Consider the following 230,686-nt stretch of genomic DNA (forward strand, 5'->3'; position numbering starts at 1 on the left):
CCTGAAGGGCCGTCGAAGACTACGACGTTGATAGGTGGGGTGTGTAAGCGCTGTGAGGCGTTGAGCTAACCCATACTAATTGCCCGTGAGGCTTGACCATATAACACCCAAGCAATTTGCGAACTCGAAAGAGGCCAGATTGCGGTGTGTGAAGACGAAACGAACCGAAAGTTCGACGCTCACAAAACACCGATTTCCATCACATACCCAATTTGCTGAAGCGAGGCCCGCTGGCCACGACTCAGTACCCGAATTTCTTGACGACCATAGAGCGTTGGAACCACCTGATCCCATCCCGAACTCAGAAGTGAAACGATGCATCGCCGATGGTAGTGTGGGGTTTCCCCATGTGAGAGTAGGTCATCGTCAAGATTAAATTCCGAAACCCCAATTGCGAAAGCAGTTGGGGTTTTGTTTTTGCCTGCAGAAAAGTTCGAACAGCGGCAACGGGCAGGTCCGCGCTGTCACCGTCTCCCGAGAATGTTAAGGTTCGGCCCTAGCATTTGTATTTTCCAAGGAAGCCTTTATGCCGGACGCGACGTCTCTCAGTGCTGGTTTTATGGTGGTTCACGGCAACCGCCTGGACGAGTTGCGCAGCCTGGTGGTCAGCTGGATGCGGCGCTACCCGCTGGCTCCCCTGGAGAATGAGATCGCCCTGGTGCAGAGCAACGGCATTGCCCAGTGGCTCAAACTGGCCCTGGCCGAAGACGCTGAAGACGATGACATGGGAGGATGCGGAATCGCCGCGGCCATCGACGTGCAGTTACCGGGTAGTTTCATGTGGCAGCTCTATCGCATGGTCCTGGGGCGTGACGAGATTCCAGTCAAATCGTTGCTCGATAAAGCCCCGCTGACCTGGCGCCTGATGCGCCTGCTTCCGCAGTTGATCAATCAACCGCACTTCGAACCCCTGCAGCGCTTTCTGACCAATGACCCCGATTTGCGCAAGCGCTATCAGCTGGCCGAGCGACTGGCCGATTTGTTCGACCAATACCAGGTATACCGGGCGGACTGGCTCGAAGACTGGGCGGAAGGTCGCCATCAGTTGCGCAGCGGCAGAGGAGAAGTCAAAAAGCTCCCCGAAGCGAACTGCTGGCAGGCGGAATTATGGCGTGCGCTGTTGCTGGACGTCGGTGAAGAAGGCATGGCGCAAAGCCGGGCCGGTGTCCACCAGCGGTTTATCGAACGCATCAACAACCTCGAAGTAGCGCCCAAGGGATTACCCTCCCGAGTGATCGTTTTCGGGATTTCCTCCCTGCCCGCCCAAGCCCTGGAAGCACTGGCCGGGCTGGCTCGATTCAGTCAGGTGCTGCTGTGCGTACACAACCCGTGTCGTCACCATTGGGCAGACATCGTCGCCGATAAAGACCTGCTACGGCATCAATACAAGCGACAGGCGCGCAAGAGTGGCATGCCGGTTGTGCTCGACCCGCAAACCCTTCATCAACATGCCCATCCCTTACTGGCGGCATGGGGCAAGCAAGGCCGCGACTACATCAGCCTGCTGGATAGTTACGACGATCCCAACAGCTATCGTTCGGCCTTTCGCGATGGCCGCATCGACCTGTTCAGCGACAGCCTTCCACTGAACATGCTCAATCAGTTGCAGGATGACATTCTCGAATTACGTCCATTGACCGAGACCCGTGACCGTTGGCCGGCGATGAATCCGCAGACGGATGAGTCGATCCGTTTTCACATCACGCACAGCGCCCAGCGCGAGGTTGAGGTCCTTCATGATCAGTTGCTCGCGCGCTTCAGCGCCGACCCACAATTGCGTCCTCGGGATGTGATTGTCATGGTCCCGGACATCGATAGCTACGCGCCGCATATTCGCGCGGTGTTCGGCCAACTCGATCGCAGCGACCCTCGATTCATTCCCTTCACGCTGGCCGACCAGGGCCAGCGCGGCCGTGATCCACTGCTGATCGCCGTTGAACATTTGCTCAAACTGCCTGACAGTCGTTTCCCGGTCAGCGAGATTCTCGATCTGCTCGACGTTCCCGCACTACGCGCGCGTTTCGGTGTAGAGGAACGCGACCTGCCAACCCTGCATCGCTGGATAGAAGGCGCCGGTATCCGTTGGGGCATGAATGCCGAGCAGCGTGCGGGGCTCGGATTGCCGGCGGCGCTGGAGCAAAACAGTTGGCGTTTCGGTCTGCGGCGCATGTTGCTGGGCTATGCCGTGGGCAGTGCCAGTGCCTGCGGCGGTATCGAACCTTACGACGAGATCGGTGGCCTGGATGCCGCCCTGATCGGTCCGTTGGTTGCGCTGCTCGATGCATTGGAAATCGCCCACCAGGAACTCACCCAGCCCGCATCGCCGCAACAATGGAGTGTGCGATTGCAGGCATTGGTTGCCCTGTTCTTCCAGGCCAGCAACGAGCACGACGACTTCCTGCTGACCCAGCTGGACGTGTTGCGGGAAACCTGGCTGGAGAATTGCGAGTCGGTCGGCCTGCAAGACGAACTGCCGCTGACCGTCGTCCGTGAAGCCTGGCTTGCAGGGCTCGATCAGGGACGGTTGTCGCAGCGCTTCCTCGCCGGTGCCGTGAACTTCTGCACCTTGATGCCGATGCGGGCGATTCCATTCAAGCTGGTGTGCTTGCTGGGAATGAACGATGGCGACTACCCGCGTGCGCAGCCGCCGCTGGACTTCGACCTCATGGGCAGTGACTACCGCCCAGGCGATCGCTCGCGGCGCGAAGATGACCGCTACTTGTTGCTGGAAGCGTTGTTGTCGGCACGCGACCAGCTCTACATCAGCTGGGTCGGCCGCAGCATTCGCGACAACAGTGAGCGTCCGGCGTCGGTGCTGATCGGTCAGCTCCGTGACCATCTGGCCAGCGGCTGGCGACTGAGCGATGCCGCAGAAGGCTTGCTTGAGGCCATAACCCAGGAACACCCGCTGCAACCCTTCAGCGCCCGTTACTTCCATGAAGGCAATGAGCTGTTCAGCTACGCCAACGAGTGGCAAGTGCTTCACCACGCCACACAACACGCGACGGATACCGAGATCCTTGAACCCCACGTCCAGGAGGAGCCGCTGAGCCTCGGTCAACTCCAGGATTTCCTGCGCAACCCGGTGCGGCACTTCTTCAGTCAGCGCTTGAAGGTGTTCTTTGAGGCAGCCGAAGTGCCTTTGGCGGATGAGGAGCCCTTCGTTCTCGACGCCTTGCAACGCTATAGCCTCAGCGACAGTTTGCTGGAGGCTGCCCTGGCAGATCCGGACGCCCCGGAGAAGGCGCTTGAGGCACAGGCCCGGCGCCTGCAAAACAGCGGGCTGCTGCCGATGGCCGGGTTTGGCGAATGCCTTCAGCGCGAACTGATCGAGCCGCTACCGGATCTGCTGCAGCGCTATCAACAGCTTCTGGCGCTGTGGCCAACGCCCTTGACCAGCGCGCTGCCGGTGAACCTGGCATTGCATGACCTGCGTCTTGAAGGCTGGCTCAGCGGCCTGCACCAACGGGCCGATGGCGGCTTGCTGTCGATCACCACGATCCCCAACAGTATCGGTTCGATCAAGTCGCGCAAATGGCATCGCCTGACGCGGCCATGGGTCAACCATCTGGTCGCTTGCGCCAGCGGCCTGGCGATGACCACCGCGTTGGTGGCCAGTGATGACAGTCTGGTGCTCGCTCCAACCGAGGCAGCATCGGCACGACGGATTCTGGGTGACCTGTTGCTGGCCTGGCAATCGGGCATGCGCCAACCCCTGCCGATCGCGGTCAAGACGGCTTTCGCCTGGCTGGGCCAAACCGAGCCGGGCAAGGCCGAAGCGGCTGCGCGCAAGGCCTATGAGGGCGATGGATTGACCACTGACGGAGAGCGACGCGAAAGCGTGGCGCTGGCTCGTCAATTTGCCGATTACGATGCGCTGGTCGCCGACGAGACGTTCGTCGATTGGTGCAACGCGCTGTACCGCCCATTGCTCGAAGCCCCCTGGCGTTCGATGTCCAGCGAGGAGGCCCGCCCATGACTCGCAAGACACCCTTGGCCCTGGCATTCCCGCTGCGTGGCAGTCAGCTGATCGAAGCCAGTGCCGGGACCGGCAAGACCTTTACCATTTCCGCCCTGTACCTGCGCCTGGTCCTTGGCCATGGTGCTGATGTCAGTGGCTTCGGACGCGAGCTGTTGCCTCCGCAAATCCTGGTCGTGACCTTTACCGATGCCGCGACCAAAGAGCTGCGCGAACGTATTCGCACGCGCCTGGCCGAGGCCGCGCGGTTTTTTCGCGATGAAACACCGGCCCCCGACGGCCTGATCGCCGAACTGCGCGAACAGTACGTGCCCGAACAGTGGGCCGGCTGCGCCAACCGCCTGGACATCGCCGCCCAGTGGATGGACGAAGCGGCCGTTTCGACGATCCACAGTTGGTGCCAGCGCATGTTGCGCGAACACGCCTTCGACAGCGGCAGCCTGTTTACCCAGACCCTTGAAACCGACCACAGCGATTTGCTCGGTGAAGTCCTGCGCGACTACTGGCGGCTGTTCTGCTATCCGATGCAAGGCGATGCGTTGAACTGGGTGCGTAGCAACTTGGGCGGGCCGGCGGCATTGTTGCCAAGGGTTCGCGGGCTGTTTGCCAGTGAACGGGAGAATGTCGAAGGCAAGGCACCTGCCGAGCTGATCGCCGAGTGTTTGCAGGAGCGGCGGGCAGTGTTGCTGGAACTCAAACGGCCCTGGCGTGAGTGGGCGGATGAGCTGCTCGCCCTCTGTCATGAAGGGGTTGCCAGCAAGAGTGTCGACGGTCGCAAGATGCAGGCGCGTTACTTCGAGCCCTGGTTCGAAAAGATCAAGGCCTGGTCCGAGGATGAAACCCTCGAACAGCTGGACATCGGCACCGGCTTCACCCGGCTGACCCCCGATGGAATGGCCGAGGCCTGGAAGAAAGGCAACGCTCCCAACCATCCGGGGCTGGACGCAATGCCCGGCTTGAAAGCCAGTCTCGACGCCTTGCCGACGCCTGATGCCGCCGTGCTGCAACATGCTGCCCATTGGGTCGGTGCGCGCTTCGAAGAAGAAAAACGTCGTCGTGCGGAAATGGGCTTCGACGACATGCTGTTGCGCCTGGATGCGGCCTTGCAAGCCGAGGGAGGCGAGCGCCTGGCGACCTTGATCCGCGAGCAGTTTCCGGTGGCGCTGATCGACGAATTCCAGGACACCGACCCGGTCCAGTACCGGATCTTCGAGAGCATCTATTGCATCGAGGATAACAACCCCGAGAGCGGCCTGTTCCTGATCGGTGACCCAAAGCAGGCGATCTATGCTTTCCGCGGCGCCGACATCTATACCTACCTGCGCGCTCGCCAGGCGACCGCCGGCCGCTTGCATACCCTGGGCACCAACTTCCGTTCGAGTCATGGCATGGTCAGTGCCGTGAACCATGTCTTCGAGCGGGCCGAGACTCGCGAAGCCGGACGCGGTGCCTTCCTGTTCCGTGAGGACAACGGCGATAACCCGGTGCCGTTTTCTCCCGTCGAATCCCAGGGCCGCAAAGAGGTCCTGCACATCGACGGCCAGGCCGTGCCCGCGCTGAACATCTGGCAACTGCCTGCCGAGCAGCCATTGTCCGGAGCGGTGTACCGCCAACAATTGGCCGCCGCCTGCGCCAGTGAAATCACCGCCTTGCTCAATGGCGGGCAACAAGGCCAGGCGGGTTTTGTGCGCGACGGCGAAGGCTTCAAGGGCCTGTTGCCTGCGGACATCGCGATCCTGGTCCGCGATGGCAAGGAAGCACAGGCCGTGCGTGCCGAACTCTCCGCGCGCGGGGTGCGCAGCGTCTATCTGTCGGACAAGGATTCGGTGTTCGCCGCCCAGGAAGCCCACGACGTGTTGACCTGGCTCAAAGCCTGCGCCGAACCCGATGTCGAGCGCCCCCTGCGGGCCGCGCTGGCCTGCATCACGCTGAACCTGTCATTGGCAGAGTTGGAGCGGCTCAATCAGGATGAATTGGCCTGGGAAGCCCGGGTCATGCAGTTTCGCCGATATCGCGAGATCTGGCGCAAGCAGGGCGTGTTGCCCATGTTGCGCTGCCTGCTGCATGACTTCCAGCTGCCCCAGGCATTGATCGCGCGCCACGATGGCGAGCGGGTGTTGACCAACCTGTTGCACCTCTGCGAGTTGCTGCAGCAGGCGGCCGCCGAACTGGATGGCGAGCAGGCCCTGATCCGTCACTTGTCCGAGCATCTGGCGCTGTCCGGCCAGGCCGGCGAAGAGCAGATTCTGCGCCTGGAAAGTGATGAGCAACTGGTCAAGGTCGTGACCATTCACAAGTCCAAGGGCCTTGAATACCCCTTGGTGTTCCTGCCGTTCATTTGCTCGGCGAAACCGGTGGATGGCAGCCGGCTGCCGTTGCACTACCACGATGCCGGCGGCAAGGCCCACGTGACCTTGAACCCGACTGCCGAGTTGATTGCCCTGGCCGATGATGAACGACTGGCTGAAGACCTGCGCTTGCTCTATGTGGCGCTGACCCGGGCCCAGCATGCCTGCTGGCTGGGGGTGACCGACCTCAAGCGCGGCAATCACAACAGCTCGGTGTTGCACCTGTCGGCCCTGGGTTATCTGTTGGGTGGTGGCGCTACCTTGACCGAATCGGCAGGCCTGAAGCGTTGGCTGGAAGACTTGCAGCAGGACTGTGATGCGCTGGGCTACGGCGAAATGCCTGAAGCCACTGCCGGGCACTACCATCCACCGCAGAACGAAGCAGCGTTGCGTGCTCCGTTGATTCCCAAGCGCAAGGCCAGTGAAAACTGGTGGATTGCCTCCTACAGCGCCTTGCGCCTGAGCGATACCCTGAGCATCGGCAGTGACGAGGCGCCGGAGAGTCCGCAGGCACAGAAGCTCTTCGACGACGAACGTCTCGATCCGCAGGCACCGCGGGAGATGGTCGCTGGCGGCGCCGATATCCATCGATTCCCCCGTGGCCCGAACCCGGGCACCTTTCTCCATGGGTTGCTCGAATGGGCGGGCGATGAAGGTTTCTGCGCCACGCCGCAAGCCGTGGAGGACGCCATCGCCCGTCGCTGCAATCGTCGCGGCTGGGAAGGCTGGATCACCACGCTGAGCGACTGGTTGCAGCATCTGCTCAAATCACCCTTGCCGGTCGGGGGCGGTCAGGCGCCGGTGGTTTTCGAGCGGCTGAGCCACTACCAGGTCGAAATGGAATTCTGGTTCGCCAGCCATAAGGTGGATGTGCTCAAGCTTGACGCGCTGGTGCGCCAGCACACCCACAACGGCGTGCCCCGGGTGGCCGCCGAGGCAGTGTTGCTCAATGGCATGTTCAAGGGCTTCATCGACCTGACGTTCGAGCACGATGGCCGCTATTACGTCGCTGACTACAAGTCCAACTGGCTGGGCACCGATGACTCGGCCTACACCGAGCAGGCCATGGAGCAGTCGATCCTCGACAACCGTTATGACCTGCAATACGTCCTTTACCTCCTGGCCCTGCATCGCCAACTCAAGGCCCGGCTGGCCGACTACGACTATGACCGGCATGTCGGCGGTGCCTTGTACCTGTTCCTGCGCGGCACGCGTGCGCCCAGTCAGGGCGTGTATTTTGCCCGTCCGCCAAGGGCGCTGATCGAGCAACTGGACCGACTGTTTCAAGGTAAGGCAGAACCCAAGGCCGAGCCGGCCTGGGTACAGGGAGAATTGCTATGAGCCGCACCTTCGCCGATTTGCTGCCGACCTCGCTGGACGCCGATAGCCTGGCGGGCCTCGATCCCCTGAATCGCGCCGACGACTTGCTGCTGTTGCTCACGCGCTGGGTCGAACGGGGCTGGCTGCGTGCGCTGGACAAAGCGTTCGTTGCCTTCCTCCACGAGCTGGCCCCGGACGATGATCCGTTGGTGCTGCTGGCGGCGGCGTTGACCAGTCACCAGTTGGGCCACGGGCATGTCTGCCTGGATCTGTTCGAGACGCTGAAGGAGCCGGACTTCGCCCTGTCGCTGCCGCCCGAAGGTGACCTGCACACAGGCGCCATGGTCCTGCCGTCGCAGCTGCTGGAGACGCTGGACGGCGCCCATTGGTGCAAGGTGCTGGCCGCCGGTAGCCTGGTCGCGCTGGCGGCCGACGGGCGCGAGTCCGTGCAGCAGCGGCCGTTGGTGTTGTCGGGCAAGCGCCTGTACCTGCGACGCTATTGGGCGTACGAGCGGCGTATCGACCATTCGCTGCGTGAACGCCTGGCGCAGCACGAAGCCACGCCGCATGACTTGCCCGAGCGCCTGACCGGCTTGTTCGGTGCGGCCAGCCCTGGCGACGTCATAGACTGGCAGAAGCTCGCCTGCGCCCTCGCGACCCGTGGCGCCTTCAGCATCGTCACCGGTGGCCCGGGCACCGGCAAGACCACCACGGTGGTGCGCTTGTTGGCGTTGCTCCAGGCGCCGGCGGTGGAGGCCGGCAAGCCGCTGCGCATCCGTCTGGCGGCACCGACCGGCAAAGCGGCTGCACGCTTGACCGAGTCCATCAGCCAGCAAGTTCGAACCCTGAAAGTCTCCGAGGACATCCGCCAGAAAATCCCGTCGGACGTCACCACCGTTCACCGCCTGCTCGGTAGCCGTCCCGGTACGCGACATTTCCGCCACCATGGGGGCAATCGCTTGCCGCTGGACGTGTTGGTGGTGGACGAAGCCTCGATGATCGACCTGGAAATGATGGCCAATCTGCTGGATGCGCTGCCGCCCCATGCCCGCCTGGTGCTGCTGGGCGACAAGGACCAGCTGGCCTCGGTGGAGGCCGGTGCGGTGCTGGGCGATTTGTGCCGCGATGCCGAGGCCGGCTGGTACAGCCCGCAGACACGTCAGTGGCTGGAGTCGGTCAGTGGTGAACATCTGCAAGCCAGCGGGTTGCAGGAAGACACCCAGGGCGCTCATCCGCTGGCCCAGCAAGTGGTGATGCTGCGTCACTCGCGACGGTTCGGCGAAGGCAGCGGGATTGGTCAGTTGGCCCGTTGGGTCAACCAGCAACAGCCTGAAGAGGCGCGCAAGTTGCTGGCCGCTCGAAGCCATGACGATGTGTTTTGCCTGTCACTCAAGAGTGAACAGGACCGGGCGCTGGAGCGTTTGCTGCTGGAGGGTCACGGCGAAGGACCGCAGGGTTATCGGCATTACTTGAGTCTGCTGCGGGCCCGGCGTCCTGCACTCGACGCGCCACTGGATGATTCGCGCTGGATGGATTGGGCGCGACAAGTGCTGCAAGCCTTCGACGCTTTCCAGTTGTTGTGCGCGGTGCGCAAAGGGCCGTGGGGCGTGGAGGGACTGAACCAGCGAGTGACCGACGCGTTGTTGAAGGCCCGGCTGATCGACAGCGACCAGCAATGGTACGAAGGGCGTCCCGTGCTGATGACGCGCAACGATTACGGCCTGGGCTTGATGAACGGCGACATCGGCATCGCCCTCAAGCTGCCCGAGCGTGAGGGGCCGGAGGCGGGCAAGCAGGTGTTGCGCGTGGCGTTCCCGCGCAATGACGGGCAGGGCGGGGTGCGGTTCGTCCTGCCGAGCAGGCTCAATGATGTCGAAACCGTCTACGCCATGACGGTGCATAAATCCCAGGGCTCGGAATTCGCCCATACCGCGCTGATCCTGCCGGATGCCCTGAATCCGGTGCTGACCAAGGAACTGATCTATACCGGGATTACCCGCGCCAAGGACTGGTTCACCTTGATCGAACCGCGTGCCGGCGTTTTTGAAGAGGCGGTGAGGCGCAAGGTCAAGCGCTTGAGCGGGTTGATGCTGGAGCTGAAAGAAGGCAGCGAGACGCCCGACTGAAGGATGCGGCTGTAACTGTAGGAGCGAGCACGCTCGCGATGGACTCAATTGCGCCGCGTTTATCCAACTGAAACGCGTAATCGTTGACGACCATCGCGAGCGTGCTCGCTCCTACAAGAGCATTGTGCTGTGCTATCGTTGCGGCATCATTGGGCTGCGATCGAAGAGAATCACTGCATGAGGGAGGTTGGCGGGGCGACAAGGAGTGTCGTGGGTTGCAAGCAGGTACTGCTTGCCGGCCTTCTCTGTCTGCTCTCGGTTGCCGTTCACGCTCAACCGCAAACCCCAGCGAGCATGGCCGATCAACGCGCCAGATCGGTCACACAGGTGGTCCTGGGGATTCTCAGTTATGCCCGCTGGCCGATTGAACCGGGGCAACTTCGCCTGTGTGTCGTCGGCCCTACCGAATACACCGACGATCTGCTCAAGGGCACGACCCAGGCGACGGGGCGACCCGTGACGGTGCAACGGCTATTGGCCGACAACCCGGCCATCGCCACGGAATGCGATGCGGCGTACATCGGCAAGTTGACCGGTGAAGAGCGCAATCGGCTGTTAAATTCGCTGACCGGGAAGCCGGTCTTGAGCATCAGCGAAAGCGATGATCAATGCACCGTCGGCAGCCTGTTTTGCCTGCGGGTCAGCGATGACCAGGTGTCCTTCGAGGTCAACCTCGACTCCGTTGCCCGCAGCGGTGTGCGCATCCATCCGAGCGTGCTGCAATTGTCCCGTCGCAAACCGGCGGCGCCATGAGTGTGTTCAAGCCGTGGACTCGCCCGACCCTGCGCTCGGTCATCGGCCGCGGTCATTTGATCGTCGCGCTGGTGGGCGTGGCCATGGCCAGTGTGTCACTGACACTGCTCGGCGTTCTGGCCTTGCGGGTGTATGCCGATCACAACCTGCACCTGATCGCGCGTTCGATCAACTACACCGTGGAAGCCGCCGTGGTGTTCAACGACCGGGCCGCGGCCACCGAAGCGCTGGCGTTGATCGCCTCCACCGAAGAAGTGGCCGATGTCCGGATCCTCAACATGAAAGGACAGTTGTTGGCGCGCTGGCAGCGACCGGAATCCGGGTGGTTGAGCGAACTGGAAATGCAGATGGCCAAGGCCTTCCTGGAAGAGCCCGTCAGCCTGCCGATCATTCATCAGGGCCAGGAGATTGGCAGCATCGTGCTCACCGGGCACGGCGGCAGCCTGATGCGCTTTTTGTTCAGCGGGCTGGTGGGCATTGTGCTGTGCACGGCGATCAGCGCCTGGGTCGCGCTGTACCTGGCTCGCCAGCAATTGCGCAGGATCACCGGGCCGTTGCGCAGCCTGGCCTCGGTGGCGCATGCCGCGCGCAGCGAGCGTGCCTTCGACCAGCGAGTCCCCGCCACGGCCATCGCTGACCTCGACGACCTGGGCAACGACTTCAATGCCCTGCTCGATGAACTCGAATCCTGGCAGACCCACCTGCAAAGCGAAAACGAAACCCTGGCGCACAAGGCCAATCACGACAGCCTCACGGGCCTGCCGAACCGGGCCTTTTTCGAAGGTCGCCTGATGCGTGCATTGCGCAGCGCCAATAAGCTGAACGAGCGAGTGGCCGTCCTGTTCCTCGACAGCGACCGGTTCAAGGAAATCAACGACAGCTTCGGCCATGCGGCCGGTGATGCCGTGCTGGTGGCCGTGGCCAATCGCGTTCGCGCACAACTGCGTGAAGAGGACCTGGTGGCACGCTTGGGCGGCGATGAGTTTGCGGTGCTGCTGACGCCGCTGCACAAGACCGAAGACGCCGAACGCATCGCCGACAAAATCATTGCCAGCATGGAAGAACCCATTGCGTTGCCGGGTACCAGTGAGGTGTTGACCTCGCTCAGTATCGGCATCGCCGTGTACCCCGATCATGGGGCCACGCCGGGCACTCTGCTCAATGCTGCCGATGGGGCGATGTATCAAGCCAAGCGCCTCGCCCGAGGCGCACAGCACACGGCAGGGTCGGAGCACCCTGTCGCCGATGTCCCAATCAGGAGCTAATTCCCTTTGTCCTCTCTCATCCAGCGTTCCCTTCGATTGTTCACGATCACCCTGGTGATGGCCGTGCTGAGCCTGACCGGTTGCCAGTCGGTGCCGCCAAAAGGCCTGACGGCGGCGCAGATCGCCGTGCTCAAGCAGCAAGGTTTCCAACCGACCGACGAGGGCTGGGCGTTTGGCCTGTCCGGCAAAGTACTGTTTGGCAGTGACGTGGATAGCTTGAACCCGCAGAGCAGCGAAATTGTCGAGCGCATCGGCAAGTCGTTGCTTGGGGTCGGGATCGACCGGGTGAGGATCGATGGCCACACCGACGCGTCGGGCAAAGAGTCCTACAACTCGCAGCTTTCCCTGCGCCGCGCAAAAAGCGTCGGCACCGTTCTGGCCGCTGCCGGGATGAAACAGGAGAACATCCAGTTGCGCGGGCTTGGCAGCGGCCACCCCGTGGCCTCCAATGACACCGCGTCGGGGCGCACCGAAAACCGCCGGGTGTCGATCGTGGTGAGCGCCGATTAATCGGCGAACAGCATTTCGCGGCTGACGCCCATCAACAAGCCTTGATTCTGCTCGGTGACCGCGCGGATGTAATCCCACAACAGGGTGATCCGCTTGAGCTTCCTCAGGTCTTCGCGGCAGTACATCCAGAACTGGCGGGTGATGTTGATCTCTTCCGGCAGCACGGGCAGCAAACGCGGGTCCTGGGCGGCCAGGAAGCACGGCAGGATCGCCAGCGATCGCCCTTGCTGCGCGGCCACGAACTGGGCAATGACGCTGGTGCTGCGCAAGTTGGCGCTGGCACCGGGCAATACGTTGGCCAGGTACAGCAGCTCCGAGCTGAACGCCAGGTCGTCGACATAACTGATGAATGAATGTTTGCCCAGGTCGGCCGGGCGGCGGATGGCCGGGTGCTTGTCCAGGTATGCCTGGGTCGCGTACAGCTGCAGGCGGTAGTCCGTCAGTTTGCAGCAGACATACGGGCCATGTTCCGGGCGCTCCAGGGCGATGACGATGTCCGCTTCGCGCTTGGACAGGCTGATGAAGTGCGGCAGGGGCAGGATGTCCACCGAGATCGCCGGGTAGGCGTCGACGAAGTGGCTCAGTTGCGGGGTGATGAAGAAGCTGCCGAAGCCTTCGGTGCAGCCCATGCGCACATGGCCGGACAGTGCCACGCCGGAGCCGGACACTTGTTCGCAGGCCATGTGCAGCGTGCTTTCGATCGACTCGGCGTAACCCAGCAGGCGCTGGCCCTCGGCGGTCAGGACGAAGCCGTTGGTCCGGGATTTCTCGAACAGCAACGTGCCCAATGAGGCTTCCAGCGAACTGATGCGCCGCGACACGGTGGTGTAGTCGACGGCGAGACGCTTGGCGGCGCTGCTGGCCTTGCGGGTGCGGGCGACTTCGAGGAAAAACTTGAGGTCGTCCCAGTTCAGCGAGCCTAGAGATGTGATGTTTTTTTGCATGTTGGACCGGCTTTTATGTGCGTTCTTATTAGAAGTTTGCACATCTATACTCCAAAAACAGCCCGACAACCAATTCGCGGCACACGCCTCATCTCAAGGCGACTTTCCCGCCTTGGCTCCCCTGATAGCTCTCTTCAACAAGAATAACGTCCAGGAGACCCACCATGAACGCACCGATTACGCCTACCGAAACCACCGTACAAAAGGTCAAGCTGTTGATCGATGGCGAGTGGGTCGAATCCAAGACCACCGAGTGGCACGACATCGTCAACCCGGCTACCCAGCAAGTACTGGCCAAAGTGCCGTTTGCCACCGCTGAAGAAGTCGACGCGGCGATCAGCGCGGCCCATCGCGCCTTCCAGACCTGGAAGCTGACCCCGATCGGCGCGCGGATGCGCATCATGCTCAAGCTCCAGGCGTTGATTCGCGAACACTCCAAGCGTATCGCCGCCGTTCTGAGCGCCGAGCAGGGCAAAACCATCGCTGACGCCGAGGGCGACATTTTCCGTGGCCTGGAAGTGGTCGAGCACGCCTGCTCCATCGGCACCCTGCAAATGGGCGAGTTCGCCGAGAACGTCGCCGGCGGTGTCGACACCTACACCCTGCGCCAACCGATCGGTGTGTGCGCAGGCATTACCCCGTTCAACTTCCCGGCGATGATTCCGCTGTGGATGTTCCCGATGGCCATCGCCTGCGGCAACACCTTCGTGCTCAAGCCGTCCGAACAGGACCCGATGTCGACCATGCTGCTGGTGGAACTGGCCATCGAGGCCGGCATTCCGGCCGGAGTGCTCAACGTCGTGCACGGCGGCAAGGACGTGGTGGACGGGCTCTGCACGCATAAGGACATCAAGGCGGTGTCCTTCGTCGGTTCGACCGCGGTCGGGACGCACGTCTACGACCTGGCCGGCAAACACGGCAAGCGCGTGCAATCGATGATGGGCGCGAAGAACCACGCCGTGGTGCTGCCGGATGCCAATCGCGAGCAAGCGTTGAACGCACTGGTGGGTGCCGGTTTCGGCGCGGCCGGTCAGCGCTGCATGGCGACCTCCGTGGTGGTGCTGGTGGGCGCGGCCAAGCAATGGCTGCCAGACCTGAAGGCGCTGGCGCAGAAACTCAAAGTGAACGCCGGCAGCGAGCCAGGCACCGACGTTGGCCCGGTGATTTCGAAAAAGGCCAAAGCGCGGATTCTCGATCTGATCGAGAGCGGCATCAAGGAAGGCGCCAAGCTGGAACTGGACGGTCGCGAGATCTCGGTTCCCGGTTACGAGAAGGGCAACTTTGTCGGCCCGACCCTGTTCTCCGGCGTGACCACCGACATGCAGATCTACACCCAGGAAATCTTCGGTCCGGTGCTGGTGGTGCTGGAAGTCGCCACCCTCGACGAAGCCATTGCCCTGGTCAATGCCAACCCGTTCGGCAACGGTACGGGCCTGTTCACCCAGAGCGGTGCGGCGGCGCGTAAATTCCAGAGCGAAATCGACGTCGGCCAGGTCGGTATCAACATCCCGATCCCGGTGCCTGTGCCGTTCTTCAGCTTCACCGGTTCCCGTGGTTCCAAGCTGGGCGACCTGGGCCCGTACGGCAAGCAAGTGGTGCAGTTCTACACTCAGACCAAGACGGTCACCAGCCGCTGGTTTGACGATGACAGCGTCAACGACGGTGTGAACACCACCATCAACTTGCGTTAAGGAGCGGGACATGAAAATCGCTTTTATCGGTCTGGGCAACATGGGCGCGCCGATGGCGCGCAACCTGATCAAGGCCGGTCACTCGCTGAATCTGGTCGACCTGAACAAAACCGTGCTGGCGGAACTTGAGCAACTGGGCGGCACCATCAGCGCGTCGGCCCGCGAAGCGGCGCAGGGCGCGGAACTGGTGATCACCATGCTGCCGGCCGCCGTGCATGTGCGCAGCGTCTGGCTGGGTGAAGACGGCGTGCTCGCCGGCATCGGCAAAGGCGTGCCGGCCGTGGATTGCAGCACCATCGATCCACAGACCGCCCGTGACGTGGCCACCGCCGCCGCCAAGCAGGGTGTGGCCATGGCCGATGCGCCGGTTTCCGGCGGTACGGGTGGTGCAGCGGCCGGGACACTGACCTTCATGGTCGGCGCCACCCCTGAACTGTTCGCCACCCTGCAACCGGTGCTGGCGCAGATGGGCCGCAACATCGTCCATTGCGGCGAAGTTGGCACCGGGCAGATCGCCAAGATCTGCAACAACCTGCTGCTGGGGATTTCCATGGTCGGCGTCAGCGAGGCCATGGCGTTGGGCGATGCCCTGGGCATCGACACCAAGGTGCTCGCGGGCATCATCAACAGCTCCACCGGACGTTGCTGGAGTTCGGAGATGTACAACCCCTGGCCCGGCATCGTCGAGACGGCGCCGGCCTCGCGCGGCTATACCGGTGGTTTCGGTGCCGAGCTGATGCTCAAGGACCTGGGGCTGGCCACGGAGGCCGCACGCCAGGCGCATCAACCGGTGGTACTCGGCGCGGTGGCCCAGCAGTTGTACCAGGCGATGAGCTTGCGCGGGGAAGGGGGCAGCGACTTCTCGGCGATCATCAACGGCTATCGCAAACCGCAGTAACCCCTGTAGGAGCGAGCATGCTCGCGATGGTCGTCAACGATAACGCGGGATATCAGGTTCCCCGCGTTGCTCTCGGGTTTTTCGCGAGCAGGCTCGCTCCTACAGTTTGAGGCGTGTGCGCATCGACACTTACCGGTAAATCACGTCGGGTGATTTACCGGTTTTTTTGTTTCTGACGAACAGGTTTTTCTTCGAGTATTCAATCACTTCCTCTCTTTGCACTCCTCATCGACTCATCGTATCTCTTAAAAAAACGTGCCACCTCTATTGCCATCCGCTCGCCCGCTAAACAGCTCAAGTGCGCGGTTTCAAGCACCTTTCCCCTCATCAAAATTCACCTTTCCTGTCGATTGCAAAAAACTTTTTTCTGATGTCATACTACGTCGTACAACAACAAGAGGCGCTGATAAGTCCTCGGCGAACCTCCACGGAAGGCGGGTATTTTTTATGAGTTTCGAAAGTCGACGCGTCAAAGAAATCTCTTCATCCCCCAGCATGATCATTTCCATGCGAGCCAAGGAATTGGCCAGCCAGGGCCGCGACATTGTCGACATGAGCCTCGGCGAACCGGACTTCGATACCCCGGCGCATATCATCGAAGCAGCCAGTCAGGCCATGCGTGACGGTCACACTCGCTACACCGCGCCCCAGGGCACCCTGGCGCTGCGCCAGGCGATCGTCAGCAAATTCCAGCGCGAAAACGGCCTGAGCTACAACGTCGATGAAATCACCGTCGGCAATGGCGCCAAGCAAGTCATCTTCAACACCTTCATGGCCACGCTGGAGCCCGGCGACGAGGTCGTCATCCCCGCGCCGTACTGGGTGTCCTATTCCGATATTGTCACGCTCAACGGCGGCAGCCCGCGGGTCATCCCTTGCGGCATCGACGTCGGTTTCAAGCTGACTGCTGAGGTGTTGCAAGGGGCGCTGACCGAGAAAACCCGCTGGTTGATCCTCAATTCGCCGTCCAACCCCAGCGGGGCCATCTACACCCAGGCAGAGCTGCAAGCGCTGGGCAACGTCCTGGACGATTTTCCCAACGTGCTGGTGATGTCCGACGAAATCTACGAGCACGTCTTGCTGGCGGACCAACCCTTCGTGTCCTTCGGCAACGCGTGCCCGCAACTGCGTGAACGCACGCTGTTGATCAATGGTGTCGCCAAGGCCTATGCCATGACCGGCTGGCGCATCGGTTACGCCGCCGGGCCGAAAGCCCTGATCGCGGCCATCAGCAAGATTCAATCGCAAAGCACCTCGGGGGCCAGCGCGATCTCCCAGGAAGCGTCCCGCGCGGCCCTTGACGGCCCGCAGGATTTTGTCAGCCGCAGCGCCGCCGAATACAGCGAGCGCGGTCGCTTGCTGGTGGAGGGCCTGAGCGCGTGCGAGGGGTTGCGCGTGAGTGCACCGGCCGGGGCCTTCTATGCCTTTCCCGAATGCAGCCAGTTGCTGGGCCGGGTCAGTCCCCAGGGACGGGTGATGACCGATGACGTCGAATTGTCTGCCTACCTGCTCGATCAGGCAGGTGTCGCGGTAGTGCCGGGCCTGGCATTCGGCTTGCCGGGGTATTTCCGGCTGTCGTTTGCCACGTCCCGCGAGCAAATAACAAAAGCGGTCGTACGTATTCGTGAAGCGCTTGCAGCCTTGCGCTGAAGCCTTCGCCCTTCGCTGTGCCAAAGCTGCCATAACAATATCGGAGATCCCCATGTTCGATCAGAAGAAAAAGCTGCTTGCCCTCGTCGTCGCTGCTTGCCTGAGCGCCAGCGCCGCGCAGGCCGATGAGCTCACCGGAACGCTGAAAAAGATCAAGGAACAGGGCACCGTCACGCTCGGCTATCGCGATGCATCGTTGCCGTTCTCCTACCTCAACGATGCCCAGCAGCCCATCGGCTACAGCATCGATCTGTGCCAGAAGATCGTCGATCAAATCAAGGTCAAGGTCGGCGAACCCAATCTGAAGACCGAGTACGTCTCGGTGGTGGCGGCCACCCGTACGCCCTTGCTGATCAATGGCACCATCGACCTGGAGTGCGGCGTCACCACCAACACCGTCGAGCGTCAGAAGCAGATCGGGTTCCTGCTCACCAGCTACGTGGCCAGCGCCAAATACGCGGTGAAAAAGAACGCGGGCATCAACAGCGTGGCTGATCTCAAAGGCAAGTCCGTGGTGGTGATCACCGGTGGCAGCGGCGAATGGATCACCAAGAACCTCGATCGCGAGAAAGCGCTGGGCCTGAAGATCCTCAATGCCAAGGACGGTGGCGAAGCCTTCCTGATGCTGGAGACCGGTCGCGCGGTGGCCTACATCAATGACGATGTGCAGCTGATGGCGACCATCGCCCAAAGCCGCAGCCCGGACGCCTACACCCTGCTGCCTGAGCCGATGTCGGCCGAGCCCTATGCCATCGGCATCCGCAAGAACGATCCGCAGTTCAAGACCTTCGCCGACGACGTGCTGCGCAACCTGTACAGCAGCGGTGTGATCGATACCCAGTACCCGAAATGGTTCCAGCAGCCGATCCCGCCGAAAAGCGCGGTCATCAACCTGCCAATGAGTGAAGCACTCAAGGAAGCCATCGCTCACCCGAACGATACCGGCGTCTGATTCCATCCCGTCACCGGGCAGGGCGGGGCATTTGTTCCGACCCTGCTTCTGCTCAAAGGTTGGTGTTTCATGGATTACAGCTGGAATTGGGGCATCTTCTGGGACGCCGCGCCCGGAGAGAGTTCGTCTTACCTGTATTGGCTGATCACCGGCACCAGCTGGACCCTGGCGACCACACTCGCCGCGTTCACCCTGGCGTTCCTGATCGGCGGTTTGGTCGGCACCTTGCGCACCAGCACGCTGCGCCCGCTGGTGTGGCTGGGCAATTTGTACACCGAGGTATTCCGCAACATTCCCTTGCTGGTGCAGATGTTCATCTGTTTCTTCGTCGTGCCCGAGCTGCTGCCGGTGTCGCTGGGCGATTACCTCAAGCAGGACTTGCCGTATCCCTCGTTTTTCAGCGCCGTCGTGGCCTTGACGCTGTTCACCTCGGCCAAGCTGTCGGAGCTGTTCAAGGCGGGCATCGAGTCGGTGGCCGCGGGCCAGCGCGGTGCGGCGCTGGCGTTGGGTCTGCGGCCGACACAGATGTACCTGCAGGTGCTATTGCCGCAGGCGATCCGCGTGGTGTTTCCGCCACTCACGTCCGAGGCGCTGAACACCCTGAAGAACTCTTCGGTGGCGCTGACCATCGGCCTGATGGAGCTGACCGCGCAAGCGCGCAACGTCAGTGAATATTCATTCAATACGTTCGAAGCCTTCACTGCCGCGACGCTGATCTACGTGGTCGTTTCGCTGCTGGTGACGTTCGTCATGGGGCGCATCGAGCGGTCCCTGACCATTCGCGGTGCGACGAGGTAAGCCATGTTTGACCTGGACCCGAGTGTCATTGTCAGGGCCATGCCGGCCCTGTGGAACGGCCTGAAATTCACCTTGCTGCTGACCCTGGTGGCCATGTCGGTGGGGATCGTGGCCGGCACCTTGCTGGCGCTCATGCGCCTGTCGCACAACCGCGCGATGCGCGGCTTCGCCCTGGCGTACGTCACGGTGATGCGCAGTATCCCGTTGGTGCTGGTGATTTTCTGGTTCTACTTCCTGATGCCCTTGCTGCTGCAAATGGCCTTCGGAACGGAACGACCCGTGCAGATCGGCCCGGTGGTCACCGCCTTCGTCACCTTCTGCATGTTCGAGGCGGCGTACTACAGCGAAATCATCCGTGGCGGCATCCAGAGCATCAGCGGCGGCCAGAAGCAGGCGGCCGCGGCGCTTGGCCTGCGGCCGACGCAAGCGATGATGTACGTGATCCTGCCGCAGGCGTTGCGGCGCATGGCGCCTTTGCTGCTGACACAGACCATCATTCTGTTCCAGGACACCTCGCTGGTGTACGTGCTGTCCATCGCCGATTTCACCGGCGCGGCGAGCAAGTTCGCACAGCGTGACGGGCGCCTGGTCGAGCTGTATCTGTTCGTTGCCTTGGTCTACCTGGTGATCTGCTATCTGCTGTCCAACCTGACCAAACGCATGAAAAGAAACATGGGGAGAACCGCATGATCCAGATGAAAAACCTGAGCAAGTGGTATGGCAATTTCCAGGTGCTGAAAAACTGCACCACCGAGCTTTCGCGCGGTGAAGTGATGGTGGTGTGCGGGCCATCAGGCTCGGGCAAGAGCACCCTGATCAAATGCGTCAATGGCCTTGAGCCTGTGCAGGAGGGCGAGATTTTCATCGAGGACCAGCCCGTCACCGGCAAGGGTGTCGACTTGCCGAAATTGCGTGCACGGGTGGGGATGGTGTTCCAGCATTTCGAGCTGTTTCCGCACCTGAGCATTATCGACAACCTCAACCTGGCGCAGATCAAAGTGCTGGGCCGGGACGTCGACACCGCCACGAGCAAGAGCATGGGGTTGCTGGAGCGCGTCGGCCTCAAGAGCCATGCGCAGAAATTCCCGATCCAGTTGTCCGGCGGTCAGCAGCAACGGGTGGCCATCGCCCGGGCCCTGGCCATGGACCCGATTGCCATGCTGTTCGACGAACCTACCTCGGCGCTGGACCCGGAGATGGTCAACGAGGTGCTGGACGTCATGGTCGAACTGGCGCGCGAAGGCATGACCATGATGTGCGTCACCCACGAAATGGGCTTCGCCCGCAAAGTGGCCGATCGCATCGTGTTCATGGACGGGGGAGAGATTATCGAGGATGTGAAGTCCGAAGAGTTCTTCGGTGCGCCGCGCTCGGATCGCGCGCGCAGCTTTTTATCAAAGATATTGCAACACTGAAGCCCGAGACCTGTAGGAGCGAGCATGCTCGCGATGGAGGCCCAGACAGCGCGGGCAGTCAGTTTGCCCGCGTTATCGTTGACGACCATCGCGAGCATGCTCGCTCCTACGGGTTGGCGGTCTGCACAGATCAGGCGAAAACGAAATATTTGCGCACGGTCTCGACCACTTCCCAGGTGCCTTTCATCCCCGGCTCGATGACGAAGATGTCACCGGCACGCAGGTGAATCGGCTCCTTGCCTTCGGGGGTGATGATGCAATACCCCTCGCGGAAATCGCAGTATTCCCACTTCACGTATTCGACATACCACTTGCCCGGCGTGCAGATCCAGGTGCCCATGATCTTGCTGCCGTCTTCGCTGGTGTAGGCGTTGAGGTTGACGGTGTGCGGGTCGCCTTCGAGTTTTTCCCATTTGCAGGCGTCGAGGACGGGCAGCGGGTGGGTGTCGCGAAGAACGGTGATCGGTGCGTTTGCGGTCATGATGACTCCGGCGTTGGGGGAGAGCTGAAGACGCACCCTATCGGGCTTGGCACTGCACCAGTTGTCTGTGCTCGACACTGAAGTATCCAGAAGCGCAGTGGCCATCGTCTGGCCGGGCAGCGTCAGGCGGATGAAAACGGCGGTCATCCTCGTTGATATTTTCTGTTGATAAACCCGGGTTTCCTGGCATTTTTTGCGAAAACAGCCGGTGTGAGTGGAGGTTTTTGCAAGATTATTCACAAGCATCACTCGTATCATTCATCTCGGAAAAATCCGGGAAACGTTGTCATGAAAAAAACAGTGCCGTGGTGGGACATCAGCCCGCCCTTGAGTACCGCCACACCGACCTGGCCGGGGGATACGCCGTTCCAGGAAGAACGTGTCTGGACCTTCGGGCCAGAGTGCCCGGTGAATGTCGGGCGCATTACCTTGTCGCCGCACACGGGCGCCCACGTTGATGCCCCCCTGCATTACAGCGCGGACGGCGCAGCCATTGGTGAGGTGCCGCTGGATATCTACATCGGGCCTTGTCGCGTCTTGCATTGCCTGGACAGCGGTCGGCTGGTGCAGCCGGAGCAACTGACAGGCCGATTGGCCAACCTGCCCGAGCGCGTGCTGTTGCGCACCTATCGTCAAGCGCCGCTCAGTGCCTGGGACCCCGACTTTACAGCGGTCGCCAGGGAAACCGTCGATCTGCTGGCCGGTCTCGGCGTGCGCTTGATCGGCATCGATACGCCGTCGCTGGACCCGCAACAATCCAAGACCATGGATTCGCACAACGCGGTAGCCCGTCACGGCATGGCCATCCTCGAAGGCATCGTCCTGGATGAAGTCCCGGAAGGGGATTACGAATTGATCGCCCTGCCGCTGCGCTTTGCCCATCTCGACGCCAGCCCGGTGAGGGCCATTTTGCGACCACTGACTTCGACGCCATCCGAGGAGGCTGCCTGATGAGCCAATGCCCTTACTCATCCGCCAACGCTACAGAGGAATGGCATAACGCCGAGCTGAATTTTTCCGATGCCATGAGCTACGGCGACTACCTGGACCTGGGGCGCATTCTCAGTGCCCAGCACCCTTTGTCACCGGACCATAACGAGATGCTGTTCATCATCCAGCACCAGACGTCCGAGCTGTGGATGAAGCTGATGCTGCACGAACTCAAGGCCGCGCGGGAACACCTGCGGCTCGGCGAGTTGCCGCCGGCATTCAAGATGCTGGCGCGGGTTTCGCGCATCTTCGATCAGCTGGTGCATGCCTGGACAGTGCTGGCCACCATGACGCCCACCGAGTACCACTCGATCCGGCCATTCCTGGGACAGTCGTCGGGCTTCCAGTCTTTCCAGTACCGGGAAATCGAGTTCATCCTGGGCAACAAAAGCGCGACCCTGCTTCGGCCTCACGCCCATCGTCCGCAGCTGCTGCAATCGCTGGAACAGTCGATTGCCACCCCTTCGCTGTATGACGAGGCGATTCGCCTGTTGGCCAGTGCCGGCCTGAAAATTGACCCGCAACGCTTCGAGCGTGATCCGGCCCGCCCGACAGAGCATGACAGCTCGGTCGAGGCCGCGTGGCGTGAGGTCTACACCGACCCTTCGCGTTATTGGGACCTCTATCAGCTGGCGGAAAAATTCATCGACCTCGAAGACTCGTTCCGCCAATGGCGCTTCCGGCATGTCACTACGGTTGAGCGGATCATCGGCTTTCAACCGGGCACCGGCGGCACTGAAGGGGTGGGTTACCTGCGCAAGATGCTCGATACCGTGCTGTTCCCCGAGTTGTGGCGGCTACGCTCGACGCTCTGAAACCGGACAAAAAAAAGCCCCGGCCTTCATTGAAGGCCGGGGCGTTTTTTTGCGCGGTTATTGCGCCACGGGCAAGTCGCGGTGCCTTGCCATGCGCATCCGGTAGAACAGGTAGATGACCAGTACCCAGACCGGAATGGCGAAGACCGAGGCGCGTATCCCCGGAATCATCCACATGACGATGATGATCATGGCCATGAACGCCAGGCACAGGTAGTTGCTGAACGGAAACCAGAACGACTTGAAGCTCGGCACGATGCCGCGTTGCCCCATGGCCTTGCGGAACTTGATATGGGTCAGGCTGATCATTGCCCAGTTGATCATCAGCGAGGCAACCACCAGTGCGAACAGCAGTTCGAGCGCTTCATGCGGGGCCAGGTAGTTAACCAGCACCGACAGCATCGTGATCAACGCCGAGACGCCCAGCGCCAGCAACGGCACACCCTGCTTGTTCAGTTTCATCAGGGCCTTGGGTGCATCGCCTTGCTCGGCCAGGCCGTAGAGCATGCGGCTGTTGCAGTAGACGCCGCTGTTGTAGACCGACAATGCGGCGGTGAGCACCACGAAGTTGAGGATTTGTGCGGCGGTGTCGCTGCCGATCAAGGCAAAAATCTGCACGAACGGGCTGCCGCTGTAGGCATCGCCGGAAGCGCCCAGTGTCTGCAACAGCTGGTCCCAGGGATACAGCGACAGCAGCACGGTGAGGGCGCCGACGTAGAAAATCAGCACGCGGTAAACCACCTGGTTGATGGCCTTGGGAATGACCTTCCTCGGCTCGCTGGCTTCAGCGGCGGTGATGCCGACCAGTTCCAGGCCGCCGAAGGAAAACATGATGAACGCCATCGCCATCAGCAAACCGCTGTAACCGTTGGGGAAGAACCCGCCGTGGCTCCACAGGTTGCTCACCGAGGCCTGCGGGCCGCCGGTTCCGCTGACCAGCATGTAGCAGCCCAGGGCAATCATGCCGATGATCGCCACCACCTTGATGATCGCGAACCAGAACTCCATCTCGCCAAAGATTTTGACGTTCAGGGTGTTGATCAGGTTGACCAGCACGAAGAACACCGCCGCGCTGACCCAGGTGGGCACTTCCGGCCACCAGAATTGCACGTACTTGCCGACGGCCGTCAGCTCGGCCATGCCCACCAGCACGTACAGCACCCAGTAGTTCCAGCCGGACAGGAAGCCGGCAAAGCCGCCCCAGTAGTTGTGGGCGAAATGACTGAAAGAGCCGGCGACCGGTTCTTCGACAATCATCTCGCCCAACTGGCGCATGATCAGGAAGGCAATGAAGCCGGCGATGGCGTAGCCAAGGATCATCGAAGGCCCGGCGGACTTGAGTACCCCGGCCGAGCCCAGGAACAACCCGGTACCAATCGCGCCACCCAGGGCGATCAGTTGAATATGCCTGTTTTTCAACCCCCGCTTGAGTGTTCCCTGTTGCAAGATTTCGTCCGCCATCGCGTTCCCTTTTGATTGTTGTCGTCAGGCCTGAATTGAGGGGTCAGATATTACTCTCAGTGAACTTCTGGTCATACAGGTGCACGTCATCGCGCTTTACTTGCGCACAACCAGATCCAGCAACTCGTCCTGCTCCTTGATTTTCTGCAGGACGATTTCCGAGCGGATATCGGTGACGCCCGCCGTGCGGTTCAGGTGGTTGACGATGAAATCCGAGAAGTGCTTGAGGTTGCGCGCCTGGACCCGCAGCACATAGTTGCTGGCCCCCGTGATCACATACGCCGTGACCACTTCCGGCCACGACTGGACCTTCTTGATGAAGGTCTCGTGCCAGTCCTCGACGTCCTGTCGCAATGACACATGGACGATGGCTTCCAGCTCGATTCCCAGCCGTTCGGCATTCAGCACGGCGCGATAGCCGGTAATGATTCCCTCGCTTTCCAGCAGGCGCAAACGGCGCAGGCAGGCCGACGGCGAGAGGGCGACTTTCTCCGCCAGTTCCTGGTTGCTGATGCGGCCATCCTGTTGCAGTTGATGCAGGATGCGCAGGTCTGTCGAGTCGAGGTTCATGGTTGAAATAAATTCGCGGTAATGGGCGTCGGGTTCGAATTTTCTGCGAGATAACTACTATAAGGCCGCTGACTTTGCACGAAAATTCTCCAATGTTTCGTTCATTATTTCTGTACCGAAAAGGCGCTGGACAGGCGCCTTCCGCTCGTCCCGGTGGCTGCGATCCGCCCGGGCGGCACGTCTTACAAAAAAACAGGACTCTGCATGACGACAAGAAACGATTGCCTGGCACTTGATGCCCAGGATGCCCTGGCGGCGCTGCGCCAGCAGTTCGCGCTCCCTGAAGGCGTGATTTACCTCGACGGCAACTCCCTGGGGGCGCGGCCCGTCGCGGCACTGGCCCGGGCTCAGGCGGTGATCGCCCAGGAGTGGGGCAATGGCCTGATCCGCAGCTGGAACAGCGCGGGCTGGCGCGACCTGTCGGAGCGCCTGGGCAACCGCCTGGCCGGGCTGATCGGCGCCGGTGACGGCGAAGTGGTGGTGACCGACACCACCTCGATCAACCTGTTCAAGGTGCTCAGCGCCGCGCTGCGGGTCCAGGCCAGCCGATCGCCAACGCGCCGGGTCATCGTCACTGAAAGCAGCAACTTCCCCACTGACCTGTACATCGCCGAAGGCCTGACGCAGATGCTGCAACAGGGCTACACCCTGCGACTGGTCGACAGTCCTGAAGAGCTGCCGCAGGCGATTGACCAGGACACCGCGGTGGTCATGCTCACCCACGTCAACTACAAGACCGGCTACATGCACGACATGCAAGCCCTGACCGCACTCACCCACGAGTGCGGGGCGCTGACGATCTGGGACCTGGCTCACTCCGCCGGCGCAGTGCCGGTCAACCTGCATCAGGCAGGTGCCGATTACGCCATTGGTTGCACCTACAAATACCTTAATGGCGGTCCCGGCTCGCAGGCGTTTGTCTGGGTATCGCCGCTGTTGTGCGATTTGGTGCCTCAGCCGCTGTCGGGCTGGTTCGGCCATTCGCGGCAGTTCGCCATGGAGTCGGGCTACGAGCCAAGCAAAGGCATCGCGCGCTATCTGTGCGGCACCCAGCCGATCACCTCGTTGGCGATGGTCGAGTGCGGCCTGGATGTGTTCGCCCAGACCGACATGGCCAGCCTGCGGCGCAAATCCCTGGCCCTGACCGACCTGTTCATCGAGTTGGTCGAACAACGCTGCGCGGCCCATGACTTGACCCTGATCACGCCGCGCGAACACGCCAAGCGTGGCAGTCACGTCAGCTTCGAGCATCCCGAAGGTTATGCGGTGATCCAGGCCCTGATCGCCCGTGGCGTGATCGGCGATTACCGCGAGCCGCGGATCATGCGCTTCGGCTTCACCCCGCTGTACACGACCTTCACCGAGGTCTGGGACGCGGTGCAGATCCTGGGCGAGATTCTTGATGAAAAAACCTGGGCGCAAGCGCAATTCCAGGTTCGCCACAGCGTCACCTGATACTGCTCTCTTCAAGAAAAATAATATTCAGAGGCCAGAAAAATGACCGATAACAGCGGTTTTGAAACGATATCCAACCGTGAGCAGGGGCTGCGGCGTCAGTTGACGTCGGGGCAGATGAGCATGATCGCCATTGGCGGTGCGATTGGTACCGGGTTGTTCATGGGCAGTGCCTACGCGATCGGGTATGCCGGGCCGAGCGTGCTGCTCAGCTACGCCATCGGCGCCATCATCACGTTGCTGTTGATGGGTTGCCTGGCGGAAATGACCGTGGCCCATTCAACCTCGGGTTCGTTCGGTGCCTATGCCGAATTCTACGTCAGCCCGCTGGCCGGGTTCCTGGTGCGCTATGCCTATTGGGCGGCCATTGTGCTGGCGGTTGGCACAGAGGTGACAGCGGTGGCGATGTACATGAAGTACTGGTTCGCCAATGTGCCGGAGTGGGTGTGGATCGTCTCGTTTTCCAGTGTGCTGATCGTACTGAACGCTATCAGCGTGAAGACCTTCGGCACCTTTGAGTACTGGTTCTCGACCATCAAGATCGGCGCGATTGTCGGCTTCATCATTCTGGCGGTTTACGTGGTGTTCGGCTCCGGCAACCCGGAGTACGGCGTGCACAACTACACCGCCCACGGCGGTTTTTTCCCGAATGGCCTGCAAGGCATGTGGGTGGCGGTGATCGTGTCGATCTTCAGCTACCTCAGCGTGGAAATGATCGCGGTGGCGGCCGGTGAGGCGAAGGACCCGGAGCAGGCGGTGAAAAAGGCTTTTCGCGCGACCATCGTGCGACTGGTGGTGTTCTACCTGCTGACCCTGGCGCTGATGCTGGCGATTGTGCCGTGGGTCCAGGCCGGTCACACCCAGAGCCCGTTCGTCACGGTCATGCAGGCCATCGGTATTCCCGGTGCCACCGGGGTGATGAACTTCGTGATCCTGATCGCGGCGTTGTCGGCGATGAACAGCCAGTTGTACATCACCACGCGCATGATGTTCAGCCTGTCCCGTGGCGGCTACGCGCCCAAGTCCATGGGCAAGTTGAGCAAGAGCGGTATCCCGCTGAACGCCTTGTTGCTGTCCAGTTCCGGCATCGCCCTGGCGACCCTGCTCAACATCCTTTACCCGGAGAGTTCGTTCACCTTGATGATGGCGATCTCCATGTTCGGCGCCATTTTCACCTGGTTCATGATCTTCCTGACGCACTACTGCTTCCGTCGTTATCACCAGCGCCACGGCGAGCGCAAACTGTCGTTCCGCATGCGTCTGTTTCCGTACACGACGTTGCTGGGCCTGGTGCTGATGGGTGCGGTGATGCTCACCACCTACTTCACCGAAGCCTTCAAGATGACCTTGGTGTTCGGTGTGCCGTTCCTGCTGTTGCTGACGCTTGTCTACGGCCTGTTTTTCCGCAAGCCCAAGGCTGTCGCGGCGTTGAGCCCACTGCCGAAGGCGTAGCCCGCGGGCCTGATTGCCGGACGGTGGTCTTCAACGACTGCCGAGCCGGCATTGATCCTCAGGGGAGAGTCAAGGCGTGCAGCAAGGCCTTGGCGTAAGCGGGCAGCGCAGCGAAGTCGCGGGCGCAGATCAGCAGTTTGCGCTGGGCCCAGTGTTCCTCCAGGGGGAAGCTTTTGAACGGTTGATCGGCGCCCCTTCGCTGGATCGCCGCCAGTGGCACGATCGCCAGCCCGGCGCCGCGAGCGACCATGCGGATCACCCCGTCGAAGCCTTCGGCACGGATGCGGATTGGCAGGCGGGTGCCCGCGTGCAAGGCCTGTTCTTCAAGGTACACCGCCAGGGCGCTATTGCTGGCCAGGCCCACATAGTCGTGACGTAACGTATCGCTGAAGAGGGGCGTTACGCCGTCGGCCAATGGATGCCCGAGCGGCATGATCAGCACCAGCGGGTCGTCGCGAAAGGGCAGGGTTTGGAGCGAGTGAGTGTCCACGGCGTCCGAGACGATGCCAAGGTCCGCCGCACCCTGGCGCAAGGTGTGGACGATGCGCAGGCTCGGCATTTCCTGCAGGTCGATGTCCAGGTTGGGGTGGCGGCACAGGAAGTCCGCCAGCACTTCCGGCAGGTGCTCGGCGATGGCCGTGGTGTTGCACAGCAACCGCACCTGGCCTTTGACGCCTTTGGCATATTCGGCCAGGTCCTGTTGCATGCGTTCGGCGTGTTGCAGCAGGGTGCGGGCGTGCTGCGCCAGGGCCTTTCCCGCTGGCGTGGGGGTGACGCCGCGACGGCCGCGTTCCAGGAAATCAATGCCCAGTGACGCTTCCATCGCCCGGATACGCGCGCTCGCCGCCGCCAGCGACAAATGACTGCGGGCGGCGCCGGCGGTGATGTTGCCGGTGTCGAGGATGTGCAGGTAGAGGCGCAGGTCGGTGAGGTCGAAGTGCATCGGCAGTCTCTGGGATTGTGTTGTCTGGACGGACGCCTTCGCGAGCAAGCCCGCTCCCACAGGGGCATGCGTTTCAAATGTGGGAGCGGGCTTGCCCGCGAAGGCGTCGGTAGCCTCAACTCATGCTTCAGCCTCTTGTCATGGAAGAGGCACCCTCAGTATATGGCAGATTTCCAACCGGCCAGTCCAGGCCCACCATAGCCCCATGAATACACTCGCCACGTTCTACCAAAACCTCGGCCTGGCCTTGTCCCTGCTGGTCATCGCCACCTTCCTGCTGGCCGGCACCATCAAGGGTGTGATCGGCCTAGGCCTGCCGACCATTGCCATGGGCCTGCTCGGCCTGGCTATGGCGCCGTCGCAGGCTGCGGCGCTGTTGATCATCCCGGCGACACTGACCAATGTCTGGCAACTGGCATTCGGTGGTCATCTGCCGGGGCTGGTCAAGCGGTTGTGGCCGATGCTGCTGGCCATCTTCATCGGCACCGGTGCGGGAACGCTGTGGATTGGCATGGTGGGCGGGCATTGGGTGGTGCGGGGATTGGGGGCGGCGTTGTTGCTCTATGCACTGAGTGGCCTGTTCCTGCCGACCCTGCGCGTCAGCGTACCCAGCGAGCGCTGGCTCGGTCCGCTGTGCGGCCTGCTGACCGGCGCCGTCACCTCGGCCACCGGCGTCTTCGTGATTCCCGCCGTGCCTTATCTGCAAGCATTGGGTTTGAGCAAGGATGAGCTGGTGCAGGCGCTGGGGCTGTCGTTCACCGTCTCGACCCTGGCCCTGGCCGGCGGCCTGTTATGGCGCGGCGCCCTCGGTGGTGGCGAGTTGAGCGCGTCGCTGCTGGTGCTGATCCCGGCGTTGCTCGGTATGTGGCTGGGGCAGTGGCTACGCCAGCGGATCAGCGCCGTGTTGTTCAAGCGGGTGTTCTTCATTGGCCTTGGATTGCTCGGCGGCCATTTGCTGATCAACGGTTAGCGGACGGCTGGCTGATCATCTCGATGGCGCGGATCTCGAAATCCCGTTCCAGGTACTCATCGCGCTGCGCCAGGAACTGCTTCATGTGTGGCAGGTTCGAGTGCACGTCGAGGTGGGCCTGGGACTGCCAGATCTCGAAGAAGATAAACAGGGTCGGGTCCTGTTGGTCGCGCAACATGTGGTACTCGATGCAGCCGGGTTCGGCACGACTCGCTTCCACGTAACCGCTGAAAAACGCTTCAAAGGCGTCGGATTTTTCCGGGCGGGTCTTGGCGTGCAGGATGAAGCCTTGCAGTTCGCTCATGAACAGTGTTCCTCAGGTCAGAATTGGCATCAGTCTAAGGCAACAATCGCTGATCGATTCGTGCGTGTGGGTCAAATGATTTTTGCGAAAAGGATGCTTATTCCGCGCGAGGCGGATCGTTACTCTGCCGCCATCCAATTCCTGACCTTCCCGAGATCCCCCATGAAAAAAGTCCTGTTGCTCAATGGCGGCAAAAAATTCGCCCATTCCGACGGCCGCTACAACGCCACCCTCCATGAAGCTGCATTGAGCGTGCTGGACCGTGGCGGCGTGGATGTCAAAACCACGTTTATCGACGAGGGGTACGACATCGCTGAAGAAGTCGCCAAGTTCCTCTGGGCCGACGTGATCATTTATCAGATGCCCGGCTGGTGGATGGGCGCGCCGTGGACCGTCAAGAAGTACATCGACGAAGTCTTCACCGAAGGTCATGGCAGCCTCTACGCCAGCGACGGCCGCACCCGCTCCGATGCCTCGCAGAAATACGGCAGCGGTGGTCTGGTCCAGGGTAAGCAGTACATGCTGTCGCTGACCTGGAACGCCCCGCAACAAGCCTTCGACGACCCGACCGACTTCTTTGAAGGCAAGGGGGTGGATGCGGTGTACTTCCCGTTCCACAAGGCCAACGAATTCCTCGGCATGACCGGTTTGCCGACCTTCCTGGCTGTAGATGTGATGAAACGCCCGGACATCGAAGGTGATGTGGCGCGTTATGGCCAGCATTTGACCGAGGTGTTTGGCCTTAAGGCCTGAGGCTCGGCTACTATCGGTCGCAACGGCTGAAAAGATCGCAGCCTGCGGCAGCGCCTACAGACTTTGCGTACACCTGCAGGCGCTTGCGAAGGCTGCGATCTTTGCGATTCATGCACCGCCGATTCGCGAATGAGGACACCCGTGAAAGCCAGATCCGATGAATTGCAGATTTTCGTCTGCGTGATTGAATGCGGGTCGATTTCCGCGGCCGCCGAGCAGGTCGGGCAGACGCCGTCGGCGGTCAGCCGTACGTTGTCGCGGCTGGAGGCCAAGCTCGATACGACGCTGATCAACCGCACTACCCGGCGCATGGACCTCACCGAAGAAGGCAAGTATTTCTTCGAGCACGCCAAGCTGATCCTCGACCAGATGGACGAACTCGAAGAGCGCCTGTCCTCCCGCCAGCAGACACCGTCCGGGCGCTTGCGCATCAACGCCGCTTCGCCGTTCATGCTGCACGCCATCGTGCCCTACATCGATGAGTTCCGTCGGCTCTATCCGGAAATCCAGCTCGAACTCAACAGCAATGACCTGATCATCGACTTGCTTGAGCAAAGCACCGACATCGCCATCCGTATCGGCACCCTCGCCGACTCGACGCTGCACGCCCGCTCCCTGGGTTGCAGTCCGATTCACATCGTCGCCAGCCCCGCGTACCTGGAACAGCACGGCACGCCGACCGAAGTGGCTGACCTGGCCAACCATACGCTGCTGGGCTTCACCCAGAACGAAGGCCTCAACCAATGGCCGCTGCGTTATGTGCACGGCGATCGCTGGCCGATCCAGGCGTCGCTCAGCGCCTCCAGCGGCGAGACCATCCGCCACCTGGCGCTGGAAGGCCAGGGCATCGCCAGCCTGTCGCACTACATGACCATCGAAGACATTCGTGCCGGGCGCTTGAAAGTGCTGCTGGCCGGGTTCAACAGTGGCTATCGCCAGCCGATCAACGCGGTGTACTACCGTAACTCGCAACTGGCCTTGCGGATCCAGTGTTTCCTGGACTTCATCCAGGGCAAGCTGGCGCTCTACGCGAGCACGGACTTCAAGGACTGATTCGTGATCCCTGCGCAAGAGTGAATTGGGCCGGCGGGGATTTTTCGTCGGGGGCCACGGCCTGATACTCGTTGCATCACTTACCCACGCAGGGAGTTTCTCCATGAACGTATTCGTTACCGGCGCTGCCGGTTTTATCGGCGGTTCCATCGCCACGGGCCTGATCCAGGCCGGCCACCACGTCACCGGCCTGGTGCGCAACGCTGAACAGGCGGATGAGCTGAAAGCGCTGGGCATCACCCCAGTGATCGGCACGCTGGACGACAGCTCGCTCCTGGCCGAACAGGCCCGGGCCGCTGACGCCGTGATCAACGCCGCCAGCAGCGACCATCGTGGCGCGGTAGAGGCCTTGCTCGACGCCTTGCGCGGCTCCAACAAAGTCTTTTTGCACACCAGCGGTTCGAGCATCGTCGGTGATGCGTCGGGCGGTAAATCCAGTGATGTCATCTACGTCGAAGACAACCTGCCAGAGCCGACCGTGGACAAGGCGCCACGCGTGGCTATCGACAACCTGATCCTTGCCGCCGCGAAAGACGGGGTGAACTCGGCGGTCATCTGCAACACCCTGATCTACGGCCACAGCCTGGGCGTGCATCGCGACAGCGTGCAATTGCCGCGCTTGCTCAAACAGGCGCAGAAAAGTGGCGTGGTGCGCCACGTCGGCACCGGTCAGAACATCTGGTCCAACGTGCACATCGAAGACGTGGTGGCGCTGTACCTGCTGGCGCTGACCAGAAATATTCCGGGCACGTTCTATTTCGTCGAGAGCGGCGAAGCCTCGTTCATCGACATGACCACGGCCATGGCGCAGGTGCTGAACCTGGGCGAGCCGCAAGACTGGCCGCTCAAGGACGCCGAGGCCGAGTGGGGGTATGAAATGGCCAACTATGGCCTGGGCTCCAATAGCCGGGTGCGCGGCCAGCATGCGCGGGCATTGTTGGGGTGGGTGCCCAAGCGCACGTCGGTGGTGGAGTGGATTCGCAACGAGATGGTGTGAATGTGCTTTAGACCGCGTTGAGGCCTTCGCGAGCAAGCCCGCTCCCACATTAGACCGTGCAACGGTGGGAGCGGGCTTGCTCGCGAAGGCGTTTCTGAAGACGCCTGAGCTGGCCGGGCAGCCCTCGATTCCGTAACATCCGCACATCCTTTCTCGCAACTCCCTGCGGTCCTCCATGAAACCAAAACACCTGCGCGCCGATGTCCTGGCCGGCCTGACCACGTCATTTGCCCTGTTGCCCGAATGCATCGCCTTCGCGCTGGTGGCTCACCTCAATCCGCTGATGGGGTTGTATGGCGCCTTCATCATTTGCACCCTGACCGCGCTGTTCGGCGGTCGGCCGGGCATGGTGTCCGGCGCCGCCGGGTCGATGGCGGTGGTGATCGTTGCGCTGGTGGTGCAGCACGGCGTGCAATATCTGCTGGCCACCGTATTACTGGGCGGGTTGATCATGATGGCGTTCGGCTTGCTCAAGCTCGGCAAACTGGTGCGCATGGTGCCGCATCCGGTGATGCTGGGCTTCGTCAACGGCCTGGCGATCATCATTGCTTTGGCGCAGTTGGAGCACTTCAAGAGCGGTGAAACCTGGCTGAGCGGCACGCCGTTGTACATGATGATCGGGCTGGTGGCCGTGACCATGGCGATTGTCTACGTATTGCCGCGCCTGACCCGCACCGTGCCGCCGGCGTTGGTGGCGATTCTGGGCGTAGGCCTGGCGGTGTATCTGCTCGGCCTGCCGACCCGCACCCTGGGTGACATGGCGCACATCGCTGGCGGCTTGCCGACCTTGGCCTTGCCGGACATCCCGTGGAACCTCGACACCCTGCGCATCATCGCGCCCTACGCGATCCTGATGGCCCTGGTCGGCCTGCTGGAAACCCTGCTGACCCTGAACCTCACCGACGAAATCACCGAGAGCCGGGGCTACCCGGACCGCGAGTGCGTGGCGCTGGGGGCGGCGAACGTGGTGTCCGGTGCATTGGGCGGCATGGGCGGTTGCGCGATGATCGGCCAGACCGTGATCAACCTCAGCTCCGGCGGGCGCGGGCGGGTGTCCGGCGTGGTGGCCGGGGTGTCGATTCTACTGTTCATCCTGTTCCTGTCGCCGCTGATCGAGCGCATTCCGCTGGCGGCGCTGGTCGGGGTGATGTTCGTGGTGTCACAGCAGACCTTCGCCTGGGCGTCGCTGCGGGTGGTGAACAAGGTGCCGCTCAATGATGTGTTGGTGATCATTGCGGTCACGGTGATCACGGTGTTCACCGACCTGGCCACGGCGGTGCTGTGCGGCATCATCATCGCCGCGCTGAATTTCGCCTGGCAGCAGGCTCGCGAACTCTACGCCGACAGCCACCTTGAAGCCGACGGCAGCAAGCTTTACCTGTTGCATGGCACGCTGTTTTTCGCTTCGACGACACCGTTCCTCAACCAGTTCGACCCCGCCAATGACCCGTCGGTGGTGACGATCGATTGTCGCCACCTGAGCTTCGTCGACTACTCCGCCATCGCCGCGCTCAAGACACTGCGCGAGCGCTACGAAAAGGCCGGCAAGCACCTGCGGGTGCTGCACCTGTCCGAGCGCTGCAAGAAGCTGCTCAAGCGGGCGCACTTCGCTCACGACTGACCTCTAAGGGATCGCAGCCTTCGGCAGCTCCTACAGCGTTATGCGTATACCCTGTAGGAGCTGCCGAAGGCTGCGATCTTTTGATCTTCAACATGAAAATTCGCCGGTCCGATTTTCATTGTTAACGACAATACATGTCCATTAACGACATCCCTTACCTCTGCACGAAAATTACTTTCACCTCGTTTGATAATCGCGCCTCGAAATGTTTTAAGAGTTTCACAAAACTTTCGACGTGACCCTCTCGAGGAGTACCGCATGACCCTGTCCTTCGGCTATTGGCTGCTGGTGTACGCCGCCATCGCCATCATCGCCCTGATCGTTCTGATCGCCCGTTACCGGCTCAACCCGTTCATCGTCATCACCCTGATTTCCATCGGCCTGGCGCTGGTCGCCGGAATGCCGCCGTCCGGCGTGGTCGGGGCCTATGAGGCCGGGGTCGGCAAGACCCTGGGGCATATCGCGCTGGTGGTGGCGCTGGGCACGATGCTCGGCAAAATGATGGCCGAATCCGGTGGTGCCGAGCAGGTGGCCCGGACCCTTATCGACCGTTTCGGCGAGAAGAACGCGCACTGGGCGATGGTCTGCATCGCGTTCCTGGTGGGGTTGCCGCTGTTCTTCGAGGTCGGTTTCGTGCTGCTGGTGCCGATTGCGTTCACCGTGGCGCGGCGGGTCGGCGTGTCGATCCTGATGGTCGGCCTGCCGATGGTCGCCGGTCTTTCGGTGGTGCATGCGCTGGTCCCGCCACACCCGGCGGCGATGCTCGCGGTGCAGGTGTATCAGGCGTCGGTGGGGCAGACTTTGCTGTACGCGATTGCCGTCGGCATTCCCACGGCGATCATCGCCGGTCCGCTGTACGCCAAATTCATCGTGCCGCGCATCCAGTTGCCGGCGGAAAACCCGCTGGAACGCCAGTTCCTCGAACGTGAACCGCGCGACAGCCTGCCGGGCTTCGGCATCACCATGGCAACCATCCTGCTGCCCGTGGTGCTGATGCTGATCGGCGGCTGGGCCAACCTGATTTCCACGCCCGGCACCGGTTTCAACCAATTCCTGCTGTTCATCGGCAACTCGGTGATCGCGCTGTTGCTGGCGACCTTGCTGAGCTTCTGGACCCTCGGCCTGGCCCAGGGTTTCAACCGCGAATCGATCCTCAAGTTCACCAACGAATGCCTGGCACCGACCGCCAGCATTACCTTGCTGGTGGGCGCCGGTGGCGGCCTGAACCGGATTCTGGTGGACGCCGGCGTCACCGACCAGATCGTCGGCCTGGCCCACGAATTCCACCTGTCGCCGCTGCTGATGGGCTGGCTGTTCGCCGCGCTGATGCGCATCGCCACCGGTTCGGCCACCGTGGCCATGACCACGGCCTCCGGCGTGGTCGCGCCGGTCGCCATTGGCCTGGGCTATCCGCACCCGGAATTGCTGGTGCTGGCCACCGGCGCCGGGTCGGTGATTTTTTCCCACGTCAACGACGGCGGCTTCTGGTTGATCAAGGAATACTTCAACATGACCGTCACCCAGACCTTCAAGACCTGGACCGTGCTGGAGACCATCATTTCGGTGGTTGCCTTTGCATTGACCGTTGGCCTTTCTTACCTGATTTAGCCGGAGCCGCTTGCCATGGACATCCTTTACCAGATTCGCGCCCGCCAGGATTCTTTCAGCGCCGGTGAAGGACGCATCGCAAGGCTGATGCTCGACGACGTGGGCTTCGCCGCTTCCGCCAGCCTCGACGAGCTGGCGCAGCGGGCGGAAGTCAGCACCGCCACGCTGTCGCGGTTTGCCCGCACGGTGGGCTGCCGCGACTTGCGTGACCTGCGCCTGCAACTGGCCCAGGCCAGCGGCGTCGGCAGCCGCTTCCTCGACCCGGCGGGCACGCCCGAGCAGTCGGCGTTCTACGGGCAGATCGTGGGCGATATCGAGTCGACCCTGCGCCAGCACCTGGCCGCCTTTGACGAGTCGCGCTTTGCCGATGCGGTGAAACTGCTGGGCAAGGCACGGATGATTCACGCCTTCGGCATGGGCGGCTGCTCGACCCTGTGCAGCGATGAACTGCAAGTGCGCCTGGTGCGGCTCGGCTACCCGATCGCGGTGTGCCACGACGCGGTGATGATGCGCATCACCGCCGCCAGCCTCAGCGCCGAACAGGTGGTCATCGTCTGCTCGCTGACCGGCATCACCCCCGAATTGCTGGAAACCGTTGAACTGGCCCGCAACTATGGCGCACGGATCCTGGCCATCACCCGTGGCGACTCGCCGCTGGCACAACTGGCCGACATCGTGCTGCCGCTGCAAAGCGCGGAAACCTCGTTCATCTACAAACCGACGGCAGCGCGCTACGGCATGCTGCTGGCCATCGATGTGCTTGCCACCGAGCTGGCACTGGCCAATCCTCAAGACAATCAAGAGCGTCTGCGGCGGATCAAACTTGCCCTGGACGATTACCGCGGCGGCGACGATCACTTGCCGCTGGGAGACTGACATGCAGTACGACACGCTGATCCGCAACGCCCTGATCATCGATGGCAGCAACCGCCCCGGCTACCCTGCCGACGTGGCGATCCTCAATGGCCGCATCGAGTGCATCGGCGACTTGCGCGACGCCCGCGCCGCCGAGGACATCGACGCACAGGGCCAGGTGCTGGCGCCGGGATTCATCGACGTGCACACCCATGACGACACGGTGGTGATCCGCCAGCCGCAGATGCTGCCCAAGCTCAGCCAGGGCGTGACCACGGTGATCGTCGGCAACTGCGGGATCAGCGCGTCACCGGTCAGCTTGCGCGGCGATCCGCCGGACCCGATGAACCTGCTGGGCACAGCCGCCGCGTTTGTTTACCCGAAGTTCAGCGATTACCGCGCGGCGGTCGAAGCGGCAAACACCACGCTGAACGTGGCCGCGCTGGTCGGTCATACCGCGTTGCGCAGCAACCACCTCGATGACCTGTTTCGCACCGCCAGCGCCGATGAAATCGCCGGCATGCGCGAGCAATTGCGCGAGAGCCTGGAAGCCGGTGCGTTGGGGTTGTCCACCGGTCTTGCCTACGCCAGCGCCTTTTCGGCGTCCACCGACGAAGTCATGCAACTGACCGAAGAACTCACGGCGTTCGGTGCGGTGTACACCACCCATTTGCGCAGCGAATTCGAACCGGTGCTGGAGGCCATGGACGAGGCGTTCCAGATCGGCCGTCACGCCAAATCCCCGGTGATCATTTCCCACCTCAAGTGTGCCGGCGCCGGTAACTGGGGACGCAGCCCGCAGCTGCTGGCATCCCTGGAGCAGGCGGCGAAAACCCATCCTGTGGGCTGCGACTGCTATCCGTATGCGGCCAGTTCCTCGACCCTGGACCTCAAGCAAGTCACCGATGCCCACCGCATCACCATCACCTGGTCGACACCGCACCCGGACATGGGCGGTCGCGACCTGATGGACATCGCCGCCGAGTGGAACCTGTCGTTGCTCGATGCCGCCCGCCAGCTGCAACCGGCGGGGGCGGTGTATTACGGGATGGACGAGACCGACGTGCGACGGATTCTCGCGCATCCGCTGTCGATGGTCGGCTCCGATGGCCTGCCGGAAGACCCGTTCCCGCACCCACGCCTGTGGGGCGCCTTTCCACGGGTGCTGGGGCATTTCAGCCGCGACGTTGGGCTGTTCCCGCTGCACACCGCCGTGCACAAAATGACCGGGCTGTCGGCGGCGCGATTCGGTTTGAAGGAGCGCGGCGAAATTCGCGAAGGGCATTGGGCGGACCTGGTGCTGTTCAACCCGGCGACCATTCGCGATGTGGCGGACTTCAACGATCCACAACGGGCCGCCGAAGGTATCGAAGGGGTGTGGATCAACGGTGTGCTGAGCTACCGCGACGGCCAGGCGAACGGGCGCAGGGAAGGGCGGTTCCTGGCGCGGGAAGGGGATTTGCGTACAGGGTTTAATTGACTGAAAAGATCGCAGCCTGCGGCAGCTCCTACACCGGATCGCATGTCCCTGCAGGCGCTGCCGCAGGCTGCGATCCTTTGATTCTGGAATAGTGGCACATTGAGATTAAAGAATGCCATCACCAAGCCGATTCGCTGACGTACAGCCCGGCTACACTGTGGGCTATTTCTGTCTGGGAGCAACTTGATGAGCTTCGGCAAAACCACTCCAATCCTGCGGATCTTCGATGAAATCAAGGCCGTGGAATTCTACGTCGACTTCCTGGGTTTCAAGATCGACTGGCAGCACCGTTTCGAAGCCAACTTCCCGCTCTACCTCCAAGTCTCCCGCGGCGAATGCGTGTTGCACCTGTCCGAACACCACGGCGACGCCACACCGGGCTCGGCCCTGCGCATCGAGACCGACGAACTGGAAACCTTCCAGCAGCAATTGCTGGCCAAGGAATACCCCTTCGCCCGCCCGCACATCCAGGCCATGCCATGGGGCAGCCAGGACATGACCATCAGCGATCCGTTTGGCAATCGGTTGGTGTTTACCAATGCGATCAGCGCGTAAGAGTTAGATCGCTTTCGCGAGCAGGCTCGCTCCCACAGGGTGTTCATTGAACCTGTGGGAGCGGGCTTGCTCGCGAATGGGGTTTCCATTCAACGCAAAGTAAATGTCAGACCCGGAAGTGGCTGACCATCATCTGCAACTGATTCCCCAACCGCGCCAGTTCAACGCTGGACTTGGCTGTCTCATCGCTGGCCGCAGCGGTCTGCTCCGACACGTCGCGCACGTTGATGATGCTGCGGCTGATTTCTTCGGCCACGGCGCTTTGCTGCTCGGCGGCGGCGGCGATTTGCTGGTTCATCGACTGGATGTTGGACACGGTGCGGGTGATGCTTTCCAGTGACTCGCCGGCCTTGCGGGTCAGGGCCACGCTGCTGTCGGTGAGGACGCGGCTGCTGTTCATCACCGCCGACACTTGTTGCGTGCCGTTTTGCAAGCCGGCGACCAGGCCTTCGATTTCTTCGGTGGACTTCTGCGTGCGTTGGGCCAGGCCACGCACCTCGTCGGCCACCACGGCAAAACCACGCCCGGCTTCACCGGCACGGGCCGCTTCGATGGCGGCGTTGAGCGCCAGCAGGTTGGTCTGTTCGGCCACGGCCTTGATCACGTCCATCACGCTGCCGATCTTGTCGCTTTCTTGTTGCAGCACGCTCATGGCTTCGGTGGAGCGCACCACCTCACTGGCCAGGCGTTCGATCTGGGCAATGGCTTCGTTGACCACTTTGTCACCCTCGCGGGCTTCGCCATCGGCCGCGGCGGCGGCTTGCGAGGCTTGTTCGGCGTTACGCGCGACTTCCTGAACCGTGGCGGTCATTTCGTGCATGGCGGTGGCGACCTGATCGGTCTCGACCTTCTGGCTGTTGACCCCGGCGCTGGTTTGTTCGGTCACCGCAGACAGTTCTTCGGCGGCGCTGGCGATCTGGGTCACGCCATCGCGGATGCCGCTGATCAAGTCGCGCAGGGTCACGCCCATGCGGGCGATGCCTTGTTGCAATACCCCGAGTTCGTCGCGGCGGGTCACCCGGACGTCATGGGACAGGTCGCCGCTGGCGATGCGATCGACCACCGCCAGTGTCTCGCGCAGCGGGCCGGTGATCTGCCGGGTGATCAGGACGGCGGCGATCAGGCCCACGAGCAATGCCAGTACAGTGCTGAACAGTTGCAGGGTGCGGGCCTGGGCGCTTTCGGCATCGCGGCGGTCCAGCTGGATCTGGTACAGCTGCTCGCTCAGCGAAACGATGGCGGCGCCTTCGTCAGTCATTTCCTTGCGTGCCACCACGATCTCGTTGCTCGCGGTCTTGTAAGCCTGCAAGGCACTGCGGTAGTTGCCCAGCGCGGTTTCCAGTTGACGCAGGGCCTGTGGCTGAATGTCGGCCAACTGCGCGTTGAGGGATTTCACGCTGGCGATGGCGGCATCCAGTTGCGCGACGGCTTTCTGCTCGGTGTCGGCGTTGGTGGTGGCGATGTAGCCACGGACTTCGTAGCGGGCCAGCAGGAAGGCTTCCTTGGCGGCGCTGATGGCCTGGAACTGTTCGAAACGTTGATCGCTCGGCGGCAGTTGTTGCACGCGGGTGTTGATGTCATTGATCAGCGTGCTGGCGGTTTCCGCGTTGGCGGTCATCTGCTCGCGAGCACTGTTGCCGGCGCGGTAGGCACCACGCATTTTGCTCAGGGATACCTTGTAGGCGTCGATGACGGCGCCTTGTTCCTTGAGCAGCTTGAGGTTTTCCGGGCTCTTGAACTTCACCAGCAGCGCTTGCTGTTGCGCCGAAAACGCTTCGAGGGTGGTCTGCACATTCTGCGCGGTGGTTTCATCACCGTCGGCGAGCATGTATTGCAGGCGCACCACGCGCAGTTTGGTCAGGCCGGCGTTGAGCTGGGTGATGTCGCTCATCCAGTTGCTGCGGTCGATCAAACTGCCGAGGCTGGTCCAGCCGGTCAGGGCGAGGACGCAGGTCAGGGCCAGGACCAGGCCAAAGCCCAGGCCCAGTTTCAGGTTCACGCTGATGTTGCCGAACCAGCTATTCATCAAATTCCTCCAGGAACGTAGTGCTTCTCGATCGTCGGTTGGCTGGAAGATTGTTGTTTTTAGGTGCCAGCAAGGTATTCAGAAGGGGTTTATCGGCAGCAAACACGAGAGCTGAAAGGATTTTATGGCCAGGATCAAAAGATCGCAGCCTGCGGCAGCTCCTACAGTGGAGGGTGCACAACCTTGCAGGCGCTGCCGCAGGCTGCGATCTTTGCTTTCAGCTTTTTTTCACAAGCGTTTCACCCCCTGCCCACGTCTGCCTCTCTACCCTCGGCGCATCGAATGAAAGGGTGTATGCCGGCGAGGCGGCTTGATGTGGAATTGAGACTGAGTCTGTTTGGAATCACCCGCTCGATTGATCTGGGTCCCTTGGCCCGCTTTCGCAATGCGGCGGTGGTGCTGGCCTCGGCGCTTTTGGTGGTTCCCCTGACGCTGTTTTTACTGCGCCCGGCCGCCGTGCCGGACCTGGCCCATGGCAACGTCGCCGGTGCACGGGCGTTACAGGCGGGCTGGGCCAAAGGCGACATGATCGTGTTGGTGCGCCACGTCGAACGTTGCGATCACTCCCGCGCCCCTTGCCTGAGCGGCAACGACGGGATTACCGACCGTTCGCGCAGTGTCGCGGTGGCCGTCGGCGCGCAGTTCGAGCAACTGGGCCTGGACAGGGCCGACTTCTACAACAGCCCGATGATGCGCACGGCGCAGACCTCCAGCTACATGTTCAACAAGGTCAATGCCGGGGACGAGTGGTTGATCAACTGCAAGGGCACCATGCTGCGCGATGCGATGGCGCACAAGGTCGCCGGTCGCAACCTGATCCTGGTGACCCACAGCGAATGCATGTCGCAACTGGAGAAGGACCTCGACTTGCCGTCCTCGACCCTGGGTTACGGCGCTTCACTGTTTATCACCGCCGATCCTCTCAAGGCTCCCCGCATGCTGGGCTACATCGAAGCCTCGGACTGGCGCTCGGTGACCCCCGAATGAATTCACTCTCCGCACCGGAACACCCCATGCAGACGCCTTCCCGCTCCCGTTTTTACTGGATGAACTTCGGTATCCCGCTGGCCTGTGCGGTCGTGGTGTTCCTGATGTTCGACCTGACCAGAATCGACATCGCCTTCAACGATCTCTTTTTTGACCCGGTGACACAGACCTTTCCGCTGGACCATGTGCATCTGTTCGAAAAAATCACCCACAAATGGGCGCGGATCATCCCGAACTGGACCGGGGAATTGGCGATCATTGGCGCTTTGTTGTCGTTAATCTGGCCGCTGTTGAAGGCCGGGAAACATCCGAAGGTCAACGCGTTCCTGGAAAAAATCAAAGTCGCGCCGGTGCTGCGGTTTGCCAGCAAGCATCGGCGGGATTTTCTCTACGTGGTGTTCGCGTTTGCCATCAGTACCGGCCTGATCCACTACCTCAAGGGCCACACCAGCGTGTATTGCCCGATCGAAACGACACAGTACGGCGGCAAGATCGAGCACAAGGAGTGGTACGAAAACTTCGATTTGCTCAAGGTGGCCGGTGACGGTCGCTGCTGGCCGGGCGGGCATGCCTCGGGGGGCTTTACGATGCTGGCGCTGTACTTCGTGGCGCGTCGTTATCGCTGGCAGTACTCCAGGGCGCTGATGTATGGCTCGCTGGGGCTGGGTTTTGTCTACGGTACGACCCGCGTGTTGCAGGGCTGGCACTACATGTCCCACACGTTCTGGGCCGGGATCGTCGTGTGGCTGGCGTGTTTGCTGACGGCGCTGGCGTTTTATGGGCGGGCGCGGCTTGAGCTGCCAGTGCTGCAGAAGGTTGAAGAGCCTGTGTTGGCAGCTGAGACCTTGCCCAGGTTCTAAATTGTCGTTGCCTGGGACATAGCTTTCGCGAGCAAGCCCGCTCCCACATTTGATCGGTGTCGTACAGGCGAACGCGGTCAAATGTGGGAGCGGGCTTGCTCGCGAAGAACGATAACGCGGTCGTGGACGTGTTAACCCAGACTCCGCGACCACTGCCGCTCCGGATCCTCCCAAACCTTGCTGACCAATGCCGTCAGCACATGGTCCTGCCAGCACCCGGCAATGTTCAGATAATCCCTGGCATAGCCTTCACGCTCGAAACCCAGGCGTTCCAGCAACCGCGCGCTGCGTTCGTTGCCGGGGATGTAGTTGGCCATGATCCGGTGCAGGTTCAGGCTTTCGAACATGTAGCCGATGCCCGCCTCAAGCGCTTCGCGCATCAGGCCCTGGCCCTGGTGGGACTCGCCCATGTGATAGCCGAGATAACACGCCTGGAACGCCCCGCGAACGATGCCGCTGAAATTGCACGCGCCGATCATCTGCCCGCTGTCGCGATCCAGCACCGCGAAGTGCACCGCATAGCCTTCATCGAACGCCATGGCCTGTTGCGCCAGGCGCGAGCGGATTTTTTCCGGGCTGTAGTAATCGTCCGCGCGAACCGGCGTCCACGGCGCCAGGTGCGCGTGGTTGCGTTGGTAGAAATCGCTTTCCAGCGCGGCTTGAGCGGGGCTCAGGATCGCCAGCGTCAGGCGCTGGCAGGGCAGGGTGAAGATCGTCATCGGGCGCTCCGGGCGCGTTGCCCATGAAGGAGGGAATGACGAGCAATCTACAGGCAAAAAAAAGCCCGCGGGAGGGCGGGCAAACCGTAGTTTCTTGAATGAGCGAAGCCAATGTACAGGTTGCGCGTTTAAGGCGGGGTGAAGAAAAGTTCATCAACGGATCGACGCGCGGTGCATTCCTTGCGGGGTGCACGCGCGCATCGAGTGCCGGCCAGCGTCAGAAGTTGTACTTGAAGCTGGTCATCACATTGCGTGGGGCGCCATACACGCCATACAACCCGGACTGGCTGTAATACTCGCGATCGAACAGGTTGTTCAGGTTGACCGACGCACTGAGGTGCTGGCTGATGTCATAGCGCGCCAGCAGGTTGGTAACGGCGTAGCTGCCCTGGCTGAAAGTGTGCAGGTCCGCCCCGACTTTGCTCTGCCAGTTCACGCCGCCGCCCACGGTGATTTTGTCCAGTGGCCCTTGCAGGCGGTAGGTGGTGAAGGTCTTGACGCTGTTGCGCGGCAGGTTGGTGCTGATGCGTTGGTCGTCGGCATCGGTGGTGACCGAGTAGGCATACCCGGCCGACGCCTGCCAGCCTTCGGCCAGTTCGCCGTTCAGCTCCAGTTCGATGCCTTTGGAGGTGGTGTCCTGTTCGGCGCTGTACACGTTGTCGTGTTGCCAGATCGCCAGGTTGTCCTGCTCCAGTTTGAACAGCGCCAGGCTGGAGTTGAGCTTGCCGTCCAGGTGCGTGCCCTTCAGGCCGATCTCGTAGCCTTTGCCTTCCATCGGGTCGAGCGGTTTGTTGTCTTCGTCGGTGACCCACGAGGCTTGCGGGTTGAAGATCTTGGTGTAGCTGGCGTACACCGACCAGGTGTCGTTGAGGTCGTAGACCACGCCGGCGTACGGGATGTACACGCCGGTTTCTTCGCGATTGACCTCGGTTTCTTCGCCGCCGTAAGGGCGGTCGGAGGTGTCGCGCTTCCAGTTGATGACGCGGCTGCCGAGGATCAGGCTCAGGTCGTCGGTCACGCTGAAGCGCGAGGTCAGGTAGGCCGCGTACTGGTTTTCGTCGATCGACGATTTGCCGCTTTCGGTGAAGTTCGGGTCGACCGATTTGCCGTCCCAGGTGAACAGGTTGTCGATCACACCCGCCGGGGAATTGGCGTAGTCGTAACGCCAGCCACCCCAGGTCGGCACATTCTCCTTGTACTGGGACAGGGTCATGCCGGTGATCAGTTCGTGCTGGCGACCGAACAAATCGAACGGCCCGGTCACGTAGACGTCCAGGTTGTCCTGGCGCGGGGTGCCGGAGAAGCGCACCGGCAATTGCGTCAGGCCGCTGCCATCCGGATTGAGGTCGCCCATGGCGAAGTTGAAGGCCTCGTCGAATTTGTTTTCGGCGTGGGTGAGTTCGATCTTGCCGCTCCAGCCGTTGCCCAACTGCTGCTCGATGGAGGTGAAGAAGCTGGTCTGTTCGTGATCGTTGTACGACCATTCCGGCCCGGCATTCAGCGAGCGCTTGAGGTTACTGCGCTCACCGGTGCTGAGGCGGGTGGGCAGGCCGGAACGCAGGGGCGAATCGACGTCGGTGCGCTGGTAACTGAAGCCCATGGTCAGCAGCGTGTCTTCGGTCAGGTCGAATTCGGTGATGCCGTAGATCAGTTGCGATTGCAGGTTGTAGCGATCGATCCAGGCCTTCTCTGTCTTGTAGTCGGCCACGAACCGGCCGCGCACATTGCCGGTTTCGGTCAGTGGCCCGGAGACGTCGAAACCGGTGCCGTAACGGTCCCAATTACCCGCTTCGCCGGTGACGCTGGCCTGGGCTTCGGCGGTCGGGCGTTTGCGGATCAGGTTGATCGTCGCCGAGGGGTTGCCCATGCCGCTGATCAACCCGGTGGCGCCCCGCACGACTTCGACGCGGTCATACATCGCCATGCTCTGGGCGTAGTTATCCAGGCGGGTGTTGGTCGGAACCCCATCGATTTCATAGTTCTGGATCGCAAAGCCGCGGGACCAGTAAGCATCGGTTTCAGAACCCAGCCCGTCGCGTACCACCGTGATGCCGGGCGTGGCTTCCATGGTGTCGGTCAGGGTGGTCAGGCGCTGGTCGTCCAGGCGCTGGCGGGTCATGACTGTCAGCGATTGCGGGGTTTCCCGGGGGGTGAGGTTCAGGCGCGTCGAGCTGCTGGACGAGTAAGTGGTGTAGAGCCCGGTGCCTTCGGTGGTCGAACCCGGCGCCTTGCCGGAAATCGACACCGCGCCCAACTGCAAGGTATCGCCCGTACTTGCTTGCAACGAATAATTGCCATTGGCACCGCGACTGCTTTCAAGGCCCGTGCCGGCGAGCAGGAGTGCCAGGCCTTGATCCGCGTCGTAGCGCCCCTTGAGCCCGGACGTGGCTCGGCCTTCGGTCAGGGAAGGGGAATAGGACAGCAGGATGTGTGCGGTCTCGCCGAATCGGCTCAGCGCTGGCGCCAGCGGCCCGGCCGGAATGTCGAAGTCCTGCTGCGCCTGCTCGGCGGCGGCCCAGGTGGGCAGCATCAGCAGCGGGGCGGCCGCCGTCATGCAGGCGATGCCCTGAACCACGGCGCCCGCCAGGTTTTGCTTGAGTGATAAGTGCCAGCCCCGGCGTTTGCGTGCGGTGGAATCCACGAGTTGTTCCCCATTGAATTGAATGTCTGGGGTTTAAGTCTCGCGAGAATCGAAAACGGACCACCCAAGCGAAAAATAAATTGAGCGTCAGGCCAGTCGCGGCTTCAGCGTGACCCAGTAACGGGTGAATTGCTGCACATCGAGTTGCAGCGTGTCGGCGACCGCGAAGATGACTCGCTCGGTATCGGCCAGCGGGAACGTGCCGGACACACGAACATCGGCCAACGTCGGATCGCACGCCAGATGCCCGCGACGGTAGCGGCTCAGGTCATCGAGGAAATCCGCCAGGCGCTGGCCCTGGGCGACCAGCATGCCTTGAGTCCACGCCGGTGACGTCAGGGCGACGGCTTGCCGGGCGATCACGCCCCGGTCGTTGAAGCTGAGCTGCTCGCCCGCTTTCAGTGCGACAGGAATATCCGTTTGCAGGGAAGGGCGGAGCACCAGCGTGCCGTGGTACACACTGACTTGAGTGAAGCCTGCGCGCTGCCGGACACTGAACCGCGCCAGGGTGGCCTCAAGGCGACCTTCGGCGGTTTCCAGCGTCAACAGACGGCCGTCGGCGATGCTGTCCCGGGTGATCAACAGTTCGCCCCGCAGCAGCCGGATGCGCCGGGTTTCGCGCTCGAAGAGCACATTGATGGCGCTGTCGGTGTTGAGCTCGACCCGAGTGTTGTCGGCGAGCACGAGGCGCCGTTGTTCGCCGATACGGCTGTGGTAGTCGGCGGTCATGTCTTGCAGGAGTGCGGTGTCTTTCAGGCTCCAGGCCCCGGCACCGGCCGCCAGCAAAATACTCAGTTGCTTGATCGCCGCACGCCGCGACAGCGTTGGCCGCAACGTCGCGTGGGCGAGGGGGCGCTGGCCAGGGCTGCGCAGATCACTCATGCGCTGGGCGAAAGCCTCGGCCCGCTGCCAGGCGCGCTCGTGCATGGGATGCGCCTGACGCCAACTCATCCAGGCGACCAGAGTCGCTTCGCTGACATCGTGTTCCTGAAGCTCCAGGTGCCAATGCATCGCCTGCTCGGCGACGTCACCGGAGATCGAAAGCGTGTCGTTGGCTTTCATGGCGGGTCCAGGCTGTCATCGAGCTGGATGCACATCGCGCCCGCCTTGATGATGTAGCGCTTGACCGTGGTGACGGAAACGTCGAGCCGCCCGGCGATTTCACCGTGGCTCAGCCCGTCCACCTGCGACCACAGAAACGCTTCGCGCACCGGACGCTCCAGACCCTCGAGGGCGGCGTCGAGGGCGATCAGGGTTTCCAGCACAATCGCCTGGGTTTCCAGGCTGGGGGCCACCTGTTCGGGCATCGCCGCGAGTGCCTCAAGGTAGGCGCGCTCGATTTTTTGCCGACGGTAATGATTGGACAGCACGCTCTGGGCCACCGTCGCCAAAAACGTGCGTGGGGCATGCAGCTGCGCAACCTGTTCCTTGGCCAGCAGGCGCATGAAGGTGTCGTGGGCCAGGTCCGCCGCGATGTGCGAACAGTTCAGTCGGCGCCGTAGCCAGTTCTGCAACCAGCTGTGCTGCTGACGGTAAAGCACGGCCACATCGCAGAAACCGGTTTGGGGGGATGGAGGCATGAGGTGAAGGCGCCGGATGAGTAAATATCACAAATGATAATACTTATCATATAGATCGGCAGGGTATGGCGGCAAGAAGCTCGTGGGCCTTTGTTGCGGGAGCGAGCTTGCTCCGGGCGGCGTTCCCACGATGGTCGTGAACGATAGCGCGTAAACCGGAGGTCCGGCGGCGCGCTCGGGTTTTTCGCGAGCAGGCTCGCTCCTGCAGGAGGCCCATTGTTAACAGGTTCAGGGCAAGTGATCCGCCGCAAAGTCGGCTTCCGAACGCGCGTGCAGACGGCCCTTGCGGCAGGCTTGCTGAAAGCGCTCGAAGTCACGCTCGTTCTGTTCGGCATAGTCTTTGGCATATTTGTAGAGCGCATCGGCCAGTGCGTCGCCGGTGCCGATGTAGCCGCTGATCTGCGCGGCGTAACCGGACGCCTTGGCGTGGGCCCGTGCCAGGGCGCGACCACAGACCCTGCCGTAGGCGATGAAGGTTTCGTCGTCGAAGGTTTCAAGCTCCGCCGACACTTTCATGTCGCGTAATTGACGGACATAGAAGTGGCGACCGCTGGGGCCCGTGGTCCAGCCGAGGAACAGGTCGCTGGCCGATTGCATCAGGCGCTGGCCTTCGACCACACGCTGGCCCTCATGCCGGGTCCGGGTCTTGGCCTTGACGTAACCGGCGAGTACCGAGCGCCGCGCTTCCTTGAATTGCAGGAACAACGGGAACTCCTGCTCGTCGGTCAACAGGGCCACCAGGCAGCGGGTGCCGACACTGCCGACCCCCACCACCTTGAACGCCAGGTCCTGAGCCTTGTAGCGTGACAACAGCTCACGGCGGTCGGCTTGCAAGGTGCCCCGGTAGTCGCGCATGAAGGTGTCCAGCAGCGGTCGCCAGTCCGACAGGCGCAACCAGTCATCGTCGGCGTCGAGCATCGTGGTGTTGCTGTGCAGGTGGAAGATCTCCGGCAAATCATCGCGGATAATCAGGCGACCCTGGGTGTCGCGCTCGCTGATTTTGGGCAACAGTTCGGCGTGGGTGCGCCGCTCGGCTTTTTCGATGGCGCGCTCCACGTGCTCCAGTGCACCTTTGCGCGCCTGCTCGCGCAGATCATCGTAAGTGATGGACTCGTACCAGGTGTCCAGCGCGCTCTGCTGGGCACACTCAAGCAGGGTCTGCTGATAGGCGCCCGCCACTTCACGGCAGACCGCTTCTTCAACCGAGCTGCCGTGGCGCAGGTCGCGGGCGGCCACCAGAAAACTCGCGACCAGGCGTTTCACGTCCCACTCCCAAGGTCCGGGGTGCGCTTCGTCGAAGTCGTTGACGCTGAACAACAGATTGCGTTCGGGCGTGGCAAAGCCGCCAAAATTCATCAGGTGACAGTCACCGCAGATCGGCGAAACCAGCCCCATGTCCGGCGTGCCCGCCAGGTCGTGGGCCTGCAGCAACGCATTGCCGCGGTAGAAGGTAAACGGCGACACCAGCATCCGCCCATACCGCAACTCGACCAGCGCCTTGACCCGCCCCTCGCTCGACGCCTTGATCAGCGGAATCGGATCGCGACTGATTTTGCCCAGGGACGCCTGCGCACTGCGCGGGCATTTCTTGCGGGCATTCTTGCCTTGTTTGAAATGGTCTTGGAGGGTGGTCATGGGGGCTCATTTCGGCAGTGGGTTGGGGCGTATGTCGATTGAGTGTAGAAGGGCTTCGCGCCCTGACTTCAAGTGCTTGAGGGCGATGAATCCGATGAATCGGGAGCAGGGTTGATGCAAAGATGAACGTTCGCTTAAATGTTACGTATGCTATACATTCAAAGGCTAATGTTACGGTTACTGGACATGGATTACTCGCTGATCATCTCCCGCCTGGGCCAACAGATTCGTGAAAAGCGAGTCAGCCGGGGCCTGACGCAAGCACAACTTGCCGAACTCGCCGGTTTGCCTCGACAGAAAATCATTGCGGTAGAGAAGGGCACCCTTTCTGTCGCCATGGCGGCTTATGCCCGAGTACTGGGCGCCCTGGATTGTGAGTTCACGGTTGTCCCGGCAGCCATGCCAACCCTTGATGAGCTGGGGGATTTGTTCAAATGAAAATGACTTCTCTCAAAGTCGATACACCTGAAGGCATCAGCGGCCGAATTCTCACCAGCGCTGAAGACTTTATTTTTCGCTATCACGAAGATGCATTGCCCGGTGCGGCCATCAGCCTGACGATGCCGGTACGGCCGGACGATTTTCGTCGGCGGGATTTGCATCCGGTTTTCCAGATGAATCTGCCGGAAGGCTATGTGCTCGAGCACTTACGCAATCGCTTGGCTAAAACCACTAACGTCGACCCCATGCTGTTGTTGGCGCTTTCCGGGAGCAGTTCCCCCATCGGCAGGGTTCGTGTGCGCTCCGAAACAGTCGATGCCTTGTTGGCGGATCAGGATTTTGCAGGTGAAAGGCTCGAAGAGATTCTGACGTGGGACGGCACGGAGGATATTTTTGCCGATCTGCTCGACCGCTACATCCTGCGTGCGGGCATTTCAGGTGTTCAACCCAAGGTGTTGGTGCCGGAACGGCAGGATGCCGGGTTGCCGCGTGTGACATCGAAAACATCGGACTTGATCATCAAGAGCGGCCGTGACGAGTTTCCGGGGCTGGCGGTCAATGAGTTCGTGTGCATGTCGATCGCCAAGGAAGCAGGTTTATCCGTTCCGCCCTTTTATCTGTCTGATAACGCGAAGCTGTTTGTCATGCGCCGCTTCGATCGGGACGACCAACTCAACCCGATCGGCTTCGAGGACATGGCGGCCCTGATGGGGCTTTCTGCCGACCAGAAATACAGCAAAAGCTACGCGGCAATCGCCAAGGCCATTCGTTTGTTCTGCCCTGCGCAGCATCTGCGATCTTCCCTTGATCAATTATTCGACAGTGTTGCCTTGAGCTGTATCGTCGGAAATGGCGACGCACACTTGAAGAACTTTGGCTTGCTCTATTCGCAGCCAACACGACGCGATGCGCGCCTGGCGCCCGCCTATGACCTCGTCAACACCACTGCCTATATTCCGGAAGATGTATTGGCGCTGGATCTGGCGGGTAACAAGTCCATGTTCGCTTCGCGACAAGGGTTGCTGGAATTTGCGCAAACCTGTGAAATCGATCGACCCAGGGAGCGCATTCAGACAATGCTGGCGGCTGTTGAAGCGGTCATTGCCCGTTATCCCCAGCATCGTGAGCAGGTTCCTCATGTCATCAGTGCCATTGAGCAGTCGGCGGCACCCTTCGTGCTGACTTTTGGGTAGCTTGCGAATGACGGGTCGCTGTCAAATCTCGCTCACCTTCACCACCCGCCCAAAATGATGCGCCCAAAGCCTCACCCCCAAGCCCCCCGACCGATCCAGTGACGACCCCACCGTCAGGTCCGTGATCAGCGTCGGCTGCAACCCGGCATCAAACAGCGCAAACCCCGCCGCCAGGCAGCAGGTTTCGGTTTGCAGGCCGCACACCAGCACGCGATCCACGTTCAGGTTTTTCAGGTATTCGATCGTTTCCGGCGACGGCGCGTAGCCGTATTTGATAAAAATCTGGTCAGCTTCAATTAGGCTGCTATCGTTTGAGGCAGGGTGCCATCCAAGTTGTTTCTGGAAAGGCGTTTTGGATTCGTCATGCCGTTCGACGGTGGCGACGCTGGGCAGGGTGCCGATGAGCGCGCGGATGCCGTCGATGAGCCATTGGGGAGGACTGAAGCTGGGTTGGACATCGATGATGAGCAGGGCTTGATGCATGAATAGGGCTCCGGTTGGATCCGATTAATGTCGTCAAAAAAATGACTCATTTTCGTTATTACAAGCCATTGGGCGGTGGAGGAGACAACCTATTGACAGTGTCAGTCGGATCTCCCATTATCGGCCCGGTTTTAATGGCCTTGCGCCATAAAACTGTCGGATGTGACCGTGTAGTTTTACATGCTTTGTATTCGTATATGGTTAAACGATCACACACCGTTAGCGGACTTCGAACACTGGTATCCGCTTGAATCTTCAGGAAGAAATTTCATGTTTGTTGAGCGAGTACTGGTTACCGGCGGGGCGGGTTTCATTGGGTCGCATCTGGTAGAAGCGTTGTTGGCCAAGGGATATAAAGTCCGGGTGCTGGATAACTTGTCCACAGGCAAAGTCAGTAATTTGCCGATGGACAATGCCAACCTGAACCTGGTCATCGGCGATGTCGCGGACAGCGCCGTCGTGGCCCAGGCCATGCGCGATTGCAATGCTGTCGTGCATTTGGCGGCCGTGGCTTCGGTCCAGGCGTCGGTGGATGATCCGGTGGCGACCCATCAAAGCAATTTCGTCGGCACCCTCAACGTCTGTGAAAGCATGTTGAAGGCCGGGATCAAGCGCGTGGTGTTCGCGTCCAGCGCGGCGATCTACGGCAACAATGGCGAAGGCACGGCCATCGACGAAGACACCCCCAAGTCGCCGCTCACGCCCTATGCCAGCGACAAACTGGCCAGCGAGTACTACCTGGATTTCTATCGCCGTGAACATGGCCTGGAGCCGGTGATCCTGCGTTTCTTCAACATCTTCGGGCCACGCCAGGACCCGTCTTCGCCGTACTCCGGTGTGATCAGCATCTTCACCGAGCGGGCGCTGAACAAGCAGCCGGTGTCGATTTTCGGCGACGGCGAGCAAACCCGCGACTTCGTCTATGTCCAGGACCTGGTGAGCATTCTGCTCCAGGCCGTGGAGGCGAACGAGCCGCGTCCAGGCGCTGTGAACATCGGCCTCAGCCGTTCCACCAGTCTCAACGATTTGATCGCTGAGCTGGGAAGCGTCACCGGCAACCCTTTGACGGTGAACCACCAGGCGCCACGCCAAGGCGATATTCGCCATTCGCGCGCCAACAATGCTCGCCTGCTCGAGCGCTTCAATCTCCCGGAACCGACGTCCATCGGCCAGGGTCTGGCAAAACTCATCCGCAGTCTGTAGGCCGGCTGGTTTAACCGCCCGGGTGCAGTGGTATTGGTGCAGTCAATTCAAGAGTGAGTTATGGAAATCGTTTTTCGCAGGACGCGTGTCCGCTCGGTCGCCAAGCGACTGTTAGCCGCTCTGGCTTTGTGCGTGAGTGGGCCCGCCGTGCAGGCAGCCGCACTGACGCCACCTTCCAGCGTGACCTTCTGGTATGCCGACGAACCGCCCATTTCCGAGCTGGCGCAGTTCGATTGGGCGGTGGTCGAGCCCGGGAACATGGCGGCGGGCGATGTCAAAACCCTGCGCAAGCTGGGCGGCCAGCCGTTCGCTTACCTGTCGATCGGTGAGTTCAGTGGCAGCAAGGCCGAAATCGCCAAGGCAGGCCTGGCCAAAGGCGTCAGCCCAGTGCGCAATGACGCCTGGGACAGCCAGGTCATGGACCTCGCGTCGCCGGCCTGGCGTGAGCATTTGCTCGGCCGCGCCAAGGCGTTCCAGGCTGACGGTTATGCCGGACTGTTCCTCGACACCCTCGACAGCTTCCAGCTGTTGCCGCAAGGCGAGCGGGAAAAACAACGCCTGGCCCTCGCCAGTTTCCTGCGCGAACTGCACAAGAGCCAGCCGAACCTGAAGCTGTTTTTCAATCGCGGTTTCGAAGTGCTGCCGGAACTGGATGGCGTGGCCGCGGCGGTCGCCGTTGAATCGATCCACGCCGGCTGGGATCCCTCCGCCAAGCGTTATCGCCCGGTGCCCGAGGCCGATCGCCAGTGGCTGGAAACCCACTTGCAACCGTTGCGCGCCAAAGGCATCCCGCTGGTGGCGATCGACTATTTGCCGCCGGAGCGCCGTGAAGAAGCGCGCAAACTGGCGAAGCGTCTGCGCGAGGAAGGGTTCATTCCGTACATCGGCACGCCGGACCTGGATTCGATGGGCGTCAGCAACATCGAGATTCAGCCGCGGCGGATCGCCATGCTGTTCGACCCGCGCGAGGATGACCTGACCAGTAACCTGGGGCACATCGTGCTGGGCGGCCTGCTCGAATACCTCGGTTACCGGGTCGATTACCTGCCGGCCGACAAATTGCCCAATTACCAGTTCAGCGGCTTGTATGCCGGTATCGTGACCTGGATGACCTACGGCCCGCCGGCGGACAGCAAGGCGTTCAACGGCTGGCTCAACAAGCGCCTGGACGAAAACGTGCCACTGGTGTTTTTCGCCAGCCTGCCGATTGAAGATTCGGCCCTGCTCAAGCGCCTTGGCCTGAATCTGTCGGCGCCATTGGCGACCCAGGCGATGACGGTCAGCTATCAGGACAAGTCGCTGATCGGCGGCTTCGAAGGCCCCGTGCAGCCGAAAACCCGTGGCCTGTCGAACATCTCCGTGCTGCCGGACGGTCCCAAGCCTGTCTTGTCCCTGAACTCCGCGGACGGCCAGACCGTGACGCCGGTGGCGGTGGCCAAGTGGGGTGGCCTGGCCTTGACCCCTTACATCCTGGAAGAAAGCGACGAACGCAGGCGCTGGATCCTCGACCCCCTGGCGTACCTGCAAAAAGCCCTGCGCTTGCCGGCGCAGCCACGTCCGGACACCACCACGGAAAACGGCCGGCGGATCGCCACGGTGCACATCGATGGCGACGGTTTCCCCTCCCGCGCCGAAGTGCGCGGCACGCCCTATGCCGGCAAGGCGGTGCTCGACGATTTCATCAAGCCCAACCCGTTCCTGACCTCGGTGTCGATCATCGAGGGTGAGATTTCACCCCGTGGCGCGTTTCCGCACCTGGCGCGCGAGCTGGAGCCCATCGCGCGCGAGCTGTTCGCCAACCCCAAGGTCGAAGTCGCCACCCACACCTTCAGCCACCCGTTTTTCCTGATGCCGGAACTGGCGCGCAAACGCGAGGACTACAATCCGGAGTACGGCCAGAACATGAAGATTCCGGGCTACGACAAGATCGATTTCCGTCGTGAGGTGTTCGGCTCGCGGGACTACATCAACCAGCAGCTCACCACGCCGGAAAAACCGGTGAAGATGATTTTCTGGCCAGGCGATGCGCTGCCGTCGGAGGCCACCCTCAAGCTGGCCTACGAGGCCGGCCTGAAAAACGTCAATGGCGCCAAGACCATCCTGACCAAGAGCAACCCGTCGCTGACAGGCTTGAACCCGTTGTTGCGCCCCACCAGCGTCGGCCTGCAGTACTACGCGCCGGTCATCAACGAGAACGTCTACACCAACCTGTGGCACGGCCCCTACTACGGTTTTCGCGATGTCATCGACACCTTCGAGCTGACTGACAGCCCACGGCGCCTGCGCGGCATCCACCTCTACTACCACTTCTATTCAGCCACCAAGCAGGCCTCGATCAAGGCCATGGACGATATCTACGGCTACATGCGCGAGCAAAAGCCGATGTCGCTGTGGATGAGTGACTACATCGACCGCTTGCATGGCCTGTACCAGTCGAGCCTGGCGCGTACCGCCGAGGGGCACTGGCAGATTCGCGGCATGGACGCGTTGCGCACCGTGCGCCTGGACCCGCAAATGGGCTGGCCGGACCTGGTGCGTTCGCAAGGCATCGCCGGGGTTCGCGATTTGCCGCAAGGGCGCTACGTGCACCTGAGCAGCGATCACGCCTTGCTGGTGTTGCGTACTGACCGGGATGACCGACCGGCGCTGGAGGAAGCCAACCTGCCGTTGCTGGACTGGCGGTATCTGGATGACCGGCGCGTGAGCTTTGCGTTTGCCGGGCAGGTCGACCTGACCTTCTCGGTGCGCTCGTCGAGCGCCTGTCGGGTCGAAGTGGATGGACAGCGCTTTGCAGGCAAGGCGTCTGCCGGCCTGTGGACTTTTCAATTACCAATGAAGCAGGTGAGTAATGGTCAGCTCCTCTGCAACTAAAAACAGCCGCCTGCTCAATCCATGGGCACTGGCGGTGGTGGCGGTTGCCGTGGGAGGTCTGCTGTGGGCGACCTTCCAGCGTGAAGAAGTATTCCAGCCCGATGGCCGCGAGCCGGATGCGGTGTCGGCCAACTATGCCGAACTGCTGCTGACCGCCCACCCGGAAGACGATCACCTGCGCGTGCAGCTGATCGAGCTGTTGATCCGCCTTGGCGACTACGCCAAGGCGCGTCAGCACGTGGAGAACTGGCCCACGCCGGTGCTGGATCTGCAGGCGTATTACCGGCTGGAGCTGGATGCGCTGGAAGCGTCGCGCAGCGGTGACTTGATCGCCCAGCAAGCCTTGATCGAACGCCTGAAAGCCTTCGATCACAGCAAGCTGCCATTGCCGCAGTTGCAGAGCCTGGCCAGGCTGGCGCTGACCTTGCAGTCCCCGGCCTACGCGGCCGGCGTTTTCGAAGAAATCGCTGCCCGCGACCCCAAGCAGCGCACCGATGCGCTCAAGTCTGCCGCCAAGTGGTACCTGGCGGGGGAGAACCCGGCACGGGCGGCGCAAATCTACCTGGAGTTGAGAAACGACACCGACCAGGCGGCCGAGCGGCGTGAATATGCGCAGCTGGCGTACAACAGCCTGCTGGCTTCCGGGCAGGGTGATCAGGCGGTGCAGGTGCTCGCTGATGAAATCGATCTGCTGGTCAATCCGCAGACCGATGTGGCCTGGGTGGAGCAGGGTGTCGATGTGGCGGTCGCGAGCAAGCGCTTCGATCTGGCCCAGCGTTTCCTGCAACAGTGGCGCGTCCTGGAACCGGACAATCCGCAAATCCTGGAAAAGGATTTTCGCATGCGCCTGGCCCTGGGCGATCTGGAAGGCGCCTGGCTGGATGGGCAGCAATTGCTGCTCGATCATCCAGAAGATCAGCCCTTGCTGGAGCAAATGGCCCACCTTGGCGAATGGCGTGGCGACAACGAAGCCGCGCTGGATCACTGGATTCGCTTGCTGAAATTGCGCGAAGACCCGCAAATCCGCGAGCACTCATGGCGTCTGGCAAGCCAGCAATTCGACTTCGACCGCTCGATTCCGCTGCTCGCGGAGATCATGAACCTGCGCGCGCTGACCGACATCGAACTGGATGCACTGGTCTATGGCCATGAGTCACGGGGCACCCCGGACCAGGCCGAAACCTGGTTGCGCAACTACGTGCACAAGTACCCCGGCCATCGCCTGGCCTGGACGCGCCTGTTGCAGAATCTCGAAAACACCGGGCAGTTCGCGTCAAAGGCCAAGGCCTACGGGGACTATTCGAAACGCTTTGCGCTGACCACCCACGAGCGCGTCGATTGGGCCGACACCTACCTCAAGTTGTACGACAGCCCTTCTGCCTGGAAGGTCATGCAGGTCGACACGCGCAAGATCGACGATCCGAACTACTGGCGCGCCCGGGCTTCTTTGGCCTGGAACCTGGAACTGGACGATGAGCTGCAGCTTGCCCTGGAGAAGGTGCTGGCGCTCAAGGGTTCGCTCAGCCGGGGCGACGAGAGTCAGCTGATCACCATCTATCGCACCACCGATCCGCAGCGCGCGTTGACCATGATGGTGGGTGTCTGGGAGCGTACCCATAACCCGGACCGTCTGGTCGAAGCGTTGCAGCAAGCCCAGCAAATGCAGGATTGGCCGCAGATGATCGCCTTGCTCAAGGATGCCGAGCAGTATCCGCAGGCCTACGATCAGTCCCAGGTCCTGGCGGCGCGGGGTGCGCTGGCGGTGCAACAAGGACAGCCCGAGGAAGCCAGGCGCCTGTACCTTCAAGGCCTGTCGCAGTACCCCGATGACAACCTGTTCCGCGAGCGCCTGATGTGGCTCTACGTCGACACCGGCAACGTCAGCGAACTCAAGCCGTTGTTGAGCAAATGGAAGTCGCAGGCACGCAACGACCGGATCCTCTGGTTGCCGTTCGCCAGCGCCAGCCAGTTGGTCGGTCGCAACACCGAGGCCCTGGCCTGGTACCGCACCTACCTCAAAAGCGCCCCGAACGACTGGCTGGTGCAGGCGGCCTACGCCGATGCGCTGGACAGCGCCGGTTATGAAGATGCCGCCCAGCGTCTGCGCCTGAAGCTGTTGCGCAGCCCTGAAGGTGAAAACATTCAGCCGTCGTCCCAGCGCTTCGTGATCTGGTTGCGCCTGATGGCCAGCAGTTACTCGCCGCGCAAGGCGCAGCAGGAAGCCCTGAAGTGGCAGGACGGTTCGCCGGCAATGCTGCAACTGTGGTTCGAGCGCCTGTTGGCGCGTCTCGATGACACGAACCAGGAAGCGCAAAAGGACGACTGGCTGGCCTGGGCGCGCAGCCAGGGCCTGAAGGTCGAGCGTTACGAGCAAATTCAACAGGCCCTGCGCAGCCGCAACAAGGCCCACGTCGAAACGTTGCTGGCCAGCAATGATCTGAACGCGGCGCAACGGGTGCAAGCCCTTACGCGTTTGGGGCGCCTCGATGAAGCGCTCGCCATCAGCTCGTCGGAACTGGGTGACGAGCAACCGGAAGCGGTGCGCAATCAGCTGCGCCGCCAGGCGGTGGAGATTCAGGAACGCACGCCGCAAGGTGCGCAGTTGTCGTGGCACGAACAGGATTTCGGCGGTATCGAGATCAAGGGCCCGCGCCTGGAAATTGCCCACAACCTGGGCAATCAGTGGTACGCCGATCTCCAGCTGGAGCAGGGCGATTACAGCGGCGACGACATCGAATCCTCGAGAGTCGGCGAAGAGCACAACGCGACCCTGACCCTTCAGCGCGCCGTGGAGAACGGCAGCTACAAGCTGTTCGCCGACACCAGCCAGCGCAGCGACGACGACCGTAATGGCCTGGGTCTTTCCCGGACCTGGCAGTTGGGCGTGAGCGATGAACTGGAAACCGGCGTCGACTGGCACCGCAAGAGCGAAGACAGTGGCTTGATGCGCGCGTTCGGCCAGCAGGATCGCGTGTACCTGGGCGGCCGTCATAGCCTGACCGCTCGCGACCAGTTCAGCTGGGAAGTCGCGCAACGCTCGTTCTCCACCCGGGACGGCGACGACCTGGGCGACGGCCATGCTCTGAAAATGGAGTTCAACCACACCCTGGAATTCGCCGGTCCCAACTGGACCGTGCGCAGCGGTGTCGATTACCAGAAGAACCGGGTCAAGGACAAAACGCTGAACGACCTGTCCAGCAACTTTGGCGGCCCGATCATCTCGGAGGCACCGCCGCTTCCGTTCGTCGACCCTGACACCGGTGTGGCCGAGCCGATCAACCCGCTGGACATCCCGACCGTTTCGGCCGATGACCTGCTGCAAAGCCGCTACGGCCAACTGTATGTCGGCAGTTCCTGGCGTCGCGGCTTGCCGGGGGCGCTGGTACGCACGCGTCCGCAATACACGTGGCTGGTGGACCTGACGGCGGGCTGGCAATGGACGGATCAAACCTTTAACTACGGCATCAATACCGGGATCGGCGTTGAAGTGCTGGGCGATGACGAACTGGCCTTCACCTTCGGCTACCAATCCGCGCCACAAGGCGGGGACGGCAAGGCCGGTGGAACACTGGGTGTGAGCTACGGCGTGCGTTTCGGACGCTGATCATGGAATTTCTACGGGAGAACAACGTATGCAAGCAATTCGTAATCTGAGCCTGGCGCTGGCGGTCCTGTTCGTCGCCGGCTGCACCAGCTTCACCAACGACGCCAGCCCGAACCTGCCGCGCAGCGCGCAATGGGGCGTCGTGCCGATGGTCAACTATTCGCAGACGCCGCAGGCCGGTGAGCGCAGCGAGCAGATCCTGCTCAGCGTGCTCAGCAGCCACGGTCTGAAACCACGGGTCTACCCGGCCAGCGCCCAGGGCGAACAAGCGCTGATGGACGACAACGAGCGTCTGGCTGGCGCCCTCGACTGGGCCCGCCAGCAAAAACTCGATTACGTGGTCTCCGGCAGCGTCGAAGAGTGGCAGTACAAGAACGGTCTGGACGGCGAACCGGCGGTGGGCATCAGCCTGCGGGTACTCGATGCCAGCAACGGTCAAGTGCTCTGGAGCAAAAGCGGCGCACGCGCCGGCTGGTCCCGTGAAAGCCTGGCGGGCACTGCGCAAAAAGTGCTCGACACACTTGTTGGCGCCCTTCGGTTCGAGTGATCGCAATGAATTCTCCACACATGGATTACAGCCTGGCGCCTCGCGCCAGCGGCCCGGTGTCTTGGCTGGAAACGTTCCTGGTGACCGGCCTGGCCATCCTCCTCGGCCTGTGGTTGACCCCGGAAGACCCGATGCAGATGCACGGCGGTTTCCCGTGGCCGATTCTGGCGCCGCTGCTGTTGGGTGTGCGTTACGGATTTGTCCGCGGCCTGCTCAGCGCCGCTCTGTTGGTGGCGGCGGTCTTCGTCCTGCGCTACATCGGCCATGCCGGCTACGAGCAGCTTGAGCCGTCGTGGATTGTCGGCGTGCTGGTCTGCGGGATGCTGGTGGGTGAGGTGCGCGATCTGTGGGAGCGACGCCTGGAGCGTCTGCAGATGGCCAACGATTACCGTCAGTATCGTCTCGATGAATTCACCCGGGCGCATCAGATACTGCGCGTCTCCCACGACCTGCTGGAGCAGCGCGTGGCGGGCAGCGACCAAAGCCTGCGCAGCTCGTTGCTGGGGCTGCGGGAAAAACTGCGGGTGATGCCGGAGGAAGGCGATGCGCTGAGCGCCTTGGCCGACCCGATCGTGGCGGTGCTGGGGCAATACGGCGCGCTGCGGGTGGCCGGCCTGTACCGGGTGGACGAACGGGGTACGCGGGTGTTGCCCGCGCCGCTGGCCACCATTGGCGTCATGGGTTCGCTGGACACCGATGACGGCCTGGTCAAGCTGTGCCTGGAGCGCGGCGAGCTGGTGAGCGTGCGCCAGGAACTGCTCGAAGCCGGCACCTCGGCGCAGTTCTCGTCGTTGCAGGCCTGCATTCCGCTGATCGATGCCGACGGGCGCCTGCTGGCGGTACTGGCGGTGCGGCAGATGCCGTTCTTCGCCTTCCAGGATCGCACCTTGAGCCTGCTGGCGTTGTTGGCCGGGCACATCGCCGACCTGCTGCTGCATGACGGGCAAGTGCTGCACCTGCAAGATTCGGATGCGCAGAACTTCACCCTGCAACTCAAGCGTTCGGTGGTGGACGTTGAGAAGCACAAGTTGTCGGCCGGCCTGTTCGCCTTCGAAATGACCCGTCCGAATGAAGAGCTGACGCGCCTGCTGGAACGCAGTCAGCGCGGCCTGGACTTGCACTTGCCGCTGCGCAACAACCGCGACCATCAGCTGTTGCTGGTGCTCCTGCCGTTGACCAGCCCGCAAGGCACCGAAGGTTACCTGGCGCGAATCAACCTGATGCTGCACGAACACTTTGGCATTGAAAGCGACATGGACAGCCTGGGTGTGCGGGTCATGCCTTTCAACCTGGAGCCTGGTGAACACAACGGGCTGCGTAACTTCCTGTTCAACGAGTGTGGTCTGAATGATCAGCAAGTGGCTGTTTAGCGGAGCCTTGTTGTTAGAGGCGGGCAGTTGGACCAGCTTATGGACCGACTTGCCCGAGGCGCACCAATTACTGGTGTTCACCCTCAGTCATGGACTGGCCTGCGCGATGTTGTGCGGGGCGGTCTGGCTGCTGTTGCCGGCGCGTTACCGCTCGCCGTTGCCGTGGAGCCCGCTGTTCATTTTCAGCCTGGCGTTCTTCGTGCCGGTGCTCGGTACGGTGGGCGTGGTCGCGGCGATCTTCCCGGCGCTGTACCTGCCCCGCAAGCGCGACAAGCAGGTCTGGCAAGCGGTCGGCATCCCCGACCTGCCTTATCGGGCGCAGTTGCACGCACGTTCGCCGATCTTCGCCGATGGCGGCTTGCAAGACGTGCTGCGTCATGCCCCCGATCCGGATCAGCGCCTGGCCGCGTTGCTGGCCACCCGGCGCATGCCCGGCAAGGAAGCGGTGCCGATCCTCAAACTGGCGCTGGGCGACCCGAGCGATGACGTGCGGCTGCTGGCGTACTCGATGCTCGATAAACAGGAGAGTGACATCAACCTGCGCATCCAGATCGCCCTCGGTCAGTTGAACGGCCCCACGACCAAGGCCACCGGCAAGCTGCACGGCACGCTGGCGCGCTGGTATTGGGAGCTGGCGTATCTGGGCCTGGCGCAGGGCAGCGTGCTCGAACACGTGCTCAATCAAGCCAACGAACATGCCGAGCAAGGCCTTCAGGCCGGCGAGGGCGGCGAACTGTTCCTGCTGGCCGGGCGTATCGCCCTGGAGCGCGGTGACGTCCATCGCGCCGAATTGTTGCTGACCAAGGCCCAGGAAGACGGCATGGGCGCGGCGCAGATCCTGCCGTTCCACGCCGAGCTGGCCTTCGAGGCCGGTCGTTACCACGAAATTCCGGGGCTGCTCACTCGCCTCCCCGAAAAAACCCGCCAGCGACCTCCCTTCGCTGATCTGGTGAGGAGCTGGACATGAGTCACAAGGAAGAGGCGCCGATGGCCGACATCTGCCTGCTGCTCGAAGGCACCTGGCCTTATGTGCGCGGCGGTGTGTCGAGCTGGATCCACCAGATGATCCTCGGCCTGCCGGAATTGACCTTCTCGGTGATGTTCATCGGTGGACAGCGCTCGGCCTATGGCGAGCGTCGCTACCAGGTTCCGGCGAACGTGTTGCACATCGAAGAAGTCTTTCTCGAAGACGCGACCCATCCGACCGACACCCGGGGCACGCCACGGGAAGCCGATTTGCAGCAGCTTCAGGATTTGTACCGCTTCCTGCATCACCCGGACGCGCCGGAACCTGCGCTGGGTGAAAGCCTGCTCGCCTGCATCGCCGAAGGCCGCATGACCCTGGACGACGTGCTGCGCAGCCGCGCCAGCTGGGAAGCGTTGAGCGAAGGCTATCGCCTGCATTGCGCCGACCCCTCGTTCATCAACTATTTCTGGACCCTGCGCTCGATGCAGTCGCCGATGCTGATGCTCGCCGAAGCGTCGTTGCGGATGCCTCGGGCGCGGGTGCTGCATTCGATTTCCACCGGTTACGCCGGGCTCCTGGGCTGCATCCTCAAGCAGCGCTGGAAGTGCACCTACCTGCTCAGCGAGCACGGGATCTACACCAAGGAACGCAAGATCGACCTGGCCCAGGCCAGCTGGATCGCCGAGAGTTCCGGCGAGGCCTTGAACCGCAGCCTCGACGCCGGTTCGGGTTATATCCGTACCTTGTGGGTGCGTTTCTTCGAGCGCATCGGCCAGCTGACGTACAACAGCGCCGACAGCATCATTTCGCTGTATGACGGTAACCGCCAGCGGCAAATCAAGGACGGTGCCGATCCGGTCCGTACCCGGGTCATTCCCAACGGCATCGACCTGCCACAGTGGACCGCGGCGCTGGAATCGCGCGCGCCCGGCATCGCGCCGGTGGTGGGCCTGATCGGCCGCGTGGTGCCGATCAAGGACGTAAAGACCTTTCTGCGGGCGATGCGCGGCGTGATCAGCGCCATGCCCCAGGCCGAAGGCTGGATCGTCGGGCCCGAAGAAGAAGACCCGGAATACGTCAGCGAATGCCGCAGCCTGATGGCCAGCCTGGGGCTGGAGGGCAAGGTGCATTTCCTTGGCTTCCAGCGTATCCAGGAAATCCTGCCGCAACTGGGCCTGATGGTGCTGACCTCGATCAGCGAGGCGCAACCGCTGGTGATTCTCGAAGCCTGGGCCGCCGGCACGCCGGTGGTCAGCAGTGACGTGGGCTCGTGCCGCGAGCTGATCGAAGGCGGCAGCGCCGAAGACCGCGACCTGGGCCTTGCCGGCAAAGTGGTGGCGATTGCCGATCCACAAGCCACCAGCGTGGCGATCCTCGAACTGTTGCGCAGCCCGTCGCGCTGGCAGGCCGCGCAGGCCAGCGGCTTGCTGCGGGTCACCCGTTACTACACCGAAGCCTTGATGCTGCAGCGTTATCGCGACTTGTATCAAGCCGCCATGGAGAACAGTTAAATGGCCGGTATTGGCTTCGAACTACGCAAGATCCTGTCGCGCGATTCCTACACCGCGACCTTGCACGCTTATGTCTATGCCGGCCTGATCAGCTCCGGCCCCTGGGTGTTGTCGATCATCAGCGTGATGCTGGTGGGTATCATCAGCCTGAGCCGTGTCGTGCCCAATACCCTGGTCGGGCAGTTTCTGGTGACAGTGACCTACCTGATGGCCAGTTCGCTGATCCTCACCGGCGGCTTGCAGCTGTTCTTCACCCGCTTCGTGTCTGATCGCCTGTTCGAACAAAAGTACGAGCAGATCCTGCCCAACCTGCTGGGTGTGTTGTTGATCATCACCGTCGGTGCCGGGGTGCTGGGCATCGTCGTGCTGAGCCTGTTGTTCGATCAGTCGCTGATCTACCGATTGCTGGTGCTGTCCAACTTCGTGGTGTTGTGCAACCTGTGGATGGTGATCATCTTCCTCTCGGGGATGAAGGCCTATAACCGCATCCTGCTGGTGATGCTGGTGGGCTACTCGCTGATGGTGGTCAGCGCCTACCTGCTGGCTTTCCTGGCGATACCGGGCCTGTTGCTGGCGTTGTTGATCGGGCACACCACGCTGTTGTTCCTGTTTCTCTACGACATCCTGCGCGAGTACCGCGCCGAGAAGCTGATCGCCTTCGACTTCCTCCAGCGCCGCCAGGTGTTCGTCAGCCTGCTGGCCACCGGGCTGTTCTACAACCTGGGCATCTGGATCGACAAGTTCCTGTTCTGGTTCAACCCCGGCACGTCGAACATCGTCATCGGTCCGCTGCGGGCGTCGATCCTGTACGACTTGCCGATCTTCCTCGCGTACCTGGCGATCATTCCCGGCATGGCGGTGTTCCTGGTGCGCATCGAAACCGATTTTGCCGAATGGTATGACCGGCTGTTCCGGGCGATCCGCGAGGGTGAAACCCTGCAGCACATCAGTTCGCTGAAAACCGAAATGACCTTGTCGATCCGTCAGGGCCTGCTGGAAATCTGTAAGGTGCAGGGGCTGACCGTGGTGCTGCTGTTCCTGTTCGCCCCCCGTTTGCTGGACTGGCTGGGGATCTCCAGTTACTACCTGCCGCTGTTCTACATCGACCTGATCGGGGTGAGCATCCAGGTGGTGTTCATGGCGCTGCTCAACGTGTTCTTCTACCTGGACAAGCGCACCGTGGTGCTGGAGTTGTGCGTGCTGTTCGCCGTGTTGAACGCCACCCTGACCTTGCTCAGCATGTACCTGGGCCCGAGCTTCTTCGGCTATGGCTTCACGCTGTCGTTGCTGATCTGCGTGTTGCTGGGGCTGCACCGTTTGACCACGGCGCTGGAAGACCTCGAGTACGACACTTTCATGTTGTCGCGCTGACCCCCAGGCGGTACCTGCAAAGGCACTGGCGTCTCGCGCCGGTGCCTTTGCAGTTCGGGAACGCGTAAACCCGGATGCCCAGTGGTGCTTTCGAGTTCTTCGCGAGCGTGCTCGCTCCTACACAGGGCATTGCGTCAAACCGTGGGGTTCTCCTGGGTCGCGGGTTGCAGTTCCGCCCGCTGGCTGCGCCTGAACAGCAACAACATGATGACCCCGCCCATGGCCACGATGGCGGCCGCTACGCGCAGGGCCATTCCCAGGTCACCGGTGGCGGTGGTGATGTAACCCAGCAGCGAAGGCCCGATGGCGCCGCCCAGTGCGCCAATGCTGCTGACGATGGCGATCCCCGCTGCGGCGGCGCGACGGGAGAGGACTTCTGGCGGAATCGACCAAAACACCGACAAGCTCGCGAAATGCCCGGCCGAGGCGATGCTCAGCAGCAGGATCGACAGCACCGGGTTACCTTCGGCATTGCGCAGCAAGGCCAGGCTCAGGGCCGCCGCGAACAACGGCAGCGCATAGTGCCAGCGACGCTCGCGGGAACGGTCGGAATGGCGTCCCACCCAAAGCATCGCCACGATGCCCACCAGGGCCGGGATGGCGGCCAGGAAACCGACATGCATCACGTCGCTGATACCGCTGTTATGAATGATCGTCGGCGAGAAAAAGGCGATGGTATTGGCCAGCACATAGCTGCACAGCGAGATCAACCCCAGCACCAGGAGCTTGGGTTCCTTCAGGGCCAGGCGCAGGGAGCTTTCATGGCCTGATGGCGCGTGAGCTTGCTGCTCGACCTGCAAATCCTGCTCGACTTGCTGTTTTTCCTTGTCGCTGAGCCATTTGGCATTCGCCGGCCGGTCATCCAGCCAGACGAATGCAACCACTCCCAGGATCATCGCTGGCAGGCCTTCGAGCAGAAACATCCACTGCCAGCCCTTGAGCCCCAGGTACCCGGAAAAGTAACTCATGATCCAGCCCGACAGCGGCGAGCCGATGAGCCCGGCAATGGGCACGCCGACAAAAAACAGCGACGTGATGCGTCCGCGCCGGCTGGCCGGATACCAATAGGAGAGGTACAGAATGATGCCCGGGAAGAAGCCGGCTTCGGCCACGCCCAGCATCACCCGCAACACATAAAACTGCCAGGGTGTCTGCACGAACATGGTCAGTGTCGATACCAGCCCCCACAGCAGCATGATCCTGAGCAGCGTCTTGCGCGCACCAATGCGGGCCAGCAGCAGATTGCTCGGCACCTCGAACAGCAGGAAGCCGACGAAAAACAAGCCGGCGCCCAGGCCGTAGACGGCCGCGCTGAACCCCAGGTCGTTACTGAACTGCAGCTTGGCAATGCCAATGTTGACCCGGTCGATGTAGTTGACGATGTAGCACAGCAACAGCAGCGGCATGATCCGCAAGGTTATTCGTCGATACACCGCAGAATCATTGCCCAGGGATGTGGAAGGTTGCATGGGAACTCCTGTCTTGTTTTTGTTGGAGGCTGCTGATCCTGGACAGAGGCCCGCAGAGGCCAGGCTGGCCTGGTGAGTCCGTCCGTCACACAGCGTGCGAGTCAATACGCTTACACGTGCTGCCTGCGATTTGCAGGGTCGGCATGTGATTGACAAGGTCAACTATGTAGTTGATATTGTCAACGTAAATAAACACCCATGACGAGGCGTGACCTATGTCGTTGAACACCCCTTTGACCCGCCTGCTCGGCATCCAGTACCCCATCATACAAGCGGGCATGAGTTGGGCCTCCAGCTGTGCCGCATTGCCTGCGGCAGTCTCCAATGCCGGTGGTCTTGGGGTGATTGCCGCCGGCCCCATGCGCCTTGAAGACCTGGCGCAGACCCTCGCCGAGATCAAGACGCTCACCGACAAACCCTACGCCGTCAATATCCCGCTGTACCGCAAAGGCGCCGAGGACATACTCGACCTTCTGGAGCGCGAACGCGTGCCGGTGATCATTGCCAGCCAGGGCTCGCCGAGGCCGCACCTGGAGCGCTTTCATCGCTATGGCGCGACCTGGTTGCACGTCGTCGCCTTTGTCGAGCATGCCCGCAAGGCAGCGGCGGCCGGTGTCGATGCGCTGGTGGTGGTCGGTTGCGAGGCCGGCGGTCACCCGCCCGCCAATGAGGTGAGCACGCTGGTCAATGTGCGCAGTGTGCTACAGCACGTCGATTGCCCGGTGGTGGCGGGCGGAGGCGTCGCCGACGGTTACGCCATCGCCGCTTTGCTGGCGCTGGGCGCGGACGCGGTGCAGCTGGGCACACGCTTCATTCTCAGTGACGAGGCGCGCCTGCACCCGGAGTACAAGCGCAAAGTGCTTGAGGCCGGCATCGACGACACCCTGCTGGTGGGGCGCGGCAAGCTGCCGGTGCGCAGCGTTCGCAATGCATTCACCGACCGGGTGCTGGCCGCCGAGCGCGACGGCCAGGCCATCAACGATCCGGCGGCGTATGAAGCGCTGCTGGCCTCGGCCACCCTCAAGCAAGCCAGCCTTGAGGGCGACACGGCCAATGGCAAGGTCGAGGCCGGCCAGTGCGCCGGACTGATCAACGATATTCAACCCGCCGCCAGCATCATGGCGACGCTGGTGCAGGAAACAGAGCGGGCACTCAAGCGTCTTCGCGACATGCAGTCTTGATAGGAGAACAACAATGACCACCGAAACCCTGATCCTGAGCGAAGTCGATAATGGCGTGCTGGTGCTGACGCTCAATCGCCCGGACAAACTCAACGCCCTGAATTTCGCCCTGACCCAGGCCCTGGTCGATGCCCTGAAAGCCGCCGACGCCGACGAGTCGATCCGCGCGATTATCCTGACCGGTGCCGGTCGTGGTTTCTGTGCGGGGGCCGATACCCGCGAGTTCGCCATTCTCACCCCGGACAACCAGGCGCTGGTCGAACAGCGCGCCGCCTTGACCACGGAATTGCAGGGGCTGGGCAAACGCCTGAGCAAGCCGTTGATTGCCGCGGTCAACGGCTACGCCATGGGCGGAGGCAGCGGCCTGGTGCTGTCCTGCGATCTGGCCCTGGCGACGCCCGAGGCGCGGTTTGGTTACCCGGAGGTCAAGCATGGCATCGTCGCCGCCATTGTCATGGCCGGGCTCGTGGAGCATGTCGGGCGCAAGGCGGCCTTTGAGCTGGTGGCCTGCGGTCGCACCGTGCAGGCGGACGAAGCCCTGGCTCTGGGCCTGATCAATCGGGTTGTGCCGGCGGAGCGCTTGCTCGACGAAGCGCGCCAACTCGCGGCGACGCTGGCCAGTCATTCGGTCGAGGCCATGCAGGCCACCAAACAGATCTTCCATGAAGTGGCGCAGTTGCCGTTCACTGAAGGTTTGAAGCGCGGCCAGGCACTCAATGCGCGGATGCGGGCTTTCCGTCAAAGCCAGGGGACCCCTGCATGAAACCACTCCAGGGTATTACTGTGATCGAGATGGCCCGGGTGCTTGCCTGCCCGCTGGCCGGGATGATCCTGGCGGAGCTGGGCGCGCGGGTGATCAAGGTCGAGCAGCCTGTCACCGGTGACGAAACCCGGGGCTACGAGCCTTTCGCCGACAACGCCCCGCAAAGCGAGGGCGATGACGCGGGCCTGGAGCGTAGCGCTTATTACTACGCGTTCAATCGCAGCAAGGAATCGATCAGCGTCAATCTGCGCACCGCCGAAGGCCAGGACATCGTGCGCAAGCTGGTGACCGAGGCCGATGTGGTGCTCGAGAATTTCCCCACCGGCACCCTGGCCCGTTACGGCCTGGATTGGCCGAGCCTGCAAAAGCTCAACCCGCAGCTGGTGTATGTCTCCTGCACCGGTTTTGGCCAGACGGGCCCCTACGCCAAACGCAAAGGCTATGACACGGTGTTCCAGGCCATGAGCGGCCTGATGAGCATGACCGGCGCTCGCGAAGGTGAACCGGTCAAGCCCGGCGTACCGGTGGCGGACATGACCTCGGGCCTGTGGATCGCGCTGGGCACACTGGCCATGCTCCAGGGTGCCAAGGGGCGTCGAGAGGGCGCTTACCTGGATTTCTCCATGCTCGACGGGCAGATCCCGCTGCTCTCGCTGGCCGCCGCGCGCTTCTTTACCCATGCAGAAATACCCGCCCGCCTGGGCACCGAACATCCGGGGCGCGTGCCCTCGGCCAGCTTCCGCTGTGCCGACGGTGGCTTCGTGCACATCACCGGCGCCGATCAGCATTGGAAGCCCTTGTGCAAATTGCTGGGCCTGGACGCACTTGCCGAGGATCCACGGTTGCAGGAAAACAGTGGGCGGGTGCGGCACCGTGACGACGTCATGCAGGCGCTGACCCAGGCGTGCCAGGAAATGACGCGCGACCAACTCTGTGCCGCGTGCGACGCCTTCGGCGTGCCGGCCGGTCCGCTCAAGACACTGGACGAAGTGATGGTCGATCCGCACCTGCAAGCGCGAGGCGTGTTCGACAGCTTCGAGCATCCGCAGACGGGCACCTTCCCGGCGATTCGCTTGCCCTTTCGCTTCACCGGCTTCGACGACCCGACACCCAGTCGCCCGCCGTTGCTGGGTGAGCACAATGACCGGGTACTGGCCGAACTGGGCTTTTCCCTCCAGCAGATCGATGGCCTTCGGGCCCAGGGAGCGATTTGATCATGGACACGTATTCCACTGTACGTCTGCACCTCGACACCGAACGCCACATTGCCGAACTGGTGCTTGATCGACCCGACGCGCGCAACGCCTTGAACAGTGCCTTGTGCCGCGATTTTCATCACGCCTTGCGCACTGTTCACGACACCCCGGACGTGCACGTGCTGATGATTCGCGCCGAAGGTTCGGTGTTCTGTGCGGGCGCCGATTTGAAGGAGCGTCAGGGCATGGACGACGATCAGATCCGCGCCCGGCGCCTGCGAGCCTTTGCGCTGTATGCCGCCATTGAGGATCTGCCGATTCCGGTCTTCGCGGTGATCGATGGTGCCGCCATTGGTTCCGGGTGCGAGATTGCCAGCGCCTGTGACTTTGCCATCGCCAGCGAGCGCGCCAGCTTTCGTTACCCCGAGGCGCGTTGGGGCACCGTGGGCGCGACCCAGCGTCTGCCCCGCATCGTCGGGCGGCGCCTGGCCAAGGAACTGATGTTCACCGGCCGCGTGGTCCATGCCGACGAGGCGCAACGTATCGGCCTGGTCAATCGTGTCGTGGCTTCGGGCGATCTGCTTGCCGTCAGCCAGGGGCTGGCCGAGGAAATCGCCGCCGGGCCGACCCACGCTATGCGCAGTGCCAAGCACACCCTGGACCACGGTCTGGACGATAGCCGCCATGGCGCGCTGGCCAGGGAAATCCTGGCGATCGAAGAGAACCTCAACGCCGGTGTCTGGAAAGCCGCCATGACCACTTTCAAGAAGGATATTGCCCCGTGAGTGACATCCAATCCCCCGTTCGTATTCCGCTGTGGGCGGTGCTGTGTGGTGTCGCCGAACAACGTCCGGAGGCCGACGCACTGGTGGCCGAAGACGGTCGACTCACCTATCGGCAATTGGTCGGGCGCGTGGACGACGTCGCCCGGTCGATGTTGGCGCTGGGCCTCAAGCACGGCGACCACATCGGCCTGTTGCGTGGCAACTCGGTCACCTGGGCGGTGTATTGGTATGCCGCGGCCTCGTTGGGGCTGGTGACCGTCCCGCTCAACACAAGGTTTCGCACCGAAGAGTTGAGCTACGGCCTGGATCACGAAGATATCCGTGCGCTGTTTTGCGTCGACCGATTCCTCGACAAGATCGACTTTGTCGGCATGCTGCGGGACATCGAGCCGGCCATCGATGGCACCTTGCCGGGCCAGGTGCTGCCGCTGTTGCAAACCCTGATCGTCGATGGCGAAGCGGTGCCCGCGGGCGCGCGCCGCCAGGGCGACTTCCTGGCGGCGGGCCAGGCGATCAATCCGGCCGAGCTGCAAGCCGCACGCGCCCGGGTGCAGGCCGATGACACGTTGCTGATTCAACTGACATCCGGCACCACCAGTTATCCCAAGGGCGTCATGCTCAGTCATGCGGCCATGCTCGGCGTGGCGCAATCGGTGGCGCGACGCATCGGCGTGCGTCCCGAGGATCGTTACTTCAGCCCGCGGCCTTTCTACCATGTGTCCGGCAGCACCATGTCCTTGCTGGTCGCCCTGGTTGAAGGCGCCTGCCTGGTCACCGCACAAACCTTCGACCCCGGCCAGGCGCTGGAAATCATGGCCCAGGAGCGCTGCACGCTGACCTCCGGCAACGACACGATGTTCTTGATGATGCTCGCGGACCCGGGATTCGATCCTTCGCGACTGCACCTGCGCGGTGGCTGGGCCGCCGCCAGTCCGCATATCTTGCGCGACGTGGTCGAATTGATGGGGGCGGTGGAGATCTGCAATGCCTACGGTTTGTCCGAGGCGGCGCCCAACCTGGTGGTGTCGGCGGCCAGCGAGCCGCTTGAGCAACGCATCGACGGCTACATGTTGCCCCATGAGGGGATCAGCATTGAAATCCGTGATCCGAAAACCGGCGCAACCCTGGCGCCCGGTGAAGTCGGCGAGATCTGCGCCAAGGGCTGGAGCCTGATGAAGGGCTACTACAAGTTGCCCGATAAAACCGCCGAGACCCTGCGTTCAGGCTGGCTGTACACCGGTGACCTGGGTGAGCTGGGGGCCGATGGGCGACTGCGTTTCATCGGTCGGCTCAAGGACATGTTTCGTGTCGGCGGGGAGAACGTTTCGCCGCTGGAGGTCGAGCAGGTCCTGCTCAAACACCCCAGCGTAGAACTGGCCCAGGTGGTCGGTGTGCCCGACCCGCGACTGGGCGAGGTGCCGGCTGCCTACGTGACCCTGCGCAGTGGGCAGCAGGTGGACGCCACGGCATTGATTGCCTTCTGCAAGGAGCGTTGCGCCAACTTCAAGGTGCCGCGCTACCTGAGCGTTGTCGAGGGGTTCGAGAGCATCGGCATGACCGGCTCGAGCAAGGTCCAGAAGAACCGTCTGCGCGAGCATGCCATCAAGGCGTTCGGACTGGGCTGAGACTCACTCACTCTGGCCGCTTTCACGCTCCTGGTCGAGCATGGCGCGCGCCTGGTGAGTCAACTTCTGCAGGGCGACGGCCAACAGCTCACGTTCGCTTTTGGTCAGGCATGACTGCAGTTGTTTGTTGAGCTTGACCGCTTCGGGGAACACTTCATCGACCAGGGCCTTGCCCTGGTCGGTCAAGGACAGGGCAATACCCCGTGCATCGTTGGGGTCGGGTTGTCGGGCCACGAATCCGCGCTCATTGAGCTTGACCACGATCCGGCTGGTCAGGCCCTTGTCGAACTGCGCCTGGGCGGCCAATCGATTGAGGGACAGTTCCCCGGCGGTGTTGATCAGGGCAATGACCCGCCACTCGTTCATGGTCAGCGAGAACTTGCGCAAGTAAACGCTGGCGGTGTTCTTGGTGTAGAGGTTGCTCAATTGACGCAGCTGGAACGACATCAGGTCGCGCAGGTCCTGCGGCTCGCCAATGTCCGTTTTGGTTGATTTAGTCACGCCTGTTTTCTCATTCAAATTAGTTGACATGCTCAAATATATTAGCAGAGACTCAGCTCTGCCCGGGATGCCTTGAAACTCGAAAAATCCATATGGCCCCTGACGAACGCATCATGTTAGCGGTTACCCACATAATTGACGATGCCAATCATCTACCGACCAGGAGTCTCCATGACCGATGTCGTACTTTGCGAGTGTTTCGCGCGCGACGGGTTGCAGCACGAAAGTGTGATGATCCCGACGTCTCGCAAGCGCGAGCTGATCGAACAATTCGCCGACGCCGGTTTTGCCCGCGTGGAAGCCACGTCCTATTCCAACCCGGCCGTCATCCCGCAGTTTGCCGATGCCAGTGAATTGTTGGCCAGCTTGCCGCGACGCGAGCGGGTTTTCTACAAGGCGACGTGCGCCAATGTGCGGGCTGTAGAGCGGGCCATCGTGGATCTTGAAGCCGGCTTCGGCGCCAACGAAATCAGCCTTCTGGTGTCGGCGTCCGAGTCCCATTCGCAGAAAAACCTCAAGCGCAGTCGCGCCGATCAATGGGCCAACATTGCGGCGATGGTCCAGGCCGCTCAAGGTCGGTTCAGGTTGATCGGCACCGTGTCCGTAGCATTCGGTTGCCCTTTCGAAGGCGCGGTCGATGAGCAGCAGGTATTGGCGGATGTCGAGGCCTTCGGCAGGCTCGGCGTGGCGCATGTCACCCTGGGCGACACCACCGGCGTCGCAACGCCACACAGCGTGCGTCGTTTGTTCGGGACGGTTCTCCAGGAGCTGCCTGAGGTAACGCCCATCGCGCATTTCCACGACACCCGTGCCACCGGGCTGGTGAATTACCTGGCGGCCCTCGAAGCCGGCACTCGTTATTTTGACTGCGCGTTTGGCGGGGTCGGTGGCCACCCGGCGAAGGTCAAATATGGATCCGGCTTCACCGGCAATGTGAGCACCGAGGATTGGGTCAGTCTGCTGGAGTCGATGGGGGTAAACACCGGTATCGACCTGCAAAAAATGATGGCCGTTTCCGCGCTTTGCGAAACCGCGCTGGGGCGTGAGCTTCACAGTCGAGTGGCACGCAGCGGGCTGAATCCGCTGATCACCTGATCGCCAGAAACACAACACATTTCATTCCTTGCGCCTGTGTGTCCGAGCACGGGATGGCATCGCTACGCCCGCGTTCGGGAGGCCGAGGGATCGCCCGAGCGCCAAACCGGATCAAGAAACCAATAAAAATAACAGGGGTATTCATGTCTAGAAACGCACGAGCAAAAACCATCGCACTGGCCAGCATGACCGTGGGGCTGGTGTTTGGGCAGTCCGCCCACGCGGCCTTCCTGGCGGACAGCAAAGCGGCCGTCAGTGCCAGAACGTTCTACTACAACAATGACAACCGCGACGGCGGAGCCGATCAGCGAGAAACGGCCCAGGGCCTGCGTTTCGATTACCTTTCCGGTTTCACCGACGGCACAGTCGGCTTCGGCGTGGATGTGCAGGCGCTGGTGGGGGTTCCACTGGACAGCAGTAAAAACCATCACCCGGACAACAACAGCTTCATCCCGAGCGATACCGATGGCACGGCCGTGGATTCATGGAGTCGCCTGGCGGGGAACGCGAAAGTGCGTTTTTCCAAAAGTGAGTTGCACTATGGCGGCGCAATGTTCCCGAATCTGCCGATCCTGGTGGCCACCGACAGCCGCCTGCTGCCGCAGACCTTTGAAGGCGCCATGCTGACCTCCAAAGAAATCGACAACCTGACGGTGGTGGCCGGCCAGCTTGAACATGCCACGGGCCGCGCATCGAGTAACCAGACAGGCCTGGCGGTTGCCGGTGCGACGGAGCAAAGCAACCAGTTCCGTTTTGCCGGGGGCGACTGGAAGGTCACGCCGAACCTGACCTTGCAGTACTACTACGCCAATCTTGAGGATTACTACAATCAGCATTTCGGCGGGCTGGTGCATGTGCTGCCCTTGGGCGCCGGCCAATCCTTCAAGACCGACCTGCGTTACTTCAAAAGCAGTGGTGAGGGCGCCAATGGCGAGCCGGGCTATCGGTTCAATAACAATGGCGGCTACGCCAGGCATCCCGGCGAAATCGACAACACGACCTGGAGTGCCATGTTCACCTATAGCCTGGGGGGCAATGCGTTCATGGTCGGTCACCAGCGTGTCAGTGACGACGGCGGTTTTGTCTGGGCCAACCAGGGCAGCCTGCCCAACGAAGGCGCTGCGGGCGCAGCGTTCTACCTGTTCACCGACAGCATGATCAATCAGTTCGCCCGTGCTGGCGAAAACACCACGTTCGGCCAGTACTCTTATGATTTCGCCGGCCTGGGTGCACCCGGGCTGAAGACCTCCATCGCCTATCTTCACGGTGTGGATATCAAGAGTGTGAAGGGCGGTGCCGATCAGTCTGAATGGGAGCGCGACATGCGCATCGACTATGTTATCCAGTCGGGCGCGCTCAAGGGCTTTGGTGCCACGTTGCGCCACGGTGCTTATCGTGGCAGTGGCACGGGTATAGCCGATCAGGATCAGACCCGGCTGATCTTCAATTACAGCTACAGCTTCATGTAGCGCAATCGCAGTGCCGGGCGCCGGCTCGCAGGTACAGCCCTTGTCCTGAAGCCGGCTCTCGAATGCCGCCGAGCCTATTTAAGGTCAACGTTCAGCATGGGGGCGCCGAACGACTCCAGCGTGGCCCTGGACTTGTCGAAGTACGCGGACCAGAACTCGTTCAACAGGTCCATGGTCTTGCCCGACCGGTACTTCTGTTTGATGCTGTCGGTGACCAGGCCGGCGCCCGCCACGTAGACGCGTGCCCCGCCCAGATCCGCGAACAGCGCCTTGTCTGAAGCTTTCTGGATCTGCTGGGCGACGTTGAGGTTCTGGATCGCGCTGTTGGCATAGAACGAGGCGTAATCGCTGTTTTCCAGCATGTCACTGATCAGGAACACCACGCGATCCCTGGCGGGCTGTTGACTCATGTCCGTTCCGACCTCGCGCAGGGCGTGCAGGATTTCGCTCTTCGGATTGTCGTTGTTGGCGTCACGCATGGCCTTGACGAACAGCCCCCCGACCCCGCGAACAAAACCGGCCTTTTGCGCTTTCATGCAGGTATCGAGCTGGCGAAGCTTGCTCATGCCCATCTCGTTGCGAACCGCCTCGGACGCCTGCACTTCCAGCGTGACATCGGCCTGCAGGCGCATGTATTCGCCGGGCACAAAGGCCGAGAAGGTGTACAGCTTTACCTGGTCGCCTTCCTGGACGAATCGGTCAATCTTTTCCCAGGCCGAGCGCTGAATGTCTTCAGGCATCCTGATGGTCTGGTCGACGACGATGACCAGCTGGCGACCGGAGGGGGCAGGCTTGAATTCCGATAGCTTTGAAGCATCGTAACAACTGGCCATGTCGTTGCGCTCTGCCGCCATTGCGGCGGCAGGCAAGAGCATGGCTGCGACCAGGGTATTTCGCAGCATGCGTTTCATCAGGCGCTCACTCCTTTAGGCGCCGGGAATTTACCGGTCTTGGCCATGGCGACTTGAGTGGCGCGAATACGTTTGAGTTGCTCTACGTTCAGGCCATATTCATCGGTCATCAGATCAAGCTCTTCATCGCTGAGTTCACGCAGGTCATCGAACTGGCCTGGCTTGATGGGCGCAGGTTCACCAGGCGCCGGTTGCTGCGCTGACGCCAGGGCTTGTGCATCTGGAGCGGGGGTTGGGGGTGTCGTCGACGGCTGCGGGTCGGCTATGGGGGCGGTGACAGGTGCGCTGTATTCGGCGTCGAGGTTGGCCAGTTGCTGTTGAAGTTCAAGCTTGGCGCGGTGTGCGGCGATGGTGCGCTGATCTTCTACAGCCTTCTCGGCCAGACGCTCCGCTTCTACCTGCTGGGCACGCAGCTTCAGGAAGGCATCAAAGTCCCGGGTGTGGGCGGTGGTCGTGCTTCTGTGACCGATATCGGAAGCCATGTCGAAGCCCGCCACTTTGCGCTGCAACATCCGCAGCTTGTGGTCGGCGTGACCGCGAATGGCCAGGCGCTGACGGGCCATCCAGCGAATCATTTCGTCGGCCGTCTTGAATTTGCTGGTCATGTCATAGGCTTCCCTGGAAGCCAGGCCTGCAAACCCATAGACCATCGACAACCACAGCGCGATGAACTGAATCGCCACATACACCACAGACAGCACGGCAAAGGTCACCAGCGAAGCACGGTGTTCGGCGCCGAGCTTGTCGTCGAAGGTTTTTTCCTTGCTCTGCTTTTCAACGTCAGCAGAGGCCGCCGGCAAATCGAACGGGCTGTTCGAGGTGTTCAACGACTGGTTGACCTGATAGCCGGCAACCCATTCGGTTTCCAGCGCATTGAGCTGTTCGGTACGCACCCAGAACGCGGCGATGGCCACGATGACGATGGTGATCGCGAATATGGCGATCCAGTGGTACTTAGCCGTGACGGTTTCGTTGGTCTTGATGCGTGCCAGGATCTTGTTGTAACCGGTGGCGTCGTTATCGTCGCGCGAGTTGTCGATAGAGATCTGCACGATGTCCTTGCCGATCTGGCTGTCACGATCAGCCGTACCGCGCCACCAATGGCGGGCTTTTTTGATCAGCGAGTTGTGGTGGATCTGGTGGCCGGCGATGTGAGCAAAAAAACCGGAGATCAAGGCCAGGAACGACGCCACGGACCACGTCAGGTATTGCAGGTTGTTCGCGGATATTTCACGGTTGACGAAGGGACCGATGACATAGGCGAAACCCACGGCCTCCAGTACCAGCAGCGCGGCCATGAGCGGCACCACCCAGGCCGGGTTGGTGCGACGGCCTTTTTCGCAGACTTTGGACAGGTAGTCTTCGCACTTGGCGAAGTAGGAGGGGTCCTTGTCCACCGACTTGTAGCGATTGTAATACTCCTCGCAGAGGCTGATCTCGCCGCTGCGCCAACCGTTGGTGTTGACTTCGTCATGATCGTTTTTGACCTGGCGCGCCAGTCGGGCGACCGTGCCGATCAAGGGGGTCGAGTGCCAGGCGCGGCGAACGAAGTAGCAAACCTTGTCCCAGTTCAACGCGGCGATCACGATCGCCACGAACAGGAAAATCAGCGACGCGGTCGCCAGCCGGTTGGCCACCATCAATGCGAGCATCGATGAAAGTGAGAAATCTTGCATGTGCTTCTCTCTAGGTTAGGAGGCTTTGATCGGAACGAATTTGGCTACATAAGCCGACTCGCCACGCGGGTAGAAGACTTGCCCCTTGGTCGCACGTGGCGCGTTCTTTTCGAACACGACGTCGATACAGGAAACAGGTGCCTTGGGATCGGTGGCGAAGACGCGGTAAAGCACCTGCGTTTCACCTTCATAGGTGTTAGCCACGCCTTGAATGGCCTTGAGGCTGGTGCGATTGCCCGCATCGTAGTTCTTGACCACTTCAAGAATCGGCTGGCGGTCAATGGCCGCGTTTTCCTTGAGGATCGACACCGGCGTGATGGTCAACAGGTTGCCATTGACCCGTTCGGCCCATACCCGGTTGTTGTAGCCGGCCATGTACTCATAGGTCTTGTACTCGATCAGTGGCTTGCCGGTTGCCAGGCTCAGCACATTCCCGGTTTCCCGTGGCGCATCGGCTTCACAGCTCTGGAATGGCAGGTTGTTGGCCTGGGCGGAAGCCACCAGTGCGAATCCTCCCGACTTGGGCTGGATGGCCGAGGTGATGCTCTCTTCCTTGGCCGCAGGCACTCCGCCGAAATTGACCAGGGCCAAACTGGCCGATGCCTCTTCAGTCTGGGCCGGTACAGCGGCCGGTGCCGGGCTGGCCGGGGTCTTGGCAGGCGTCTTCGATTTGGACGCGACCACTGGGGCTTTGGGTTTAGTGGCTGGCGGTGTCTTGGCCGACGTCGCGGGCTTTGTCGGCGCGCCCGCGCTGTAGGTCGCATACTTGGCATTCGACGATTCAGCTTGAACGCGCTTGACCAAGACCTCTTCGGAATTCATTTCGCTGATTTCGACACGGCGGTTGCTGTTGCGGCCATCGACGGTGCTGTTGTCTGCAATCGGCCGGGACGACCCTGCGCCCTGGTAATAAATGCGGTCGGCGCTGACCCCGGCGTCCTTGAAAATCTGGCCCACGGTTCGCGCGCGTTGCTCGGAGAGCTTCTGGTTGAAGCTGGCGCTGCCAGTGGCGTCAGTGTGACCCACCACCAGGAAACGGCGCTGGTCAGGCCCCTTGCCATCGCCCGCGTTCTGGGCAAAGGCCTGCGCCAGTTTTTGTGCCTGGCGTTTACCTGAGACACTCAACTGCGCTGAGCCGGAGGTAAACATGCTCTCGTCCTGGACCAGAGCTACCAGGCCACCGTCGGTGGTGGTCGTGTTGGCAGCCGGTGTTTCAAGATTTAGCGGTTGAACCTCGATGGACATCTTTTCATCACGGGCGATCTGATCGAGCGCTTTCATCTTCGCTTCCCAGATAGAACCGGCGTAACAGCCCAGGGCGCCGCCTAAACCGCCGCCTATCAGGACGCCCGCCGTCCTGTGTGCCTCACCACCCAGCTTCGCGCCGATAAGGGCGCCGCCTACCGCACCGACGCCGCACAGGATCTCCATCCCGTGCTTGGCACCCACCTCGCGCACCGTCTTGGTGGCACTGTCCAGGCCATTGTTCAAACTCTGGCAACCGCTGAGGGTGGCAACCGCCAACGCCAAAACGGTTAAGTGGCTTACTCTCGAACTCATTGTTCAACTCCATGTGATGGACACGTTCAAAGGCGTCCCAATGCCTTTCTTCCCAATCCCTGGCCCGTCGATCCGACAGCCGTGCCGCGCACTGACCCAGGAAGAGGGCTGCCCAGCCCCGGGGCGACTTTTATGGATTTACAGGCACGCAAAAGCCCAAGCGACACGTCTTGAGCGCGGCTTCAGGCAAAGAGAGGGTGTGGTTAACGAGGCGCAAGCCCATGCTGGCAATATCCATATAAGTACAAGGCCTGGGGCCTGATACATCCGTGTATTGAGTGGTCGCTCAGAGGGCGACGAAGCTGGCACAGTCAAATAGCCAGCGAATCCATCTAGGATTCTGGGCGCATGATACTGCGGATTTGATGGGTGATGGCAATGTGATACGAGGAAAAGTTTTCGAGGGGGCGCTGCCTGGAGGTTTTTCAGCTGTTTTGTTATCCATGGTCGGGATGACCCAACAGCAGCCTGCGGTAGCGTTCTGAACGCCAGATACAGCGAAGCCCGCACTGGGCGGGCTTCGTTGGTGTTTCAATTGGGGCCGGGGTAATCTGAACCGACAGTATAAATATTTGATTTTAAATAAAAAATATCGGTTAAAAAATTATCTGGAATACCATTTGGAATACCAAGGCTTTGGGGTGAGGGTGTAGAGGGAAGGAGGGTGTCTGCTGGTTCCATCCTCTAAGGTAGTTTCCTAGCCGCCTTTCAGCCTGCCTGTGAGGTACACGCCATCCTCAGACTCCGTCGTTATCAGAAGCTCCAAGATTTGAGCTCGTTTCAGCTCGTGCTTTTTTGCCAGCGTATCGAGTAGTTCGATCGTGGCTTTCGATAGCATGACATTAACCTGCTTCTTGTCTGCTGCACGTACATCGAACTGCTTGCGGCTCCATCGTTTCTTGATGCCTTGGATGATAGCTTTCTGCTCTTGAGGCCCGTGCTCCGCTTCATCGAAGTACATGAGCAGCTCTTTGTAGTTGCTGATAGGTGGTGGCCTCTTAAATATGGATGGAGGGTTCTTCTCCAGCCATTCCGATGCGCACTTACAGCGTTTGTTGCCATCTTTTTTGTCTTCGAACCACTCGAGCTCACGGTCCTTAGCCTTATGGCTAAGCCAGTGATAGCGAAGCCGTTCGATTTTTCCTGCTTTCTTTCCAATTTCGACATTCCAGAGATCGAGCATGGCGATGAGATGATTCCTGCCGGTGAGGTGTACCAGCCCCCGAGGCAGTCTCGACTCAGTGATTTTTTTGATTCTGCCAAGTAGCCATTGATATTGGCGTTCATCCTCCTCAATCCACTTGAGATAGATATCCGGAATTAGAAACTGATCTTTTTTCAAGTTTATCGCCGCAAGTTTGTCGGTATTTTTCCTCAGAAAACCGGCGATGGTGTCTCTCATAGTAATGCCGTTGCACGTGGCGGGATCGAAGCCGGCATTTTCGTTATCGTCCAAGTAGAGCCATAACCAGACGTCATGACGAGTGGTTCGTCGTGGTCCCGTAAGCAGATGGCTCAGCTCGTCAATCCCGCTATCGTCAACTACAAAAGTCTCGATCATAGTTACACTCTATCAGCCTCTGAATATTAATATAATTCGTTGGGTCTTGTTTTAGTAGGATTCTATATGAACTCTATGCGCGTTCTACATGAATTCTATAGCAGTTCAATTGAGATTATATGGTTATTCTAGGAATGCTCTAGAATAGTATTTCTCATTGTGGCCAGTGATGCTGGGCTTTGTAGCCAGATGTGGTTGGTTTTTAGTACTGCCTAGTATTTTTTTGTTTGAATCGATCCAGGTGTTCAAGGCTGCCGTGGTGTCAGTGGCGTTTTTGTCGCGGTCCTGGAGTTGGTGGTGCATATCGCGTTAAACGTCCATCAGAAAAATGGGGTCTTGTGGGTGCTGATATCGAGTGGCGGCGAGATTGTCAGAACATGCTTCTTATGTTCATAGGTTGCGCCCGTCAATTTCAGTGAGGCGGGGAGTGCGCAGCGATCGCGGTTGTTTCAAGCGACTGACCGAGACAGCCTCAAGGTTTTGGCTTGTGGTAAAGGTGGTGGCAGAAGTCGATCGCGTGCAGATGTAATTAATGCTCTGTGCTGGGGGCGAGTTGATTCGTCATCGGGCATCCTGTGCAAGATATTGGCGAACATCCCTATGCTACGTCTCCGCTGGACGCAGATCCTGAGCTAAGTTGCGTCAGTCGATTTTTAAGGCTAATAAGTCTGCAACTGAGTGGCAAAGGCTTTGCCGTTTTGATGGGTTTTTTTGCGAGCTTGGGTGGTCAACGGTAAGCAGTAGGCGTGGCGAGTATTTATTTACAGACCTTGCGAATCCTCTGAACGAATATGAGGAGACAGTTCATGAGGATCATCCGTCTGAAAGAAGTTATCGACTGCACCGGCCTGGGCCGTTCCACTATCTACAAGTACATCAGCGAGGGGAGCTTTCCGAAGTCTGTATCATTGGGTGACAGGGCTGTGGGCTGGGTTGAAAGCGAAGTTATGAGCTGGGTCATGTCCAGGATCGAGGCGCGTGATGCTTGTGAGGCACTCACGGAGGTGAAGTAGCTAAAGGTGGGGGGGATCAGCCGATTGGCTGAGCGTTCGTCAAGTCATTCGGTCGGGGGTTCAGGCTGATCGAATAACTCGAATCGTTGGTTTATTTCCAGAGAACCTAAAATACTTAAACTACCACATTGTTGCCGCGCTCTCTGGTCGTTTGCCACCCCACTCCCTTGTAGGAGTGGGGTGGTGGGTTTCGGTATTAGTATTATTTATATATCCCTATATTAGACATTCTTCTCGTCAATGTTATAGGCATGCATGTCTCATACTCGTCTTTGCGAATAGACCTTACCCATCCATACATTCGAGCCAGCTGCCATCCATCACGCTCACCCCCTTCCTGAGGGGGTGAGCTCAGCCAGTGACTGAGGAAGCACCTAGCAGCAGTTGCTGAGGTCTGTTGCACCGGCAGATCGAACTGTAAAAATTTACAGAATTCGCTGATTTGATGAACCTACTCAGCGGATCCCTTCCAATGACACGCCAGCCCAAGCGTCACCCCGGTAACAACAATCTACACCTGCATCACGAGAATACTTTCCAGGGGCTTTCCGTGATGACATCCTACTCCCCCTTCATTGCCGAATACCTCGAACGATTTCATGAAACCACTCAGCTAGCGCTCAGCGCACACCGTCGGGTATTCGCAGTACGTTTCGATCTACGTTTTCCAGACGACGACCTGCCGCTCGAATCAGGCAACACCGTCATCTCCAGATTTGTCGATTCCTTATCCGTCAGAATTCAATCAGCACGTGAGCGCTCCAAGCGCTTGAATGGTTCTGCACATCAGACACAGGTGCGCTGGTGCTGGGTTAGGGAGATTGGGCGAGAGGGGCGGCCGCATTACCACTTCGTCTTACTGCTCAACAAGGATGCGTACCACACCGTGGGACGCTTTCACTCTGCACAAGAGAACCTATACCGCCGCATCCAGTCGGCATGGGCCAGCGCGTTGGGAATTTCTGTCGACGATGCAGGTGGGTTGGTGCATGTCCCTGCTAACGCTGAATACCACATCTCTCAGGATGATCCGGCGGAGATGGAGCGCTACTTCCATCGTGTGAGCTACATCTTCAAGGCTGCGACCAAGGTGTACGGCAACCGTTGTCGTGTGTTTGGTTGCAGTAGAGGGTGAGCCGCTGTCGCAGATCAGGTGGGGCTCATTAGTAGCCCCCCCCGTTTTCTTTTACTTAATCCGTTCATAAATCATCCGGCGGGTTTGTCGTCGAACTTCACATCCGTGGCAAATGGGTTTGCGATCAGTGCAAGAAATGGCCACCTGCGAGTATTCGTCATCATGGGTGTAATGGCGACCATCAGCGTGTCGCCGCGTTGGATGGTCGCCAGCTTGGTCTCAAGGTCATCGCGCCGATCTCAAGCCACCGGTTATCGCAAGATGCGACAATATCTCCTTGCTGGCCGATGCGATATTGGCGTGGGCGGATGTTAAGCGTCGGGTCGGCCCTACAGTGTCGGCATCGAGTCTTTGAGATAGGTGTCAACGAAGTTCTGCGTGGCGGCTCCTTGCGGCGTAACCTAATTAGGTGATCAAAATGATCGCCACCATATAAATAAAATGCATTCGTAGACGGATTTTTAAGCATCCAATATACTTTGCTCGACTATTCGTATCAGGCTTCATTAACTCGTATGGCGACCATGAACTTGCTTACTGAACTCACTCAGCCACAGCGTGACCGCTTGGCCTTTATCGAGCTGCGTGTGCGCTTCGTCGGGGAGATTCGGAGGCAGGATTTAGTAGACCGGTTTGCCATCCAGTCCGCTGCGGCTACCAGAGATCTTGCGCTGTATAGAGAGCTGGTCCCGGGCAATATTGACTATGATTCCAAGGGTAAAAGCTATGTCTTAGGCGATGATTTTCATCCGCTGTTCGACTACCCTGCGGAAAGAGTAATGTCGTGGCTGACCCAGGCCTTCGGCGATGGTGAACCGCTGCAGCTCAAAACCTGGGTCCCCAGTGAAATCCCGTCCCGCTTGACCAATCCCGATCTGGATGTGCTGTCGAACGTAACCCGTTCCATCCATCTGGGCTGCCCTTTGTCCATCGAATACCACTCCATCTCCAGCGGTAAATCGAAGCGAGAGATTGTGCCCTTTGCTTTGCTAGACACCGGCCTGCGCTGGCATGTACGGGCTTTTGACCGCAAATCCCAAGAGTTTCGTGACTTTGTGATCACCCGGATCAAGCGCCCGCGTTTGCTCATGGGTGAGTCGTCCGCACCACATGAACTGAGCAATCAGGACATACAGTGGACGCGGATTGTCGAGTTGGAGCTGGTTCCGCACCCGGACCGGCCGCATCCGGAGATTACTGAGATGGATTACGGTATGCAGGGCGGCGTATTGCGAATGAGGCTGCGCGCTGCAACGGCGGGCTATGTGCTGTGCAAATGGGGCGTGGACTGTACTCCGGATCATAGTCTACAAGCGGCAGAGTACCGTCTTTGGCTAAGGGACTCATTGGCTATCTATGGCGTGAAAAACGCTGCGCTGGCTCCGGGTTATTCGGAGCCTGGGCGCGCGGCTGGAGCAAAGAAATGATTACTTCCTATCACGCTAAGTATTATGCGCACGAACTGACAAGACGCCATGCTGCCGATGGTGTTGGCCGCCTCTCTCAGTCTCTGTTCGACGCGAGTGTCGATCTAAATCCCCACCAGATCGAGGCTGCATTGTTCGCTTTACGAAACCCATTGCAGCAAGGGGTCTTGCTCGCTGACGAAGTAGGCCTGGGCAAAACTATCGAAGCCGCGCTGGTTGTCTGTCAGCTATGGGCGGAGCGCAGTCGCAGACTACTGATCATCGCGCCGGCCAGCCTGCGCAAGCAGTGGGCGCAAGAGTTGTCAGAGAAATTTGCCGTGCCGTGTACTGTGCTGGATGCTGTGGCACTCAAGAAGCAGACAGCCGGCAGCGTACTTGAAACTTTGCAACATCTGGCTGGCAAGTCAGTCCTCATTATGTCCTACCAATTTGCTGCCGGGCTTGAGGCTGAGCTGCGCGCCATTCCCTGGCATGTGGTGGTTCTGGACGAAGCCCACAAGCTTCGCAATGCTCACCGTCAGAGTAATCGCACCGGCCAGGCCCTGCGCCGGGCGCTGGAAGGCCGCAAGAAGTTGCTGCTCACAGCGACGCCGATGCAGAACTCGCTGATGGAGTTGTATGGCCTGTCCACGCTCATCGATGAGCATCTGTTTGGCGATGAAAAAGCCTTCCGCAAGCAATATCTGAACAATCCCGCTGGACTGGAGGAGCTGCGAGGGCGCCTAGCTGGCTTCACTCAACGCACTTTGCGCAAGAATGTGTTGGAGTACATCCAGTACACCGAGCGTAAGGCTATAACCCAGCCATTCAGCCCCACAGATGACGAGCAGGCGCTATACGACCAGGTATCTACCTTTCTGCTGCGCGAACATTCTTTTGCCTTACCCAAGAGCCAGCGCCATCTCACCGGTCTGATCCTGCGCAAACTGCTTGCCTCCAGCACCCCGGCCATTGTCGCCACGCTGATGACCGTCCGTGCCCGGTTGGAGCAGATGCTGGTAGACGAGGCCTCGGCAGAGCAGGTCAACCTGCTGGAGCAATGGATAGAAGAGGATGACCTCGAAACCGACTATCTGGAAGAGGAAGAGCCCAACTCGGATGAACTGCTGCCTTCGGAGCCGATTGTTCAAAAGCCGGAGCATAAAAAACAATTCATTCAGGCAGAAATAGATGAGCTGACGGTCATTATTGATCTTGCACACGGGCTGCGTAGTGATACTAAAGCTCAGTCTCTGCTTACTGCGTTGCAACTAGGCTTTGCCAGCATGGCTGAGCTTGGGGCCTCGCGTAAGGCCATCATCTTCACCGAATCAAAACGTACTCAGGAGTATCTGCAACAATTTCTGTCTGCCAACGGTTATGACGGCAAACTGGTGTTGTTCAGTGGCACGAACAATCATCCCGACTCCACCGTTATCTACCAGCAATGGCTGGCTGGACATAAAGGCACTGATCGGGTAACCGGATCCCCCCAGGTGGACCGCCGTACCGCGTTAATCGACCACTTTCGCCAAGATGATGGCAGTGGTGCAGAGATCATGATCGCTACAGAGGCTGCTGCTGAAGGCGTGAACCTGCAGTTCTGCGCCCTGCTAATTAACTACGATCTCCCATGGAATCCACAGCGGGTTGAGCAACGCATAGGTCGCTGCCACCGCTACGGCCAGAAATTTGATGTGGTGGTGATTAACTTTCTCAACACCCGCAATCAGGCAGATCAGCGCGTATTGGAGTTGCTGACTGAAAAATTTAGCCTGTTTTCCGGAGTGTTCGGTGCCAGTGACGAGGTGCTAGGCAGCATCGAAGGCGGCCTGGATTTCGAGAAGCGCATCCAGAAAATATACGATACTTGCCGCCAGCCAGAAGAGATTGAAGCTGCCTTCAATGCGCTGCAGACCGAGCTGGAAGAAGCGATCAATGATCGCATCAAAGACACTCAGTCACAGTTACTGGAGAACTTTGACGAGGATGTTCACGACCGACTCAAGTTACGACTGGACGAAGCCGAAGCCCGGCTCGACAGAGTAGGGCGTTGGTTCTGGGGTGTGACACGCTATGCCCTGAGTGCGCGGGCACGCTTTGACGATCAGGCTTATGCCTTTTCGCTGACCAGCCCGCCAGAAGGTAAGGCCCTGCAAATAGCGCCTGGTCGGTATCAGCTCATCCGTGGTGCCGCTCAACCCGATATGTTGGCGCACGCCTACCGACTCAGCCATCCGTTGGGTGAGTGGAGCATTGCCACCAGCCTCAACACCTCTACTCCGATAGCCCTGCTCAAGCTCGACTACGGCAAGCATGGCACGCGCATTTCGGTTATTGAAAAGCTACTCGGCAAGTCTGGTTGGCTCACTCTAGTGCGGCTCGAAGTGACAGCCTTTGAGACAACCGAAGCGCTGTTGTTCTCAGGCCAGACCGACGAAGGTGAACTGCTTGATCAGGAAGTCTGCGAAAAACTGCTGACCATACCTGCGGCTAATAAGCCCGTCGCTATTGATGATGCAGCACCCAATGCCCTGGCGGCGAACAGCCAACGCTTGGTACAGGCCACCATTTCCGACGTGCTGGAAGCCAACCAGCGCTTGTTCAATGAAGAGCGTGACAAGTTGGAGCGCTGGGCCGATGACAAACTTGTCGCCGCTGAAGAGGCCCTAAAGAACACCAAGGCAAGCATTGCCCAACTAAAGCGTGATGCCCGCAAAGCCGCCACGCTGCAAGAGCAAGAATCCATCCAGCGTGAGATTTCAGAGTTGGAGCGCAAACAGCGCCGCCAGCGCCAGGAGATTTTTGCCGTGGAAGACGAAATTATCGAGAAACGCGATGCGCTGATTGAGTCTCTGCAGCAACGGCTGCAAGAAAAAACCAACACCCAATCGCTGTTCACCCTGCGCTGGCAGGTGGTATGAACCGAGCACCGGAAACGAACGAATTAAGGCCTGAATAATGAGCACAGCCGTGACCGCTAAACAAAACGTTAAATTCCAGCAGCTCATTACCAAGCTGCGTGAGATATTTCAGATCGACCGACCGGAGCTCGACTTTGGCATCTATAGGATCCTCAATGCCCGGGCCGATGAAATCAACGATTACCTTGAGAACCGCCTGACAGAGAAAGTGCAAGCCGCGCTGGCTGTAGGCAATGCCGCCAACACCCAGCAGTTGCAAGCCGAACTGCAGGAGGCGGAGAAAAATGCCCTATCGCTGGGCGTCAGTCCCGATGGCGTACCCAAGGTGCAGGAGCTGCGCAACAAGCTAAAAGCAGCCACCACCGGCTATGGTGAACACGAAAACTCCGTGTTCTCACACCTGCTCACGTTCTTCTCTCGTTATTACGACAACGGCGATTTCATTAGCCAGCGCCGCTACAAGGGCGACACCTATGCCATCCCCTATGCAGGGGAAGAAGTGATGCTGCATTGGGCCAACAAGGACCAGTACTACACGAAGAGCGGCGAAAACTTCGCCAACTACAGCTTTAAGCTACCTGGCCAGGACGGGCACTCAGACCGCACAGTACATTTCAGGCTAGTGTCGGCAGACACTGCCAAGGACAACCGTAAGGACAATGATAAAGAACGTCGCTTTGCCCTGCTTGAGCACAAAATCATTACTCGCATTGATGAGCAGGGCGACGAGAATGACGAAGAACTTCTACCCATCGAGGAAGTGGATGGCGCTAGTGGCAAGGAGCTGATCGTTCGCTTCGAGTACAAGGCCGTCGCCAAGGGCACTAAGCAAGACGCACTGGTACAAAAGGCTAACCAAGCTGTTCTGAATGACGCTTCCGTCAAGGCGCGCTGGCTAAATTTAGGCAGCCGCGCACCTACTGAGAAGAATCCGCAACGTACTCTGCTGGAAAAGCACCTTACGGATTACACCACAAAGAACACAGCCGATTATTTTATCCATAAACGCTTGGGTGACTTCCTGCGCCGGGAGCTGGATTTCTATATCAAGAGCGAAGTACTGCACCTTGACGATGTGCAGAATGCCAGCGCTTTTGCTGATATTGAGAATTCGCTGCGCATGATTCAGTGTCTGCGCGCCATTGCACAGGAGCTGATCGTGTTTCTCGCCCAGCTGGAAGATTTCCAGAAAAAGCTGTGGCTGAAAAAGAAATTCGTAGTTTCCAGTCACTACTGCATCTCGCTGGATAGGGTTCCAGATGCTCTGTGGCCAGAAATTGTGGGTAACGAGAGGCAGTGGGATCAGTGGAAGCAGTTTGGTGTATGGCATGGTGATGGTCAGGGCACGATTGATGACCTGAAGGCGGGAAAGTATCGAATGGTTGATACGGCTCTTTTTCCGTTGGAGTTCAAAGCCAAACTACTACAGCATGTGCCGGACCTAAGCGGTTCAACCAATGGTTTGCTGATCCACAGCGATAATTTTCAGGCACTTAATCTTCTGCAGGAAAAATATCGAGAGCAGATAAAGTACATCTACATTGATCCTCCGTATAACACTAACTCGACACCTATTCTCTACAAAAATGAATATAAGCACTCATCGTGGATGAGCTTGATGCAGGACCGCTTGCGCAAAGGTATGGGGCTACTAAGTCTCGATGGAGTGAAGACGCTGGCCATTGATGACTCTGAAATGGTCAACCTCTGCAAGGTTCTTGAAGAAGTGGCTCCAGACCATACTCTGTCTAAAGTTTCCGTTGTGCATAACCCTAAGGGCTCCATCACCAGGAACTTCAACCGTACACATGAGTACGCCTTGTTCCTGACACGAGACGGGCGGACGGGCAGTATTGCCAGGACTTTGGAAGAGAACGGCACGCCACGCAAGATGCGGCGCTGGGGTGAAAACTCTAGGCGTATTGATCGCCGTCCATCCTTCTATCCAATCTACGTTCGGGACGGCAGCATCGTTGATGTGGGTTCAGTTCCTGATGATGATTTTCATCCGGCTGGTAAGAACGTTGAGCTATCCGATGGTCGAGTTGAGGTTTGGCCAATCGACCAGGATGGTGTTGAACGTCGCTGGAACTTCGGTCTAGATTCGATTCGGCAGAATCTCGATCGTGTTGCTGCGCTTAAAGCAGGCAACGAATGGGATCTGTTTGTCACTCATGAGCAGACAGTGCCGAAAACAGTCTGGAGTGGCGGCGAGTTTGATGCCGGCAAGTACGGTAATAGCCTTCTTATCGACATGCTCGGTGAAAAGCGTTTCGACTTTCCGAAATCGATCCATCTGGTGAAGAAGTGTATATCCCTTGCTGTACAGGCCGGCGAGGACGCTGTGGTACTCGACTATTTTGGCGGGAGCGGTACCACTGCGCATGCCGTTATCGAATTGCGGCGTGAGGCGAGAGCTGCAGGTACAGACCCAAGGCTTGGTTTCATTTTGGTGGAGCAGGGCGAGTATTTCGAGTTAGTAACTAAGCCTCGAGTCATAAAGGCAGCCTACTCCGAGCATTGGAAGGATGGTAAATCCTTAGCACCAGAGTCGGGTATCTCCCTCTGTTTCAAAGTCCTAAAGCTCGAGAGCTACGAAGATACGCTGAATAACCTACAACTGCGCCGAGATGCCAAGCAGGGCGAGACACTCTCACTTCTTGACCAAGAGGCCAAGGACGACTATCTACTAAACTACATGCTGGACGTGGAAAGTCGCGACTCTCTGTTGTCCGTGCAAGATTTCAACAAACCCTTCGACTACAGCTTGAATGTGGCGGTCGATTCGGCGGGCGCATTTGAACCGCGCAAAATCGACTTGGTGGAGACCTTCAATTACCTGGTCGGTCTACGCGTCAAACATATCGATGCTCAACCAGAGCGTGGATTTGTCACCGTCACTGGCACGCTGCCCAACGGCGAAAGCTGTCTGGTTTTGTGGCGTGACTGCGATGTTCTGGATTATGAAGGCGTGAGCAAACTCTGCGACCGACTTGCCATCAACCCGGCAGATAACGAGTTCGATGTTGTCTATATCAACGGCGACCACAACATCCCGACCGTAGTGACACAGACTGCCGAAGAAGGTGGTGCTACTCGTGTATTCAAGCTGCGCCAGATAGAGCCTGAATTTCTGCAGCGCATGTTCTCGGTGGAGGACATCTGATGGCGCCTCCTCGCAAAATAGTTGCCACCGCAAGCTCAAGAAGTGGCGGAAAAAAGCGCAGCTTTCATCAGGAGTTGGTACTCAATCGCTGGATGATGGGTTTTTTCAAGGGCGGTAGTCTGGGAGCTTTGAAGCTGCGCCTGGGTGATGATCGACACGAAGGGATCGACGAGGACGGGCAAACTAAATTCTTCCATGAGTTGATACGCAATCTGTTTCAAGTTGACCGTGTGTCAGAAGCTGATTTACGTCGCTATGACCTGAGTATCGTGAATCACTGGCAGGCCATCACCGTTCAGCGCAATAAGCTGGAAGGCCATGAGTTGCAGATGAAGTACTTTCAGTATTTGTCGCTGCTGTTCACCGAAATCTATCTGGACTGGTACTTCAACAAACGGCAGGCCCTGCTGGATGGCCTAAATGAAGAATTGCTGCGCTATCGTGACGAAGTCGGTGCGGAGCAATTTAAAGACTTCGAAGCAGACGACCTGAACAAGATCGCCTTTTGGAACGCAACAGGCAGTGGTAAGACGCTGCTACTGCACGTCAACATCAGGCAGTACCTGCACTATTTTCAAGCAGGTCTGCGTGAGAGCTATCCGAGCAAGATCATTTTGCTCACGCCCAATGAGGGCTTGTCACGCCAGCATTTGGAAGAGCTGCATTTGTCGGGTTTCGGTTTTGCTCAGTTCTTCAACAAGTCGCAGACACCGGCACGTGGAACCATTGAGATCATCGACATCAACAAACTTGGTGATGAGATGGGGGATAAGGTTGTTGCTGTCGATGCCTTTGAAGGCAACAACCTAGTTCTGGTGGACGAAGGCCATTCCGGTACAGGCAAAGCAGGTGGTGCCTGGATGAGTCGGCGTGATGCGTTGGTGCGCGGGGGCTTTGCTTTCGAGTATTCGGCCACATTCGGGCAGGCTGTAGCCAAGGGAATGACCGTGGCTGCGGCGGAAGAAGATGTCCAGAAAAAGAAGTCCAAGATGCTGTTCGAGACAGTTAGCCTGAAAAAGCTGGATGACAGCCAGCTGGCGCAGCTTGCTCTGACCAGCGATGAAAAACGCCTGGCGCGCATCTCAGCAACTCGCGAAATCTACGCCAAGTGCATCTTGTTCGATTACTCCTACAAGTTCTTCTATGAGGACGGCTACGGCAAAGAGTCGTTGATTCTGAACATGAGCGGCGAGGCCTACGAGCAGGAGGAGTACGCCCGCAAATACTTCACGGCCTGTCTGTTGGCGTTCTATCAGCAGCTGTGGCTGTGGGGAACTCATCGCGACAAACTGACCGACTTCAACATTGAAAAGCCGCTTTGGGTGTTCGTGGGCAACAGGGTATCTGGTGAAGAGTCGGACATCCTCGAAGTGGTAAATTTCCTTGCCTATTTTCTGAACAGTGATGCGCAGATCAAGGTATGGCTCGACGATCTAGTTGCGGACAAAGCTCAGATTCTTGATGCGAAGGGTAACAATATCTTTAAGGGGCGTTTTAGTCCTCTTATGTGTTTCGTTGGTAAGCCGGAAGATCTGTATGCCGACATTCTGCATCGAGTGTTCAATGCGCCAGCTAAGCAGCGCCTGAAACTGGTTAATATCAAGAGCAGCAAAGGTGAGTTGGCATTGCGGGTGGGTGACGCTGAGCCTTTCGGTCTCATCAACATTGGTGACGATGCAGGTTTTTTTGGCATAGCGGAGAATGTTGATGGTTTCGATAGTGAGCGCGACGACTTCGGTGGCGCGCTTTTTGGTACTCTGAATAACAAAGATAGCCGGCTCAATATGCTGGTCGGTTCGCGGAAATTTACCGAGGGCTGGAGCAGCTGGCGTGTGTCTACTATGGGCCTGCTTAATATGGGGCAGGGAGAAGGCTCGCAGATCGTCCAATTGTTTGGGCGCGGCGTTCGCCTCAAAGGCAATGGTTTTTCGCTCAAGCGGAGCTTGCCAAATGAACGACCAAAAGGTCTGCATCTGGACAAGCTGGAGACGTTGAATATTTTCGGGGTGCGTGCCAGTTATATGGCCACATTCAAGGATTATCTACGTGAAGAAGGCATCTCCCCCAGTGACGAAATCTTGCACCTGGAATTCGAGACAAGGCCGAACCTGCCTGCTTCTACGCTCAAGACGTTGACCTTGAAGGATGGCTACAAGGACAACCAGAAGTTGGGGTTCAAACGTACTCACTTCCCGCTGTTGTACGAGATTCCCGAAGCGTTTAAGGGCAAGATCAAAGTTCCGCATGTGGTACTTGATCTATATCCGCGAGTCGAAGCACTGTCCACGCAGGATAAAGCTTTGGTGGCCACGGTTGAAGCACGCCATAAGGGTAAGCTAAAAGTTTCGCTATTCACGCTCTTCGACTGGGATCGTATCTATCTCGCCTTACAGGATTACAAGCTGCAACGCAGTTGGAGCAACCTGCGGCTGGATCGCCAGAAACTGATCGATTTCTGCGTAGGTTCATCTGACTGGTACACGCTGTTCATTCCTGCGGCGGGGTTGTCGGTGGCGGGATTCAATGACATCCGTAATCAGGAGGACATCCTTATTCGTCTGCTGACGGATTACACTGACCGTTTCTACAAGACGTTGAAAACCGGCTACGAAGGGCAGTTTTACGATGTAATACGTCTGGAAGAAGACCACGGATCGATGCTGAAGCTCTATCAGTTCGAGATCGAAAATACGGATGACGGCTTGGCATACCAGGAGAAGCTGGAAGTGCTGAAGAAGCTGGTTGCTGAAGGCAAGATTGGTGAGGCCAGCAAATGGAACGCCCCTCACATGGTTGCTATCAGTTTTGATCGCCACCTGTACTATCCGTTGCTATCACTGGAAGACAAAGAAGCGGTCCCATTGAAGATGCGCCCTCTGGCTTTTGATGCGCCAAGCGAGTGGGATTTTGTTCGCGACCTGGAAGCGTTCTATAACTCGGCCAATGGCCAGGCTATTATTGGCGCTCGTAGTCTCTACCTCCTACGCAATGCAGACAGTCAAGCAAAGGGCCTGGGTTTTGCGCTGGCAGGCAACTTCTACCCCGACTTTTTGCTATGGCTTGTGGACAATGTCACAGGTAAACAATGGCTTTCGTTCGTCGATCCCAAGGGCCTTCGCAACCTTGATCTTTCACACCCAAAGCTTAGCCTTTACAAGGAAGTAAAAAAATTAGAAGAGACGCTTTTGAATAATGCCAAGTCTGGTGAATCCCCCCTGACTTTGAATGCATTCGTGCTGTCTCCAACGAAGTTTTCGGATTTACTCAATATTGGTGACTCGGCGAAGAAGTCCGAGCTGGAGGGGCGTAATGTTCTATTCATGGAGGATGGCGGCGAAAATTACTTACGGAAAATGTTCGCAAGGATTTCCTGATTCGTTGTAATTGGTTTTTTTATGGCTTTGCAATATTGGAGGGAGGAAACTCCCTCTAGTAGCTTATAGAAAGTGATGATCAGTAAGTTCGCGGTCTTCTGGCTAGAGTTTTCAGATTTCTGATTAAGTGCTTGTTGCTTTTAGTAAGTTACTTCTTTGGCATATGCCTTAACTTGGCTCTGATCAAAGAAAAAATTGAGTAAAAATCATTCATTTCATGCAGTGGTAAGTATATTTTTTTTACTGCGGCCCTCAACTTGCCTTGAGGGGTTTTGTCTCCGGGGACAATCCTTCGTTCGTAGGTGGTTTGATTGTCTTGGTGTTTGTAAACGTGCTTTGCGGCCATCCAGAAAATTCCTTTTACACATGGAAGGTCGTACCAGTAAACATATATGCAGTTATCAATGCCGATATTTTGCGACTCAACAAGTTCCCTTTGGTTGATAAGTTTTTTTCCGTTCGAAATGTCAAGAGTTAGCGAGTGAGAGTAGCATTGATAGTTAGGGTTTAACTTTGAAATTGTAAGGTATGGTCTGAAAATCACTTTAAACTCAATCCAGATAATTGGCTTTCCGGAATGTTCTATAAGAAAGTCGGGGTTGTGTAAGTTTTTTTTGTCTGCTCGTTTTACTGTTGCCCCAGGACATTCTGTGCTGAGTATTTCTTGAAGGAAATCTTGAAATTTATCTTCGAGATCTTTTCCAGTGCTTATGTCTAAATCTTTATCAATCGTCTTTAGGTTAGCTAAGTGGAATTTTGAGCAGTATTTGCAGTTCTCATCTAGCGGGAGCGGTCCTTTCATCGCAGGGACGCCAAGATTAAATGACTCTACTTGTTCAAGATATAGCTTCTGATAGTATTTTGATGAGTCTGGCAGGTCGCAAAGTAGACGGTCGTGCTTTGCTGGTATTCCATCGACGAATTTTTTTTCAAGAGAGAAAATTAGTTTCTTATAGTACAGAAATGAAAGTCGATGGTTAGGCATTTTTTAATCCTTTTAATTTGTAAGCTGGCCGCCAGTGTGTGCTTGACTTTGATACTAGGCTCTCTGCAGGTGTCTGGGTTTTCGAGCTACTTTGGTTCGGCTTATTGCGTGTAATTAAAATCGGACAATTATCTGTATCCTAAAAAATAATATTTGAATAGTCGTCATAGTCGTCGGTAGTTGAATTTTTTAATTAAAACCAGTGAGCTGGAATTTCTATGCCGTAATTTTTCGCAACGGTGTTCAGTGTGGCAGTAATCTCTGTGTGCCGGGTTTTATCGGTTAGCTGCCAGGTCGCTCGCCGCTCCAGCAGGCTCTTCAGCTCACGAAGGTTGTACATGCCTAGGCGGTGGAAATTGCCCCAGCTCGGAATACCGAACAGGTTATAGATAACAACAGTGGCATCACGCTCACTGGCGAGGCGCTTCTCGCCTGTTAGCTTCTCGGCGGCTTCTTCAGCTTCGTCGCGGTCGTCGTAGGTGTTGAGTAGTTTCATCGTCGTACAAGGTGGTTGGAGGGTGTAAATGATACCAAAGCGAGAGCGTCAAGCATTCTGTCGCTACTGAGTTTTGGTTCACCCTAACACGAGATGTAGTTCAACGCTTTTGCTTCGTGATTGTGAGCCGCGGTTATAGATGAGCGGCCTTGTGGACGCTCAGGTAGTGAGCTGGCAAAAAAAAGAAGATGACTATTCCCGGCGTGAGCAGCCATTCGGCCGCCCACGCTGGTTTATGTCGTCCATTGGGATGGTTGGTCTATGCGGCTTTGTAGCCACCGGTAAATCCAGCATGCCAGCACCACCGCAATCAGTAGTGGCGAAAAGCGCACCATGAGGATCAACAGCAGTAGCGCTATCATGCAGCCGACTAGGATGCTGGCGAAAATGAACACGGCAACAAAGATCCGTAGCAGTTGCTTCATACTCACTTCCTTATAGGTAACCCCGCTCAGCCAACGATACACAGCCGTCATATCCCACGACAACATGATCCAATATCCGGGTGCCGATCATGTTTAGAGCGTTCTTGAGGGTTATGGTCAGCGTACGATCGGCTTGGCTAGGCTCCGGGTCGCCGGAGGGATGGTTGTGAACCAGAATCACTGCCGCGGCGTTGTGCTCCAGGGCGATCTTGACCACATCCCGAGGGTAAACGCTGGCACCATCCAGCGTGCCTCGGAACAGCTCCCGAAACCCTATAACCCTGTGTTTGGTATCAAGTAGCAGCAGAGCAAAGACTTCGTACTCATGGTATTGCAGCAGAGTTTGTAGATGGCTGAATACTTGCTTGGGCTCAGTCAAGGCCCGTCCTTTAGATAGACGACTCATCGCAAGTTGTTGAGCCATCTGCAGGATGTCGGACTCGGTGACTGGTGATTCCATGACATAAGTTCCGGTCTCTTCACCGGATCTGAGCTTGTGATATTTCATGGGGGACTCTCCTGGATTGGAAGACCTTGGTCATGGTGGAAGTTTGGTCAGTGGGCGCGAACGGAGTGGTCACTGCTGCTTTGGAGGGATTTAGATTCCAGCTTTTGTGCCAGTGATGTTTTGGCAGGAGCCGCTGGATTTGGGGCGGCTTCTTCCTTACCAGGCTGATCTTCAGCCGCGGGGTAGAACTCCTCGACGATGGCGCCGGTGTCCTCCTCACTGTCTTCAAAGGCCCCGTTGTTAAAGCCTTGTCGTGCCGCGCGATCCAAGGCGCTCTGATCGAAGCCCGAAGCTTGTCGGGTTTCCTCCAGCTGTTTGGCTGTCAGCAAGGCATCTTCAATACTCAGGCCGTTGCGCACCGTGATGTCCACGTAGAAGATCGGCGTGCCATGGCTCTGCCGGGTGGACTTACCGCGTAGGCGTAGCTCCAGTGGCAGGCAGGCCAGGCGGTTGCCGGAGATGGCCTGAAAATACTGCAGGCGTGCCGCCAGGGTGCGGATGCTGTTGAACCCAGTGGTGCGGAAGACAAAACTACCCAACGGATCGTCGGCACCAATCACCACGTTCAGCCGGCCATAGGGCTTGCAGGCATTACCTTGAGCTAGTGAACAGCCATCCGGTGAAGGGCAGGGTAGGGTCTTGATCCCGTCTTCACACTGTCGCTTGCAGATGTCGCCATTGCCGACGCACAAAGGCCGGCCGGTGGTGCGGTCGAATAGGCTGTAATCGGCGCGAAAATTCAAATCGGGCTCGTTGAACAACAAACGGATTGGAATGCTGCGCAGTTTGCCATCTTGGCCATTACGCAGTTCTTCATTGAGCGGGTGCAGCAGCCAGCCGTCGCGGCTTTGTACCTGCGAGGTGATGGTGAATTGATCGTCTTTCTCCGGCAGACGTTTACCGTTTTTCTCGACGACCCTGCCGATGGAAATACGCCCGAGTACAGGAGGGGTGATTGCTAAACCTTTGAGCATGACAGTTATCCTTGATCTGGAAATAAAAAAGCCACCAGGACGTAAACGGTCCCGGTGGCTTGAGTGAGGGGTATTCAGGCAAGCAGAAAACGGCGGCTGCCTGTTTTGATCTTGGGATAGCGGGCCTGCAGGTAGGGTTTGTCCTTGAGCATCTGTTCGACGTCCAGACCAATGCTGTCCTTGGACTTCTTCCAACTGATATAGCCCTCGGTAAACTCCGCACGGGTGGCTGCACCCATGGCCTGCTGCAGGACTTGCTTGAGCTGCGCCTCACGCGTCTCTTGCTGAGCAATGCTCTGGCGAATAGCCTTGAGCTCCAGGTAGGTGCTGGCCAGCTCCGTGTGCTGGCTGAAGTCCAGGGTCTGACCATTGTCTTCGGGGTAAAGGCAACGCAACGCCGCTTCGGCCGAGGCTGTACCATCGGCCGGTGGCGGGGTATCACTGACCACGTAATCCCAGAACAACCGTTCTAGATCGATCAATCGAGCAATCATCGACTCATCCCGTTCGATGCGATGGATCTCCAGGTGTTGGCCCCCCAGCAATACCGCTACATCCGCCGCCTGCTTGCCGGTCACCGCCAACTGGTGCAAGACCTGTAACTGCACATACTCCGGCACGCCTTCTTTCCAGAGGCGAGCGCCGTTGATGCCGGCAGTTTTGCATTCAAGGATCTGTACATTGTCGGTGCCGATGACTTCGCGGTCGATGTTGGCCAACATCCAGGGCAATTTAGGATCAGGATGCTGCAGCACGGCATTGATCCGCCGTACCCGGTGACCACTGCGCTTGGTGTAGTGGGTCGCGACAATCGGTTCAAGGATGTTTCCCCAGTAAGCTGGGCTCTCTTCATCATTGTGATCTAGCTTTGGTAGCGAACTGTCACGGCTAGTTTTCTCCAGCCACAGTTCCAGTTGGGATTTGTAAGGATTGAGCCCTACGGCAGCGGCGGCATCCGAGCTGCCGATGCCTTGCTTGCGCACCGCTAACCAGTCTTCACGCGGTAGCTCCTTGGTACCCACCAGGCGCAAGGCTGGACGGGGTTTGCTGCTGGGGTTTTGCAGTGTTTGCGTAGCCATAATGATTTCCTGTGCGGCATGAAAAAACGCCCGGCCAGCAGAAACTGACCAGGCGTTTAGCCGTGAGAAGAAAGAGAGGGGGATCAGGCAGAGACTAAGCGGCGAGTTGCAGGGCGGCGTTCAGGGCGCGTTCTTTGATGACGGCACCTTGGCCGAACCAGGCCGAATCCATGCGGTATTCAGTACTTCGAGCACGTCGCTCGTGATCGACATACTCCGTCACGGCGTTGAGCAAGCCCCACGCAGTTCCTTGGGCTGATTCAAGCGTCGCTCCACGACCTTGGCCTTCATACAAGCCTTGGACTTTGCGCAGTGCTCGCTCATTCGGCAGCACTTCCGGCAGTTTGCTATGGGGGGCTACTTCACACAGCACATTCATGAAGAAGCCCATCGCCTCATGCCACTGCACCTTGCGCTCCGCCAGTGCGCGCATGCGGTACATAAATTCATCCCATTGCGAGACGGCGATGCCCATTTGTTTCTTCACGGCCAGAGGATCAAAGCGCGTGTTGTGCGGCACCTTGATTGCGCGGGTAACGGCGTTCAGGGAGATGGTCAGGGTGTTGTTGCAAACTACACGCACGGTGGTCGGGGTCGCGGTGGTGGCCAGCGTACCGTCACAGGAGGTGGCTAATAGAAGATAGCCATTCACCTGATCGTTCCCCTTCAGCACGGTTGTTTGCCCGGTCCTGGCCAGAGCCCAGAACTTGCGGCCACCTTTGAGTACCCCAGCTGTTTCCAACTCATAGCCGGAGACCTCAGTCAGATCCCGGTAGAACTCCAGCACCTCACGGGGCTGCACAACTTGGTAACGGTTGGAAACCACCGACAACGGGGCCTTGGTGTCGGAACGATACAGCACCTTCTGTTCCGGAAAGGAGTGAATCGTACCCAGGTTGCCGATAGTGTCGGCCTTGAAGTGAACAGGACTTTCCTGGATCTGCCAGTTCATTCCGGCTTCCTGTTGCCAGACTTCGAGCGGTTGTTTTTGCGTCAGCCGGTTACCCAGACCATGCCAAGGGGTAGCGCCAACGTATGCCATTTGTTCGACGAGATGAGCCATGGGAGTGATTCCTTTGGGTGCGTGCCGGCATAAATGCTGCGCTCGCGCAGCATTGGCCGAAGAACGTTGTAAGAGGATTAGGTTGGTAGGTTGAAGCGATGATTGCAGGCGAGGCAGAGGTTGTTGGCGAACACATGGCGATCGAGTTTTTCGCCGAGCTGAGCACCGAGGGTGCAGCCGCCTGCACCTCCAGCGAGCCCGCCGAGGATGGCACCAGATACTGTGCCGAGGGTGATGCCAAGAGGGCCGGCAATAGCGCCGACATAGGCGCCCACCTGGCCTGCTGCCAGAACGGCGCTCGCACCACGAGCGGCTCCGCCTACGGTTCCAACAGCCGCGCCAATCTTCATGGCTGTTTGTAAAGATGCGATCTTGGGGGAGTTACATAGAGGACAATGCAATGACATGGTTCTGAGCTCCATGGGGTGGACGTCATGGCAGTGATGTAGGACTGAATTTTTTTTGAGTCGAATCGTAATCGGCCTCCATGACGATTAAGTGCAGCAATCGGCCGATTCTGTTGACAAGTCGGTTTGCTCAAAATGCTCGAATATTGATGGGTGAAAACATCTCTTTCGCACGCTACAACGTGAAATCCGAGTCCGGAGGATCTGCTCAAAGCTAGGGTCTCCATTTCAGGCTCGTACTTTTCTGCCGTGAAAACCAAGCCGGATTTTTTTCAATAGAATTGGCCAAGAGTAGTCATGGAATGACTACAAATTTGAGCGCGATTCAAGGCAGGATCCAGGTAAGCCCCTATCAACCGTGGCGGACGAGTCGAAGAGCGCGAGCGACTGATTCGGACCGAGAAAATACCGGCCCAACACCGGCACCGCTGAGCAACTGCCCTACTAACGGAACGAGCTCGAACAGATCAGGAGAACAACTCGATGGACCACACACTTTTCGAGCGCTACTCACCTGCCATCCGCAGGCTCGGCATGGCGGGCGCCAACAGTCCCGAGCTCGTGATTGAAAACACAGGCAGAGACATCCTCAGGTACATTCCTTTCGAACACGTCAACGCTGATGCCAAGTTGGTCATCGTGGGCATCACCCCAGGCCCCAACCAGCTGCGATTGGCGTACGGCGAAGTCCAGCGACTAATGGCCGTTGGCATCCCGACTGCAACGCTGCTTCATGAAGTGAAAAGACTTGGTGCATTCGGTGGCAGCGCCATGCGCCCAAACTTGCTGCGCTATCTGCGGCACTTCAAGTTCGACAAGATCCTGCGCATTCCAAATGTAGAGTCCCTGTGGGAAGAAAACGCCGACTTGTTCCACGGAACCTCGGTCATACCTCACGCGGCCTTTACAACAACGCCTGAGGGCGGCGAATCCATGTTTGCGGGCTCATTTGCCTACCTGATGGCTTCCCCTTTATTTCGAGAGTGCTTCATGGACTGCTTCGTCTCCACACTCCGCGAAATTAACCCAGACGCCCTGTATATCGGCCTGGGCGATTGCCCCGAAGACGCGTTGCAATGGTGCGTCGATAACGGGTATCTGCACGCCCGGCAGTTTCTGGGTTCTTTCTGCCATCCTTCAACCAGTGGCGGCAGCGCACCGAGTGTGTATATCAGAGATAAAACACTCAGTGACCTGAAGCCAGCAGACCCTGTACGTCACAGAGTTGCGAAACTCGATCGGGCCTATGCGCGAATGGCTGGCGCAACTGCGTTGCTTCTGTGCGGCGCTGCGCCAATGTCGGAACCGCCACGCGCCGTCCCTCTACCGGATAGTACCCAAGCTGCCCTTGCCCCACCGCCTCCGGCCAAGCCAACCCGCAAGACCGTAGCTGTCCCATGCGATGAATTCACAAATAAGGTGATCAAGCAGATTGAACAGAGCGGATACGTGCTCGTTAGGGAGAGCAAATACCTTGCAGAGTTTTGCGCTGCCGGCCAGACGGTTTATTTATTGAAAGCAAGGACCCGCATCAACAACATCTGTCTGATGGTTCACCCCAACATCATCAGGGGGCACTTGGTAGATCTGCTGGCGGCAATCGCCGTCAGCACAGGCCATCGACACCACTCAAGCATGTCGAAGTTTCCATCGAAATTGCATAATGGCAAGCAACCCATCACTTATGGCTGGCTTGTGATCATTGGCGGCCTGGCAGACGTCAATGCTGTGTTGGAAGGCCTGCTTGAAATAAAACCGGCTACAAGCTGAATTGTCGTTGTCAAAATGAGCCGAAGTTTGCGCTTGGCAGACTCATCAATCTGTTATGGAAGAACACAATGAGCGAACACATCTGCGTGCGTTTCCCGACCCCGAATTTCGACCGGCTGCTGGAAACCTTGCCACTCAAAGGCGCGAAGGTATTCAAGACCGGTTCCAGTTCAACTATCTTCGAGAAGGGTGACAGTTTGCTGCGGCTAACCCTGCAAGGCAGTGGCCATAACTTCCTGGCGCAACAATCGGCTGCGGGTAACCCAAACGTGGTCAGGGTACTGCACAACTATGGTGCGGTGGCGTTATCGGACACCTATGAGTCTGGCCCTGAGGTAGAGTTCTACTGGCTAGCGCAGGTCGAGCGCCTGGTTGATATTGAAGTGGGCAGCGAGCCTGTTCTTGAGGCTTGGCTTGCGCGATTCGATGAAGAGGGGCAGCCTGGCTCGAGGGACTTACCCGTTTTTGCACAGCAATGTCGTGAACTGGCGCGCGCTCACAGGCAGTATGCTGGGTTGATGGAAACGCTGGCGCTGGCGGCGGAGTTTCCGGGGATTGAGTCGATGGACCTGCGGCTGAGTAACTGCATGCGACGGCCTTTGACCGGGGAGTTGGTTTGGACGGATCCGTTAGATGATTGTTTCTACGAACCAGACACCAATGTGGAAATTTCACTGGATGTACTCTTAGCGCTTCTCAAATGACGGGTAATCTAATCCATACACACGTTTTCGGGCCACGTCTTGCCAGGCCTATGTGACCAGCTTTTTAATGAATTTTGGCTCTTCTCAGTGAACATATGCTCAGACCCATCTGGCACGCTAAATCTCCCCTGATTTTCTAGCTGCTGCGAAAGGGAACTTTGGGTCGTCATTAGCCGGTCGTGGCAGACTGAGATCGACCCAAATGGACGGTAGTAAGGGATTGGGCTCCAAGCTTTGCGGGAGCGGGCTTGCACGCGATGGCATCATCCCAGTGGTTCGCAGTGTAATCCTGCTTACGCCGTAGATGCTGAACCGTCGCTCCTGGCTGTGGATTCATCGGGCGACATCGCTGCAGGGTTATCACCCGTCGTTGCGCTTAATGGATAGCGCTGATAACGCTTGCTTCACCGTCACCCTAGTCGATGGTGAAAACCCTTTGGTAATGGCATTGCAGTGCCGCCAGCATGGCAGCCTGATGAGCATCGGCCGCGACCTCTCCCCACGTTTCCTTCGAATAGATCAAGTCCATTTTCAGGGAGTCAGGCCGCTTCTCGTACGCCCGCTTGTTGAGGAATCGCTGGCGCTTTTCGTTGTAGGGCAGATTACCGTACTCCGAGTTGATACTGCGCGAGACAAGCGCGAGATTGCCAAAGCGGTCTAGCCAATCCCGCGAGACCGTGTTGGTATCGATCGCCTGTGGGGTCTGCGGCGAAATATGCTCTACCGAGTTCTTCGCGGTGAAACGGAAATTGCCCCAGAACTCATGATCACGTTGCTGTTCATACCAAAGCACGAAGTCCAGTTTATAGAACCAGTAATGCGCAAATCTGACGCCATGGTCCTCCGTCAGCACAGCTTCGAACTGCAGCGCCGAAGCGGTACGCCAGGGATCGTCCATGAACCGGCGGCTACGTACGACCAGCGCAGCATCCGTCACTTCTCCAAGCAGCTGGTTATCCAGATGGCATAGGAAGCCGTAGTACCGCTCGATTTCACCGCCACCACCCCGCACGGTGTGCGCATGCTTGTGGATAAAGTACAGGAAGGGGGTCAGCCAGTAATGGGTGGTGATTTCCTGCGAGTGATACAGCATGCTCTGCAGCAACGATAGGCCCTGGTGCACGGCATTGTCGCGACTGCGATTGATGTAACGCTTGTCTTCACTGGCGGAAATCGAGGTGTGGCAGACCTGATGGATTTCGTCATCGCCCTGATCGACCCACTTGATCACATACTCGTCCCACAGCACACGCATGCGCCAGAGCAGATCAATGAACCCTTGCGCCCTCGCCACACGCTGCGCCGAATCCGCTGGCGCCAGCAAGTGGGCTTCAAACAGGGCGAGCAACTGCCGATCCAGCACACGCGGCAGATCCGCCTGCCCTTGCTCCTTCAGCCAGATACGCAACACATGAAGCAAGAAGAGTGGAAAGCCGATGATGCTCCGCGCCCAGGGGGCTTCTCCGTCATCCTCGGCGATGGCTGCCGGAGACGCGCCGATATCGGTAACAGAGCCGTCAACGATGGCCTGCAAGGTCAGGCGGTCGTAGCCATCCGTTTGCGCGGAGTGGGTCTTTCGATCGAGCAACCCGTGTACGGCGCCTGCATGGAGCAGTTGCCCCTTGTTATAGAGATCCCCCAGTCGGTGCGCCTCCAGCTGGGTTTCCAGACACAGATTGCGCTCGACAAAGCCACTCATGTCGGCACAGGCATTCCACAATGCCGCGAAACGGAAACGGCTTTCCGCGGGGATGTCCTGCAGCAACCTAGCCTTGAGGATCTCGTGGTGCTGTAGCTGGATACCACGGTTGTTGATGACTTCGAACAGCTTGTTCAGGTCCATGCCCTCAGGCACTTGCGTGAGCACCAGCGATACATTGCGATACACAAAGCTGGCCAGCGCCTTGAGATATTCATCATCAACAGGCCCGCCGTCCGCACGCTTGTAGGTCTGCGCGAAGGAGGCCATCAATTGCTGAGCCTCTCTCATGCTCTGAGTGTCGATGATTTCGCTGCTCGTCGCTTTCCCCCCCGGCATCATGCTGGCAAGGAAGTCGTTCACCTGCTCCCGGATTGAGAAGTGCAGACGCGGAGTCGTCCTTTCCTTCAGCACAACCCTACTGAAGTCCTCCATCACCTGGCTCCATACCGGCACCGTGCTGAGCATCCACAACGTGGTGAAACGCTGCTGGCCGTCGATCAGGTCGAAGCGGCGCATGCCCTGATTGCGATCTTCATCGGTGGTTTTTTCCACCAACAGCGTGCCGCCCAGGAAGAACTGTGTGTCGCCTCGATCGAAAGCATTGGCGATGTCTGTCAGCAGTGTTCTGATCTGCTCATCACCCCACACATACAGGCGCTGGTAGATCGGCACATTGAAACACCACGCAGCGTCTTTCCTGTTGGCCAGCTGTTGCAGAGTGCAGAGGCTGGAATCAATGCTCATGGCGACCTCCATGGGAGGCTTTAAGAAACACCTCAAGCCATTGCGATTTGTCCGCAAGGTTGCGGCATTCAGGATCCGCCTGCACCTTGTAGAACGCCAGAACAGCCCGTTTGTATCGACCTTGCACACCATTCCCCACTTCAATCGTTTCATCGGCATACAACGATGCCACGGCCTGTTGGCGCTTTTGCAGAAAGTCCAGCACCTGTTTCGGATGGTAGCTTTGTGCGATCACATCCAGCAGGTTTAACTCGGCCAACCTGAAGAAGTTGGCGGCGGTTTCCTGCTTGACCTGTTTTTTCTCCAGGCGAATTGCGCCCAGCAGAAACTCCAGGCGTAAGGCAAACGCGGTCAGTTGCTCGACTTCGAACTGATCCATGTACACCAGGCTGCAGAGCATGAAAATTTCGCGCAGATACTCCTGGTTGTTGCACAGCAGCTGTCGATATATCGCGCGGAAAAAACTCACCTGCGCGCACGGCGCAGGATCGTTCATCAGCCTCTGCAGCAGGGCGGCATACTTGTCTGCGTAGAGAAAGAAGCCCACGCCCTCATGAATGGGCTGGCGCAGTGCCATCGGCAAGTTCGCGGGGTTGTGGCTGATGCGCAGTTGACTGCCGTGCAGTACCTGCTCTCCGTCGCCCGTCAGCGTCAACGCAGTTGCCAGCCGATTGTGTCGGGTGGCGTAGAGCGGCACGCTGTCGACGCTGCTGCGGCTGTCCGCAACGTGTTTCCATGTGTTGCACTGGAACTCGGTCAGCAGCGTCTCGTGTCTGCCCGCTGGAGTTTGCGCACCGCGCCAACGCCGCGCACGCCAGAGAAAACGATTGAACAGGTTGGGGGCAAAATCCTGGCCGGGCGACAGTATCGCGGGTTGACGTTGCAGCGCCTCCCAGCGCTCGGCGCAGTGCTGCTGCAGGGCTGTCTTCAGATCGCCCTCAGCGTCTGCGTGATCGATCGCACGCAGGTGATAGGCCTTGAGCAGGTCGGTGGCCCGCAGAGGCACGCCGCGATTGTTCTGGGTATCGAAAAAGGTGAAGGCAAGGTCGCTGCTGTCCACCTCGATCACCGTCAGACGAAGCTTTCCGATGATCTCCGGTGCAATCGGCTCTTGCTGCTTCAACGCCTGAATTCCTTCACGGATATGTCGTGCGGACTGCCCCGAATAGCTGAGCACCTGGCCCGCTGGCAGTGCACCGGTCGCGCGGTGATACAGCAGCGACAACGCCGTGATGCGCTGCTGACCATCGATGATGAACCTTCTCGATTGGTGCACATCGCGATGCAGCAATACCGCGCCAATGTAGTAAGGCAAGGTTTTGTCCGGCTGGCCTGCGAACTCTGCGAGATCACTGGTCAGTTGCAACAGCTTGTCCGGGCCCCACACGAAGCCGCGCTGATAACTGTCCAGTGCCAATGGCCAACCTACCTTTAGCAGATCGTCGAATGCCAGGGTGCTGACCCGGACAGGAGATTCATGCGTCATTTATCGGCTCCCCTGCTCAGCTCTCTTCCCAGCGTTTGCGCAAGGTCCTGATCCGGGCATCCCCCCGCAACGCACGCCGATCCGGTCCACAGAGCGCGACCGAACCTTCCGGTAGACCAAAGACTTCCTCGATGGCTGCCCGAATGCTGCTGACCTTCGCATCCGAACGTGCGGCCCGATAGCGCGCCGCCCTTCGCTCGGCAGTGGCCACGGCCTGGTCTGCACCCTGCTCATCCTCGGCATCTGGTTCCTCGACATCCCAGTCCTCGTCCTCTTCATCCCCCTCTATAAGTTCCGGATCATCATCGGCCTCTTCGGCCTCTTCGGTCAGGTCAGCCAGGCTCTGACCATTGGAATACCAAGTGCAGGCGTCCTCCTGCTCCCATACCAGCCCATCCTCGACATGAAAGGTGCGCAGGGCTATGGAGGACGAAACGTAATCGCTGAACCGCGACTTCACCGCTGGCAACCGCTCGAAGCCAGCGCCCAAGGCCAGTAGAACCTTATTAGGGCCGGCAACCAACAGGAATTCAGACCAGCTCTGCTCACGGAAATTGACGCTGGCAGAAGCGTACATGTAAAGGGTTGCGCGAAGTGATGCGTCCTGTTCGGCCAACTGGGTCAGTACCTGCATCACAGTGCGGTAGATACTAAAGCCCGCATTTTCGACGGAGTGCGAGTCGACCTCGACAGTGGGCAATGGCGACCCTTTGTTGACGAACGACAGCTCCGATACCGATTTCTTGATCATTGCATTCTTTCCTTGAACAGTTCGTGGGCGGGAACGGGCGCAGTTTGCGCCCAAAGTCCCCGCTTTTTCGCAGTCCCTCTGATTGAGGACGAAGATGTCATGCTCGACAGTGGCAAGTTAGGTGATGAGGATAAACAGCCAGCGGAATCACTTCGTTCGTGATCGCGTGATTGGAAAGTCCCACGACCTAAGAAACAACCGGATAACAAGCATCACCCCATAGCGTTTCCGGGTTATCCAACATCAGCAAAATAATCACCGGCACCAATTTGCCGAGAAGGTTTGAGCAGTCGCGCAGCTGATCCCGGTTCACACTGCTGTTCCAGGTTGCGCCCCCATGCATGACCTGGTTTCGCAATGTATAAATTCGATTGAACAGAACGCCGAGCACTGCTGGGGTATTGCGGTTGGCCAACGCTTGCTGCGCTGCTCGCCGACCGCTGGCAAAGCGCTCGGTCCACTGTTGCTCGCTGATCTTGCCGTTCTGGTAATCCCAGAAGCTCTGGAACACGTAGGGGTTGTCCAGCAACGCGCGAATGCTGCCGGAGAACGCGGACCAGACCAGATTCTCGATCAGGTTGGCCGTGTCGAGCGCGCAGAGTTTGTCCAGGAACGCCTTGAACGTGGACTGCTCGGAAAGGCGGTACTGCTCGTCAATATCGGTGGCGTAGGCCGAGTTGAAGGCGATCCACAGGAAGATAAAACGCCCATCGACATCGTCAGCTTGCTCGGCACGATTGAGCCAACTCAGCGCCCGATGAACACGCAAGGTGAGGTTGGGATGATGACTTTCACGTTCCTGTCGATGACGGGTCTTGAGTGCTTGATGGTCCATGGGGTGCCGATCCTTGAGGTCATGGGCAGTACGTCAACAGATTGGGAGCGTCTGAAAACTTACATATTTTTGATTAAACCCAGGCATGGGTAGAGAAGTTTCTATCGAGGGCCTGAGAACCTGCTCCATTTGTTTACCTGTACGGACAAACAACATGGACGGGGGCTGTGGTTTTACTTAGGGTATGGCCATTCGATATTACCTGCAAGGTGGTCTGCATGAAGCGCGAACAGTTCCTGGCGCAACCTGAAGTTGAGTCCTTCATCGCATGGCTCGCAACGAACTTGCCGACGTTGACGTTCAAGCTGCGCTTCAAGGCGAGCAAATTTGTGCCGGGCGGTTTAACCGCTGATGTCCAGGGTTTCGAGCAGATTCTTGAGCAATACCGCTGGAAAGCAAGCTGGCAAGATACCCATCAAAATTCGGTGGATTCACAAACCTGGGCTGAAACTCAACGCTCTCTCGGACAACTTCGCGAGTGGCTGACGAGTGCGGTCAACCGGGGGGATGAACAACAAGCGCTTCAGGCGTGTTTGCAGATTCTTCGTTGGGGTGGTGTCCGGGGAGCCATTCCATTTTTGCACCGGCTGGCCGAAAAGGGCGAGCTGTCGAGCTATCTGCGGGAAATGGCCGGGCTCATGTCGCTCGACGGCGACAATGATCTGAATGATCTCGACGCGATCAGTGTCGAGCGTTTCGATGCTGGGCTGACCAAGATTCACGCCTTGCTCGATCCGTCGGGTTCACCCATCTATGACAGTCGCGTCGGCGCAGCGATAGGCATGCTGTATTCGCTGTTTCGCCAGCAATGGACGGGGAGCGGCAAACCTCTGCTGGCTTTCCCGTCTGGAGGCGCTCGTGGCAGCCAGATCCGCAACCCGGGAGCGTTCTTGAACGGACTGGCGGCGCCGCAATTTTCGGCGATCGATTATGCCGCATGGGCACGTTGGCAGGTGCGGTTGGGGTGGATTATCCGAGCCCTGCTCGAGCGTACCGGCTGGTTTGCCGAACAAGGGGCTCTGCCCGCGCGATGCCACGCCTTCGAGGCCAGCCTGTTTATGCTCGGCTATGACCTGCGGTGCTTTGGTGTAACTCTGGCGACTGATCCGAAGGCAGCAGTGCCAGAGATCGACTCGCAGAAAAGTGAACGTGACGCCACCGGCTGGGTGCCTACCGGGCACCCCTTCAGTCAGGTCCTCAAGGATTATCTGGCCTTCCGCCGCAGCGGTTCGCTCGACGATAAAGCGTCCTTCGTTGCCTGGCTGTTGACGAACCCGCGTAACGAGAACCCGCTCACGCGTGCTACGGCGCAGGGCTACTGTTTCGCGTTCTCCATTGAGGAGTTCGACCTGTTCGGCCGGCCGCTCGCAGAGCTTGAGCGAATCGTCGCGGGTGGCAAGGATGGACTGTGTGCGGCACTGGCAAGCGAGACATTAGAGCAGTTCACCGTGGGTGATGAGCGGGTAAGTGTCTGTTTGGTGGATGTATTGATCACGGGCAATGCGTATCGGCGGGCGACGACCGACAAGGAGCGAACCGATTACATCTTGAGCGCCGGATATGCCGGTACAGAGAACTCTGCAAGGACGCTGATGGCGTTGGGGCGTAACGTGGGCAAGCACTTCAGCCTGCTCGATGCACAACATTTGCCGACGACCTTATTCGAGCAGTTTTTCCGCGGATGCTCGCTCGACGCCTGACTCCCACACGACATTGAATTAGCGTGAAGCGTTCCTGGGTGCTTCACCGGACTGGAAACGACCATGCAAACCCGAAACGGAATTCAGTTGTACTCCGCCTCAGACATCTGCGGTTTTCTTGAGTGCCAGCACCTCACGGCGCTGGATCTTCAGAACCTTGTCATCCCTATGGAGAAAGCGGCGGCAAGCGAACAGAACCGTTTGATCCAGGACAAAGGTCTGGCCCATGAAGCGGCCTTTTTCGAACGGCTCAAAAACCAATACGCCAACGTTGTCGACATTGCCGAGGGCAATCCGAGTTTCGCGCGCCGGGTGGAACTGACCATCCAGGCCATGAAGGCCGGCGCCGATATCATCTTCCAGGCGTCGCTTCAGGAAGGCGCCTTTATTGGTCATGCCGACTTCCTGCGCAAAGTGCCGCGGGTGTCGGCGCTGGGCGACCACAGCTATGAGGTGATCGACACCAAGCTGGCGAAAACGGCCAAGGCCAAGTTCCTTGTACAGGTTGCGCTTTATTCACGAATGCTGATCTCGATCCAGGGCGTACAGCCACAGTTCATGTACGTCGTACTCGGTGATGCTGCGTGTACCGAGCAGGCATTTCGGGTCGCCGACTACGCCGATTATCTGGAGTATGTGCTACAGCGTTTCGAAGCGTTCGTGAACGGTGCCGAGCGACCCGTTACCTACCCGGAGCCATGCGGGCATTGTGGGTTCTGCGCCTGGCGTGATCGCTGCGACGAACAACGACTGCAGGACGATCACCTCTCGGCGGTAGCTGGTATCAGTCGTTCGCAAATCCAGAAGTTACAGAGTGCCGGCGTGACCACATTGCACCAGCTGGCGGACAGTACTGACGACCTGCGCATTCCAAAACTGCAGACAGAGTCATTGAGCAAGTTGCGGCATCAGGCGCGTTTGCAGTTCCAGGGGCGTTCCAGTGATGTCCCGCTATTCGAGCTGCTTCCCGTGTCGGGTGAGCGACGTGGTTTTTATCGGATGCCCAAGGCGGTCGAGGGCGACCTGTTCTTCGATATGGAGGGCAATCCGCTGGAAGAGGGTGGCCTGGAATACCTCTTCGGTCTTTACATCGACGAGGGTGGGCAGCGAATCTTCAAACCCTTCTGGGCGCATACCCGAGAAGAAGAAAAGGTCGCCTTCGAGCAGTTCATCGACTGGGTCACCAGCCATCTTAAGCGTTACCCCGACGCGCATATTTACCACTACGCCAGTTACGAAGAGACAGCTATCAAGCGCCTGATGAGCCAGCACGGGACGCGTGAAGCACAAGTGGACTGGTTGCTGCGCAACGGCAAACTGATCGATCTGTACAAGGTTGTGCGCGAAGCGATCCGGGTGTCCGAGCCCAGCTACTCGATCAAGAATATCGAGCACTTTTACATGGATCAGCGCGACGGCGACGTCACCAATGCCGGCGCGAGCATCGTGTTTTATGAGAGGTGGAAAGAGACCGGCGAACCGGCGTTGCTTGAGCAGATCGAGCGTTACAACGAAGACGATGTGCTATCGACCTATCTTCTGCGTGACTGGCTGTTGGAAATAAAACCGTCGAATGCAGGCGCTTTTCTCAGGCCTGAAGCCGAAAGCGAGAAATCCATGGCGGAGCAGAAGGAGATCGAGATTCGTCTGGAAGATTATCGCGATCGTTTGCTAGGTGATCTGTGCACCGACGACGAGGCCATGAGTGATGAGGATCAGGTCACGTTGCTCACCTTCCAGCTACTCGACTTCCACCGCCGTGCAGAGAAACCGACGTGGTGGCAACTGTTCAGCCGCCAGGACATGACAACTGAGGAGCTGCTGGAGGACATCGAGAGCCTGGCCGGTTTGCAGCGCACGAAAACACTGCCGGAACCGATCAAACAGTCATTTTTGTATGAGTACAGTTTCGAACCCCAGGAAACCAAAATGCGTGCCGGTTCTCAGGGCGTCATCACCGAGTCCCTGGCCAGCGTACAGCTGGTTCATCTGGACCATGACAACGGTCTGGCGACATTCAAGGCTACCCAGAGAAATGCGCCGCCTGATTACTTCGACATGATTCCCGGCAGGCCGATCCCATCTACGCCTCTGCGCAAGGCGATGTTCCGTTATGCCGACAGCCTCTTGGCTGGCGAACAGCACTTCCAGGCGGTTGCGGACTTCCTGTATCGACGCGCCCCACGGGTGAAAGATGTCGAGCCCGGTGCACCACTGCTTGATCCAGGCCTGCCGACGGTTGAAGCCATCAAGCAGGTGGTTCGTAACCTCGAACACAGCGTGCTCTTTATTCAGGGACCGCCAGGTGCAGGCAAAACCTACACTGGCTCGCACGTCATCGTTGACTTGCTCAAGGGGGGCAAGCGCATCGGCGTAACATCCAATTCGCACCACGCCATCAACAACCTGCTGGCGGCGGTTGAATCTCGTGCGCAAGAAGAGGGAGTCACTTTCACGGGGTTGAAAAAGTCCTCGGACGGAGAAGGTACGGAGTTCACCGGCCGCTGCATTCGTTCCATCGAGGACAAAAAGGAATTCCTCGATGCCTGGGGGCCGAACATTGACTTGACGGCCGGCACCGCCTGGCTATTTGCCGATCCCGCCTTCACCGAGCAACTGGACTATCTCTTCATCGACGAGGCTGGCCAGGTGAGTGTGGCGAATCTGGTCACGATGGGCATGGCTGCGCGCAACATCGTCCTGATGGGCGATCAGATGCAATTGTCGCAACCGGTGCAAGGCGTGCATCCGGGTCGCTCCGGCGATTCCATCCTCGACTATCTGCTGGATGGTACGCCTACCATCGCGCCTGATCGTGGGGTGTTCCTGGCGCAAACCTGGCGGATGCACCCCCACGTTTGCTCATTCATTTCGCAAGCCGTTTACGAAGGGCAACTTTCTTCGGCGCCAGGTACCGAGCGGCGGGTGTTGTTACTCGATGGTCAACGACCGGAGGTGCCGGCCAGCGGGCTGATGTTTTGCCCTGTGGAGCACGATGGCAACAGCCAGAGTTCGACCGAAGAGGCGGAGCAAGTCAAAGCGCTTTACGCATACTTCCTGCGGCAGCGGTATGTGGATGACAAGGGCGCAGAGCACGCGATCCGTATCGAAAACATCCTGGTGGTAGCACCCTATAACCTGCAAGTGCAGTTGTTGAAACAGGTACTGCCAGCGGCCGCCCGTGTCGGCACTGTGGATAAATTTCAGGGGCAGGAGGCGGAGATTGTCATCGTTTCGATGGCGACCTCCAATGAAGACTATCTGCCCCGAGACATTGGCTTCCTGTATTCGAAGAACCGCTTAAATGTGGCCGTCAGTCGCGCGAAGTCACTGGCCTGTATTGTCGCCAGCCCTGATCTGACCGCCATCCGCTGCCAGACACCGCATGACATGAGCCTGGTCAACGGTTTGTGCATGGCAGTCAGGCACGGGACGGCTGCGACGGCTGTCGCGCTGTGCGAATAGCGGCTGCAAAGGCCTTGTCATTCGATCCGCAACCGGGAAGGAAGTGATGCCCTATACGCCCGATTTGCTTGTTTTGTTGCACAAGACTCTGGCCACGACGAAGTGTTGTGTCGACGACTGGGTGGGGCTCGGCTTGGGGAACTGGCACGCTTCAGTCCTGCTCGATAGCACGCAGTATCTGTCGTCGCTCGACCCGCTCACGTTCAATGAGCGGGGACTTGCAGGGGAAACGCCATTGGACATCGCCTATCGGCTCAACCGAGTCGCCTTGATCGAAAGGCTGGAGGCGCTCGGTGCCGTGGGCGACAAACACATACAGGATTGGAAAGGTCGCGGCACCTTCATGCCGCACGATAAATACATGCATCTGCCCGCCAAGCAGGGAAAAATCAAAATCCTTGAATCGCGTTTCCGGCTAGGCGGGAGTCTCAATGACCGTGATATGGACGGCAACACGCCCATCCATTGGCTCGCAATCCACGGCCACTTCAAGGCCGTCAGGTACTTCACGGACAACTACCGGATGTTCGAGCTGGATATGAATGCGAAGAACAACGAAGGCAACACCGCTCGTAATCTGGCCATCCTCAACGGCCATCACGATGTAGCAGGGCAGCTGTTGATCCGGGAGATCGACAACTACATCAGCGCTACGCGCCTCTGGCATGAGTTGTCGGCCGGGTGGACAGGGAAGTTGCCGAGTCGAAACGCCTGACAATCAGCGATCGACTCGGCAACACGCCTTCGCCCAAAGGGTTGAGGATCAGTCATGCATGAGCCAGGGGCGCAGCTCCTTGAGGTTGGTTGCCACGATTTGCTGTGCCTCGGGGTTAGTCGCCTGGTTTCTCGGATCGATCTGATAGCGTTGCAATACGTACTTCACCAGAGCTCTGCGACTGGGCACCACTAGCTGGCCGTCGATCATGCCAAAGTCGGTTTCGATGATTGACTTCTGTGCCGCGTTCAATCGCCCGTCGGCTGCAAATATGACGGGTATCTCGGTATTCCAATCTTCATCCAGTTCACGAGTGTTCTGCGATTCGTCCAGCAAGTCCGGCTGCCCTCGCAGGCGGCTGAGGACAAAGTCGCGATATTGGCCGTTCTTCTCGCAGTAAGCCCGCACATGCCAGCGCATGCCGGTGTAGACCAGTGTGTGAGGGGCGATGAGACGAACTTCCACGTTGGGGGTATTTAGCGAAACGTACTCGGTTTCCAGGCGCAGGCCATCGCGACAGGCCTTGAGCAACGGGCGCAGGACATCTGGTCGAATTGGGCGATCCGGGACTTCCAGCACCTTGGTGTGGGCGTAGGCCAGGGCGAGCCCATCAATGTGCGGGGCGCGTTCGTTGTTCTGGTAAAGCAGGTGCAAATAGGCGCTCGCGCTGTCGTCGATGAACAGCGGCGTGAATGTCTTGCTTGGCACGTAACCTTTTATTTTTTTGTCATATGTAAGATTTTTAGGCGCATGTTCTGTGATGTAGGTGTTGATGTCCTTGGACGCCTGCTGACGGCTGATGCCGAAGCTCTGCATCAAGTGTCCCGTGGTCAACCGACCCTCCCACCAGGCAATGGTCTCGATTAAACGATAGCGAAGTGCCAGGTCCCAGCGAACCTGTTCGATCGACTGCTTGCGTTTCATACCCTCTCCATGTGCGCGAATACTTTACCTGTATAAGTCTACATTCTAGACCTGTCGCTTATCACTACATATCTTGAGTCTGTCTTCGAAATCAATTGAAGTCACGAAAGGAAGTGGACATGAGTATGTCGGAAGTGGTTTCGACAGGGGCATTGGTGATGATGGGGGCAATCCTGCTGGTGCTACTGCATCAGTGTCTGAGATTGCGTGAGCTCTGGCAGATGGCGATGGACTGCCGAAAAAATGCGCGCTGGGCGCGGATCCGGGAAATGGAAAACCGCGAACTGCGTTCGGCGTTGCGAGCCGAGAAAGAGCACGTCCAGCAGTTACAAAGAAAGCTGGTGATTCTGCAGGAATTGATCCCTACAGAGGGATAAGGGAAAGGACATGAACAGACTTGAACGGATCAATGGCTGCCTGCTCGGCGGCGCCATCGGTGATGCGCTAGGCGCCCCAGTGGAGTTTCTCGAGTGGTCTGCAATAGAAGCTAAATTCGGCCCACAAGGTATCGTTGATTTTGCCCCTGCTTTCGGTATCACCGGTGCCATCACCGACGACACGCAGATGATGCTTTTCACCGCAGAAGGCTTGCTTCGGGCGTATGTGCGCGGCAGTTCACTGGGAACTTGCCATGTCCCCAGCATTATTCATCATTCGTTGCTGCGCTGGCTGAAAACCCAGGACTACCCTACGAAGATGCCGATCAGCGGGGACGGCTGGCTGATCAATCAACCAGAGCTCTGGTCTCGCCGCGCCCCTGGCACTACCTGTCTCGATGCACTCAAGGCCAGTCCGCGGCTGGGCGTTGTTGCCGAAAATAACAGCAAAGGCTGTGGCGCCTTGATGCGCGTTGCGCCCTGCGCCTTTTTTGCAAACGCCTTTGACTACGCTGCCCAGTCAGGACGCCTGACTCACGGGCATCCTACGGGCTACCTGGCGGCCGGGTTGTTTGCCGATATTCTCCAGCGCATTGTCGATCGGCAAGACAGCTTGGAGCACGCGGTTACTCAGAGCTTGGCCAAATATGGACAAGTGCCGGGTATGGAAGAAACACGGGGCATAATTGAGCGCGTCCTTTTCTTCTTTTACGAGGGCTACCAGCCTACTCCGCAACGCATCGGCGAACTCGGCGGCGGTTGGGTCGCCGAAGAGGCGCTGGCTATCGGCTTGTGGTGCGCCCTGGCAGCGCCTTCGTTCGAAGAAGGCGTGATCACGGCGGTGAATCACAGTGGCGACAGCGACAGTACCGGGCTCATCGCCGGGCATTTGTTGGGTGTTCAGTATGGTGCTGCGGCGATTCCTGTTCGGTGGTTCGAACAATTGGAGATGCGCGAAGTGATTGTGCAAATCGCCGAGGACATTGAGCGCATTCCTCGTGAGTACTGTGGGAATGGTGGAGAGTTCGATCAGCAGATCGAGCTGGCGTATCCCGTTGGTTGAGAGGGCTGATGGAGACGATTATGGATAAATTTTCAGGAGAGCTGCGATGCCTATAAGGCCCAGGCCATTTACGTTTGTATGTGGTGAATGCGGTTGGAAGAAAACGGTGGCCCCGCGGAGTGATGCGTTGGGACCGGGTGAGTGGTTCAAGCAATGCCCGAAATGCGGGAGCGAATCGTTGAAGATGCGCGATGCGGGGTGGGTTGAGCGGACGCTAGCAGAGTTGCTTCTGCGTCTCTAAGTGCGTTGCCCAGTGAGATCAGGGTGGAGTCGCGATATGGCAAAAGGCCGTTTATTCACGAGGCCGTTCGGCCGATCACGACACTCCCCGTCGTGCTGGTTTCTCATGCTCGCCTCATCAGCATGCCGAGCGATGGATTACACGATCCGAACCGCTGAAACCTGTATACCTAAGAGGTCGTAACATGAAAAATCTGTTCGCAATTGTTGGTGTCATCGTCGTCGCCAAGAAGGGCTACGAGTTCTTCCGTGAATACATGGAGATGAAACAGGAGCTGGGCAAGCGCATCGCTGCTTCGGACTGACAAACTCCGGCAGCGTCGACCACTTCTTTTTTAGACTACCAACTGGTGTTTTCTCTATGCCTTGGCCGCCCATCCCTTTATCCAACGCGGGTGAAGTGCTGGTACGTATTATCGCCAGCCTAGATAACTAACGAGCTGCAGGGAGGGCTTCAGTCCTCACCGATCTTTGACCTGCTGCGCACGGTGTTCATCGCATGTTTGGGTTGGTAGATATCTGTGGGCTAACTGCTGGGAGTGGGGCGAGTCGGTAAAGGGCGGAGCCAAGCAGTTCAAAGAACAGCTCTCCTGACGTTGCATTTGGTGCTGTGGATGCTGTGGGCCATAGCGTCGAGTGTTCCTGCACATGAGCGCAAAGATTCTGAATTAGCTGGCTCTGTTGTCGCAGTTCTTCTAATTCTTTCTGCCGGAGACCTGGGCTGAACAACAGCGCCAAAACCTGCCTTTCGGCCAAGGATATCTCGGTGAACTCCCGACTGTGACGACTCAGCCAGCGAGAAATCATTCGAATGTCTTCATGATTACGAGCATCGCTCACTTGAAGTTGTGCCACGCGAATCTCATTTGCACCGACGACCACTCGGCATGCAACGTAGCAGTCGCCGTTGGCAAGCGGGGCGCTGGCGTTCTCCAGAGCTAATTCGGGAGTCCCACTGGCATAAACGGCATGCCGGCGCGATGGCATCGAATCCGGGCGTAGCCACTCCCAAAGGTTATCGACAACGTAAGGAACATTGCTGGGAATTCGAAGGGTACTCTGGCGTCGATACCCTTCAGAGGATTCGGCCAGCTTGCTTTCGGGGATTGCTCGGAATAATTCAACAGTCATGGTCCAGCACTCAGTACGTTCGATCCTGGGTCAAACAGGATTTAGGGGCAGGTAGTTCTTTGACCTAAGCTTTGAAATTCTGGCGTATGCCACAAAAACTGACTCCAGTAATGCTACTTGCAATACGAGAACAAAGGTTATCGATCGCCCTGGAATGCTTGACGGCGAACAACTCGCCGGTGAGCGCCTATTATTGCCGGCCTTGCAGGAGAAGATCGTCAGCCTTGAAGCAGTGAAGGATTGACCCACCTGCGCAACGGTAATCGACGCGATGCAGGTTCGGCTGGAGCATGCCCCGGGAAAGATGAAGGTTGGCCGCCAGACTGTTGAGCATCCTTTTGGAACGCTCAAATATTGGATGATTGCAACCCACTTCCTGACCAAAACACTTCCGCGGGTAACTACCGAAATTAGCCTTCATGTGCTCGCCTACAACCTCAAACGAATTATGAGTATCTCTGGCATCGCAGGACTGCTTGAAGCGATCCGGGTATAAAATCACGCCTGCTCGCCCGTTAGTAGCCGATTGGGCCGCTGACGCGGCCCAATCGACATTACGAACGTCTATGTAGCTGATTAAGGTAATTCGCGCTTCCGCTTGCTGACTCCACAGGCATCAACAGTGCGTAAGGACCACAAGCACCGTCGGCATCGCCCTGGCGCACATGCACCTGGTCGCCATTCTAGACGCTCTTTGGAGAAACCATTAACCAGCGGCTCAAGCACATCGTGTTGATAATGATCTTACCCTTCGATCCGGGTGAATTCGGCTTCGATCAATTCCCCGGTTTGGCGCCATTCCCGGAATTGTTCACGTAGCTTTTTCTGAGTATCGATGGCGACCTGGACATCAGCAGCATTGGCATCAAGCGAGGCGTAGTCGGGGAAGAATCGCTCCTCGAACGAGACGTCCTGAATCATGTTCAACAGTTCTTCACGCTGGTTGTTGAAGTTGTCCACCATCTCTGCAATGGCCTGTCTGAACTGTTCCTCGCGTTTCTTGCGCTCATAGCTGTCCCAGGCTTCCAATGCCAGGCCTGCAACCGACAGGATACCGTTGAGGTTTTTCGCCAGGTTAACCGCGCCCCAAGGCTTGAATTTAAGTGCCTTGCCCAAATCCACACCGAGGGTCTTGGCCACGCTGACGATGCCGTCGCGGGCAGCCAGAATGCTGCCGTTGTTGATCAGGTTGCCCTTGATCACATAGTTCACGCCTTGCTTGCCCAGGTTGATCACGTTGGTGTTGAAGTGATCGATTTCGGAGTCGAAGCTCAGGCGCATGCGGCTGAGCTCCTGGCTCACCCCGTTGAGTTGACGATCGAATTCGTTTTGCAGGCGTGTGGTCACCATGACCCCATCGCGCCCAATCTCGCGCTCAAAGAACTCCTTGAAGGTCTCTTGGGTCAGCCCTTCAGTGCGCATGATCAACCCGGAAAAATAACGGGTGACAAATTCGCGCAGACCAATGCGTACCTCAGCGATCTGACCTTTGGCACCATCGAGCTGGCGACTGAGCGTGCGGCTGACGCCACTGAGGCGCTCTACTTCTTCGCCCAGGCGTTGGTCGTTTTCCACCGCCACTGGCAATTCTTTGTGCAGCACGTCGAGGATCACGCTCTTTCGCGCTTGCTCGACGATCACCGCAGAGCCGCCGCTGGACTGTATCTTGCCGGCGGTTGCTTGTTGCAGGTTATTAATGTGCGAAAGTGTCTTGAACTGCTCGATCCGCTCGAGCCAGTAATCGGTGCCCATGTCGAACGGATTTGCCGCCACTGCGACGATGCTCAGTGCCGCCACCTCCGCGTCGCTGGCGCCGATGGACTCGTGAAGCCGGTTTTCGACATTGCTGCGTTTGACCTGCAAATGCTGCGCATAGCTGGCCTCATCCTCCACGTCGGCCACTTCGTCGAAACGGCTCAACACGAAAACGGTACGCGGCAGCAGGTCAAGCGTGCGGAACAGCCAGTTCAGGTCATCTTTATGGCTGTCTTTGATCGGGTTGGTCGAGTTCATCACGTACAGCACCAAGTGTGCTTCGCTGACGTATTTGCGCGTGATGTCCTTGTACTTCTCCATCGCATTGATATCGGCGTTGAACTGTTCCTTGAAACCGAACAGCCCTGGGGTATCGATCAGCACGAAGTTGTCATCTACTTCGTAGACTTTCACCTCGTTCGATGACTCCTGCTGGCTGATATTCATGCTGGATTTGTCGAGACGTTCCATCCAGGCCGCAGCGATGGACGTCTTGCCTTCAGAGAAACCACCGATCAGGGCAATTTTGAGCTTGTCGTTGGCCAGGTTCTGACTTGCATGTTCGAGCTTGCTCAGCAGTGTCGGGTCGATGTTGACGCCCAGTGCCGCGCCTTTTTCGAGGAACACTCGCAGTTTGTCCAGCAGTGCCAGAGCCTTGTTGTTTTGATTCAGAAAGAGCTCAAGGGTTGAGTTCATGGTGCAGTTCCTTATGCTTTGAGGTCGCTGGCTATCTTTTTCAGGCCGAGGTGGGCAGCGTCGAGTTTTTGGTTGATGTGCCGTGCCTGCAGGGCGGGTTGCCGAAGAACGGTACGGATTTGTTCGATTTTCTCTTCCAGCGGCGGCAGCGCCTGCGCGAGGGTTTCGCGGAAACTGTCGCGGATCGCTTCGCAAGCGTTTTCGAGGTTGTTGTCGGTGGCTTTGCGCTGTTGGCCTTTCTTGTAGTCGCTGTCGAAAAAGCTCCACACCGCCTTTGCGAGACCGACCAGTAGCGTCGCCACGCCAATGGACATCAGCACCCAGCCGGCGGGGTTCCAGAACAACACTGCACCACCAGCCAGGCTGGCCAACAAGCCTACGACGTTGATCCCATTGTCGATGTTCACGTTCAGGCTGAAGTCTCCGGCCAGGCGTGCCTTGCCGATCTGCGAGTAGCCGGCCAGCAGGTCTTTGGCATGAGCCTCGAAACGCTGGACGATTTCGCTGACATTCCTCTGGAACTGCTCGACTTGCTTGTCGAGTGCTGTCGGGAGTTTTTCCTGCAGTGCCGACTGCTCACTCTGTAGCGCCTGCTCCAGTGCTTCTTTGAAATCATCATTGCTGATGTCGTCATTGATGCGGTCGTAAACGCGCTTGCGCACGGCATCTTCAAATTCGCCGATGGCCTGCTCACCCGCATTGCTCAGGCGGCTGTTGAGAGACTTGAACGCAATTTGTAGCTGGTGGCAGGCATTCTCGGCTTCCTCGTGCAGTTTTTTCGCCAGCGGAGCGAACTGCGCGACCTGGATGGCTTTCACATCTGAGCAAACGTCGGATACCGCCAGTTGAACCTTGTTCATGTTCGAGCGGCGTATCTTGGCCTGTACGTTTGTGACCAGGTCTCGGGTCAGGTGCCGATAGAACTGCTTGACGCCGGATTTTTCCAGCAGCGCGTCTGGCGCCATGGCCTCAAGGAATTTCTTGCGGCTGGTCGCTATCGTGGACCGTGGTACCAGGCAATCGGCTGCTGCATAGAACGCGGGCAGTGCGCAGAGGGTCATGCTGCGCTGGTAATGCTCGCCCAGCTGCTTGCGCATAATCTGGTCAAGATCATCCAGGCTGGCCTGCTCGTCAGGGCTGATCAAGGCGGGTTTTTGCAGGGCCATTGGGTTGGTGATGCGTTTGTTGTAGAGCGTCCAGACTTCCGTCTGCGCACCCAGTTGTGCCTGGATTTTTTCCAGGGTGCCAGGACGTCCGGCATCTCCGGTCTGTGGCGGGGCTGCTTTGGCCGTTACGTAGAACACCGCATGGGCACGCTTGACAGCGTTGTTTATCTGCTCGCTGACCTTGCGCTCATCGCCCTCAATGCCGGGAACATCGAGCAACTGGAAGTGCTGGCCTTCTGACTCAAAGGCGTACGCTTGGGTTTGACGGGTGAAGTCAGCGCGGCCATCACCGATGATGCTGCCGTCTTCGAAGGCGGCCAGTTGCTGTAGACCATCCAGTGCCGTTGCATGTCGCTGGCAGGTTTCGCCTAGCTGGGACTGAATCTCTTCGCTTTGCTGACGCAGCTTGGATAGTTCGGTTTCACGCTGTACGGACAGCACGGAGGAGCCCGCCTGCAACTGCACCAGAGCGATTTCTTCGGGAAGCTTGCGCAGCAGGTTGAGAATGCGCTGGATCAGACTAGCGCTTCGTTTCTGCTCTTCGATACGCGTGCGCAGGGCGTCTTCTTGCAACTGCTGTTCGACTTGGCGCTGGTCATGGCGAGCGTCGGCGTCGGCCGTTGCACTTTCGGTCTGAGCCAAGCGGCTGCCCAGCGACTCGATTTCGGTTTCCAGTGCCTGCAACGTCGCTTCGCTCAGCCCCGACTGCTGCTGCAAGGCGAGGAAGCGCTGACGTTGCTCACGTTTGGTGTTTTCCCTGAGCAAGATGCGCAAGGTTTCAATCAGCGTCGACTTGCCAGCGTTGGTTTCGCCATAGAACGCAACGGTGAAGGTCTTGTGTTCAGCGTTGTCCTTTAGCTCGTTAATTGCCTTGGTCAGCGCCTGTTCGATTTCCTGCAGTTTGCTTTGCGCTTCTGCCTGAGCCGAGGCTAGGCTTGGATCGTCGGCACCCCGTGCCAAAGCTTTGAGCAAGGTGCTGATGTGATCGATAAGTTTAAGATAGAGGCCTTCGGAGAGGTCTTGAGCTGCAGTCATGGTGTCTTCCTATCTGACTAAATGGGCTCGGTTTTCTGCAGCGATCTGTTGGCTATCCAAATTCATGGGCTGCGCAAGTTGTGTTCAGGCAGGTGCACCCCAATCAGCGTGGCAAACTAAGGGCAAGTGACGAGGCGTAGTGCGGTCAGGTTGAGCACCTTATCGTCCTTGCTAGCTCAGTGGATCACCCGCGTCATTGGTACAATGCTGGCATCTGGACATCGGCCGTCAGAGAAAAAACTTTAACGTGGTGGCGAGCACTTATTTCGAAGAGTTGGAATCCAGGCGCATGTTGCATATCGCTCAGAACTCGGCGCAGTGAACGGCATGAGCTCAACGAACGGCTAGCCTTACGCTGCCCTTAACCGGTCCCAAGCTCAACGCCGAGCACACCAAGTCATTCCTAGAACTGCTCAATTTCGCTGAGGACGCGCGTGTACTACGTGAGCTCGCTGGACGCCTTAGGGATGACGCAAACGAAGTACGGCATCGATGCAGAACTGCGTTGGCCGAACTCAGCACACTTAACGAGAACTATCAGCGCATCTCCACGTTGTTGCGTACGAGCAAAGGAGAGCTCAAGTACCAGGACGTCGTTGGTAGCATGGGCGCTGAAAGCGCGTTCGCGGCGTTCGAAGCCGAGCGTAAGCTGCTGCGAGAGTCGATCACATCAAAGATGAAGCTCACCAGCCGTCCAGACCTGTCCGGAAGCGGCGGACCTCGATCGATTTTGGCCTACTACGCCGCATTGTGGCGAACATGCCAAGATGTGACCGGTACGTACGACATACCAGTCGTCATTGACTCGCCGAACCAGCAGGCTCAAGACGATATTAATCTTCCCGCTGTGCTTCAGTTCATCGCTAAAGAGTTACCTGAGGACATGCAGCTAATTGTTGGAATGGAGACTCCAAGGGACTTCCCCTTCGATAGAGAGATACGCTTGGACGTAAAGTACTCGATGCTTCGTGAAGACTACTGGGACGAGGCGGAGCGCATCATTGAGCCACTTCTCAAGAAGATGTACGCAACGATGAAATCCGATGTCGAGGAGTCCAGCGACGAGGTGTCGAAGCAATGACGTTCTCTCTATCCGGGAACCATTGGTTTTGTCCGACACCGGGCCGGAGATCAACGTATCGACACGACTTTTCTGTCCCTGTTTTCCTTGATTGCTGACACTGAGAGGTTGCCGGTGGCAGCTTCCTGGATGTGCTCGCTCCACCACTTCATCATTGGGCGTCTGCGCTCTATGTAGTCCGCTCGGTTATAAGCGCTGCGTACCTCGTCTTTATCGACGTGGGCAAGCGCAACCTCGATTAACTCAGGATCACAGCCCTGCTCGTTGAGGATGGTGCTCGCCATTGATCGCATGCCATGACTTACCAAGCGTCCTTCGAAACCCATACGCTTTAGCGCCATGTTGGCGGTCTGGCTGTTGCAGTGAGTGCGAGGGTTCCGGTCTGCAGGAAAAACGTACTCCCTGTTTCCACTGTAGGGCTTGATGGCCTCTAGGAGTGCCAGAGACTGCTCCGTGAGAGGGATAATGTGTATGCGACGTTTCTTCATGCGCTCCGCTGGGATCGTCCAGATTTTCTTCTCGAAGTCGATGTCAGCCCAGCGAGTGGTGGCGGCCTCTGCGGGGCGGGTCATCGTGTGGAGCTGCCATTCGATTAGGCAGCGAGTTGTTCTTTTGATGCTGGCATTGGCAATTGCCACCATGAGCTCATTTAGCTCATCGGGCGGCAGTGCCGCCATATTTTTCTTTTTTGGTTTCTTAAAGACCGAGCGAATCCCGCTAAGGGGGTTAGCATGGATGAGCCCGTAATTCACCCCATAAGTCATGATCTCGTTGAGGCGCTGGGTCAGCCGTTTAACAGTCTCCAAACTGCCTTTGGTCTCAAGAGGTCTGAGCAAATTGATGACCTTAGGGGCGCTGATTGCGGAAATTGGGGTTGAGCCCAGGTCCGGGAAGATGTGGAGCGTGAGCGAGCGCCAAATATCTTCAGCGTAGGCAGTTGTCACTGAGTCCTTCTTTAGTTCAAACCATGCCGTCGCCACGTTTTGAAACGTGTGCTCTGTCGCGGCTTTTTTCACTTGGCGATCAGCATCGCGCTGCTCTTTCGGATCTAGTCCCTGGGCGACAAGCTCCCTAGCCTCAACGGTCCGTTTGCGGGCTAGGGCCAGGCTGACCTCGGGAAAGGTACCTAATCCCATATTGATCCGTTTTTTGGTCACGGGATGGATATAGTTGAAATTCCATAGCCTTGAGCCATTGATCCTCACTCGCATTTGGAGGCCGTTGCCATCCGTGAGTGTGTAGTCCTTTTCCTTAGGCTTGGCGGCTTTGACTTTCATGTCTGAAAGACGCGTGGCTTGGGCGCACATGGTGTATTCCAATGCTGTTTGTGTATTCCAAAAATTACCAGCTGGGAGCTTGGAATACCACTTGGAATACACGTTTGCATGGATGTCTATGGACGCTGATAGATCATGATGGCGCTGAAGGCCCCATGTTTGCTGGGTTTCAGGCACAAAAAAAGACGTCCGTGGACGTCTTTAGATGTTTGATTGGTGGAGCCGGGGGGATTTGAACCCCCGTCCGCCAGTACTCCGCTGTCGGTACTACATGCGTAGCCGTGTCTATTAAGTTAACCCTCAGCGACCCGACGGGCAGGGTGCTTTGGGCGAGTTGTGTAAGTTTTAGCCGCTTCGTCCACAACGTACTGCACGGCGATTCTGTTCTATATGACAATCATTTCGGGTTTACAGACATCCCCTAATGATTGCTGGACCCGAAGGTACCAGAAGCTCAGGGCTAAGGCTGCTTACGCAGCGAGAGCGAATTCCTGGCCGTAGTTTTCGTCATTGGCAACTATAAGTAGTTGCAACAGTGGATTTACGAGTTCTGTTACCAACTCGGCATGCACCTAAAGTTTCGCGACCGGCGTCGAATCCTAAACGGCCCCGAACTCATTGCTCGTGTAACCGATGAGCAACAAGCCTGTGTAGTCTACGGCAATGTGGCCCGGAAGGCCAACCCGAAGGTTGGCCCGTTCTCGCATCAGTTACGGGTGGGATTTCGAATCTGCATTTTGGTGATCATGCCGGAGGTGATTTCGACGCAATCCTTGTCATTGCCAGCAGCCTGGGCCGCTTTCGATTTCGCCAGGGCATCTTTGACATTGTTCAGGGAGCCCTCCGGAATGGAAGGCGCGCTGTCCACGAAGTCGCTTATTTGTTGAATGTTCGCCGCACAAAGATCCTTGTCCGCCGCAAATGCCGGTGATGCCAGCAGTGCCGCGGTGATAAACAATCCAGCAATTGCAGAGTGCTTCATGGGTATCTCCTTGCGCATGAGGGCTCGGTGCTGCCGGTGAAAGGGGGGCGGCTGGCCGAGGGGGGTTATAAGCCCGTTCGCAGGGCCTAATCAAATGACTATAGCCGCACGCAGGAATTCGGTTTTTTTTGCTGAAAATGAATGCAAACGCAAAAAAGGGGCGAGACGCCCCTTTTTTTCACGCGACCCTTAAGCCCGGCGCGCTTGCGTCACGCGATCCACCAGATAGACCAGCCCGTGATAATCGATTCCGCCGTGTTGGCTGAGGCCGATTTCACAGGTCCGGCTGGTGGAAATGCCTTCAGCGCAGTACTGCACCGCGTCTTTCAAGGTGCGCAGCGAATGCGCATTCAGCTCGGGGGTGGTGAAACCCTTGTCGCCGGCAAAGCCGCAGCAGTGGATGCCTTCGGGGATGACCACGTTCTTGCTGCACTTGCGCGCCAGATCGATCAGCGCCTGGCTTTCGCCCAGGTGCTGGGTGCTGCAAGTGACATGCACCGCGATGGGGGTGTCCTGCGGCGTGAAGTCCAGCCGATCCATCAGGTGTGTGCGGATGAAACGCACCGGGTCGTAAAGGTCCAGGCGCGTATCGCCCAGGTCCTGGGTCAGGCGCAGGGTGCAGGGGCTGGTGTCGCAGTAGATCGGATCGAGTCCCCCACGACTGGCGTGGAGCAGGGCGCCAATCAGCTCCTGGCGTTTATGCTCGGCCTGTTCGGCGTACCCCTTGGAGGCAAACGGCTGGCCGCAGCAGAGGTTGTCCAGATTGTCCGGGAAGACCACCTGGTAACCGGCTTTCTCCAGCAGGCCGCGGGTTTTGTCGTACAGCGACATCTGTTCTTTGTCACCGGCGGCCGGTCCCATGGCTCGCGAGACGCACGCGGCCAGGTACACCACGCGCGGACGCTCGTCCGACAGGGCCGGGCTGAAGCGAATCGCCCGTTCAGGCTGCGGCATGGCGTGGGTCCACTGCGGGATCTGTCCTTTGGACAGGCGGGTCACCGTCGCCGACAGCCTGGCCAGTCGCGGTGCACCCAACAGCATCCGCGCGCCATTGGCCACGTGCAGGGTGAAACGCGCGCCTTGCAGTGCCGTGGCGAAATTTCCTTCAAGCCAGGTAGCGGTTTTCGTATGGGTGGCGTGCTGGCCGCGAAGTTTTTTCACCAGTTCGCCGGTATTGATGCCTACCGGGCAACGTTGCGCACACAGGCCGGTGGCGGCACAGGTGTCGATGCCCTGGTATTCATAGGCTTCTTCAAGTTCACGGGTGTCGACGCCGGCGCGTTTCTTCGCCTGAATGTCGCGCCAGATCACGATGCGCTGGCGCGGACTCAGGGTCAGTCCTTTCGAGGGGCAGACCGGTTCACAAAAGCCGCATTCGATGCACTTATCCACAATCTCGTCAGCGGCCGGCAAAGGCTTGAGGTGCTTGAGGTGAACCTGCGGGTCTTCGCTGAGCACCACGTCCGGATTGAGAATGCCGTTGGGGTCGAGCAGGCGTTTGAGTTGCCACATCAACTGATAGGCGTCGCTGCCCCATTCCAGTTCGACGAAAGGCGCCATGTTGCGGCCGGTGCCGTGCTCGGCCTTGAGCGAGCCGCCAAACTCCACCGCGACCAACTGCGCCACGTCGTCCATGAACGCCTGGTAGCGTGCGACTTCTTCCGGGTTGTTGAAGCCTTGGGTGAAGACAAAGTGCAGATTGCCTTCCAGCGCGTGTCCGAAAAGGATCGCTTCGTCGTAGTGATGTTTGTCGAACAACTCGATCAGGCGATTTACGCCGATGGCCAGTTGTTCCACCGGAAAGGTCACGTCTTCGATGATCACCGTGGTGCCGGTTTTGCGCACCGCGCCGACGGCGGGGAACGTATCTTTGCGGATCGCCCAGAGACGGGCGTTTTCCAGCGGGTCTTCGGTGAAATCGACTTGCTTCTCCACCGGGAACACCGCCAGGGACGCCATGATCTGCGCCCGTTGTTCCTGCAACAACGTGGACGACGCGGCGCGGGATTCGATCAGCAAGGCGCAGGCATTGTTCGACAGATGCTGTACGAAAGCGGGCATGCCGGGTTTGTCCTGCACCGAGCGCAGGCTGCGGCGGTCCAGCAGTTCCACGGCGGACACCGGTTGGCTTTTCAGCACGGTGACTGCGTTGCAGCAGGTCTCCACATCCGGGAACACGATCAGTGCCGAGGCCTTGTTCGGATGGTCGATGACGGTGTCGTAAGTCACTGCGCTGATAAAGCCGAGGGTGCCTTCGGAGCCCACCAGCAAGTGGCTCAAGATATCCACAGGCTCGTCGTAATCCACCAGGGCGTTGAGTGACAGGCCGGTGGTGTTTTTCAGACGGTACTTGTGACGAATTTTTGCCGCGAGTTCGGCGTTGGCGCGGGTCTCGCGGCCCAAGGTCGCCAGACGCTCCAGCAGCGTTGCGTGGCTGTTGCGAAACGCTGCCACGCTGGCGGCGTCTTCGGTATCGAGTCGACTGCCGTCGGCCAGTACCAGACGGATGCCGGCCAGGGTGTGATAAGTGTTTTGCGCAGTGCCGCAGCACATGCCGCTGGCATTGTTGGCGACGATGCCGCCGATTTTGCAGGCATTGATCGACGCCGGGTCCGGGCCGATCTTGCGCCCGAACGGCGCCAGCCAGGCGTTTGCCTGCGCGCCGATCACCCCCGGCTGCAGGCGGATTTGCGTGCCCTGGCCACGAATCTCGCGGCCGTTCCAGTTATCCCCCAGCACGATCAACACCGAGTCGCTGATGGCCTGGCCGGACAGGCTGGTGCCAGCGGCGCGGAAGGTCACCGCCACCTGGTCGCGCTGCGCCAGTTTCAGCAGCGCTACCACTTCATCTTCAGACTCTACGCGGATCACCAGTTGCGGGATCAGCCGATAGAAACTGGCATCGGTGCCGAACGCCAGGGTCGACAGCGGGTCGTCGAAGCGACGCTCCTGGGGAATCAGTTGCTGCGCATCACGCAGGAAAGCGGCCGGTAGACTCATTGGTCCTCCAGGATCAACACCACCAGATCCTTCGGACCATGGGCGCCGTAGGCCAGCACCTGCTCGATGTCGGCTGTCTTCGATGGGCCGGACACCAGCAGCGCATTGGTCGGCATGCCTTGGGCCCATTCGAACTCCTGCTGCACCTGATAGAAGTTGTCGCGGATTTCGCTGGCCTTGAGCAGGGCGAAATGCACCGGTGGCGCCAGGCTCATCAGCCGGGGTTCTTCTCGCGTCGGCCAGAGAATCAGGCTACCGGTCGCAGCGATGGCGCCCAGTGTGCCGGTCAGGCTCGCCGGGGTGTCGTTGAACAGTTCGGCTTTCCATTCTTCCACCGGGCGGTTGTAGGCCTTGAGTGTAGGCAGGTCCGGATTATTCGCCCAATGTTGAGTGACACGTTCACCATGAAGCGTGGTCGGCGCGATCAGCAGGCTCGGCAGCTGCCGATCCAGCAGCAGTTTTGCCAACAACGCCGGCCAGTCTTCAGCCGAGGTCAGGTGGATCTCCGTGTGCACCGCTTCCATCAGCTTGCGCAATTGCGGGATGCGTTGTTCCGGGGTGTAGGTGTAAGGCGCGGTCACCAGATCGACGTCGAAGTTGTCAGCCACGGGTGTGGTGCCTGTCAGACTCTTACGCAGTTTGCCGAGGATGTTTTGCTTGGCGCTCATCAACGATCTCCCTGTTTGGCCAGATGCTCGCGCGCCATGTCATGCAATGAACGGGCGGCGGGCTTGGGTGCACTGTGGTTTTGCGTCCACGGGCCTACATTGCTCGGGGTCAGTGCGCGCAGGCGCGTGGCGAAGAAGCCGAACAGGCGATACAGCGTCGGCGAGCTGTTGAGCCTGGCCCAGGCGTTCCAGATGAAGCGTTCCTTGCGCGAATACTTGCTGCCCTGGCCGCGCAGGGTTTGATGCGGGCTATCGGGGGCCTTGACGTTTTCTTCGCGCAGGCGCCGCAGCAATGACGGGATCGGAATCTTGACGGGACACACTTCACCGCAGGCGCCGCAGAGCGAAGAGGCGCTCGGATGGTCCGGGACCTTCGCCAGGCCAACCATATGCGGGGTGATGATTTTTCCGATGGGGCCGGGGTACACCTCGCCGTAGGCGTGGCCACCGATTCGGGTATAGACCGGGCAATGATTCATGCAGGCGCCGCAGCGGATGCAGTTCAGGGTCTGGCGCAATTCGCTGTCGGCAAATGCCTGGCTGCGACCGTTGTCCAGCAGCACCAGATGCACTTCCTGCGGGCCGTCGAGTTCATGCTCCTTGCGCGGGCCGGAGATCATATTGACGTACGTGGTGATCGGAATGCCCAGGGCCGAGCGCGTCAGCAGTGACAGCAATGGCACCACGTCACGCAGGTTTTCCACGACTTTTTCGATGCCGGTGACGGCGATGTGCACCGGTGGCACGGTGGTGGTCATGCGGCCGTTGCCTTCGTTTTCCACCAGCAGCAAGGTGCCGGTTTCGGCCACGGCGAAGTTGACGCCAGAGACGCCGATGTCCGCTTCGAAGAATTTCTGCCGCAGGACCCTGCGACCGATCTGAATGAGTTGGTCAACGTCCTTGGTGTATTCCACGCCAAGTTTGTCGTGGAACAAGGACGCGACCTGACCGGCATTCTTGTGGATCGCCGGCATAATAATGTGTGAAGGCTTCTCGTGGTCGAGCTGGACGATGTACTCGCCCATGTCCGATTCCAGGCATTCAATGCCCTGTTCAGCGAGGACATGGTTCATCTCCATTTCTTCGCTGACCATCGATTTGCCCTTGATCACTTGCCGCCCCTCGTGAGCGCGGATGATCGAGAGGACGATGCCGTTGGCTTCGTCCACCGTTTCCGCCCAGTGCACTGTCACACCGTTGCGGGTCAGGTTCTGTTCAAGCTGCTCGAGCAAATCGGGCAGCTTCGATAACGCGCGGGCGCGGACGGCATTGCCCAAGGCGCGCAAGTGTTCTCTTTCATGGGCATCGCTGAAAGCCGTTGCCCGTTTTGTCATCAGTGAATCCATCGCCTTGCGAAAGTTGTTTCGCAATTGCGCGTCACCCAACGCCCCATGAGCGCGGGTGCGGAAGTCTTCTTCTACGGCGACCGTAGGAATAATCGCGGAAGCGTTCATTGCGCGCCTCCGGTTCGTTGCCAGAGGAAACTCGCCAGGTGTTGGCCGCGCAACGCTTCCTGCTGTTTTTCCAGCGAGCCGTTGATGTTCATCAAGCAACCGCAATCGGCACTGAGTACCTTGTGCGCGCCGGATTCCTTCAGCGACCGGGTCTTGTCAGCCACCATCGCCCCGGAAATGTCCGGCATACGGACGCTGAAAGTCCCACCGAAGCCACAGCATTCGCTTTCGTGATCGTGATTGACCCGTTCCACGTTGCTCAGCTGCGACAACAGCTCGCGCCCGTGCAAGTGGGTATTCATTTCGCGGCGCGCCGAGCACGACGTGTGCAACGCCACTTTCACCGGTGTGCCACTGTCCTTGAGCTGCACCTTGCAGACAAACAACAGGAATTCGGCCAGCTCATAGGTTCTGGCTGCCAACGCCTGAACCTGCTTCAGCGTCTGCGGCTCGTCCTTGAACAGGTCGGCGTAGTGCTCGCGCAACATGCCCGCGCAGGAGCCGGACGGCACCACCACCGGGTAGTCCCCGGCGAACAGCGCCAGTTGCGAGCGCGCCACGGTCCGTGCCTGATCGGTGTAGCCCGAGGTGTAGGCCGGTTGGCCGCAGCAGCTTTGCCCTTGGGGGTATTCGACACGGATGCCTTCGCGTTCCAGCAGGCGGATCGCGTCCATGCCGGCTTCCGGGTAGAACAAATCCACTACGCAGGTCCCGAACAGGTACACCCGTTGCGGTTTCTCGCTGGGGTATTGCCGAGGCTCGGGCAGTGGCGGGGCGACACGGGTCGCATTCGGCACAGCGTTGTAAAAAAGCTCGCTCATCAGGCGTGTCTCCGGGTGGTCCCGGTTATCCGTCCGCTGAGGCTGCTGAATATAGAGAGAGATTCTTTCAGCAGCCTTACAGACCGGGTTGTGAATAGCTGACGCCGGAATCGTGGTCCGGCGTCGGTTTTTTCCATGTCGCGCGTAGTACTTAGTGCACCAGCATGCCGGTGAACCAGTAGGCCTGGGCCAGGGTGATCAGGCCGACGATGGTGGCGAAGAACAGGCTGTGCTTGAGCGTGAAGCGGAACAGATCCGATTCCTTGCCCACCAGGCCGGTCGCGGCGCAGGCCACGGCGATCGATTGTGGCGAGATCATCTTGCCGGTCACGCCGCCGCTGGTGTTCGCCGCCACCAGCAAGGTGTCGTTGACGCCGATCTGGTGCGCGGTGGTCGCTTGCAACGAGCTGAACAGTGCGTTGGACGAGGTGTCGGAACCGGTCAGGAACACGCCCAGCCAGCCGAGGAACGGCGAGAAGAACGGGAAGGCTGCGCCGGTGCCGGCCAGTACCAGCGCCATGGTCGACGACATGCCCGAGTAGTTGGTGACGAAGGCGAAGGCCAGCACCATACCGATGGACAGAATCGGCCAGCGCAGTTCGTAGAAGGTCTCCTTCAAAGTGGTCAGACCAGTTTTGAGGTTGATCTTCAGGACCAGCATCGAAATCAGCGCCGAGAAGAAAATCGCCGTGCCGGTCGCGGAAATCGGGTCAAGCTTGAATACCGCCGGAATGGCGGTCGGCGCGGCCACGATCGGTGCAACCTTGATCACCATCTGGTCCAGGTGCGGGATGGCGAAGTTGAATACCCAGCTGTACATCGAGCCGCCCGCGGCAAACATCGCCTTGAACGGTTTCAGGGTCCAGATGGTGACGAGCACGGTGAGGATCAGGAATGGCGACCAGGCCTTGAAGATTTCACCCAGGCTGTAAGGCGACGCCACGGTGCTGCGCTTCTGGCCGAAACCACCGACGCTGGCGGTGACCACGGAGGCGGAAACCGCGCCGGCGATGTGTTGGCCGGCGGCGCGTTTCGGCTGCCAGACCTTCAGGAACAGGGTCAGGGAAATCAGGCTGGCCAGGGCCGAGGTGATGTCCGGCAGTTCCGGGCCGATGAAGTTCGAGGTGAAGTATTGAGTGACGGCAAAGCTCAGGCCCGCCACCAGTGCTGCCGGCCAGGTTTCACGCACGCCGCGCAGGCCATCCATCATGAACACCAGCCAGAACGGTACGAACAGCGACAGCAACGGCAGTTGGCGGCCCGTCATGGCGCCGATCTTGAATGCGTCGATGCCTGTCACTTGCCCGGCCACGATGATCGGAATGCCCAGGGCGCCGAATGCCACCGGGGCAGTGTTCGCGATCAGGCACAGGCCTGCGGCGTACAACGGGTTGAAACCCAGCCCTACCAGCAAGGCGGCGGTGATGGCCACCGGCGCGCCGAAACCGGCCGCACCTTCGAGGAAGGCGCCGAAGCAGAAGCCGATCAGCAGCACTTGCAGGCGCTGGTCGTCAGTGATGGACAGCACCGAGCTGCGGATCACTTCGAACTGGCCACTCTTGACCGTCAGTTTGTAGAGGAATACCGCCGCCACGATGATCCAGGCGATCGGCCACAGGCCGTAGGCGAAGCCATACCCGGCGGCGGCGAACGCCATGTCGACCGGCATCTGGAACGCAAAGATTGCCACCAGAATCGACAGTGCCAGCGTAATGCTGCCGGCGACATGTCCTTTGAGGCGGAACACGGCCAGGGCCAGGAAGAAAAACACGATGGGGATAACGGCTGCGAGCGCGGATAAACCGAGGCTGCCGAGCGGGCTGTAGAGCTGTTGCCAGGTTTGCATATGGGGTGGCCCCTAATTGTTGTTGGTCAGGCACTGATCAGCATGTTTGGATAATTGGTAATACCAATTTACAAACGCTGTTGGCTAGGGTAAAAGCCTTGTAGGCGGTGTGTCAATTTGCCGCCCTAAAACTTTTGTCGAATGCCTGACCCCGAGGGGCATCTGAGCCGCTTGGATAAATGCCGGCTGGCAGGTGCCGACACCGCCTGGATAGGCCAGAATAGAGCCCCGGCGAGCGGTCGGGTCGTGGAGAGATCGAGTTATGGGGTTTGATCAGGTTCGTCAGCGCCGTTTGTCTGACGATATTGTCGAGCAGTTGGAGGGCATGATCCTCGAAGGCACGCTGAAGGCGGGTGAGCGCCTGCCGGCCGAGCGCGCCTTGGCCGAGCAGTTCGGCGTGTCGCGCCCGTCGTTGCGCGAAGCCATTCAGAAGCTGGTCGCCAAGGGCTTGCTGCTCAGTCGCCAGGGTGGCGGCAATTATGTGGTGGAATCCTTGGGCACGACCTTCAGTGATCCCTTGCTGCAACTGCTGGAAAGCAATCCCGAGGCTCAGCGCGATCTGTTGGAGTTTCGCCATACGCTGGAAGCGTCCTGCGCCTACTACGCGGCATTGCGCGCCACGGATGTCGATCGCGAACGGTTGACGGCGGCGTTCAATGAATTGCAGGACTGCTATTCCCGGCACGATGAAGTCAGTCGGGCGGAAGAGGGCGCGGCGGATGCAAAATTCCATCTGGCGATTGCCGAGGCCAGTCATAACGCGGTGCTGCTGCACACCATCCGCGGCTTGTTCGACTTGCTCAAGCGCAATGTGGTGACCAACATTGGCGGCATGTACAAGCAGCGCACCGAGACCCGCGACATGCTGATTACGCAGCATCGGGAATTGTATCTGGCGATTATCGAAGGCAGGGCGGAGCAGGCGCGGGAAGTCTCCAGCCGTCACATTCTGTATGTGCAGGAAGTGCTGGAAGAAGTGCGTCAGGAAGTGCAGCGTGTGGCTCGGGCGGAGCGGCGCAAAGGGATGTAATCGGGTTTAATCGCAAAAGATCGCAGCCTGCGGCAGCTCCTACAGGGAGATTCCTGTGCAGGAGCTGTCGCGGGCTGCGATCTTTTTGCTGGTGCCGCAAACCTCAAACAGGAAAATTAATCTTCCTTGCCCTTGTTTCGCACCGCGCGCTGCAACTCACGGCCGGCGTCGCGCTCGCGCTCGGTATCGCGCTTGTCGTATTCCTTCTTGCCCTTGCCCAGAGCGATTTCGCACTTGACCATGTGCTTGCTCCAGTACCAGGACAGGCACACGCAGGCGTAACCCTTCTGCTGCACGGCGGCGGCCAGCTTTTCCAGCTCGCGCCGGTTTAGCAGCAATTTACGCGTGCGCACCGGATCGGCGATGACGTGGGTGCTGGCGGTCGTCAGGGGCGTAATGTGACTGCCGAGCAGCCATGCTTCGCCATCCTTGAGCAGGACGTAACTGTCAACCAGTTGCAGCTTGCTCGCCCGCAAACTCTTTACTTCCCAGCCGGCCAGGACCAGACCAGCCTCGAACCGATGTTCGATGAAGTAATCGTGTCGCGCCTTTTTATTTTGCGCGATGGTCCCTGTGGGGTGTTTCTTCTGTTTAGCCATAGGGGCGGCATTATAGGGAGTTGCAAGCGAGTCGGCTACGGTGATGCTGCGTGCTTGAGCAGGTTGATTGAATCCCGGACAATGCGCGCTCTTTTTTGAAGGGTTGGTCGTAGTGACGATGTCGACAGACAAGGTTTCTGTCCACGGCAGTTGGGCTAGCCGTTGGGTGTTCATACTCGCCGCGACCGGTTCGGCCGTAGGCCTGGGCAGTATCTGGAAATTCCCGTACATGGTCGGCGTCTATGGCGGCGGCGCCTTTGTGTTGATGTTCCTGGTCTGTATCGCGCTGATCGGCATCCCGGTCATGCTGGCTGAAACCCTGATTGGCCGGCGTGCCCGGCAGAGCCCGGCCAATGCCTTGAAAGCATTGGCGCAGGAGGTGGGGCATTCGGGCAAATGGTCCTGGGGCGCCTTTGCCGGGATGATCACCGCGTTGCTGATCCTGTCTTTCTATAGCGTCGTCGGTGGTTGGTCGCTGGATTACATCATCGATATGGGGCGTGGCGACTTCCAGGGGGCAACAGCCGATCAGGTCGGCGCCTACTTTGGCAACGTCATCGCCGACCCATGGCGCCTGACACTTTGGCACACGATTTTCATGCTGCTGTCGGCGGTCGTGATCGCCAAGGGCGTGGTGGCCGGGCTTGAGCGCAGCCTGCGAATCATGATGCCGCTGTTGTTCGTCATGGTGATTGTCCTGCTGGGCTACAGCATGACCACCGGGCACTTCATGGAAGGCGTGCACTTCATGTTCGACTTCCATCCGGAAAAAGTCCTCGACGGCCTGTTGCCAGCCATGGGGCACGCATTCTTTTCCCTGAGCGTAGGCGTCGGTTCGATCATGATCTACGGTGCCTACATGCCGAAGACGTCGTCGATTTCCGGGACCGTCGTTGGCGTGGCGCTGCTGGATACTTTTGTTTCCCTGGTGGCTGGCCTGGCATTGTTTCCGATAGTGTTCGCCGCGGCGCTGAACCCGAGCGAAGGCCCTGGCTTGATGTTTGTCAGCCTGCCGTTTGCCTTCGGCAACGTAGCGTTCGGCCAGTTGATGGGCGTAGTGTTCTTCGTGCTGGTGGCGATTGCAGCCTGGAGTTCGGCGATCTCGCTGCTCGAACCGATGGTGGCCTACCTGGTAGAGCGCACGAAAGTCAGGCGCGCCTGGGTGACCTTCTGGCTGGCATTTACCTGCTGGTTCGTTGGCTTGGGCACGGTTTTTTCATTCAATATCTGGAAGCAAGCCAGGTTTTTCGTGAACGAAGGCGGTCTGTTTCACCTCTACCAGTGGGGGGGCGCGGGCGGGCTGGATTTCTTCGGCGTGATTGATTTTTTCACCTCGCGGATCATGTTGCCACTCGGTGGTTTGTGTTTCGTGGTGTTTGCGGGCTGGGTGATGGGTCGGGAAGCGGTGCGCGACGAGCTGTCGATTCGCAACCCGGCGTTGTTTGCCCTGTCTTTGTTCTTGATGCGCTATGTGGCGCCCATCGGCATTCTCGTAGTGTTTGCCGCCCAGCTGTGGAAGTGACGCTGACATGACGACACACATTTCACGTTCGGCCTTGCTGCCGTACCCGGCGCAAGCCCTGTATGACCTGGTCAATGACGTGGCGCGTTACCCGGAGTTCCTGCCCTGGTGCTCTGCTGCCGAAGTGCTGGAAAGCTCTCCCGAGCATATGCGTGCTCGCGTCGGCGTGGCCAAGGGGGGGCTCAGTCAGCATTTCGTGACGAGTAATACCCTGGTGCCAGGCCAGTCGATCGAGATGAACCTCGAAGAAGGCCCGTTCACTCAGCTGCACGGTGTCTGGGTGTTCAAGCCATTGGGCGAGAAGGCCTGCAAGATCAGCCTGGATCTGTCGTTTGATTACGCAGGCCCCATTGTTCGCGCGACTCTCGGACCCTTGTTCAATCAGGCGGCCAATACGCTGGTGGATGCATTCTGCCAGCGGGCCAAGCACATGTATGGTTGAGGCGGCGGTGGAGGTCGAGGTGGTGTATGCCGCCGTTGATCGTCAGGTGCTGTTGTCGGTGACGGTGGCGCCAGGAACGAGTATCCGGGGGGCTTTGCTGAAGTCCGGTGTCGGTGAAGCGTTTCCGGAGCTGGACCTGGCCGCTTGTCCCGTGGGGATTTTCGGCAAGATAATCACCGACCCGGATGTTCGTCTGGTTCAGTCGGGCGATCGCATCGAAATTTATCGGCCGCTGCTGGCTGATCCCAAGGAAGTTCGTCGGTTGCGTGCGGCCAAGGCTGCCGAGGCAAAAGCCCGGAATCAGTAGGTCGCAAAGCGCAGGCAATAAAAAACCCGGACGTGCCGGGTTTTTTATTGCGTCGCAAATTATTGCGGCGAGGTATCCAGTGGTTCCGGAGTCGGGACTGGAACAGTTTCTACACCGTCCACTTCCTTCTGGATCTGATCCAGCAACGAACCTGGCTTGACCGGTTTTTCCGGCTTCGGCTTCTCGACGTTTTCTGCAGGTGCGGTCACTGTCGTGGCGCTGTCCTTGCCGAGGATGGCCTCGTCGCGGCTCACGCCCGGCATGAAATCGCCGGAGAGGCTGACAAGCTGGTCATTTGGGTTGAAGATAACGCTGATGCGTTCCTGCTGGCGTTCACCGCCACCCGGTTGCAGGCTGTACAGATAATCCCAGCGATCGGCATGGAACGTGTCGGTCAACAGAGGGTTGCCCATGATAAACCTTACTTGCTTACGGGTCATTCCCGGGCGTAACTGGTCTATCATGTCCTGCGTGACGACATTGCCCTGCTGGATGTCGATTTTGTAAACCCCGGGGAATGAACAACCGGCGAGTGCGAGCAGTCCCACAAAGGTGAAACTGGTTAGCAAGAGCTTGGTGTTTTGCATCGGTGGGCGACTTCCACTATCTTGGCTGGGACAACGTAAACGCCGATCATACCCGCATTAAGAGAAGCTGCGAAGCAGCATCGCGAGAAAGCTGACCATGGTTGAAAATAGCGAACTACGCAAAGCCGGCCTCAAAGTGACCCTGCCACGGGTCAAAATTCTGCAAATGCTCGATTCCGCCGAGCAGCGCCACATGAGTGCCGAGGATGTCTACAAGGCACTGATGGAGGCTGGCGAGGACGTCGGTCTGGCCACGGTTTACCGTGTACTGACTCAGTTCGAGGCAGCTGGCCTTGTGGTGCGACACAACTTCGACGGAGGCCATGCGGTCTTCGAACTGGACGACGGCAAGCATCACGACCATATGGTCAACGTCGAGACCAGCGAAGTGATCGAATTCTTCGACGAAGAAATCGAGCGCCTGCAGAAAGCAATCGTCGACAAGTATGGCTTCGAGATGGTTGATCACAATCTGGTGCTGTACGTACGCAAGAAAAAGTAAGCATGTCGCGCGAACGCAAGGTTCGCGAAACGAACGAAGGCGACCTCAGGGTCGCCTTCGTGCTGTCTACCTGCCTCAAACTTTTGCCGTCACCACCATTTTCTTGGCGTGGGCCAGGGACTCCTTGGTGAGATCGATGCCGCCCAGCATTCGAGCCACCTCTTCGACGCGATCGTTCTTGCTCAATTTGGAGACCGCAGTGCGCGTCGCATCCTCGCCTCGCACCTTGTGCACAAACAAATGCTGGTGACCCTGCGCCGCGACTTGTGGCAAGTGGGTTACGGTCAGAACCTGCCCCCGCTCTCCGAGTCGACGCAGCAATTGGCCGACGATCTCGGCCGTCGGGCCGCCGATCCCCACATCCACTTCGTCGAACACCAGGGTTGGCACGCGAGACGTTTGCGCAGTGATCACCTGGATGGCCAGGCTGATCCGCGACAGCTCGCCACCCGATGCGACTTTCGCCAGCGCTTTCAAAGGTTGCCCCGGGTTGGCGCTGACCAGCAGTTCTACCTGCTCAAGCCCGTTAGGCAGCAGTTCATTGCCGCTGTTGGGGCGTAACTCGATGGTGAAGCGCCCACCGGGCATGCCCAGGCGCTGGATTTCCTGTTCCACGGCGCTGGCCAGGCTGCTGGATGCCTGGTGACGCAAGTCGCTCAGTTCCCGGGCCTTTTCCTGGTAGTGGCGGGCATAGGACGACAGCTCATCGCCCAGTCGCTCGATGGATTCGTCATTGGCATTCAGGGTTTCGATTTCATCGAGCAGCTTCTGCTGCATTTCAGCCACTTCGGTTGGCTGGATCCGGTGCTTGCGCGCCAGGGTGTAGATCGCATCCAGGCGCTCCTCCAGGTATTGAAGGCGCGATGGATCGGCGTCGAAATTGTCGAGGAAGCGGTTCAGCTCGCCCACGGCCTCTTCCACCTGGATCTGTGCGCTGGTCAACAGGCTGCTGGCCTCGCCCAGTGCGCCAATCGAGTTGTTCACACTGGACAAGCGATTGAGGCTGGCGGTCAGCGCGTTCAGTACGTTACCGGAATCACTTTCACTGCATTGCTCGACCACTTGCCGGCAGATGCCCAGCAGGGTTTCAGCGTTGGTCAGATTCTTGTGCTCCAGCTCAAGCTGCTCCAGCTCGTTGTCGCCAAGACCGAGGTTCTCCAGCTCTTCGAGTTGATAGCTGAGCAATTGGTGGCGAGCGCGCTGTTCGTCCCCGGAATTGGAGAGACGTTCCAGTTCCTGGCGCGTCTGGCGCCAGCGTTGGGCGGCAAGCTGTACCTGGCGGGCGAGGTCCGTCGCGCCGGCGTACTCGTCGAGCAGGCGGCGGTGAGTGTCGGTCTTGAGGAGGGACTGATGTTCGTGCTGGCTGTGGATATCGATCAGCAGTTCGCCCAGTGCCTTGAGGTCCCCCAAGGGGCAGGGCGTGCCATTGATGTAGCCACGCGAGCGTCCTTCTGCGGTGATTACCCGGCGCAGAATGCACGGGCCATCGTTCTCGAGGTCGCGTTCAGCCAGCCAGGCGCCGGCTTCCGGGATGTCGGCCAGATCGAAGGTGGCCAGGATGTCGGCCTTGTCTGCGCCGGGCCGGACTTCGCCGCTGTCGGCGCGATCACCGAGCGTCAGGCCGAGGGCGTCGAGCATGATCGACTTGCCGGCACCGGTTTCGCCTGTGATCACGCTCATTCCGCGATCGAGTTCGAGATCGAGATGTTCAACGATGGCGTAGTTGTGTACGGACAGGTGAACCAGCATAAAGGCCGCTCCCAGGCTTTAGGTCTGGTTATTTATACAGTGTTTTGAATCTGGCTGACAATGCCTGGCGTTAGCTCGATTGGCTTGATCCGACGAAATCCTTAGCGCGCCATGGAATGACAATGCAGGTGTTTTTTGTAGGGTTAATACACGGGCACCCCTTGAAGCTCGTTTTTGCGGCCCCATATAGCTGGGCAGAAGCGCGAGTCAGGCTCGCGGACGATATTGAAAGGAGAATTCTATGGCTGACGAACAGACAGTGGATACGCAAAATCTAGACGCCGACCAGGTAGCCCAGGCTTCGGGTGATGACCTGGCGGCTCGTGTACAAGTGCTCGAAGAGCAACTGGCAGGCGCGCAGGATCAGGCTTTGCGTGTAGCCGCCGATCTGCAGAACGTCCGCCGTCGCGCCGAGCAGGATGTAGAAAAGGCTCACAAATTCGCGCTGGAAAAATTCGCCGGCGACCTGCTGCCGATCATCGACAGCCTGGAGCGCGGCCTGGAGCTTTCCAACCCGGATGACGAAAGCATTCGTCCGATGCGCGAAGGCATCGAGCTGACCCTGAAAATGTTCCAGGACACCCTGAAGCGTTATCAGCTGGAAGCGATCGACCCGCAGGGCGAACCGTTCAATGCCGTCCTTCACCAGGCAATGGCCATGCAGGAAAGCGCCGACCTAGAGCCGAACAGCGTGCTCAAGGTGTTCCAGAAGGGCTACCAGCTCAACGGTCGCCTGCTGCGTCCGGCCATGGTCGTGGTCAGCAAGGCTCCTGCGCCAGTTTCGCCCTCTATTGATGAGCAGGCTTGAAATTAGCCGCAAGGCCCCCATTTAGAAGTCAAGCGTTTAAGTGCTACCGCAGTTGGCCACAACCGCTGCGGCAACCAAATCCAAAGTTTCGGGAGAGTGAACATGGGCAAAATTATCGGTATCGACCTGGGGACTACCAACTCCTGCGTCTCCGTGCTGGAAAACGGCAAGGCAAAAGTAATTGAAAACGCCGAAGGCGCGCGTACCACGCCGTCGATCATCGCTTACGCCAACGATGGCGAAATCCTGGTCGGCCAGTCCGCCAAGCGTCAGGCCGTGACCAATCCGCACAACACCCTGTACGCGGTGAAGCGTCTGATCGGTCGTCGCTTCGAAGAAGAAGTGGTACAGAAAGACATTCAGATGGTCCCTTACAAGATCGTCAAGGCTGACAACAACGACGCCTGGGTTGAAGTGAACGGCCAGAAAATGGCTCCGCCACAAATCTCGGCTGAAATCCTGAAAAAAATGAAGAAAACCGCCGAAGACTACCTCGGCGAGCCTGTGACCGAAGCGGTGATCACCGTTCCGGCCTACTTCAACGACAGCCAGCGTCAAGCCACCAAAGACGCCGGGCGCATCGCGGGCCTGGACGTTAAACGTATCATCAACGAACCAACCGCAGCTGCTCTGGCTTACGGTATGGACAAAGCGAAAGGCGATCACACCGTGATCGTTTACGACCTGGGCGGCGGTACTTTCGACGTTTCCGTGATCGAAATCGCTGAAGTCGATGGCGAGCACCAGTTCGAAGTACTGGCAACCAACGGCGACACGTTCCTGGGTGGTGAAGACTTTGACATTCGTCTGATCGACTACCTCGTCGACGAATTCAAGAAAGAAAGCGGCATGAACCTCAAAGGTGACCCGCTGGCCATGCAGCGCCTGAAAGAAGCTGCTGAAAAGGCCAAGATCGAGCTGTCGTCCGCTCAGTCGACCGACGTGAACCTGCCATACATCACTGCAGACGCGACCGGTCCTAAGCACTTGAACGTGAAAATCTCCCGCGCCAAGCTGGAAGCGCTGGTAGAAGACCTGGTTCAACGCACTATCGAGCCTTGCCGCATCGCTCTGAAAGACTCGGGTATTGACGTTGGTTCGATCAACGACGTGATCCTGGTGGGCGGTCAGACCCGTATGCCACTGGTTCAGAAGCTGGTGACCGAATTCTTCGGTAAAGAAGCTCGTAAAGACGTGAACCCGGACGAAGCCGTTGCCATGGGTGCTGCGATCCAGGGCGCTGTTCTGGCCGGTGACGTGAAAGACGTTCTGCTGCTCGACGTCAGCCCGCTGACCCTGGGTATCGAAACCATGGGTGGCGTGATGACCGCGCTGATCGAGAAAAACACCACGATTCCTACCAAGAAATCGCAAGTGTTCTCGACGGCCGACGACAACCAGGGCGCCGTGACCATTCATGTGCTGCAAGGTGAGCGTAAGCAGGCTGCGCAGAACAAGTCCCTGGGCAAGTTCGACCTGGCCGAGATTCCACCAGCACCACGTGGCGTGCCACAAATTGAAGTGACCTTCGACATCGACGCCAACGGCATTCTGCACGTAGGCGCCAAAGACAAGGCCACCGGCAAGACTCAGTCGATCGTGATCAAGGCCAACTCCGGTCTGTCCGACGAAGAAATCGAGCGCATGGTGCGTGATGCCGAGGCTAACGCCGAGGAAGACCGCAAGTTCGAAGAGCTGGCCGCTGCCCGTAACCAGGGTGATGCGCTGGTTCACTCGACGCGCAAAATGGTCGCTGATGCTGGCGACAAGGTAAGCGCTGAAGAAAAGACTGCGATCGAAGCTGCCGTGGTTGCCCTGGAAGCCGCTGTCAAAGGCGACGACAAGGCCGCTATCGAAGCCAAGGTTGAAGAGCTGTCCAAGGTCTCCGCTCCAGTGGCGCAGAAGATGTATGCCGAACAGGCCCAGCCTGCTGAAGGCGCTGCACCGCAAGGCGAGTCGGCCGAGAAGGCGGATGACGTGGTCGACGCTGAGTTCGAAGAAGTCAAAGACCACAAGTAAGTTGTTGGTCGGCCGGTTGACTGCCTTCAGGCGGTGACTGGTAGGATGTCGCCGCGCGGGAGCTTGCTCCCGCGTTGGCGTGTCTGGAGTAAGCGAATTTTTACAGCATGCGACAGCGTTCGCGTGTTGCTGGCATGGCCGGGAATGCTCCTGCTTCCCCGCCGAAAGTGCCTCATCGAAACAAAGACCAGGATCGTTGAATTGACGTGAGTTGGGTCCGGGCCTGTATTGGGGCTCAACGAGTTTGGCAAGGCTCAGGAGAGGTTTGCCGGACGTCCTCAAGAGTGCAGAAGACTTATGGCAAAGCGTGACTATTACGAAGTATTGGGTGTTGAGCGAGGCACCAGCGAGGCGGACCTGAAAAAGGCCTACCGTCGCCTGGCGATGAAGCATCACCCGGACCGTAATCCCGATGACAAAGCGTCGGAAGAGATGTTCAAGGAGGCCAACGAGGCCTACGAAGTGCTGTCCGATTCCAGCAAGCGCGCGGCGTATGACCAGTACGGCCATGCCGGCGTCGACCCGAGCATGGGTGGCGGCGGTGCCGGGTTCGGCGGTCAGAACTTCTCCGACATCTTTGGCGATGTCTTCAGTGACTTCTTCGGTGGCGGTCGCGGTGGTTCCCGTGGCGGCGCTCAGCGCGGCAGCGATTTGCGCTACACCCTGGAGCTGGACCTGGAAGAGGCGGTGCGTGGCACGACCGTGAATATCCGCGTGCCGTCGCTGGTCAATTGCAAGCCATGCGATGGCTCGGGTGCCAAGAAAGGCTCCTCGCCAGTGACTTGCCCGACTTGCGGCGGTATCGGCCAGGTGCGCATGCAGCAGGGTTTCTTCTCGGTGCAGCAAACCTGCCCGCGCTGCCATGGCCAGGGCAAGATCATTTCCGATCCGTGCGATTCCTGCCACGGCGAAGGTCGTGTCGAAGAGTACAAGACCCTTTCGGTGAAAGTGCCGGCCGGTGTCGATACCGGTGATCGCATTCGCCTGTCCGGCGAGGGTGAGGCGGGCGCCCAGGGCGGTCCGACCGGCGATCTGTATGTGGTGATCAACGTGCGCGAGCACTCGATCTTCCAGCGTGATGGCAAGCACCTGTTCTGCGAAGTGCCGATCAGCTTTGTCGATGCGGCGTTGGGTGGCGAGCTGGAGATTCCGACCCTTGATGGTCGGGTCAAGCTGAAGATCCCTGAGGGGACCCAGACCGGCAAGCAGTTCCGCGTTCGTGGCAAGGGCGTCGCGCCTGTGCGTGGTGGCGGTGCTGGTGATCTGATGTGCCGTGTCGCGGTCGAGACCCCGGTCAACCTGAGCCGTCGTCAGCGCGAAATGCTGGAAGAGTTCCGCAGTTCGCTGGCGGACGACAACAGCCATTCCCCGAAAACCACGGGCTGGTTCGAAGGCGTGAAGCGCTTCTTCGGCGATTTGTAAGGAGGCAGGCATGCGACGTATAGCTGTGATGGGCGCCGCCGGGCGCATGGGCAAAACCCTGATTGAGGCCGTTCACCAAACGGCAGGCGCGGGCTTGACCGCGGCGGTGGATCGTCCCGATAGCACGCTGGTCGGCGCCGATGCCGGTGAGCTGGCGGCACTGGGTCGTATCGGTGTGCCGTTGTCCGGCGACCTGGATCGGGTCGTCGACGAGTTCGACGTGCTGATCGACTTCACCCATCCGACGGTGACCCTGAAGAATCTCGCCTTCTGCCGAAAGCACGGCAAGGCGATGATCATTGGCACCACGGGTTTCAGTGTTGAAGAGAAGCAGTTGCTGGCAGAGGCGGGCAAGGACATTCCAATCGTCTTCGCGGCCAATTTCAGTGTCGGTGTAAACCTGTGCCTCAAGCTGCTCGACACGGCTGCTCGCGTGCTGGGTGATGACGTCGATATCGAAATCACTGAAGCTCACCACCGGCACAAGGTCGATGCGCCGTCGGGTACGGCGGTGCGCATGGGTGAAGTAATTGCCGATGCGCTGGGGCGTGACCTGAAGAAGGTGGCGGTCTACGGTCGTGAGGGTCAGACCGGTGCGCGTGACCGCGAAACGATCGGTTTTGCCACTGTTCGTGCCGGCGACATCGTCGGTGATCACACCGTGCTGTTCGCTGCTGAGGGTGAGCGCGTGGAGATCACTCACAAGGCGTCAAGCCGCATGACCTTCGCCAAGGGGGCGGTGCGTGCTGCATTGTGGCTGGACGGGCGCGAGCCTGGTCTTTATGACATGCAAGACGTGCTCGACCTGCGCTAATATGCGCTCGAAACCGGGCTCGCGCGCAGCGTTTGAGCCCGGTTTCACTCCGCCAAGCGACGTCCTGTCGCATTCTCCAGCCTTTAAGGCTCATTGGCGGTAGACCAAAAATGCCTTTTTCTGTAAGCTACAGCTTTAGTGTGTCCACTAAAAGCGCGCAGAATAATTCAGTGAAGAAGCGGGGTGACGTGTCCATACGTCACTCCGCTTTTTTACAACCTGCGATCGCCCTTTCAGGCTTTATTTACGGGAGGTCTTCTTGACTAAGCCAGCCATACTCGCCCTTGCTGATGGCAGCATTTTTCGCGGCGAAGCCATTGGAGCCGACGGTCAAACCGTTGGTGAGGTGGTGTTCAACACCGCAATGACCGGCTATCAGGAAATCCTTACCGATCCTTCCTACGCCCAACAGATCGTTACCCTGACTTACCCGCACATCGGCAACACCGGCACTACGCCGGAAGACGCCGAGTCGAACCGCGTCTGGTCCGCTGGCCTGGTCATCCGTGACCTGCCGCTGGTGGCGAGCAACTGGCGTAACACGATGTCCCTGTCCGACTACCTCAAGGCCAACAACGTTGTGGCCATTGCCGGTATCGACACCCGCCGCCTGACGCGCATCCTGCGTGAAAAAGGCGCACAGAACGGCTGCATCATGGCCGGTGACAACATCTCCGAAGAAGCCGCCATCGCCGCCGCCCAGGGTTTTCCTGGTCTTAAAGGCATGGACTTGGCAAAGGTCGTCAGCACCAAGGACGCCTACGAGTGGCGCTCGACGGTCTGGGACCTGAAAACCGACAGCCACGCGACCATCGAAGCGTCCGAGCTGCCGTACCACGTGGTCGCCTACGACTACGGCGTCAAGGTGAACATCCTGCGCATGCTGGTCGAGCGCGGTTGCCGCGTGACGGTCGTGCCTGCGCAAACCCCGGCCGCCGATGTGCTGGCCTTGAAGCCGGATGGCGTGTTCCTGTCCAACGGCCCTGGTGATCCGGAGCCTTGCGACTACGCGATCCAGGCGATCAAGGATGTGCTGGAAACCGAGATCCCGGTGTTCGGTATCTGCCTCGGTCACCAACTGCTGGCCCTGGCCTCCGGCGCCAAGACCCTGAAAATGGGCCATGGCCACCACGGTGCCAACCACCCGGTCCAGGACCTGGACACCGGTGTGGTGATGATCACCAGCCAGAACCACGGTTTTGCGGTTGACGAAGAGACCCTGCCAGCCAACGTCCGCGCGATCCACAAGTCGCTGTTCGACGGCACCCTGCAAGGGATCGAGCGTACCGACAAGAGCGCCTTCAGCTTCCAGGGTCACCCTGAAGCCAGCCCTGGCCCGAACGACGTAGCGCCATTGTTTGATCGCTTCATCAACGAGATGGCCAAGCGACGCTGATCGCTCGCCCTGATGTAGCAAAGCTTGAGGGCGGTCCCGACACCGGCGGCCCCCTCAAGTCTTCAGAGATTGAACAAGACGGCTTGCCGACTGACCTGCGGATTTGAGTGACAAACCCATGCCAAAACGTACAGACATTAAAAGCATCCTGATTCTCGGCGCTGGCCCGATCGTGATCGGCCAGGCCTGCGAATTCGACTACTCCGGCGCCCAGGCCTGTAAAGCCCTGCGCGAAGAGGGCTACCGCGTCATCCTGGTGAACTCCAACCCGGCCACCATCATGACCGACCCGGCCATGGCCGACGCTACCTACATCGAGCCGATCAAGTGGCAGACCGTTGCCAAGATCATCGAGAAAGAGCGTCCGGACGCGCTGCTGCCGACCATGGGTGGCCAGACCGCTCTGAACTGCGCACTGGATCTGGAGCGCGAAGGCGTCCTGGAGAAATTCGGCGTAGAAATGATCGGTGCCAACGCGGACACCATCGACAAGGCTGAAGACCGTTCGCGTTTCGACAAAGCCATGAAGTCCATCGGCCTGGCGTGCCCGCGTTCCGGTATCGCCCACAGCATGGAAGAGGCCAACGCGGTCCTCGAGAAGCTGGGCTTCCCGTGCATCATCCGTCCGTCCTTCACCATGGGCGGCACCGGTGGCGGCATCGCTTACAACCGTGAAGAGTTCGAAGAAATCTGCGCCCGCGGTCTGGACCTGTCGCCGACCAAGGAGCTGCTGATCGACGAATCGCTGATCGGCTGGAAAGAGTACGAGATGGAGGTGGTCCGCGATAAGAAGGACAACTGCATCATCGTCTGCTCCATCGAAAACTTCGACCCGATGGGCGTGCACACCGGTGACTCGATCACCGTGGCGCCGGCACAGACCCTGACCGACAAGGAATACCAGATCCTGCGTAACGCCTCCCTGGCGGTATTGCGCGAGATCGGCGTGGAAACCGGCGGTTCCAACGTCCAGTTCGGCATCTGCCCGAACACGGGCCGCATGGTTGTCATCGAGATGAACCCGCGCGTTTCCCGTTCCTCGGCACTGGCCTCGAAAGCCACCGGCTTCCCGATCGCCAAGGTTGCGGCCAAGCTAGCTGTGGGCTACACCCTGGACGAACTGTCGAACGACATCACCGGTGGCAAGACCCCGGCGTCCTTCGAGCCGTCGATCGACTACGTCGTGACCAAGCTGCCACGTTTCGCCTTCGAAAAATTCGCCAAGGCTGACGCCCGCCTGACCACTCAGATGAAGTCGGTCGGTGAAGTCATGGCCATCGGCCGTACCTTCCAGGAATCCCTGCAGAAAGCCCTGCGCGGCTTGGAAGTCGGTGTGTGTGGGCTGGACGAGAAGGTTGATCTGAGCAGCCCGGAAAGCATGAGCATTCTCAAGCGCGAGCTGACCGTGCCGGGTGCCGAGCGCATCTGGTACGTGGCGGACGCCATGCGCGCCGGCATGAGCGTTGAAGACATCTTCGGCATGACCATGATCGATCCTTGGTTCCTGGTGCAGATGGAAGATCTGATCAAGGACGAAGAGAAGGTCAAGACCCTGGGTCTGACCAGCATCGACCGCGACCTGATGTTCCGCCTCAAGCGCAAAGGTTTCTCCGATATGCGCCTGGCCAAGCTGCTGGGTGTGACCGAGAAGAGCCTGCGCGCTCACCGCCACAAGCTGGACATCTTCCCGGTCTACAAGCGCGTCGACACTTGCGCTGCCGAGTTCGCCACCGACACCGCGTACCTCTACTCGACGTACGAAGAAGAGTGCGAAGCCGCACCGTCGGGTCGCGACAAGATCATGATCCTGGGCGGCGGTCCGAACCGTATCGGCCAAGGCATCGAGTTCGACTACTGCTGCGTACACGCGGCACTGGCCCTGCGCGATGATGGTTATGAAACCATCATGGTCAACTGCAACCCGGAAACCGTTTCCACTGACTACGACACCTCCGATCGCCTGTACTTCGAGCCAGTCACCCTGGAAGACGTGCTGGAAATCGTCCGTGTCGAGAAGCCAAAAGGCGTGATCGTCCAGTACGGCGGCCAGACCCCGCTGAAGCTGGCGCGCGCCCTGGAGGCCGCCGGCGTGCCGATCATCGGCACCAGCCCTGACGCCATCGACCGTGCCGAAGACCGCGAGCGTTTCCAGCAGATGGTCCAGCGCCTGAACCTGCGTCAGCCGCCAAACGCCACCGTGCGCAGCGAAGACGAAGCGATTCGCGCCGCAGCCAAGATTGGCTACCCGCTGGTGGTGCGTCCGTCCTACGTGTTGGGCGGTCGTGCGATGGAAATCGTCTACGAAGAAGAAGAACTCAAGCGCTACCTGCGTGAAGCGGTTCAAGTGTCCAACGACAGCCCGGTGCTGCTGGATCACTTCCTCAACTGCGCCATTGAAATGGACGTGGATGCGGTCTGCGACGGTAAGGACGTGGTCATCGGCGCAATCATGCAGCACATCGAGCAGGCCGGCGTTCACTCCGGTGACTCCGCGTGCTCGCTGCCGCCATACTCGCTGCCTGCGCACATCCAGGACGAGATGCGCGAGCAGGTCAAGAAAATGGCCCTGGAACTGGGCGTTATCGGCCTGATGAACGTGCAGTTGGCGCTGCAGGGTGATGACATCTACGTCATCGAAGTCAACCCGCGTGCTTCGCGTACCGTACCGTTCGTGTCCAAGTGCATCGGTGTTTCCCTGGCAATGATCGCGGCTCGCGTGATGGCCGGTAAGACCCTGAAGGAAATTGGCTTCACCAAGGAAATCATTCCGAACTTCTACAGTGTCAAAGAAGCGGTGTTCCCGTTCGCCAAGTTCCCTGGCGTTGACCCGATCCTCGGCCCGGAAATGAAGTCCACCGGTGAGGTAATGGGCGTGGGCGACACCTTCGGCGAAGCGTTCGCCAAGGCCCAGATGGGCGCCAGCGAAGTGCTGCCGACTGGCGGTACCGCATTCATCAGCGTGCGTGACGACGACAAGCCTCTGGTTGCAGGTGTGGCTCGTGATCTGATCAACTTGGGCTTCGAAGTGGTTGCCACTGCCGGTACCGCCAAGCTGATTGAGGCCGCAGGCCTGAAAGTGCGCCGCGTGAACAAGGTGACCGAGGGCCGTCCGCACGTGGTCGACATGATCAAGAATGACGAAGTCACCCTGATCATCAACACCACCGAAGGTCGTCAGTCGATCGCTGACTCCTATTCCATTCGTCGCAATGCCTTGCAGCACAAGATCTACTGCACCACGACCATTGCTGCTGGCGAAGCGATCTGCGAAGCGCTGAAGTTCGGTCCCGAGAAGACCGTACGCCGCTTGCAGGATCTACACGCAGGATTGAAGGCATGAGCATAACCAAGTACCCAATGACCGTTCAGGGCGCCAAAGCCCTGGAAGAAGAACACGCCCACCTGACCAAGGTCGTACGTCCGAAGCTCAGCCAGGACATCGGCACGGCCCGCGAACTGGGTGACCTGAAGGAAAACGCCGAATACCACGCTGCTCGCGAGCAGCAAGGTATGGTCGAGGCGCGGATCCGTGACATTGAAGGCCGCATGCAGAATGCAGTGATCATTGATGTCACGACGATTCCTCACACCGGCAAGGTGATTTTCGGCACTACCGTTGAAATCGCCAACGTCGAGACGGATGAAAGCGTCACTTACCACATCGTTGGTGAGGACGAGGCAGACATCAAGCTCGGCAAGATTTCCGTCGGTTCGCCTATTGCCCGCGCCTTGATTGCCAAGGAAGAGGGCGACGTCGTCGCGGTCAAGACGCCTAGCGGTGTCATCGAGTACGAGATTGTCGAAGTCCGCCACATCTAAAGGCAGGCGCCCGCTACGCGCGGGCGCCATGCTTTGGCAGTTGACCCAGATGTTATGGGTCGGCGGCTTGTGGTTGTTGCACATCGGTCTGCTGCCGGTGCTGGGGCATATTGGCCTGGCACCGCTGCTGATCGACGAAATTGCAGGCATGCTGAATGCGCTGATGGTGGGATTTGCCGCAGCGTGTGTGGTTTTCCAGGCTTTGGTGCTGGTACAGGCCGAGGGCCGTGCCAGTCTATGGCGAGATGTTCGCGGCCAAGTGTTGCTGATGGCGCTGTATGCGTGCGCGATGTACTTCGCGGTGCGTATCGGCTGGCCGGATGCGTTGCGTTGGCAGGTGTTCAGCTATCTTGTGCTGGGCTTTTCCGGGCTGGTGCTGGTTTTGCAGCCAGTGCCGGGGTGGAGCGGCAGGGTGCGCGAAGCACACCCTTGACCCTTGCCATCACTTGAAGCGATGGACGTTCGACAGCTGTTTGTTGACGCTGAAGTTCTTGCGGTAAATCAGTGCCATCTTCCCGATGACCTGAACCAGATCCGCTTTGCCGACTTTGCACAGTTCTGCAATGGACGCCAGGCGCGATTCGCGATCCAGGATGTTGAGCTTGATTTTGATCAGCTCGTGATCCGCCAATGCGCGTTCAAGTTCGGCTAACACACCCTCAGTCAAACCGTTGTCAGCCACAATCAAAACCGGTTTCAGATGGTGGCCAATGGATTTGTACTGTTTCTTCTGCTCTTGAGTGAGCGGCATAATCTGACCCTTTCGTCTGGATTCTGTAAAATGGCGGCCATTTTACCCGAGGGTTCGTGGATCCGCCCAACTAATCACGACCCTTATCATCGAGGTGCCCAATGGCGCGTTCCAAGACAAGCCTTGGCTGGCTGAAAAGACATGTCAATGATCCCTATGTGAAGCAGGCGCAGAAGGATGGCTACCGCTCGCGTGCGAGTTACAAGCTTCTGGAGGTCCAGGAGAAATACAAGCTGATCCGTCCAGGTATGACCGTTGTCGACCTCGGGGCGGCGCCCGGTGGCTGGTCGCAGGTCACCAGCCGGCTGATTGGTGGTCAGGGGCGCCTGATCGCCTCGGACATCCTGGAAATGGACAGCATTCCGGACGTGACTTTCATTCAGGGTGACTTCACCCAGGACGAAGTGCTCGCTCGGATCCTGGACGCCGTGGGTAATTCGCCGGTGGACCTTGTGATTTCCGATATGGCCCCCAATATGAGTGGTACGCCTGCCGTAGATATGCCCAAAGCGATGTTTCTTTGCGAGCTGGCGCTTGATCTGGCGGCCCGGATACTCAAGCCGGGTGGTAATTTCGTGATCAAGGTTTTTCAGGGTGAGGGGTTTGATGCTTACGTGAAGGACGCTCGTCAGAAATTCGACAAGGTCCAGATGATCAAGCCGGACTCTTCCCGTGGCAGTTCCCGGGAGCAATACATGCTGGCTTGGGGATACCGCGGCCGGAGTGAATGAAGCGATTTTTTTTGCGGGGCGATAGGAATTTCGTATTTCGCCTTGTAGGAATTAGCGAATATTGTGTAGGAAGTGTTTCACAAAGGGTTACAGACGGCGCCTGCCAAGTTGTAGGTAATGTAGTAAGTTAGGCCGGTGAATATCATGCGAAGCGCGCGCCATTAGCGGTGCTTGCTTCAGAGGGTAGTTAATTGAACGATATGGCAAAGAATCTGATCCTGTGGTTGATCATCGCGGCTGTCCTGGTGACGGTGATGAACAACTTCTCCAGCCCTAACGAGCCGCAGACCCTCAACTATTCCGACTTCATCCAGCAGGTCAAGGATGGCAAGGTCGAGCGCGTGGCGGTTGATGGCTACGTGATTACCGGCAAGCGCAACGATGGCGACAGCTTCAAGACCATTCGTCCGGCAATCCAGGACAATGGCCTGATCGGCGACCTGGTGGATAACCACGTCGTGGTCGAGGGCAAGCAGCCTGAACAGCAAAGCATCTGGACTCAACTCCTGGTCGCGAGCTTCCCGATCCTGGTGATCATTGCCGTTTTTATGTTCTTCATGCGGCAGATGCAGGGTGGTGCCGGTGGCAAGGGCGGGCCGATGAGCTTTGGCAAGAGCAAGGCGCGCCTACTCTCCGAGGATCAGGTCAAGACCACGTTGGCTGACGTTGCCGGTTGCGACGAAGCCAAGGAAGAAGTTGGCGAGCTGGTCGAGTTCCTGCGCGATCCGGGCAAGTTCCAGCGTCTGGGCGGTCGTATCCCTCGCGGCGTGCTGATGGTTGGCCCTCCGGGTACTGGTAAGACCTTGCTGGCCAAGGCCATTGCCGGTGAAGCCAAAGTACCGTTCTTCACCATTTCCGGTTCCGACTTCGTCGAAATGTTCGTCGGCGTCGGTGCCAGCCGTGTTCGCGATATGTTCGAACAGGCCAAGAAACATGCGCCGTGCATCATCTTCATCGACGAAATCGACGCCGTTGGTCGCCATCGTGGCGCCGGCATGGGCGGCGGTCACGACGAGCGCGAGCAGACCCTCAACCAGTTGCTGGTAGAGATGGACGGCTTCGAGATGAACGACGGGATTATTGTGATCGCCGCGACGAACCGTCCTGATGTGCTCGACCCCGCGCTGCTGCGTCCGGGCCGTTTCGACCGTCAGGTCGTGGTGGGTCTGCCGGACATTCGCGGTCGCGAACAGATTCTCAAGGTACACATGCGCAAAGTGCCAATGGGTGACGACGTCGCTCCGGCGGTGATCGCTCGTGGCACTCCTGGTTTCTCCGGTGCCGACCTGGCCAACCTGGTGAACGAGGCCTCTTTGTTCGCTGCCCGTGCCGGCAAGCGCATCGTTGAAATGAAAGAGTTCGAGCTGGCGAAAGACAAGATCATGATGGGTGCCGAGCGCAAATCCATGGTCATGTCCGAGAAAGAAAAGCAGAACACGGCTTATCACGAGGCGGGTCATGCCATTGTTGGTCGAGTCGTGCCTGAGCATGATCCGGTGTACAAGGTGTCGATCATCCCGCGCGGTCGTGCGTTGGGTGTGACCATGTTCCTGCCGGAAGAAGATCGCTACAGCCTGTCCAAGCGCGCCCTGATCAGCCAGATCTGCTCGCTGTACGGTGGCCGTATCGCCGAGGAAATGACCTTGGGCTTCGATGGTGTCACCACCGGTGCGTCCAACGACATTATGCGTGCAAGCCAGATCGCCCGGAACATGGTGACCAAGTGGGGCCTTTCGGAGAAGCTCGGTCCATTGATGTATGCCGAAGAAGAGGGCGAAGTGTTCCTCGGTCGCGGCGGTGGTGGTCAGAATGCAAGCTTCTCGGGTGAGACGGCGAAGCTGATCGACTCCGAAGTGCGCAGCATCATCGATCAGTGCTACGGCACCGCCAAGCAGATCCTGACGGACAACCGTGACAAGCTCGACGCCATGGCCGACGCCTTGATGAAGTACGAGACGATTGATGCTGAGCAGATTGACGACATCATGGCGGGTCGTACGCCTCGCGAGCCTCGCGACTGGTCAGGCGGCACCGGTAGTTCGGGAACGCCTCCGGCGGTGCAGGATGAGCGTCCGCAAACACCTATCGGCGGTCCGGCTGCTGACGTTTAAGGTTTGAAATGACTTCTGTTCAGTCCTCGACCCGGTTGCCTTGCGGCAACCGGGTTCTTGATTTGGCCCAGACTCATGTCATGGGCATTCTCAATGTAACCCCCGATTCCTTTTCCGATGGTGGTCAGTACCGCCAGCTCGATGCGGCCTTGCGCCACGCCGAGGCCATGGTAGTGGCCGGCGCGACACTGATTGATGTCGGTGGCGAGTCGACGCGACCGGGCGCCAGGGCGGTGTCGCCGCTGGAGGAGCTTGAGCGGGTTGCACCGATCGTCGAGCGGATTCACCGCGAACTGGATGTGATCATTTCGGTCGATACCTCCACGCCTGCCGTCATGCGTGAAACCGCGCGGCTGGGGGCCGGGTTGATCAATGATGTGCGTTCGTTGCGCCGAGATGGCGCGCTGGATGCGGCGGCGGCAACGGGTTTGCCGGTCTGCCTGATGCATATGCTCGGTGAGCCGGGCTATATGCAGGACGATCCGCACTATCAGGACGTTACCAGGGAAGTCGGCGAGTTTCTGGCCGGGCGAATTGCCCAGTGCGTGTCGGCGGGTATTCCTGTTGAGAAAATCATTCTCGATCCGGGGTTTGGCTTCGCAAAAACCTTGCAGCACAATCTAAGCTTGTTCAAACATATGGAAGCCTTGCATGCCTTGGGAAGGCCCCTGTTGGTTGGGGTTTCGCGCAAGAGCATGATTGGCCAGGCGTTGAATCGCCCGGTGGATGGGCGTCTATATGGTGGCCTTGCCCTCGCAGCCTTGGCTTCGCACAAAGGGGCGCGAATATTGCGCGTCCATGATGTAGCCGAAACAGTCGATGTGGTGAAGATGATCGCCGCAGTGGAATCAGCCGAATAAGAATGATGGAGCGCGTATGACTAGGAAATATTTTGGTACTGACGGCATTCGTGGTCGAGTGGGTGAATATCCGATTACTCCTGACTTCATGCTCAAGCTCGGCTGGGCGGCGGGCATGGCGTTCCGCAAGATGGGCGCCTGCAAGGTGCTGGTCGGCAAGGACACCCGTATTTCCGGGTACATGTTCGAGTCGGCGCTGGAGGCCGGGCTCACCTCGGCCGGTGCCGATGTCATGCTCCTGGGGCCGATGCCGACCCCGGCCATCGCCTATTTGACGCGCACCTTCCATGCCGAAGCCGGCATCGTGATCAGTGCTTCGCACAACCCCCACGATGACAACGGCATCAAGTTTTTCTCGGGCAAGGGCACCAAGCTTCCCGATGAAGTCGAGCAGATGATTGAAGAGTTGCTGGATACGCCGATGACCGTGGTGGAATCGAGCAAAATCGGCAAGGTTTCGCGAATCAATGACGCATCTGGCCGTTACATTGAGTTCTGCAAGAGCAGCGTGCCGACCGGAACCAGTTTTTCGGGCCTGAAAATCGTGCTCGACTGCGCCCATGGTGCGACTTACAAGGTGGCGCCCAGCGTGTTCCGGGAGCTCGGCGCCGACGTCGTGGTGCTGTCCGCGCAACCTAACGGCTTGAACATCAACGACAATTGCGGTTCGACCCACATGGGGCAGCTGCAGGCCGCCGTGCTCGCCGAGCACGCCGATCTGGGGATCGCCTTCGACGGTGACGGTGATCGCGTTCTGATGGTCGATCACACCGGTGCCATTGTTGATGGTGATGAGCTGCTGTACATCATTGCTCGCGATCTGCATGAGCGCGACAAGCTGCAGGGTGGCGTAGTCGGTACGCTGATGAGTAACCTGGGCCTGGAACTGGCCCTGGCGGATCTGGCGATTCCCTTTGTGCGCGCCAACGTCGGTGACCGTTATGTGATCGCCGATCTGCTGGAGCGCAACTGGCTGGTGGGTGGCGAGAATTCGGGTCATATTGTTTGCTTCAACCACACGACCACGGGCGATGCAATCATTGCTGCGCTGCAGGTGCTGATGGCGCTGAAGACGCGTTCGGAAGGGCTGGCCCAGTCGCGCCAAGCATTGCGCAAGTGCCCTCAAGTGCTGATCAATGTGCGCTTCGGTGGGGGGGCAAGCCCGCTTGAACACCCGTCGGTCAAGGAAGCCAGCGAGCGCGTGACCAAGGCCATGGCGGGTCGCGGGCGCGTGCTGTTGCGCAAGTCCGGAACCGAGCCGCTGGTGCGCGTTATGGTCGAAGGCGAGGATGAAACACAGGTCCGCGGCTATGCCGAAGAGCTGGCAAAACTGGTTACTGAAGTTTCTGCCTGATTTCGGCTTGCCAGCCATGATTGTGTTGGGTAACATCTGCGCCCACTTTGACCGACGAGGTACAGCATGCGTCGCCCTATGGTAGCTGGTAACTGGAAGATGCACGGTACCCGCGCCAGCGTCGCTGAGCTGATCGATGGCCTTGGTCAATTGGCCTTGCCGAGCGATGTTGATGTCGCGGTATTCCCGCCTAGCCTGCATATCAATCAAGTGATTGATGGCTTGCAAGGAAAGTCGATTTCGGTCGGCGCGCAGAACTCTGCGGTGGAGTCCGGGCAAGGCGCATTGACCGGTGAGATTGCTCCGAGTCAGTTGGTGGATGCAGGTTGTTCCCTGGTGCTTGTCGGGCACTCCGAGCGCCGCCTTATAATGGGCGAGCAGGACGGAACGCTGATTCGCAAGTTTGCAGCGGCTCAGGCATGTGGCTTGATTCCGGTGTTGTGCGTAGGGGAAACCCTTGAACAACGTGAAGCCGGGAAAACGCTTGAGGTTGTCTCGCGTCAGTTGGGCAGCGTCATCGACGAGCTGGGTGTTGAAGCATTTGCAAAGGCAGTAATCGCTTACGAGCCGGTCTGGGCCATTGGCACCGGGCTGACTGCTTCGCCGCAACAGGCGCAGGATGTGCATGCAGCCATCCGCGCGCAGTTGGCGGCAGAGAATTCTGAAGTCGCACAAGGTGTGCGTCTTCTATACGGCGGCAGCGTGAAGGCGGCCAATGCGGTCGAACTGTTCGGCATGCCGGATATCGATGGGGGCCTCATTGGTGGGGCTTCCCTGAATGCAGATGAGTTCGGTGCGATTTGTCGCGCCGCGGGAAACTGAAAAAATGCTGGAAACAGTCGTAGTCGTTTTTCATCTGCTGGGTGCATTGGGCGTAGTAGCTCTGGTTTTGCTGCAGCAGGGTAAAGGTGCGGATGCTGGCGCGTCTTTCGGAGCAGGTGCTTCAAATACTGTGTTCGGAAGCCAAGGTTCCTCTACCTTTCTTAGTAAGTTTACTGCTATACTTGCCGCAGGTTTTTTCATAACCAGCTTGGGGTTAGGTTACTTTGCTAAAGAGAAGGCTCACCAGCTGACTCAAGTAGGTCTCCCAAATCCAGCGGTTCTGGAAGTTCCAAAGCAACAACCGGCTTCTGATGATGTCCCGGTGCTTCAAGAGCAAAAGTCGGCTACTCCAGCGACTGACGTACCTCCAGCTCAAGAGCAGAAGTAAGAAGGGTTTCAAACGTAGTATTGCCGAGGTGGTGGAATTGGTAGACACGCAACCTTGAGGTGGTTGTGCCCATAGGGTGTAGGGGTTCGAGTCCCCTTCTCGGTACCAATTAGTCAGGAGAGCCCGCTGTTGCGGGCTTTCTTGCAGGTGGAAGGTTACATTGACCCTGTCGGGGATCGGTCGTATACTTCCGCCCCAGCTTTGTCGCGGGGTGGAGCAGTCTGGTAGCTCGTCGGGCTCATAACCCGAAGGTCGTCGGTTCAAATCCGGCCCCCGCAACCAGTTTAAGGAGCCCCTTTTAAGGGGCTTTTTGTTAGCTGGACACTTTCAACGCCGCTGTTCGACGGCGTTTCAAGGATGGGCGTTTCGCCCATTTTTTTATTTTGCATAGCATGCACATACATGCACTAGGGGGTTCAGGTGTCGAGCAAGCTAGAAGAGTTGCAGGCCTTGCTGGCCCCGGTGGTCGTGGCCCTAGGCTATGAATGCTGGGGTATTGAGTTTTCGGCTCAAGGTCGCCACTCAATGTTGCGCGTTTATATCGATAAAGAGGGCGGCGTGCTGGTGGACGATTGTGCCATCGTCAGCCGTCAGATCAGCGGTGTCCTGGATGTTGAAGATCCAATCTCCGTTGAATACACCCTTGAAGTTTCCTCGCCTGGCATGGAACGCCCGCTGTTCACTCTTGAGCAGTTTGCAAAATTTGCCGGTGAACAAGTGAAGATCAAGCTGCGCTCGCCTTTTGAAGGTCGACGCAACTTTCAGGGCCTTCTGCGCGGTGTAGAAGAGCAGGACGTCGTGGTGCAGGTTGAAGACCATGAGTTCCTGTTGCCGATCGATATGATCGACAAGGCCAACATTATTCCCAGTTTTGACTGAGACGCGGATCCCGCGGATCCAATGGCTTGCGAAAGGCGAGGCGTACGATGAGCAAAGAAGTACTGCTGGTTGTTGAGTCGGTATCCAATGAAAAGGGCGTACCGGCAAACGTAATTTTTGAAGCGCTGGAGCTGGCTCTGGCCACCGCTACCAAAAAGCGTTTCGAGGACGAAGTTGATCTGCGTGTGGAAATCAATCGCCACACCGGTGCTTACGAGACTTTCCGTCGCTGGACGGTCGTCGAAGAAGATGACCTGGACGATCCGGCCATCGAAACCTGGCCAAGCAAGGTTGCTGAAACGCACCCGGGTGCCAAGGTGGGCGACGTCGTCGAAGAAAAGATTGAGTCCATCGAATTTGGACGTATCGCTGCACAGACTGCCAAGCAAGTCATTGTGCAAAAGGTTCGCGAAGCCGAGCGTGCCCAGGTTGTTGACGCTTACCGCGAGCGCCTGGGTGAAATCATCTCCGGCACCGTGAAAAAAGTGACCCGCGATAACGTGATCGTCGATCTGGGCAACAACGCCGAGGCGTTGCTGGCTCGTGAAGACATCATTTCTCGCGAAACTTTCCGGGTTGGTGTGCGCCTTCGTGCACTGCTCAAGGAAATCCGCACCGAGAACCGCGGCCCGCAGCTGATCCTGTCGCGTACCGCGCCGGAAATGCTGATCGAGTTGTTCCGCATCGAAGTGCCGGAAATCGCCGAAGGCCTGATCGAAGTAATGGCTGCGTCCCGTGATCCGGGTTCGCGCGCCAAGATCGCCGTACGCTCCAAGGACAAACGCATCGACCCGCAGGGCGCTTGCATCGGTATGCGCGGTTCGCGCGTCCAGGCAGTGTCGGGTGAGTTGGGTGGTGAGCGCGTTGATATCGTCCTGTGGGACGACAACCCGGCTCAGTTCGTGATCAACGCCATGTCCCCGGCCGAGGTTGCGGCAATTATCGTTGACGAAGATGCCCATGCCATGGACATCGCCGTTGGCGCAGACAATCTGGCTCAGGCCATCGGTCGCGGTGGTCAGAACGTGCGTCTGGCCAGCCAGCTGACTGGCTGGACCCTGAACGTGATGACCGAATCGGACATCCAGGCTAAGCAGCAAGCAGAAACCGGCGACATCCTGCGCAACTTCATCGACGAGCTGGAAGTCGACGAAGACCTGGCGCAGGTGCTGGTAGATGAAGGCTTCACCAGCCTGGAAGAGATTGCCTACGTACCGTTGGAAGAAATGCTCAACATCGACGGCTTTGACGAAGATACCGTCAACGAGCTTCGCGCTCGTGCCAAGGATCGCTTGTTGACCAAAGCCATCGCTACTGAGGAAAAGCTGGCAGACGCCCATCCGGCCGAAGACCTGCTCTCGCTTGAGGGTATGGACAAGGATTTGGCGATGGAACTGGCGGTGCGCGGCGTAATTACCCGCGAAGACCTGGCCGAGCAGTCTATTGACGACCTGCTCGACATCGACGGCATTGACGATGATCGTGCCGGCAAGTTGATCATGGCCGCCCGAGCCCACTGGTTCGAGTAATTAGGCGCGGCCTGAGGAGAGAAGTGCATGACGCAAGTCACGGTGAAACAACTGGCCGATGAGGTCAAAACACCGGTAGAGCGCCTGTTGCAGCAGATGCGTGAGGCAGGTCTGCCGCACACCGCCGCCGAAGAAAGTGTGACTGACAGTGAGAAGCAATCCCTGCTGACTCACTTGAAGAGCAGCCACAAGGCGAAAGTGGAAGAACCACGCAAGATCACGCTGCAGCGTAAAACCACCAGCACCCTGCGTGTTGCTGGCAGCAAAAGCATCAGCGTTGAAGTACGCAAGAAGAAAGTCTTCGTACAGCGCAGCCCGGAAGAAATCGAAGCCGAGCGCAAGCGTGAAATGGATGAACGTCGCGCAGTAGAAAATGCTGCACGTCAGAAGGCTGAAGAAGAAGCCAAGCGTCGCGCCGAAGAAGAAGCGCGTCGCCAGCCTGCTGCTGCGCCCACCGCTCCAGCCGAACCTGTTGCCGCACCTGCTGCGGTGGCCGAGCCTGTGCGTGAAAGCGCACCGGTGGTGGCTGCAGCTCCGGCACCTGCGGCAGATGCTCGCAAGCGTGACGAGCCACGTCGTCCGGACAAGCCACGTGCTGACGATAACAATCGTCGCGGTGGTGGCGATGGCGAGCGCAAAAACGCTCCGCATCGTGCTTCGGTCAAGGAAAAAGCGCCTGCGCCACGCGTTGCCCCACGTACTACCGACGAAGAAAGCGATGGCTTCCGTCGTGGTGGTCGCGGCAAGGCCAAGCTGAAGAAGCGCAACGCCCACGGTTTCCAGAGCCCAACCGGCCCTGTCGTGCGCGAAGTGAAGATCGGCGAGACCATCACTGTGGGCGATCTGGCCCAGCAGATGTCGGTCAAGGCGGCTGAAATCATCAAGTTCATGTTCAAACTGGGTACTCCAGCGACTATCAACCAGGTACTGGACCAGGAAACTGCCCAGCTGGTTGCTGAAGAGCTGGGACACAAAGTGACCCTGGTCAGCGACACCGCCCTGGAAGATTCCCTGGCCGAGTCCCTGAAGTTTGAAGGTGAGGCAGTTTCCCGTGCGCCGGTCGTGACCGTAATGGGCCACGTTGACCACGGTAAGACTTCCCTGCTCGACTACATCCGTCGTGCCAAGGTAGCTGCTGGCGAAGCCGGCGGTATCACCCAGCACATCGGTGCATACCACGTTGAAACCGACCGTGGCATGGTGACGTTCCTCGATACCCCGGGTCACGCCGCGTTTACCGCAATGCGTGCCCGTGGTGCCAAGGCGACCGACATCGTGATCCTGGTGGTTGCAGCGGACGACGGCGTAATGCCGCAAACCATCGAAGCTGTTCAGCACGCTCAGGCTGCTGGCGTTCCGCTGGTTGTCGCTGTGAACAAGATCGACAAGCCAGGTGCTGACCTCGATCGCATCCGTAGCGAACTGTCGGTACACGGCGTGACCTCGGAAGAGTGGGGTGGTGACACTCCATTCGTACCGGTCTCGGCGAAGATGGGTACTGGCGTCGACGAATTGCTCGAAGCTGTTCTGCTGCAAGCCGAAGTTCTGGAACTGACGGCTACGCCTTCGGCTCCTGGCCGTGGCGTCGTGGTTGAGTCCCGTCTGGACAAGGGGCGTGGTCCGGTGGCTACCGTTCTGGTTCAAGACGGTACCCTGCGTCAGGGCGACATGGTTCTGGTCGGTTCGAACTATGGCCGCGTTCGCGCCATGCTCGACGAGAACGGCAAGCCAATCAAGGAAGCCGGTCCGGCCATCCCGGTCGAGATCCTCGGCCTGGACGGTACTCCGGACGCTGGCGACGAGATGAGCGTTGTGGCTGACGAGAAGAAAGCCCGTGAAGTGGCTCTGTTCCGCCAAGGCAAGTTCCGCGAAGTCAAACTGGCGCGTGCTCACGCAGGCAAGCTGGAAAACATCTTCGAGAACATGGGCCAGGAAGAGAAGAAGACGCTCAACATCGTCCTCAAATCCGACGTCCGTGGTTCGCTGGAAGCGTTGAACGGTGCCTTGAACGGCCTGGGTAACGACGAAGTGCAAGTGCGTGTGGTCGGTGGCGGTGTCGGTGGTATCACCGAGTCCGACGCCAACCTGGCACTGGCCTCCAACGCTGTACTGTTCGGCTTCAACGTGCGTGCCGATGCCGGCGCTCGCAAGATCGTCGAGCAGGAAGGCCTGGATATGCGTTACTACAACGTGATCTACGACATCATCGAAGACGTCAAGAAAGCCCTGACCGGTATGCTTGGCAGCGATGTTCGCGAGAACATCCTCGGTGTGGCTGAAGTACGTGACGTGTTCCGTTCGCCGAAGTTTGGCGCGATCGCCGGTTGCATGGTGATCGAGGGCACTGTTCACCGTAACCGTCCGATCCGTGTACTGCGTGAAGACATCGTTATCTTCGAAGGCGAGCTGGAATCCCTGCGCCGCTTCAAGGATGACGCTTCCGAAGTACGTGCCGGCATGGAATGCGGTATCGGCGTGAAGAGCTACAACGACGTCAAGGTCGGTGACAAGATCGAAGTCTTCGAGAAGGTTCAGGTTGCTCGCAGCCTCTAACTCGCGCACTTCAAGGGCCACGGTGAGCCGCCGCATGCAAATGCGCGGCACAGCGTCAGGACTCTAAACGCAACGCCCGGTCTGGCTTTTGTCAGGCCGGGCGTTTGCCGCTTTCAGACCCTTCGGGTTTCACCGTGGGGCAGTAACAGGTAACAAGACATGGCAAAAGAATACAGCCGTACCCAACGTATCGGCGATCAGATGCAGCGTGAGCTGGCACAGCTGATCCGTCGTGAAGTCAAAGACCCGCGCGTCGGCCTGGTCACCATTACCGCTGTTGAAGTCAGCCGTGACGTCGGTCACGCCAAGATCTTCATCACCGTGATGGGTCAGGATAATGCTGAAGACATCGCGCAAAGCATCAAGGTGCTCAACTCCGCCGCGGGATTCCTGCGCATGCAGCTGGCTCGCGAGATGAAGCTGCGCAGCGTTCCACAGTTGCACTTCCACTACGACGAAAGCGTCGTGCGTGGTGCGCATTTGTCAGCGTTGATCGAGCGCGCAGTGGCTGAAGACAATCTGCATCCGGTTGCGGCAGACGCCGAAGACACCAAGGAGTAATCGGTGGCTCAGGTCAAACGTATCCGTCGTAACGTCAGCGGCATCATCCTGCTCGACAAGCCGTTGGGGTTCACCTCCAACGCCGCCCTGCAGAAGGTCCGCTGGTTGCTCAACGCCGAGAAGGCCGGCCACACCGGCAGCCTCGATCCGCTGGCCACCGGCGTGTTGCCGTTGTGCTTCGGTGAGGCCACCAAGTTCTCGCAGTACCTGCTCGATTCCGACAAGGGTTACGAAACCCTGGCGCAACTGGGCAAAACCACCACCACGGCGGATGCCGAAGGTGAAGTTTTGCAGGAGCGCCCGGTGACCGTTGGTCGCACCGATATCGAGGCCGTACTGCCGAATTTTCGTGGGCAAATCAGTCAGATACCGCCGATGTACTCGGCTCTCAAGCGTGATGGCCAGCCGCTGTACAAGCTGGCCCGTGCAGGCGAAGTAGTGGAGCGCGAACCGCGTTCTGTTACTATTGCGCGCTTGGAATTGCTGGCCTTCGAAGGTGATACTGCGCGGCTGGCTGTGGATTGCAGCAAAGGCACCTATATCCGCACCCTGGTGGAGGATGTTGGTGAACAACTCGGTTGTGGCGCTTACGTCGCAGAACTGCGACGTACCCAGGCCGGGCCTTTCACGCTGGCCCAGACGGTCACTTTGGAAGAGCTGGAAGCGGTACATGCCGAAGGTGGCAACGAAGCGGTTGATCGCTTCCTGATGCCATCGGACAGCGGCTTGCTGGATTGGCCGCTGCTGCAGTTCTCGGAAGCGAGCGCGTTCTACTGGCTCAACGGCCAGCCGGTACGTGCCCCGGATGCTCCGAAGTTCGGCATGGTGCGGGTACAGGATCACAATGGTCGCTTCATCGGTATCGGTGAAGTGAGCGAAGACGGGCGCATCGCGCCGCGTCGACTGATTCGGTCAGAATGACCGAACGAGGGTGGCTGTTAACAGGCACGGTCACTACTCATTTTTAGATACAGGGATTTGTCCCTGGCCTGTTGAAACTGTTTTTCTGAAACAGTTTCCTGATAAAAGGATTGCCTCATGGCTCTCGACGTTCAAGAAAAGGCTCAAATCGTAGCTGACTACCAGCAAGCTGTTGGTGACACTGGTTCGCCAGAAGTGCAAGTTGCACTGCTGACCCACAACATCAACAAACTGCAAGGTCACTTCAAGGCCAACGGTAAAGATCACCACTCCCGTCGTGGTCTGATCCGCATGGTTAACCAGCGTCGTAAGCTGCTGGACTACCTGAAAGGCAAGGACGTGAGCCGTTACAGCGCTCTGATCGCTCGCCTGGGTCTGCGTCGCTAATAAGCGATTGCGCTAGAGGTTGGTTGTCTGTCATGCGTCAGCGGGTTTCCCGCCGGCGCATGGCAGGCTCCCAGCCTCAAGTTTTATCTGGATATCAGTTTTATCAGGACAATCCGCTCGGGCCGATTCCCGGCGTTGCCCAAGAATTTCGCAAGAAACCAGTTCCCCCAAGAGCCACAAAGAAGGTAGGACACCGTGAACCCGGTAATCAAAAAATTCCAGTTCGGTCAGTCGACCGTTACCCTCGAGACTGGCCGTATCGCCCGCCAGGCCTCCGGCGCAGTATTGGTCACCGTTGACGACGACGTCAGCGTATTGGTGACCGTAGTCGGTGCCAAACAAGCCGATCCAGGCAAAGGTTTCTTCCCTCTGTCTGTTCACTACCAGGAAAAGACTTACGCTGCCGGTAAGATCCCTGGCGGTTTCTTCAAGCGTGAAGGCCGTCCTTCCGAGAAAGAAACCCTGACTTCCCGACTGATCGACCGTCCGATCCGTCCGCTGTTCCCAGAAGGCTTCATGAACGAAGTGCAGGTTGTCTGCACCGTCGTTTCCACCAGCAAGAAGACCGATCCGGACATCGCTGCGATGATCGGTACCTCGGCTGCCCTGGCCATTTCCGGCATTCCTTTCGATGGCCCGATCGGCGCTGCCCGCGTTGCCTACCACGAAAGCACCGGCTACCTGCTGAACCCGACTTACGAGCAACTGGCTGCTTCGAGCCTGGACATGGTCGTTGCCGGTACCTCGGAAGCCGTTCTGATGGTCGAGTCGGAAGCCAAAGAGCTGACCGAAGACCAGATGCTGGGCGCCGTACTGTTCGCTCACGACGAGTTCCAGGTTGTGATCAACGCTGTTAAAGAACTGGCTGCCGAAGCTGCCAAGCCGACCTGGACCTGGGCTCCTGCGCCTGAAGCCACTGCTCTGCTGGGCGCTATCCGTGCCGAGTTCGGCGAAGCGATCTCCCAGGCTTACACCATCACCATCAAGGCCGACCGTTACGCTCGCCTGGGTGAGCTGAAGGATCAGGTCGTTGCCAAGCTGTCCGGCGAAGAAGGCCAGCCTTCCGCTAGCGAAGTCAAAGCCGCGTTCGGCGAAATCGAATACCGCACCGTTCGCGAAAACATCGTTAACGGCAAGCCACGTATCGACGGTCGCGACACCCGTACCGTTCGTCCGCTGAACATCGAAGTTGGCGTTCTGCCGAAGACTCACGGTTCGGCGCTGTTCACCCGTGGTGAAACCCAGGCCCTGGTCGTCGCAACGCTGGGCACCGCCCGTGACGCACAACTGCTGGACACCCTGGAAGGCGAGAAAAAAGACCCGTTCATGCTGCACTACAACTTCCCTCCGTTCTCGGTGGGCGAGTGTGGCCGCATGGGTGGCGCCGGTCGCCGCGAAATCGGTCACGGCCGTCTGGCCCGTCGTTCGGTCCAGGCCATGCTGCCTGCCGCTGACGTGTTCCCGTACACCATTCGCGTGGTATCGGAAATCACCGAATCCAACGGTTCGAGCTCGATGGCTTCCGTTTGCGGTGCTTCCCTGGCCCTGATGGACGCTGGTGTGCCGATGAAGGCGCCAGTAGCCGGTATCGCCATGGGTCTGGTTAAAGAAGGCGAGAAGTTCGCCGTCCTGACCGACATCCTGGGCGACGAAGACCACCTGGGCGACATGGACTTCAAGGTAGCCGGTACCGCCAAGGGTGTGACCGCGCTGCAGATGGACATCAAGATCAAGGGCATCACCGAAGAGATCATGGAAATCGCCCTGGGCCAAGCCTTGGAAGCGCGCCTGAACATCCTCGGCCAGATGAACCAGATCATTGGCCAGTCGCGTACCGAATTGTCGGCCAACGCACCGACCATGATCGCGATGAAAATCGACACCGACAAAATCCGTGATGTCATCGGTAAAGGCGGCGCGACCATTCGTGCGATCTGTGAAGAGACCAAGGCTTCGATCGACATCGAAGACGACGGTTCGATCAAGATCTTCGGCGAAACCAAGGAAGCGGCTGAAGCTGCACGCCAGCGCGTCCTGGGTATCACCGCCGAGGCCGAGATCGGCAAGATCTACGTCGGCAAGGTTGAGCGTATCGTCGACTTCGGCGCATTCGTCAACATCCTGCCGGGCAAGGACGGTCTGGTTCACATCTCCATGCTGAGCGATGCTCGCGTCGAGAAAGTGACCGATATCCTGAAAGAAGGTCAGGAAGTGGAAGTGCTGGTACTGGACGTGGACAACCGCGGCCGTATCAAGCTGTCCATCAAAGACGTGGCAGCAGCCAAGGCTTCGGGCGTTTAATCACTCCCGCGCCTGACTGCTGAACAACAGAACGCCCCGACTGGTTCGGGGCGTTTTGCCATGTGCAGAAAGATCAAAAGATCGCAGCCTGCGGCAGGGTCCTGTGTAGGAGCGGCCGCAGGCTGCGATCTTTTGTTTTTACGGCACGCGAAGTTGCCTGACCCCATAGTCAGTGCTAGGTTTAGCCCACTGCCCGTGTAGCTCAGTTGGTAGAGCAGCGCACTCGTAACGCGAAGGTCGCAGGTTCGATTCCTGTCTCGGGCACCAGCGACCCGTTGTTTTCAGATGATCCCGAATGGTTCTGAAGGCCAGAAAAACCAGGCTTCATGCGGTTTTTTTGCGTCAGAGAGATCCTTGATGATCCAGATCCATCTTCCATTCCCCAGATCAGCGAGAACGCCATGACCGTTAAAGAATTGACCCAGGAAGCCAGACACGCAGAAGCCCTTCGCAAGTACGTGCTGGACGCGCCCGAATTGATGGATGAGATCAAGGACTTGCCACCCGATGATCAGAAAGACCAGATCCAGTGGGCCTTTGAGGATGAAGCGGAAGCCCAGGGCTTGCAGCCGTGGGAGCTGACGCTCAAGTACACCTCGAGCCCGGAAGAGTACGAGACCGAGCGTCTGAAGCTGCACAAGGAAGCGGCCGAGGTGCTGGGTGTCGAATGGGAAGAGTACTGCGAGATGAATAATCTGGTGGTCTGACACACGTGTAGGAGCGAGCATGCTCGCTCCTACAGTTTCGAATCAGAGACTCAGGCGCATCGACAAGTCCACAGCCTTCACATCCTTGGTCATCGCACCAATCGAGATGTAATCCACACCGGTTTCGGCGATCGGCAGCAAGGTGCTTTCGTTGATCCCGCCGCTGGCCTCCAGTTTGGCCTTGCCGCCGTTCAGGCGCACGGCTTCGCGCATGTCATCCAGGCTCAACTCGTCCAGCATGATGATGTCGGCGCCGGCCGCCAGGGCCTCTTTCAACTCAACCAGGCTTTCCACCTCGATCTCCACCGGTTTGCCCGGTGCGATTTTGTGCGCGGCGGCGATGGCCTGCGAGATACCTCCGCTGGCGGCGATATGGTTTTCCTTGATCAGGAAGGCGTCATACAGGCCGATACGATGGTTGTGGCAACCGCCACAGGTCACCGCATACTTTTGCGCCAGGCGCAGCCCCGGCAGGGTCTTGCGGGTGTCGAGCAGCTTCACCTGAGTCTGCGCGACGAAGTCCGCCAGGGACTGTGCGCGAGTGGCCACTCCCGACAACAGTTGCAGGAAGTTCAGCGCGCTACGTTCACCGGTCAGCAGCGAGCGGGCCGGGCCTTCGAGGTGGAACAGCACTTGATTGGGCTTGACCCGTTCGCCATCGGCGACCTGCCAGTGCACCGCGACCCGGGGGTCCAGTTGCCGGAACACATTATCTACCCAGGCGGTACCGCAAATGACGGCGGCGTCGCGGGTAATGATGGTGGCGGTGGCCAGGCGTTCGGCCGGGATCAGTTGCGCGGTGATGTCGCCGTTGCCGACGTCTTCGAGCAACGCACGGCGCACGTTGGCTTCGATTTCGGCGGTCAAATCAGCGAGACGTAGATTCGGCATAACGGGCTCCACAAACAAAGTGGTCCGATTATAGGGCCATGGCGCCGGGCAACCCAAGGCATCCACGTTGTCCCAATTGATCTGCGGTATGCATTTGGTCGATTCCAGAGGGCCAATCGCGGCATACTGGGCACCAACACAGTCGTCGTTGAAGGAATCGGTATGCAGTTGGACCCCGCGAGCGGTTGGTGCCAGGACGTGGCTTTGTGCCCCTCGCCCAACTTCAATGCGCGCCCTACGGGCGAAATTTCCCTGCTGGTCATCCACAACATCAGCCTGCCACCGGCGCAGTTCGCCACCGGCAAGGTGCAGGAATTCTTCCAGAACCGTCTGGATGTCACGGAGCACCCTTACTTTGAGGGGATTGCCGACCTGCGGGTGTCTGCGCATTTCTTGATCGAGCGTGACGGTGCCGTCACACAGTTTGTTTCTTGCCTTGAGCGCGCCTGGCACGCTGGCGTTTCGAGTTTCGAAGGACGGGAGACGTGTAACGATTTTTCCGTGGGCATTGAACTGGAAGGCACGGATGATCTGCCGTTCACCGATGCGCAGTACGAGGCATTGACGGCCCTGACCCGGCAGTTGCAAAGCGCCTTCACAGCCATCACCCCCCAGCGTATCTGCGGCCATAGCGACGTCGCACCCGGGCGCAAGACCGATCCGGGGCCAGCGTTTGACTGGGCGCGCTATCGTGCGGCCCTGGCGACAGCCGCTCAGGAAAAAGAGGAACAACAATGAGTTTTCTGGTGTTGCTGTTGGCGGTGTGGATCGAGAAGTTCTCGGCCCTGCGCCACCAGATTCAGCGAGATGGCGGTTGGGTGCGCGAGTTGCACAAACTGGAGTCCAATCCCCGCATGGCCAAAAGTCCATGGCTGGTCCTGGTGGTGCTGGTGTTGTTGCCGGTCGCGCTCCTGGGTTTGCTGTTGCTGGTGCTGGACCCGGTGGCCTACGGTCTGTTGGCGCTGCCGGTGCACCTGCTGGTGGTGATCTACAGCCTGGGGCGCGGCGATTTGCTGGGCGGTCTCGGACCGTTTCGCGACGCCTGGCGGCGGGAAGACTTGCAAGCGGCGGCGCACGTCGCCAAACGTGACCTCGACATCTGCGCCGACAGCGGCGAGCAATTGCTGGAACGAGTGGAAGGGCATCTGTTGTGGGAGGCCTACCAGAGCTTCTTCGCGGTGATTTTCTGGTATTTCCTGTTGGGGCCGGTCGCTGCCCTGAGCTATCGGCTGTTGGCCCTGGCCGAAGAACACGGGCAGAACCAGGCGTTGGTCGAGCGTGCCGGGCAATTGCGCCACGCGTTCGATTGGATACCGGTGCGCTTGCTGGCGGCGAGTTTTGCCCTGGTCGGCAACTTTGTCGCGGTCAGCCGGGTGATGTTGCACGAGCTGCTGAACTGGAACATCAGCGCCGCCCTGTTGATCGAGAAGGCCGGGTTGGTGGCCGCCGAAATCCCGGCCCCGGTGGCCGGGCCTGAGGGCATCAACAATCTCGACCGGATCTGGGAGTTGCTGCTGCGTTCGGCCGTGCTCTGGTATGCGGGTTTTGCGCTGTGGACCGTGTTGCCCTGATTGGTAGGTCAATCTAAAGATCGCAGCCTGCGGCAGGCTGCGATCTTTTTCCGTTAACCTTAAGTTACAAAACCCTTCCTTGATTTGAGCTATACAGAGACAGCGCCCAATAGTGGCTATCTGCTGCCCGGCTGCGCCTGCCAATAAAAATAAGAAATCAAAGGGAGACTTTCAGTGAAGAGCTTGCTCTATCCCGCCGTCGCGCTGATGAACCGCTTGAGTTTCGGCATGAAGTTCAGCCTGATCAGTGTCCTGTTCCTGGTGCCGATGCTGGTGACCAATTTCTACCTGGTGCGTGATTCCTATCGCGAATTCCAGGGCACTCGGGTCGAACTGCAAAGTCTGGATTTGTTGGGCAGCAGCCTGACGCTTCGGCGTGACCTGGAGACGTTGAACAACCTGGTGCAGATCAACGTCGCGCTCGGTCAGTCCGGCAAGGCCGGCAATGTCGAGTCGCAGATCATCACGCTGGAGCAAAGCGTGTTGACGCGCCTGCAAGGGCTGACGGCGATGACCACCGATCCTGAACAGATCCTGGTGTTCGACGGCAAGCGCGATGAAATGATCGCCGCGTTCAAGGCTCAGCAAACGGAAAAATCCCTGCAAAGCAAAAGTGCCATGATCGGCAAGTTGCTGGGTAGCGCACAGATTTTTGGTCAGATCATCGCCAGTCAGGCCGGCCTGAGCCGCGACAATCAAAGCGATATCCGCCAGCTCAGCGAACTGATCACCAGCGTCACCCCATCGGTCACCCAGGCCTTGGGCGACGGTCGGGCTATGGGCTCTTATTCGTTGGGGCAAGGCTTTCTCAATTCATCGTCAAGCACCCGTTTCGATGAGCTGTTGGCGCAGATCGAAAAGCTCCAGGCCGAATACGGCTTGAAGTTGCAGGACGCGTTGGCCTCCAGCAAGGCCGCGCGCGAATCCCTGGCTGCCCAGGCGGATAGCAGCAAGTCGTCGCTGAAAAAAGCCAGTGAGCTGTTCGAAGAACAGGTGGTGATGGCCGACACCCTGGATGCGCCGTGGCAGGCTTTTTATGACCAGGTGACGGGGCTGATGGATCAGACCTACCAACTCAACGAAGCGACCCTGAAATTCCTCGACACTCAGTTGCAGCAGCGCCTGGCGCAGAACCGCACGCACATGATCTTGCAGGCCGTGGCGCTGTCGGTGGTGTTCGTGTTGATTTTTTATCTCTATGGCGGCTTCTACGCCTCGACCCGCACCACGCTCAAACGCCTGGGCGGCGTGATGGATAAAGTGGCGGCCGGTGACATGACGGTCACCTTCAGTGCGCACAGCCGTGATGAGCTGGGCGAACTGGGTGAGGTGTTCAACGGCACCGTGAAAAAAATCCACGACCTGATCGAGCGCGTGGGGCAGACCGTCGGCGAGGTGGAGCGCCAGGCCGGGCAAGTGCAGAACGTCTCCGCGCAAAGCAACCAGGCCGTGGCCGGCCAGCGGACGCAGATCGAACAGGTGGCCACGGCGATGAACCAGATGTCCGCCACTTCCCTGGAGGTGGCGCGCAGTGCGGCCGCGGCGGTCAGCAGCGCCCACGGTGTCAACGACGAAACCCTCAGCGGGCGCGGCCTGGTGCAATCCCAGCAGGGCAGCATTGCGGCGCTGGCCAGCGAGATCGATCAATCGGTGTTGGTGATCAATCAGCTGGCCAGCGACAGCCAGTCCATCAGCCGCGTGCTGGAAGTGATCAAGAGCATCGCCGAACAGACCAACCTCCTGGCACTGAACGCTGCGATCGAGGCGGCGCGGGCCGGCGAACAGGGGCGCGGTTTCGCGGTGGTGGCGGACGAGGTCCGGACCCTGGCCAAGCGCACCCAGCAGTCGACCGAGGAAATCGAGCAGATGATCGCCAGGCTCCACAACGGTGTCGGCGCCGCGGTGAAGGCCATGGGCGTCAGCCATGAGATGGCGAACGGCACCGTCGGGCAGTCGGAGAAGGTTCAGCAGGCGCTGGAAAACATCCTCGACGCGGTGGGCATGATTGTCGACCAGAACCAGCAGATTGCCGCTGCCGTGGAGCAGCAAACCGCCGTGGCCCATGACATCGACCAGAACATCGTCGAGATCAACCGGGCCGGCGAGCGCACCGCCGAAGGCGCGCACCAGACCGAAGATGCCAGCCGCGCGTTGTCGGCGCAGGTGGTTGAACTCAAGCAACTGATCAGCGCCTTTCGGGTTTGAATAAACACTGAGTGATCAGGCGTGGACGCCAATAACTACCACTCAAACAACTCGCAAGCGTTGGCCGTACTCGCTAGGGCCAATTGCTCCGGCGTGACCCCCATGATTGCGGCCAATGCCGTGCAAATCGCCGGTAAATGCGCCGGGCTGTTGCGCTGGCCGGCGAACATGGCAGGCGCCATGTCCGGTGAGTCGGTTTCCAGTACCACCGATTCCAGCGGCAACTCGGCCAGCACGCGGTGCATGCGCAGGGCCTGCGGCCAGGTCGCGGCGCCGCCCAGGCCCAGTTTGAAACCGAGCTTGATGTATTCCCGGGCTTCCTCGCGGCTGCCGGCGAAGGCGTGGATGATGCCGGCACGTTTCAGGCGAAACCGTTTGAGCGTGGCAATCACCGCTGCATGGCTGCGCCTGACATGGATCAGCGCTGGCAGATTGAAGTCCGCCGCCAGTTGCAGTTGTGCGTCGAACAAGGCTTGCTGGCGCTCGCGGTCGAGGGTTTCGATGAAGTAGTCCAGGCCGATTTCGCCCACCGCGCACAGTTGCCGATGACCGGCCAGCCTTGTCAGCCAGTCAGCGAGTTGCGTCAGGTGTTCGGGGCGATGATCGTCCAGGTACACCGGGTGCAGACCCAGCGCGGCATGCAAGTCGGGATCGCTCTGCACCAGCTCCCACACCCGCTGCCAATTGCCCTGATAAACCCCCAGCACCACCATCCGCCGCACACCCAAGGTGCGGCTTTCGTCCATCAGCGCCTGGCGATCGGCGTCGAAGTCCGGGAAATCCAGATGGGTGTGGGTGTCGATCAGCTCCACGGCTCAGTCCTGGCGAATACGCTGCTTGAAGGTGCGCGCGATGGCCTGCACGCCGGGCTGGTAATCGGACTGCTCGATGGCGGCCAGGGCCAGTTCCAGCGCTTTGTCGGCAATCAGTTGGTGCTGCTGGGCCATGGCATTGACCGGTAACGGCAGGAAGTCGAGCAACTGGGTGTCGCCGAACGTGCCGAGGCGCAGTGGGCGGGATTTCAGCGGGAAGTCATGCAGGGCGTCGAACACGCCCTGGAGCAGCACGTAGGAGGTGGTCACCAGCGCCTCGGGCAAATGCCCGACACGCTGGAGCAATTCTTCCATCAATTGTTTGCCGCATTCACGGCTGAACGATTCGCCGTGTTCGATCAGCACCTCGCCCTGGTAGTCGGGCAGCGCTTCCCTGAAGCCAGCGGCCCGTTCCTGGCTGATGCTCAGTTCCGGGCGGGCGCCGATCAAGGCGATCTGCCTGGGCAGCGGGTCGAGCAGGCTGCGGGTCAGTTGCAGGCTGGCCTCGCGGTCGTCGCTGATCACCGAGCAGAAATGTTCCGGCTCCATGACCCGGTCGATCGCGATGATCGGAATGCCCTTGGCCTGCAATTGGCGATAGCTGTCATCGCCGGTTGGCAGGCAACTGGCGACGATCAGGGCGTCGCAACGGCGGGCGCGGAACAGTTTCAGCAATTGCCGTTCGCTGTCCGGTGCATCGTCGGAACTGGCGATCAGCAACTGATAGCCGCGAGCCCGTGCGCCTTGCTCCAGCAGCTTGGCGATTCGCGCGTAACTGGGGTTCTCCAGGTCCGGCAGAATGAAGCCCAGGGTGCGCGTGTGGCGACTGCGCAGCCCGGCGGCCTGGGGGTTGGGCGTGAAGCCATGCTGATCGACCACCGCGCGCACGCGCTCCACGGTCGCACTGCTGATGCGTTGCTGTTCGGCCTTGCCGTTGATGACGTAGCTGGCGGTGGTAACGGACACACCGGCCAACTGGGCGATATCACTGAGTTTCAACCCGTTAATTCCTTGTTTTTGCGAGCAGGCCCGACATTTTCGCCAATGCTACCCCATTCAGGCAGTCGACCCATGTCACGGCGCATCCGACAATTGGACTTCAAGAGTGAGAGATTATCGAGTAACGTGCCAATCATTCTAGATTAAACGTTTCAGCAGGCGTATTTTCTACGTTTTAGCGCCTTTGGTCGGTTCTGCCGCGAAACTGCCAAAGACTGTCCCTGGACAAGCGCCTAAGCTGACTCATTCAAAACAATACCTGGTGCCCACAGGCGCCAAAAAGGAGAAAGCATGCTCGAGCTCACTGTAGAGCAGATATCCATCGGCCAGTCGGCTGTGGATAAATCCGACGCGTTGCAATTGCTGGCCCGGCATCTGGTGGCCGACGGCCTGGTCGCCGAGGGTTACCTCGCCGGATTGCAGGCACGCGAAGCCCAGGGCTCGACCTTTCTCGGTCAAGGTATTGCCATTCCCCACGGTACGCCGCAAACCCGCGATCAGGTGTTCACCACCGGCGTGCGCCTGATGCAGTTTCCCGAGGGCGTGGACTGGGGCGACGGGCAGATCGTCTATCTGGCGATCGGCATCGCCGCCAAATCCGATGAACACCTGCGCCTGCTGCAATTGCTGACCCGTGCCCTCGGTGAAACCGATCTGGGCCAGGCGCTGCGTCGCGCCAGTTCCGCCGAAGCCCTGTTGAAACTGTTGCAAGGCGCGCCGCAGGAATTGGCGCTGGATGCGCAAATGATCGGCCTGGGCGTCGCCGCCGAAGATTTCGAAGAACTCGTCTGGCGTGGCGCAAGATTGCTGCGTCACGCCGACTGCGTCAGCAATGGTTTTTCCGCTGTGTTGCAGCAGGTCGAAGCGCTGCCGCTGGGTGATGGCCTGTGGTGGCTGCACAGCGAGCAAACGGTGAAGCGTCCGGGACTGGCCTTCGTCACCCCCGACAAGCCACTGCGTTACCTCGGTCAGCCGCTCAATGGCTTGTTTTGCCTGGCCAGCCTGGGCGAAGCCCATCAAGCCCTGCTCGAACGCCTTTGCGCGCTGCTGATTGAAGGACGCGGCCATGAGCTGGGTCGGGCCACCAGCTGCCGCGCCGTGCTTGAAGTGCTCGGCGGTGAGTTGCCGGCGGACTGGCCGAGCGCACGCATCGCCCTGGCCAACGCCCACGGCCTGCATGCGCGTCCGGCGAAAATCCTCGCGCAGCTGGCAAAAAGTTTTGAAGGCGAGATTCGCATCCGCCTCGTCGATGGCCAGGACAGCGCGGTCTCGGCCAAGAGCCTGAGCAAGCTGCTCAGCCTCGGCGCGCGGCGTGGTCAGGTGCTGGAAATCATCGCCGAGCCGAACATTGCCGCCGATGCGTTGCCCGCCTTGCTGGCGGCCATCGAAGAAGGCCTCGGCGAGGAAATCGAGCCGCTGCCAGCGCTGAACCCACCCCGTGAAGCAGTCGTCGAGCTGGCCGAAGTGCTGCTGGCCCCGGCGTCCGGCAGCCTGGTCCAGGCCATTGCCGCCGCGCCGGGCATTGCTATCGGTCCGGCGCACATTCAGGTGCTGCAAGTCATCGATTACCCGCTGCGTGGCGAGTCCGCCGCCCTCGAACGCGAACGTCTCAAGCAGGCGCTGGAGGAGGTGCGGCGTGACATTGGCGGCTTGATCGAGCGCAGCAAGGCCAAGGCGATTCGGGAAATTTTCGTTACCCACCAGGAAATGCTCGACGATCCGGAATTGACCGACGAAGTCGACACCCGCCTCAAGCAGGGCGAAAGCGCGGAAGCGGCGTGGATGTCGGTGATCGAAGCCGCCGCCCGGCAACAGGAAGCGTTGCAGGACGCCCTGCTCGCCGAGCGCGCCGCCGATTTGCGCGACATCGGTCGCCGCGTGCTGGCGCAGCTGTGCGGTATCGAGACCCCGGCTGAACCCGAGCAGCCGTACATTCTGGTGATGGACGAAGTCGGCCCTTCCGACGTGGCGCGACTCGATCCGACCCGCGTCGCCGGCATTCTTACCGCACGGGGTGGCGCCACCGCCCACAGCGCCATCGTCGCCCGGGCCCTCGGTATTCCGGCCCTGGTCGGCGCCGGTGCGGCGGTGCTGCTGCTGGCACCGGGCACACCGCTGCTGATCGATGGCCAGCGCGGACGTCTGCATGTGGACGCCGACGCCGCGACGTTGCAGCGCGCCACCGAAGAGCGCGACACCCGCGAGCAACGGCTCAAAGCGGCCGCCGAACAACGCCATCAACCGGCACTGACCACCGATGGTCACGCCGTCGAAGTGTTCGCCAACATCGGTGAGAGCGCCGGCGTTATCAGCGCGGTGGAGCAGGGCGCCGAAGGCATTGGCCTGCTGCGCACCGAACTGATTTTCATGGCCCACCCGCAAGCGCCGGATGAGGCGACCCAGGAAGCCGAGTACCGCCGCGTGCTCGATGGCCTCGCCGGTCGACCGCTGGTGGTGCGCACCCTTGACGTCGGGGGCGACAAACCGCTGCCCTATTGGCCGATCGCCAAGGAAGAGAACCCGTTCCTCGGCGTGCGCGGTATTCGCCTGACCCTGCAACGGCCGCAGATCATGGAAGCGCAGTTGCGCGCCTTGCTGCGGGCCGCCGACAACCGTCCGCTGCGCATCATGTTTCCCATGGTCGGCAGCGTCGATGAGTGGCGCCAGGCCCGGGACATGACCGAACGCCTGCGCCGGGAAATCCCGGTCGCGGACCTGCAACTGGGGATCATGATCGAAGTGCCGTCGGCGGCCTTGCTGGCGCCGGTGCTGGCCAAAGAGGTCGATTTTTTCAGCGTCGGCACCAATGACCTGACCCAATACACCCTGGCCATCGACCGTGGTCATCCGACGCTGTCGGCCCAGGCCGACGGCTTGCACCCGGCAGTGCTGCAACTGATCGACATCACCGTGCGGGCCGCCCATGCCCATGGCAAGTGGGTCGGCGTGTGCGGCGAGCTGGCGGCCGATCCGCTGGCGGTGCCGGTGCTGGTCGGGCTGGGCGTGGATGAGTTGAGCGTGGGCGGGCGCAGCATCGCCGAGGTCAAGGCGCGGATTCGTGAACTCAGCCTGAGCCAGAGCCAAACCCTCGCCCGAGAGGCGCTTGCCGTGGGCAGCGCCAATGAAGTGCGCGCATTAGTGGAGGCCCTGTAATGGCCAGAATCCTGACCCTGACCCTCAACCCGGCACTGGACCTGACGGTGCAGTTGTCACGCCTGGAGCCCGGTCAGGTCAACCGCAGCGACGCCATGCACACCCACGCCGCCGGCAAAGGGGTGAACGTGGCGCAGGTGCTGGCGGACCTCGGGCATCAGCTGACGGTCAGCGGGTTCCTCGGCGAGGACAATCTGCAAGCGTTCGAAACCCTGTTCGCCAGGCGCGGCTTTATCGACGAGTTCATCCGGGTGCCGGGCGAGACCCGCAGCAATATCAAACTGGCCGAAAGCGACGGTCGCATCACCGACCTCAACGGACCGGGACCGCAGGTCAGTGCAGCGGCGCAGCAAGCCTTGCTCGACCTGCTCGACCAGATTGCCCCGGCCCATGACGCCGTCGTCGTCGCCGGCAGCCTGCCGCAAGGGGTCAGCCCGCAGTGGTTGCAGGCGTTGATCCTGCGCTTGAAAAACCTCGGTTTGAAGGTCGCCCTCGACACCAGTGGCGAGGCCCTCGCGGCGGCGCTCAAGGCCGGCCCATGGCTGATCAAGCCCAACACTGAAGAACTTTCCGAGGTGCTGGGTGACGAGGTGGTTTCGCTCCTGGCCCAGGCGGAGGCGGCGAACCGCTTGCACGCCCAGGGCATTGAGCATGTGGTGATTTCCCACGGTGCCGAGGGCGTGAACTGGTTCAGCGTCGGTTCGGCGCTGCATGCCACGCCGCCCAAGGTCAGCGTCGCGAGTACGGTGGGCGCGGGCGATTCGTTGCTGGCGGGCATGCTCCACGGCTTGCTCAGTGCCGACACGCCTGAGCAGACGCTGCGCACCGCCACGGCGATTGCCGCGATGGCGGTCACTCAAATCGGTTTCGGCATTGGCGATGCGGCGCAATTGGCGCAGCTCGAACAGGGTGTGCGCGTGCGCCCCCTGACAGAACAATAAGAGGGTTGGTCATGAAGTTAGCCATTGTTACTGCCTGCCCGAACGGCATGGTCACCAGTGTGCTGTGCGCGCGTCTGCTGGATGCGGCGGCCCAGCGCCAGGGCTGGAGCACCAGTGTCGAAGTCAGCGATGCGGCACACCCCGAAAGGCAACTGTCGGCGGCCACGATCGAGGCGGCCGAGTGGGTGCTGCTGGTGACCAGCGTGCCGGTGGACATGTCGCGATTCGTCGGCAAGCGTGTGTTCCAGAGCACCCCCGCGCAATCGCTGCAAGATGTCGACGCCGTGCTGCGACGCGGCGCCGAGCAAGCGCAGGTCTACGTGGCGCCCGTCGCCATCGCCGAACCCGCCGCCGTTGCTGGCAACGCCCCGCGACTGGTGGCGGTCACCGCCTGCCCGACCGGCGTCGCCCACACCTTCATGGCGGCCGAGGCCTTGCAGCAGGCGGCCAAGCGCCTGGGCTACGACCTGCAGGTGGAAACCCAGGGCTCGGTCGGCGCGCGCAATCCCTTGAGCGCGCAAGCGATCGCCGAGGCCGACGTGGTGCTGCTGGCGGCGGACATCGAAGTGCCCACCGAGCGTTTCGCCGGCAAGAAGATTTACCGGTGCGGCACGGGCATTGCCCTCAAACAGGCTGAAGCAACCCTGAATAAAGCGCTGGCCGAGGGCGTGCAGGAAAGCGCCTCCACCGGGGCGAAGGGACCGGCGAAGCAAGAAAAGACCGGGGTCTACAAGCACCTGCTGACCGGTGTGTCGTTCATGCTGCCGATGGTGGTGGCGGGCGGCCTGATGATCGCCTTGTCGTTCGTGTTCGGCATCACCGCGTTCAAGGAAGAGGGAACACTGGCGGCAGCGCTGATGCAGATCGGTGGCGACACCGCGTTCAAGCTGATGGTGCCGTTGCTGGCGGGCTATATCGCCTACTCGATCGCCGACCGGCCGGGTCTGGCGCCGGGGATGATCGGTGGCTTGCTGGCAAGTACCCTGGGCGCGGGTTTTATCGGCGGGATCATTGCCGGTTTTATCGCCGGTTATGCGGCCCAGGCGATCAATCGGTATGCGCGGTTGCCGCAAAGCCTCGAAGCGCTGAAGCCGATCCTGATCATCCCGTTGCTCGCCAGTCTGTTCACCGGTCTGGTGATGATCTACGTGGTCGGCAAGCCGGTGGCCGGGATGCTCGCAGGGCTCACGCATTTCCTCGACAGCATGGGCACCACCAACGCGATTCTGCTCGGCGTGCTGCTGGGCGGGATGATGTGCGTCGACCTCGGCGGCCCGATCAACAAGGCGGCGTATGCATTTTCGGTGGGGCTGCTGGCGTCTGCGAGTTACGCGCCGATGGCGGCGACCATGGCGGCGGGCATGGTGCCGCCGATTGGCCTGGGCATCGCCACGTTCATCGCCCGGCGCAAGTTTGCCCAGACCGAACGCGAGGCCGGTAAAGCGGCGCTGGTGCTGGGGTTGTGCTTTATCTCCGAAGGCGCGATTCCGTTTGCCGCCAAGGACCCGCTGCGGGTCATCCCGGCGAGCATCGCCGGTGGTGCGCTGACCGGTGCGTTGTCGATGTATTTCGGCTGCAAACTGATGGCGCCCCATGGCGGTTTATTCGTGATGCTGATCCCGAACGCGATCAATCATGCGCTGCTGTATTTGCTGGCGATCGTGGCGGGGAGTTTGTTGACGGCGGTGGTGTATGCGCTGGTCAAGCGGCCTGAGGCGGTGGAGTTGGCAGTAGAACCCGTCAACGCCTGACACCGATCCCTTGTGGGAGCGAGCCTGCTCGCGAAAGCAGCCTGCCATTGAAATGGATTTGACTGGCACGACGCCTTCGCGAGCAGGCTCGCTCCCACAGGGATCGCGTTTTTACACAGGCATCGGGGAGGACACCATGAGCGAATTCGATCCCGGCCGTCGTCGTGTCATGCAAGCGGTCGGTGCCGGGTTGTTGTTACCGGGGCTGGCGCCAGCGGTGATCGCGTCGGTCAAGGATCGGCCACAACTCACCGATGGTGTGCAATCCGGTGACGTGCTGGGCGATCGCGCGATCATCTGGAGCCGCTGCGATCGTCCGGCGCGGATGGTGGTGGAGTGGGACACCCGCAGCCTGTTTCCCGACCCCCGGCGATTCGTTTCATCCCCGGTCGATGCCGGCACGGACTTCACCGCCCGTGTCGAGCTGTCCGGGCTGCCCGCCGATCAGGCGATTTTCTATCGTGTGCATTTTGAAGATGCCCGCAGCGGCGTCGCCAGCGAGCCCTGGTTTGGCCACCTGCGCAGCGTGCCCCAGACCCGCCGCGACCTGCGTTTCGTCTGGAGCGGGGACACCGCTGGCCAGGGCTTCGGCATCAACCCGGACATCGGCGGCATGCGCATCTACGACGCCATGCGCCTGCGCTTGCCGGACTTCTTTATCCACAGTGGCGACTCCATCTACGCCGATGGCCCCGTGCCGGCGCAGCTTGTCACCGAGGGCGGCCGGGTGTGGCGCAACATCACCACTGAAGCCAAGAGCAAAGTCGCCGAAACCCTCGATGATTACCGGGGCAATTATCGCTACAACCTGATGGACGAGAACATTCGCCGCTTCAACGCCGAAGTGCCGCAGATCTGGCAGTGGGATGACCACGAGGTGGTGAACAACTGGTCGCCAGGCAAGCCATTGGATGGGCGTTACAAGGAGAAAGATATCCACAGCCTGGTGGATCGCGGACGGCAGGCCTGGCTCGAATATTCACCGATGCGCTTGCAGCGCGCCGATGGCGGCGGGCGAATTTATCGCCAGCTCGGCTACGGGCCATTGCTCGATGTGTTCGTGCTCGACATGCGCAGTTATCGCGGCACCAACGACGACAACCTGGGCGATGCCAAACCTTTCCTCGGACGCGAACAACTGGATTGGTTGAAGGCGTCGCTGAAAGCCTCCAGGGCCCAATGGAAAGTGATTGCCGCCGACATGTCGATCGGGCTCGGGGCGCCGGATGGCGAGGTCAGTCCCGGTGTCACGCGCTGGGAGGCGGTGGCCAATGGCGACCCCGGCCCGGCCCGGGGGCGAGAGCTGGAAGTGGCCGAGTTGCTCGGATTTCTACGCGCGCAACAGGTGCGCAATTTCCTGTTCCTGACCGCGGATGTGCACTACTGCGCGGCGCATCATTACCACCCGGATCGCGCGGCGTTCCAGGACTTCGAGCCATTTTGGGAGTTTATTGCCGGACCGTTGAACGCCGGGAGTTTCGGCCCGGATATCCTGGATAAGACCTTTGGGCCTGAAGTGGTTTTCCACAAAGCATCGCCCGTGCAAAACGCTTCGCCGTTTGCCGGTTTTCAATTCTTTGGCGAGGTGAATATCGAGGGGCAGACGGGGGAGTTGAGCGTGGTGTTGCGCGATCTGGAAGGGGTGTTGGTGTTTGAGCAGAAGCTTCAACCCGCATGACAACACCGATCCCCTGTAGGAGCTGCCGAAGGCTGCGATCTTTTGATTTTGTTTTTCAATATCAAAAGATCGCAGCCTTCGGCAGCTCCTACAGGGGCAATGTGGGGGTCAGTAAACGTCGCGGCGGTAGCGGCCCTGTTCGATCAGGCGCTCCACTTCGGCGGCGCCCAGCACCTCGTTGAGCACTTGATCCACGCCCGAGGCCATACCCTGCAAGCTGCCGCAGATGTAGATCACGGCGCCGTCCGCCAGCCATTTTTTCAGTTCATCGGCCGATTCGCGCAGGCGGTCCTGCACGTAGATCTTCTCGGCCTGGTCCCGGGAAAACGCCAGGTCCAGGCGCTGCAAGTCGCCGGAAATCAACCATTCCTCCAGCTCGTCGCGGCACAGGTAATCGTGTTCGCGGTTGCGCTCGCCGAACAACAGCCACTGGCGTTGCTGGCCATCGGCAATCCGTGCCTTGAGCAAACTGCGCAACCCGGCCAGCCCGGTGCCGTTGCCGAGCAGGATCATCGGCAGCGGTTCGTTCGGCAGGTGAAAACCGCTGTTGCGTCGTACCCGCAGGCTGATGCTGCCACCCACCGGCGCGTGTTCGGTGAGCCAGCCAGAGCCGACCCCCAGGCTGCCATCGGAATGCAGTTCCTGGCGCACGATCAGTTCCAGGATGCCGTCGGCGGCGATTGAGGCGATGGAGTATTCGCGCATGGCCAACGGCACGAGGGCATCGGCCAGGGCCTGGGCATGCAGGCCGACCAGATGGCTGCGGTTCTCGGGCAGCTGCCGGCTGGCGAGGGCTTGCTCAAGCGGTTGCGACAAACCATCGTGGGTGATCGTGGCGCGACCGTCGATCCCCAGGCCTTCGAGGAAATGCTCGATGGCCCATGGGCAATTGCGCGGCAACACTTCCACCAGGTCACCGGCCAGCCAACTGCTGCTGGTCGGCGCGCTGAGGCCGAGCAAATAGACGGGTGAGCCGGTGCTGTCCGGGTTGAGCAATTCGCGGCGGGTCAGGGTCCAGTTGTCGTAGCTCGGTGCTTGCCAGGTGTCCACCGGCGCCTGGCCGGTCAGCAGGCCGAGTTGCTGTTGCCAGTGACGCAAGGCGTAAGGGTCGCCACTGTCGACCTCCACCGGGGCGAACAGGGTCTTGCCGCCGTGCTCACCCAGCCAGCCGTGCAAGCGTCGGGCGAAACCGCAGAAGTGCTGATATTGGCGGTCACCGAGCCCAAGCACCGCGTAGTTCAGGCTTTCCAGGCTCAACGCCCGGCCCAGTACCTTGCGCTCGAAACCACGGGCACTGTCTGGCGCTTCGCCGTCGCCGAAGGTGCTGACCACGAACAGCGCGTTGTTCGAGTCACGCAGGTCCTGTTCGCTGACGCTCGCCAGCGGCTGCACTTTCACCGGCAGGCCGGCGGCCTGTAATTGGCCGGCCGTCTGCCACGCCAGCTGTTCGGCAAAGCCGCTCTGGCTGGCGAACCCGATCAGCCACGCGGGGGCGTCGCTGCCCGGTTGGGCGAGACCTTTGCGGGCATCCTTGATCTGGCGTTTCTTGCGCCGACGGTCGAGGTACAGCAACCAGCCGGTGATGAAAAACAGCGGCATGGTCAGGGCGGAGACCGTCAGGATGATGCGTCCGCCGAGACCGAAGTAACTGCCGACGTGCAGCGCGTAGATGCTGGTCAGCAACTGCGCCTTGAAGCTCTTGTCGCTGTAACGGTCGTGGCGCTTGATCACGCCGGTGACCGGATCGAGGGTGATCTGGTTCAGGGCGCGGTCGTGGGGCGAGTCTTTGAGCAGGTAGTAGACAGTGGCCGGTTGTCCGGCCACCGGTGGCATGCGGGTGTTGTAGAAACTCAGGCCCGGACCTGCCGCGCTGTAGATGCTGCTCCACATGGCCGAGTAATCGGCCGTCGGCGCCGGGCCGCCGGGTGCCGGGCCGCGACCGCCGCGAACGCGCTCGGTCTGCGGTGAATCGGAAAGCAATTGGTTCAGGCCCTTGTTGTACCACTCGTACGACCAGGACAGCCCGGTCAGCGCGGCCAGGAGGTAAAACACCAGGCACCAAGTGCCGGCGACCGAGTGCAGGTCCCAGTTGAAGCTACGGCCTTTTTTCTTCCAGTCGAGGGTCAGCCAGGCGCGCCAGCTTTTCCACTGGCGCGGCCAGCGCAGGTACAGGCCGGAGAGGCAGAAAAATACCAGGATCAGCGTGCAGGCGCCGGTGATCTGCCGGCCGGTGTCACCCATGGCGAGGAAGCGGTGCAGTTGCAGCATCAGGCCGAAGAAGTCCTGGCCAGTGGCGTCGCCCAACAGCTCGGCGGTGTACGGATCGAAGAAGCGCATCGGCCCGCGACGCTCCCCCGGTGGCGGGGTGAAGAACGCGCGTGCGGCAATGTCGCTGTCGATATCCACCGACAGCATGGCGATTTTCTTGCCCGTGGCCGCTTCGATTTTTTCGACCAGCTCGGCGGGCGGCAGCACACCGGCGACTTGTTTTTGCACCTGCAACACAGAAGGGTTCAGCGCGTACAGGATTTCATCCTGAAACGAGACCGTGGCCCCGGTGATGCCCATCAGGGCCAGGACCAGTCCGGCGCTGATGCCAAAAAACCAGTGCAACTGGAACAGGGTTTTCTTCAACACGTCGCTCGCCTTGTTCGTTCAAAAATAATCGTCACGGCGCGCATTATGCCGTGGGTTGTCGAGAAACATTCTGTTTACACACAAAAGCCCCGTTCACCTGGGTGAACGGGGCCTGCTGCTGATTTCAACGTTCACTTTCTCCTGTAGGAGCGAGCCTGCTCGCGATAGCGGTGTGTCAGCCAACATCAATGTTGAATATGGCGCCGCCATCGCGAGCAGGCTCGCTCCTACAGTAAGTTGTGATCACCCTTTCATCAGAAGTGGAAGTTGGTGCTCAGCAAGGCAGTACGGCCCGCCGCCTGGTTGGCGAAGTGAGTCGAGAACGCCTTGTCGTAGTAGGTTTCGTCGGTCAGGTTCTGCACGTTCAGTTGCAGGTCGATGTTTTTGGTCAGCTTGTAGGCGGCCATCGCATCGTAGCGAACGTAGGAATCGACCATGGTGGTGTTGGCCACGCTGCCGAACACGTCGTCGACGTAGAACGCACCGCCACCGATGGTCAGCTTCGGCGTGACCTGATAGGTCGTCCACAGGCTGGCGCTGTTTTTCGGCGTGTTCGGCAGTTCATTGCCGTTGTTGGCTCGGTTGGCCGCCAGGTCACCACCATCGACTTGCTCGCTGTCCATGTAGGCGTAACCGGCGAAGACTTGCCATTTGTCGGTGAGCTTGCCGGTGGCCGACAGTTCGAAACCTTGAACGCGGGTTTTACCGACGTTTTCGTACGTCGTGGTGTTGGTTTGCACCCGGGCGTTGTCTTTCTCGGTGCGGAAGATATCGGCGGTCAGCGACAGGCGATCATTGAGCAGATCCCACTTGGTACCGATCTCGTAGTTCTTGGTGGTTTCCGGCTCCATGTCGCTGTTCAGCAAGTTGCCGCTGCGATCCGGGGTGCCACTCAACGGGTTGCCGTCTTGGCCTTCGCCGAGGGTGGCGCCCGGTGGGGTGGCGGACGTGGCGTAGGACGCATAGATACTGCCGTTCTCCGCCGGTTTGTAGACCACGCCGAATTGTCCGGTGACGAATTCACTGACGTCATCGCCTTTGAATGTTGTCGCGCCGTTGGCGGTGTAGGTTTTGTAGTCGGTGTCGAAATGGTCGTAGCGCAGGCCCATGTTCACCAGCCACTGCTCGGACAACTCCAGGGTGTCAAACACATACAGCGCGTAGGTGTTGGCCTTGGTGTCGGTGCCGGCGTAGTTGCGCGAGATCGCGCCGTTCCACGGGTCGCTCGGTGTCGGGCTGGACAGCGAGGTGCAGTTGTAGCCGCTGCGCGGACCGATCAGCGCAGGGCTGCAGTTGGTGGTCGCGGCGGCGGTCGCCGGGGTGGTGTCGGTGTTGACGTTGTACGAGGACTTCTTGCTTTCCTCGCGGCTCAACTCGATACCGGTGGCGAAGCTGTTCTTGAAACCGGCGATGTAGACGTCACCAAACAGATCGGTCTGGTTGGTCGTGGTCTCGGTGTTGCTCACGCGGGTGTTGGCCCGACGCCAGACGGTGCCGTTGTTGACGTTGCCCTTGCTGTCGTCCGGCTGGGTCAGGATGTAATCCTGCATGCTGGTGCCGTGGCGCAGGGTGTTCTTGACGGTCAGCGCGTCGCTCAGGTCGTGCTCGATGGCGATGGTCGCGGTGTCGACGCGGCCTTTGCGGAAGTCACGGTTGTCCAGGCCATAGAAGTTGCTGCTGTCGCCGCCATCTTCCGGCTTGTCCGGGTTGGACTTGGTACGGGCAGCCGAGCCTGCGGTCGGGATCGAGTACGGAATGCCCGAGTCCGGCGTGTCGTTGCTTTCCAGGTGGTAGTAATCGAGGTTGACGCGGGTGTCGGTGCCCAGGCCGAAGGCCAGCGATGGCGCGACGCCCCAGCGATCGTAATCGACACTGTCGCGGCCGGCGACGTTGCTTTCGTGGCTCATCAGGTTCAGACGGCCGGCAACGCTGTCGGAGAACTGATAGTTGCCGTCCATGGTGTAGCGCTGGGTCTGGTCCGAACCCCAGGTAAAGCCACCGTCGAACGAGTTGCCCAGGTGCGCTTTCTTGCTCACCAGGTTGATGCTGCCGCCTGCCGCGCCGCGACCGCCGATGGCCGAGTTCGGGCCTTTGCTGACTTCGATCGATTCAACGGCAAAGATTTCGCGGCTCTGCGAACCGGTATCGCGCACGCCGTCCAGGTAGGTGTCGCCCTGGGCATCGAAGCCGCGAATGAAAGGGCGGTCGCCCTGCGGGTTGCCGCCTTCGCCGGCACCGAACGTGATGCCTGGCACGGTGCGCAGTGCGTCCTGCATGTTCATCGCGCCAGTGTCCTTGAGGACTTGCTGCGGGATGACCGTGATCGAGCGTGGAGTGTCGACCAGGGGGGCGGTGTACTTGGGCGAGGAGGCTTTTTCGACGTTGTAGGAAGTCGCGTCCTGGGCTTCGCCGGTGATCGCGGTAGCGCCCAGCGAAAGGGTAGTGCTTGGCGCTTTCTCGTCGGTTTTTTCAGCCGCGAAAACCATGTGGCCCGCAGAGCCGGCAGTGATTGCCACGCCGATGGCAGAGGCGAGCAGGCGTGGTGAACTGACCGGTAGTTGTGGGTGCTGACGTGACATTTTTTATTCCCCTCCCCAAGGATTTGAGGCGGCGAAATATAGGGTAGACGCGTCTTTGTATCAATTGCGAAACGTTACTATTTGCATTGAATTTACATTCTTTACAATTTAACCTTACGGTTTTTACTGTTTCGTTCGTCTACCGGGTTTTACATAGGCAATAAGAATCAATACCATTGGCGCCCCTTGGTTCTCAGGCGTCCTTCCCATGTTGCTGCACATTCCTGGCTTGTTCGACAAAGAAGAAGTGCAGCGCATTCGTGAGGCCCTGGAGCAGGCCGATTGGGCCGACGGCAAGATCACCGCGGGTTACCAGTCGGCCAAGGCCAAGCACAATCTGCAATTGCCGGAAGGTCATCCGCTGGCCAAGGAGATTGGCGCAGCCATGCTGGAGCGGCTGTGGAACAATCCGCAGTTCATGTCAGCGGCGCTGCCGCATAAAGTCTTTCCCCCGCTGGTGAACTGTTACACCGCCGGTGGCAGTTTCGACTTCCATATCGACAATGCCGTGCGCCAGCCCAAGGGCAGCATTGAACGGGTGCGCACCGATCTGTCGGCGACGCTGTTCTTCAGCGAGCCCGAGGATTACGACGGCGGCGAGCTGGAAATCCAGGACACCTACGGTACGCAACGGGTGAAATTGCCCGCTGGCGACATGGTGCTGTACCCCGGCACCAGCCTGCATAAGGTCAATGTCGTGACCCGAGGCGCGCGTTACGCCTCGTTCTTCTGGACCCAAAGCCTGGTGCGTGAAGACAGCCAGCGTGCCCTGTTGTTCGAGATGGACGGCGCGATCCGGCAACTGACGCACGATGTTCCGGATCACCCTTCGCTGATCCGCCTGACCGGGACTTACCACAACCTGCTGCGTCGCTGGGTCGAGGTATGAGCTTCCAATTGCGCCGCGAAGAAGTCCTTGACGGTCAACAGCTCAAGGCCATGCTCGATGAAAGCCCGGCGCGTGCCGCGCAGGCGATTCTGCTGGCGGCCCGTGAGGGGCTTGTCGATGCGCAGGCATTGCTCGGACAGATTCTGCTGGACGGGCAGGGCATTGCCCGGGATCAGCCGCTGGCCGTGCGCTGGTTCGACATCGCCGCCCGACAAGGGCACCTGATGGCGCGCAACATGCTGGGTCGCTGTCATGAGCAGGGTTGGGGCTGTACCGCCGATGCCACCGTCGCGGCCGGGCACTACCGCCAGGCCGCCGATGCCGGGCTGGACTGGGCGCTTTACAACCTCGCCAATCTACTCGCTACAGGACGCGGTGTTGCCGAAGATCAGGTGCAAGCGTTGGCACTTTACCGACGTGCGGCAGCGTTGGGTCACGCTAAGTCGATGAACCTGGTCGGCCGTTACCTGGAGGAAGGGCGATTTTGTGTCGCGGACTCATTAGCCGCCATGGAGTGGTACAGGCGCTCGGCCGAATACGGGGACTTTCGAGGCCAGTTCAGTTATGGAACGCTCCTGTTCCAGCAAGGAAAGGTCGATTCGGCTTTGTATTGGCTTGATAAAGCGTTGTTGGCCGGTAATTCCAACTTCCTTCGCGTCGCTGCGGCCACTTTGCGGCAACTGGGTTTAGATGCGTTAGCCAGAGACTACAATGAACGGGAACTGTATCTTGACGGAAGTAGGCTCGGTTGAATTGCTCGAACATTGAGTGTTCGAATGTTGACGTGTTTCATTGCCTCTAAAGTTTTACGGCGGACCTTTAGTATTATTTGTTAATGGTTGTTCTGATTGGTGCTTTGACAGTGATAAAGGCGTGGCATAAATTCGGTTTAAGGCTGATGGATCAGTCTTGAATTGAAATTCAATAGTGGCGTACTTTATTACTTGTCAAGGGACTATATATGAACGATGGAGCGTTGTGGGACAAGGCACTGGAAGGTGCCGATCAAGAAAAGATCTCAATGTTTGCCGTTGAAGTGCCGAAAGTTTTGGCGCAGGTGTCTACAGGTGTGGGTCATGAGGTCGTACGCAAGACCGGGTTGATACTGACTAAAGAGCAGATCATCAGCATCAAGAAATACGTGGCAATTGGATTGGCCTTTCCCACTACCCGCAAAGGTGTCGCTGATTTTCTGCGCTACGCGCCTTCTGAAAACGGTGGCCCCGGTTTGACAGTGGAAGATTTCCTGAGCACGTTCGTAATGATATCCAGGCACGCCGAGATGTGGTCACCGCTGCGGCATCGAATCATGTTGACCGGCACCGACCTGAAGCTATTCGGCAGTAAGATGCAGATCTGGGGTGAGGCCATGCAGGGACTTTGCAACAGTGATGCGGCCATTCAATTGATTGATACCCACAAGGTCAGAACTCTTGAAGACCTCAATGCACTGAAGCTCGACTGGCCTGGTGTATTTCCCGGGGTTGAACTGGCCGCCGATACAGTTCCGGAGTTGAATGAATATCTGCAAGATATTCGAGTGAAGGCACGCGAATATCATAAGAAAGCCGATGCAATAAAAGTTGACTTGGATGCATTTGGTGATGAGCTGGAAAAAAAAGTCATTCCTGAAATAAAAGTCCGATTGGCGCTTATCGGGAGCAATAGGTACCCCAGTGACATAGTCGCCCTCGACAAGAAAATTACCGAACGGGCTGTTGAAATCGAAGAGCTGAACTCTAGATACCGGACCCTGGTTGAAAAATCCTTGGGGGCGGCGGCGATGTTAAATATCGTCGGCTTGGGAATGGCGATCTATTTCGGCGTGGAAGCTGAAAACATTCGGGCCCAAAGAAAGAGGGTCAATGCAGAGCAGGAAGCCGATATACGGAGTCTGGAAAGCAAGGAAAGGACCCTGGCTTCTTTGAAACGTGTGGAGTTGGATCTGCAGAATGCCAAGATCGTGGCGATTGACGCGGAAGTCGCGACCAACAATCTCCGGTTCGTCTGGAACAGCATCGAGCGTTACATCGATGATTCCGAACAGTCGATGGGTGCCATTAAAGATGGTCTGAGGCTTTCAAGGTTTATGTCAAAGTTCAATGAAGTCGTAGATTCCTGGAAAAAGGTTGCCGACGTGGCCGACCAGTTGGTCGAGGTCTTCGACCAGGCAGATCAGGAATACAAAGCAAACAACAATGGAGCAGTACGCATGGCGCGGTTTGCAGCCCTTACGTCGGCCGGGCCTGCAGACAATCTGCAGATTAATCCTGAGGTACTGTCGGGCGCCAAACGGCAAATGCGCCAGGATCGTGCCAAGCTTGATGCGTTATATCAAATTCTCGATTATCTGCCCGGTGTGTATGAGCGTTTTGCAGGTTTGGTGGATAACGTGTTTAACAGTCATCGAACGCTTCAGGAGTCGGCGATTAACAGTCATGAAAAGCTGGAGCGAGCTGCAAAAGCTTTAACGGTACTGAAAAATGAACTCGCGCGGGAAATGGCAGGGAAAACCGTTGACTCGCTCGTCGATGAAATCATCAACGACTGTCATGAAGAGCTGTCAGTTGTTTATGCTTCGGTGGAGAAGGATGCCGCTGCGATCGAAGGTGCCTACGCTTTGATCTCGGTCATGTTCGACAGGGATCAGACCGTGCCTGTGATGTCTGCATTGACGGAAGAGGTCATTGTCCTTGAGAAAACCAGGAAGGAACTTGAGGAATCCTCGACCAAAATTCGCGCGGATTTAAAAGTGATCACGGATGCCATCAGCGCCTTGGAAAAGAAAGGCCTTGAAGACGTGGGCAAGGAAGTTAACTTGACCATCGACAAAATCAACGGCCTGGGTATGGCCCCCCCACAAGTTGAAATCGTAAAACTCGCCATCGAGCAATTGCAGAGGTCCATCGCCAGCCTTGCTGAAGGCGTTTCATTCATGTTTATGCTGGCCGAGAGTCAAAAGCTTCGTGCTAACTTAAATGAATGCAATGCGAAGATAGCCAGTTATGATGCGGGTATTGTGACGTCGAATAAAAAAATTGAATATATTCAAACCGTCTATCGAATGGACGATCAAAGCTCGCTGTATGCGACTGAATTCAAGCATACGGCTTTAGCCTTCAAGAATTTCCTGACGATCATTGCACCTGCATCAGGTGATGTTATTCAGCGTGTTGACAAGTTCTTTGAAGCAGTTCCTCCATTTTTGACACGAATTTCGCCATTGACATCGCCGGGCGCCTAGGTGCCGATTTCTTTCTGATGGATGCCGATAATCCTTAGGGTTGTCGGCATTCTATCTGCCTATAAAGAGGGTGATAATTGTGCCTGACTATTTACTGAATGAAGAAGATTTCAAGAGCCTCAAAGCGTACATCAATTTTTTAAATGAACTTCCTCCTGCACTGAAAGTAATCGAAGCGTTTACCGAGAGTATACGCAGACAAGGTCATCAGATGCTGGCGCCGCCGGATGCGCACATGCTTTTACAGGCTGCGCAGGGAAATGCCGGATCTTGGCAGGCGATTAGAATGTCAATTCCGCTGATTGGCCAAGGCGTCGGGCAGGCGGTGCGAGACACCCGGTTATTTATTGAGGAGTTCCACATTTATATTAAAAACCCAGTGAACGGCAAAACCCGATTTCTCGATATGGATATAGGGCATTTTAGCCTGACGACTTCTCATCGATGGGGCCGTGAGGCACCGGTTAATGTCAGTGATCTTTTGCGCGCTCTCTTTAACGGTTTGCTGAACGTTGAACAAGCGATTCTGAGTTTCATGTCTGCCGTGACTTCGATTGGTATATCGCTCCATGGCATCTTCATCAGATTTATAGAGTCGCTGACATTGGAGTTGTGCTCTTGTGACAAGACCACATCGAAAATCGAAGCCTATTACGGCCTTGGAAAAGTCGAATTGCCAGGTATGCAACTTGACCTCCAACGGCCCTACTCGGAGCAAGAAAGGATGGCCAATGCCCGTGAGCATATCGCCCGATTGAGAAGCATGCATCTTCATGCGACATCAGCGGTGGATAACCTCACCGACTTTTGCTATCGGCTCCAGTACTTGCTGGCAGATGCCCGGGGTGAACTGCAGGCTGACCATCCTGCGCAGACCCTGGTCCGCTTGGGTATCAGGCTGAATTTCGTCCGCGACTCACTTGTCGAGGTCAACCCTATGACTGAGCGTTTGCTGGAAATATCAAAGCGCCTCAGATAAAAAAAAGCCCATGACACGTCATGGGCTTTTCGCTTGCAGCTGCCCTTATACGTAGAAGGACTTCAAAGGCGGGAAGCCGTTGAATTCAACTGCGCTGTAGCTGGTGGTGTACGCACCGGTCGACAGCCAGTACAGGCGGTCACCGATGGCCAGGTTCAACGGCAGGCCGTACTTGTAGTTTTCGTACATGATGTCGGCACTGTCGCAGGTCGGGCCGGCGATCACGACTTCTTCCATCTCGCCTTTCTTTTCGGTCCAGATCGGGAACTTGATGGCTTCGTCCATGGTTTCGATCAGGCCGGAGAACTTGCCCACGTCCGTGTACACCCAACGCTCGACGGCGGTACGGGATTTACGCGCGACCAGTACCACTTCACTGACCAGGATGCCGGCGTTGGCGATCAGCGAGCGGCCTGGCTCGAGGATGATTTCCGGCAGGTCGTCGCCGAAGTCTTCCTTGAGGAAACGGATGATTTCCTCGGCGTAGGTTTCCAGGCTGTTGGTGCGGGTGATGTAGTTGGCCGGGAAGCCGCCGCCCATGTTGATCAGCTTGAGGTGGATGCCGTCTTCTTCTTTCAGGCGTTCGAAGATCACTTTGACCTTGGCGATCGCCGCGTCCCAGACGCTGATGTCACGCTGTTGCGAGCCCACGTGGAACGAGATGCCGTAAGGCACCAGGCCCAGGTCACGAGCGAGGATCAGCAGGTCCATGGCCATGTCGGTCTGGCAGCCGAATTTGCGCGACAGCGGCCAGTCGGCGGTGGTCGAGCCTTCGGTCAGGATGCGTACGTAGACTTTCGAGCCCGGTGCAGCCTTGGCAATGTTGCGCAGGTCGGCTTCGGAGTCGGTGGAAAACAGACGCACGCCCTTCTCGTAGAAGTAGCGGATGTCCTTGGATTTCTTGATGGTGTTGCCGTAGCTGATGCGGTCAGCGCTGACGCCGCGGTCCAGCACTTTGTCCAGCTCGTAGATCGAGGCGATGTCGAAGCTCGAGCCTTTTTCCTTGAGCAGGTCGATGATTTCCACGGCCGGGTTGGCCTTGACCGCGTAGTAGACCTTGGCGAATTCGAAACCGGCGCGCAGGTCATCGTAGGCCTGGCTGATCATCGCGGTGTCGATCACCACGAACGGGGTTTCTTGCTTGTCGGCGAACGCCTTCATTTTGTCAAAAGTGGCGCGCGCGAAATAATCTTCGACCTGGATCGACATGCTGGGATCTCCTACTGGCAAACTGAAATTATCAATGGGTGCAAATGAACGTCCTCCGTATCCCCACTTTGGTTCGCCTACTTCCCAAGGCATGTCGCCGAAAGCAAAAAGGCCATGGGAAGCGGTGCTTTCCCTTGGCCTTGCTGTCTCGTCGTCAGTACTTGAGCCGGATGGATCGTTTCCAGCATGGACGTTCGGCGCGAACTTTAGGGCGTGAGGGGCTTGAGATCAACAAAAAATGTCGCGTTTTTGCACTTGTCTGACGCACGTTGCCGTCAGCTCACTTTGTACTGGACACAGATGACAGGCCGATGTTCCCGAAGAATTGCGAAGTGTTAAAAATAGCTGCACGTTCGATGCTTTTGCCAGCGAACTTCTAGATAACTGCGATCGCGGCAACTTCGGCGACGATGGCTGAGAAAAGGTCCTGTGGGCAGTGGTTTTCTTAATGTGCGGGAAATTTCGGAGGGTTGTTGATGCAATCCGGTGTTGATATTTCTTATCGGCGTGGGCGGGAAGAAAAACTGGACTCGCGAAAGGGCCTTTCACTGAACGGGTGTGTTGATCATGAACTAGCCTTCGCGAGCAAGCCCGCTCCCACACTTGAATTGTGATCGACACAAATCCCATGTGGGAGCGGGCTTGCCCGCGAAGGCGTCAGATCAGGCGACCACGGCCTCGGCGGGCGAAACAATGCTGGTCTTCCCGCCACGTGACTTCCCGGAACTGAGGTACTCGGCAATCGACTCCTGCGTCACCTCCCCCAAAAACACCCGCTCAGCATTCATCACCGGCAGCCACGCCCGATTGAACTCGTACATCCGCGACAAAAGGATGCGCAGATGCTCGTCGTACGCCGCCGTGGCATTGAATTCACGAAGGTATTGTCCACAACTGCCCGTCTGGCGGTGCAGGTCGCGACGTCTTACGTAACCCAGCGCCTTATTCTCAGCGTCGGTGACCACCACATAACGCCGGTCATGCTCATCCATCAGTTCCAGCGCCTCGGCCACCGGTGTTTGCGGGCTGACGGACGGCGCGTTGTCCGCCGCGTCTTCGGCCTTCACCAGTAGCAGGCGCTTGAGGGTGCTGTCCTGGCCGACGAAGTTGCTGACGAAATCATCCACCGGATGCGCGAGCAGGGTGTCCGGGTGGTCGATCTGCAGCAGCTTGCCGGCACGGAAGATGGCGATTTTGTCGCCCAGCTTGATCGCCTCGTCGATGTCGTGGCTGACCATGATCACGGTCTTGTTCAGCGCGCGCTGCATCTCGAAAAACTCGTTCTGGATCATTTCGCGGTTGATCGGGTCGACTGCGCCAAACGGCTCGTCCATCAGCAACAGCGGCGCATCGGCCGCCAGCGCCCGGATCACGCCAATTCGCTGCTGCTGGCCGCCGGACAGCTCCCGTGGATAGCGGTGCAAATACTGCTTGGGCTCAAGCTTGATCATGCTCATCAGTTCGCGGGCGCGGTCGTGGCATTTGTGTTTGTCCCAGCCGAGCAGTTTCGGTACGACCACGATGTTCTCTTCGATGGTCATGTTCGGGAACAGGCCGATCTGCTGGATCACGTAACCGATGTTGCGCCGCAGGGTCACGGCGTCGAGGTCGGTGGTGTCTTCGCCGTTGATCAGGATCTTGCCCGAGGTCGGCTTGATCAGGCGGTTGATCATTTTCAGGGTGGTGCTCTTGCCGCAGCCCGATGGCCCGAGGAACACGCAGATCTCGCCTTCATTGACGGTCAGGCTCACCGAGTCCACGGCTTTGACGTCTTTGCCGTTGCTTTGGAAGGTCTTGCTGAGGTTTTGAAGTTCGATCATTTCAGGAGTCCTTTTGGGGTCAGCGAACGTTGCAGCCATTGCAGAAGCAGGTCGGCGAAGATGGCCAGCAGGCTGACCAGCACGGCGCCGACGATCAGCATCGACATGTCGCTGCGGCTGATGGAAGCGAGGATGAGCACGCCAAGGCCGCCGGCACCGATGGTTGCGGCGATAGTCATGACACCAATATTCATGACCACGGCAGTGCGCACGCCGGCGAGGATCACCGGCAGGGCGATGGGCAACTCGACCATGCGCAGGCGCTGGCCGAAGGTCATGCCGATGCCGCGGGCGGCTTCGCGAATGCCCGGTTCGACGCCGGTCAGGGCGAGGTAGGTGTTGCGCATGATCGGCAGCAGCGAATACAGGAACACCGCGGTGATCGCCGGCATCGGGCCGAGGCCCTGACCGAACTTTGAATAGAACGGCAGCAACAGGCCGAACAGCGCAATCGACGGGACGGTCAGCAGCACCGTGGCGCTGGCCTGCAAGGGGCCGGCGAGGCTCGGGAAGCGGGTCATCAGGATGCCCAGCGGCACGCCGACCACAATCGCCAGGGTCACGGCGATGCCGACCAGGGTGATGTGCTGCCAGGTCAGGTGCATCACCTGCTGCCAGTCGAGATGGGAAAAGGCGTTCAGGAATTCCATGGCTTTTCCTCCTCAGTTGATGGGGTGTTGGCGCAGAAAGTCGGCGGCCACGGCGGATGGGCTTTCGTGATCGACATCAACTCGCGCGTTGAGCTGGCGCATGGTGTCGTCGTCGAACAGTTCGGCCAGCGGCTTGAGTTCTTCGGCGAGTTTCGGGTGAGCATCGAGAAACGCCTGACGCACCACGGGCGCTGCGGTGTAGTCCGGGAAGTAGTGCTTGTCGTCCTCCAGCAACTTGAGCTTGAAGGCGTTCAAACGGCCGTCGGTGGTGTAGACCAGGCCGGCAAACACCTGGCCGTTGCGCAGTGCGGTGTAGACCAGGCCGGCGTCCATCTGGCGGATGTTGTTGCGGGTCAGGTTCATGTCGTACAGCTTGACCATGCCGTCCAGGCCGTCCGAACGGTTGGCGAACTCGGTGTCCAGCGCCACCAGGTGGTTAGTCCTCGCCTCATCGTGCAGCACCGTGTTCAGCTCGCTGATGGTGCTGATTTGCGGGTACTGGTCAGCGACGTTTTTCGGCAGGGCGAGGGCGTAGGTGTTGCTGAATTTCGACGGGGTGAGCCAGATCAGTCCTTTCTTGGCGTCGAGTTCTTTCACTCGGGCGTAGGACTGTTCGCTGTCGAGTTTTTCAGTGACATGGTTGTAGGCCACCAGCGACACGCCGGTGTATTCCCAGAGCATGTCCAGTTGTCCGCTCTCGTGGGCGCTGCGGGCCAGGTTGCTGCCCAGGCCTCCCGTCACTTGGGCGTCGTAACCCTTGGTACGCAGGTACTGCGACGTGATTTCCGCCAGCAGGGTCTGTTCGGTGAACACCCGGGCGCCGATGCGGATCAGCGGTTTTTCAGCGGCTTGGGCAAATCCGGCGAACAGCAGGACGCAGCCTAGTAAAAAGCTTGATGTCTTCATGAGAATTCCTTTGCCGGGGCTTAAGACGGGCGCAAACCGCGTTCGAGCCAGAGGCGGCTGGCCATCGTCACCAGGCCGTCGAGCAACAGGGCCAGCAGGGCGGTGCAGGCCGCGCCGAGCAGCAGTTGCGGCTGATTGTTCAAGGCGATGCCGGGGAAAATCAGGCTGCCAAGGCTGTTGGCGCCGATCAGGAACGCCAGCGGCGCGGTCCCGACATTGATCGCCAGGGCCACGCGCACGCCACCGATGATGATCGGCACGGCGTTCGGCAGTTCGACTTTCCACAACACCTGGCGCGGGGTCATGCCGATGCCGACGGCGGCTTCCTTGAGCGAGCCCTGAACGTTTTTCAGGCCTTCATAGGTGTTGCGCACGATGGGCAGCAAGGAGGCCAGGAACAGGGCGAAGATCGCCGGGCCGCTGCCGATGCCGAGCACGCCCAGGGCGATGGCGAGTACGGCCAGCGGCGGAATGGTGTTGCCGATGTTGAAGATTTGCATGAAGCGTTCGGCGCGCGCGACCCGGGTCGGACGGCTGAGGAAGATGCCGGCGGGAATGCCCACGACAAGGGCGGCCAGCATGGAGGCGAGGACGAGGATCAGATGAGCTTGCAGGTAAAACAACAAATCGTCGCGGTAGTGTTCGATCGTGTTGATGCCGATCCAGTGGACCAGCAGGGCCAGGAGGGCGATTACCAGCGCGCCTCCTGTCAGCCCTTTGCCATAGTGGATAGCCACAGGCGGACTCCTTTTTTTCTTTGTCGGCGAACGCAGTCCCGTGTGGCATGCCATTCCTGGCTGCCGGAAAACGTTCGCGAGAAGCAGCTCCTGCCGGGCGCGGTCCCCTGTAGGAGCGAGCCTGCTCGCGAAAAACGTCCAGACAACGCGTACTTTCAGGTACTCAGCGTTATCGTTAACGTCCATCGCGAGCAGGCTCGCTCCTACAGGGGTAGGCGTACGGCTTCTGAGCCATTTGCGCAGCCTCGTCAGGCCAACTTGCCGATGTTTCAGCCCCCGACGAGTGGTCGTAACAGGGGAGTGGACGTCTCCGTGCTTTAAAAGGTTCCCATCTGAAGCAGCATTTGGCCACCCCGGATGTGCTCAACGGTTCGGTTATTGATTGAAGTTGGGCTATAATCTGCGCCCTTTTTTGAATCACCTGCCAGGCGATTTCCCATGACCAAACAGGCCGCCGAAGTCGCGAAACGCCGCACTTTCGCCATTATTTCCCACCCCGACGCCGGTAAAACCACCATCACCGAAAAGCTCTTGCTGATGGGCAAGGCGATTGCGGTGGCCGGTACGGTGAAATCCCGTAAGTCCGACCGCCATGCCACCTCCGACTGGATGGAAATGGAGAAGCAGCGGGGTATCTCGATTACCACATCGGTCATGCAGTTCCCGTATCGCGAGCACATGATCAACCTGCTCGACACCCCGGGCCACGAAGACTTCTCCGAAGACACCTACCGCACCCTGACCGCGGTGGACTCGGCGTTGATGGTGCTCGACGGCGGTAAGGGCGTAGAGCCACGGACCATCGCCCTGATGGACGTTTGCCGTCTGCGCGACACGCCGATCGTCAGCTTCATCAACAAACTCGACCGTGACATCCGCGACCCGATCGAGCTGCTCGACGAAATCGAAGCGGTCCTGAAGATCAAGGCCGCGCCGATCACCTGGCCGATCGGTTGCTACCGTGATTTCAAGGGCGTGTATCACCTCGCCGACGACTACATCATTGTCTACACCGCCGGTCACGGCCACGAGCGCACCGAAACCAGGATCATCGAGAAACTCGATTCCGATGAAGCCCGCGCCCACCTGGGCGACGAGTACGAGCGTTTCATCGAGCAGCTGGAACTGGTGCAGGGCGCCTGCCACGAGTTCAACCAGCAGGAATTCCTCGACGGCCAGCTGACCCCGGTGTTCTTCGGTACCGCGCTGGGCAACTTCGGTGTCGACCATGTCCTCGACGCCGTGGTCGACTGGGCGCCGCGTCCGCTGCCACGCGTGGCCAACGAGCGCACCGTGGAGCCGGTGGAAGAGAAGTTCTCGGGCTTCATTTTCAAGATCCAGGCGAACATGGACCCCAAGCACCGCGACCGCATCGCCTTCATGCGCATTTGCTCGGGCAAGTACGAAAAAGGCATGAAGATGCGCCATGTGCGCACCGGCAAGGACGTGCGCATCGGCGACGCCCTGACGTTCTTCTCCTCCGAGCGTGAGCAACTGGAAGAAGCCTTCGCCGGCGACATCATCGGTCTGCACAACCACGGCACCATCCAGATCGGCGACACCTTCAGCGAAGGCGAAGTCCTGGGCTTCACTGGCATCCCGCACTTCGCCCCGGAGCTGTTCCGTCGCGTACGCCTGCGTGATCCGCTGAAATCCAAGCAACTGCGCCAGGGCCTGCAACAGCTGGCCGAAGAAGGCGCGACCCAGGTGTTCTTCCCTGAGCGCAGCAACGACATCATCCTCGGCGCCGTCGGCGTGCTGCAGTTCGATGTGGTCGCCAGCCGCCTGAAAGAGGAATACAAGGTCGAGTGCTCCTACGAGCCCATCACCGTCTATTCCGCGCGCTGGATCGAATGCAGCGACAAGAAGAAGCTCGAGGAATTCTCCAACAAGGCCGTGGAAAACCTGGCACTGGACGGCGGCGGTCACCTGACCTATCTGGCGCCGACCCGGGTCAACCTGGCGTTGATGGAAGAGCGCTGGCCAGACGTGAAATTCCGTGCGACGCGTGAGCATCATTGATTTTCAAGTGCACGGTGTAAGTGCGATGGCGGCTCAATAGGGCCGTCGAGCAAGTGTCAGCTCTATCCAGGAACCCGCTGTGAAAACAGCGGGTTTTTTGTGTGTTGTCAAAATGCAGAACATGACGCGGTGCCTGCGATGCATTAAATCTCCCTGACGTCTACTGTCAGGTTTGACAGTAGACGTCAGGGAGGGCACGCCCTATAACCGCTCAATGGGATTGTCCCGACACTTGAACTTGCAGGTGAGCGGTTATGACTGAAAAATCGAACAGAATGACGACTGGAATGATGTTTGCCCGTGTAAATAACACGCTCGACTTTATGACCAAGACAGTTGAATTTACCGTCGATCAGGGAACACCCAGCGCGCTCAGGTTGGAAGGTCGAGGGTATAAAGGAAGTCAGATAACTCACTATTTTTATGACTTCAGCACGCTTGCAGTAGGCGTGGAAATGCCGCTCGGACAAGATCGGAAGTTTGTGTCTTCCCGCTATCGGGACTGCAACGGTCGGCTCTGGGAGCCAATATCAGGGAGTATCAAGTTCTTGACGCTAGACCTTGTAACGGATGAGGTCGTTGTTTTGTATGATTTCAAAGCCCTTCCACAGAACGGCTCTCTTCCTGAGATTGACGTGTATGGTGCAGGGATCTTTAAAGGCCTTGTCGTTAGCGCTGAGGCTCTATCCGCTCCAGACCGCTGCCAACACTAATCTGTTGCTTGAGCTGCTCCAGAATACTTACCAGACGGTTACGCCGAATCGGTGCCATGCGTTGCCTCGTGGCGGCTTGGTAACCGTTCGCATGATCGAATGTGCTTTTTCTTCGTGAGCGGGTTCGCTCTTGTAATCCCTTTCAACGTCGAGTTTGACATTGCTATTCGGCATAACGCTTATTCAAAACCAATCTCTACAACCACCGCATTCCGTCCCTTCGTTAGCGTCCTATCTGGAGAACCTGGCTGTTCGGAACTAGATTTTATACAGCGCCCAGCCAGGCATTTGTGTTTCACCTGCGAAAGGATGGAGTCGGCTATGAACAGGTTGCTGCGTGTGTTGTTGATGTTGAAGGTGGTGGTGATGTTGACCCTCGGCAGTTCGGCAGTGTGGGCCGAGTGCGAGGATCACGAAACCCAGGCGTCGAGCGGGTCGGTGGTGCAGGGTGATTTGATGCTGGCCAAGTCCGAGTCCGAGCCGGGTGATCAGGGGCAGGGCGGTGCTGCCAATGATGATGACCCCACTACCGATGAACCGGATTCCGATGACGCCGACGATGGCGATAGCCAGACGTAAATCGCAGGCAAAAGAAAACCCCTTCTTTTCCGACTGATGCGCAATCGAGAGAGAAGGGGTCAGGTGCATCCCCGTGGGAGCGGGCTTGCTCGCGAAGGCGATCAGTCAGTCAGCAGTGAGGTTGACTGAACGGACGCCTTCGCGAGCAAGCCCGCTCCCACTTTTTTATGCCGCGCCGTCGAGGAATTGCTCCGCGTGGTGGCAGGCCACCTGGCGGCTGTCGAGCAGGCGCAGGGCCGGCTCTTCGGTGCTGCAACGCTCGGTGGCGTATGGGCAGCGCTTGTGGAAAGCGCAGCCCGGCGGGGGGTTCAGCGGGTTGGGCAACTCGCCGACGATTTTGATTTTCGGCTTGTTCGGGTCCGGGTGGATGGTTGGGGTGGCCGACAGTAGGGCCTGGGTGTACGGGTGCAGCGGACGCTCGTAAATGTCGTTCTTCGGGCCCATTTCCACCGGGCGGCCGAGGTACATCACCATCACGTCATCGGCGACGTGCTGCACCACGGCCAGGTTGTGGGAGATGAACACGTAGGCGGTGTTGAACTCCTGCTGCAAATCCATGAACAGGTTCAGCACCTGCGCCTGGATCGACACGTCCAGTGCCGAAGTCGGTTCGTCCGCGACCAGCACTTTAGGTTGCAGCATCATGGCGCGCGCGAGGGCGATCCGCTGGCGCTGGCCGCCGGAGAACATGTGCGGATAACGCTGATAGTGCTCAGGGCGCAAGCCCACCTGCTTCATCATCGCCTGCACTTTCTCGCGACGTTGCGCGGCGCTCAGGTTGGTGTTGATCAGCAAGGGTTCGGCGAGCTGGTCACCGACTTTCTGCCGGGGGTTCAACGAGGCATACGGGCTCTGGAAAACCATCTGCACGTCTTTGCGCAGTTGTTTGCGCTGGGCCTTGTCGGCGCCGGCCACTTCCTGGCCGGCGATTTTCAAGGAGCCCGAAGACGGCTCTTCGATCAGCGTCAGGGCTCGGGCCAGGGTGGATTTGCCGCAGCCCGACTCACCGACGACGGCGAGGGTCTTGCCGGCTTCCAGCTCAAAGGACACGCCGTTGAGGGCGCGCACGGTGGCGTGGCCCTTGAACATGCCACGGGACACTTCGTAGTGACGGGTCAGGTCGCGGGCGGTAAGTACGACGGCCATTACGCCACCTCCTGGTTCAGCGGGTAGAAGCAGCGGGCGAGGCTGTTGCTTTTCGGGTCAAGGGCCGGACGCTGTGCGCGGCAGTTGTCCTGCACGTAAGGGCAGCGCGGCGACAGCAGGCAGCCCTGCGGACGGTCGTAACGACCCGGCACGATGCCGGGCAATGTGGACAGGCGCGAGGCGCCCAGGCTGTGTTCCGGGATCGCCTTGAGCAGCGCTTCGCTGTACGGGTGCGCCGGAATGTCGAACAGTTGCGGCACCTGGCCGACTTCGACGGCCTGGCCTGCGTACATCACACACACGCGCTGGGCGGTCTCGGCCACGACGGCGAGGTCGTGGGTGATCAGCACCAGGCCCATGTTCTGCTCTTTCTGCAACGCCAGCAGCAGGTCCATGATCTGCGCCTGAATGGTCACGTCGAGGGCCGTGGTCGGTTCGTCGGCGATCAGCAGTTTCGGTTCGCCTGCAATCGCCATGGCGATCGCGACGCGTTGGCTCATACCGCCGGACAGTTGATGCGGGTAGGCCTCCATACGGCTGGCCGCGCCCGGGATTTCAACCTTTTCCAACAGTTCGATGGCGCGCTTGCGCGCGGCCTTGCCGGACATTTTCAGGTGCAGGCGCAGCACTTCTTCGATCTGGAAACCGACGGTGTAGCTCGGGTTCAGCGCGGTCATCGGGTCCTGGAAGACCATGGACAGGTCTTTACCGACGATCTGCCGACGCTGGCGGTTGTTGAGCTTGAGCATGTCCTTGCCGTCAAAGCTGAGCGAGTCGGCGGTGACGATGCCGGGATGCTCGATCAGGCCCATCAGCGCCATCATGGTCACGGACTTGCCGGAACCGGACTCGCCAACGATGGCCAGCACTTCGCCCTTGTCCACTTTCAGGTCGAGCCCGTCGACGACGGGCGTGGCGTTCTTGTCGCCGAAGCGAACGTTGAGATTCTTGATTTCTAACAGTGACATGGGAATCTCCTCAGGCGGCGTTCTTGAGTTTCGGGTCCAGCGCATCGCGCAGGCCGTCACCCATCAAGTTGATTGCCAGCACGCTGAGCAAAATGGTCAAACCAGGCAGGCTGACGACCCACCAGGCGCGTTCGATGTAGTCGCGGGCCGAGGCCAGCATGGTGCCCCACTCCGGCGTTGGCGGTTGTACGCCAAGGCCGAGGAAGCCCAGGGCGGCGGCATCGAGAATCGCCGAGGAGAAGCTCAGGGTGGCCTGAACGATCAGGGGCGCCATGCAGTTCGGCAGCACGGTGACGAACATCAGGCGTGGCAGGCCGGCACCGGCCAGGCGCGCGGCGGTCACGTAGTCGCGGTTCAGCTCGCCCATCACCGCGGCGCGGGTCAGGCGAACGTAGGACGGCAGCGATACCACGGCAATGGCGATCACGGTGTTGATCAGGCCAGGGCCGAGGATGGCGACGATCGCCACGGCCAGCAGCAAGGACGGCAGGGCCAGCATGATGTCCATCAGACGCATGATGGTCGGGCCGACCAGGCGCGGGAAGAACCCGGCGAACAGGCCCAGCAGGATGCCCGGGATCAGCGACATCACCACCGACGACAGGCCGATCAGCAGCGACAGGCGTGAACCCTGGATCAGGCGCGACAGCAGGTCGCGACCCAGTTCATCGGTGCCCAGCAGGAACTGCCATTGCCCGCCTTCCAGCCAGGCGGGCGGCGTCAGCAGGAAGTCGCGGTACTGCTCGCTTGGGTCATGGGGGGCGACCCACGGGGCGAAGATGGCGCAGAAAATCACCAGCAGCATGAACATCAGGCCGGCGACGGCCCCTTTGTTCCTGGAAAACGCTTGCCAGAATTCTTTGTACGGCGATGGGTACAGCAGGCTTTGATCCACGGCGGACGCGGCGTTGGCTACTGAGGATGTTGGAGTGCTCATGGGTATTGACCTCAGCGCTGATGACGGATGCGTGGGTTGGCAAAGCCGTAGAGGATGTCCACTACGAAGTTGACCAGAATCACCAGGCAGGCGATTAACAGGATGCCGTTTTGCACAACCGGGTAGTCCCGGGCGCCAATGGCTTCGATCAGCCATTTGCCGATGCCCGGCCAGGAGAAGATGGTTTCGGTCAGGACCGCACCGGCCAGCAGGGTGCCGACTTGCAGGCCGACCACGGTCAGTACCGGAATCAGCGCGTTACGCAGGCCGTGCACGAACACCACGCGCGACGGCGACAGGCCCTTGGCCTTGGCGGTGCGGATGTAGTCTTCACGCAACACTTCGAGCATCGACGAACGGGTCATCCGCGCGATAACGGCCAGCGGGATGGTGCCGAGCACGATGGCCGGCAGGATCAGGTGGTGCAGGGCGTCGACGAAGGCGCCCATGTCATCGGCCAGCAGCGTGTCGATCAGCATGAAGCCGGTGCGCGGCTCGATGTCGTACAGCAGGTCGATCCGCCCGGACACCGGGGTCCAGCCCAGGGACACCGAGAAGAACATGATCAGGATCAGGCCCCACCAGAAGATCGGCATCGAATATCCCGCCAGGGAGATGCCCATCACCCCGTGGTCGAACAGGGATCCTCGCTTGAGTGCCGCAATCACCCCGGCCAACAGGCCCAGGATGCCGGCGAACAACAGGGCGGCCATGGACAGTTCCAGGGTCGCGGGGAAGAGGGAAGTGAACTCGCTCCAGACGCTTTCACGGGTACGCAGGGATTCCCCGAGATCGCCGTGGGCCAGTTTGCCGATGTAATCCAGGTACTGGGCATACAGGGGTTTGTTCAGACCTAGGCGTTCCATTGCCTGAGCATGCATCTCGGGGTCGACCCGACGTTCGCCCATCATCACTTCCACGGGGTCGCCGGGAATCATGCGAATCAACGCGAAGGTCAGCAAGGTGATGCCGAAGAACGTGGGGATCAGTAACCCCAGTCGGCGGGCAATAAAACTAAACATCTTGTTGTGTACCTCATCAGCCGGTTAGGCGTGCCCGGCATGCCTGGGTCAGGCATGCCGGGAGTTTTCTTATTTACTTCACCTGGGTGGTGGCGAAGTTATTCGTGGTGAGCGGACTAATGTGGTAGCCCTCTACGTTGTTACGCATCGCGGTGAACATTCTAGTGTGCGCCAGGCTGATCCATGGCTGGTCCTGGTTAAAAATAACCTGGGCCTGCTCGTACAGCGCCGCACGTTCGGCCGGGTCGGTTTTTTCCCGGGCCTGGTCGATCAGGGCCTGGAATTTGTCATTGCACCAGCGTGCGTAGTTTTCGCCGTTCTTGGCCGCTTCGCAACTGAGCATAGGCGTCAGGAAGTTATCCGGGTCGCCGTTGTCGCCCGCCCATCCGGCGGACACCATGTCGTGCTCGCCGTTTTTCGCGCGCTTGAGCATTTCGCCCCATTCCATGACGCGGATGTCGATCTTGATCCCGACCTTGGCCAGGTCGGCCTGCATCATCTGCGCGCCGAGCATCGGGTTCGGGTTGGTCGCACCCCCGCCGTTGCGGGTGAACAGGGTGAACACCGTGCCTTCCGGAACGCCGGCTTCCTTGAGCAGGGCGCGAGCCTTGTCCAGGTCGCGGGTCGGGTTCTTCAGGTCATGGTTGTAGCCCAGCAGGGTGTCCGGGAACGGGTTGACCGCCGCGGTCGCATTGCCTTTGCCAAACAGCGCGTTGACGGCCGCTTCCTTGTCGAAGGCGATGTCGATGGCTTTACGCACGCGCACGTCGCTCAGGTATTTGTGCTGAGTGTTGATGGCGATGTACGCAACGGTCATCGCGTTCAGCTCGTCGACCTTCAGCTTGGCGTCCTTGCGGATGCTCGGAATGTCATCCGGCTTGGGATACAACGCGATCTGGCATTCGTTGGCCTTGAGCTTCTGCAGGCGCACGTTGTTGTCGGTGGCGATGGCCAGGATCAATGAGTCGGCCGGTGCCTTGCCACGGAAGTAGTCCGGGTTGGCCTTGAAACGAACCTGGGCGTCTTTGTTGTAGCGCTGGAAGACGAACGGGCCGGTGCCGATGGGCTTGTTGTTCAGCTCGCCGGTCTTGTTGGCCTTGAGCAGCTGGTCGGCGTACTCGGCGGAGTAGATCGAGGAGAACGCCATGGCGATGTCGGCCAGGAACGGCGCTTCGCGGCGGGTCAGGGTGAACTTGACGGTGTTGTCGTCGACTTTCTCGACGTTTTTCAGCAGTTCCTTGAAGCCCATGCTTTCAAAGTACGGGAAGCCCACGCTCGACAGTTTGTGCCATGGGTGGTTCGGGTCCAGCTGGCGCTGGAAGCTCCAGACCACGTCGTCGGCGTTCAGGTCGCGGGTCGGCTTGAAGTAGTCGGTGGTGTGAAACTTGACGCCTTTGCGCAGGTGGAACGTGTAGGTCAGGCCGTCCTCGCTGATGTCCCAGGATTCTGCCAGTGCCGGAATCACATCCGTGGTGCCGGGCTTGAAGTCGGCCAGGCGATTGAAGATGGTTTCGGCCACCGCATCGGCTGTGACTGCAGTCGTGTACTGGACCATGTCGAAGCCTTCGGGGCTGTTTTCGGTGCAAACCACCAGGGGTTTGGCCGATACACCCACCGCGACACTCAGCAACGCGGCCGCGATGGCCGCACGTAGGGGAAGCATTTTCATCAAGAACCCTCTGCAATCGGTTGAAGGACAAAAACCCACGGCCGGCTCACGTCTGAGCCGGCCGTGGGCGGGTGCATTACAGAATGTTGAACGGAACAGTGGTCACGAGACGGAACTCGTTGATGCTGCCGTCAGCCTGGTTTTCGCTGGCGCGGTGAGCGGTGTAGGTCGCGCGAACAGTAGTGGCCTTGAACGGACCGCTCTGTACCGCGTAGGAGGCACCGATGCCGTATTCGTAGTGGTGTTCGCCGTCTTGCGACTGGATACCGTCGTAGCCTTTGTCGGCCACGCCTTTGTTGCCGGTGTAGTGGGTACCGTCGATGCCCCAGCCACGCGCCTGGTAGATGTTGAACTTCAGGCCTGGCACGCCGTATTCAGCCATGTTCAGACCGTAGGCGACCTGGAAGGATTTCTCGTTCGGACCGTTGAAGTCCGACAGCAGGGAGTTGGCCAGGTAGATGCCGTTGGTTTCGTGCAGGTAGTCGAAGTACTCGTTACCGTTCACTTCCTGGTACGAGAAGGTCAGGCTGTGGGCCTGGTGCGTCAGGCCGAAGGACAGCGAGTAGGTGTCGTTGTCGATGTCGCCGATCAGCGCCTTACCTTCTTCCTGGGTTTTGTAGTAGTTCAGGCCGGTGGTCAGGCTCAGTACCTGGCTGTCGCCCAGTACGTGGGTGGCGCCGAAGTAGTACTGGTTCCAGATGTCTTCGGCCTGGGTGGCCCAGAGGCTGGTGGTCAGGCTGGCGAACGGGGTGTAAGTGATACCGCCGGTGTAGACGTGATCGGATTCAACGATGCCGTTGGCGTATTCAGTACGGAACTTGCGCTGGCTCTCTTCGGTACGCGGAGAGTTGCGGTCGAAGGTGGCCAGGTCGAATTGCAGGTTGTTCAGCTCTTCGCTGTGGATCGCCACACCCTGGAAGCTCGACGGCAGCGCACGGTTACCGATGACATCGACCATCGGGCTGCTGAAGTTCTGGCGACCTGCGGTCAGGGTGGTGTTGGAAATGCGCGCCTTGACGTTGGCCAGGCCCAGTTTGCTCCACTGGCCGACCGCGTCGCCGCCTTCTTCGGTCAGGGTACGGTTGTTGCCCGCGCCTGGACGCGTGCCCGGTGCGCCACCGTTGTTCGACGCCAGGTCCTTGCGGTCCTGGTCCAGGGCGATGGCGTTGTAGGCCGCCACTTCAGTGCTGAAACCGACAGTACCCTGGGTGAAGCCCGAGTTGTACTTGACGATGGTGCCCTGGACCCAGTTGATGCGACGGTCAGTCGGGGTCGATACGCCGTCTTTCTTGTAGGCGAAGTTGGCGCCGCGCTTCAGTTGCTCGTTGGCGTACCAGTTACGGGTCGTGCCGCCGATCGACTGGCCTTCGAGGAAACCGGTGGCTTCGCTCTGGGCGCTTTTTTCATTGACGCTGACCGGGGTGTAGGCCTGGCTCTGGGTCTCTGCGTAAGCCGTGGCGGTTACGCTGCTGATGGCCATGGCCAGTAATGCGGTGCTGCTCAGTTTCATGGGTGAAGCTCCTTACTTTCTATTATTAATGCCGGTCTTTTTTGGTGATCCGGCTATTTGCTTTGGAACTCTTTCACGCATCGCAAACGTTTGCTGAGCGCCAGATCGGCGAATAGCGGCAATACGCTTGCGTGAGGGCGCAATGCGCCCCCGGCGTTTCAGCTACACGGTTTTATTTTTCGATGCCGACACCCGAGAACACGTTGCGACCGAACGGGCTGACCTTGAACCCTTCGATCTTGGCGCTCAGCGGCTGGTTGACCGTCGAGTGGGCGACTGGCGTGATCGGTACCTGCTGCTTGAGGTACTGCTGCGCCTGTTTGTACAGCACGGTGCGCTGCTCGCGGTCGGTCACGACCTTGGCCTGCTTGATCAGCTTGTCGTAAGCCGGATCGCACCACATGGAGTAGTTGTTGCCACCAATGGCATCGCAGCTGTACAGCGTGCCGAGCCAGTTGTCCGGGTCACCATTGTCACCGGTCCAGCCGATCAGGCTGACGTCGTGCTCGCCGTTCTTGGTGCGCTTGATGTACTCGCCCCATTCGTAGCTGACGATCTTGACCTTGAGGCCGATCTTCGCCCAGTCAGACTGGAGCATCTCGGCCATCAGCTTGGCGTTGGGGTTGTATGGGCGCTGCACGGGCATGGCCCACAGGGTAATTTCGGTGCCTTCCTTCACGCCGGCCGCCTTGAGCAGTTCCCTGGCTTTTTCCGGGTTGTAGGCGGCGTCCTTGATCGTCTCGTCGTAGGACCACTGGGTCGGCGGCATCGCGTTGACCGCCAGTTGCCCCGCGCCCTGGTAAACGGCGTTGAGAATGCCTTGCTTGTTCACCGCCATGTCCAGCGCCTGGCGCACTTCGAGTTGGTCGAAAGGCTTGTGGCGCACGTTGTAGGCGATGTAGCCGAGATTGAAGCCGGGTTTCTCGATCAGCTGCAGTGCCGGGTCGTTCTTCAACGCGGTCACGTCGGCAGGGCGCGGGTGCAGGGTGATCTGGCACTCGTTGGCCTTGAGCTTCTGCACGCGCACCGACGCATCGGTGTTGATGGCGAAAATCAGGTTGTCGAGCTTGACCCGGCTGGGGTCCCAGTACTGTTTGTTGCCGGTGTAGCGGATGTTGGAGTCTTTCTGGTAGCTCTTGAATACGAACGGCCCGGTGCCGATCGGCTTCTGGTTGATGTCGCTCGGCTTGCCTTCGGCCAGCAGCTTGTCGGCGTATTCGGCGGAGAGGATCGCGGCGAAGCTCATGGCGATGTTCTGGATGAACGCGGCGTCCACGCTGTTGAGCGTCATGACCACGGTCAGCGGCCCGGTCTTTTCGACCTTGGCGATGTTCTTGTTCAGGCTCATCCCGTTGAAGTACGGGAATTCGGTCGGGTAAGCCTTACGGAAGGGTTGTTGCGGGTCGAGCATGCGATTGAACGTGAACAGCACGTCATCGGCGTTGAAGTCGCGGGTGGGCGTGAAGTACTTGGTCGTATGAAACTTCACGCCTGGGCGCAGGTGAAAGGTGTACTTGAGGCCGTCCTCGGAAATATCCCAACTGGTGGCCAGGCCGGGTACGACATTGGTCGCGCCCTTTTCAAACTCGGCCAGTCGGTTATACAGCGGTTCGGCCGCGTCGTTGTCAGTCGCGGTCGTGTACTGCGCCGTATCGAAACCGGCGGGGCTGCCTTCGGAGCAGAACACCAGGCTGTTGTTGGCGGCCTGGCTCATGGAGGTGGCGGCCAACAGGCCGGTGCCCAGCAATGCGGATAAAACCAAGGTATGGCGCATGACGCTCTCTCTTGTTCAGTGTTTTGGCAATGAGCCTTCGTGCCGTGTGCAGGCGTGGAAGGCATCACTGGTATCCAGCCATGACGTGCTGCAAATAAACCGATGACCCACGCATGAGCTGGTCGGATCCCGACGGTATGAACCGTGGGCCCGGCAGTAAATGCGAAAAGTCCGAAAGACTCGTGGGAAAAGACGACGCGTCCTAGCGCTCTACTGTAGTCAGCAGACGATTTGGATGTAGGCGATTTCCTGCTTTCTCGGTAGATAAAGCAACGGCGACGTCAGAAACGTCGCCGTTGCCAAACCTTACTTGCTGACGCTGACGCCGTAGAAGGAGTTCAAGCCAAACGGGCTGATCTTGAAGTCCTGCACTTCGGCACGCATCGGTTGGAACACCGTCGAGTGAGCGATAGGTGTGTATGGAACAGCATCTTTGAGGACGTGTTGCGCCTGCTTGTACAGTTCGGTGCGCTTGGCCTGATCCGAGGTGCGCTTGGCTTGCTTGACGATGTCGTCAAACTTCTTGTCGCACCACTTGGCGAAGTTGTTGCCTTCCAGCGAGTCGCAGCCGAACAGCACGTTCAGCCAGTTGTCCGGATCACCATTGTCACCGCTCCAGCCAATCAGCATCGCCTGGTTTTCGCCACCTTTGGAGCGCTTGATGTACTCGCCCCACTCGTAGCTCTGGATCTTGACCTTCAGGCCGATCTTGGCCCAGTCAGACTGCAGCATTTCGGCCATCAGCTTGGCGTTCGGGTTGTAAGGACGTTGCACAGGCATCGCCCACAGAACGATTTCCGTGCCCTCTTTGACGCCCGCTTCCTTGAGCAGCTCCTTGGCTTTCTCAGGATCGTACTTGGCGTCCTTGATGGTGGTGTCGTAGGACCACTGGGTCGGTGGCATGGCGTTGACGGCCAACTGACCGGCGCCTTGGTACACGGAGTCGATGATCTGCTGCTTGTTGACCGCCATGTCCAGTGCCTGACGCACTTTCAGGTCGGCCAGCGGGTTGGGAACAGTTTGACCCTTGACCTGCGGCATCACGTTGTAGGCGATGTAACCCAGGTTGAAACCGGCCTGGTCAGGCACCTTCAGGGTTTTGTCTTCCTTCAGCGCCTTCAGGTCAGCCGGACGAGGGAACAGGGTGACCTGGCACTCGCCTTTCTTCAGCTTCTGGATGCGAACCGACGGGTCGGTGGTGATGGCGAAGATCAGGTTGTCGATCTTGACGTCATCAGGCTTCCAGTAGTCCTTGTTCCCGGTGTAGCGGATGTTGGAGTCTTTCTGGTAGCTCTTGAACACGAACGGGCCGGTGCCAACCGGTTTCTGGTTGATATCGGCGGCCTTGCCTTCCTTGAGCAGCTGGGCAGCGTACTCGGCGGACTGGATCGAGGCGAAGCTCATGGCCATGTTCTGGATGAACGCGGCATCGACGTCCTTGAGGGTGAACTTGACGGTGTTGTCGTCGACTTTATCGATCTTGGTGATGTTGGTGTCCATCCCCATGTCGGTGAAGTACGGGAATTCGGTCGGGTACGCTTTGCGGAACGGGTCATCCTTGCTAATCATGCGATTGAAGGTGAACAGCACGTCGTCCGCGTTGAAGGTACGCGTCGGCTTGAAGTACGGGGTGGTGTGGAACTTGACGCCTTCACGCAGGTGGAAGGTGTACGTCAGGCCGTCGTCGGAGACGTCCCAGCTGGTCGCCAGGCCAGGAATAACGGCGGTGCCGCCGCGCTCGAACTGAGTCAGGCGGTTGAACATGGTTTCTGCAGAGGCGTCGAAGTCGGTTCCGGTGGTGTATTGACCTGGATCGAAACCGGCCGGGCTCCCTTCGGAGCAGAACACCAGGTTAGTCGCAGCTTGGGCGAACGGTGCGCTAGCTAACAAGCTGGCGCCGACTAAAAACGGAATGACCGCGTGTTTTAGCATGGTGGCCTCATGATTTTGTTGTCATTTTTTGATTTTGAGGACGACCTCGTGAGTCGTGCCTGCGGATACTTATGCAGGGCCCATACCCAATGCAAGATCCAGAGCGGCTACAAGCGTTAAACGGTGGCACGAACGTACCTTAATGTCGCATTTGTATAAATTTTGACGCATTTGACCGTTTGCGCGGCATTTTTGCAGTGCAACTGGCGCACTTTTATGGTGCGAGCCGGGTATGGGTTGCCCGTGGCTGGGGCGAGGTGTTACCAATTTATACCCGTCCTGTGGGGGTGGGTAGGCGGTGAATGGGAGTGGTTATCGTTGCACGAGTCCTGATCGATAGCCGTGAGTTGTACCAAGTGCAACTGATGTCGTTTTACGGGGTGTGACTTTCGCTACCCGATTGAGCATAGACGCTGTTTGCAAAAAAAAAGACGATCACGCAGGCGATCGTCTTTTTTTGCCCGGGGGTTATCGAATCAAGGCATCAGCACTTCAATCGAACCATCGGCCGTCATGCTGACCTGGCTGGTGCCGGCTTCAACGTCTGGCGTGACCGGAGCACTGTCCATGCCAGCGGCTTTCATCATCATGGGTGCGCGCATGTACGGTTGCGGGTAGCCGTTGCTGTTGAAGTTCAGGTTGACGATTCTGTAGCCCTTGCCGCCCAAGGCATCGGTGGCGAGCTGAGCGCGGGCCTTGAAGGCAGTCACGGCGTCCTTGAGCAGGGTGTCTTCGCTGGCCTTGCGGGTTGGCGTGGCGATGGCGAAATCCATGCCGCCCATTTTCAGGTCGGTGAGCAGTTCCCCGGTCAGCTTCGACAGCGCGGCGAAATCCGTGCTCTCCAGGCGCAGTTCGGCGCGCTCGCGCCAGCCGGTGATCTTCTGGCCTTTGGCGTCATAGATCGGGTAGCTGTTGCGGCTGCCCTGGCGCAGGGTGATGTCCTTGACCTGTTTGGCCTGGGCCAATGCCTTGTTCAGGGTGGTGCTGACGTCGGCGGCGAGCTTGGCCGGGTCGGTATTTTGTTCTTCGGTGTAGAGGGTCACGATCATCAGGTCGCGAGCCACTTCCTGGCTGACTTCGGCGCGCAGGGAAATCTGGTTGTAATGAAGCTCGTCGGCCGCCAGGGCCGGGAGGCTGGCGAGAGTGCCAATACTCAGGGCGAGGAGGGCGGCGCTGCGGCGGTTTGTGTGCATGAAGGCTCCTAGGGGTGGTGCGCAGGGAATAATGCGGGCCTGCGTGAAACCATCAGACTCTAGCGTTAATGATCCGGTTCGCACAGTTACAACTTCTATACAGATGCGCACGCCCTTTGTGGGAGCGAGCTTGCTCGTCTCCCGCGTTATCGTTAACGACCATCGCGAGCATGCTCGCTCCTACATGTGGTCGTTTGCCGCACTTTCGCCTCTGAAGGCGCTGCTTGGTTATACTCCCTGCGATCCGCCTGGAGCGCTCATCAGGAGAGCTCATGCTCGCCCCCGTTCAAATCACTTCCGCCACGCGCCAGAACCTCTGGCGGCTGACCTTCATCCGCACGTTGGTGTTGGCCGCCCAGGCCGGTTCCGTGGGCCTGGCCTACTGGCTCGAACTGCTGCCGCTGCCCTGGTTTCAACTGGCCGCGACCCTCGGTTGCTCGATGCTGCTGTGCGCGTTCACGGCGATTCGCCTGCGCACCTCCTGGCCGGTCACCGAGCTTGAATACGCCGTGCAACTGGCCTGCGACCTGTTTATCCACAGTGCCTTGCTGTATTTCTCCGGCGGTTCGACCAACCCGTTCGTCTCTTATTACCTGGTGCCGCTGACCATCGCCGCGGTGACCTTGCCGTGGCGTTATTCGGTGATTCTGTCGGGCATCGCCCTGACGATGTACACCCTGTTGCTGGCGCGGTTCTATCCGTTGCAGACCTTCCCCATCGCCCGGGAAAACCTGCAGGTGTACGGGATGTGGCTGAGTTTTGCCCTGGCGGCGGCAGTGATCACTTTCTTCGCCGCGCGCATGGCCGAAGAGTTGCGTCGTCAGGAAGAATTGCGCGCCATCCGCCGCGAAGAGGGCCTGCGTGACCAGCAATTGCTGGCCGTGGCCACCCAGGCGGCCGGCGCGGCCCACGAGCTGGGCACGCCGCTGGCGACCATGAGCGTACTGCTCAAGGAAATGCGCCAGGACCACCACGACCCGATGTTGCAGGAAGACCTGAGCGTGCTGCAGGATCAGGTCAAGCTGTGCAAAGAGACGTTGCAGCACCTGGTGCGCGCCGCCGAAGCCAATCGCCGTCTGGCGGTGGAGATGCAGGACGTCACCGACTGGCTCGATGAAGCGCTCAATCGCTGGCACCTGATGCGCCCCGAAGCCAGTTACCGCTTCCAGCGCCTGGGCCAGGGCACGGTGCCGCGCATGGCGCCGCCGCCGGACCTGACCCAGGCGCTGCTGAATTTGTTGAACAACGCGGCGGATGCCTGTCCCGAAGGGCTGCAAGTGACCCTGGACTGGAATGCCGAGGACTTGACCATCAGCATCCGCGACCACGGCGCCGGTGTGCCACTGGCCATTGCCGAACAGATCGGCAAGCCGTTTTTTACCACCAAGGGCAAAGGTTTCGGCCTGGGCCTGTTTTTGAGCAAGGCCAGCGTGACACGCGCCGGCGGCTCAGTGAAACTCTATAGTCATGAGGAAGGCGGCACGCTCACCGAGCTGCGCTTGCCCCATGGCGCCCGAGGAGACCAACATGAGTGACGATATCCAGGTTGAAGGCGAAGAACTGCCGCATTTGCTGCTGGTCGACGACGATGCGACCTTTACCCGGGTGATGGCCCGCGCCATGGCCCGCCGTGGCTTTCGCGTCAGCACCGCCGGTTCCGCCGAAGAAGGGCTGACCATCGCCCAGAACGATCTGCCGGACTACGCCGCGCTGGACCTGAAAATGGACGGCGATTCGGGCCTGGTGCTGCTGCCCAAGTTGCTGGAAATGGACCCGGAAATGCGCGTGGTGATCCTCACCGGGTATTCGAGCATTGCCACCGCCGTGGAAGCGATCAAGCGCGGCGCCTGCAACTACCTGTGCAAGCCGGCCGACGCCGACGACGTGCTGGCCGCGCTGTTGTCCGAACATGCCGACCTCGACAGCCTGGTGCCGGAAAACCCGATGTCCGTGGACCGCTTGCAGTGGGAACACATCCAGCGCGTGCTGACCGAGCACGAAGGCAACATCTCCGCCACCGCCCGCGCCCTGGGCATGCACCGCCGCACGCTGCAGCGCAAACTGCAGAAGCGTCCCGTTCGCCGCTGAACCTGCGCTGAACGAATGCGGGCCACTCCTCGCGACAATCCGGACCGATCATCTATGATCGGTTCGTGCGTGTACCTTTTTCTATCGAGCCTTATCCATGAATCAGAACGCTGAATATTCCGCGGTCAACGATGCCGTGCGCGGGCAGTTTTTCCGAAAAGTCTGGGCGATGACGACGCCTTACTGGCGCAGCGAGGAAAGGGTCAAGGCCTGGACGCTGCTGATCGCGGTCATTGCGCTGTCGCTGGTCAGCGTCGGGATCTCGGTGTGGTTCAACACCTGGTACAAGGACTTCTACAACGCCCTGCAACAGAAGGACGAAGCGGCGTTCTGGCGGCTGATCGGGTATTTCTGCGGGATCGCAGCCGTTGCGATTGTCGGTGCGGTGTACCGACTCTACCTGACGCAAATGTTGACGATCCGCTGGCGGGCGTGGCTCACCGAGCAGTATTTTTCCCGCTGGCTCGCCGACAAGAATTACTACCGGCTGGAGCAGGGCGGCTATACCGATAACCCGGACCAGCGGATTTCCGAAGACCTCAACAACTTCACCTCGAACACGCTGGAACTGGGCATCGGTTTGCTTCGCAATATCGTCAGCCTGGTGTCGTTCTCGATCATCCTGTGGGGTGTGTCGGGCAGTATTGAAGTGTGGGGTTTTACCATTCCCGGCTACATGTTCTGGTGCGTGCTGGTGTATGCCGTGGTGGGCAGTTGGCTGACGCACTTGATCGGTCGTCGCCTGATCGGCCTGAACAACCAGCAACAACGCTTCGAGGCCGACCTGCGTTTCTCCATGGTGCGGATTCGCGAGAATGCCGAAAGCATTGCGCTGTATAACGGCGAACCGAATGAACATCGTCGGCTGAGCACCCGCTTCGGGATGGTCTGGCATAACTTCTGGGACATCATGAAGGTGTCCAAGCGCCTGACGTTCTTCACCGCCGGTTACAGTCAGGCCGCCATCATCTTTCCGTTCATCGTCGCTTCGCCGCGTTACTTGTCCGGCAAGATCGAACTCGGCGAGCTGATGCAAATCAGCTCGGCGTTCGGCAACGTGCAGGAAAGTTTCAGCTGGTTTATCAGCGCCTACCAGAGCCTCGCGTCCTGGCGCGCCACCTGCGATCGCCTGCTGAGCTTCCGCCAGGCCATGACCGACAACGAAGAGCGCGCGCCGGCCATCGACGTGCAGAATCAGGGCGATGCGTTGAACGTGCACAACCTTGGGCTCGACCTGGCAGATGGTCGCCACTTGCTGACCAATGCCGACATGACCGTGGAGGAGGGCGAGCGCGTGATGCTCAGCGGGCGTTCCGGCAGCGGCAAGTCGACCCTGTTGCGGGCGATGGGGCACCTGTGGCCGAGCGGTCACGGCAGCATTCGCCTGCCGGCGGCGCGTTATCTGTTCCTGCCGCAAAAGCCTTATTTGCCGATTGGCACCCTGCGTGAAGCGCTGAGTTATCCACAGCCTGGCGATACCTATACCAACGAGCGCTATGCCCACGTACTGGAAACCTGCCGCTTGCCGCATCTGGTAGCGCGTCTGGACGAAGCCAATCACTGGCAGCGCATGCTCTCGCCGGGTGAACAGCAGCGCCTGGCCTTTGCCCGGGCCCTGCTTTATGCGCCGCAATGGCTGTACATGGACGAAGCGACATCGGCGATGGATGAAGAGGATGAAGCCACGCTGTACCAGGCGCTGATCGATGAATTGCCGGGGCTGAGCATCGTCAGCGTCGGCCACCGCAGCAGCCTCAAGCGTTTCCATCCGCGGCATGTGCGTATCGAAAACGGTCATCTGGTGGACCAGGCCGTGACTGCCTGAATGGGGTAGATCCCTGTGGGAGCGGGCTTGCTCGCGAAGGCGGACTGTCAGTCCGGGCAAAGGTGTCTGAAACTCCGTCTTCGCGAGCAAGCCCGCTCCCACATCGGGATTGGGCAGTGTTCACCTCAACGGTGATCGTACAACGGCGTTGAGCTATGATGGGCTTTCAGCCGATTTTTTCGAGACAGATGTTCACCATGGAAAACCCCAACGCCGCACCACGACTCCCTCGCAAGCGCCGCAGCCTCGCTCAGGAACTGGTGACGGTGCTGTCCGAGCAGATCCGCGACGGTCACCTCAAGCGTGGCGACAAGTTGCCCACCGAGTCGGCGATCATGGATGCCCATGGCGTCAGTCGCACGGTGGTGCGTGAAGCGATTTCCCGTTTGCAGGCGGCCGGCCAGGTGGAAACCCGCCACGGCATCGGCACCTTCGTGCTCGACACCCCGAGCCCGAGCGGTTTTCGCATCGACCCGGCCACCGTGGTCACCTTGCGTGACGTGTTGGCCATCCTGGAATTGCGCATCAGCCTCGAAGTGGAGTCCGCCGGCCTTGCAGCCCAACGCCGCAGCGCCGAGCAGCTTTCCTTGATGAGGGCGGCGCTGGATGCGCTGAATGAAAGTGTCTCCCACGCCAGCGATGCCGTGGCCTCGGACTTCCAGTTCCACCTGCAGATTGCGCTGGCCACCGGTAACCGCTACTTCACCGACATCATGACCCACCTGGGCACCAGCATCATCCCGCGCACCCGGCTCAATTCCGCGCGGCTGGCCCATGACGATCAGCAGCACTACATGAATCGCCTGAGTCGCGAACACGAAGAGATCTACGACGCCATCGCCCGCCAGGATTCAGACGCCGCCCGCGCGGCCATGCGCCTGCACCTGACCAACAGCCGTGAGCGGTTGCGCCATGCCCATGAAGAGGCTGAAGCGCAGCGGGGGTAGGTTTTCGGTCGTAGTTGTACATTGCCTGTCAGATTGCCTTCGCGAGCAAGCCCGCTCCCACCTTCGAACTTCGCCGATCACAGCGTTTGTGAACGCCGCGGATCAAACGTGGGAGCGGACTTGCTCGCGAAGAGGCCGCCAGCCCTTCCACAAAACCTTCGACATTCACCGCTGATCCTCCGACAACGTATCTCTGTCATGCCGTTGGTCGCCTGATTTTACCCCCGCCTCTCCACCCTGAAGACCCTGTAAACACGGCGGATTAACAATCCGTGTCCAACAATTTTCACCCCCGACGATGAAATGCAGTTGACGGTTGTATTTTAAGTTGTACGATGACCTACAACTTCAGCGCAGGCTGAGCTGTCTTCTCACACAAAACGTCGCACAGGGTGTTCGAATAATGAATCCACAAGAACTGAAGTCCATCCTCTCCTCTGGTCTGCTGTCTTTCCCGGTGACCGATTTCAATGCCCAGGGCGATTTCAACCGCGCTGGCTACATCAAGCGTCTGGAATGGCTGGCCCCCTACGGCGCCTCGGCACTGTTCGCCGCCGGCGGTACCGGTGAGTTCTTCTCCCTGGCGGCCAGTGAATATTCGGAAATCATCAAGACTGCAGTCGATACCTGCGCGACCAGTGTGCCGATTCTGGCCGGTGTAGGCGGTTCGACCCGCCAAGCCATCGAGTACGCTCAGGAAGCCGAGCGCCTGGGTGCCAAAGGCCTGCTGCTGCTGCCGCACTACCTGACCGAAGCCAGCCAGGATGGCGTTGCCGCCCACGTTGAAGCCGTGTGCAAATCGGTCAACATCGGCGTCGTGGTCTACAACCGTAACGTCTGCCGCCTGACCGCGCCGCTGCTGGAACGTCTGGCCGAGCGCTGCCCGAACCTGATCGGCTACAAGGATGGCCTGGGCGATATCGAGTTGATGGTGTCGATCCGTCGCCGCCTCGGTGATCGCTTCAGCTACCTGGGCGGCCTGCCGACCGCCGAAGTCTACGCCGCGGCCTACAAGGCGCTGGGCGTACCGGTCTACTCCTCGGCGGTGTTCAACTTCATCCCGAAAACCGCGATGGACTTCTACCACGCGATCGCCCGCGAAGATCACGCCACCGTTGGCAAGATCATTGACGATTTCTTCTTGCCGTACCTGGACATCCGTAACCGCAAGGCCGGCTACGCCGTGAGCATCGTCAAGGCCGGGGCAAAAATCGCCGGCTATGACGCAGGCCCTGTGCGTGCGCCGCTGACCGACCTGACCGGCGAAGAGTACGAAATGCTCGCCGCGCTGATCGACAAGCAAGGTGCGCAGTAACACACCCGTTTAAACGAGGCCGCTGAGTATTCAGCGGCCTTTTGCGTGAAGTCTTTACGATTCGAGGGCACTCCAGTGACAAAGCGCTACGACAACTACATCAACGGCGAGTGGGTCGCCGGTTCCGATTATTCGGCCAACATCAACCCGTCGGAATTGAGCGACACCATCGGCGACTACGCCAAGGCTGACCTGGCCCAGGTCAACGCCGCCATTGAAGCCGCCCGCGCTGCGTTCCCGGCATGGTCCACGTCCGGCATCCAGGCGCGTCATGACTCGCTGGATAAAGTCGGCACGGAAATCCTTGCCCGTCGCGAAGAGCTCGGCACCTTGCTGGCCCGGGAAGAGGGCAAGACCCTGCCGGAAGCCATCGGTGAAGTGACCCGCGCCGGTAACATCTTCAAGTTCTTCGCCGGTGAATGCCTGCGTCTGTCCGGCGACTACGTGCCATCGGTGCGTCCGGGCGTCAACGTTGAAGTCACTCGCGAAGCCCTGGGCGTGGTCGGTCTGATCACCCCGTGGAATTTCCCGATTGCCATCCCGTCGTGGAAAATCGCCCCGGCCCTGGCCTACGGCAACTGCGTGGTGCTCAAGCCTGCCGACCTGGTACCGGGATGCGCCTGGGCCCTGGCGGAAATCATCTCCCGCGCCGGCTTCCCGGCCGGCGTGTTCAACCTGGTGATGGGTAGCGGTCGTGTGGTGGGCGAAGCACTGGTCAACAGCCCGAAAGTCGACGGCATCAGCTTCACCGGTTCCGTGGGCGTCGGTCGCCAGATCGCCGTCAGCTGCGTATCGCGCCAGGCAAAAGTCCAGCTGGAAATGGGTGGCAAGAACCCGCAGATCATTCTCGACGATGCCGACCTCAAGCAAGCGGTCGAACTGTCGGTACAGAGCGCGTTCTACTCCACCGGCCAGCGTTGCACGGCTTCCAGCCGCCTGATCGTCACTGCCGGAATTCACGACCGGTTCGTCGAAGCCATGGCCGAGCGCATGAAATCGATCAAGGTCGGTCACGCGTTGAAAGCCGGTACCGACATCGGTCCGGTGGTGTCCCAGGCGCAACTTGAACAGGACATGAAGTACATCGACATCGGCCAGTCCGAAGGTGCGCGCCTGGTCAGCGGCGGCGGTCTGGTGACGTGCGACACCGAAGGCTATTACCTCGCGCCAACCCTGTTTGCCGACAGCGAAGCCGAGATGCGTATCAGCCGCGAAGAGATCTTCGGCCCGGTGGCCAACATCGTTCGCGTGGCCGATTACGAGGCAGCGCTGGCCATGGCCAACGACACCGAGTTCGGTCTGTCGGCGGGCATCGCCACGACCTCGTTGAAGTACGCCAACCACTTCAAGCGCCACTCCCAGGCCGGGATGGTGATGGTCAACCTGCCGACCGCCGGCGTGGATTACCACGTTCCGTTCGGTGGGCGTAAAGGTTCATCCTATGGATCACGTGAGCAAGGTCGCTATGCGCAGGAGTTCTACACCGTAGTGAAAACCAGCTACATCGGCTCCTGACGCAACACCCCTGTAGGAGCTGCCGGAGGCTGCGATCTTTTGATCTTTGAAAGATCGCAGCCTCGTTTCACTCGACAGCTCCTACAGGGAATACAACAGATTCACCCGCGCATAAAAATAATCAGTGGGAGTACATCTACATGCAATCGACCCAGAAGCCGACTCACGTCCGCTATTTGATCCTGCTCATGCTGTTCCTGGTGACCACGATCAACTACGCCGACCGGGCTACCATCGCAATCGCCGGCTCCAGCCTGCAAAAAGACCTCGGCATTGACGCGGTCACCCTCGGCTACATCTTCTCCGCATTCGGTTGGGCCTACGTGGCCGGGCAAATTCCCGGTGGCTGGCTGCTGGACCGTTTCGGTTCGAAAAAAATCTACGCGCTGAGCATTTTCACCTGGTCGCTGTTCACCGTGCTGCAGGGCTATGTCGGCGAGTTCGGCATGTCCACGGCGGTGGTGGCGCTGTTCATGCTGCGCTTCCTGGTGGGCCTGGCCGAAGCGCCGTCCTTCCCCGGCAACGCACGCATCGTCGCGGCCTGGTTCCCGACCGCTGAGCGCGGCACTGCCTCGGCGATCTTCAACTCGGCGCAATATTTCGCCACCGTGTTGTTCGCCCCGCTGATGGGCTGGATCGTCTACAGCTTCGGCTGGCAGCACGTGTTCATCGTCATGGGCGTGATCGGCATCATCTTCTCGGGCATCTGGCTGAAAGTGATCTACAGCCCGCGCCAGCATCCGATGATCAATGACGCCGAGTTCAAGCACATCGCCGACAACGGCGGCATGGTCGACATGGACCAGGACAAAGGCAAAAAAACCGACGGTCCGAAGTGGGACTACATCCGCCAGTTGCTGACCAACCGCATGATGCTGGGCGTGTACCTGGGCCAGTATTGCATCAACGGCATCACCTACTTCTTCCTGACCTGGTTCCCGGTGTACCTGGTGCAAGAGCGCGGCATGACCATCCTCAAGGCCGGTTTCATCGCCTCGTTGCCGGCGATCTGCGGCTTCATCGGTGGCGTGCTCGGCGGGGTGATTTCCGATTACCTGCTGCGCAAGGGCCATTCGCTGACGTTCGCACGCAAGGCGCCGATCATCGCCGGCCTGCTGGTGTCCAGCAGCATCGTGGCGTGCAACTACGTCGACGTTGAATGGATGGTGGTCGGCTTCATGGCCCTGGCATTCTTCGGCAAAGGCGTGGGCGCACTGGGCTGGGCCGTGGTGTCCGATACCTCGCCTAAACAGATCGCCGGCCTGAGCGGTGGTTTGTTCAACACCTTCGGCAACCTGGCGTCGATCACCACCCCGATCGTCATCGGCTACATCATCAGCTCCACCGGTTCGTTCAAGTGGGCGCTGGTATTTGTCGGTTGCAACGCCCTGGTCGCGGTGTTCAGCTATCTGGTGATCGTGGGTCCGATCAAGCGTGTGGTGCTCAAAGAGCCACCGGTCAATGGTCCTGAAACCCACAACAAATTGTCTCAAGCGCATTCCTGAGGAGCGGCGTCATGCAGTTGATTGAACATTCCGACTCGCCGCGCTACATCCGCCTGCACGAGCGGGACAACGTAGTGATCGTGGTCAACGATCAGGGCGTACCGGCCGGTACCGCGTTTGCCGATGGACTGGTCACCGTGGACTTCGTGCCACAGAGCCACAAGGTCACCCTGGAAGACATTCCCGAGGGTGGCCAGGTGATTCGCTACGGCCAGACCATTGGCTACGCGTTGCAGCCGATTCCACGCGGTAGCTGGGTCAAGGAAGATCAACTGCGCATGCCGACCGCGCCACCGCTGGACAGCCTGCCGCTGTCCACCGAAGTGCCGGCCGCGCAAGCACCGCTGGAAGGCTACACCTTCGAGGGTTATCGCAATGCCGACGGCACCGTCGGCACGCGCAACATTCTGGGCATCACCACGACGGTGCAGTGCGTCACGGGCGTGCTGGATCATGCGGTCAAGCGCATCAAGGACGAATTGTTGCCCAAGTACCCGCACGTCGATGACGTAGTGGCGCTGACTCACAGCTACGGCTGTGGCGTGGCGATTACCGCCACTGACGCATACATCCCCATTCGCACCGTGCGCAACCTGGCGCGCAACCCGAACCTGGGCGGTGAAGCCTTGGTGATCAGCCTGGGCTGCGAGAAGTTGCAGGCCGGGCAGGTGATGCACGAGGACGACAGCTCGGTGGATTTGAGCGAGCCGTGGCTGTACCGCCTGCAGGATTCCAGCCACGGTTTTACCGAGATGATCGAGCAGATCATGGAGCTGGCTGAAGTCCGCCTGAAGAAGCTCGATCAACGCCGCCGGGAAACCGTGCCGGCGTCCGAGCTGATCCTGGGCATGCAGTGTGGCGGCAGTGATGCGTTTTCCGGGATCACCGCCAACCCGGCCTTGGGCTATGCCTCGGACCTGTTGCTGCGCGCCGGCGCGACAGTGATGTTTTCCGAAGTGACCGAAGTGCGCGATGCGATCTACCTGCTGACCTCCCGGGCGAAAACCAGGGAAGTCGCACAAGAGCTGGTGCGCGAAATGGACTGGTACGACCGTTACCTGGCCAAGGGCGAAGCGGATCGCAGTGCCAACACCACGCCGGGCAACAAGAAGGGCGGGCTATCGAACATTGTCGAGAAGTCCCTGGGGTCGATCGTCAAGTCCGGCAGCAGCGCGATCAGCGGTGTGCTCGGCCCTGGCGAGCGGTTCAAGGAAAAAGGCCTGATCTTCTGCGCGACCCCGGCCAGCGATTTCGTCTGCGGGACCTTGCAGTTGGCGGCGGGGATGAACCTGCACGTCTTCACCACCGGTCGCGGCACGCCATACGGGCTGGCCATGGCGCCCGTGGTGAAGGTGTCGACCCGGACCGAACTGGCACAGCGCTGGCCGGACCTGATCGACATCGATGCGGGGCGCATTGCTACCGGACGGGCGTCGATCGAGGAATTGGGCTGGGAGTTGTTCCACTACTACCTGGACGTGGCCAGCGGCAAACAGCAGACGTGGGCGGAGCGGCATAAGCTGCACAACGACATCACCCTGTTCAACCCGGCGCCAATTACCTGATTTCGCGTCGCCTGTAAAAAGATCGCAGCCTGCGGCAGCTCCTACAGGGAAACGCAAATTCCAATGTAGGAGCTGCCGCAGGCTGCGATCTTTTGATCTTAAATCAGGCCCGGTGGCTTATCATTAGCCCCCTAACGACGCGCATCTCAAGGTTCCCCCGGCATGCTGGCAATTTTCCTCGAAACCCTGAACATCACCGCACCGGTGTTCGCCATGCTGTTTCTGGGTGTATTGCTCAAGCGCATCGACTGGATCAACGACAACTTCATCCATACCGCGTCGGCCCTGGTGTTCAACGTCACCATGCCGGCGTTGCTGTTTCTGGGCATCCTGCATGCCGACCTGCACGCCGCGCTGCAACCGGCACTGCTGATCTATTTCTCCCTCGCGACCCTGGCGTGTTTCGCCATTGCCTGGGGCTGGGCGATTCTCAAGTGCCCGCGTGAAGACCGCGGGATCTATACCCAGGGCGCTTTCCGCGGCAACAACGGGGTGATCGGCCTGGCACTGGCGGCGAGCATGTACGGCGACTACGGCATTTCCCTCGGCGCGATCCTCGCGGCGCTGGTGATCCTGTTCTACAACACCCTGTCGACCATCGTGCTGGCGGTGTACAGCCCGATCATCAAGTCCGACCCGTGGAGCATCTGCAAAAGCGTATTCAGCAACCCGCTGATCATCAGCGTGATCGCGGCGGCGCCGTTTGCGTATTTCAAGATCGGCTTGCCGGGCTGGCTGGAAACCTCTGGCCAATACCTGGCGCAAACCACCTTGCCGCTGGCGCTGATCTGCATCGGCGGCACGTTGTCGCTCGCGGCGTTGCGCAAAAGCGGCAAGATGGCGCTCAGTTCAAGCCTGGTGAAAATGCTCGGCCTGCCGATCCTGGCGACGTTGGGGGCGTGGCTCTGGGGCTTTCGCGGCGCGGAGCTGGGAATTTTGTTTCTGTACTTCGGCAGCCCGACCGCCGCCGCCAGTTTCGTCATGGCCCGGGCGGCGGATGGCAATCATGAGCTGGCGGCGGCGATCATTGTCATCACCACGCTGATGGCGGCGGTGACCACCAACATCGGGATCTTTTTGTTGCAGTGGGGTGGGTGGATCTAGCTGCAGATTTGCGGTGAATTGTAGGGCCTCTTCGCGAGCAAGCCCGCTCCCACATTTGGAATGCATTCCCCTGTGGGAGCGGGCTTGCTCGCGAAGGCGTCAGACCCGTCGTTGCAACATTCGGATATTTACACCGGCTTCTGGTAGCTATCGATCACTTCCTGCGCCGCGCGGAACGCATCGATCGCCGCCGGCACGCCGGCATACACCGCGCAATGCAGCAGCGCCTCGCGGATTTCTTCCACGGTGCAGCCGTTGTTCAGCGCGCCGCGCACGTGACCCTTCAGTTCCTGCGGGCACTTCAGCGCGGTCAGCGCGGCGAGGGTGATCAGGCTGCGGGTTTTGAGTGGCAGGCCTTCGCGATTCCACACGCCGCCCCAGGCGTGTTCGTTGACGAAATCCTGCAGCGGCTGGGTGAATTCGGTGGCGTTGCCCAGCGCGCGGTCGACGAAGGCGTCGCCCATCACTTGGCGACGTACTTCAACGCCGGTCTTCTTGTGCTCGGTCATGGCCATTTCCTCTTTTTAGTGTTGGCGACGCCAGGCGCGCAGCGACGTGAACAGCAGGAACGCCACCAGCGCCGGCAGGACGAAAAACAACATCAAATGTTCAAGTTTGCCCGCCAGCGGCATGCCGGTGGTGAACGACACCACGTGCAGGCCGTAGGCCAGGTACAAGCCCAGAAACAGCAGGCCTTCGGCGCGGGTCACCCGGTAACCGGAATAGAACACCGGCAGGCACAGCGCCGCGACGCCGAGCATCACCGGCAGGTCGAAATCCAGGGCATTGGGCGACACCGACAGCGGTGACGGCGCGATCAGCGCGGTCAAGCCGAGCACGCCCAGCAGGTTGAACAGGTTGCTGCCGATCACGTTGCCCACCGCAATCTCCCGCTCACCGCGCAAGGCGGCGATCAGCGAAGTCGCGAGTTCCGGCAGGGAGGTGCTGACGGCGACGATGGTCAGCCCGATGATCCGTTCCGACAGCCCCAGGTCGGTGGCGACCGATACCGCCGCCCCCAGCAGCAAATGCCCGGCGTACACCAGCATGGCCAGGCCGGCGGCGATCATCAGCAGGCTGCTGATCCACGGTGCCTGGCCGGCATGGTCGTGGCTGGACACCGGACGCGCCGAATGCCGCGATTGGCGCAGCAGCAAGGCCAGGTACAGCAGCAGCGCCGCCAGCAGTATCACGCCGTCGACGCGGGTCAGGTCTTCGTTCCAGGCCAGCACGAACACCAGCAGGCTGGCGCCGATCATCAGCGGGATGTCCAGGCGCACCAGTTGCCGTGAAACCCGCAACGGGATGATCAGCGCCGACAGCCCGAGGGTCACGAGGATGTTGAAGATACTGCTGCCGATCACGCTGCCCACGGCGATGTCGGCGTTGTGCGCCAGGGTCGCCTGCAGGCTCACTGCCATTTGCGGTGCACTGCTGCCGAGGGCGACGATGGTCAGGCCGATGATCAGCGGTCGCACATGCAGGCGCGCAGCCAGGCGCACCGCGGCACGTACCATCAGTTCGGCGCCGGCAATCAACAGCACCAGCCCGCTGAGTAATTCGATCACGCTGATCAGGGGTAAATCGGCTAGTCCGAAAATGGTCTGGGCTCCGTGTGTCAGTCGAGGGCTTGCACGCGAACCCGTGCAGTGCCGCTTCTGAGCATACCCAGTCGTTCGGCCGCTTCATGGGACAGGTCGATCAGGCGGCCACGGGTGTGAGGCCCGCGATCGTTGATGCGCACCACGCAGGACTTGTCGTTGTTCAGGTTGGTGACCTTCACCCGCGTACCAAAGGGTAGCTGGCGATGGGCGGCGGTCAGGGAATTCTTGTCGAAACGCTCGCCGCTGGCGGTGCGTTTGCCTTGGTGTTTGGCGCCGTAATAGGACGCTATACCGGTCTTGTCGTAGCCGTGTGGGTCGACGGTGTCGGTGCTGGCGCAACCTGATAGCAGAGAGAGCAGGGCGCAAAATCCAAGTAGACGCTTCATTTGAAAGCTTCCAAAAACAAATGTGGGAGCGGGCTTGCTCGCGAATGCATTCTGACAGTCAACTCTGAGTTGAGTGCCGAACCGCATTCGCGAGCAAGCCCGCTCCCACAAGGGAATGGAGCCAGTGTATTTGGCTGGCTCCATTCCTATCAGCCTTCGAGCTTGCTTTTAAGCAGTTCGTTGACCTGTTGCGGGTTGGCCTTGCCTTTGGAGGCTTTCATGGCCTGGCCGACGAAGAAGCCGAACATCTTGCCGCGTTTGGCTTCGTCTGCCGCGCGGTATTGTTCAACCTGCTCGGCGTTGGCCGCGAGCATTTCGTCCAGCACCGCCGAGATGGCGCCGGTGTCGGTCACTTGCTTGAGGCCGCGCTTGTCGATGATCTCGTCCGCGCTGCCTTCGCCGTTGGCCATGGCTTCGAACACCACCTTGGCGATCTTGCCCGAGATGGTGTTGTCCTTGATGCGCAGCAGCATGCCGCCCAGTTGCTCGGCCGAAACCGGCGAGTCCTCGATGTCCAGGCCTTGCTTGTTGAGCAGGCTGCCCAGTTCAACCATGACCCAGTTGGCTGCCAGCTTGGCGTCGCCGCCGATGCTCGCGACTTTCTCGAAGTAGTCGGCTTGTTCGCGGCTGGTAGCCAGCACGCTGGCGTCGTAGACCGACAGGCCGAATTGCTCCTGGAAGCGCTCGCGTTTCTGCGGTGGCAGTTCCGGCAGGGTGGCGCGCACGTCGTTGAGGAACGAATTCTCGATCACCACCGGCAGCAGGTCCGGATCGGGGAAGTAACGGTAGTCGTTGGCTTCCTCCTTGCTGCGCATCGGACGGGTTTCGTCCTTGTTCGGGTCGTACAGGCGCGTCTGCTGGATCACCTTGCCACCGTCTTCGATCAGTTCGATCTGACGCTGGATTTCGCTGTTGATCGCCTTCTCGATGAAGCGGAACGAGTTGACGTTCTTGATCTCGCAGCGGGTGCCGAACTCGACCTGGCCTTTAGGACGGATCGACACGTTGCAGTCGCAACGCAGCGAGCCTTCGGCCATGTTGCCGTCGCAGATACCGAGGTAGCGCACCAGGGCGTGGATCGCCTTGACGTAAGCCACGGCTTCCTTGGCGCTGCGCATGTCCGGCTCGGAGACGATTTCCAGCAGTGGCGTGCCGGCACGGTTCAGGTCGATGCCGCTGGCGCCGCTGAACTCTTCGTGCAGGCTCTTGCCGGCGTCTTCTTCCAGGTGCGCGCGGGTGATGCCGACGCGTTTGACCGTGCCGTCTTCCAGCGCGATGTCCAGGTGGCCCTTGCCGACGATCGGCAGTTCCATCTGGCTGATCTGGTAGCCCTTGGGCAGGTCCGGGTAGAAGTAGTTTTTACGGGCGAACACGTTGTGCTGGCCGATCTCGGCGTCAATTGCCAGACCGAACATCACCGCCATGCGCACCGCTTCCTGGTTCAGCACTGGCAATACGCCAGGCATGCCGAGGTCGATCAGGCTGGCCTGGGTGTTCGGCTCGGAACCGAAGGTGGTGGAACTACCGGAAAAGATTTTCGACCGGGTGGTGAGCTGGGTGTGAATCTCCAGCCCGATCACGACTTCCCATTGCATGTGTGTCTCCTCAGAAGCCGGTTGGGGTGCGTGTGTGCCAGTCAGTGTTGAGCTGATACTGGTGCGCAACGTTGAGCAAGCGGCCTTCCTGGAAATACGGAGCGAGCAATTGCACGCCCACCGGCAGGCCATCGACGAAACCTGCAGGCATGGACAAGCCCGGCAGACCCGCGAGGTTGGCGGTGATGGTGTAGACGTCTTCCAGGTACGCAGCGACCGGGTCGCTGTTCTTGGCGCCGAGCTTCCAGGCCGGGTTCGGCGTGGTTGGGCCGAGGATGATGTCGACCTCATTGAAGGCGGCCATGAAGTCGTTCTTGATCAGGCGACGGATCTTCTGCGCCTTCAGGTAGTAGGCGTCGTAGTAACCGGCGGACAGCGCGTAGGCACCGACCATGATCCGGCGCTGCACTTCAGGCCCGAAGCCTTCGCCACGGGAGCGCTTGTACAGGTCGATCAGGTTGACCGGGTTTTCGCAGCGGTGGCCGAAGCGCACGCCGTCGAAACGCGACAGGTTGGAAGAGGCTTCCGCCGGGGCGATCACGTAGTACGCAGGAATCGCGTGCTGCATGTTCGGCAGGCTGATTTCCTTGATCACGGCGCCGAGCTTTTCCAGCTCCTTGACGCTGTTGTGGATCAGCTCGGCGATGCGCGGGTCGAGACCGGCGCTGAAATACTCTTTCGGCACGCCGATGCGCAGGCCTTGCAGCGAACCGTTCAGGCTGGCGCTGTAGTCCGGCACGGGTTCATCGATGCTGGTGGAGTCGTTCGGGTCGAAGCCGGCCATACCTTGCAACAAAATTGCGCAGTCTTCGGCGGTGCGAGCCAACGGGCCACCCTGATCGAGGCTGGAGGCGTAGGCGATCATGCCCCAGCGCGAAACACGACCGTACGTCGGTTTCAGGCCGGTGAGGTTGGTCAACGCGGCGGGCTGACGAATGGAACCGCCAGTGTCGGTCCCCGTGGCTGCCGGCAACAGACGAGCGGCAACGGCGGCGGCCGAACCACCCGACGAGCCGCCCGGTACGTGCTCCAGGTTCCACGGGTTTTTCACCGCGCCGTAGTAGCTCGACTCGTTGGCCGAACCCATGGCGAATTCGTCCATGTTGGTCTTGCCCAGGGTCACGGCCCCGGCAGCGGCCAGCTTGGCAACCACGGTGGCATCGTACGGTGCCTTGAAGTTGTCGAGCATCTTCGAGCCGCAGCTGGTGCGGATACCCTGGGTGCAGAACAGGTCCTTGTGGGCGATCGGCGCGCCAAGCAGGGCGCCGCTCTCACCGTTGGCGCGGCGTGTGTCAGCGGCTTTCGCCTGCGAGAGCGCCAGCTCTTCGGTGAGGCTGATGAAACTGTTGAGCTGCGGATCGAGCTGGGCGATGCGCGCCAGCAGGACCTTGGTCAGCTCTTCGGAGGAAAACTTCTTGTCGGCGAGTCCGCGGGCGATCTCGGCCAGAGTCAATTGATGCATTGCAGGCTCTTTCCCTTTAGTCGATGACTTTCGGAACCAGGTACAGGCCGTTTTCGACCGCTGGTGCGATGGATTGGTAAGCCTCGCGATGATTGGTCTCGGTCACGATGTCCGCACGCAGGCGCTGGCTGGCTTCCAGTGGGTGGGCCAGCGGTTCGATACCGTCGGTATTGACCGCCTGCATTTCGTCGACCAGCCCGAGAATGCTGTTGAGGGCCGAAGTGATGTGTGGAAGATCGGCATCATTGAGGCCAAGGCAGGCCAGATGAGCGATTTTTTCCACGTCGGAGCGTTCAAGCGCCATTGGGATTCTCCAGTGGAAAACAAAACGGACGACGTCCGTGTGTTAGATTGTCGGAACACTACCGCACTTCTACGGTCATAAGGCCGCGATTGTGGGGCTTGGTGCACAGAAAAGCGGCCAATTTAACATATTGGCGCCTTGCCCAAAATCCCTGTCGTTGTTAGAGTTTGCCGCACTTTTTTACCCACGCGTTGCCTAGGGTCCCTTTCCCATGTTCAAGAAACTGCGTGGCATGTTTTCCAGCGATCTTTCCATTGACCTGGGCACTGCCAACACCCTTATTTACGTGCGCGAGCGCGGTATCGTCCTGAATGAGCCATCGGTTGTGGCCATTCGGACACACGGTAACCAGAAAAGTGTCGTTGCTGTCGGCACCGAAGCCAAGCGCATGCTGGGCCGTACGCCGGGCAACATTGCTGCCATTCGTCCGATGAAGGACGGTGTGATCGCCGACTTCAGCGTCTGCGAAAAGATGCTGCAGTACTTCATCAACAAGGTTCACGAAAACAGCTTCCTGCAGCCCAGCCCTCGTGTGCTGATCTGCGTTCCATGCAAATCCACCCAGGTTGAGCGTCGTGCCATCCGTGAATCGGCCCTCGGCGCCGGTGCCCGTGAAGTCTTCCTGATCGAAGAGCCAATGGCGGCTGCGATCGGTGCCGGCCTGCCGGTTGAAGAAGCTCGCGGCTCGATGGTCGTGGATATAGGTGGCGGTACCACCGAAATCGCGCTGATCTCCCTGAACGGTGTGGTCTACGCCGAATCCGTCCGTGTTGGCGGCGACCGCTTCGACGAAGCGATCATCACTTATGTGCGTCGCAACTACGGCAGCCTGATCGGTGAGTCCACGGCCGAGCGCATCAAGCAGGAAATCGGTACGGCCTACCCGGGCGGCGAAGTGCGTGAAGTCGACGTTCGCGGTCGTAACCTGGCCGAAGGCGTCCCGCGCGCCTTCACCCTGAACTCCAACGAAGTGCTGGAAGCGTTGCAAGAGTCCCTGGCAACCATCGTTCAGGCCGTTAAGAGCGCACTGGAGCAATCGCCTCCGGAGCTGGCTTCCGATATCGCCGAGCGTGGCCTGGTACTGACCGGCGGTGGCGCTTTGCTGCGTGACCTCGACAAGTTGCTGGCCCAGGAAACCGGTCTGCCGGTAATCGTCGCCGAAGACCCGTTGACCTGCGTTGCTCGCGGCGGTGGCCGTGCATTGGAAATGATGGATAAACACACCATGGACCTGCTTTCCAGCGAATAACCCGCCGGATCGCCTCCATGCTGTTGAGCGCGCAGGCAGCACTTTGCAGTGCTGCCTGTTCGCGTTTATCTTCTGTCGT

181 protein-coding genes, 3 tRNA genes, 2 rRNA genes, 1 other RNA gene and 2 pseudogenes are annotated in these 230,686 nt (G+C 59.5%); 116 read left to right on the forward strand and 73 right to left on the reverse strand.

Features of this window, described 5'->3' with window-relative positions:
- The 8 genes from F8N66_RS05430 to F8N66_RS05465 all read left to right on the forward strand — a co-directional run.
- Positions 1-100, forward strand: a 23S ribosomal RNA gene (locus tag F8N66_RS05430); the annotation flags it as partial.
- Positions 101-256: 156 nt separating this feature from the next.
- Positions 257-372 (forward strand): 5S ribosomal RNA (gene rrf, locus F8N66_RS05435).
- A gap of 154 nt (positions 373-526) precedes the next feature.
- On the forward strand, positions 527-3,979 hold the full coding sequence (gene recC / locus F8N66_RS05440) for an exodeoxyribonuclease V subunit gamma (RefSeq protein WP_150769229.1): 3,453 nt from the start codon (positions 527-529) through the stop codon (positions 3,977-3,979).
- Complete coding sequence (recB, locus tag F8N66_RS05445; protein ID WP_150769230.1) at positions 3,976-7,668, forward strand: exodeoxyribonuclease V subunit beta; 3,693 nt, start codon at positions 3,976-3,978, stop codon at positions 7,666-7,668. Before recC ends, recB begins: the two co-directional genes overlap by 4 nt.
- The gene (recD, locus tag F8N66_RS05450) at positions 7,665-9,773 is read left to right on the forward strand and encodes an exodeoxyribonuclease V subunit alpha (protein WP_150769231.1); all 2,109 of its coding nucleotides are present in this window, start codon (positions 7,665-7,667) and stop codon (positions 9,771-9,773) included. The genes recB and recD overlap by 4 nt, the downstream gene beginning before the upstream one ends.
- Before the next feature lie 177 nt (positions 9,774-9,950).
- Positions 9,951-10,526 carry a YfiR family protein gene (locus F8N66_RS05455; protein ID WP_150769232.1) on the forward strand — a complete coding sequence of 192 codons (576 nt, stop codon included), beginning with the start codon at positions 9,951-9,953 and terminating at the stop codon, positions 10,524-10,526.
- Positions 10,523-11,791: a diguanylate cyclase domain-containing protein gene (locus tag F8N66_RS05460; RefSeq protein WP_150769233.1), complete on the forward strand. Its 1,269-nt coding sequence runs from the start codon at positions 10,523-10,525 to the stop codon at positions 11,789-11,791. Before F8N66_RS05455 ends, F8N66_RS05460 begins: the two co-directional genes overlap by 4 nt.
- 57 nt (positions 11,792-11,848) lie before the next feature.
- Positions 11,849-12,301 carry an OmpA family protein gene (locus F8N66_RS05465; protein ID WP_150770139.1) on the forward strand — a complete coding sequence of 151 codons (453 nt, stop codon included), beginning with the start codon at positions 11,849-11,851 and terminating at the stop codon, positions 12,299-12,301.
- On the opposite strand, the gene F8N66_RS05470 is transcribed toward F8N66_RS05465, so the two are convergent.
- The gene (locus F8N66_RS05470; RefSeq protein ID WP_150769234.1) at positions 12,298-13,245 is read right to left on the reverse strand and encodes a LysR family transcriptional regulator; all 948 of its coding nucleotides are present in this window, start codon (positions 13,243-13,245) and stop codon (positions 12,298-12,300) included. The two genes, F8N66_RS05465 and F8N66_RS05470, sit on opposite strands and share 4 nt — an antisense overlap.
- Positions 13,246-13,409: 164 nt before the next feature.
- On the opposite strand from F8N66_RS05470, the gene F8N66_RS05475 reads away from it, so the two are divergent.
- The 7 genes from F8N66_RS05475 to F8N66_RS05505 all read left to right on the forward strand — a co-directional run bounded on the left by F8N66_RS05475 (position 13,410) and on the right by F8N66_RS05505 (position 20,649).
- Complete coding sequence (locus tag F8N66_RS05475) at positions 13,410-14,936, forward strand: CoA-acylating methylmalonate-semialdehyde dehydrogenase (RefSeq protein ID WP_150769235.1); 1,527 nt, start codon at positions 13,410-13,412, stop codon at positions 14,934-14,936.
- Positions 14,937-14,946: 10 nt separating this feature from the next.
- Positions 14,947-15,834 (forward strand): 3-hydroxyisobutyrate dehydrogenase, encoded by an 888-nt coding sequence (gene mmsB / locus F8N66_RS05480; RefSeq protein ID WP_150769236.1) that lies wholly within the window; start codon positions 14,947-14,949, stop codon positions 15,832-15,834.
- A 447-nt stretch (positions 15,835-16,281) separates the two neighbouring features.
- Positions 16,282-17,484 (forward strand): pyridoxal phosphate-dependent aminotransferase, encoded by a 1,203-nt coding sequence (locus F8N66_RS05485; protein WP_150769237.1) that lies wholly within the window; start codon positions 16,282-16,284, stop codon positions 17,482-17,484.
- Between the two features lie 52 nt (positions 17,485-17,536).
- Entirely contained in the window at positions 17,537-18,436 is a 900-nt protein-coding gene (locus F8N66_RS05490) for a transporter substrate-binding domain-containing protein (RefSeq protein ID WP_150769238.1), read from the forward strand.
- A 69-nt stretch (positions 18,437-18,505) separates the two neighbouring features.
- Positions 18,506-19,234 carry an amino acid ABC transporter permease gene (locus F8N66_RS05495; protein ID WP_150769239.1) on the forward strand — a complete coding sequence of 243 codons (729 nt, stop codon included), beginning with the start codon at positions 18,506-18,508 and terminating at the stop codon, positions 19,232-19,234.
- A gap of 3 nt (positions 19,235-19,237) precedes the next feature.
- The gene (locus F8N66_RS05500; RefSeq protein WP_150769240.1) at positions 19,238-19,924 is read left to right on the forward strand and encodes an amino acid ABC transporter permease; all 687 of its coding nucleotides are present in this window, start codon (positions 19,238-19,240) and stop codon (positions 19,922-19,924) included.
- Positions 19,921-20,649 (forward strand): amino acid ABC transporter ATP-binding protein, encoded by a 729-nt coding sequence (locus F8N66_RS05505; protein ID WP_150769241.1) that lies wholly within the window; start codon positions 19,921-19,923, stop codon positions 20,647-20,649. Before F8N66_RS05500 ends, F8N66_RS05505 begins: the two co-directional genes overlap by 4 nt.
- A 130-nt stretch (positions 20,650-20,779) precedes the next feature.
- On the opposite strand, the gene F8N66_RS05510 is transcribed toward F8N66_RS05505, so the two are convergent.
- Positions 20,780-21,130 (reverse strand): cupin domain-containing protein, encoded by a 351-nt coding sequence (locus F8N66_RS05510; RefSeq protein WP_077048014.1) that lies wholly within the window; start codon positions 21,128-21,130, stop codon positions 20,780-20,782.
- 288 nt (positions 21,131-21,418) lie between these two features.
- Here F8N66_RS05510 and kynB point away from each other — a divergent pair, with 288 nt between their 5' ends.
- Together kynB and kynA are read left to right on the forward strand one after the other, a co-directional pair.
- Complete coding sequence (gene kynB, locus F8N66_RS05515; protein WP_150769242.1) at positions 21,419-22,081, forward strand: arylformamidase; 663 nt, start codon at positions 21,419-21,421, stop codon at positions 22,079-22,081.
- On the forward strand, positions 22,081-22,935 hold the full coding sequence (gene kynA, locus F8N66_RS05520; RefSeq protein WP_150769243.1) for a tryptophan 2,3-dioxygenase: 855 nt from the start codon (positions 22,081-22,083) through the stop codon (positions 22,933-22,935). The genes kynB and kynA overlap by 1 nt, the downstream gene beginning before the upstream one ends.
- A gap of 57 nt (positions 22,936-22,992) precedes the next feature.
- Here the strand turns inward: kynA and F8N66_RS05525 are convergent, their stop codons facing one another.
- Positions 22,993-24,396 carry an amino acid permease gene (locus tag F8N66_RS05525; protein ID WP_150769244.1) on the reverse strand — a complete coding sequence of 468 codons (1,404 nt, stop codon included), beginning with the start codon at positions 24,394-24,396 and terminating at the stop codon, positions 22,993-22,995.
- Positions 24,397-24,492: 96 nt separating this feature from the next.
- Positions 24,493-24,966, reverse strand: a complete 474-nt coding sequence (locus tag F8N66_RS05530) for an Lrp/AsnC family transcriptional regulator (RefSeq protein ID WP_150769245.1) — start codon at positions 24,964-24,966, stop codon at positions 24,493-24,495.
- Between the two features lie 204 nt (positions 24,967-25,170).
- On the opposite strand from F8N66_RS05530, the gene kynU reads away from it, so the two are divergent.
- Together kynU and F8N66_RS05540 are read left to right on the forward strand one after the other, a co-directional pair.
- The gene (gene kynU, locus F8N66_RS05535; protein WP_150769246.1) at positions 25,171-26,421 is read left to right on the forward strand and encodes a kynureninase; all 1,251 of its coding nucleotides are present in this window, start codon (positions 25,171-25,173) and stop codon (positions 26,419-26,421) included.
- Between the two features lie 42 nt (positions 26,422-26,463).
- Positions 26,464-27,873 (forward strand): amino acid permease, encoded by a 1,410-nt coding sequence (locus tag F8N66_RS05540; protein ID WP_150769247.1) that lies wholly within the window; start codon positions 26,464-26,466, stop codon positions 27,871-27,873.
- A 58-nt stretch (positions 27,874-27,931) separates the two neighbouring features.
- Here the strand turns inward: F8N66_RS05540 and F8N66_RS05545 are convergent, their stop codons facing one another.
- Positions 27,932-28,816 (reverse strand): LysR substrate-binding domain-containing protein, encoded by an 885-nt coding sequence (locus F8N66_RS05545; protein WP_150769248.1) that lies wholly within the window; start codon positions 28,814-28,816, stop codon positions 27,932-27,934.
- Positions 28,817-29,021: 205 nt separating this feature from the next.
- Between F8N66_RS05545 and F8N66_RS05555 the strand changes: the two genes are divergently transcribed.
- Positions 29,022-29,786, forward strand: coding sequence for a sulfite exporter TauE/SafE family protein (locus F8N66_RS05555; protein ID WP_150769249.1), 765 nt, complete (start codon positions 29,022-29,024; stop codon positions 29,784-29,786).
- Here the strand turns inward: F8N66_RS05555 and F8N66_RS05560 are convergent.
- Positions 29,776-30,090, reverse strand: coding sequence for a putative quinol monooxygenase (locus F8N66_RS05560; protein ID WP_150769250.1), 315 nt, complete (start codon positions 30,088-30,090; stop codon positions 29,776-29,778). The two genes, F8N66_RS05555 and F8N66_RS05560, sit on opposite strands and share 11 nt — an antisense overlap.
- A gap of 162 nt (positions 30,091-30,252) precedes the next feature.
- Here F8N66_RS05560 and F8N66_RS05565 point away from each other — a divergent pair, with 162 nt between their 5' ends.
- The 8 genes from F8N66_RS05565 (at position 30,253) to F8N66_RS05600 (ending at position 39,012) form a co-directional block, all read left to right on the forward strand.
- Positions 30,253-30,843 carry an NAD(P)H-dependent oxidoreductase gene (locus tag F8N66_RS05565; protein ID WP_150769251.1) on the forward strand — a complete coding sequence of 197 codons (591 nt, stop codon included), beginning with the start codon at positions 30,253-30,255 and terminating at the stop codon, positions 30,841-30,843.
- Between the two features lie 141 nt (positions 30,844-30,984).
- The gene (locus tag F8N66_RS05570) at positions 30,985-31,896 is read left to right on the forward strand and encodes a LysR family transcriptional regulator (protein WP_150769252.1); all 912 of its coding nucleotides are present in this window, start codon (positions 30,985-30,987) and stop codon (positions 31,894-31,896) included.
- 103 nt (positions 31,897-31,999) lie between these two features.
- A complete protein-coding gene (locus F8N66_RS05575) occupies positions 32,000-32,893 on the forward strand; it encodes an NAD-dependent epimerase/dehydratase family protein (protein WP_150769253.1) in 894 nt (297 codons plus the stop codon).
- Between the two features lie 175 nt (positions 32,894-33,068).
- Positions 33,069-34,514 (forward strand): SulP family inorganic anion transporter, encoded by a 1,446-nt coding sequence (locus tag F8N66_RS05580; RefSeq protein WP_150769254.1) that lies wholly within the window; start codon positions 33,069-33,071, stop codon positions 34,512-34,514.
- A gap of 258 nt (positions 34,515-34,772) precedes the next feature.
- On the forward strand, positions 34,773-36,122 hold the full coding sequence (locus F8N66_RS05585) for a gluconate:H+ symporter (protein ID WP_150769255.1): 1,350 nt from the start codon (positions 34,773-34,775) through the stop codon (positions 36,120-36,122).
- A 15-nt stretch (positions 36,123-36,137) separates the two neighbouring features.
- Positions 36,138-36,998 (forward strand): MurR/RpiR family transcriptional regulator, encoded by an 861-nt coding sequence (locus F8N66_RS05590; protein WP_150769256.1) that lies wholly within the window; start codon positions 36,138-36,140, stop codon positions 36,996-36,998.
- A gap of 1 nt (position 36,999) precedes the next feature.
- Complete coding sequence (locus F8N66_RS05595) at positions 37,000-38,457, forward strand: N-acyl-D-amino-acid deacylase family protein (RefSeq protein WP_150769257.1); 1,458 nt, start codon at positions 37,000-37,002, stop codon at positions 38,455-38,457.
- Positions 38,458-38,643: 186 nt separating this feature from the next.
- Positions 38,644-39,012 (forward strand): glyoxalase superfamily protein, encoded by a 369-nt coding sequence (locus F8N66_RS05600; protein ID WP_150769258.1) that lies wholly within the window; start codon positions 38,644-38,646, stop codon positions 39,010-39,012.
- A 106-nt stretch (positions 39,013-39,118) separates the two neighbouring features.
- Here F8N66_RS05600 and F8N66_RS32080 read toward each other — a convergent pair whose 3' ends face one another.
- Positions 39,119-39,982 (reverse strand): methyl-accepting chemotaxis protein, encoded by an 864-nt coding sequence (locus F8N66_RS32080; RefSeq protein WP_412070728.1) that lies wholly within the window; start codon positions 39,980-39,982, stop codon positions 39,119-39,121.
- A 42-nt stretch (positions 39,983-40,024) separates the two neighbouring features.
- A pseudogene (locus F8N66_RS32085) lies at positions 40,025-41,038 on the reverse strand (methyl-accepting chemotaxis protein); the annotation flags it as partial.
- A 315-nt stretch (positions 41,039-41,353) separates the two neighbouring features.
- On the opposite strand from F8N66_RS32085, the gene F8N66_RS05610 reads away from it, so the two are divergent.
- Positions 41,354-42,025, forward strand: coding sequence for a histidine phosphatase family protein (locus tag F8N66_RS05610; protein WP_150769260.1), 672 nt, complete (start codon positions 41,354-41,356; stop codon positions 42,023-42,025).
- Between the two features lie 26 nt (positions 42,026-42,051).
- Positions 42,052-42,885, forward strand: a complete 834-nt coding sequence (locus tag F8N66_RS05615; protein ID WP_150769261.1) for a phosphatase PAP2 family protein — start codon at positions 42,052-42,054, stop codon at positions 42,883-42,885.
- A 131-nt stretch (positions 42,886-43,016) separates the two neighbouring features.
- Here the strand turns inward: F8N66_RS05615 and rimJ are convergent, their stop codons facing one another.
- The 5 genes from rimJ to F8N66_RS05640 form a co-directional block, all read right to left on the reverse strand.
- Positions 43,017-43,604: a ribosomal protein S5-alanine N-acetyltransferase gene (gene rimJ / locus F8N66_RS05620; RefSeq protein ID WP_150769262.1), complete on the reverse strand. Its 588-nt coding sequence runs from the start codon at positions 43,602-43,604 to the stop codon at positions 43,017-43,019.
- 217 nt (positions 43,605-43,821) lie between these two features.
- A complete protein-coding gene (locus F8N66_RS05625; protein ID WP_150770140.1) occupies positions 43,822-46,158 on the reverse strand; it encodes a TonB-dependent siderophore receptor in 2,337 nt (778 codons plus the stop codon).
- Between the two features lie 174 nt (positions 46,159-46,332).
- Positions 46,333-47,307, reverse strand: a complete 975-nt coding sequence (locus F8N66_RS05630) for a FecR domain-containing protein (protein WP_150769263.1) — start codon at positions 47,305-47,307, stop codon at positions 46,333-46,335.
- On the reverse strand, positions 47,304-47,825 hold the full coding sequence (locus F8N66_RS05635) for a sigma-70 family RNA polymerase sigma factor (RefSeq protein WP_150769264.1): 522 nt from the start codon (positions 47,823-47,825) through the stop codon (positions 47,304-47,306). Before F8N66_RS05635 ends, F8N66_RS05630 begins: the two co-directional genes overlap by 4 nt.
- 228 nt (positions 47,826-48,053) lie before the next feature.
- Positions 48,054-49,460: a DUF2252 domain-containing protein gene (locus tag F8N66_RS05640; RefSeq protein WP_150769265.1), complete on the reverse strand. Its 1,407-nt coding sequence runs from the start codon at positions 49,458-49,460 to the stop codon at positions 48,054-48,056.
- A 186-nt stretch (positions 49,461-49,646) separates the two neighbouring features.
- Here F8N66_RS05640 and F8N66_RS05645 point away from each other — a divergent pair, with 186 nt between their 5' ends.
- Positions 49,647-49,898 (forward strand): helix-turn-helix transcriptional regulator, encoded by a 252-nt coding sequence (locus F8N66_RS05645; RefSeq protein ID WP_150769266.1) that lies wholly within the window; start codon positions 49,647-49,649, stop codon positions 49,896-49,898.
- Complete coding sequence (locus F8N66_RS05650) at positions 49,895-51,094, forward strand: type II toxin-antitoxin system HipA family toxin (RefSeq protein ID WP_150769267.1); 1,200 nt, start codon at positions 49,895-49,897, stop codon at positions 51,092-51,094. The genes F8N66_RS05645 and F8N66_RS05650 overlap by 4 nt, the downstream gene beginning before the upstream one ends.
- Positions 51,095-51,115: 21 nt before the next feature.
- On the opposite strand, the gene F8N66_RS05655 is transcribed toward F8N66_RS05650, so the two are convergent.
- A complete protein-coding gene (locus tag F8N66_RS05655) occupies positions 51,116-51,577 on the reverse strand; it encodes an isochorismatase family protein (RefSeq protein WP_150769268.1) in 462 nt (153 codons plus the stop codon).
- Between the two features lie 270 nt (positions 51,578-51,847).
- Between F8N66_RS05655 and F8N66_RS05660 the strand changes: the two genes are divergently transcribed.
- The 8 genes from F8N66_RS05660 to pelG are packed head-to-tail and all read left to right on the forward strand — an operon-like array spanning position 51,848 to position 65,021.
- Positions 51,848-52,780: an NAD-dependent epimerase/dehydratase family protein gene (locus F8N66_RS05660; protein ID WP_150769269.1), complete on the forward strand. Its 933-nt coding sequence runs from the start codon at positions 51,848-51,850 to the stop codon at positions 52,778-52,780.
- Between the two features lie 60 nt (positions 52,781-52,840).
- Positions 52,841-55,651 (forward strand): bifunctional glycoside hydrolase 114/ polysaccharide deacetylase family protein, encoded by a 2,811-nt coding sequence (locus tag F8N66_RS05665; RefSeq protein WP_150769270.1) that lies wholly within the window; start codon positions 52,841-52,843, stop codon positions 55,649-55,651.
- The gene (locus tag F8N66_RS05670; RefSeq protein WP_150769271.1) at positions 55,629-59,255 is read left to right on the forward strand and encodes a tetratricopeptide repeat protein; all 3,627 of its coding nucleotides are present in this window, start codon (positions 55,629-55,631) and stop codon (positions 59,253-59,255) included. The genes F8N66_RS05665 and F8N66_RS05670 overlap by 23 nt, the downstream gene beginning before the upstream one ends.
- A gap of 28 nt (positions 59,256-59,283) precedes the next feature.
- Complete coding sequence (locus F8N66_RS05675; RefSeq protein WP_150769272.1) at positions 59,284-59,802, forward strand: penicillin-binding protein activator LpoB; 519 nt, start codon at positions 59,284-59,286, stop codon at positions 59,800-59,802.
- Between the two features lie 5 nt (positions 59,803-59,807).
- On the forward strand, positions 59,808-61,172 hold the full coding sequence (locus tag F8N66_RS05680; protein WP_224790445.1) for a PelD GGDEF domain-containing protein: 1,365 nt from the start codon (positions 59,808-59,810) through the stop codon (positions 61,170-61,172).
- Complete coding sequence (locus tag F8N66_RS05685; RefSeq protein ID WP_150769273.1) at positions 61,150-62,139, forward strand: HEAT repeat domain-containing protein; 990 nt, start codon at positions 61,150-61,152, stop codon at positions 62,137-62,139. Before F8N66_RS05680 ends, F8N66_RS05685 begins: the two co-directional genes overlap by 23 nt.
- Entirely contained in the window at positions 62,136-63,650 is a 1,515-nt protein-coding gene (pelF, locus tag F8N66_RS05690; protein WP_150769274.1) for a GT4 family glycosyltransferase PelF, read from the forward strand. The genes F8N66_RS05685 and pelF overlap by 4 nt, the downstream gene beginning before the upstream one ends.
- Positions 63,651-65,021: an exopolysaccharide Pel transporter PelG gene (pelG, locus tag F8N66_RS05695; RefSeq protein WP_150769275.1), complete on the forward strand. Its 1,371-nt coding sequence runs from the start codon at positions 63,651-63,653 to the stop codon at positions 65,019-65,021. It abuts the gene before it with no gap.
- A gap of 134 nt (positions 65,022-65,155) precedes the next feature.
- Here the strand turns inward: pelG and F8N66_RS05700 are convergent, their stop codons facing one another.
- The gene (locus F8N66_RS05700; RefSeq protein ID WP_150769276.1) at positions 65,156-66,490 is read right to left on the reverse strand and encodes an MFS transporter; all 1,335 of its coding nucleotides are present in this window, start codon (positions 66,488-66,490) and stop codon (positions 65,156-65,158) included.
- 215 nt (positions 66,491-66,705) lie between these two features.
- On the opposite strand from F8N66_RS05700, the gene F8N66_RS05705 reads away from it, so the two are divergent.
- The 5 genes from F8N66_RS05705 to F8N66_RS05725 are packed head-to-tail and all read left to right on the forward strand — an operon-like array spanning position 66,706 to position 72,040.
- On the forward strand, positions 66,706-67,671 hold the full coding sequence (locus F8N66_RS05705) for an NAD(P)H-dependent flavin oxidoreductase (protein WP_150769277.1): 966 nt from the start codon (positions 66,706-66,708) through the stop codon (positions 67,669-67,671).
- Positions 67,672-67,684: 13 nt separating this feature from the next.
- Positions 67,685-68,434, forward strand: a complete 750-nt coding sequence (locus F8N66_RS05710) for an enoyl-CoA hydratase/isomerase family protein (RefSeq protein WP_150769278.1) — start codon at positions 67,685-67,687, stop codon at positions 68,432-68,434.
- A complete protein-coding gene (locus tag F8N66_RS05715) occupies positions 68,431-69,648 on the forward strand; it encodes a CaiB/BaiF CoA transferase family protein (RefSeq protein ID WP_150769279.1) in 1,218 nt (405 codons plus the stop codon). The genes F8N66_RS05710 and F8N66_RS05715 overlap by 4 nt, the downstream gene beginning before the upstream one ends.
- Before the next feature lie 2 nt (positions 69,649-69,650).
- Complete coding sequence (locus F8N66_RS05720; protein ID WP_191622923.1) at positions 69,651-70,415, forward strand: enoyl-CoA hydratase/isomerase family protein; 765 nt, start codon at positions 69,651-69,653, stop codon at positions 70,413-70,415.
- A complete protein-coding gene (locus F8N66_RS05725; RefSeq protein ID WP_150769280.1) occupies positions 70,412-72,040 on the forward strand; it encodes an AMP-binding protein in 1,629 nt (542 codons plus the stop codon). The genes F8N66_RS05720 and F8N66_RS05725 overlap by 4 nt, the downstream gene beginning before the upstream one ends.
- A gap of 3 nt (positions 72,041-72,043) precedes the next feature.
- On the opposite strand, the gene F8N66_RS05730 is transcribed toward F8N66_RS05725, so the two are convergent.
- On the reverse strand, positions 72,044-72,541 hold the full coding sequence (locus F8N66_RS05730) for a MarR family winged helix-turn-helix transcriptional regulator (protein ID WP_191622926.1): 498 nt from the start codon (positions 72,539-72,541) through the stop codon (positions 72,044-72,046).
- A gap of 171 nt (positions 72,542-72,712) precedes the next feature.
- On the opposite strand from F8N66_RS05730, the gene F8N66_RS05735 reads away from it, so the two are divergent.
- Positions 72,713-73,636, forward strand: a complete 924-nt coding sequence (locus tag F8N66_RS05735) for a hydroxymethylglutaryl-CoA lyase (protein ID WP_150769282.1) — start codon at positions 72,713-72,715, stop codon at positions 73,634-73,636.
- A gap of 143 nt (positions 73,637-73,779) precedes the next feature.
- The gene (locus F8N66_RS05740; RefSeq protein WP_150769283.1) at positions 73,780-75,105 is read left to right on the forward strand and encodes an OprD family porin; all 1,326 of its coding nucleotides are present in this window, start codon (positions 73,780-73,782) and stop codon (positions 75,103-75,105) included.
- A gap of 74 nt (positions 75,106-75,179) precedes the next feature.
- Here the strand turns inward: F8N66_RS05740 and F8N66_RS05745 are convergent, their stop codons facing one another.
- From F8N66_RS05745 to F8N66_RS05760, 4 genes are all read right to left on the reverse strand, one after another.
- Positions 75,180-76,016 (reverse strand): hypothetical protein, encoded by an 837-nt coding sequence (locus tag F8N66_RS05745; RefSeq protein WP_224790446.1) that lies wholly within the window; start codon positions 76,014-76,016, stop codon positions 75,180-75,182.
- Positions 76,016-77,692 carry a hypothetical protein gene (locus F8N66_RS05750; protein WP_150769284.1) on the reverse strand — a complete coding sequence of 559 codons (1,677 nt, stop codon included), beginning with the start codon at positions 77,690-77,692 and terminating at the stop codon, positions 76,016-76,018. Before F8N66_RS05750 ends, F8N66_RS05745 begins: the two co-directional genes overlap by 1 nt.
- Before the next feature lie 15 nt (positions 77,693-77,707).
- A complete protein-coding gene (locus F8N66_RS05755; RefSeq protein WP_150769285.1) occupies positions 77,708-79,252 on the reverse strand; it encodes an OmpA family protein in 1,545 nt (514 codons plus the stop codon).
- Between the two features lie 697 nt (positions 79,253-79,949).
- Positions 79,950-80,813: a hypothetical protein gene (locus F8N66_RS05760; protein ID WP_150769286.1), complete on the reverse strand. Its 864-nt coding sequence runs from the start codon at positions 80,811-80,813 to the stop codon at positions 79,950-79,952.
- An 806-nt stretch (positions 80,814-81,619) separates the two neighbouring features.
- On the opposite strand from F8N66_RS05760, the gene F8N66_RS05765 reads away from it, so the two are divergent.
- The 6 genes from F8N66_RS05765 (at position 81,620) to F8N66_RS05790 (ending at position 93,831) form a co-directional block, all read left to right on the forward strand.
- Positions 81,620-81,826, forward strand: a complete 207-nt coding sequence (locus F8N66_RS05765) for an AlpA family transcriptional regulator (RefSeq protein WP_150769287.1) — start codon at positions 81,620-81,622, stop codon at positions 81,824-81,826.
- A 445-nt stretch (positions 81,827-82,271) separates the two neighbouring features.
- Positions 82,272-82,961, forward strand: coding sequence for an inovirus Gp2 family protein (locus F8N66_RS05770; protein WP_224790447.1), 690 nt, complete (start codon positions 82,272-82,274; stop codon positions 82,959-82,961).
- A 515-nt stretch (positions 82,962-83,476) separates the two neighbouring features.
- Positions 83,477-84,388, forward strand: a complete 912-nt coding sequence (locus F8N66_RS05775; RefSeq protein ID WP_150770145.1) for a WYL domain-containing protein — start codon at positions 83,477-83,479, stop codon at positions 84,386-84,388.
- Positions 84,385-87,291, forward strand: a complete 2,907-nt coding sequence (locus F8N66_RS05780) for an SNF2-related protein (protein WP_150769288.1) — start codon at positions 84,385-84,387, stop codon at positions 87,289-87,291. The genes F8N66_RS05775 and F8N66_RS05780 overlap by 4 nt, the downstream gene beginning before the upstream one ends.
- Positions 87,292-87,340: 49 nt before the next feature.
- Positions 87,341-90,457: a DNA methyltransferase gene (locus F8N66_RS05785; protein ID WP_224790448.1), complete on the forward strand. Its 3,117-nt coding sequence runs from the start codon at positions 87,341-87,343 to the stop codon at positions 90,455-90,457.
- Positions 90,457-93,831, forward strand: coding sequence for a DEAD/DEAH box helicase family protein (locus F8N66_RS05790; RefSeq protein WP_150769290.1), 3,375 nt, complete (start codon positions 90,457-90,459; stop codon positions 93,829-93,831). Before F8N66_RS05785 ends, F8N66_RS05790 begins: the two co-directional genes overlap by 1 nt.
- 148 nt (positions 93,832-93,979) lie before the next feature.
- On the opposite strand, the gene F8N66_RS05795 is transcribed toward F8N66_RS05790, so the two are convergent.
- The 8 genes from F8N66_RS05795 to F8N66_RS05830 form a co-directional block, all read right to left on the reverse strand.
- Positions 93,980-94,816, reverse strand: a complete 837-nt coding sequence (locus F8N66_RS05795; RefSeq protein WP_150769291.1) for a hypothetical protein — start codon at positions 94,814-94,816, stop codon at positions 93,980-93,982.
- 193 nt (positions 94,817-95,009) lie between these two features.
- Positions 95,010-95,312 (reverse strand): hypothetical protein, encoded by a 303-nt coding sequence (locus F8N66_RS05800; protein WP_150769292.1) that lies wholly within the window; start codon positions 95,310-95,312, stop codon positions 95,010-95,012.
- A gap of 233 nt (positions 95,313-95,545) precedes the next feature.
- Positions 95,546-95,737 carry a hypothetical protein gene (locus F8N66_RS05805; protein ID WP_150769293.1) on the reverse strand — a complete coding sequence of 64 codons (192 nt, stop codon included), beginning with the start codon at positions 95,735-95,737 and terminating at the stop codon, positions 95,546-95,548.
- Positions 95,738-95,747: 10 nt separating this feature from the next.
- Entirely contained in the window at positions 95,748-96,245 is a 498-nt protein-coding gene (gene radC / locus F8N66_RS05810; protein WP_150769294.1) for a RadC family protein, read from the reverse strand.
- Positions 96,246-96,292: 47 nt separating this feature from the next.
- Positions 96,293-97,219 carry a hydrolase or metal-binding protein gene (locus F8N66_RS05815; RefSeq protein ID WP_150769295.1) on the reverse strand — a complete coding sequence of 309 codons (927 nt, stop codon included), beginning with the start codon at positions 97,217-97,219 and terminating at the stop codon, positions 96,293-96,295.
- A 74-nt stretch (positions 97,220-97,293) separates the two neighbouring features.
- Positions 97,294-98,298, reverse strand: coding sequence for a YqaJ viral recombinase family protein (locus F8N66_RS05820; RefSeq protein WP_150769296.1), 1,005 nt, complete (start codon positions 98,296-98,298; stop codon positions 97,294-97,296).
- Positions 98,299-98,392: 94 nt separating this feature from the next.
- The gene (locus F8N66_RS05825; RefSeq protein WP_150769297.1) at positions 98,393-99,361 is read right to left on the reverse strand and encodes a DUF932 domain-containing protein; all 969 of its coding nucleotides are present in this window, start codon (positions 99,359-99,361) and stop codon (positions 98,393-98,395) included.
- 77 nt (positions 99,362-99,438) lie between these two features.
- Positions 99,439-99,711: a hypothetical protein gene (locus tag F8N66_RS05830; RefSeq protein WP_169883483.1), complete on the reverse strand. Its 273-nt coding sequence runs from the start codon at positions 99,709-99,711 to the stop codon at positions 99,439-99,441.
- Between the two features lie 540 nt (positions 99,712-100,251).
- Between F8N66_RS05830 and F8N66_RS05835 the strand changes: the two genes are divergently transcribed.
- Together F8N66_RS05835 and F8N66_RS05840 are read left to right on the forward strand one after the other, a co-directional pair.
- Entirely contained in the window at positions 100,252-101,538 is a 1,287-nt protein-coding gene (locus F8N66_RS05835) for a hypothetical protein (RefSeq protein WP_150769299.1), read from the forward strand.
- Positions 101,539-101,606: 68 nt separating this feature from the next.
- On the forward strand, positions 101,607-102,242 hold the full coding sequence (locus F8N66_RS05840; protein ID WP_150769300.1) for a hypothetical protein: 636 nt from the start codon (positions 101,607-101,609) through the stop codon (positions 102,240-102,242).
- Positions 102,243-102,657: 415 nt separating this feature from the next.
- Here F8N66_RS05840 and F8N66_RS05845 read toward each other — a convergent pair whose 3' ends face one another.
- From F8N66_RS05845 to F8N66_RS05860, 4 genes are all read right to left on the reverse strand, one after another.
- Entirely contained in the window at positions 102,658-104,688 is a 2,031-nt protein-coding gene (locus F8N66_RS05845; RefSeq protein ID WP_150769301.1) for a DUF262 domain-containing protein, read from the reverse strand.
- A complete protein-coding gene (locus tag F8N66_RS05850; protein WP_191622928.1) occupies positions 104,678-106,105 on the reverse strand; it encodes a DUF262 domain-containing protein in 1,428 nt (475 codons plus the stop codon). Before F8N66_RS05850 ends, F8N66_RS05845 begins: the two co-directional genes overlap by 11 nt.
- Before the next feature lie 85 nt (positions 106,106-106,190).
- Complete coding sequence (locus tag F8N66_RS05855) at positions 106,191-106,925, reverse strand: hypothetical protein (protein WP_060766126.1); 735 nt, start codon at positions 106,923-106,925, stop codon at positions 106,191-106,193.
- Between the two features lie 187 nt (positions 106,926-107,112).
- Entirely contained in the window at positions 107,113-107,760 is a 648-nt protein-coding gene (locus tag F8N66_RS05860) for a HEPN domain-containing protein (RefSeq protein WP_057025050.1), read from the reverse strand.
- Between the two features lie 218 nt (positions 107,761-107,978).
- On the opposite strand from F8N66_RS05860, the gene F8N66_RS05865 reads away from it, so the two are divergent.
- From F8N66_RS05865 to F8N66_RS05875, 3 genes are all read left to right on the forward strand, one after another.
- Positions 107,979-109,460: a hypothetical protein gene (locus tag F8N66_RS05865; RefSeq protein ID WP_150769303.1), complete on the forward strand. Its 1,482-nt coding sequence runs from the start codon at positions 107,979-107,981 to the stop codon at positions 109,458-109,460.
- A 63-nt stretch (positions 109,461-109,523) separates the two neighbouring features.
- Positions 109,524-112,925 (forward strand): TM0106 family RecB-like putative nuclease, encoded by a 3,402-nt coding sequence (locus F8N66_RS05870; protein ID WP_150769304.1) that lies wholly within the window; start codon positions 109,524-109,526, stop codon positions 112,923-112,925.
- A 46-nt stretch (positions 112,926-112,971) separates the two neighbouring features.
- Positions 112,972-113,640: an ankyrin repeat domain-containing protein gene (locus F8N66_RS05875; RefSeq protein WP_150769305.1), complete on the forward strand. Its 669-nt coding sequence runs from the start codon at positions 112,972-112,974 to the stop codon at positions 113,638-113,640.
- A 48-nt stretch (positions 113,641-113,688) separates the two neighbouring features.
- Here F8N66_RS05875 and F8N66_RS05880 read toward each other — a convergent pair whose 3' ends face one another.
- Positions 113,689-114,564, reverse strand: a complete 876-nt coding sequence (locus F8N66_RS05880; protein ID WP_150769306.1) for a WYL domain-containing protein — start codon at positions 114,562-114,564, stop codon at positions 113,689-113,691.
- A 119-nt stretch (positions 114,565-114,683) separates the two neighbouring features.
- Between F8N66_RS05880 and F8N66_RS05885 the strand changes: the two genes are divergently transcribed.
- Together F8N66_RS05885 and F8N66_RS05890 are read left to right on the forward strand one after the other, a co-directional pair.
- Positions 114,684-114,941: a hypothetical protein gene (locus F8N66_RS05885; RefSeq protein ID WP_150769307.1), complete on the forward strand. Its 258-nt coding sequence runs from the start codon at positions 114,684-114,686 to the stop codon at positions 114,939-114,941.
- A gap of 10 nt (positions 114,942-114,951) precedes the next feature.
- Positions 114,952-116,004 (forward strand): ADP-ribosylglycohydrolase family protein, encoded by a 1,053-nt coding sequence (locus tag F8N66_RS05890; protein ID WP_150769308.1) that lies wholly within the window; start codon positions 114,952-114,954, stop codon positions 116,002-116,004.
- A gap of 732 nt (positions 116,005-116,736) precedes the next feature.
- Here the strand turns inward: F8N66_RS05890 and F8N66_RS05900 are convergent.
- Positions 116,737-117,375: a hypothetical protein gene (locus F8N66_RS05900; protein WP_150769309.1), complete on the reverse strand. Its 639-nt coding sequence runs from the start codon at positions 117,373-117,375 to the stop codon at positions 116,737-116,739.
- 259 nt (positions 117,376-117,634) lie between these two features.
- Between F8N66_RS05900 and F8N66_RS05905 the strand changes: the two are divergent.
- A pseudogene (locus tag F8N66_RS05905) lies at positions 117,635-117,871 on the forward strand (transposase); the annotation flags it as partial.
- Between the two features lie 248 nt (positions 117,872-118,119).
- On the opposite strand, the gene F8N66_RS05910 reads toward F8N66_RS05905, so the two are convergent.
- Complete coding sequence (locus F8N66_RS05910; protein WP_150769310.1) at positions 118,120-119,826, reverse strand: LeoA/HP0731 family dynamin-like GTPase; 1,707 nt, start codon at positions 119,824-119,826, stop codon at positions 118,120-118,122.
- A gap of 11 nt (positions 119,827-119,837) precedes the next feature.
- On the reverse strand, positions 119,838-122,027 hold the full coding sequence (locus F8N66_RS05915; protein WP_150769311.1) for a hypothetical protein: 2,190 nt from the start codon (positions 122,025-122,027) through the stop codon (positions 119,838-119,840).
- Positions 122,028-122,532: 505 nt separating this feature from the next.
- On the opposite strand from F8N66_RS05915, the gene F8N66_RS05920 reads away from it, so the two are divergent.
- Positions 122,533-123,108, forward strand: a complete 576-nt coding sequence (locus F8N66_RS05920; RefSeq protein ID WP_191622930.1) for a hypothetical protein — start codon at positions 122,533-122,535, stop codon at positions 123,106-123,108.
- A 50-nt stretch (positions 123,109-123,158) separates the two neighbouring features.
- On the opposite strand, the gene F8N66_RS05925 is transcribed toward F8N66_RS05920, so the two are convergent.
- The 8 genes from F8N66_RS05925 to F8N66_RS05960 all read right to left on the reverse strand — a co-directional run bounded on the left by F8N66_RS05925 (position 123,159) and on the right by F8N66_RS05960 (position 133,156).
- A complete protein-coding gene (locus F8N66_RS05925; protein WP_150770146.1) occupies positions 123,159-124,415 on the reverse strand; it encodes an integrase domain-containing protein in 1,257 nt (418 codons plus the stop codon).
- 184 nt (positions 124,416-124,599) lie between these two features.
- Positions 124,600-124,996: a transfer-messenger RNA gene (gene ssrA, locus F8N66_RS05930) on the reverse strand.
- Positions 124,997-125,091: 95 nt separating this feature from the next.
- Positions 125,092-125,367 carry a hypothetical protein gene (locus F8N66_RS05935; protein WP_150769312.1) on the reverse strand — a complete coding sequence of 92 codons (276 nt, stop codon included), beginning with the start codon at positions 125,365-125,367 and terminating at the stop codon, positions 125,092-125,094.
- 189 nt (positions 125,368-125,556) lie between these two features.
- Positions 125,557-128,367, reverse strand: a complete 2,811-nt coding sequence (locus tag F8N66_RS05940; RefSeq protein WP_150769313.1) for an FAD-binding and (Fe-S)-binding domain-containing protein — start codon at positions 128,365-128,367, stop codon at positions 125,557-125,559.
- Positions 128,364-129,035 (reverse strand): LutC/YkgG family protein, encoded by a 672-nt coding sequence (locus tag F8N66_RS05945; RefSeq protein ID WP_150769314.1) that lies wholly within the window; start codon positions 129,033-129,035, stop codon positions 128,364-128,366. The genes F8N66_RS05940 and F8N66_RS05945 overlap by 4 nt, the downstream gene beginning before the upstream one ends.
- The gene (locus tag F8N66_RS05950; RefSeq protein WP_150769315.1) at positions 129,035-130,489 is read right to left on the reverse strand and encodes a LutB/LldF family L-lactate oxidation iron-sulfur protein; all 1,455 of its coding nucleotides are present in this window, start codon (positions 130,487-130,489) and stop codon (positions 129,035-129,037) included. Before F8N66_RS05950 ends, F8N66_RS05945 begins: the two co-directional genes overlap by 1 nt.
- Positions 130,486-131,310, reverse strand: coding sequence for a (Fe-S)-binding protein (locus F8N66_RS05955; RefSeq protein WP_150769316.1), 825 nt, complete (start codon positions 131,308-131,310; stop codon positions 130,486-130,488). Before F8N66_RS05955 ends, F8N66_RS05950 begins: the two co-directional genes overlap by 4 nt.
- A 151-nt stretch (positions 131,311-131,461) precedes the next feature.
- On the reverse strand, positions 131,462-133,156 hold the full coding sequence (locus F8N66_RS05960; protein ID WP_150769317.1) for a lactate permease LctP family transporter: 1,695 nt from the start codon (positions 133,154-133,156) through the stop codon (positions 131,462-131,464).
- A 262-nt stretch (positions 133,157-133,418) separates the two neighbouring features.
- Here F8N66_RS05960 and F8N66_RS05965 point away from each other — a divergent pair, with 262 nt between their 5' ends.
- Positions 133,419-134,186, forward strand: a complete 768-nt coding sequence (locus tag F8N66_RS05965) for a GntR family transcriptional regulator (RefSeq protein WP_150769318.1) — start codon at positions 133,419-133,421, stop codon at positions 134,184-134,186.
- A 116-nt stretch (positions 134,187-134,302) separates the two neighbouring features.
- Here F8N66_RS05965 and smpB read toward each other — a convergent pair whose 3' ends face one another.
- Positions 134,303-134,785, reverse strand: coding sequence for an SsrA-binding protein SmpB (gene smpB / locus F8N66_RS05970; protein ID WP_008057382.1), 483 nt, complete (start codon positions 134,783-134,785; stop codon positions 134,303-134,305).
- Between the two features lie 118 nt (positions 134,786-134,903).
- On the opposite strand from smpB, the gene F8N66_RS05975 reads away from it, so the two are divergent.
- From F8N66_RS05975 to F8N66_RS05985, 3 genes are read left to right on the forward strand one after another with little or no spacing between them, the layout of a single operon-like run.
- Positions 134,904-136,307, forward strand: coding sequence for a sodium-dependent transporter (locus F8N66_RS05975; protein WP_150770147.1), 1,404 nt, complete (start codon positions 134,904-134,906; stop codon positions 136,305-136,307).
- Positions 136,308-136,314: 7 nt separating this feature from the next.
- A complete protein-coding gene (locus F8N66_RS05980; RefSeq protein WP_150769319.1) occupies positions 136,315-136,749 on the forward strand; it encodes a type II toxin-antitoxin system RatA family toxin in 435 nt (144 codons plus the stop codon).
- Positions 136,742-137,056, forward strand: coding sequence for an RnfH family protein (locus F8N66_RS05985; RefSeq protein WP_150769320.1), 315 nt, complete (start codon positions 136,742-136,744; stop codon positions 137,054-137,056). The genes F8N66_RS05980 and F8N66_RS05985 overlap by 8 nt, the downstream gene beginning before the upstream one ends.
- Positions 137,057-137,115: 59 nt before the next feature.
- On the opposite strand, the gene F8N66_RS05990 is transcribed toward F8N66_RS05985, so the two are convergent.
- Positions 137,116-137,643 carry an outer membrane protein assembly factor BamE gene (locus tag F8N66_RS05990; RefSeq protein ID WP_150769321.1) on the reverse strand — a complete coding sequence of 176 codons (528 nt, stop codon included), beginning with the start codon at positions 137,641-137,643 and terminating at the stop codon, positions 137,116-137,118.
- Positions 137,644-137,740: 97 nt separating this feature from the next.
- Here F8N66_RS05990 and fur point away from each other — a divergent pair, with 97 nt between their 5' ends.
- Entirely contained in the window at positions 137,741-138,145 is a 405-nt protein-coding gene (gene fur / locus F8N66_RS05995) for a ferric iron uptake transcriptional regulator (RefSeq protein ID WP_003197684.1), read from the forward strand.
- Between the two features lie 75 nt (positions 138,146-138,220).
- Here fur and recN read toward each other — a convergent pair whose 3' ends face one another.
- Positions 138,221-139,894: a DNA repair protein RecN gene (gene recN / locus F8N66_RS06000; RefSeq protein WP_150769322.1), complete on the reverse strand. Its 1,674-nt coding sequence runs from the start codon at positions 139,892-139,894 to the stop codon at positions 138,221-138,223.
- A gap of 241 nt (positions 139,895-140,135) precedes the next feature.
- On the opposite strand from recN, the gene grpE reads away from it, so the two are divergent.
- The 8 genes from grpE to F8N66_RS06040 all read left to right on the forward strand — a co-directional run bounded on the left by grpE (position 140,136) and on the right by F8N66_RS06040 (position 150,605).
- Positions 140,136-140,702, forward strand: coding sequence for a nucleotide exchange factor GrpE (gene grpE, locus F8N66_RS06005; RefSeq protein WP_150769323.1), 567 nt, complete (start codon positions 140,136-140,138; stop codon positions 140,700-140,702).
- Positions 140,703-140,804: 102 nt separating this feature from the next.
- Positions 140,805-142,721, forward strand: coding sequence for a molecular chaperone DnaK (dnaK, locus tag F8N66_RS06010; protein WP_095194006.1), 1,917 nt, complete (start codon positions 140,805-140,807; stop codon positions 142,719-142,721).
- Positions 142,722-143,018: 297 nt separating this feature from the next.
- Positions 143,019-144,143, forward strand: a complete 1,125-nt coding sequence (gene dnaJ, locus F8N66_RS06015) for a molecular chaperone DnaJ (protein ID WP_150769324.1) — start codon at positions 143,019-143,021, stop codon at positions 144,141-144,143.
- Between the two features lie 10 nt (positions 144,144-144,153).
- The gene (dapB, locus tag F8N66_RS06020) at positions 144,154-144,957 is read left to right on the forward strand and encodes a 4-hydroxy-tetrahydrodipicolinate reductase (protein WP_150769325.1); all 804 of its coding nucleotides are present in this window, start codon (positions 144,154-144,156) and stop codon (positions 144,955-144,957) included.
- 259 nt (positions 144,958-145,216) lie between these two features.
- Positions 145,217-146,353 carry a glutamine-hydrolyzing carbamoyl-phosphate synthase small subunit gene (gene carA / locus F8N66_RS06025; RefSeq protein WP_150769326.1) on the forward strand — a complete coding sequence of 379 codons (1,137 nt, stop codon included), beginning with the start codon at positions 145,217-145,219 and terminating at the stop codon, positions 146,351-146,353.
- A gap of 118 nt (positions 146,354-146,471) precedes the next feature.
- Positions 146,472-149,693 (forward strand): carbamoyl-phosphate synthase large subunit, encoded by a 3,222-nt coding sequence (carB, locus tag F8N66_RS06030; RefSeq protein ID WP_150769327.1) that lies wholly within the window; start codon positions 146,472-146,474, stop codon positions 149,691-149,693.
- Positions 149,694-149,695: 2 nt separating this feature from the next.
- Positions 149,696-150,172 (forward strand): transcription elongation factor GreA, encoded by a 477-nt coding sequence (gene greA, locus F8N66_RS06035; protein WP_150770148.1) that lies wholly within the window; start codon positions 149,696-149,698, stop codon positions 150,170-150,172.
- Between the two features lie 28 nt (positions 150,173-150,200).
- Positions 150,201-150,605 (forward strand): MFS transporter, encoded by a 405-nt coding sequence (locus F8N66_RS06040; RefSeq protein ID WP_150770149.1) that lies wholly within the window; start codon positions 150,201-150,203, stop codon positions 150,603-150,605.
- A 9-nt stretch (positions 150,606-150,614) separates the two neighbouring features.
- Here F8N66_RS06040 and F8N66_RS06045 read toward each other — a convergent pair whose 3' ends face one another.
- Positions 150,615-150,923: a YhbY family RNA-binding protein gene (locus F8N66_RS06045; RefSeq protein ID WP_007942889.1), complete on the reverse strand. Its 309-nt coding sequence runs from the start codon at positions 150,921-150,923 to the stop codon at positions 150,615-150,617.
- A 101-nt stretch (positions 150,924-151,024) separates the two neighbouring features.
- Between F8N66_RS06045 and rlmE the strand changes: the two genes are divergently transcribed.
- From rlmE to F8N66_RS06130, 17 genes are all read left to right on the forward strand, one after another.
- Positions 151,025-151,654, forward strand: a complete 630-nt coding sequence (rlmE, locus tag F8N66_RS06050; RefSeq protein ID WP_150769328.1) for a 23S rRNA (uridine(2552)-2'-O)-methyltransferase RlmE — start codon at positions 151,025-151,027, stop codon at positions 151,652-151,654.
- A gap of 200 nt (positions 151,655-151,854) precedes the next feature.
- Positions 151,855-153,765 carry an ATP-dependent zinc metalloprotease FtsH gene (gene ftsH, locus F8N66_RS06055; RefSeq protein ID WP_150769329.1) on the forward strand — a complete coding sequence of 637 codons (1,911 nt, stop codon included), beginning with the start codon at positions 151,855-151,857 and terminating at the stop codon, positions 153,763-153,765.
- Positions 153,766-153,773: 8 nt separating this feature from the next.
- A complete protein-coding gene (gene folP, locus F8N66_RS06060; RefSeq protein WP_150769330.1) occupies positions 153,774-154,625 on the forward strand; it encodes a dihydropteroate synthase in 852 nt (283 codons plus the stop codon).
- A 16-nt stretch (positions 154,626-154,641) separates the two neighbouring features.
- Positions 154,642-155,979 carry a phosphoglucosamine mutase gene (gene glmM / locus F8N66_RS06065; RefSeq protein WP_150769331.1) on the forward strand — a complete coding sequence of 446 codons (1,338 nt, stop codon included), beginning with the start codon at positions 154,642-154,644 and terminating at the stop codon, positions 155,977-155,979.
- Positions 155,980-156,045: 66 nt separating this feature from the next.
- Complete coding sequence (tpiA, locus tag F8N66_RS06070; RefSeq protein ID WP_150769332.1) at positions 156,046-156,801, forward strand: triose-phosphate isomerase; 756 nt, start codon at positions 156,046-156,048, stop codon at positions 156,799-156,801.
- Positions 156,802-156,805: 4 nt separating this feature from the next.
- Positions 156,806-157,189 carry a preprotein translocase subunit SecG gene (gene secG / locus F8N66_RS06075; RefSeq protein ID WP_017336473.1) on the forward strand — a complete coding sequence of 128 codons (384 nt, stop codon included), beginning with the start codon at positions 156,806-156,808 and terminating at the stop codon, positions 157,187-157,189.
- 22 nt (positions 157,190-157,211) lie between these two features.
- Positions 157,212-157,297, forward strand: a tRNA-Leu gene (locus F8N66_RS06080).
- A 97-nt stretch (positions 157,298-157,394) separates the two neighbouring features.
- A tRNA-Met gene (locus tag F8N66_RS06085) sits at positions 157,395-157,471 on the forward strand.
- 138 nt (positions 157,472-157,609) lie between these two features.
- Entirely contained in the window at positions 157,610-158,068 is a 459-nt protein-coding gene (gene rimP, locus F8N66_RS06090) for a ribosome maturation factor RimP (RefSeq protein ID WP_007973115.1), read from the forward strand.
- Between the two features lie 47 nt (positions 158,069-158,115).
- Positions 158,116-159,597 carry a transcription termination factor NusA gene (gene nusA, locus F8N66_RS06095; protein WP_020796534.1) on the forward strand — a complete coding sequence of 494 codons (1,482 nt, stop codon included), beginning with the start codon at positions 158,116-158,118 and terminating at the stop codon, positions 159,595-159,597.
- Between the two features lie 27 nt (positions 159,598-159,624).
- Entirely contained in the window at positions 159,625-162,150 is a 2,526-nt protein-coding gene (infB, locus tag F8N66_RS06100) for a translation initiation factor IF-2 (RefSeq protein WP_150769333.1), read from the forward strand.
- A gap of 159 nt (positions 162,151-162,309) precedes the next feature.
- A complete protein-coding gene (gene rbfA / locus F8N66_RS06105) occupies positions 162,310-162,711 on the forward strand; it encodes a 30S ribosome-binding factor RbfA (RefSeq protein ID WP_150769334.1) in 402 nt (133 codons plus the stop codon).
- Positions 162,712-162,714: 3 nt separating this feature from the next.
- On the forward strand, positions 162,715-163,632 hold the full coding sequence (truB, locus tag F8N66_RS06110; protein WP_150769335.1) for a tRNA pseudouridine(55) synthase TruB: 918 nt from the start codon (positions 162,715-162,717) through the stop codon (positions 163,630-163,632).
- A gap of 117 nt (positions 163,633-163,749) precedes the next feature.
- Positions 163,750-164,019, forward strand: a complete 270-nt coding sequence (rpsO, locus tag F8N66_RS06115) for a 30S ribosomal protein S15 (RefSeq protein WP_003197723.1) — start codon at positions 163,750-163,752, stop codon at positions 164,017-164,019.
- 195 nt (positions 164,020-164,214) lie between these two features.
- Positions 164,215-166,320 carry a polyribonucleotide nucleotidyltransferase gene (pnp, locus tag F8N66_RS06120; RefSeq protein WP_150769336.1) on the forward strand — a complete coding sequence of 702 codons (2,106 nt, stop codon included), beginning with the start codon at positions 164,215-164,217 and terminating at the stop codon, positions 166,318-166,320.
- A 191-nt stretch (positions 166,321-166,511) separates the two neighbouring features.
- A tRNA-Thr gene (locus tag F8N66_RS06125) sits at positions 166,512-166,587 on the forward strand.
- A 134-nt stretch (positions 166,588-166,721) separates the two neighbouring features.
- A complete protein-coding gene (locus F8N66_RS06130; protein ID WP_150769337.1) occupies positions 166,722-167,027 on the forward strand; it encodes a DUF6388 family protein in 306 nt (101 codons plus the stop codon).
- Between the two features lie 42 nt (positions 167,028-167,069).
- On the opposite strand, the gene nadC is transcribed toward F8N66_RS06130, so the two are convergent.
- The gene (nadC, locus tag F8N66_RS06135; RefSeq protein WP_150769338.1) at positions 167,070-167,918 is read right to left on the reverse strand and encodes a carboxylating nicotinate-nucleotide diphosphorylase; all 849 of its coding nucleotides are present in this window, start codon (positions 167,916-167,918) and stop codon (positions 167,070-167,072) included.
- 162 nt (positions 167,919-168,080) lie between these two features.
- On the opposite strand from nadC, the gene ampD reads away from it, so the two are divergent.
- The 3 genes from ampD to F8N66_RS32090 all read left to right on the forward strand — a co-directional run bounded on the left by ampD (position 168,081) and on the right by F8N66_RS32090 (position 171,694).
- Positions 168,081-168,656: a 1,6-anhydro-N-acetylmuramyl-L-alanine amidase AmpD gene (gene ampD / locus F8N66_RS06140; protein ID WP_150769339.1), complete on the forward strand. Its 576-nt coding sequence runs from the start codon at positions 168,081-168,083 to the stop codon at positions 168,654-168,656.
- Positions 168,653-169,489, forward strand: a complete 837-nt coding sequence (ampE, locus tag F8N66_RS06145) for a regulatory signaling modulator protein AmpE (RefSeq protein ID WP_150769340.1) — start codon at positions 168,653-168,655, stop codon at positions 169,487-169,489. Before ampD ends, ampE begins: the two co-directional genes overlap by 4 nt.
- 1,500 nt (positions 169,490-170,989) lie before the next feature.
- Positions 170,990-171,694, forward strand: a complete 705-nt coding sequence (locus F8N66_RS32090) for a methyl-accepting chemotaxis protein (RefSeq protein ID WP_412070729.1) — start codon at positions 170,990-170,992, stop codon at positions 171,692-171,694.
- A 35-nt stretch (positions 171,695-171,729) separates the two neighbouring features.
- On the opposite strand, the gene F8N66_RS06155 is transcribed toward F8N66_RS32090, so the two are convergent.
- Together F8N66_RS06155 and cra are read right to left on the reverse strand one after the other, a co-directional pair.
- Entirely contained in the window at positions 171,730-172,506 is a 777-nt protein-coding gene (locus F8N66_RS06155) for a TatD family hydrolase (RefSeq protein ID WP_150769342.1), read from the reverse strand.
- A gap of 3 nt (positions 172,507-172,509) precedes the next feature.
- Positions 172,510-173,505: a catabolite repressor/activator gene (cra, locus tag F8N66_RS06160; RefSeq protein WP_150769343.1), complete on the reverse strand. Its 996-nt coding sequence runs from the start codon at positions 173,503-173,505 to the stop codon at positions 172,510-172,512.
- 291 nt (positions 173,506-173,796) lie between these two features.
- On the opposite strand from cra, the gene ptsP reads away from it, so the two are divergent.
- The 4 genes from ptsP to F8N66_RS06180 all read left to right on the forward strand — a co-directional run bounded on the left by ptsP (position 173,797) and on the right by F8N66_RS06180 (position 181,028).
- The gene (gene ptsP, locus F8N66_RS06165) at positions 173,797-176,658 is read left to right on the forward strand and encodes a phosphoenolpyruvate--protein phosphotransferase (RefSeq protein WP_150769344.1); all 2,862 of its coding nucleotides are present in this window, start codon (positions 173,797-173,799) and stop codon (positions 176,656-176,658) included.
- Positions 176,658-177,599 (forward strand): 1-phosphofructokinase, encoded by a 942-nt coding sequence (gene pfkB, locus F8N66_RS06170; protein ID WP_150769345.1) that lies wholly within the window; start codon positions 176,658-176,660, stop codon positions 177,597-177,599. The genes ptsP and pfkB overlap by 1 nt, the downstream gene beginning before the upstream one ends.
- Positions 177,600-177,610: 11 nt before the next feature.
- Complete coding sequence (locus F8N66_RS06175) at positions 177,611-179,350, forward strand: PTS fructose-like transporter subunit IIB (RefSeq protein ID WP_150769346.1); 1,740 nt, start codon at positions 177,611-177,613, stop codon at positions 179,348-179,350.
- 136 nt (positions 179,351-179,486) lie between these two features.
- The gene (locus tag F8N66_RS06180) at positions 179,487-181,028 is read left to right on the forward strand and encodes an alkaline phosphatase D family protein (protein WP_150769347.1); all 1,542 of its coding nucleotides are present in this window, start codon (positions 179,487-179,489) and stop codon (positions 181,026-181,028) included.
- A gap of 108 nt (positions 181,029-181,136) precedes the next feature.
- Here F8N66_RS06180 and F8N66_RS06190 read toward each other — a convergent pair whose 3' ends face one another.
- Both F8N66_RS06190 and F8N66_RS06195 read right to left on the reverse strand, forming a co-directional pair.
- Complete coding sequence (locus F8N66_RS06190) at positions 181,137-183,665, reverse strand: PepSY domain-containing protein (protein WP_150769348.1); 2,529 nt, start codon at positions 183,663-183,665, stop codon at positions 181,137-181,139.
- Positions 183,666-183,919: 254 nt separating this feature from the next.
- Positions 183,920-186,244 (reverse strand): TonB-dependent receptor, encoded by a 2,325-nt coding sequence (locus tag F8N66_RS06195; protein ID WP_150769349.1) that lies wholly within the window; start codon positions 186,242-186,244, stop codon positions 183,920-183,922.
- Between the two features lie 208 nt (positions 186,245-186,452).
- Here F8N66_RS06195 and F8N66_RS06200 point away from each other — a divergent pair, with 208 nt between their 5' ends.
- The 4 genes from F8N66_RS06200 to F8N66_RS06215 all read left to right on the forward strand — a co-directional run bounded on the left by F8N66_RS06200 (position 186,453) and on the right by F8N66_RS06215 (position 191,356).
- On the forward strand, positions 186,453-187,133 hold the full coding sequence (locus tag F8N66_RS06200) for a Fe2+-dependent dioxygenase (RefSeq protein ID WP_150769350.1): 681 nt from the start codon (positions 186,453-186,455) through the stop codon (positions 187,131-187,133).
- A complete protein-coding gene (locus tag F8N66_RS06205; RefSeq protein WP_150769351.1) occupies positions 187,130-187,885 on the forward strand; it encodes a tetratricopeptide repeat protein in 756 nt (251 codons plus the stop codon). Before F8N66_RS06200 ends, F8N66_RS06205 begins: the two co-directional genes overlap by 4 nt.
- A gap of 209 nt (positions 187,886-188,094) precedes the next feature.
- The gene (locus F8N66_RS06210; protein ID WP_150769352.1) at positions 188,095-190,377 is read left to right on the forward strand and encodes an alpha-xenorhabdolysin family binary toxin subunit A; all 2,283 of its coding nucleotides are present in this window, start codon (positions 188,095-188,097) and stop codon (positions 190,375-190,377) included.
- Positions 190,378-190,456: 79 nt separating this feature from the next.
- Positions 190,457-191,356, forward strand: a complete 900-nt coding sequence (locus F8N66_RS06215; protein ID WP_150769353.1) for a hypothetical protein — start codon at positions 190,457-190,459, stop codon at positions 191,354-191,356.
- A 45-nt stretch (positions 191,357-191,401) separates the two neighbouring features.
- Here the strand turns inward: F8N66_RS06215 and F8N66_RS06220 are convergent, their stop codons facing one another.
- From F8N66_RS06220 to F8N66_RS06240, 5 genes are all read right to left on the reverse strand, one after another.
- Positions 191,402-192,565 carry a type III PLP-dependent enzyme gene (locus tag F8N66_RS06220; protein WP_150769354.1) on the reverse strand — a complete coding sequence of 388 codons (1,164 nt, stop codon included), beginning with the start codon at positions 192,563-192,565 and terminating at the stop codon, positions 191,402-191,404.
- 662 nt (positions 192,566-193,227) lie between these two features.
- Complete coding sequence (locus F8N66_RS06225) at positions 193,228-194,385, reverse strand: betaine/proline/choline family ABC transporter ATP-binding protein (protein ID WP_150769355.1); 1,158 nt, start codon at positions 194,383-194,385, stop codon at positions 193,228-193,230.
- Complete coding sequence (locus F8N66_RS06230) at positions 194,382-195,035, reverse strand: ABC transporter permease (protein ID WP_150769356.1); 654 nt, start codon at positions 195,033-195,035, stop codon at positions 194,382-194,384. Before F8N66_RS06230 ends, F8N66_RS06225 begins: the two co-directional genes overlap by 4 nt.
- A 12-nt stretch (positions 195,036-195,047) precedes the next feature.
- The gene (locus F8N66_RS06235) at positions 195,048-195,941 is read right to left on the reverse strand and encodes a glycine betaine ABC transporter substrate-binding protein (protein ID WP_150769357.1); all 894 of its coding nucleotides are present in this window, start codon (positions 195,939-195,941) and stop codon (positions 195,048-195,050) included.
- A 20-nt stretch (positions 195,942-195,961) separates the two neighbouring features.
- Positions 195,962-196,678, reverse strand: coding sequence for an ABC transporter permease (locus F8N66_RS06240; RefSeq protein WP_150769358.1), 717 nt, complete (start codon positions 196,676-196,678; stop codon positions 195,962-195,964).
- A 438-nt stretch (positions 196,679-197,116) separates the two neighbouring features.
- Between F8N66_RS06240 and F8N66_RS06250 the strand changes: the two genes are divergently transcribed.
- From F8N66_RS06250 to F8N66_RS06260, 3 genes are all read left to right on the forward strand, one after another.
- Positions 197,117-198,700: a peptide chain release factor 3 gene (locus F8N66_RS06250; protein WP_150769360.1), complete on the forward strand. Its 1,584-nt coding sequence runs from the start codon at positions 197,117-197,119 to the stop codon at positions 198,698-198,700.
- A gap of 254 nt (positions 198,701-198,954) precedes the next feature.
- A complete protein-coding gene (locus F8N66_RS06255; RefSeq protein ID WP_150769361.1) occupies positions 198,955-199,413 on the forward strand; it encodes a hypothetical protein in 459 nt (152 codons plus the stop codon).
- Between the two features lie 321 nt (positions 199,414-199,734).
- Positions 199,735-199,992, forward strand: coding sequence for a hypothetical protein (locus F8N66_RS06260; protein ID WP_150769362.1), 258 nt, complete (start codon positions 199,735-199,737; stop codon positions 199,990-199,992).
- Positions 199,993-200,157: 165 nt separating this feature from the next.
- Here the strand turns inward: F8N66_RS06260 and F8N66_RS06265 are convergent, their stop codons facing one another.
- The 9 genes from F8N66_RS06265 to F8N66_RS06305 all read right to left on the reverse strand — a co-directional run bounded on the left by F8N66_RS06265 (position 200,158) and on the right by F8N66_RS06305 (position 212,143).
- Positions 200,158-201,138 (reverse strand): peptide ABC transporter ATP-binding protein, encoded by a 981-nt coding sequence (locus F8N66_RS06265; RefSeq protein ID WP_150769363.1) that lies wholly within the window; start codon positions 201,136-201,138, stop codon positions 200,158-200,160.
- Positions 201,138-202,106, reverse strand: a complete 969-nt coding sequence (locus F8N66_RS06270) for an ABC transporter ATP-binding protein (protein ID WP_150769364.1) — start codon at positions 202,104-202,106, stop codon at positions 201,138-201,140. Before F8N66_RS06270 ends, F8N66_RS06265 begins: the two co-directional genes overlap by 1 nt.
- A 10-nt stretch (positions 202,107-202,116) precedes the next feature.
- Positions 202,117-203,043 (reverse strand): ABC transporter permease subunit, encoded by a 927-nt coding sequence (locus F8N66_RS06275; RefSeq protein ID WP_150769365.1) that lies wholly within the window; start codon positions 203,041-203,043, stop codon positions 202,117-202,119.
- 11 nt (positions 203,044-203,054) lie between these two features.
- Complete coding sequence (locus F8N66_RS06280) at positions 203,055-204,065, reverse strand: ABC transporter permease subunit (protein ID WP_150769366.1); 1,011 nt, start codon at positions 204,063-204,065, stop codon at positions 203,055-203,057.
- 73 nt (positions 204,066-204,138) lie between these two features.
- A complete protein-coding gene (locus F8N66_RS06285) occupies positions 204,139-205,734 on the reverse strand; it encodes an ABC transporter substrate-binding protein (protein WP_150769367.1) in 1,596 nt (531 codons plus the stop codon).
- 76 nt (positions 205,735-205,810) lie between these two features.
- Positions 205,811-207,244 carry an OprD family porin gene (locus tag F8N66_RS06290; RefSeq protein ID WP_150769368.1) on the reverse strand — a complete coding sequence of 478 codons (1,434 nt, stop codon included), beginning with the start codon at positions 207,242-207,244 and terminating at the stop codon, positions 205,811-205,813.
- Between the two features lie 172 nt (positions 207,245-207,416).
- The gene (locus F8N66_RS06295; RefSeq protein ID WP_150769369.1) at positions 207,417-209,018 is read right to left on the reverse strand and encodes an ABC transporter substrate-binding protein; all 1,602 of its coding nucleotides are present in this window, start codon (positions 209,016-209,018) and stop codon (positions 207,417-207,419) included.
- Positions 209,019-209,324: 306 nt separating this feature from the next.
- Positions 209,325-210,950: an ABC transporter substrate-binding protein gene (locus F8N66_RS06300; RefSeq protein ID WP_150769370.1), complete on the reverse strand. Its 1,626-nt coding sequence runs from the start codon at positions 210,948-210,950 to the stop codon at positions 209,325-209,327.
- A 476-nt stretch (positions 210,951-211,426) separates the two neighbouring features.
- Positions 211,427-212,143: an SIMPL domain-containing protein gene (locus F8N66_RS06305; RefSeq protein ID WP_150769371.1), complete on the reverse strand. Its 717-nt coding sequence runs from the start codon at positions 212,141-212,143 to the stop codon at positions 211,427-211,429.
- 272 nt (positions 212,144-212,415) lie between these two features.
- Here F8N66_RS06305 and F8N66_RS06310 point away from each other — a divergent pair, with 272 nt between their 5' ends.
- The 9 genes from F8N66_RS06310 to F8N66_RS06350 all read left to right on the forward strand — a co-directional run bounded on the left by F8N66_RS06310 (position 212,416) and on the right by F8N66_RS06350 (position 224,007).
- Entirely contained in the window at positions 212,416-213,678 is a 1,263-nt protein-coding gene (locus tag F8N66_RS06310) for an ATP-binding protein (RefSeq protein ID WP_150769372.1), read from the forward strand.
- Positions 213,671-214,231, forward strand: a complete 561-nt coding sequence (locus F8N66_RS06315) for a response regulator transcription factor (protein WP_150769373.1) — start codon at positions 213,671-213,673, stop codon at positions 214,229-214,231. The genes F8N66_RS06310 and F8N66_RS06315 overlap by 8 nt, the downstream gene beginning before the upstream one ends.
- 97 nt (positions 214,232-214,328) lie before the next feature.
- Positions 214,329-216,056 carry an ABC transporter ATP-binding protein/permease gene (locus F8N66_RS06320; protein ID WP_150769374.1) on the forward strand — a complete coding sequence of 576 codons (1,728 nt, stop codon included), beginning with the start codon at positions 214,329-214,331 and terminating at the stop codon, positions 216,054-216,056.
- A gap of 197 nt (positions 216,057-216,253) precedes the next feature.
- Complete coding sequence (locus F8N66_RS06325; protein WP_150769375.1) at positions 216,254-217,003, forward strand: FadR/GntR family transcriptional regulator; 750 nt, start codon at positions 216,254-216,256, stop codon at positions 217,001-217,003.
- A 403-nt stretch (positions 217,004-217,406) separates the two neighbouring features.
- On the forward strand, positions 217,407-218,318 hold the full coding sequence (kdgD, locus tag F8N66_RS06330; RefSeq protein WP_007976489.1) for a 5-dehydro-4-deoxyglucarate dehydratase: 912 nt from the start codon (positions 217,407-217,409) through the stop codon (positions 218,316-218,318).
- A 75-nt stretch (positions 218,319-218,393) separates the two neighbouring features.
- Positions 218,394-219,833 (forward strand): aldehyde dehydrogenase family protein, encoded by a 1,440-nt coding sequence (locus F8N66_RS06335; RefSeq protein ID WP_150769376.1) that lies wholly within the window; start codon positions 218,394-218,396, stop codon positions 219,831-219,833.
- 140 nt (positions 219,834-219,973) lie between these two features.
- Complete coding sequence (locus F8N66_RS06340; RefSeq protein WP_150769377.1) at positions 219,974-221,338, forward strand: MFS transporter; 1,365 nt, start codon at positions 219,974-219,976, stop codon at positions 221,336-221,338.
- 11 nt (positions 221,339-221,349) lie between these two features.
- Positions 221,350-222,903: a galactarate dehydratase gene (garD, locus tag F8N66_RS06345; protein ID WP_150769378.1), complete on the forward strand. Its 1,554-nt coding sequence runs from the start codon at positions 221,350-221,352 to the stop codon at positions 222,901-222,903.
- A 162-nt stretch (positions 222,904-223,065) separates the two neighbouring features.
- Positions 223,066-224,007 carry an AEC family transporter gene (locus tag F8N66_RS06350; protein ID WP_150769379.1) on the forward strand — a complete coding sequence of 314 codons (942 nt, stop codon included), beginning with the start codon at positions 223,066-223,068 and terminating at the stop codon, positions 224,005-224,007.
- Between the two features lie 128 nt (positions 224,008-224,135).
- Here the strand turns inward: F8N66_RS06350 and F8N66_RS06355 are convergent, their stop codons facing one another.
- The 6 genes from F8N66_RS06355 to gatC all read right to left on the reverse strand — a co-directional run bounded on the left by F8N66_RS06355 (position 224,136) and on the right by gatC (position 229,358).
- Positions 224,136-224,516, reverse strand: a complete 381-nt coding sequence (locus F8N66_RS06355; protein ID WP_150769380.1) for a carboxymuconolactone decarboxylase family protein — start codon at positions 224,514-224,516, stop codon at positions 224,136-224,138.
- A gap of 15 nt (positions 224,517-224,531) precedes the next feature.
- Positions 224,532-225,575 carry a calcium/sodium antiporter gene (locus tag F8N66_RS06360; RefSeq protein WP_150769381.1) on the reverse strand — a complete coding sequence of 348 codons (1,044 nt, stop codon included), beginning with the start codon at positions 225,573-225,575 and terminating at the stop codon, positions 224,532-224,534.
- Positions 225,576-225,625: 50 nt separating this feature from the next.
- The gene (locus F8N66_RS06365) at positions 225,626-225,997 is read right to left on the reverse strand and encodes a septal ring lytic transglycosylase RlpA family protein (RefSeq protein ID WP_150769382.1); all 372 of its coding nucleotides are present in this window, start codon (positions 225,995-225,997) and stop codon (positions 225,626-225,628) included.
- A 149-nt stretch (positions 225,998-226,146) separates the two neighbouring features.
- On the reverse strand, positions 226,147-227,592 hold the full coding sequence (gatB, locus tag F8N66_RS06370; protein WP_150769383.1) for an Asp-tRNA(Asn)/Glu-tRNA(Gln) amidotransferase subunit GatB: 1,446 nt from the start codon (positions 227,590-227,592) through the stop codon (positions 226,147-226,149).
- A gap of 10 nt (positions 227,593-227,602) precedes the next feature.
- Positions 227,603-229,054, reverse strand: a complete 1,452-nt coding sequence (gene gatA, locus F8N66_RS06375; protein WP_150769384.1) for an Asp-tRNA(Asn)/Glu-tRNA(Gln) amidotransferase subunit GatA — start codon at positions 229,052-229,054, stop codon at positions 227,603-227,605.
- Positions 229,055-229,070: 16 nt separating this feature from the next.
- A complete protein-coding gene (gatC, locus tag F8N66_RS06380; RefSeq protein ID WP_150769385.1) occupies positions 229,071-229,358 on the reverse strand; it encodes an Asp-tRNA(Asn)/Glu-tRNA(Gln) amidotransferase subunit GatC in 288 nt (95 codons plus the stop codon).
- A 211-nt stretch (positions 229,359-229,569) separates the two neighbouring features.
- Between gatC and mreB the strand changes: the two genes are divergently transcribed.
- On the forward strand, positions 229,570-230,607 hold the full coding sequence (gene mreB / locus F8N66_RS06385) for a rod shape-determining protein MreB (RefSeq protein WP_002555108.1): 1,038 nt from the start codon (positions 229,570-229,572) through the stop codon (positions 230,605-230,607).
- Positions 230,608-230,686: the final 79 nt, after the last annotated feature.

Origin of the sequence: Pseudomonas fluorescens (genome assembly GCF_902498195.1) — a bacterium.
GTDB classification, from domain to species: Bacteria; Pseudomonadota; Gammaproteobacteria; order Pseudomonadales; family Pseudomonadaceae; genus Aquipseudomonas; species Aquipseudomonas fluorescens_BU.

Coding starts and splice junctions, on each gene's coding strand:
- F8N66_RS05805 (WP_150769293.1), bottom strand. CDS start 95,737: ATGAAGCAACTGCTACGGATCTTTGTTGCCGTGTTCATTTTCGCCAGC.
- F8N66_RS05890 (WP_150769308.1), top strand. CDS start 114,952: ATGAACAGACTTGAACGGATCAATGGCTGCCTGCTCGGCGGCGCCATC.
- F8N66_RS05485 (WP_150769237.1), top strand. CDS start 16,282: ATGAGTTTCGAAAGTCGACGCGTCAAAGAAATCTCTTCATCCCCCAGC.
- F8N66_RS05760 (WP_150769286.1), bottom strand. CDS start 80,813: ATGATCGAGACTTTTGTAGTTGACGATAGCGGGATTGACGAGCTGAGC.
- smpB (WP_008057382.1), bottom strand. CDS start 134,785: ATGGCTAAACAGAAGAAACACCCCACAGGGACCATCGCGCAAAATAAA.
- F8N66_RS05600 (WP_150769258.1), top strand. CDS start 38,644: ATGAGCTTCGGCAAAACCACTCCAATCCTGCGGATCTTCGATGAAATC.
- F8N66_RS05470 (WP_150769234.1), bottom strand. CDS start 13,245: ATGCAAAAAAACATCACATCTCTAGGCTCGCTGAACTGGGACGACCTC.
- F8N66_RS05980 (WP_150769319.1), top strand. CDS start 136,315: ATGACGACACACATTTCACGTTCGGCCTTGCTGCCGTACCCGGCGCAA.
- F8N66_RS05910 (WP_150769310.1), bottom strand. CDS start 119,826: ATGAACTCAACCCTTGAGCTCTTTCTGAATCAAAACAACAAGGCTCTG.
- ampE (WP_150769340.1), top strand. CDS start 168,653: ATGAGTTTTCTGGTGTTGCTGTTGGCGGTGTGGATCGAGAAGTTCTCG.
- F8N66_RS05590 (WP_150769256.1), top strand. CDS start 36,138: ATGGACATCCTTTACCAGATTCGCGCCCGCCAGGATTCTTTCAGCGCC.
- ftsH (WP_150769329.1), top strand. CDS start 151,855: ATGGCAAAGAATCTGATCCTGTGGTTGATCATCGCGGCTGTCCTGGTG.
- F8N66_RS05660 (WP_150769269.1), top strand. CDS start 51,848: ATGTTTGTTGAGCGAGTACTGGTTACCGGCGGGGCGGGTTTCATTGGG.
- F8N66_RS05945 (WP_150769314.1), bottom strand. CDS start 129,035: ATGAGCGCCAAGCAAAACATCCTCGGCAAACTGCGTAAGAGTCTGACA.
- F8N66_RS05735 (WP_150769282.1), top strand. CDS start 72,713: ATGACCGATGTCGTACTTTGCGAGTGTTTCGCGCGCGACGGGTTGCAG.
- recN (WP_150769322.1), bottom strand. CDS start 139,894: ATGCTGGTTCACCTGTCCGTACACAACTACGCCATCGTTGAACATCTC.
- F8N66_RS06340 (WP_150769377.1), top strand. CDS start 219,974: ATGCAATCGACCCAGAAGCCGACTCACGTCCGCTATTTGATCCTGCTC.
- F8N66_RS05795 (WP_150769291.1), bottom strand. CDS start 94,816: ATGCCTAACCATCGACTTTCATTTCTGTACTATAAGAAACTAATTTTC.
- F8N66_RS05475 (WP_150769235.1), top strand. CDS start 13,410: ATGAACGCACCGATTACGCCTACCGAAACCACCGTACAAAAGGTCAAG.
- infB (WP_150769333.1), top strand. CDS start 159,625: ATGACGCAAGTCACGGTGAAACAACTGGCCGATGAGGTCAAAACACCG.
- pfkB (WP_150769345.1), top strand. CDS start 176,658: ATGGCCAGAATCCTGACCCTGACCCTCAACCCGGCACTGGACCTGACG.
- F8N66_RS05855 (WP_060766126.1), bottom strand. CDS start 106,925: ATGATCAAGAAATCGGTATCGGAGCTGTCGTTCGTCAACAAAGGGTCG.
- F8N66_RS05685 (WP_150769273.1), top strand. CDS start 61,150: ATGATCAGCAAGTGGCTGTTTAGCGGAGCCTTGTTGTTAGAGGCGGGC.
- F8N66_RS05670 (WP_150769271.1), top strand. CDS start 55,629: ATGGTCAGCTCCTCTGCAACTAAAAACAGCCGCCTGCTCAATCCATGG.
- F8N66_RS06365 (WP_150769382.1), bottom strand. CDS start 225,997: ATGAAGCGTCTACTTGGATTTTGCGCCCTGCTCTCTCTGCTATCAGGT.
- F8N66_RS06220 (WP_150769354.1), bottom strand. CDS start 192,565: ATGTCGATCCAGGTCGAAGATTATTTCGCGCGCGCCACTTTTGACAAA.
- gatC (WP_150769385.1), bottom strand. CDS start 229,358: ATGGCGCTTGAACGCTCCGACGTGGAAAAAATCGCTCATCTGGCCTGC.
- F8N66_RS06355 (WP_150769380.1), bottom strand. CDS start 224,516: ATGACCGAGCACAAGAAGACCGGCGTTGAAGTACGTCGCCAAGTGATG.
- F8N66_RS05625 (WP_150770140.1), bottom strand. CDS start 46,158: ATGACGGCGGCCGCCCCGCTGCTGATGCTGCCCACCTGGGCCGCCGCC.
- F8N66_RS05845 (WP_150769301.1), bottom strand. CDS start 104,688: ATGAGCATTGATTCCAGCCTCTGCACTCTGCAACAGCTGGCCAACAGG.
- F8N66_RS06265 (WP_150769363.1), bottom strand. CDS start 201,138: ATGGCCGTCGTACTTACCGCCCGCGACCTGACCCGTCACTACGAAGTG.
- F8N66_RS05665 (WP_150769270.1), top strand. CDS start 52,841: ATGGAAATCGTTTTTCGCAGGACGCGTGTCCGCTCGGTCGCCAAGCGA.
- F8N66_RS05455 (WP_150769232.1), top strand. CDS start 9,951: ATGAGGGAGGTTGGCGGGGCGACAAGGAGTGTCGTGGGTTGCAAGCAG.
- recC (WP_150769229.1), top strand. CDS start 527: ATGCCGGACGCGACGTCTCTCAGTGCTGGTTTTATGGTGGTTCACGGC.
- rbfA (WP_150769334.1), top strand. CDS start 162,310: ATGGCAAAAGAATACAGCCGTACCCAACGTATCGGCGATCAGATGCAG.
- F8N66_RS06235 (WP_150769357.1), bottom strand. CDS start 195,941: ATGAAGACATCAAGCTTTTTACTAGGCTGCGTCCTGCTGTTCGCCGGA.
- F8N66_RS05655 (WP_150769268.1), bottom strand. CDS start 51,577: ATGCATCAAGCCCTGCTCATCATCGATGTCCAACCCAGCTTCAGTCCT.
- kdgD (WP_007976489.1), top strand. CDS start 217,407: ATGAATCCACAAGAACTGAAGTCCATCCTCTCCTCTGGTCTGCTGTCT.
- F8N66_RS05640 (WP_150769265.1), bottom strand. CDS start 49,460: ATGACCACCCTCCAAGACCATTTCAAACAAGGCAAGAATGCCCGCAAG.
- F8N66_RS05460 (WP_150769233.1), top strand. CDS start 10,523: ATGAGTGTGTTCAAGCCGTGGACTCGCCCGACCCTGCGCTCGGTCATC.
- F8N66_RS05875 (WP_150769305.1), top strand. CDS start 112,972: ATGCCCTATACGCCCGATTTGCTTGTTTTGTTGCACAAGACTCTGGCC.
- F8N66_RS05615 (WP_150769261.1), top strand. CDS start 42,052: ATGCAGACGCCTTCCCGCTCCCGTTTTTACTGGATGAACTTCGGTATC.
- F8N66_RS05975 (WP_150770147.1), top strand. CDS start 134,904: ATGTCGACAGACAAGGTTTCTGTCCACGGCAGTTGGGCTAGCCGTTGG.
- F8N66_RS06255 (WP_150769361.1), top strand. CDS start 198,955: ATGACTGAAAAATCGAACAGAATGACGACTGGAATGATGTTTGCCCGT.
- F8N66_RS05510 (WP_077048014.1), bottom strand. CDS start 21,130: ATGACCGCAAACGCACCGATCACCGTTCTTCGCGACACCCACCCGCTG.
- F8N66_RS05495 (WP_150769239.1), top strand. CDS start 18,506: ATGGATTACAGCTGGAATTGGGGCATCTTCTGGGACGCCGCGCCCGGA.
- F8N66_RS06225 (WP_150769355.1), bottom strand. CDS start 194,385: ATGATCGAACTTCAAAACCTCAGCAAGACCTTCCAAAGCAACGGCAAA.
- F8N66_RS05715 (WP_150769279.1), top strand. CDS start 68,431: ATGAAACCACTCCAGGGTATTACTGTGATCGAGATGGCCCGGGTGCTT.
- F8N66_RS05630 (WP_150769263.1), bottom strand. CDS start 47,307: ATGAAAGCCAACGACACGCTTTCGATCTCCGGTGACGTCGCCGAGCAG.
- F8N66_RS05840 (WP_150769300.1), top strand. CDS start 101,607: ATGAGCGAACACATCTGCGTGCGTTTCCCGACCCCGAATTTCGACCGG.
- F8N66_RS05880 (WP_150769306.1), bottom strand. CDS start 114,564: ATGAAACGCAAGCAGTCGATCGAACAGGTTCGCTGGGACCTGGCACTT.
- F8N66_RS05800 (WP_150769292.1), bottom strand. CDS start 95,312: ATGAAACTACTCAACACCTACGACGACCGCGACGAAGCTGAAGAAGCC.
- fur (WP_003197684.1), top strand. CDS start 137,741: ATGGTTGAAAATAGCGAACTACGCAAAGCCGGCCTCAAAGTGACCCTG.
- F8N66_RS05710 (WP_150769278.1), top strand. CDS start 67,685: ATGACCACCGAAACCCTGATCCTGAGCGAAGTCGATAATGGCGTGCTG.
- F8N66_RS05830 (WP_169883483.1), bottom strand. CDS start 99,711: ATGAAGATTGGCGCGGCTGTTGGAACCGTAGGCGGAGCCGCTCGTGGT.
- F8N66_RS06130 (WP_150769337.1), top strand. CDS start 166,722: ATGACCGTTAAAGAATTGACCCAGGAAGCCAGACACGCAGAAGCCCTT.
- F8N66_RS06350 (WP_150769379.1), top strand. CDS start 223,066: ATGCTGGCAATTTTCCTCGAAACCCTGAACATCACCGCACCGGTGTTC.
- F8N66_RS06305 (WP_150769371.1), bottom strand. CDS start 212,143: ATGCACACAAACCGCCGCAGCGCCGCCCTCCTCGCCCTGAGTATTGGC.
- F8N66_RS05635 (WP_150769264.1), bottom strand. CDS start 47,825: ATGCCTCCATCCCCCCAAACCGGTTTCTGCGATGTGGCCGTGCTTTAC.
- ptsP (WP_150769344.1), top strand. CDS start 173,797: ATGCTCGAGCTCACTGTAGAGCAGATATCCATCGGCCAGTCGGCTGTG.
- F8N66_RS05750 (WP_150769284.1), bottom strand. CDS start 77,692: ATGCAAGATTTCTCACTTTCATCGATGCTCGCATTGATGGTGGCCAAC.
- F8N66_RS06230 (WP_150769356.1), bottom strand. CDS start 195,035: ATGGAATTCCTGAACGCCTTTTCCCATCTCGACTGGCAGCAGGTGATG.
- dnaK (WP_095194006.1), top strand. CDS start 140,805: ATGGGCAAAATTATCGGTATCGACCTGGGGACTACCAACTCCTGCGTC.
- F8N66_RS05555 (WP_150769249.1), top strand. CDS start 29,022: ATGAATACACTCGCCACGTTCTACCAAAACCTCGGCCTGGCCTTGTCC.
- F8N66_RS05745 (WP_224790446.1), bottom strand. CDS start 76,016: ATGAAACGCATGCTGCGAAATACCCTGGTCGCAGCCATGCTCTTGCCT.
- F8N66_RS05925 (WP_150770146.1), bottom strand. CDS start 124,415: ATGTGCGCCCAAGCCACGCGTCTTTCAGACATGAAAGTCAAAGCCGCC.
- F8N66_RS06275 (WP_150769365.1), bottom strand. CDS start 203,043: ATGAGCACTCCAACATCCTCAGTAGCCAACGCCGCGTCCGCCGTGGAT.
- F8N66_RS05530 (WP_150769245.1), bottom strand. CDS start 24,966: ATGAACCTCGACTCGACAGACCTGCGCATCCTGCATCAACTGCAACAG.
- F8N66_RS06175 (WP_150769346.1), top strand. CDS start 177,611: ATGAAGTTAGCCATTGTTACTGCCTGCCCGAACGGCATGGTCACCAGT.
- grpE (WP_150769323.1), top strand. CDS start 140,136: ATGGCTGACGAACAGACAGTGGATACGCAAAATCTAGACGCCGACCAG.
- F8N66_RS05900 (WP_150769309.1), bottom strand. CDS start 117,375: ATGACTGTTGAATTATTCCGAGCAATCCCCGAAAGCAAGCTGGCCGAA.
- recD (WP_150769231.1), top strand. CDS start 7,665: ATGAGCCGCACCTTCGCCGATTTGCTGCCGACCTCGCTGGACGCCGAT.
- kynB (WP_150769242.1), top strand. CDS start 21,419: ATGAAAAAAACAGTGCCGTGGTGGGACATCAGCCCGCCCTTGAGTACC.
- F8N66_RS06260 (WP_150769362.1), top strand. CDS start 199,735: ATGAACAGGTTGCTGCGTGTGTTGTTGATGTTGAAGGTGGTGGTGATG.
- pelG (WP_150769275.1), top strand. CDS start 63,651: ATGGCCGGTATTGGCTTCGAACTACGCAAGATCCTGTCGCGCGATTCC.
- F8N66_RS05700 (WP_150769276.1), bottom strand. CDS start 66,490: ATGCAACCTTCCACATCCCTGGGCAATGATTCTGCGGTGTATCGACGA.
- F8N66_RS06200 (WP_150769350.1), top strand. CDS start 186,453: ATGTTGCTGCACATTCCTGGCTTGTTCGACAAAGAAGAAGTGCAGCGC.
- nusA (WP_020796534.1), top strand. CDS start 158,116: ATGAGCAAAGAAGTACTGCTGGTTGTTGAGTCGGTATCCAATGAAAAG.
- F8N66_RS05465 (WP_150770139.1), top strand. CDS start 11,849: ATGGCCGTGCTGAGCCTGACCGGTTGCCAGTCGGTGCCGCCAAAAGGC.
- F8N66_RS06295 (WP_150769369.1), bottom strand. CDS start 209,018: ATGCGCCATACCTTGGTTTTATCCGCATTGCTGGGCACCGGCCTGTTG.
- F8N66_RS05525 (WP_150769244.1), bottom strand. CDS start 24,396: ATGGCGGACGAAATCTTGCAACAGGGAACACTCAAGCGGGGGTTGAAA.
- F8N66_RS06250 (WP_150769360.1), top strand. CDS start 197,117: ATGACCAAACAGGCCGCCGAAGTCGCGAAACGCCGCACTTTCGCCATT.
- F8N66_RS05775 (WP_150770145.1), top strand. CDS start 83,477: ATGGCGACCATGAACTTGCTTACTGAACTCACTCAGCCACAGCGTGAC.
- F8N66_RS05705 (WP_150769277.1), top strand. CDS start 66,706: ATGTCGTTGAACACCCCTTTGACCCGCCTGCTCGGCATCCAGTACCCC.
- F8N66_RS32090 (WP_412070729.1), top strand. CDS start 170,990: ATGTCCGCCACTTCCCTGGAGGTGGCGCGCAGTGCGGCCGCGGCGGTC.
- dapB (WP_150769325.1), top strand. CDS start 144,154: ATGCGACGTATAGCTGTGATGGGCGCCGCCGGGCGCATGGGCAAAACC.
- kynU (WP_150769246.1), top strand. CDS start 25,171: ATGACGACAAGAAACGATTGCCTGGCACTTGATGCCCAGGATGCCCTG.
- rimJ (WP_150769262.1), bottom strand. CDS start 43,604: ATGACGATCTTCACCCTGCCCTGCCAGCGCCTGACGCTGGCGATCCTG.
- F8N66_RS05985 (WP_150769320.1), top strand. CDS start 136,742: ATGGTTGAGGCGGCGGTGGAGGTCGAGGTGGTGTATGCCGCCGTTGAT.
- radC (WP_150769294.1), bottom strand. CDS start 96,245: ATGAAATATCACAAGCTCAGATCCGGTGAAGAGACCGGAACTTATGTC.
- F8N66_RS06300 (WP_150769370.1), bottom strand. CDS start 210,950: ATGCTAAAACACGCGGTCATTCCGTTTTTAGTCGGCGCCAGCTTGTTA.
- F8N66_RS05580 (WP_150769254.1), top strand. CDS start 33,069: ATGAAACCAAAACACCTGCGCGCCGATGTCCTGGCCGGCCTGACCACG.
- mmsB (WP_150769236.1), top strand. CDS start 14,947: ATGAAAATCGCTTTTATCGGTCTGGGCAACATGGGCGCGCCGATGGCG.
- F8N66_RS06045 (WP_007942889.1), bottom strand. CDS start 150,923: ATGCCGCTCACTCAAGAGCAGAAGAAACAGTACAAATCCATTGGCCAC.
- F8N66_RS05860 (WP_057025050.1), bottom strand. CDS start 107,760: ATGGACCATCAAGCACTCAAGACCCGTCATCGACAGGAACGTGAAAGT.
- F8N66_RS05675 (WP_150769272.1), top strand. CDS start 59,284: ATGCAAGCAATTCGTAATCTGAGCCTGGCGCTGGCGGTCCTGTTCGTC.
- F8N66_RS05650 (WP_150769267.1), top strand. CDS start 49,895: ATGAAAATGACTTCTCTCAAAGTCGATACACCTGAAGGCATCAGCGGC.
- F8N66_RS05865 (WP_150769303.1), top strand. CDS start 107,979: ATGAAGCGCGAACAGTTCCTGGCGCAACCTGAAGTTGAGTCCTTCATC.
- F8N66_RS05765 (WP_150769287.1), top strand. CDS start 81,620: ATGAGGATCATCCGTCTGAAAGAAGTTATCGACTGCACCGGCCTGGGC.
- gatA (WP_150769384.1), bottom strand. CDS start 229,054: ATGCATCAATTGACTCTGGCCGAGATCGCCCGCGGACTCGCCGACAAG.
- F8N66_RS06195 (WP_150769349.1), bottom strand. CDS start 186,244: ATGTCACGTCAGCACCCACAACTACCGGTCAGTTCACCACGCCTGCTC.
- F8N66_RS06205 (WP_150769351.1), top strand. CDS start 187,130: ATGAGCTTCCAATTGCGCCGCGAAGAAGTCCTTGACGGTCAACAGCTC.
- F8N66_RS06180 (WP_150769347.1), top strand. CDS start 179,487: ATGAGCGAATTCGATCCCGGCCGTCGTCGTGTCATGCAAGCGGTCGGT.
- F8N66_RS05540 (WP_150769247.1), top strand. CDS start 26,464: ATGACCGATAACAGCGGTTTTGAAACGATATCCAACCGTGAGCAGGGG.
- recB (WP_150769230.1), top strand. CDS start 3,976: ATGACTCGCAAGACACCCTTGGCCCTGGCATTCCCGCTGCGTGGCAGT.
- F8N66_RS05790 (WP_150769290.1), top strand. CDS start 90,457: ATGGCGCCTCCTCGCAAAATAGTTGCCACCGCAAGCTCAAGAAGTGGC.
- F8N66_RS05565 (WP_150769251.1), top strand. CDS start 30,253: ATGAAAAAAGTCCTGTTGCTCAATGGCGGCAAAAAATTCGCCCATTCC.
- garD (WP_150769378.1), top strand. CDS start 221,350: ATGCAGTTGATTGAACATTCCGACTCGCCGCGCTACATCCGCCTGCAC.
- F8N66_RS05940 (WP_150769313.1), bottom strand. CDS start 128,367: ATGAGTCTACCGGCCGCTTTCCTGCGTGATGCGCAGCAACTGATTCCC.
- F8N66_RS05680 (WP_224790445.1), top strand. CDS start 59,808: ATGAATTCTCCACACATGGATTACAGCCTGGCGCCTCGCGCCAGCGGC.
- F8N66_RS06315 (WP_150769373.1), top strand. CDS start 213,671: ATGAGTGACGATATCCAGGTTGAAGGCGAAGAACTGCCGCATTTGCTG.
- rpsO (WP_003197723.1), top strand. CDS start 163,750: ATGGCTCTCGACGTTCAAGAAAAGGCTCAAATCGTAGCTGACTACCAG.
- F8N66_RS05990 (WP_150769321.1), bottom strand. CDS start 137,643: ATGCAAAACACCAAGCTCTTGCTAACCAGTTTCACCTTTGTGGGACTG.
- F8N66_RS06040 (WP_150770149.1), top strand. CDS start 150,201: ATGCTTTGGCAGTTGACCCAGATGTTATGGGTCGGCGGCTTGTGGTTG.
- F8N66_RS06280 (WP_150769366.1), bottom strand. CDS start 204,065: ATGTTTAGTTTTATTGCCCGCCGACTGGGGTTACTGATCCCCACGTTC.
- F8N66_RS05575 (WP_150769253.1), top strand. CDS start 32,000: ATGAACGTATTCGTTACCGGCGCTGCCGGTTTTATCGGCGGTTCCATC.
- F8N66_RS05545 (WP_150769248.1), bottom strand. CDS start 28,816: ATGCACTTCGACCTCACCGACCTGCGCCTCTACCTGCACATCCTCGAC.
- glmM (WP_150769331.1), top strand. CDS start 154,642: ATGACTAGGAAATATTTTGGTACTGACGGCATTCGTGGTCGAGTGGGT.
- F8N66_RS06210 (WP_150769352.1), top strand. CDS start 188,095: ATGAACGATGGAGCGTTGTGGGACAAGGCACTGGAAGGTGCCGATCAA.
- F8N66_RS05780 (WP_150769288.1), top strand. CDS start 84,385: ATGATTACTTCCTATCACGCTAAGTATTATGCGCACGAACTGACAAGA.
- F8N66_RS06290 (WP_150769368.1), bottom strand. CDS start 207,244: ATGAAACTGAGCAGCACCGCATTACTGGCCATGGCCATCAGCAGCGTA.
- F8N66_RS05585 (WP_150769255.1), top strand. CDS start 34,773: ATGACCCTGTCCTTCGGCTATTGGCTGCTGGTGTACGCCGCCATCGCC.
- F8N66_RS06285 (WP_150769367.1), bottom strand. CDS start 205,734: ATGAAAATGCTTCCCCTACGTGCGGCCATCGCGGCCGCGTTGCTGAGT.
- F8N66_RS32080 (WP_412070728.1), bottom strand. CDS start 39,982: ATGGGCGTGACCCTGCGCGACTTGATCAGCGGCATCCGCGATGGCGTG.
- kynA (WP_150769243.1), top strand. CDS start 22,081: ATGAGCCAATGCCCTTACTCATCCGCCAACGCTACAGAGGAATGGCAT.
- tpiA (WP_150769332.1), top strand. CDS start 156,046: ATGCGTCGCCCTATGGTAGCTGGTAACTGGAAGATGCACGGTACCCGC.
- F8N66_RS05835 (WP_150769299.1), top strand. CDS start 100,252: ATGGACCACACACTTTTCGAGCGCTACTCACCTGCCATCCGCAGGCTC.
- F8N66_RS05870 (WP_150769304.1), top strand. CDS start 109,524: ATGCAAACCCGAAACGGAATTCAGTTGTACTCCGCCTCAGACATCTGC.
- F8N66_RS05820 (WP_150769296.1), bottom strand. CDS start 98,298: ATGGCTACGCAAACACTGCAAAACCCCAGCAGCAAACCCCGTCCAGCC.
- F8N66_RS05825 (WP_150769297.1), bottom strand. CDS start 99,361: ATGGCTCATCTCGTCGAACAAATGGCATACGTTGGCGCTACCCCTTGG.
- F8N66_RS05740 (WP_150769283.1), top strand. CDS start 73,780: ATGTCTAGAAACGCACGAGCAAAAACCATCGCACTGGCCAGCATGACC.
- F8N66_RS05950 (WP_150769315.1), bottom strand. CDS start 130,489: ATGAACGCTTCCGCGATTATTCCTACGGTCGCCGTAGAAGAAGACTTC.
- F8N66_RS06320 (WP_150769374.1), top strand. CDS start 214,329: ATGAATCAGAACGCTGAATATTCCGCGGTCAACGATGCCGTGCGCGGG.
- F8N66_RS05490 (WP_150769238.1), top strand. CDS start 17,537: ATGTTCGATCAGAAGAAAAAGCTGCTTGCCCTCGTCGTCGCTGCTTGC.
- F8N66_RS05955 (WP_150769316.1), bottom strand. CDS start 131,310: ATGAGCGAGCTTTTTTACAACGCTGTGCCGAATGCGACCCGTGTCGCC.
- F8N66_RS05755 (WP_150769285.1), bottom strand. CDS start 79,252: ATGAGTTCGAGAGTAAGCCACTTAACCGTTTTGGCGTTGGCGGTTGCC.
- F8N66_RS05935 (WP_150769312.1), bottom strand. CDS start 125,367: ATGAAGCACTCTGCAATTGCTGGATTGTTTATCACCGCGGCACTGCTG.
- gatB (WP_150769383.1), bottom strand. CDS start 227,592: ATGCAATGGGAAGTCGTGATCGGGCTGGAGATTCACACCCAGCTCACC.
- F8N66_RS05815 (WP_150769295.1), bottom strand. CDS start 97,219: ATGCTCAAAGGTTTAGCAATCACCCCTCCTGTACTCGGGCGTATTTCC.
- F8N66_RS06270 (WP_150769364.1), bottom strand. CDS start 202,106: ATGTCACTGTTAGAAATCAAGAATCTCAACGTTCGCTTCGGCGACAAG.
- rlmE (WP_150769328.1), top strand. CDS start 151,025: ATGGCGCGTTCCAAGACAAGCCTTGGCTGGCTGAAAAGACATGTCAAT.
- F8N66_RS05960 (WP_150769317.1), bottom strand. CDS start 133,156: ATGCAAACCTGGCAACAGCTCTACAGCCCGCTCGGCAGCCTCGGTTTA.
- F8N66_RS05915 (WP_150769311.1), bottom strand. CDS start 122,027: ATGACTGCAGCTCAAGACCTCTCCGAAGGCCTCTATCTTAAACTTATC.
- F8N66_RS05885 (WP_150769307.1), top strand. CDS start 114,684: ATGAGTATGTCGGAAGTGGTTTCGACAGGGGCATTGGTGATGATGGGG.
- pelF (WP_150769274.1), top strand. CDS start 62,136: ATGAGTCACAAGGAAGAGGCGCCGATGGCCGACATCTGCCTGCTGCTC.
- F8N66_RS05505 (WP_150769241.1), top strand. CDS start 19,921: ATGATCCAGATGAAAAACCTGAGCAAGTGGTATGGCAATTTCCAGGTG.
- F8N66_RS05645 (WP_150769266.1), top strand. CDS start 49,647: ATGGATTACTCGCTGATCATCTCCCGCCTGGGCCAACAGATTCGTGAA.
- F8N66_RS06325 (WP_150769375.1), top strand. CDS start 216,254: ATGGAAAACCCCAACGCCGCACCACGACTCCCTCGCAAGCGCCGCAGC.
- carB (WP_150769327.1), top strand. CDS start 146,472: ATGCCAAAACGTACAGACATTAAAAGCATCCTGATTCTCGGCGCTGGC.
- F8N66_RS05500 (WP_150769240.1), top strand. CDS start 19,238: ATGTTTGACCTGGACCCGAGTGTCATTGTCAGGGCCATGCCGGCCCTG.
- nadC (WP_150769338.1), bottom strand. CDS start 167,918: ATGCCGAATCTACGTCTCGCTGATTTGACCGCCGAAATCGAAGCCAAC.
- F8N66_RS05965 (WP_150769318.1), top strand. CDS start 133,419: ATGGGGTTTGATCAGGTTCGTCAGCGCCGTTTGTCTGACGATATTGTC.
- folP (WP_150769330.1), top strand. CDS start 153,774: ATGACTTCTGTTCAGTCCTCGACCCGGTTGCCTTGCGGCAACCGGGTT.
- ampD (WP_150769339.1), top strand. CDS start 168,081: ATGCAGTTGGACCCCGCGAGCGGTTGGTGCCAGGACGTGGCTTTGTGC.
- dnaJ (WP_150769324.1), top strand. CDS start 143,019: ATGGCAAAGCGTGACTATTACGAAGTATTGGGTGTTGAGCGAGGCACC.
- F8N66_RS05770 (WP_224790447.1), top strand. CDS start 82,272: ATGAACCTACTCAGCGGATCCCTTCCAATGACACGCCAGCCCAAGCGT.
- mreB (WP_002555108.1), top strand. CDS start 229,570: ATGTTCAAGAAACTGCGTGGCATGTTTTCCAGCGATCTTTCCATTGAC.
- F8N66_RS05560 (WP_150769250.1), bottom strand. CDS start 30,090: ATGAGCGAACTGCAAGGCTTCATCCTGCACGCCAAGACCCGCCCGGAA.
- F8N66_RS06310 (WP_150769372.1), top strand. CDS start 212,416: ATGCTCGCCCCCGTTCAAATCACTTCCGCCACGCGCCAGAACCTCTGG.
- F8N66_RS05595 (WP_150769257.1), top strand. CDS start 37,000: ATGCAGTACGACACGCTGATCCGCAACGCCCTGATCATCGATGGCAGC.
- secG (WP_017336473.1), top strand. CDS start 156,806: ATGCTGGAAACAGTCGTAGTCGTTTTTCATCTGCTGGGTGCATTGGGC.
- F8N66_RS05720 (WP_191622923.1), top strand. CDS start 69,651: ATGGACACGTATTCCACTGTACGTCTGCACCTCGACACCGAACGCCAC.